153 protein-coding genes, 1 tRNA gene and 3 pseudogenes are annotated in these 178,709 nt (G+C 66.6%); 47 read left to right on the forward strand and 110 right to left on the reverse strand.

All coding sequences use genetic code 11. The features are described from left to right. The 10 genes and pseudogenes from C1H66_RS23170 to C1H66_RS05270 all read right to left on the reverse strand — a co-directional run. Positions 1-535: pseudogene (locus tag C1H66_RS23170) on the reverse strand (cell envelope integrity protein TolA); the annotation flags it as partial. Between the two features lie 9 nt (positions 536-544). Continuing rightward, positions 545-985, reverse strand: a complete 441-nt coding sequence (gene tolR / locus C1H66_RS05225) for a protein TolR (protein WP_102626847.1) — start codon at positions 983-985, stop codon at positions 545-547. A gap of 12 nt (positions 986-997) precedes the next feature. Continuing rightward, entirely contained in the window at positions 998-1,675 is a 678-nt protein-coding gene (gene tolQ / locus C1H66_RS05230; protein ID WP_370741196.1) for a protein TolQ, read from the reverse strand. 23 nt (positions 1,676-1,698) lie between these two features. After that, positions 1,699-2,133, reverse strand: a complete 435-nt coding sequence (gene ybgC / locus C1H66_RS05235) for a tol-pal system-associated acyl-CoA thioesterase (protein WP_170064086.1) — start codon at positions 2,131-2,133, stop codon at positions 1,699-1,701. Next, positions 2,130-3,167, reverse strand: coding sequence for a Holliday junction branch migration DNA helicase RuvB (gene ruvB, locus C1H66_RS05240; protein WP_102626849.1), 1,038 nt, complete (start codon positions 3,165-3,167; stop codon positions 2,130-2,132). The genes ybgC and ruvB overlap by 4 nt, the downstream gene beginning before the upstream one ends. 48 nt (positions 3,168-3,215) lie before the next feature. Next, a complete protein-coding gene (gene ruvA / locus C1H66_RS05245) occupies positions 3,216-3,827 on the reverse strand; it encodes a Holliday junction branch migration protein RuvA (RefSeq protein ID WP_102626850.1) in 612 nt (203 codons plus the stop codon). 109 nt (positions 3,828-3,936) lie between these two features. Then, a complete protein-coding gene (gene ruvC, locus C1H66_RS05250) occupies positions 3,937-4,476 on the reverse strand; it encodes a crossover junction endodeoxyribonuclease RuvC (RefSeq protein ID WP_102626851.1) in 540 nt (179 codons plus the stop codon). A 94-nt stretch (positions 4,477-4,570) separates the two neighbouring features. Further along, positions 4,571-4,688 (reverse strand): annotated as a pseudogene (locus tag C1H66_RS23175) (YebC/PmpR family DNA-binding transcriptional regulator); the annotation flags it as partial. Between the two features lie 78 nt (positions 4,689-4,766). Continuing rightward, positions 4,767-6,548, reverse strand: a complete 1,782-nt coding sequence (gene aspS, locus C1H66_RS05265) for an aspartate--tRNA ligase (protein WP_102626852.1) — start codon at positions 6,546-6,548, stop codon at positions 4,767-4,769. Positions 6,549-6,604: 56 nt separating this feature from the next. Further along, entirely contained in the window at positions 6,605-6,883 is a 279-nt protein-coding gene (locus C1H66_RS05270; RefSeq protein WP_102626853.1) for an FmdB family zinc ribbon protein, read from the reverse strand. A gap of 182 nt (positions 6,884-7,065) precedes the next feature. Between C1H66_RS05270 and C1H66_RS05275 the strand changes: the two genes are divergently transcribed. From C1H66_RS05275 to C1H66_RS05285, 3 genes are read left to right on the forward strand one after another with little or no spacing between them, the layout of a single operon-like run. After that, positions 7,066-8,001, forward strand: coding sequence for a D-2-hydroxyacid dehydrogenase (locus tag C1H66_RS05275; RefSeq protein ID WP_102626854.1), 936 nt, complete (start codon positions 7,066-7,068; stop codon positions 7,999-8,001). 14 nt (positions 8,002-8,015) lie between these two features. After that, on the forward strand, positions 8,016-8,936 hold the full coding sequence (locus tag C1H66_RS05280) for a ribokinase (protein ID WP_102626855.1): 921 nt from the start codon (positions 8,016-8,018) through the stop codon (positions 8,934-8,936). Between the two features lie 33 nt (positions 8,937-8,969). Beyond that, the gene (locus C1H66_RS05285; protein ID WP_102626856.1) at positions 8,970-9,914 is read left to right on the forward strand and encodes a nucleoside hydrolase; all 945 of its coding nucleotides are present in this window, start codon (positions 8,970-8,972) and stop codon (positions 9,912-9,914) included. Between the two features lie 7 nt (positions 9,915-9,921). On the opposite strand, the gene C1H66_RS05290 is transcribed toward C1H66_RS05285, so the two are convergent. Next, entirely contained in the window at positions 9,922-10,194 is a 273-nt protein-coding gene (locus C1H66_RS05290; protein WP_102626992.1) for an acylphosphatase, read from the reverse strand. 220 nt (positions 10,195-10,414) lie between these two features. Between C1H66_RS05290 and C1H66_RS05295 the strand changes: the two genes are divergently transcribed. After that, complete coding sequence (locus C1H66_RS05295) at positions 10,415-11,458, forward strand: Glu/Leu/Phe/Val family dehydrogenase (protein WP_102626857.1); 1,044 nt, start codon at positions 10,415-10,417, stop codon at positions 11,456-11,458. A gap of 72 nt (positions 11,459-11,530) precedes the next feature. Here the strand turns inward: C1H66_RS05295 and C1H66_RS05300 are convergent, their stop codons facing one another. Next, the gene (locus tag C1H66_RS05300) at positions 11,531-12,451 is read right to left on the reverse strand and encodes a YihY/virulence factor BrkB family protein (RefSeq protein WP_240618217.1); all 921 of its coding nucleotides are present in this window, start codon (positions 12,449-12,451) and stop codon (positions 11,531-11,533) included. Between the two features lie 136 nt (positions 12,452-12,587). On the opposite strand from C1H66_RS05300, the gene C1H66_RS05305 reads away from it, so the two are divergent. Further along, entirely contained in the window at positions 12,588-13,685 is a 1,098-nt protein-coding gene (locus tag C1H66_RS05305) for a bifunctional nicotinamide-nucleotide adenylyltransferase/Nudix hydroxylase (RefSeq protein ID WP_102626859.1), read from the forward strand. Here the strand turns inward: C1H66_RS05305 and C1H66_RS05310 are convergent. From C1H66_RS05310 to C1H66_RS05335, 6 genes are all read right to left on the reverse strand, one after another. After that, the gene (locus C1H66_RS05310) at positions 13,682-14,599 is read right to left on the reverse strand and encodes a LysR substrate-binding domain-containing protein (RefSeq protein ID WP_102626860.1); all 918 of its coding nucleotides are present in this window, start codon (positions 14,597-14,599) and stop codon (positions 13,682-13,684) included. The two genes, C1H66_RS05305 and C1H66_RS05310, sit on opposite strands and share 4 nt — an antisense overlap. 64 nt (positions 14,600-14,663) lie before the next feature. Continuing rightward, positions 14,664-16,082 carry a cardiolipin synthase gene (gene cls, locus C1H66_RS05315; protein WP_102626861.1) on the reverse strand — a complete coding sequence of 473 codons (1,419 nt, stop codon included), beginning with the start codon at positions 16,080-16,082 and terminating at the stop codon, positions 14,664-14,666. A gap of 147 nt (positions 16,083-16,229) precedes the next feature. Then, on the reverse strand, positions 16,230-17,735 hold the full coding sequence (locus tag C1H66_RS05320) for a fumarate hydratase (protein WP_102626862.1): 1,506 nt from the start codon (positions 17,733-17,735) through the stop codon (positions 16,230-16,232). A 195-nt stretch (positions 17,736-17,930) separates the two neighbouring features. Further along, positions 17,931-19,964 carry an excinuclease ABC subunit UvrB gene (gene uvrB / locus C1H66_RS05325; protein WP_102626863.1) on the reverse strand — a complete coding sequence of 678 codons (2,034 nt, stop codon included), beginning with the start codon at positions 19,962-19,964 and terminating at the stop codon, positions 17,931-17,933. Between the two features lie 76 nt (positions 19,965-20,040). Beyond that, on the reverse strand, positions 20,041-20,463 hold the full coding sequence (locus C1H66_RS05330; protein WP_102626864.1) for an OsmC family protein: 423 nt from the start codon (positions 20,461-20,463) through the stop codon (positions 20,041-20,043). A gap of 18 nt (positions 20,464-20,481) precedes the next feature. Beyond that, positions 20,482-20,679: a hypothetical protein gene (locus C1H66_RS05335; protein ID WP_102626865.1), complete on the reverse strand. Its 198-nt coding sequence runs from the start codon at positions 20,677-20,679 to the stop codon at positions 20,482-20,484. A 157-nt stretch (positions 20,680-20,836) separates the two neighbouring features. Between C1H66_RS05335 and ygfZ the strand changes: the two genes are divergently transcribed. Next, positions 20,837-21,886 (forward strand): CAF17-like 4Fe-4S cluster assembly/insertion protein YgfZ, encoded by a 1,050-nt coding sequence (gene ygfZ / locus C1H66_RS05340; protein WP_102626866.1) that lies wholly within the window; start codon positions 20,837-20,839, stop codon positions 21,884-21,886. A 32-nt stretch (positions 21,887-21,918) separates the two neighbouring features. On the opposite strand, the gene C1H66_RS05345 is transcribed toward ygfZ, so the two are convergent. Next, a complete protein-coding gene (locus C1H66_RS05345) occupies positions 21,919-22,686 on the reverse strand; it encodes a TatD family hydrolase (RefSeq protein ID WP_102626867.1) in 768 nt (255 codons plus the stop codon). 179 nt (positions 22,687-22,865) lie between these two features. Then, positions 22,866-24,455: a peptide chain release factor 3 gene (prfC, locus tag C1H66_RS05350; RefSeq protein WP_102626868.1), complete on the reverse strand. Its 1,590-nt coding sequence runs from the start codon at positions 24,453-24,455 to the stop codon at positions 22,866-22,868. Between the two features lie 212 nt (positions 24,456-24,667). Here prfC and C1H66_RS05355 point away from each other — a divergent pair, with 212 nt between their 5' ends. After that, positions 24,668-25,939, forward strand: coding sequence for an ATP-binding protein (locus tag C1H66_RS05355; RefSeq protein ID WP_102626869.1), 1,272 nt, complete (start codon positions 24,668-24,670; stop codon positions 25,937-25,939). A 37-nt stretch (positions 25,940-25,976) separates the two neighbouring features. Beyond that, complete coding sequence (locus C1H66_RS05360; RefSeq protein WP_102626870.1) at positions 25,977-26,516, forward strand: response regulator transcription factor; 540 nt, start codon at positions 25,977-25,979, stop codon at positions 26,514-26,516. Positions 26,517-26,543: 27 nt separating this feature from the next. Here the strand turns inward: C1H66_RS05360 and C1H66_RS05365 are convergent, their stop codons facing one another. Further along, on the reverse strand, positions 26,544-27,317 hold the full coding sequence (locus C1H66_RS05365; protein ID WP_102626871.1) for a 3-hydroxybutyrate dehydrogenase: 774 nt from the start codon (positions 27,315-27,317) through the stop codon (positions 26,544-26,546). A 68-nt stretch (positions 27,318-27,385) separates the two neighbouring features. After that, positions 27,386-27,814 carry a [NiFe]-hydrogenase assembly chaperone HybE gene (hybE, locus tag C1H66_RS05370; protein WP_170064087.1) on the reverse strand — a complete coding sequence of 143 codons (429 nt, stop codon included), beginning with the start codon at positions 27,812-27,814 and terminating at the stop codon, positions 27,386-27,388. 107 nt (positions 27,815-27,921) lie between these two features. Here hybE and C1H66_RS05375 point away from each other — a divergent pair, with 107 nt between their 5' ends. The 3 genes from C1H66_RS05375 to C1H66_RS05385 all read left to right on the forward strand — a co-directional run bounded on the left by C1H66_RS05375 (position 27,922) and on the right by C1H66_RS05385 (position 30,106). Further along, positions 27,922-28,743 (forward strand): inositol monophosphatase family protein, encoded by an 822-nt coding sequence (locus tag C1H66_RS05375; RefSeq protein WP_102626873.1) that lies wholly within the window; start codon positions 27,922-27,924, stop codon positions 28,741-28,743. 154 nt (positions 28,744-28,897) lie between these two features. Beyond that, positions 28,898-29,170: a GrxA family glutaredoxin gene (locus C1H66_RS05380; protein WP_102626874.1), complete on the forward strand. Its 273-nt coding sequence runs from the start codon at positions 28,898-28,900 to the stop codon at positions 29,168-29,170. Between the two features lie 168 nt (positions 29,171-29,338). Beyond that, the gene (locus C1H66_RS05385) at positions 29,339-30,106 is read left to right on the forward strand and encodes a VOC family protein (RefSeq protein ID WP_102626875.1); all 768 of its coding nucleotides are present in this window, start codon (positions 29,339-29,341) and stop codon (positions 30,104-30,106) included. A gap of 200 nt (positions 30,107-30,306) precedes the next feature. Here the strand turns inward: C1H66_RS05385 and C1H66_RS05390 are convergent, their stop codons facing one another. Continuing rightward, complete coding sequence (locus tag C1H66_RS05390) at positions 30,307-30,969, reverse strand: CoA transferase subunit B (protein ID WP_102626876.1); 663 nt, start codon at positions 30,967-30,969, stop codon at positions 30,307-30,309. Positions 30,970-31,038: 69 nt separating this feature from the next. After that, a complete protein-coding gene (locus tag C1H66_RS05395; protein WP_102626877.1) occupies positions 31,039-31,740 on the reverse strand; it encodes a CoA transferase subunit A in 702 nt (233 codons plus the stop codon). 147 nt (positions 31,741-31,887) lie between these two features. On the opposite strand from C1H66_RS05395, the gene C1H66_RS05400 reads away from it, so the two are divergent. The 6 genes from C1H66_RS05400 to C1H66_RS05425 all read left to right on the forward strand — a co-directional run bounded on the left by C1H66_RS05400 (position 31,888) and on the right by C1H66_RS05425 (position 37,088). Next, positions 31,888-32,793 (forward strand): LysR family transcriptional regulator, encoded by a 906-nt coding sequence (locus tag C1H66_RS05400; RefSeq protein WP_102626878.1) that lies wholly within the window; start codon positions 31,888-31,890, stop codon positions 32,791-32,793. 73 nt (positions 32,794-32,866) lie between these two features. Beyond that, entirely contained in the window at positions 32,867-33,733 is an 867-nt protein-coding gene (locus C1H66_RS05405) for an acetyltransferase (RefSeq protein ID WP_102626879.1), read from the forward strand. Further along, positions 33,685-34,629, forward strand: a complete 945-nt coding sequence (locus C1H66_RS05410) for a LysM peptidoglycan-binding domain-containing protein (RefSeq protein ID WP_102626880.1) — start codon at positions 33,685-33,687, stop codon at positions 34,627-34,629. Before C1H66_RS05405 ends, C1H66_RS05410 begins: the two co-directional genes overlap by 49 nt. A 122-nt stretch (positions 34,630-34,751) precedes the next feature. Beyond that, the gene (locus C1H66_RS05415) at positions 34,752-35,912 is read left to right on the forward strand and encodes a glycosyltransferase family 4 protein (protein WP_102626881.1); all 1,161 of its coding nucleotides are present in this window, start codon (positions 34,752-34,754) and stop codon (positions 35,910-35,912) included. After that, a complete protein-coding gene (locus C1H66_RS05420; protein ID WP_102626882.1) occupies positions 35,884-36,426 on the forward strand; it encodes a phosphatase PAP2 family protein in 543 nt (180 codons plus the stop codon). The genes C1H66_RS05415 and C1H66_RS05420 overlap by 29 nt, the downstream gene beginning before the upstream one ends. Positions 36,427-36,473: 47 nt before the next feature. Next, a complete protein-coding gene (locus C1H66_RS05425) occupies positions 36,474-37,088 on the forward strand; it encodes an alpha-ketoglutarate-dependent dioxygenase AlkB family protein (RefSeq protein ID WP_102626883.1) in 615 nt (204 codons plus the stop codon). Here the strand turns inward: C1H66_RS05425 and C1H66_RS05430 are convergent. The 19 genes and pseudogenes from C1H66_RS05430 to C1H66_RS05520 form a co-directional block, all read right to left on the reverse strand. Beyond that, the gene (locus C1H66_RS05430) at positions 37,078-38,388 is read right to left on the reverse strand and encodes an O-antigen ligase family protein (RefSeq protein ID WP_170064088.1); all 1,311 of its coding nucleotides are present in this window, start codon (positions 38,386-38,388) and stop codon (positions 37,078-37,080) included. The two genes, C1H66_RS05425 and C1H66_RS05430, sit on opposite strands and share 11 nt — an antisense overlap. A gap of 139 nt (positions 38,389-38,527) precedes the next feature. Beyond that, positions 38,528-39,511: pseudogene (locus C1H66_RS05435) on the reverse strand (SIS domain-containing protein); the annotation flags it as partial. Positions 39,512-39,707: 196 nt separating this feature from the next. Continuing rightward, on the reverse strand, positions 39,708-41,678 hold the full coding sequence (locus C1H66_RS05440; protein ID WP_102626886.1) for a polysaccharide biosynthesis protein: 1,971 nt from the start codon (positions 41,676-41,678) through the stop codon (positions 39,708-39,710). Positions 41,679-41,728: 50 nt separating this feature from the next. Beyond that, complete coding sequence (locus tag C1H66_RS05445; RefSeq protein ID WP_102626887.1) at positions 41,729-42,925, reverse strand: DegT/DnrJ/EryC1/StrS family aminotransferase; 1,197 nt, start codon at positions 42,923-42,925, stop codon at positions 41,729-41,731. Continuing rightward, positions 42,925-43,632: an acetyltransferase gene (locus C1H66_RS05450; protein ID WP_102626888.1), complete on the reverse strand. Its 708-nt coding sequence runs from the start codon at positions 43,630-43,632 to the stop codon at positions 42,925-42,927. Before C1H66_RS05450 ends, C1H66_RS05445 begins: the two co-directional genes overlap by 1 nt. Further along, positions 43,625-44,221, reverse strand: a complete 597-nt coding sequence (locus tag C1H66_RS05455; RefSeq protein ID WP_102626889.1) for a sugar transferase — start codon at positions 44,219-44,221, stop codon at positions 43,625-43,627. The genes C1H66_RS05450 and C1H66_RS05455 overlap by 8 nt, the downstream gene beginning before the upstream one ends. Beyond that, entirely contained in the window at positions 44,218-45,474 is a 1,257-nt protein-coding gene (locus C1H66_RS05460; RefSeq protein ID WP_102626890.1) for a glycosyltransferase family 4 protein, read from the reverse strand. The genes C1H66_RS05455 and C1H66_RS05460 overlap by 4 nt, the downstream gene beginning before the upstream one ends. 12 nt (positions 45,475-45,486) lie before the next feature. Next, positions 45,487-46,605: a glycosyltransferase family 4 protein gene (locus C1H66_RS05465; RefSeq protein ID WP_102626891.1), complete on the reverse strand. Its 1,119-nt coding sequence runs from the start codon at positions 46,603-46,605 to the stop codon at positions 45,487-45,489. Further along, positions 46,565-47,884, reverse strand: a complete 1,320-nt coding sequence (locus C1H66_RS05470; protein ID WP_102626892.1) for a hypothetical protein — start codon at positions 47,882-47,884, stop codon at positions 46,565-46,567. Before C1H66_RS05470 ends, C1H66_RS05465 begins: the two co-directional genes overlap by 41 nt. Positions 47,885-47,914: 30 nt before the next feature. Further along, the gene (locus C1H66_RS05475; protein WP_205738627.1) at positions 47,915-49,285 is read right to left on the reverse strand and encodes a polysaccharide deacetylase family protein; all 1,371 of its coding nucleotides are present in this window, start codon (positions 49,283-49,285) and stop codon (positions 47,915-47,917) included. A 98-nt stretch (positions 49,286-49,383) separates the two neighbouring features. Further along, the gene (locus C1H66_RS05480; RefSeq protein ID WP_102626893.1) at positions 49,384-50,310 is read right to left on the reverse strand and encodes a GNAT family N-acetyltransferase; all 927 of its coding nucleotides are present in this window, start codon (positions 50,308-50,310) and stop codon (positions 49,384-49,386) included. A gap of 16 nt (positions 50,311-50,326) precedes the next feature. Beyond that, on the reverse strand, positions 50,327-50,911 hold the full coding sequence (locus C1H66_RS05485) for a GNAT family N-acetyltransferase (protein WP_102626894.1): 585 nt from the start codon (positions 50,909-50,911) through the stop codon (positions 50,327-50,329). A 12-nt stretch (positions 50,912-50,923) separates the two neighbouring features. After that, complete coding sequence (locus tag C1H66_RS05490) at positions 50,924-52,390, reverse strand: lipopolysaccharide biosynthesis protein (protein WP_170064089.1); 1,467 nt, start codon at positions 52,388-52,390, stop codon at positions 50,924-50,926. A 31-nt stretch (positions 52,391-52,421) separates the two neighbouring features. Next, positions 52,422-53,507: a DegT/DnrJ/EryC1/StrS family aminotransferase gene (locus tag C1H66_RS05495; protein ID WP_102626896.1), complete on the reverse strand. Its 1,086-nt coding sequence runs from the start codon at positions 53,505-53,507 to the stop codon at positions 52,422-52,424. A 25-nt stretch (positions 53,508-53,532) separates the two neighbouring features. Continuing rightward, positions 53,533-54,123 (reverse strand): acyltransferase, encoded by a 591-nt coding sequence (locus C1H66_RS05500; RefSeq protein ID WP_102626994.1) that lies wholly within the window; start codon positions 54,121-54,123, stop codon positions 53,533-53,535. 14 nt (positions 54,124-54,137) lie between these two features. Continuing rightward, positions 54,138-55,088, reverse strand: coding sequence for a Gfo/Idh/MocA family oxidoreductase (locus tag C1H66_RS05505; RefSeq protein WP_102626897.1), 951 nt, complete (start codon positions 55,086-55,088; stop codon positions 54,138-54,140). A 40-nt stretch (positions 55,089-55,128) separates the two neighbouring features. Then, the gene (gene wbpA / locus C1H66_RS05510; protein WP_102626898.1) at positions 55,129-56,445 is read right to left on the reverse strand and encodes a UDP-N-acetyl-D-glucosamine 6-dehydrogenase; all 1,317 of its coding nucleotides are present in this window, start codon (positions 56,443-56,445) and stop codon (positions 55,129-55,131) included. 87 nt (positions 56,446-56,532) lie between these two features. Then, positions 56,533-58,731: a polysaccharide biosynthesis tyrosine autokinase gene (locus C1H66_RS05515; protein ID WP_102626899.1), complete on the reverse strand. Its 2,199-nt coding sequence runs from the start codon at positions 58,729-58,731 to the stop codon at positions 56,533-56,535. 46 nt (positions 58,732-58,777) lie between these two features. Continuing rightward, on the reverse strand, positions 58,778-59,899 hold the full coding sequence (locus C1H66_RS05520) for a polysaccharide export protein (protein ID WP_479723836.1): 1,122 nt from the start codon (positions 59,897-59,899) through the stop codon (positions 58,778-58,780). A 765-nt stretch (positions 59,900-60,664) separates the two neighbouring features. Between C1H66_RS05520 and C1H66_RS05525 the strand changes: the two genes are divergently transcribed. The 10 genes from C1H66_RS05525 (at position 60,665) to C1H66_RS05570 (ending at position 79,452) form a co-directional block, all read left to right on the forward strand. Beyond that, complete coding sequence (locus tag C1H66_RS05525; RefSeq protein WP_102626900.1) at positions 60,665-61,108, forward strand: hypothetical protein; 444 nt, start codon at positions 60,665-60,667, stop codon at positions 61,106-61,108. Next, positions 61,108-61,845, forward strand: coding sequence for a YjbF family lipoprotein (locus tag C1H66_RS05530; RefSeq protein WP_102626901.1), 738 nt, complete (start codon positions 61,108-61,110; stop codon positions 61,843-61,845). The genes C1H66_RS05525 and C1H66_RS05530 overlap by 1 nt, the downstream gene beginning before the upstream one ends. A gap of 28 nt (positions 61,846-61,873) precedes the next feature. Beyond that, complete coding sequence (locus tag C1H66_RS05535) at positions 61,874-62,656, forward strand: hypothetical protein (protein WP_102626902.1); 783 nt, start codon at positions 61,874-61,876, stop codon at positions 62,654-62,656. Further along, positions 62,653-64,743: a YjbH domain-containing protein gene (locus C1H66_RS05540; RefSeq protein ID WP_102626903.1), complete on the forward strand. Its 2,091-nt coding sequence runs from the start codon at positions 62,653-62,655 to the stop codon at positions 64,741-64,743. The genes C1H66_RS05535 and C1H66_RS05540 overlap by 4 nt, the downstream gene beginning before the upstream one ends. A 252-nt stretch (positions 64,744-64,995) precedes the next feature. Continuing rightward, positions 64,996-67,011 (forward strand): capsular polysaccharide biosynthesis protein, encoded by a 2,016-nt coding sequence (locus C1H66_RS05545; RefSeq protein WP_102626904.1) that lies wholly within the window; start codon positions 64,996-64,998, stop codon positions 67,009-67,011. A 1-nt stretch (position 67,012) separates the two neighbouring features. Further along, positions 67,013-68,338 (forward strand): capsule biosynthesis protein, encoded by a 1,326-nt coding sequence (locus C1H66_RS05550; RefSeq protein WP_102626905.1) that lies wholly within the window; start codon positions 67,013-67,015, stop codon positions 68,336-68,338. Further along, on the forward strand, positions 68,314-69,090 hold the full coding sequence (locus C1H66_RS05555) for an SDR family NAD(P)-dependent oxidoreductase (RefSeq protein ID WP_102626906.1): 777 nt from the start codon (positions 68,314-68,316) through the stop codon (positions 69,088-69,090). The genes C1H66_RS05550 and C1H66_RS05555 overlap by 25 nt, the downstream gene beginning before the upstream one ends. Then, positions 69,087-70,694 carry an LTA synthase family protein gene (locus tag C1H66_RS05560; protein WP_205738628.1) on the forward strand — a complete coding sequence of 536 codons (1,608 nt, stop codon included), beginning with the start codon at positions 69,087-69,089 and terminating at the stop codon, positions 70,692-70,694. The genes C1H66_RS05555 and C1H66_RS05560 overlap by 4 nt, the downstream gene beginning before the upstream one ends. Next, positions 70,691-78,115 carry a type I polyketide synthase gene (locus tag C1H66_RS05565; RefSeq protein ID WP_102626907.1) on the forward strand — a complete coding sequence of 2,475 codons (7,425 nt, stop codon included), beginning with the start codon at positions 70,691-70,693 and terminating at the stop codon, positions 78,113-78,115. Before C1H66_RS05560 ends, C1H66_RS05565 begins: the two co-directional genes overlap by 4 nt. After that, the gene (locus C1H66_RS05570) at positions 78,112-79,452 is read left to right on the forward strand and encodes an aminotransferase class I/II-fold pyridoxal phosphate-dependent enzyme (RefSeq protein WP_181423406.1); all 1,341 of its coding nucleotides are present in this window, start codon (positions 78,112-78,114) and stop codon (positions 79,450-79,452) included. The genes C1H66_RS05565 and C1H66_RS05570 overlap by 4 nt, the downstream gene beginning before the upstream one ends. 134 nt (positions 79,453-79,586) lie before the next feature. Here the strand turns inward: C1H66_RS05570 and C1H66_RS05575 are convergent, their stop codons facing one another. From C1H66_RS05575 to C1H66_RS05710, 28 genes are all read right to left on the reverse strand, one after another. Continuing rightward, positions 79,587-80,624 carry a glycosyltransferase family protein gene (locus C1H66_RS05575; RefSeq protein WP_102626908.1) on the reverse strand — a complete coding sequence of 346 codons (1,038 nt, stop codon included), beginning with the start codon at positions 80,622-80,624 and terminating at the stop codon, positions 79,587-79,589. Positions 80,625-80,718: 94 nt separating this feature from the next. Next, positions 80,719-82,917: a glycosyltransferase family 2 protein gene (locus C1H66_RS05580; RefSeq protein WP_102626909.1), complete on the reverse strand. Its 2,199-nt coding sequence runs from the start codon at positions 82,915-82,917 to the stop codon at positions 80,719-80,721. Beyond that, the gene (locus tag C1H66_RS05585; RefSeq protein WP_170064090.1) at positions 82,914-85,160 is read right to left on the reverse strand and encodes a glycosyltransferase family 2 protein; all 2,247 of its coding nucleotides are present in this window, start codon (positions 85,158-85,160) and stop codon (positions 82,914-82,916) included. The genes C1H66_RS05580 and C1H66_RS05585 overlap by 4 nt, the downstream gene beginning before the upstream one ends. After that, positions 85,157-86,638 carry a glycosyltransferase family 4 protein gene (locus C1H66_RS05590; RefSeq protein ID WP_102626911.1) on the reverse strand — a complete coding sequence of 494 codons (1,482 nt, stop codon included), beginning with the start codon at positions 86,636-86,638 and terminating at the stop codon, positions 85,157-85,159. The genes C1H66_RS05585 and C1H66_RS05590 overlap by 4 nt, the downstream gene beginning before the upstream one ends. After that, positions 86,622-88,640, reverse strand: coding sequence for a glycosyltransferase family A protein (locus C1H66_RS05595; protein ID WP_170064091.1), 2,019 nt, complete (start codon positions 88,638-88,640; stop codon positions 86,622-86,624). The genes C1H66_RS05590 and C1H66_RS05595 overlap by 17 nt, the downstream gene beginning before the upstream one ends. A gap of 20 nt (positions 88,641-88,660) precedes the next feature. Beyond that, positions 88,661-89,728 (reverse strand): hypothetical protein, encoded by a 1,068-nt coding sequence (locus C1H66_RS05600; protein ID WP_110286012.1) that lies wholly within the window; start codon positions 89,726-89,728, stop codon positions 88,661-88,663. Between the two features lie 24 nt (positions 89,729-89,752). Continuing rightward, positions 89,753-90,418, reverse strand: coding sequence for an ATP-grasp fold amidoligase family protein (locus tag C1H66_RS05605; RefSeq protein WP_170064092.1), 666 nt, complete (start codon positions 90,416-90,418; stop codon positions 89,753-89,755). 440 nt (positions 90,419-90,858) lie between these two features. Beyond that, positions 90,859-92,256 carry an ATP-binding protein gene (locus C1H66_RS05610; RefSeq protein ID WP_102626915.1) on the reverse strand — a complete coding sequence of 466 codons (1,398 nt, stop codon included), beginning with the start codon at positions 92,254-92,256 and terminating at the stop codon, positions 90,859-90,861. 137 nt (positions 92,257-92,393) lie between these two features. Then, positions 92,394-93,344 (reverse strand): hypothetical protein, encoded by a 951-nt coding sequence (locus tag C1H66_RS05615; RefSeq protein ID WP_102626916.1) that lies wholly within the window; start codon positions 93,342-93,344, stop codon positions 92,394-92,396. Between the two features lie 39 nt (positions 93,345-93,383). Next, complete coding sequence (locus C1H66_RS05620) at positions 93,384-95,087, reverse strand: acylphosphatase (RefSeq protein WP_102626917.1); 1,704 nt, start codon at positions 95,085-95,087, stop codon at positions 93,384-93,386. 92 nt (positions 95,088-95,179) lie between these two features. Further along, entirely contained in the window at positions 95,180-98,536 is a 3,357-nt protein-coding gene (locus C1H66_RS05625) for a CapA family protein (RefSeq protein ID WP_170064093.1), read from the reverse strand. Positions 98,537-98,552: 16 nt separating this feature from the next. Next, positions 98,553-99,725, reverse strand: coding sequence for an ATP-grasp domain-containing protein (locus tag C1H66_RS05630; protein WP_102626919.1), 1,173 nt, complete (start codon positions 99,723-99,725; stop codon positions 98,553-98,555). Positions 99,726-99,738: 13 nt separating this feature from the next. After that, complete coding sequence (locus tag C1H66_RS05635; RefSeq protein WP_181423407.1) at positions 99,739-101,586, reverse strand: acylphosphatase; 1,848 nt, start codon at positions 101,584-101,586, stop codon at positions 99,739-99,741. Positions 101,587-101,714: 128 nt separating this feature from the next. After that, a complete protein-coding gene (locus tag C1H66_RS05640; RefSeq protein ID WP_146010685.1) occupies positions 101,715-103,103 on the reverse strand; it encodes a mandelate racemase/muconate lactonizing enzyme family protein in 1,389 nt (462 codons plus the stop codon). A 54-nt stretch (positions 103,104-103,157) separates the two neighbouring features. Continuing rightward, complete coding sequence (locus C1H66_RS05645) at positions 103,158-104,384, reverse strand: sugar-transfer associated ATP-grasp domain-containing protein (RefSeq protein ID WP_102626922.1); 1,227 nt, start codon at positions 104,382-104,384, stop codon at positions 103,158-103,160. A gap of 10 nt (positions 104,385-104,394) precedes the next feature. Continuing rightward, positions 104,395-105,576 (reverse strand): hypothetical protein, encoded by a 1,182-nt coding sequence (locus C1H66_RS05650; protein ID WP_102626923.1) that lies wholly within the window; start codon positions 105,574-105,576, stop codon positions 104,395-104,397. Further along, a complete protein-coding gene (locus tag C1H66_RS05655) occupies positions 105,576-106,595 on the reverse strand; it encodes an ATP-grasp domain-containing protein (protein ID WP_146010686.1) in 1,020 nt (339 codons plus the stop codon). Before C1H66_RS05655 ends, C1H66_RS05650 begins: the two co-directional genes overlap by 1 nt. A gap of 53 nt (positions 106,596-106,648) precedes the next feature. Further along, positions 106,649-107,206, reverse strand: coding sequence for a dTDP-4-dehydrorhamnose 3,5-epimerase (gene rfbC / locus C1H66_RS05660; protein ID WP_102626925.1), 558 nt, complete (start codon positions 107,204-107,206; stop codon positions 106,649-106,651). A gap of 49 nt (positions 107,207-107,255) precedes the next feature. Beyond that, positions 107,256-108,134 (reverse strand): glucose-1-phosphate thymidylyltransferase RfbA, encoded by an 879-nt coding sequence (gene rfbA, locus C1H66_RS05665; RefSeq protein WP_102626926.1) that lies wholly within the window; start codon positions 108,132-108,134, stop codon positions 107,256-107,258. Further along, the gene (gene rfbD, locus C1H66_RS05670) at positions 108,134-109,045 is read right to left on the reverse strand and encodes a dTDP-4-dehydrorhamnose reductase (RefSeq protein WP_102626927.1); all 912 of its coding nucleotides are present in this window, start codon (positions 109,043-109,045) and stop codon (positions 108,134-108,136) included. The genes rfbA and rfbD overlap by 1 nt, the downstream gene beginning before the upstream one ends. A gap of 50 nt (positions 109,046-109,095) precedes the next feature. Further along, positions 109,096-110,172 carry a dTDP-glucose 4,6-dehydratase gene (gene rfbB / locus C1H66_RS05675; RefSeq protein ID WP_102626928.1) on the reverse strand — a complete coding sequence of 359 codons (1,077 nt, stop codon included), beginning with the start codon at positions 110,170-110,172 and terminating at the stop codon, positions 109,096-109,098. A 3-nt stretch (positions 110,173-110,175) separates the two neighbouring features. Continuing rightward, positions 110,176-111,258: a KpsE/RkpR family capsule polysaccharide export protein gene (locus C1H66_RS05680; protein ID WP_102626929.1), complete on the reverse strand. Its 1,083-nt coding sequence runs from the start codon at positions 111,256-111,258 to the stop codon at positions 110,176-110,178. Between the two features lie 23 nt (positions 111,259-111,281). Then, complete coding sequence (locus C1H66_RS05685; RefSeq protein WP_102626930.1) at positions 111,282-112,163, reverse strand: ABC transporter ATP-binding protein; 882 nt, start codon at positions 112,161-112,163, stop codon at positions 111,282-111,284. A 4-nt stretch (positions 112,164-112,167) separates the two neighbouring features. After that, on the reverse strand, positions 112,168-112,974 hold the full coding sequence (locus tag C1H66_RS05690; RefSeq protein ID WP_102626931.1) for an ABC transporter permease: 807 nt from the start codon (positions 112,972-112,974) through the stop codon (positions 112,168-112,170). 128 nt (positions 112,975-113,102) lie between these two features. After that, positions 113,103-114,812, reverse strand: a complete 1,710-nt coding sequence (locus tag C1H66_RS05695) for a polysaccharide biosynthesis/export family protein (RefSeq protein ID WP_102626932.1) — start codon at positions 114,810-114,812, stop codon at positions 113,103-113,105. Continuing rightward, on the reverse strand, positions 114,809-115,150 hold the full coding sequence (locus tag C1H66_RS05700) for a DVU3141 family protein (RefSeq protein WP_170064095.1): 342 nt from the start codon (positions 115,148-115,150) through the stop codon (positions 114,809-114,811). Before C1H66_RS05700 ends, C1H66_RS05695 begins: the two co-directional genes overlap by 4 nt. Before the next feature lie 709 nt (positions 115,151-115,859). Beyond that, positions 115,860-116,969 (reverse strand): glycine cleavage system aminomethyltransferase GcvT, encoded by a 1,110-nt coding sequence (gcvT, locus tag C1H66_RS05705; RefSeq protein WP_102626934.1) that lies wholly within the window; start codon positions 116,967-116,969, stop codon positions 115,860-115,862. A gap of 50 nt (positions 116,970-117,019) precedes the next feature. Then, a complete protein-coding gene (locus tag C1H66_RS05710) occupies positions 117,020-118,423 on the reverse strand; it encodes an alanine/glycine:cation symporter family protein (protein WP_102626935.1) in 1,404 nt (467 codons plus the stop codon). Positions 118,424-118,969: 546 nt separating this feature from the next. Here C1H66_RS05710 and gcvH point away from each other — a divergent pair. Together gcvH and gcvP are read left to right on the forward strand one after the other, a co-directional pair. Beyond that, a complete protein-coding gene (gene gcvH, locus C1H66_RS05715) occupies positions 118,970-119,362 on the forward strand; it encodes a glycine cleavage system protein GcvH (protein WP_102626936.1) in 393 nt (130 codons plus the stop codon). A gap of 96 nt (positions 119,363-119,458) precedes the next feature. Further along, positions 119,459-122,353: an aminomethyl-transferring glycine dehydrogenase gene (gene gcvP, locus C1H66_RS05720; protein ID WP_102626937.1), complete on the forward strand. Its 2,895-nt coding sequence runs from the start codon at positions 119,459-119,461 to the stop codon at positions 122,351-122,353. Positions 122,354-122,423: 70 nt separating this feature from the next. Here gcvP and C1H66_RS05725 read toward each other — a convergent pair whose 3' ends face one another. Continuing rightward, on the reverse strand, positions 122,424-123,338 hold the full coding sequence (locus tag C1H66_RS05725; protein ID WP_102626938.1) for a LysR family transcriptional regulator: 915 nt from the start codon (positions 123,336-123,338) through the stop codon (positions 122,424-122,426). Positions 123,339-123,503: 165 nt separating this feature from the next. Here C1H66_RS05725 and ppnN point away from each other — a divergent pair, with 165 nt between their 5' ends. Continuing rightward, positions 123,504-124,865: a nucleotide 5'-monophosphate nucleosidase PpnN gene (gene ppnN, locus C1H66_RS05730; RefSeq protein ID WP_102626939.1), complete on the forward strand. Its 1,362-nt coding sequence runs from the start codon at positions 123,504-123,506 to the stop codon at positions 124,863-124,865. Positions 124,866-124,875: 10 nt separating this feature from the next. Here ppnN and C1H66_RS05735 read toward each other — a convergent pair whose 3' ends face one another. Both C1H66_RS05735 and C1H66_RS05740 read right to left on the reverse strand, forming a co-directional pair. Beyond that, positions 124,876-125,244 carry a hypothetical protein gene (locus C1H66_RS05735; RefSeq protein ID WP_102626940.1) on the reverse strand — a complete coding sequence of 123 codons (369 nt, stop codon included), beginning with the start codon at positions 125,242-125,244 and terminating at the stop codon, positions 124,876-124,878. A gap of 1 nt (position 125,245) precedes the next feature. Further along, positions 125,246-125,710: a flavodoxin domain-containing protein gene (locus C1H66_RS05740; RefSeq protein WP_102626941.1), complete on the reverse strand. Its 465-nt coding sequence runs from the start codon at positions 125,708-125,710 to the stop codon at positions 125,246-125,248. A 229-nt stretch (positions 125,711-125,939) separates the two neighbouring features. Here C1H66_RS05740 and C1H66_RS05745 point away from each other — a divergent pair, with 229 nt between their 5' ends. Beyond that, positions 125,940-126,146, forward strand: a complete 207-nt coding sequence (locus C1H66_RS05745) for a DUF2788 domain-containing protein (protein ID WP_102626942.1) — start codon at positions 125,940-125,942, stop codon at positions 126,144-126,146. A 68-nt stretch (positions 126,147-126,214) separates the two neighbouring features. Here the strand turns inward: C1H66_RS05745 and ihfA are convergent, their stop codons facing one another. From ihfA to C1H66_RS05810, 13 genes are all read right to left on the reverse strand, one after another. Then, positions 126,215-126,670: an integration host factor subunit alpha gene (gene ihfA, locus C1H66_RS05750; protein ID WP_306417647.1), complete on the reverse strand. Its 456-nt coding sequence runs from the start codon at positions 126,668-126,670 to the stop codon at positions 126,215-126,217. Beyond that, positions 126,591-128,972 carry a phenylalanine--tRNA ligase subunit beta gene (gene pheT / locus C1H66_RS05755; protein ID WP_102626944.1) on the reverse strand — a complete coding sequence of 794 codons (2,382 nt, stop codon included), beginning with the start codon at positions 128,970-128,972 and terminating at the stop codon, positions 126,591-126,593. The genes ihfA and pheT overlap by 80 nt, the downstream gene beginning before the upstream one ends. A 45-nt stretch (positions 128,973-129,017) precedes the next feature. Next, complete coding sequence (pheS, locus tag C1H66_RS05760) at positions 129,018-130,037, reverse strand: phenylalanine--tRNA ligase subunit alpha (protein WP_102626945.1); 1,020 nt, start codon at positions 130,035-130,037, stop codon at positions 129,018-129,020. A 131-nt stretch (positions 130,038-130,168) separates the two neighbouring features. Continuing rightward, positions 130,169-130,522, reverse strand: a complete 354-nt coding sequence (gene rplT / locus C1H66_RS05765; RefSeq protein ID WP_102626946.1) for a 50S ribosomal protein L20 — start codon at positions 130,520-130,522, stop codon at positions 130,169-130,171. A 35-nt stretch (positions 130,523-130,557) separates the two neighbouring features. Beyond that, entirely contained in the window at positions 130,558-130,752 is a 195-nt protein-coding gene (rpmI, locus tag C1H66_RS05770; protein ID WP_023006837.1) for a 50S ribosomal protein L35, read from the reverse strand. An 87-nt stretch (positions 130,753-130,839) separates the two neighbouring features. Continuing rightward, on the reverse strand, positions 130,840-131,379 hold the full coding sequence (gene infC / locus C1H66_RS05775) for a translation initiation factor IF-3 (protein ID WP_102586570.1): 540 nt from the start codon (positions 131,377-131,379) through the stop codon (positions 130,840-130,842). A 33-nt stretch (positions 131,380-131,412) separates the two neighbouring features. Beyond that, positions 131,413-133,314, reverse strand: coding sequence for a threonine--tRNA ligase (gene thrS, locus C1H66_RS05780; RefSeq protein ID WP_102626947.1), 1,902 nt, complete (start codon positions 133,312-133,314; stop codon positions 131,413-131,415). A 283-nt stretch (positions 133,315-133,597) separates the two neighbouring features. Further along, positions 133,598-134,269 (reverse strand): OmpA family protein, encoded by a 672-nt coding sequence (locus C1H66_RS05785; RefSeq protein ID WP_102626948.1) that lies wholly within the window; start codon positions 134,267-134,269, stop codon positions 133,598-133,600. Positions 134,270-134,541: 272 nt separating this feature from the next. Further along, positions 134,542-135,009: a DUF2489 domain-containing protein gene (locus tag C1H66_RS05790; protein WP_102626949.1), complete on the reverse strand. Its 468-nt coding sequence runs from the start codon at positions 135,007-135,009 to the stop codon at positions 134,542-134,544. Positions 135,010-135,163: 154 nt separating this feature from the next. Beyond that, positions 135,164-136,087, reverse strand: a complete 924-nt coding sequence (gene cyoE / locus C1H66_RS05795; RefSeq protein WP_102626950.1) for a heme o synthase — start codon at positions 136,085-136,087, stop codon at positions 135,164-135,166. Continuing rightward, positions 136,080-137,138 carry a COX15/CtaA family protein gene (locus C1H66_RS05800; protein ID WP_102626951.1) on the reverse strand — a complete coding sequence of 353 codons (1,059 nt, stop codon included), beginning with the start codon at positions 137,136-137,138 and terminating at the stop codon, positions 136,080-136,082. The genes cyoE and C1H66_RS05800 overlap by 8 nt, the downstream gene beginning before the upstream one ends. Positions 137,139-137,176: 38 nt before the next feature. Continuing rightward, positions 137,177-137,725 carry a hypothetical protein gene (locus C1H66_RS05805; protein WP_102626952.1) on the reverse strand — a complete coding sequence of 183 codons (549 nt, stop codon included), beginning with the start codon at positions 137,723-137,725 and terminating at the stop codon, positions 137,177-137,179. After that, on the reverse strand, positions 137,722-138,468 hold the full coding sequence (locus C1H66_RS05810; RefSeq protein ID WP_240618219.1) for an SURF1 family protein: 747 nt from the start codon (positions 138,466-138,468) through the stop codon (positions 137,722-137,724). The genes C1H66_RS05805 and C1H66_RS05810 overlap by 4 nt, the downstream gene beginning before the upstream one ends. A 10-nt stretch (positions 138,469-138,478) precedes the next feature. Between C1H66_RS05810 and C1H66_RS05815 the strand changes: the two genes are divergently transcribed. Continuing rightward, the gene (locus C1H66_RS05815; RefSeq protein ID WP_102626954.1) at positions 138,479-138,673 is read left to right on the forward strand and encodes a DUF2909 family protein; all 195 of its coding nucleotides are present in this window, start codon (positions 138,479-138,481) and stop codon (positions 138,671-138,673) included. A 75-nt stretch (positions 138,674-138,748) separates the two neighbouring features. On the opposite strand, the gene C1H66_RS05820 is transcribed toward C1H66_RS05815, so the two are convergent. The 5 genes from C1H66_RS05820 to C1H66_RS05840 all read right to left on the reverse strand — a co-directional run bounded on the left by C1H66_RS05820 (position 138,749) and on the right by C1H66_RS05840 (position 143,408). Continuing rightward, on the reverse strand, positions 138,749-139,609 hold the full coding sequence (locus tag C1H66_RS05820; RefSeq protein ID WP_102626955.1) for a cytochrome c oxidase subunit 3: 861 nt from the start codon (positions 139,607-139,609) through the stop codon (positions 138,749-138,751). Next, the gene (locus tag C1H66_RS05825; RefSeq protein WP_102626956.1) at positions 139,606-140,205 is read right to left on the reverse strand and encodes a cytochrome c oxidase assembly protein; all 600 of its coding nucleotides are present in this window, start codon (positions 140,203-140,205) and stop codon (positions 139,606-139,608) included. Before C1H66_RS05825 ends, C1H66_RS05820 begins: the two co-directional genes overlap by 4 nt. A 12-nt stretch (positions 140,206-140,217) precedes the next feature. After that, positions 140,218-141,849, reverse strand: coding sequence for a cytochrome c oxidase subunit I (gene ctaD / locus C1H66_RS05830; RefSeq protein WP_102626957.1), 1,632 nt, complete (start codon positions 141,847-141,849; stop codon positions 140,218-140,220). Between the two features lie 54 nt (positions 141,850-141,903). After that, positions 141,904-143,022 carry a cytochrome c oxidase subunit II gene (coxB, locus tag C1H66_RS05835; protein ID WP_102626997.1) on the reverse strand — a complete coding sequence of 373 codons (1,119 nt, stop codon included), beginning with the start codon at positions 143,020-143,022 and terminating at the stop codon, positions 141,904-141,906. A 212-nt stretch (positions 143,023-143,234) separates the two neighbouring features. Next, complete coding sequence (locus tag C1H66_RS05840) at positions 143,235-143,408, reverse strand: DUF2970 domain-containing protein (RefSeq protein WP_102626958.1); 174 nt, start codon at positions 143,406-143,408, stop codon at positions 143,235-143,237. Positions 143,409-143,605: 197 nt separating this feature from the next. Here C1H66_RS05840 and C1H66_RS05845 point away from each other — a divergent pair, with 197 nt between their 5' ends. Beyond that, positions 143,606-143,965 carry a hypothetical protein gene (locus C1H66_RS05845; protein WP_146010687.1) on the forward strand — a complete coding sequence of 120 codons (360 nt, stop codon included), beginning with the start codon at positions 143,606-143,608 and terminating at the stop codon, positions 143,963-143,965. A 78-nt stretch (positions 143,966-144,043) separates the two neighbouring features. On the opposite strand, the gene C1H66_RS05850 is transcribed toward C1H66_RS05845, so the two are convergent. Genes C1H66_RS05850 through C1H66_RS05870 form a run of 5 tightly spaced genes read right to left on the reverse strand, consistent with a single transcriptional unit; the run spans position 144,044 to position 148,999 of the window. Continuing rightward, positions 144,044-144,361, reverse strand: a complete 318-nt coding sequence (locus C1H66_RS05850) for a cytochrome C oxidase subunit IV family protein (RefSeq protein WP_102626960.1) — start codon at positions 144,359-144,361, stop codon at positions 144,044-144,046. Positions 144,362-144,376: 15 nt separating this feature from the next. After that, positions 144,377-145,084, reverse strand: a complete 708-nt coding sequence (locus C1H66_RS05855; protein ID WP_240618220.1) for a cytochrome c oxidase subunit 3 — start codon at positions 145,082-145,084, stop codon at positions 144,377-144,379. 28 nt (positions 145,085-145,112) lie between these two features. Further along, complete coding sequence (locus C1H66_RS05860) at positions 145,113-145,799, reverse strand: cytochrome c oxidase subunit 3 (RefSeq protein ID WP_102626962.1); 687 nt, start codon at positions 145,797-145,799, stop codon at positions 145,113-145,115. Further along, positions 145,796-147,595, reverse strand: coding sequence for a cytochrome c oxidase subunit I (locus C1H66_RS05865; protein WP_102626963.1), 1,800 nt, complete (start codon positions 147,593-147,595; stop codon positions 145,796-145,798). The genes C1H66_RS05860 and C1H66_RS05865 overlap by 4 nt, the downstream gene beginning before the upstream one ends. 3 nt (positions 147,596-147,598) lie before the next feature. Further along, complete coding sequence (locus C1H66_RS05870) at positions 147,599-148,999, reverse strand: c-type cytochrome (RefSeq protein ID WP_102626964.1); 1,401 nt, start codon at positions 148,997-148,999, stop codon at positions 147,599-147,601. Positions 149,000-149,271: 272 nt separating this feature from the next. On the opposite strand from C1H66_RS05870, the gene C1H66_RS05875 reads away from it, so the two are divergent. Next, positions 149,272-149,348, forward strand: a tRNA-Pro gene (locus C1H66_RS05875). A 297-nt stretch (positions 149,349-149,645) separates the two neighbouring features. Further along, on the forward strand, positions 149,646-150,182 hold the full coding sequence (locus C1H66_RS05880) for a DUF1269 domain-containing protein (RefSeq protein WP_102626965.1): 537 nt from the start codon (positions 149,646-149,648) through the stop codon (positions 150,180-150,182). Between the two features lie 81 nt (positions 150,183-150,263). Here C1H66_RS05880 and C1H66_RS05885 read toward each other — a convergent pair whose 3' ends face one another. Continuing rightward, positions 150,264-151,691, reverse strand: coding sequence for a sigma-54 interaction domain-containing protein (locus C1H66_RS05885; protein WP_102626966.1), 1,428 nt, complete (start codon positions 151,689-151,691; stop codon positions 150,264-150,266). A gap of 214 nt (positions 151,692-151,905) precedes the next feature. Between C1H66_RS05885 and speB the strand changes: the two genes are divergently transcribed. The 4 genes from speB to C1H66_RS05905 all read left to right on the forward strand — a co-directional run bounded on the left by speB (position 151,906) and on the right by C1H66_RS05905 (position 157,458). Next, entirely contained in the window at positions 151,906-152,856 is a 951-nt protein-coding gene (gene speB / locus C1H66_RS05890; protein WP_102626967.1) for an agmatinase, read from the forward strand. 68 nt (positions 152,857-152,924) lie between these two features. Further along, complete coding sequence (locus C1H66_RS05895; RefSeq protein ID WP_102626968.1) at positions 152,925-154,307, forward strand: YjiH family protein; 1,383 nt, start codon at positions 152,925-152,927, stop codon at positions 154,305-154,307. A gap of 77 nt (positions 154,308-154,384) precedes the next feature. After that, positions 154,385-155,992 carry a 5-guanidino-2-oxopentanoate decarboxylase gene (locus tag C1H66_RS05900; protein ID WP_102626969.1) on the forward strand — a complete coding sequence of 536 codons (1,608 nt, stop codon included), beginning with the start codon at positions 154,385-154,387 and terminating at the stop codon, positions 155,990-155,992. Between the two features lie 20 nt (positions 155,993-156,012). Continuing rightward, positions 156,013-157,458 carry an aldehyde dehydrogenase family protein gene (locus C1H66_RS05905; RefSeq protein WP_102626970.1) on the forward strand — a complete coding sequence of 482 codons (1,446 nt, stop codon included), beginning with the start codon at positions 156,013-156,015 and terminating at the stop codon, positions 157,456-157,458. A gap of 96 nt (positions 157,459-157,554) precedes the next feature. On the opposite strand, the gene C1H66_RS05910 is transcribed toward C1H66_RS05905, so the two are convergent. Then, the gene (locus C1H66_RS05910) at positions 157,555-158,025 is read right to left on the reverse strand and encodes a periplasmic heavy metal sensor (RefSeq protein WP_102626971.1); all 471 of its coding nucleotides are present in this window, start codon (positions 158,023-158,025) and stop codon (positions 157,555-157,557) included. A 190-nt stretch (positions 158,026-158,215) separates the two neighbouring features. Between C1H66_RS05910 and C1H66_RS22820 the strand changes: the two genes are divergently transcribed. Together C1H66_RS22820 and C1H66_RS05915 are read left to right on the forward strand one after the other, a co-directional pair. Continuing rightward, on the forward strand, positions 158,216-158,356 hold the full coding sequence (locus C1H66_RS22820; RefSeq protein ID WP_170064097.1) for a hypothetical protein: 141 nt from the start codon (positions 158,216-158,218) through the stop codon (positions 158,354-158,356). 76 nt (positions 158,357-158,432) lie between these two features. After that, complete coding sequence (locus C1H66_RS05915; protein WP_240618221.1) at positions 158,433-158,630, forward strand: hypothetical protein; 198 nt, start codon at positions 158,433-158,435, stop codon at positions 158,628-158,630. Positions 158,631-158,641: 11 nt separating this feature from the next. On the opposite strand, the gene C1H66_RS05920 is transcribed toward C1H66_RS05915, so the two are convergent. Both C1H66_RS05920 and C1H66_RS05925 read right to left on the reverse strand, forming a co-directional pair. Beyond that, positions 158,642-159,244, reverse strand: a complete 603-nt coding sequence (locus C1H66_RS05920) for a DUF938 domain-containing protein (RefSeq protein ID WP_102626973.1) — start codon at positions 159,242-159,244, stop codon at positions 158,642-158,644. A 64-nt stretch (positions 159,245-159,308) separates the two neighbouring features. Further along, positions 159,309-159,929, reverse strand: coding sequence for a glutathione S-transferase family protein (locus tag C1H66_RS05925; protein WP_102626974.1), 621 nt, complete (start codon positions 159,927-159,929; stop codon positions 159,309-159,311). 335 nt (positions 159,930-160,264) lie between these two features. Between C1H66_RS05925 and C1H66_RS05930 the strand changes: the two genes are divergently transcribed. Then, positions 160,265-161,581, forward strand: coding sequence for an ABC transporter substrate-binding protein (locus C1H66_RS05930; RefSeq protein WP_170064098.1), 1,317 nt, complete (start codon positions 160,265-160,267; stop codon positions 161,579-161,581). Positions 161,582-161,676: 95 nt separating this feature from the next. On the opposite strand, the gene C1H66_RS05935 is transcribed toward C1H66_RS05930, so the two are convergent. The 7 genes from C1H66_RS05935 to C1H66_RS05965 all read right to left on the reverse strand — a co-directional run bounded on the left by C1H66_RS05935 (position 161,677) and on the right by C1H66_RS05965 (position 168,609). Further along, complete coding sequence (locus C1H66_RS05935) at positions 161,677-162,879, reverse strand: branched-chain amino acid ABC transporter permease (protein ID WP_240618222.1); 1,203 nt, start codon at positions 162,877-162,879, stop codon at positions 161,677-161,679. 6 nt (positions 162,880-162,885) lie between these two features. After that, complete coding sequence (locus tag C1H66_RS05940) at positions 162,886-163,959, reverse strand: branched-chain amino acid ABC transporter permease (RefSeq protein ID WP_102626976.1); 1,074 nt, start codon at positions 163,957-163,959, stop codon at positions 162,886-162,888. 3 nt (positions 163,960-163,962) lie between these two features. Beyond that, a complete protein-coding gene (locus C1H66_RS05945; protein ID WP_102626977.1) occupies positions 163,963-164,670 on the reverse strand; it encodes an ABC transporter ATP-binding protein in 708 nt (235 codons plus the stop codon). Then, complete coding sequence (locus C1H66_RS05950; protein ID WP_102626978.1) at positions 164,651-165,475, reverse strand: ABC transporter ATP-binding protein; 825 nt, start codon at positions 165,473-165,475, stop codon at positions 164,651-164,653. The genes C1H66_RS05945 and C1H66_RS05950 overlap by 20 nt, the downstream gene beginning before the upstream one ends. Before the next feature lie 149 nt (positions 165,476-165,624). Continuing rightward, entirely contained in the window at positions 165,625-167,004 is a 1,380-nt protein-coding gene (locus C1H66_RS05955) for an FAD-binding oxidoreductase (protein WP_102626979.1), read from the reverse strand. 15 nt (positions 167,005-167,019) lie between these two features. After that, positions 167,020-167,922 carry an alpha/beta fold hydrolase gene (locus C1H66_RS05960; RefSeq protein ID WP_102626980.1) on the reverse strand — a complete coding sequence of 301 codons (903 nt, stop codon included), beginning with the start codon at positions 167,920-167,922 and terminating at the stop codon, positions 167,020-167,022. 207 nt (positions 167,923-168,129) lie between these two features. Further along, positions 168,130-168,609, reverse strand: a complete 480-nt coding sequence (locus C1H66_RS05965; protein ID WP_102626981.1) for a hypothetical protein — start codon at positions 168,607-168,609, stop codon at positions 168,130-168,132. Positions 168,610-168,882: 273 nt separating this feature from the next. Between C1H66_RS05965 and C1H66_RS05970 the strand changes: the two genes are divergently transcribed. After that, positions 168,883-169,140 (forward strand): DUF4242 domain-containing protein, encoded by a 258-nt coding sequence (locus C1H66_RS05970; RefSeq protein ID WP_102626982.1) that lies wholly within the window; start codon positions 168,883-168,885, stop codon positions 169,138-169,140. A gap of 13 nt (positions 169,141-169,153) precedes the next feature. On the opposite strand, the gene C1H66_RS05975 is transcribed toward C1H66_RS05970, so the two are convergent. Further along, a complete protein-coding gene (locus tag C1H66_RS05975; protein WP_181423408.1) occupies positions 169,154-172,102 on the reverse strand; it encodes a helix-turn-helix transcriptional regulator in 2,949 nt (982 codons plus the stop codon). A 244-nt stretch (positions 172,103-172,346) separates the two neighbouring features. Here C1H66_RS05975 and hutC point away from each other — a divergent pair, with 244 nt between their 5' ends. Beyond that, positions 172,347-173,063: a histidine utilization repressor gene (gene hutC / locus C1H66_RS05980; protein WP_102626984.1), complete on the forward strand. Its 717-nt coding sequence runs from the start codon at positions 172,347-172,349 to the stop codon at positions 173,061-173,063. A gap of 76 nt (positions 173,064-173,139) precedes the next feature. Here hutC and C1H66_RS05985 read toward each other — a convergent pair whose 3' ends face one another. After that, positions 173,140-174,471 carry a YjiH family protein gene (locus tag C1H66_RS05985; protein WP_102626985.1) on the reverse strand — a complete coding sequence of 444 codons (1,332 nt, stop codon included), beginning with the start codon at positions 174,469-174,471 and terminating at the stop codon, positions 173,140-173,142. Between the two features lie 328 nt (positions 174,472-174,799). On the opposite strand from C1H66_RS05985, the gene hutI reads away from it, so the two are divergent. The 3 genes from hutI to hutU all read left to right on the forward strand — a co-directional run. Further along, the gene (gene hutI / locus C1H66_RS05990) at positions 174,800-176,032 is read left to right on the forward strand and encodes an imidazolonepropionase (protein ID WP_102626986.1); all 1,233 of its coding nucleotides are present in this window, start codon (positions 174,800-174,802) and stop codon (positions 176,030-176,032) included. Then, on the forward strand, positions 176,013-176,990 hold the full coding sequence (hutG, locus tag C1H66_RS05995; RefSeq protein ID WP_240618223.1) for a formimidoylglutamase: 978 nt from the start codon (positions 176,013-176,015) through the stop codon (positions 176,988-176,990). The genes hutI and hutG overlap by 20 nt, the downstream gene beginning before the upstream one ends. A 36-nt stretch (positions 176,991-177,026) precedes the next feature. Continuing rightward, positions 177,027-178,709, forward strand: a 1,683-nt coding sequence (gene hutU / locus C1H66_RS06000; protein ID WP_102626988.1) for a urocanate hydratase, incomplete at its 3' end; no start/stop codon positions are given.

The raw sequence follows: 178,709 nt of genomic DNA on the forward strand, positions 1-178,709 counted from the left end.
CCTCGGCCTGGCGCTGGCGTTCGGCTTCTGCCTCGGCCTGGCGCTGGCGTTCGGCCTCCTCCTCGGCCTGGCGCTGGCGCTCGGCCTCTTGCTGCTGGCGGCGCTCCTCCTCCTGCTGTTCACGCAGGCGAGCCTGTTGCTCGGCTTCCTCGTCGCGCCGCGCGGCCTCGGCCTCGGCGGTCTGGCGCGCCTCCTCGCGGGCCCGGGCCTCGGCCTCGCGCTGCTCCTGCTGCTCGGCTTGGCGGGCAGCCTCCTCGGCGGCGGCGGCCTCCTCGGCCTGGCGTGCCGCTTCCTCGGCCTGGCGCTGCTCCTCCGCCTCGCGTGCCTGGGCGCGGGCGCGCGCCTCCTCGGCACGCTGGGCCTGGTCGGTGGTGGTCTCGGTGCTGACGAGCGTGGCCTGGACGATGGATGACGAGGTCGGTTCCGGGTCCCGGGCGGGCAGGCTGATCACGCTGAACACCACCACGGCGACGTGCAGGGCGACGGCGAGAATCGTCGGCAGGCCATAGCCCACGCGCTGGTCGTGTCTGGCCATGTCGATTCCTCAACCCTCCCCGGGCGGCGGTTCCGAGATCAGCCCGACATTGCCGACGCCGGCGATCTGCAGGGTGCCCATCAGGTTGACCACCTGGCCATAGGGTACGTTGCGGTCGCCACGTACCATCACCGGGGTTCCCGGGCGCCGCTCGAGGATGATGATCACCCGGTCGGCGATATCGTTCAGGCTGACCGGGGTCTGGTCATCGCCCAGCGAGATGAAGTACTGCCCCTCGCGGTCCACCGAGACGATGATCGGCTCGTTGTCCTCGACGTCCTCGATGGGCTCCGAGCTGACCTGGGGCAGCTCGACCTGCACCCCCTGGGTGAGCATTGGCGCGGTGATCATGAAGATCACCAGCAGCACCAGCATGACGTCGATGAAGGGCACGACGTTGATCTCGCCCATGGGCTTGCGACCGCCGCCGCGATTGAAAGGTCCGTGCATGGTACGACTCCCTCAGGCGGTGGCGGGTTCGGTCCGGCCCTGCAGGTTGCGATGCAGGATGGAGTGGAACTCCTCGGCGAAATCCTCGTACTTGCCGAGCAGCCGCCCGGATTCGGCGGAGAGCCGGTTGTAGAAGATCACCGCCGGGATGGCCGCGAACAGGCCCATGGCGGTGGCGATCAGTGCCTCGGCGATCCACGGTGCCACCGTGGCGAGCGTGGCCTGCTGGGCCATGGAGAGCGACTGGAAGGAGCCCATGATGCCCCAGACGGTGCCGAACAGCCCGATATAGGGGCTGGCCGAGGCCACCGTGGCCAGGAACACCAGGTGGAGGTTGAGGCGCTCCTCCTCGCGGGACCAGGCGACGCGCATGCTGCGCTGGACGCCGTCGAGAATCGCCTGGGGGCTGCGGGTCTTGGGCAGCAGGCGGTTGAACTCGCGAAAGCCGGCACGGAAGACGTGCTCGGCGCCCTGGGTCTCCTGCTCCGCCGGGGTCTCGCGGTAGAGCTCGTTGAGGTCGACGCCGGACCAGAAGCGCTCCTCGAAGACCTGGTGGGACTGGCGGGCCTGGCGCATCACGAAGGTGCGCTGGAAGATCACCACCCAGGAAAGGATCGATCCCACCGTGAGCAGCAGCATCACCAGCTGCACCACGGTACTGGCGTTCATGATCAGGTGGGGAATGGACATGGAGTCGTTCACGGGAATCCTCGTCAGACTGGCGGTTGAACGTCTTGCGATTGGGCAGAAGGTTGTCGAGCGAGGGCCGCGGCGAGGGCCGGCGGCCATGGCGTGGGCTTGAGACGATCGGCATCGATACAGGCGATGTCGACTCTCGCCTCGCACAAGGGTTCCCCGCGACGCGTCACCACCTGGCCGAACTGTAGCCGGCAGCGACCGTGCGACAGGACCTCGGCCCCGACCTCGAGGCCGTCGTCCAGGCGGGCGGGCTTGGCATACCGGCACTCCAGGCGGTGGACCACCAACTGGATGCCGGCCTCGAACAGCTCGCGCTGGGTGAACCCCTGCGCCCGGAGCCATTCGCTGCGCGCCCGCTCCATGTATTTGAGATAGTTGACGTAATAGACGATGCCGCCGGCGTCGGTATCCTCGATGTAGACCCGCACCGGCAGCCGGAAATCGCTCACGGCCGCACCTCCCCCTGGGCATCCACGGCCTGCCCGGCCGGCACCAGGCCGAAGTGCTGCCAGGCCTGACGGGTCACGACACGCCCGCGGGCGGTGCGCATCATCAGCCCCTGCTGGATCAGGTAGGGCTCGATGACGTCCTCGATGGTGTCGCGCTCCTCGCCGATCGCCGCGGCGAGCGAGTCCACCCCCACCGGGCCGCCGTCGAACTTCTCGATCATCGCCAGCAGCAGCCGCCGGTCCATGTGGTCGAGACCGTGGTGATCCACATGGAGCATGTTCAGCGCCTGGTCGGCGATGGCCGCATCGACCCGGCCGGTGCCGCGCACCTCGGCGTAGTCGCGCACTCGGCGCAGCAGGCGATTGGCGATGCGCGGCGTGCCCCGCGAGCGACGCGCGACCTCCAGGGCGCCACCGCGGTCGGCCTCGACCCCGAGCAGCCGTGCCGAACGCGCGACGATCTCGGTCAGCTCGTCGATATCGTAGAACTCGAGCCGCTGGACGATACCGAAGCGGTCACGCAGCGGGGAGGTCAGCAGTCCCGCCCGAGTGGTCGCCCCGACCAGGGTGAAGCGCGGCAGGTCGAGCTTGATCGAGCGCGCCGCGGGCCCCTCCCCGATCACGATGTCGAGCTGGAAATCCTCCATGGCGGGATAGAGGATCTCCTCCACCACCGGCGACAGGCGGTGGATCTCGTCGATGAACAGCACGTCCCCGGGCTGCAGGTTGGTGAGCATGGCGGCGAGGTCTCCCGCCCGCTCCAGTACCGGCCCGGAGGTCGACTTGAGCCCCACCTCCATCTCCGCGGCGATGATGTTGGCGAGGGTGGTCTTGCCGAGCCCGGGCGGGCCGAACACCAGGGTATGGTCGAGGCTCTCGTCACGGCCACGGGCCGCGCTGATGAAGATCTCGAGCTGCTCGCGTACCCGTGGTTGGCCGATGTAGTCGGCCAGCCGCTTCGGGCGAATGGCGTGATCGATGCGCCCCTCCCCCTCGCGCGGGTCGGCGGCGATCAGGCGGTCATTCTCCAGCATGGACGGCCCCCGGGGTCGACAGGGAGAAAGGCATCGGCACCATCAGGATCACCCGGCCAGGCGACGGCTCAGGGCCGCCTTGATCATGGCCTCGGTGGAGGCCTCGTCCTCGAGCCCGACGAGCATTCTCGCCGCCTCGGCGGGCTTGTAACCCAGGCTGACCAGCGCCGCCTCGGCATCCACCAGCGGATCCTGACGAACGTCCGCCGCAGTGCTGCCGCCGCTCGCCACCCCGAGCCCCGCCTCGGCCGGCTCCCAATGGGGAAAGCGATCGCGCATCTCGATGATCAGGCGCTCGGCGGTCTTCTTGCCGACCCCGGGCAGCCGGGTCAACGCCTTGGCGTCGTCGTCCATCACGCAGCGCATGAAGGCCATCTCGTCCATGCCGGAGAGGATCGCCAGGGCCAGCCTGGGCCCGATGCCGTTGACCCTGATCAGGGCACGAAACAGCGAGCGCTCCTGCTCCCGAGCGAAACCGTAGAGCAGATGGGCGTCGTCGCGCACGCTGAGATGGGTGTACAGGGAGACGGGCTCGCCGGGGCCGGGCAGCGCCACCAGGGTGTTCATGGAGGCTTCCAGCTCATAGCCGACGCCGGCTACGTCGACCACCAGCCAGGGCGGCTGCTTCTCCAGCAGTGTGCCACGCAGGCGTCCGATCATGGGGCTGTCATATCCGTCGGCAATGGGTCCATCGAGACATGGCGATCACTATACTGGTCATCCTGCCAGCTGACCAGCCCGTCCTCAAACAGCGTTCGAGAATTTCCCGTCACGGTTGAAAGTCGCGCCACCCCTTGCCGCGGCGGGGCGCGCGATGGCCACCGAAGCTGCCCCGGGTCAGCAGCCCCAGGCGGGCGTGGGCGTGGGTCAGGGCGATGGCCAGGGCATCGGCGGCATCGGCCTGGGGGGTGCCGTCGAGCCCCAGGATCGCCGTCACCATGTGCTGCACCTGGGCCTTGTCGGCGCGGCCGTTGCCGGTCACCGCCTGCTTGATCTGGCGCGGCCCGTACTCGCTGACCGGCAGGCCATGGTTGGCGGCGCAGACGATGGCGGTGCCCCGCGCCTGGCCGAGCTTGAGTGCCGAATCGGCGTTCTTCGACATGAACACCTGCTCGATGGCGAACTCCCCCGGGCGGTGCACGGCGATCAGTTCCGCGATGCCCGCATAGACCTGGGCCAGCCGCTGGGCCAGGTCATCGCCTCGGGTACGGATGCAGCCGCTGGCCACATAGGCGGGCGTCGCGGTGGCGACGTCGAGCACCCCGTAGCCGGTGAGTCGCGAGCCGGGGTCGATGCCGAGGATCAGCACCGAAGTGGCTCAATCGAGCGGGTCGAGGACATCGTCAGCGAACTCTGCATTGGTGTAGACGTTCTGGACATCGTCCAGGTCCTCCAGCATGCCGATCGGCCGGCTCTCCGCCGCCCTGACGGGCCGCCACGGCCAGTTCGCGGATCAACTTGGTGAAGATCCTGGGCCGCCTGGCGGTGCTTGATGGCGGCCCATTTGCGGTGACCCACCATGCGAGTCCTCCCCTTGCCTCGTACGTGAAACCGGCGCCCTGAAGGCGCCGGTACCATGATACACGGTGCGGGAACCGCCTAGTCGCCGGCGCCTTCCGCCTTGGCCTTCTGGCGCAGGCGGATGTTGAGCTCGCGCAGCTGCTCGCCGCTCACCTCGCCCGGGGCATCGGTCATCAGGCAGGCCGCGCTCTGGGTCTTCGGGAAGGCGATCACCTCGCGGATGGTACGGGCACCGGTCATCAGCATCACCAGGCGGTCCAGGCCGAAGGCCAGGCCGCCGTGGGGCGGCGCCCCGTACTGCAGGGCGTCGAGCAGGAAGCCGAACTTCTCGCGGGCCTCGTGCTCGTCGATCCCCAGCACCTCGAGTACCGCACGCTGCATGACCGGCTCGTGGATACGGATCGAGCCGCCGCCCAGTTCGGTGCCGTTGAGCACCATGTCGTAGGCCCGGGACAGCGCCGCGATCGGGTTGGCCTTGAGCGCCTCGACGTCACAGGAGGGGGCGGTGAAGGGATGGTGCAGGGCCTGCATCCGCGCACTGCCGTCGTCCTCGAACATCGGGAAGTCGACCACCCACAGCGGCGCCCAGCGGCGGGTGTAGAGGTCGAGATCCTCACCCAGCCGGACCCGCAGCGCGCCGATCGCCTCGTTGACGATGCGGGCCTTGTCGGCGCCGAAGAAGATGATATCGCCGTCCTCGGCGCCGAGGCGATCGAGCAGTTCCTCGACCACCTCCTCCATGAACTTGACGATGGGCGACTGCAGGCCCTCGAGGCCGCGGGCACGCTCGTTGACCTTGATCCAGGCCAGCCCCTTGGCGCCGTAGATGCCGACGAACCTGGTGTACTCGTCGATCTCCTTGCGCGACAGTTTGGCACCGCCCGGCACCTTGAGGGCGGCGACGCGACCGTCGTCGGCGTTGGCCGGGCCGGAGAAGACCTTGAAGTCGACCCGCTGCATCAGGTCGTCGACGTCGGTGAGCTCCAGCGGGATGCGCAGGTCGGGCTTGTCGGAACCGAAGCGATTCATGGCCTCGGCATAGGGCATGCGCGGGAATTCCGGCAAGTCGACGGCCAGCACGTCACGGAACAGCTGGCGGACCATCGACTCGGTGATGGCCATGATGTCGTCCTCGTCGACGAACGAGGCCTCGATGTCGATCTGGGTGAACTCCGGCTGGCGGTCGGCGCGCAGGTCCTCGTCACGGAAGCAGCGGGCGATCTGGTAGTAGCGGTCGAGCCCGGACACCATCAGCAGTTGCTTGAACAGCTGGGGCGACTGTGGCAGGGCGAAGAAGCTGCCGGCATGGGTGCGGCTCGGCACCAGGTAGTCACGCGCCCCTTCCGGGGTGGCGCGGGTCAGGATCGGGGTCTCGATATCGAGGAAGCCCTGCCCCTCGAGGAAGGCCCGCACGCTGTGGGTGATCCGCGACCGCAGGCGCAGCTTCTCGATCATCTCGGGGCGACGCAGATCGATGTAGCGGTGCTTGAGACGCACCTCCTCGCCCACCTTGCCATGCTCGTCGAGCTGGAAGGGAGGCGTGGCGGCGGTGTTGAGGACGTCCACCTCCTTGGCCAGCACCTCGACCATGCCGGTGGGCATGTTGGGGTTCTGGGTACCTTCCGGGCGCAGCCGTACGCGACCCTGGATGCGCAGCACGTATTCGCTGCGGGCGCGGTCGGCAGTGGCGAAGGCCTCGGCGGTATCGGGGTCGACCACGACCTGGGCGATGCCATCGCGATCGCGCATGTCGAGGAAGATCACGCCCCCGTGGTCACGGCGGCGGTGCACCCAGCCGCACAGGGTGACCGTCTGGTCCACCAGGGTCTCGTTCAGCTGGCCGCAATAATGGCTGCGCATGTCATATCCTGTTCTGTTGCGTTATGTAAAACGGAAAACGAGGCACTGGGCGGCCCTCAGGCCGCCGCGCCGTCCTTCTTCGCCGGTGTCTGCTTCGCCGATGTCTTGCCGTCACTGGCAGCGGCCGCGTCGCCGGCCAGGTTCTTCTTGCCGCCGGACTTGAAATCGGTCTCGTACCAGCCACCGCCGGCCAGCCGGAAGCCCGCCGCCGAGACCAGTCGAGCGAGTTGGTCGGCCTCGCAGGCGGGGCAGTCGGTCAGGGGGGCGGCACCGACCTTCTGAAGCTTCTCCAGGCGGTGGCCGCAGGCCTTGCACTCGTATTCGTAGATGGGCATGGTTTTATCTCTCCGGGGACGACATTACCCAGGTCAGGACGATGTCGGGCATCGGGCCCGACGAGAGCGAATATGTGGCCGGCCCGCGCAACATCCAAGCCCGCCCGAAAGCCCGACATTATAGCGTGCTCACCACCCGTGCGGGCAAGGCATCCGCGCCCCGCTCACTGGAAGGAAACCGCATGAAAGCCGTGATCCTCGATGCCGCCAGTCTTGGCCCCGATATCGACCTCGCCCCGATCCGCGATCGTGTCGAGGTGCTGGAGGCGTACCCCCAGAGCACCACCGCCCAGAGCGTCGAGCGATTGGCCGGCGCCCAGGTGGCCATCGTCAACAAGGTGGTGCTCGATGCACCGACCCTGGAGGCGCTGCCCGAGCTGAAGCTGATCTGCGTGCTGGCCACCGGCACCAACAACCTCGACATGGCCGCCGCCGAGCGCCTCGGCATCGCGGTACGCAACGTGACCGCCTACGGCACCGCCAGTGTCGCGCAACACACCCTGATGCTGATGCTGGCCCTGGCCAATCGCCTGCCGCTCTACCAGCGCGACGTGGCCACCGGCCGCTGGGGCGAAAGCGCCTTCTTCTGCCTGATGGACCACGGCACCCTGCAGCTCGAGGGCAAGCACCTGGTGGTGGTCGGCCAGGGCGTGCTGGGCTCGAAGGTGGCGCAGCTCGCCGCGGCCTTCGGCATGGGCGTGAGCTTCGCCGCCCGTCCCGGCAACGAGGCCGGCGACCGGCGACGCGGCCTGACCGAGCTGGCCCCCGAGGCCGACGTCATCACCCTGCACTGCCCGCTCACCGAGGCCACGCGCCATCTGGTCGACGCCGCGCTGCTGGCCACCATGAAACCCGGCGCCCTGCTGGTGAACTGTGCCCGCGGCGGCATCATCGACGAGGTCGCGGCCCTGGAGGCCCTGCGTCAGGGCCGCCTGGGCGGACTCGGTGTCGACGTGCTGCCGGTGGAGCCGCCCCGCGACGGCCATCCGCTGCTCGATGCCCTCGCCGAGCCGCTCAACCTGATCGTCACGCCGCACAACGCCTGGATCACCCCCGAGGCCCGTCAGCGGGTGGTGACCCTGACCGCCGAGAACCTGCGTACCTGGCAGACGAGCTGATCGAGGAAACGGCCATGCCCCACAGTGCTATCCACAACTTTGGATCGATCAACCTCGACCACTTCTATCGGGTGCCCCACCTGGTCAAGCCCGGCGAGACCCTGGCCAGCCACGACTACCGGGTCGGCCTCGGCGGCAAGGGAGCCAACCAGTCGCTGGCCACGGCCCGCGCCGGCGGCAGGATATGCCACTGGGGGCGCCTGGGACGCCAGGACTCCTGGGCCCGCGACACCCTGGCCCGGGCCGGCGTCGATGTCTCTTGTGTCGAGCTGGTGGACGAACCCAGCGGTCATGCCATTATCCAGGTCGATGACCGGGGCGAGAACGCCATCATCCTGTTTCCCGGCGCCAACCACGGCTTCCATCCGGTGGAGCTCTCGACGCTGATCGAGACCACCCGGCCCGGTGACTGGCTACTGCTCCAGAACGAGTGCAACGCCCTGGCCGAGGTCATGGTCCGGGCCGCCGACCACGGCCTTAACGTCGTCTTCAACCCGGCACCGATGACCGACGAGGTGCTGTCGCTCCCCCTGGGGGCATGCCGCCTGCTGTTCGTCAATCGTGTCGAGGCGGCCGGGCTGGCCGAGGTCGAGGAGGCCAGCACCGCCGAGGCGCTGCTCGACGCCCTGGCGGCGAAGCTGCCGGGCTGCGAGACGGTGCTGACCCTGGGCGGTGAAGGGGCCTGGTACCAGTACGGTGACGAGCGCCTGCACCAGCCGGCCCTGCCGGTCACGCCGGTAGACACCACCGCCGCCGGCGACACCTTCATCGGCTATTATCTGGCGGCCCTGCAGGAGGCGCGCCCGGTCGGCGACTGCCTGAGGCGTGCCGCCACCGCCGCGGCGCTGGGGGTACAGCGCCCGGGCGCCGCCGAGAGCATCCCCGAACGCGACGAGGTCGAGCGCGCCCTGCGCAACGGCCCCGCCGGTTCCTGATCCGCCCCTTTCACCGCCCGAGGAGACACCTCCGTGCCACACCCGATCATCTTCGATACCGACCCGGGCGTCGACGACGCCCAGGCCATCGCCATCGCCCTGCGCCATCCCGACATCGAGCTGCTGGGCATGACCACCACCTACGGCAACGTGGACGTGGAGACCGCCACCCATAACGCCCTGCTGCTCGCCGAGCTGGCCGGCCGCGGCGATGTACCTGTTGCCCAGGGGGCCGCCGCCCCGATGGTCAAGCCGCGCCACCCGGCGCCGGCCCATATCCACGGCGCCAACGGCCTGGGCAACATCGAGCTGCCGGCGGTGAGGGGCCGGCCCGATCCGCGCAGTGCCGCCCAGTTCATCGTCGACACGGTGAACGCCAGGCCCGGGGAGGTCACGCTGGTGGCGGTAGGCCCGGTCGGCAATCTCGCGGCGGCACTGCAGCTCGACCCGGCCATCGTCGACCGGGTCCGGCAGGTGGTGATCATGGGCGGGTCGATCCGCGAGGGCGGCAATGTCACCCCAGTGGCAGAAGCCAACATGTTCAACGACCCCGACGCCGCCGCCCGGGTGCTCACCGCCGGCTGGCCGCTGACCCTGGTGGGTCTCGACGTCACCCACCGCTGCGTGCTCACCCCGGCGCACATGGCGCGCATCGAGGCCGGCCAGGGCGCGCTCGGCCGTGTGCTGGCGGGCAGCTACGCCTTCTACCGCGACTTCTACTACGAGTTTCTCGGCATCGATGGCTGCTGCCCCCACGACAGCTGCGCCCTGGCGTGGCTGCTGCGTCCGGAGCTGTTCATCACCTCCCGCGGCCACCTCACCGTGGCGACGTCCGGCGATGCCGAAGGCCAGACGATCTTCGCCCCCGAGGGCCGCGCCTTCATCGAGGCACGCTGGTCGCGCACGCCGCTGGTGGATGTCTGCCTGGGCGTGGACGGCCAGGCCGTCAGCGACTGGATCGCCGACACCCTGGCCTGAGCCGGAGCTAGAGGGTGCTGAAGGTGTCCGGGTCATGGGCCTCGATCACCTCGAGCTCCACATGGGTGACCCGGGCATTGGGCGGCCCCTTCCACAGCCACTCGCTGAGCGTCTTGATCGCCTCGCGGTCGCCGCACATCAGCACCTCCACGCGTCCGTCGGGCAGGTTCCTGGCATGGCCCGTCACGCCATGCCGCAGGGCCTGCTCCTGGGCCGCGCGGCGATACCAGACCCCCTGTACCTTGCCCACCACCAGGGCCTTGACGCAGCACTTGTCCATGGCCATCACCTCCCCGTGTCGTGTCACCATCGCCTCTCTTTCTACCAGCCTCGTACCGGGCCGGGCCAGTGCCTTCCGCGGGCTTCCCGCCAACGCGGCGATGCATTAGGCTGAAAACGAGATCCGGGCGGTCTGCGGCCACAAGCCGCTCGCCCCGGGTCATCGCCCTACCCGGGCGGCCACAACCACAATGATCATCCTCACAAGGGAGTTCCCTCTCATGCCGATCTTCGAGCATCCCGACTTCGATCACCACCGACAGATCGTCTTCGGCAGTGACGAGGCCAGCGGCCTGCGCGCCATCATCGCCATCCACGACACCCACCGCGGCCCCGCCCTGGGCGGCCTGCGCATCTATCCCTACGCCAGCGAGGCCGAGGCCCTGACCGACGTGCTGCGCCTCTCCCGCGGGATGACCTACAAGTCGGCCCTCGCGGACCTGCCGCTGGGGGGCGGCAAGGCGGTGATCATCGCCGATCCGCGCACCGACAAGACCCCCGAGCTGCTGCGTGCCATGGGGCGCCTCGTCGACTCCCTGGGTGGGGCCTACATCACCGCCGAGGATTCCGGCTCCAGCGAGGCGGACATGCGGATCATCGCCGAGACCACCCGCCATGTCAGCGGCCTGGGGCGTGACGGCGGCGAGTCGGGCGACCCCTCCCCCTTCACCGCCTGGGGCGTGTTCTGCGCCCTGAAGAGCGCCGTGTGCCACGGCCTCGGCCGACGCGACCTCGAGGGCCTGCGGGTCGCCATCCAGGGCGTCGGGCACGTGGGTGCACTCCTCGCCCGCCACCTGCACGCCGCCGGTGCCCGCCTGGTATTCACCGACGTCAACCGCGAGGCCTCGATCCATCTCGCCGAGGAACTCGGTGCCGAAACCACGGCACCGGACGCGATCTTCGACGCCGAGGTCGATGTCTTCGCACCCTGCGCCCTGGGGGCGGCACTGACGCCGGAGGTGGTCGAGCGACTGCGGGCGAAGGTGGTATGCGGTGCGGCCAACAATCAGCTGGCCAGCCCCGAGATCGCCGAGCGGCTGATGGCACGCGGCATCCTCTATACCCCCGACTATGTGGCCAACGCCGGTGGGGTGATCGAGATCGCCTGGCAGCGCCGCAACGACTACCGACGCGAGGCGGCGATGACCCATATCGAGGGCATCGGCAACACCCTGGACGAGATCTTCGCCCGGGCCACCCGCGAGCAGCGCAGTCCCGCCCGGGTCGCCGACGACCTGGCCCGGGAACGCTTCGGCCGCGGCTGAAGCATCCCCATCGGCGTGACCAAGGCCGGCGCTCGCCGGCCTTCCCATCTGCGCCGCCCGCCCACCGGGCGTTCAGTCGTCGAGCAGCTCGCGCTTGACCAGCACCGCGGAATTGCGCGGCATCAGCGGGCGCCCGCGTGCCTGCAGGTGGCAGCGGGTGAAGGCGGCACCGAACAGCAGGATCAGCGAGCTGTAGTAGACCCACAGCAGGATCATCACCACCGAACCGGCGGCGCCGTAGGTGGAGGCCGTGGCGGTATGCGCCAGGTAGACGGCGATGGCCCAGCGGCCGATGGCGAACAGCACCGCGGTGACCACGGCGCCGATCAAGACGTCGTGCCAATGCAGCACCACGTCGGGCAGCACCTTGAAGATGGTGGCGAAGAGCGCGGCGATCACCGCCAGCGAGATCAGGAACTCCGCCCCGGTGGTCAACAGCTCCACGAAGGGCAGCAGGTCGTCGGCGTGCTGGAGAATGGCGCGCAGCATCACGCCGAACACCAGCGACACCAGCAGGATGAAGCCGATCGACAGCACCACGGCCAGCGACAGCACCCGGTTCTTGAGGAAGACCAGCAGGCTGTTGCTGCTCGGCCGGGCGGTGACGCCCCAGAGGGTATTGAGCGAGAACTGCATCTGGGCGAACACCGTGGTGGCCCCGACCAGCAGGGCGCCGATGCCGAGTAGGGTCGGCACCGGGCCCGACTCCTCGATACGCGACTGGGCCACCGCCTGTTCGATGGCCTGTGCCGCCTCCGCGCCCATGGTCCCCTGCAGGCGGGCGACGATCTGGCCCTGGGCGGCCTCCTCGCCGAGCACCACGCCGATCACCGTCACCGCGATGATCATCGTGGGGGCCAGCGAGAAGAGCGTGTAGAAGGCCAGCGAGCCGGCATAACTGAAGGCATTGCGCTCCAGCCACAGCCGGATGGCGTCCTGCACCACGTTCCACCAGAAGAGTCCGGCGTCCTTGATGTCGGCTATCTTGATCACATCGGCCTCCTTGCATCCTGCCCAGTCCTTCAGCATACGCGAATGAACGCGGGCCCGCCGCAAGGGGCCTGTCATTGCACCGCCCGGTCGGCCTGACCATAATGGGCGGCGCACTCCCAGCCTGCCAGGAACGCCCATGACCGCCCGACCGGACACCGAATTGCCCACCTGCGACTTCGACTGTCTGGTGTTCATCGGGCGCTTCCAACCCCCCCACCTGGGCCATCTGGCGGTGATCCACGAGGCGCTCAAGCGAGCCCGTCAGGTCATCGTGCTGGTCGGTTCCGCCTGGCAGGCGCGCTCGCTGCGCAACCCCTGGCGTTTCGACGAACGCCAGCGCATGCTGCGCAGCGCCTTCGACGACGAGGAGAATGCCCGGCTGGAGATCGTTCCACTGCTGGATGCGCTCTACAACAACGATGTCTGGGTGCGCGACGTGCAGCGCAAGGTGCGCGACATCGCCAGTCACGACCATGCCCGCCTGCCCCGCATCGGCCTGATCGGCGCCAGTCGCGGCCAGTCCAGCTATTACCTTTCGCTGTTTCCGCAGTGGGAATCGGTGAGCGTGCCGCTGGTCGAGGGCATCTCGGCGAGCCAGATCCGCGAGCGCCTGTTCCGCTCGGCCTCCTCCGCCGAGGACTACCTGAGTACCGGCGCCGCCCATGACCTGCCTCCCGGCGTGCACGAGGAGGTCCGCGGCTTCTGCAGCGGCGATGGCTATCGCCAGCTGATCGAGGAGCAGCGACTGCTCGACCAGTACCGCTCCGCCTGGGCCCAGGCGCCCTACCCGCCGATCTTCGTCACCGTCAACGCCGTGGTGGTCCAGTCCGGCCATGTGCTGCTGGTGCGGCGCACCGCCGCTCCCGGCAAGGGGCTCTTCGCCCTGCCGGGGGGGTTCATCAACCCCCACGAGCGGCTGCTGGAGGCCTGCCTGCGCGAATTGCGCGAGCGGGTGCGCCTGAAGGTGCCCGAGCCGGTGCTCAAGGGCTCCCTGCGCGGCCAGCGACTGTTCGATGAACCCCACCGCAGCTGGCGGGGCCGCACCCTTGCCGAGGCCTTCTACTTCGCCCTGCGCCCCGAGCAGCAGTTGCCCCAGCTCAAGCCGGTCCAGGGCGGCGACCATGCCCGCTGGGTCGCCCTGGCCGACCTCGAGCCGGAAAGCCTGTTCGAGGACCACTTCTTCATCATCCAGGATTTTCTCGGCCTGCCGGCGGATCTGGGAGGGGCTAGCTAGGCCTGCAGGAAGTCGCGGGGCAACTTCATCATCTGCCGCCACAGCTTCTCGACGCCGGGCTTGTGCACCAGCGAGCAGCGATAGAGGCGTATCTCCAGCGGCACGTCCCACTTTTCGCCACCGGCGCGCACCAACCTGCCGCGGGTCAGCTCCTCGCGGATGCAGAAGTCGGGAATCCAGGCCAGTCCCACTCCCTGCATCACCATGCCCTTGAGCCCCTCGGCCATGGCCGTCTCGTAGACGGTGCGCAGGCGCATGCGCAGGGGGTCGTTCTTCAGCAGCATGCGCACGCTGCGACCGAGGAAGGCACCCTGGGTGTAGGAGAGGTAGGGGATCGGGTCACGCCCCTCCAGTGGCCAGCGCGGCTTACCCAGCTCGCTGGGCAGGCAGACCGGTATCATCTTGACCTGGCCGATGGAGAAGGAGGGAAAGACCTCGGCGTCGAGCTGCATGCTGGCATAGGGATCGTAGTAGGCCAGCATCAGGTCGCAATTGCCCTCGCGCAGAACATGGATCGCCTCCCCCACGTTCATGGCCACCAGCCGGGTGGGCAACTCGCCCAGGCCCTTCTGGAGCCGCGAGATCCACTGCGGATAGAAGCTCAGCGCCAGGGAGTGGGCAGCGACGATGTCCAGGGCCTCGTTGGCGATGGAGAGGCCGCGCAGGTGGCCCAGGCTCTCGTTGAGTTGCTCGACCAGGTTGCGGGCGGTGACCAGAAACAGCTGCCCCTCGGAGGTGAGATCCACCGGCGTGGTGGAACGGTCCACCAGGGTGACGCCCACGGCCTGCTCCAGGGCTCGGATGCGACGACTGAAAGCCGGCTGGGTGACGTGGCGCTGACGCGCCGAGGCCGAGAAACTGCGCGTGTTGGCCAGGGCGACGAAGTCTTCAAGCCACTTGGTCTCGAGGTTCACCGGGGCTCCCGATCGCTGGTGAATTGCCGGCCGCATCCCACAGGCCTTCGAAGGCGGTAATGTATCACTGGATCGGCGACAGGAGGTAGGCGGCCCGCGACACGATCTTGCGCCACAGGGGGCGCGACGTCAGCTCGTCGCGGCTGACGCGCCGGCAGTTGGCGAAATCCTGCTCCAGCATCAGGCGCACCTCGGCGGCGAAGCGGCGGTCGGGGACGACCGCGGTGATCTCGAAATTCAGCCGGAAGGAGCGGTTGTCGAGGTTGACGGTGCCCACGCTGGCGGCGGCATCGTCGATCAGCATCACCTTCTGGTGCAGGAAGCCCGGCTGGTAGCGATATACCTTGACCCCCGCCTGCAGCATGTCGGGCAGGAAGGAGAACGCCGAGAGGAACACCAGCAGGTGGTCGGGACGCTCGGGCATCATGATGCGCACGTCGACCCCGCGCATGGCCGCCAGCCGCAGGGCGTCCTGGACGCCCTGGTCGGGAACGAAGTAGGGGCTGGTCACCCAGAAGCGTTCGTGGGCGCTGTGGATGGCGTGCTGCACCAGCAGGCTGGCGGTCTCCTGCCGGTCCGCCGGCCCCGAGGGCACGATCACCACGTCCTGGCACTCCTCACAGGTCACCCGAGGCGTCCAGTGCAGGTTGATCACCGCCCCGGTGGCCCAGTGCCAGTCCTCCCAGAACGCCTCCTGCAGGCCCAGCACGCTGGGGCCGACGAGCTTGAGGTGGGTGTCGCGCCAGGGCCCGTGGCGACGATGCTGGCCGAGGTATTCGACGCCCACGTTGAAGCCTCCCAGCCAGCCTTCCCGACCATCGACCACCAGCACCTTGCGATGGTTGCGGAAGTTGAGCTGGAAGCGGTGGCGGAAGCCGCGGGAGGAACGGAAGGCACTCACCCCGATGCCGTAGGCCGCGAGGTCTCTCAGGTACCCCTCGTTGAGCTGGTGGCTGCCGATCTCGTCGTAGAGAAAGTAGACACGCACCCCTCGCTCGGCGGCCTGCTGCAGCCGGTGCTTGAGCTCGAGGCCCAGGGCATCGTCTCGCACGATGAAGAACTGGATGAGGATGTACTCCTCGGCCCGCCCGATGCCATCGAAGAGGCTATCGAAGGTCGCTTCGCCGTCGATCAACAGCTCGGTGCGGTTGCCGGTCGTCAACGGCATCATGGCCAACTGCTCGACGGCCCGGATATCGGCATCCCGCGACTCGGCGACGAAGGGCTCGACCCGCTCGCGATAGCGTGCCAGCACCCGACGCAGCACGGTATCCCGCTCACCGCGCGCCGAGACATAGCCATAGAAGCGTGGCCGCCCGAAGATCCAGTAGGCCGGTACCGCCAGGTAGGGTAGCGTGACCAGGGAGATGATCCAGGCGATGGCGCCCTGGGAGGTCCGGCTCGACATCAGGGCCAGCACCGCCGAGACGATGCCCAGCAGGTGCAACAGGAAAATCGCCCAACCGATCAACCACGAGGTCATGCGCGCTCCGTCTGTCACCGGCCGCCGGTTCCCTCGGCGGCCATCGGTCTCGGGAAAACTCGCCCCACAAAAACAGTGGGCTACAGCATACCCCCGAAACGCGCGCCCCCGCCAGATGGCGGGGGCGCGGGAAGACATCGACAGGCGTCAGGCGCGTTCGGCGATGATCTCCTTCCACTTGGCGGGGCCGGTCTGGTGCACCGAGGTGCCCTGGCTGTCCACCGCCACGGTGACCGGCATGTCCTCGACCTCGAACTCATAGATGGCTTCCATGCCCAGGTCCTCGAAGCCCACCACGCGGGCCTGCTTGATCGCCTGGGCGACCAGGTAGGCGGAGCCGCCCACGGCCATCAGGTAGACGGCCTGGTTGTCGCGGATCGCCTCGATGGCGGCCGGGCCGCGCTCGGCCTTGCCGACCATGCCGAGCAGACCGGTCTCCTCGAGCATGGTACGCGTGAACTTGTCCATGCGCGTGGCGGTAGTGGGACCGGCCGGGCCGACCACCTCGTCGCGCACCGGATCCACCGGGCCGACGTAGTAGATGAAGCGCCCCCGCATGTCGACGGGCAGGCTCTCGCCCTTCGCCAGCATGTCCACCATTCGCTTGTGGGCGGCGTCACGGCCGGTGAGCAGCTTGCCGTTGAGCAGCAGGGTGTCGCCGGGTTGCCAGGTCTGGACCTCTTCCGGGGTGACGGTATCGAGGTTCACGCGCTTGACGTCGTCCCCCGCCTCGCGGGTGATCTCTGGCCAGTCCTCGAGCTTCGGCGCCGGCAGGGCCGCGGGACCGCTGCCGTCCAGGGTGAAGTGGGCGTGACGGGTGGCGGCGCAGTTGGGGATGATCGCCACCGGCTTGTTGGCGGCATGGGTCGGGTAGTCCTTGACCTTGATGTCGAGTACCGTGGTCAACCCGCCCAGGCCCTGGGCGCCGATGCCGCTGCGGTTGACCCTGTCGAACAGCTCCAGGCGCAGCTCCTCGGCCCGGTTGGAGGCCCCGCGGGCCTGCAGCTCCTGGATATCGATGGGGTCGAGCAGCGATTCCTTGGCGAGCTCCATGGCCTTCTCGGCGGTGCCGCCGATGCCGATGCCGAGCATGCCGGGCGGACACCAGCCGGCACCCATCTTCGGCAGTTGCTCCATCACCCAGTCGACCACGCTGTCGGAGGGGTTGAGCATGGCGAACTTGGACTTGGCCTCGCTGCCGCCTCCCTTGGCCGCCACGTGCACCTCGACGGTGTCGCCCGGTACCAGCTTGTGATGAATCACCGCCGGGGTGTTGTCGCGAGTGTTCGCCCGCTTGCCGTCCGGGTCGGCGAGCACCGAGGCACGCAGCACGTTGTCGGGGAGCTGGTAGGCGCGACGCACGCCTTCGTTGATCATGTCGTCGAGGCTCATCTCGGCCTCGAAGCGCACGTTCATGCCGACGTGGACGAAGACGGTGACGATGCCGGTGTCCTGGCAGATCGGGCGGTGTCCGGTGGCACACATGCGCGAGTTGATCAGGATCTGGGCGATGGCGTCCTTGGCCGCCGGGTTCTCCTCCCGCTCATGGGCCGCCGCCATGGCGTCGATGAAGTCCTTGGGATGGTAGTAGGAGATGTACTGCAGGGCATCGGCGACGCTCTGGATCAGATCGTCCTGGCGGATCACGGTCATGGGCAAGGGACTCCTTGGCGTTGTCGGCATGCCCGCTCTGCACAGCCGGTCACTGTCACGCTGGCGGGCTCGAACGGGGGCGGATTATACCCCACCGGTGCCCCGGCCGCAGTGACCTACCACCAAAGGGTCGATCCTCCGGGGGATTCAGCATGGGAGATAACGGTATAAGTCGAGAGGGGACTCGACTCGCCATCAGGCCGAGCCGAGCAGCAGTTGCCGTTCCTTGAGTCCATGCAGCCGGTCACGCAGCCGCGCGGCCTCCTCGAACTCGAGGTTCTGGGCGGCCTCGAACATGGCATCCTCGACCCTGGAGACCTCCTTGAGCAGCTCGCCGGGCGACAGGTCGGCGGGATCGTAGATCGCGGCCGCTTCGGCCACCTGGCGCTCGGCCTTGCGGCCCTTGCCCTTGCCCTTCCTGCCGGGCGCCTGGGCGGCCTCGAGGATATCGGCCACCGACCGGGTCACGGTCTGCGGCGTGATGCCATGGGCCTCGTTGTGGGCGAGCTGCTTGTTGCGCCGACGCTCGGTCTCGTCCATGGCGCGACGCATGGAATCGGTGGTTCGATCACCGTAGAGGATCGCCTTGCCATGGGCGTTGCGGGCGGCCCGGCCGATGGTCTGGATCAGCGAGCGCTCGTTGCGCAGGAAGCCCTCCTTGTCGGCGTCGAGGATCGCCACCAGCGACACCTCGGGAATGTCGAGGCCCTCGCGCAGCAGGTTGATGCCGACCAGCACGTCGAACTTGCCGAGGCGCAGGTCGCGAATGATCTCCACCCGCTCGACGGTGTCGATGTCGGAGTGCAGGTAGCGCACCCGCACGTCGTGCTCGTCGAGGTATTCGGTGAGGTCCTCGGCCATGCGCTTGGTCAGGGTCGTCACCAGCACCCGCTCCCCCACCGCAGCGCGCAGGCGGATCTCCGACAGCAGGTCGTCGACCTGGGTGGACGCCGGGCGCACCTCGATCTCCGGATCGACCAGCCCGGTGGGACGCACCACCTGCTCGACCACCTGGCCGGCGTGCTCGGCCTCATAGGGCCCGGGGGTGGCCGAGACGAAGATGGTCTGGGGACAGATCGACTCCCACTCCTGGAAGGTCATGGGCCGGTTGTCCAGCGCCGAGGGCAGGCGGAAGCCGTACTCGACCAGGGTCTCCTTGCGCGAGCGGTCGCCCTTGTACATGCCGCCCACCTGGGGGACGCTGACATGGGACTCGTCGATGAACAGCAGTGCGTCGCTGGGCAGATAATCGAAGAAGGTGGGAGGCGGCTCGCCCGGGTTGCGGCCGGAGAGGTAGCGCGAGTAGTTCTCGATGCCGTTGCAGTAGCCCAGCTCGTGCATCATCTCGATGTCGTAGAGGGTGCGCTGCTCGAGGCGCTGGGCCTCCACCAGCTTGTCGTGCTGCCGAAGCCACCCCAGTCGCTCGGCCAGCTCGCCCTTGATCATGTCCGCGGCCGCCAGGATCGTCTCCCGGGGCGTCACGTAGTGGCTCTTGGGGTAGATCGTCATGCGTGGCACCTTGCCGTGCACCTCGCCGGTCAGCGGGTCGAACAGGCTGATGGTGTCGATCTCGTCGTCGAACAGCTCGACACGCACCGCCTCCTCGTCGGAATCGGCGGGATAGATGTCGATGACATCGCCGCGCACGCGGTAGGTGCCGCGCCTGAAGTCCATGTCGTTGCGGGTGTACTGCAGCTCCGCCAGGCGGCGCAGGAAGCGCCGCTGGTCGATCAGCTCGCCACGAGTGAAGTGCAGACGCATCTTCAGGTACTGGTCCGGGTCGCCGAGACCATAGATCGCCGATACCGAGACCACGATCAGCGCATCGCGGCGCTCGAGCAGCGCCTTGGTGGCCGAGAGGCGCATCTGCTCGATATGGTCGTTGATCGAGGCGTCCTTCTCGATGAAGGTGTCCGACGAGGGCACATAGGCCTCGGGCTGGTAGTAGTCGTAGTAGGAAACGAAGTACTCCACGGCGTTGTCGGGGAAGAACGCCTTGAACTCGCCGTAGAGCTGGGCCGCCAGGGTCTTGTTGGGCGCCATCACGATGGTCGGACGCTGCAACCGCTGCACCACGTTGGCCATGGTGAAGGTCTTTCCCGACCCGGTGACGCCGAGCAGCGTCTGGTGGGCCAGGCCGGCCTCCAGCCCCTTCACCAGGCCGTCGATGGCCGAGGGCTGGTCGCCGGCGGGCTGAAACCTGGACTGAAGGCGAAACGACTTGCTCATGGTGGCTCCGGGAACGCTTCGGGCACCGCGGCGATGCCCTGGAAGAAGCTGGGGGGTGGCACGATGCCGGGCAGGCTCAGGCCTCGGCGACACTGGTCGTGCGGGTAGCGACCTCCACGGTGGCACTGGTCATCAACCGGTGTATCGGGCAACGGTTGCTGATCTCCTCCAGCCGGGCAAGCTGCTCGGGGGCGTCGATGCCGTGGAAGGTCATCACCACTTCGAGTCGATAGGTGCCCTGGCGTTCCTCGCGGTCGTCGCGGTTGACCCTGACGCTCACCCCTTCGAGCGGCCATGCCTTGCGCCGGGCATACATCTGGGCGGTGATCGCCTTGCAGGCCCCCAGCGACAGGTCGAAGTAGTCATGGGGATCCGGCGCCCCGCCCTCGCCACCGAAGGCTTCCGGCACATCCACGTAGAGGTCCTCGAAGCCATCGAGTTCGACCCGCTGGCGGTAGATGCTGTTGCGTTCGCTGATCACCTCGATGCTCTTCTTCATCTCCCGCCCCTGTGTGGTTCACTTGACTTCGATGGGCAGCCCGAGGGCCTGCACCGCCTGGATCAGTGCCTCGCGCCGGGCCCGCCCCTCGACGTCGGCGCCGTGGCGACCGACCTCGACACTGTCGACGCCGTCGAGCATCATCAGCGCCGTGGTGATACGGTTGATCTGGTCGGCGTCATCGACGCCCTTGAAAGTCAGCGACTGGTGCGCCATGGCGTGCTCCGTTGACATGCATGAGCTGTCGTGAATACATAAGATCAAGGTTCGAGTCTAGCATGGCCTTGATGTTCCGGCAGCGGTTGCAATGCCGCCCCGACACCCGCATTACTCTGGTAGACATGGACCGAGCAACGACGACAGGAGTGCCGGAATGAACGAATGGATCGCCGCCCTGGGGGGGCGGCAGGTGGCCGAGGACCGGGTCGAGTTCGACCAGGCAGCGCCCGGCGCGCCGGTCCCGGCGCGTCTGGCGCTGGAGGACACCGTGATGATCCCCCTGGTCCATCTCGGGGTACTCGATGTGGCGGGTCCCGATGCCGAGAAATTTCTGCAGGGGCAGACCAGCGCCCAGGTGACCCTGGCCGACGGCGAGTTTGCCCCCCTCACCTGCTTCTGCACCCCCAAGGGGCGCATGCTGGCCAATGCCCAGTTGTGGCGGGTGGCGCCGGAACACTACCGGCTGGCGATGCACCGTAGCCTGGTGGGCCCACTGGTCGATCTCCTGAAGAAGTTCGCCGCCTTCTACCGGGTGGAGCTCTCGGTGCGTGACGACCTGGCGCTGCTCGGGCTGATTGGTCGCGAGGCGGCCGCGCTGGCCGAGGTGCGCTTCGATATCATCCCGCCGAAGACCTGGCATCAGGCCGGCGACGCTGACATCCAGGTACTGGCCCACCCCGGGCCGCGGCCTCGCCTGCTGACCTGCCTGCCTGCCGAGCAGGCCACTGAGGCCTGGCAACGCCTGGCCGAGCATGCCACGCCGGTGGGCAATGCGGTGTGGCGGCTGCACGATATCCAGGCCGGCCTGGCCTGGCTCGACGCGAGCCAGGGCGACACCTACCTGCCCCAGATGATCAACTGGGAGGCGCTCGGCGGCATCAGCTTCAAGAAGGGCTGCTACACGGGGCAGGAGGTGGTGGCCCGCGCCCACTTCCGGGGCCAGGTGAAGAAGCGCCTGGTGCGCGCCCAGCTCGATGGCAGCCTGCTGCCCGAACTCGGCAGCACCATCCGGGATGCCGAGGACAAGTCGTGCGGCGAGGTACTGGCCGCCGAGCTGGACGCCTACGGCGAGGCCGAGGTGTTGGCGGTGATGAGCACGAAGGAGCCGCTCCTGCCGCTGCGTGTCGCCGGCCAGAAGCTCAAGTTGCTGAAGCTGCCCTATCCCATCGAACGGCTGGACCCGGAGGCCCTGGCGGCGAAGTAAGGTCCCCCGGTGGACTGGGCGCCCCCTTGACCTCAGCCTCCACCCAGACCGAATAGCCGCCTGGCCGTGGCCGTGCTGTCCGCCGCCACCCTCTCTTCATTCTGCCCGCGCAGCCGCGCCACCGACCGGCACACCTCGGCGACCCGGGCGGGCTCGTTGCGCTCGCCGCGGTGGCCGGCGAGTGGCATGTCGGGGCTGTCGCTCTCCAGCACATAGCCGTCGTCGGGCAGCGATTCCACCGCACGCCGCAGCCGCCTGGCCCGGTCGAAGGTGACCGCACCGCCCAGCCCGACCCTGAAGCCAAGATCGAGAAACTTGCGCGCCTGTTGCGGCGAGCCGGCGAAGGCGTGGATCAGCCCGCCCGCGGGCAGGTCGAGCTGGCGCAGCCGCTTGGCGACCTGGTCGTTGGCGCGCACGCAGTGGATCACCACCGGCAGGCGGCGTGACCTGGCCAGGCGCAGTTGGGCATCGAAGAGCCGCCACTGGGCGTCCAGGGTCTCCTCGAAGCGGGCATCGATGCCGCACTCTCCCACGGCCACCGCCCCGGGGTAATCGTCCAACGCCTGCCCCAGTGCCTCGACATCCCCCGCGGCGTGCTCATCCATGAAATAGGGATGCAATCCCAGGCAGATATCGACGTCGTCGCGCCGCCCCAGCGCCAGCACCTCCCCCCAGCGGGCCCGGGTGGTGGCCGGCACCACGAAACGGGCAACGCCCGCCGCCCTGGCCCGCTCGATGACCGCCTCGCGGTCGGCGGCGAAATCGGGGAAGTCCAGATGGCAGTGGGCGTCGATCAGCATTCCACCCCTCCTCGTCACTGGGAGACACTCCGAGGTTACCGGTCGGCGCTTGGCGCGTGCAAAAGCGAACCTCATTTGTCATGGATGACAAATGGAGCGCCCAGGGAGGGGTTCACAGCGCGTGAGCGTTGCACGCGGCAAGATCAGCCGACCTTGCCACCAACATCAGTTCATGCCGATCAATGCTCCCGCGTCGGCTGGAAACGGATCTCCGGCCAGCGCTCCTGGGTCATCTGCAGGTTGACCCGGGTCGGGGCGATATAGGTCAGGTAGCCGCCACCGTCCATCGCCAGATTGGCGCCCGCCTTGCGCTTGAACTCGTCGAGCTTCCTGGCGTCGTCGCAGTAGATCCAGCGCGCGGTGTTGACGTTCACCCCCTCGTAGACGGCTTCGACCTTGTACTCCTCCTTGAGGCGGTGGGCGACCACGTCGAACTGCAGGGTGCCCACCGCGCCGAGGATCAGGTCGTTGTTGTCCAGCGGCATGAACACCTGGGTGGCGCCCTCCTCGGAGAGCTGCTGCAGGCCCTTCTGCAGCGCCTTCATCTTCAGCGGATCCTTGAGACGCACGCGCTTGAACAGCTCCGGCGCGAAGTGCGGGATACCGGTGAAGCGCATGTCCTCGCCCTGGGTGAAGGTATCGCCGATCTGGATGGTGCCGTGGTTGTGCAGGCCGATGATGTCGCCGGGCCAGGCCTCCTCCACCTGGGTGCGATCCGAGGCCATGAAGGTCAACGCATCGGCGATTTTCACGTCCTTGCCGATCCGCACATGGCGCATCTTCATGTTCTTCTCGTACTTGCCCGAGCAGACCCGCAGGAAGGCGATACGGTCACGGTGGTTCGGATCCATGTTGGCCTGGATCTTGAAGACGAAACCGGTGAAGCGACCGTCGTCGGCCTCCACGGTACGGGTATCGGTCTCGCGGGGCTGAGGCGACGGCGCATACTCGACGAAGCCGTCCAGCATCTCGCGCACCCCGAAGTTGCCCATGGCGGTGCCGAAGTAGACCGGGGTCAGTTCGCCACGCAGGTAGGCCGCGTGATCGAAGGCGTGGGAGGCCCCGCGCACCAGTTCCACCTCCATGCGCAGCTCCTCGGCCAGGTCCTCGCCGAGCACCGCCTCGACCTCGGGATTGTCCAGCCCCTCGATCCGCCGGTCCTCGGGAATGCGGCTGCCCTGCCCCTGGGTGTAGAGATGGATGACATCGTTGTAGAGGTGGTAGACGCCCTTGAAGCCGCGCCCCATGCCGATCGGCCAGGTCATCGGCGCGCACTGGATGTCGAGCACCGTCTCGACCTCGTCCATCACCTCGATGGGGTCGCGGATGTCGCGGTCCATCTTGTTGACGAAGGTGAGGATCGGCGTGGTGCGCAGCCGACACACCTCCATCAGCTTGATGGTGCGCGCCTCGACGCCCTTGGCGCCGTCGATCACCATCAGCGCCGAATCCACGGCGGTCAGGGTGCGGTAGGTATCCTCGGAGAAGTCCTCGTGGCCCGGAGTATCGAGCAGGTTGACGATGCGCCCCCCGTAGGGGAACTGCATCACCGAGGTGGTCACCGAGATGCCCCGCTCCTGTTCCATCTTCATCCAGTCGGAGGTCGCATGACGATCGGCGCGCTTGCTCTTCACCGAACCGGCCAGCTGGATGGCGTTGCCGAACAGCAGCATCTTCTCGGTGATGGTGGTCTTGCCCGCGTCGGGGTGCGAGATGATCGCAAAGGTGCGTCGCAGCCCGACTTCACGGGCCAGGGTGGCGTCTGACATCGATTTCGATTTCGTCTGCATGGCACCGGTGCCCCGGTGCGTGAATGAAGGCATATGACAGGGATGGCGGGCATTCTACGGCTTTGACGACGCGAAATGTAGGGTCGGCCGTCTTCAATCGACGCGACACGGCGGCATGCGCCGCCGGCGGCCATGTCGGCGGCCCGCTCGAGATCGGTTATCATCGCCGGGCAATGAACCGTGGAGATCCCATGCCCACCGCCCTGCCCCTGCCGTTGTCCACCCCCAGCCGCAACCTGGTTCGCCTGACCTTCGTGCGCGGGATCACCTGGACCGGTTTCCTCGCCGCCATCATCATCGGCATCGAGTTGCTCGGCTTCGAGCTGGAAGTCCCGGCGGTGATCGCGGTGATCGTCGGCATGGCGATGATCAACGTGGTGACCTGGTGGCGCCTGGGCCGCCCACGGGCGGTCACCCACCACGAATACCTGGTCCATCTGCTGGCCGACGTGGTCGGCCTGACGCTGCTGTTCTACTTCACCGGTGGCTCCACCAACCCCTTCATCACCTATTACCTGGTGCCGGTGACCATTGCCGCCGCCACCCTGCCCTGGCGACACGCCTGGGTGATCGCCGTGACCGCCATGGGCGCCTACAGCTTCCTGATGGTCTTCTACCAGCCGGTGCCCCAGCTCAGCCAAGGCCATGCCACCGGCCCGTTCAACCTCCACGTGCTGGGCATGTGGCTCAACTTCGGCCTCTCGGCGGGCCTGGTGACCTTCTTCATCTACAAGATGGCCCATGCGCTGCGCAACCGGGATCAGGCGCTGTCGCGCACCCGCGAGGCCGCACTGCGCAACGAGCAGGTACTGGCCGTGGCCACCCAGGCCGCCGGCACCGCCCACGAGCTCGGCACGCCGCTCTCCACCATGGCGGTGCTGCTCGCCGAGATGCGCGAGGAGGCCCGTGGCGACCCGGCGCTGGAGAAGGACCTGGCTCTGCTGCGCCAGCAGGTCGACACGTGCAAGTCACGACTGCAGCACCTGGTGGCCAGCGCCGATCGGCAGCGCCTGGCCGAACCCCGGATCCTCGACGCCGAGCGGTGGCTCACCGAGGTGGTGCAGCGCTGGTTGGTGCTGCGCCCCGATGTCGGTCATCGACTCGAGATCGCCGGGCGCCGCGGCCGCCCCTGGCTCGCCGTCGATCCCACCCTGGATCAAGCGCTGACCAACCTGCTCAACAACGCCGCCGATGCCAATCCCGACGACATCACCATTCGCCTGGACTGGAGCGCCGACGACGTGATCATCGACATCCGCGACCACGGCCCGGGGGTGGCCATGTCGATCGCCGACCAGCTCGGCGAGACCTTCGTCTCGACCAAGAGCAAGGGCATGGGCATCGGCCTGTTCCTGACCCACGCCACCATCAACCGCTTCGGCGGCGGCGTCAGCCTGTACAATCATCCCGAGGGCGGGACCCTCACCGAGGTGATCCTGCCGCGAAGAGCCCCGGCGGAATGATCCCCTGCCCCTGCGACGACTCCCCTGCGAGGCCCCCATGCAAGACACCGCACAACGCCTGCTGATCATCGATGACGACGAGATGTTCTGCCATGTGCTGGACCGTGCCATGACCCGCCGCGGCTACGAGGTCCTGGTGGCCCACGATGCCGAACAGGCGCTGTCACTGGCCGGGCGACACTCGCCCCAATTGGCCACCCTGGACCTGAAGCTGGAGCACGACTCTGGACTCAAGCTGCTTCCCGAGCTGCTCGAGGTGGTACCGGAGTGCCGCGTGGTGGTGCTGACCGGCTACTCGAGCATCGCCACCGCCGTGGAGGCGATCAAGCTCGGGGCGGTGAACTACCTGTGCAAGCCGGCGGACGCCGACGAGGTGCTCGCCGCGCTGTTCAAGCAGGAGGGCGATCCGGATATCGAGGTCGCGGAACATCCCCCCTCGATCAATCGCATCACCTGGGAACACATCCAGAAGGTGCTCCAGGAGCACGACGGCAACATCTCCGCCACCGCCCGCGCCCTGGGCATGCACCGCCGCACCCTGCAACGCAAGCTGCAGAAGCGGCCGGTGAGGCGCTGAAAGCTCGATACTCCCGGCGAAGCCGGGTTATTGCGCCGTCCAGCCCAGGTCGATGTTGTAGCTCGAGCCGGTGACGGCCCCGGCGACATCGGAGGCGAGATAGGCCACCAGCTCGGCCACCTCGGACGGCTCGATCAGGCGCTTCACGGCGGCGTTCTTGAGCATGATCTTCTCGACCACCTCCTGCTCGTCCATGCCGTGCAGTTTCGCCTGATCGGCGATCTGGTTGTCCACCAGCGGGGTCTTCACATAGGCCGGGCAGATGGCGTTGGCGGTGATGCCCTGGGAGCCCCCCTCCAGCGCCGCGGTCTTGGTCAGGCCGATCATGCCGTGCTTGGCGCTGATATAGGCCGACTTGCCGGGCGAGGCGACCTGGGCATGCACCGAGGCGATATTGATGATGCGCCCCCAGCCATTCTCGCGCATGGAGGGCCACGCGGCCTGACAGAGCAGGAAGGGCGCGGTCAGCATCAGGTCGAGGATCTGGCGCCACTTCGCCTCGGGGAACTCCTCGATGGGCGACACATGCTGGATGCCGGCGTTGTTGACCAGGATATCGACGCGCCCGAAACGCTTGATCGCCTCGGCCACCGCCGCCTTGCAGGCCTCGCCGTCGGTCAGGTCGGCCTGGAAGAACGCCGCCCCGGCCGCCTCGGCGATCTCCTTGCCGGCCGGATTGAAATCCACCGCCAGCACCTGGTGTCCCTGTTCGCAGAAATGGCGGACCACGGCCTCGCCGATACCGCTGCTGGTCCCTGTCACCAGGGCGACGCGGGGAGTGGAAGATGCGGTCGATGACATGCGTGGCTCCTTTGCGGTGTCCGGATCGTGTCGGGAAGACGGATCGGCCATCAGCATAAGGCTCACGATCACCCGGCGCCAGTTCGGTCGTCGGGCGCCGCCGGTGCCATGACCCGCTCCATCAACTGCTGGGCCAGGCGGCTCGCCGCCTCCCGCGAGCCGAGGTCGGAGAGGTCGTCAAGGAGCTCGCAGCGCCATAGCCAGAGCGTCTCGTCGAGTTGCTCGGCGCGGAAAGCGTAATCGCCCGAGGGCAGGGAGACGCGACGGGTGCTCTGCGCTGGCGGGGGCGACGCCTCGGGCAACAGCACCAGCGACAGTGACAGCGGCGTGACCAGCGCCCCGAGCAAATGGTCGCCGTGGCGCTGGAAGCAGAGGGCGTCGGCCGTGAGCCTGGGATTGAAGCGCGGGTCACGCTTGGCCGCCTTGAGATGGCGGCCCGTCCAGGCATCGGCCAGCTCGCGCAGCCGGGCATACTGTTCGGGGCTCAGGGCCTGCATCGTCTCCTCCTTGGTGCAAGGGTCAGTATACCGGCCGGGGTGGCGTTCGGCAGCGACGCCTCGAGCTGCTAGCATGAACGGGCCCACCAGCCACGAGAGAGGTGCCCATGCAGCCCGCCGAGCGCCTGAAGATCGCCGTCGACATCGCCCGGGAAGCGGGGCGGTTGATCGCCGAAGCCCGTGACCGCCAGGCCTTCGGCCACCGCTACAAGCAGGGCCACGAACTGGTCACCGACGTCGACGTCGCAGTCGACACCCGCATCGGCGAGCGTCTCCAGCAGCACTTTCCCGACGAGGCGCGGTTGAGCGAGGAGCTGGCACCGGACCGCAGCAACCTGGCGCACCCCCAACCGCTATGGATCGTCGACCCCATCGACGGCACCGTCAACTTCGCCCACGGGCTTCGCCACGTGGCCGTCTCCATCGGCTGGGCCCACGAGGGACGCATCCGGTTGGGGGTGGTCCATGCCCCCTTCCTCGACGAAACCTTCACCGCCATCGCCGGCCAGGGCGCCTGGTGCAACGACGCCCCGATCCAGGCCAGCCGGGCCGGCAACCTGAAGCACTGCCTGGTGGGCACCGGTTTCCCCTACCGCCGCGACAGCCGCCCGCCGCTGATGCGACGCCTCGCCGCCGTGCTCGACCACTGCCAGGACGTGCGGCGCAACGGCTCGGCGGCCCTCGACCTATGCGACGTGGCCTGCGGCCGGCTCGATGCCTACTACGAGAGCGTCTCGCCCTGGGATTTTGCCGCCGGCTGGCTGATCGCCCGCGAGGCCGGCGCCCGCACCGGTCATCTCTACCCCTGCCCCGAGGGCATCCCCGAGGACCTCTACGGCGAGAACCTGCTGGTCACGAGCCCCGGCATCCATCGCGAACTCGGCGACCTGCTGCGTCGCGCCGACAGTGGTGAAGTGGACCCTCCCTGAACCTGGCGTCACCCCCGGCGATAGCCCCCTGCAATGGGCGCCCTAGCCACCCCCTATTGGCCAGCGCACCCACGATCGGTCACAATGGCCCCCGATTCTTCCCATTCCCTTTCACACTTCCCCCGTGCTCACGACGAGTACCAGGAGATCGCTCATGTTCGTCGTCATCTTCGGTCGCCCCGGCTGCCCCTTCTGCGTACGTGCCGTACAGCTCGCCGAGAAACTCGAGGCCGCCAGCGCCATCGATGGCTTTCGCTACGTCGACATCCATCACGAGGGCATCACCAAGGCCGACATGGAGAAGACCATCGGCAAGCCGGTCCACACCGTGCCGCAGATCTTCGTCGACCAGACCCATGTCGGCGGCTTCACCGAGTTCGACCAGTACGTGCGCGACCAGAGCCTGCTGGCAACCGCCAACGCCTGAGCGGTTCCGTGACGGCACCGACGCTGGCGTGCAGGCTTACCCGCACCTCCCGGGACGGCCCGGGAGCGTCTTCCCCTCGTTGAATGGCCCACGAGACCCTCTGCCTATACTTTCGCCTTACACGGCCGGCTCGGGGCCGAAGGGCGTCACGACAGAGGGACATGCAAGATGCAGCGGGAAGAGTTCGTTCAGCAACTGTGGCTGGACTATGTCCATCAGCACCCGGATATCGGCGGGCTGCGACTCTGGCCGGTGGAGGCACCGGCAGAGTACCTCTCGATCCTCACCCTGAACCACGGGCCCTACGGCATGGATGCCCTGCTGCCGACCCTGGCCCACTTCGGTTATCGCCTCCAGCACCGCCACGCCATGGCCGACCGCGGCCTGCTGGTGTCGCTGCTCTCTCCCCCCGGCGACGAGGCCTGGCTGGTGCTCGCCGAGTTGCAACTCGGCACCCTCTCGCGAGCCCCCCGCAGGCGACTCGAGTCGCTGGTCGCCCAGACGCCGCCGGAGGATCGCCGCGGCCAGAACCTGCTCTGCCGCGGCCGCCCCTGGCCGATGCCCGACTGGCCGACCTACCAGGCCCTGTGCCAGGCCCATCCCCTGGCCGGCTGGCTCTCGGTGATGGGCCCGCGCATGCACCACGCCGGCTTCGACTGCCAGCGACTGGGCCATGACCTCGCCGACCTCGACACCCGCATGGGCGAGGTGGGACTGGCCGGCAATCCCGACCGCCACCACGGTATCTTCCCCGTCTCGCCACTGCTCGGCTATCGCTTCTACCCCACCTGCTCGCAGCGGCTGGCGTTCGCCGAGGGCGACGAGCACCGCATCGAGCTCGGTGGCCTGGCACTGGTACAGAAGCAGGTCAGCGCCAACCAGGAGCGTGCCGTCGAGCTGTTGCTGCCTCACCACACCCGTTGCGAGATGTCATGAGGCGGCAACCGCATTCATCCACAGAATCTGTGGATAACGCTGTGCAGTAGCCCTGGGAAAGGCCCGACAGGCACCACCCCGGCGGCCCCACCCACGAAACGGTCAGATTTTCGACAGCGGCCGTCCGCGCCCCCCCGGAACGAGCACGGCCCGGACGTCAGACGTCCGGGCCGTGGGCGTGCGTGTCCCCCGCTGCGGGGTCAGGCGTCGAAGGTCATCTCCGGCACGTGATCGGGGACGATCAGCTTGCCGGCGGTCTTCTCGACGATCTCCTCGACGGACACGCCCGGGGCACGCTCCTTGAGGATGAAGGCCCCATCCTTGATCTCCAGGTAGGCCAGGTCGGTCAGCACCCGGTTGATGCAACCCGCCCCGGTCAGTGGCAGGGAGCACTTCTCGAGGAGCTTGGATTCACCGTGCTTGGAGGCGTGGGTCATGGTGCAGATGATGTTCTCGGCACCGGCCACCAGGTCCATGGCCCCCCCCATGCCCTTGATCAACTTGCCGGGGATCATCCAGGAGGCGATGTTGCCCTGCTGGTCGACCTCGAAGGCGCCCAACACGGTCAGGTCCACATGACCGCCGCGGATCATGGCGAAGGACTCGGCCGATGAGAAGATCGCCGCGCCCGGGCGGGCGGTGACGGTCTCCTTGCCGGCATTGATCATGTCCGGGTCGACTTCCGCTTCGGTGGGATAACGCCCCATGCCGAGCAGGCCGTTCTCGGACTGGAGCATGACATCGATGCCATCGGGAATATAGTTGGCCACCAGGGTCGGGATACCGATCCCCAGGTTGACGTAGAAGCCGTCTTCGAGTTCGCGCGCCACGCGCTGTGCCATCTGTTCGCGAGTGAGTGCCATCTTGTTGCCTCTTGTATTCGGTGGAGAAGCACCGGCCCCGGGGCCGGCCATCGGGGTCGCAGGCCGAGCTCAGCCTTCGCGCACGGTGCGCTTCTCGATACGCTTCTCGAAGGTGCCCTGGATGATCCGATCGACATAGATGCCCGGGGTGTGGATCTGGTCTGGCCGGAGTTCGCCGGGCTCGACGATCTCCTCGACCTCGACCACGGTGATCTTCCCGGCAGTCGCGGCCATGGGGTTGAAGTTCTGGGCGGTATCGCGATAGACCACGTTGCCGTAGCGATCGGCCTTCCAGCCCTTGACGATGGCGAAGTCACCGACCACCGACTCCTCGAGGATGTAGTGACGGCCGTTGAACTCACGGACCTCCTTGCCCTCGCCGATCGGCGTGCCGTAACCGGTGGCCGTGTAGAAGGCCGGGATGCCAGCCCCCCCGGCGCGCATCTTCTCGGCCAGGGTGCCCTGGGGGGTGAGGACCACTTCGATCTCGTCGTTGAGCATCTGCTGCTCGAACAGCGCGTTCTCGCCCACGTAGGAGGCGAAGATCCGACTGATCTGCCGCCCCTCGAGCAGCAGCCCGAGGCCGAAGCCGTCCACCCCGCAGTTGTTGGAGTAGATCGTCAGGTCCTTGACGGCACGACGCTTGATCTCGCTGATCAGGTTCTCGGGGATGCCGCAGAGCCCGAAGCCCCCGGCGATCACGGTCATGCCGCTCTCGATGCCGTCCATTGCCTCTTCGTAGGAATACACACGCTTGTCGAATCCGGCCATAGTGACGCCTCGTGTTGTTGTGGGATGAATGTCGCTGGATGCCGCGATCTCCTGGCACCAGTGTTGTGCGCGATGATATATTTGTTAAGTTTGTTTTTCTTATCGATTGATGATTAAAGACAATAAATTAAACCTTGGTAGCATGCCATGACCGTCAAGCAGCTTCGAGCCTTTCTCGCCGTCGCCCAGACCCTGAGCTTTACCCAGGCCTGCGAACGACTCCACCTGTCCCAGCCGGCACTCAGCCTGGCGATCAAGGGGCTGGAGGTGAGCCTGGGCGGGCGCCTGTTGATCCGCAGCACGCGCAGCGTGCGCCTGACCCCGGAGGGCGAATCACTGGTGCCCCTGGCCAAGCGTCTGCTCGCCGAGTGGGACAATACCGAGGAGTTGCTGCGCCAACGCTTCACCCTGCAGCTCGGGCGCCTGGCGGTGGCGACCATGCCCTCCTTCGCCAGCAACCTGCTGCCGCCGGCGCTGATGGCCTTTCGGCAACGCTATCCACGGGTCAACATCACCGTCCACGACGTGATCAACGAGCAGGTCATCGACATGGTGCGCAATCGCCAGGTGGAGCTGGGCGTCGCCTTCGAGCCCGAGGCCACCGGCAGTCTCACCTTCACGCCCCTGTTCGTCGACCGCTTCGTCGCCGTGGTCCCCGCGGACTCCCTGCTGGCCGACCACGAGAGACTCGACTGGGCGACCCTGCTGACCCATGACTTCATCACCCTGCAGCGGCCCTCCATGGTCCGCCGCCTGCTCGAGCAGCAGCTCGAGACCCGCGGCATCGTCCTGCCCACCGCCTTCGAAAGCCATCAACTGGCCACCGTGGGGCGCATGGTCGCCAGCGGCCTCGGGGTCAGCGCGATACCCTCGCTGTGCATCCGGCAGATGCAGGAACTCGGTGCCCGCTGCCTGCCACTGGTCGACCCGGTGATCGAGCGCGCCGTGGGGGTCGTCACCTATGGAACCCATGAACTCTCGGTGGCCGCGCTGGCGCTGCAGGAGGTCCTCGCCGAGACCACCCGCCCCCCGCTGCCAGCCCCGAGACGTTGAGTCGTGCGACTGGTGGACCCGCAACCGATCCATTAGCATTGCCGCTTTCGCCATCGTGACGAGGAGTCCTGGCATGTCGTCCCTCAAGGGGCTCGTCAGCGTGCTGCTGCTGATCCTCACCACCCTGTTCTGGGGTATCCCGCTCATCGCCTTGACCCTGGTCAAGCTGGTCACCCCCGGGCGCCGCCTGCGCCGGCTCGTGCTGCGTGGCCTCAACGAGGTGGCATTGAACTGGGTGGGTTCCAATCTGTGGTGGATGCGCCGCTGGCTCAGGCCCCGGCTCGACATTCACCTCCCCGAGGGCCTCTCCCGCGAGCAGTGGTGGCTGGTGCTCTCCAACCATCGTAGCTGGACCGACATCTTCCTGCTGTTCTTTGCCCTGCATCGCCGCATTCCCATGCCCCACTTCTTCGTCAAGCGCCAGCTGATCTGGATTCCCATCGTCGGCCTGGCCTTCTGGGCCATGGAGTTCCCCATGCTGCGGCGTCTGACCCGTGAGCAGCGCGAGCGTCATCCGCAGCTGGCGCGCCGCGACCGGGAGGCCACCGAGCGCATGTGTCGCCATGCCCGTGAGCGCCCCATCGCCATCTACAACTTCGTCGAGGGCACCCGTTTCACCCCCGCCAAGCATGCCGCCCAGGCCTCCCCCTACCGCCACCTGCTGCGGCCCCGGGCCGGCGGCATCGCCCAGGTGCTGGGCCTGCTCGGCGACCGCCTCGGTGGTATCCTCGACGTGACCCTGCGCTACGACAACCCGCGGCCCACCTTCTGGGGCTACCTCTGCGGCCAGGAGGGGCCGGTGAGCCTGACTGCCAGGCGCCTGGCGGTTCCCCACTGGATGGTGGAGGGCGACTATCACGACGACCCGGACTACAAGGAACGCTTCCACTCATGGCTGAACGCCCTGTGGCAGGACAAGGACGCCTCGCTCTCGCACTGATCCTGATCGCGCTGCTGCTCGCCGGCTGCGCCGGGCGCGGGGGGGAGGCGCAGCGCAGTGACGCCCCCGGCATCGCCGGTCAGTGGGTCACGGTGCAGCGCGGCGACACCCTGGGCGCGATCGCCCGTCGGGGCGGCGTGCCGCTCGAGCGCCTGCAACGCTTCAACCCGGGGGTCGACTCCCGTCGTCTGGCCGTGGGACAGCGACTGCTGATGCCGACCCAGCAGGAGCGCGCGCCCTCCGGCGGCCCCTATCGCTACCAGATTCGCCCCGGCGACACCTACGCGGGCATCGCGCGGCGCTTCAACACCCGGGCGTCGCGCCTCCAGGCCGCCAACCCCGGGGTCGAGCCCACCGCCCTGCGCATCGGCCAGATCATCCAGGTACCTCTCGCCGACGGCTCCTCGAGTGCTCGGCGCAGTGCCGGCAGCAGCGCTGGCGCCAGCCGCAATCCCGCCTCGGGCGGCACGAGCGCCCCCCCTGCCCGGGCCAGCCTGCCGGATCCCGGTGACCTGCCCGCCTCGGCCCGCAACTGGCCCTGGCCGCTGGACGACTACCGGATCGTGCGTCGCTTCGGCGCCGACGGCCGCGGTACCCTGCAGCCCATGCTGCTGGCCACCGCCCGCGGCGCCAGGGCCAGATCGGTGGCCGACGGCGAGGTGCGCTTCGCCGATACCATGCGCCAGCTCGGCCAGGTGGTCATCGTGCATCACGCCGACAACCTGCAAAGCGTCTATGCCCTGTGCGAGAGGCCGCTCGTGAGCAGCGGCGATCGCATCAGTCGTGGCGACGAGGTCTGCGAAGTGGGCTACAGCAACGCCACCGAACGCTTCGACCTGCTCTTCGACCTGCGCCATGGCGGCAAACCCATCGATCCTCGCCGCGTCCTGCGCTGACCCACCGGGCCCCGTCCGGCGTCATCGTCCGTTCATGGCACCGACGCCGGGCTGTCACGCCCCGGTGCGATCCTCGGTTCCTGACAGGGCCCCGCCGGGCCCGCGACAGGACGAGGAGTGTCATGCGCATCTGTCTGGTCAGCGAGACCTGGTCCCCCGACATCAACGGCGTCGCCCACACCCTGGGCCAACTCGCCGGCGAGCTGCATCGCCGCGGCCACGTCCTGCAGCTGATTCGTCCCCGCCCGATCGCCGCCGGCGCCCCCCGGGCCGACGCCATGGAAGCCGAACTCCAGGTGACCGGCATCCCCATGCCCGGCTACCGCGAGGTACGCTTCGGCCTGCCCGCCTCGCAGGCCATCATGCACCTGTGGCGCCAGCAGCGGCCCGACGTCATCTACCTGGCCACCCAGGGGCCGCTCGGCTGGTCGGCCCAGCGGGTGGCCCGCCGGCTGTCGATCCCCGTGGTCGGCGGCTGGCACACCAACTTCGATCACTACTGCCGTGACTACGGCCTGCCCTGGCTGGCACCGCTGGTCACCCGGCGTCTGCGAGCCTTCCACAACCGCTGCGTCACCACCCTGGTACCGACCCGGCAGCAGGCCGGCGACCTCGCCGCCAGGGGCTTCGAGAACCTGCGAGTCATGGGACGGGGAATCGATGGGGAGCGTTTCTCGCCGGCCCATCGCGACCCCGAGCTGCGCAGGCGCTGGGGCAGTGACGACCACCGCCCGGTGGCGCTGCACGTCGGACGCCTGGCGCCGGAGAAGAACCTGCCGCTGTTGCGCGAGACCTTCCTCGCCATGCTCGATGCCCGACCCGACCTGACCCTGGTCATCGTCGGCGACGGCCCGGGACGCCCGGCCCTGCAGCGAGCATTGCCCGACGCCCACTTCACCGGCTTCATCGACCAGCAGGCCCTGGTTCGCCACTATGCCAGCGCCGATCTCTTCGTCTTCCCCTCGGTCTCCGAGACCTGGGGCAACGTGGTGCCGGAGGCCATGGCCAGCGGCCTGTCGGTCGTGGCCTTTCGCCAGGCCGCCGGCGCCGAACTGATCGACGATGACAGCAACGGCGTGAGCCTCCCGGTGGGCGACGAAGCGGGGTTTCGCGAGGCCGCCGCCCGCCTCTGCCGGCAGCCCGCCCGTTATGCACGGCTGGGACGCGCCGCCCGCAGCCGTGCCCTGCAGAACGACTGGTCATCGGTCACCGATGACTTCCTCGCCGCCCTGATCCATGCACGGGAGACCCGCCATGAAGCCACGAGCCCCTGCCGTGTTTGAGCGCCTCGACCTGCTCGAATGGCACCTCTGTCGTCGCCTGGCCCGCCTCAACCTGCACCGCCCCTGGCTGGCCGCCCTGCGCCTGGCCAGTCGCCTCGGCGACTGGCCGGCGTGGGTGGCGCTGATCCTGATCCAGCCGCTGCTGCATGGGCAACGAGGCGGGTGGCTGATGGCCCAGTACACCGCCACCGCCCTGGTCGCCATCGTCGTCTACCGGCTGATCAAGACCCGGCTCTGCCGGGAGCGCCCCTTCATCACCTTCAAGCACGCCATCGCCTGCACCGAGCCGGCCCGGGATCGCTACAGCTTTCCCAGCGGCCACACCATGCACGCGGTGATGTTCTGCACCTTCACGGCCACCCACGCCCCCTGGCTGCTGCCCGCGATCGTGCCGTTGACGCTGCTGATCGCCCTCTCCCGTGTCGGGCTCGGCCTGCACTACCTCAGCGACGTCGTCGCCGGCGCGGCGATCGGCTACGGCTTCGCCCTGGCGAGCCTGTCACTCGCCAGCTGAGCACCGCATGGCTGGAGCGTGCAACGCGGCCATGGCATGCTGGCGGCATGATCGACTACCGACCGGTCGGCGGCGCCATGCTGCTCGCCGAGCCCCTCGTGGTGCGCTTCGACGCCCTGCTCGGCGAACCCGCCGCCGGCCGGGCGCTGGAGCGGCTCGACCGCGAGCTCGACTGGCAACGCCCCCGCTTGCGCCTCTACGGCCGCGAACACCCGATCCCCCGTCGCCAGGTGTGGATGGGCGACACCGAGGCCCGTTACCGCTACTCGGGGAGCGACTTCAGCCCCGAGACCTGGCACCCCGAGGCCTCCCGCCTTCGCGATGCGGTGATCGCACGACTGGCCGCCGCCGGGATCCGCGCCGACTTCAACAGCGTGCTCCTCAACCGCTACGCCGGCGGCGAAGAGCGCATGGGCTGGCATGGTGACGACGAGCCGGAGCTGGGTCCCGATCCGTTGGTCGCCGCGGTGAGTCTGGGCGCCGAGCGCCCCCTGCGTTTTCGCTGGAAGAAGAGGGACGGCGAGGCATTCAACGCCTGGCTACCCCACGACAGCCTGCTGTTGATGGGCCCCGGGGTGCAGCGACGGCTGCAGCATGCGCTGCTGCCGCGTCGCATCCCCGGCCTGCGGATCAGCCTCACCTTTCGCCGCATCATCCCGTGAGCCCCGCCCGCTCCGCCAGCGGTGCCTGCCGATAGCTCCCCCACAGGATCACCAGCATCAGGCCGTAGACCAGCCCGCCCGCGGGGTAGGCCAGGAAGCTGTAGGTGAGCCCGAAACCGAGAAACGCCACCGGCAGCAGGACGCCCGCCATCGCCAGGGCACGGCGTTCCCGCGTTCCGTCGCGGAGTCCTCCGACGAACAGCCACAAGGGCACCAGGTAGAGGGCAAGCAGGGTGGCCAGGCCCGGCAACCCGCGCTTGGCCCAGGCGTCGAGCAGGTCGTTGTGGGCGTGCCAATAGCGCCCCAGTGACGGCACCTGAAGCCCGCTCAGGCTCCGCTCGCGCATCTCCTGCCGATACCCGCGGGCCCCCCAGCCGGCCAGGGGACGGTCGGCGACCAACCGCGCGGCTCCCTTCCACATCTCCAGCCTGGCGCTCACCGAGGTCATCTCCTGGTCACCCTCCAGGTACTGCTCCATGCTCTCCACGGCGTTGTCGATGCGCCGCTCGACGCCGGTCTGCGGCGCCACATAGAGGCCAACCAGCAACAGCCCCAGCAAGCCGACGCCGGTCAGTTGCCAGCGCAGCGCCAGCCGGGGGCCATAGCCGCGATAGAGCACCCAGAGCGCCAGCGGCAGCCCGATCCAGCCGCCTCGGGAGCCGGAGAATGCCGAGACCATCAGCCCCGAAAACCCACCCGCAGCGAGCAGCAGCGTCCAGCCCAGACGCCGGTCCCGGCCGAGGGCCCAGCCCAGGCCGGCCAGGCAGATCAGGCCGACGAGCAGGCCCAGGTTGCCGAACAGGATGGCATGCAGCGGCTCGTGGCCGTCGGCCCGGGCAGTGCCTTCGACGAGCCGTTGCCATGCCGCCCACCCGCCGGTGGCCAGGCTGCCCGCGGCGAACCCACCCCACAGCCAGGCCGACGACACCCGGAGCCGCGACAGCGCCACCAGGGTCAGCACGGCCAGCCATACCGGCCAGGCGTCCTTGAGCCCGCGGAGTCCCTCGCCGTGCCAGGGCCCGGCGATCACCCAGCTCAGCCCATAGCACAGCAGCACCGCCATGACCCAGCGATCCTGGCGTCGGGGAAAGGGCAACGGCGGTCGCTCGTTCGCGAGCAGCGCGGCCAGCCCCAGCAGCAGCGGCACGATGGCCAGCGTCCACCAGGGCAGTACGAGAAACCCGACCCCGAAAAACGCCAGTGCCATGCCCGCGAGGCGGGCATGGCACTGGTCTTGCCGAGCAGGCGTCGGCCGGGCGAAGGGCCCGGGCAGCACGCGATGATGTCCGTCGTCGATCATGGCCGCTGTTTCATCCGCTGAATCACTTGCCGTTCCGGGCCACCCATGCCCGGCCGCCATCCTGGCAACGCCCGAGTGCCCGTCGGACTTTCTCTGACCGCATGGTCCCCCAAAGGTGCCCCGTCCCGGCGGCCGAGGCCTACTCCACGATCACCGACTTCGCCAGGTTGCGGGGCTGATCGACGTCGGTACCGCGTGCCACCGCCACACGGTAGGCGAGCAACTGCAGCGGCACGGTATAGACGATGGGCGCCAGGTACTGGCAACACGCCGGCACACTGATCACCTCCATGCCCTCCTCATGGCGGATCCCGGCATCGGGGTCGGCGAACACCAGCAATTGGCCGCCACGGGCCCGCACCTCCTGCAGGTTCGAGCGCAGCTTCTCCAGTTGGGGTGACATCGACGCCACCGCCACCACCGGCATCTGGCTGCCGCGGCCGAGGGAGAGAGCGTGCCGCCGGCCGGCGAAGTCATCGGCGAGCCGGGCGATTTCCTCATCCAGCATCAGGGTGTCGCCGAGCAGGGTCGGCAGATAGCGCAAGCGGCGGACCAGCCGGGCGGTGAGCGCGGGATCGCCACCGCGCACCTGCCGCAGCGCCAGGGTGACCAGCATCAGCGTGGTGAGCTGGGTGGTGAAGGCCTTGGTCGAGGCGACGCCGAGCTCCGATCCGGCGTGGGTCATCAACGCCAGGTCGGACTCGCGCACCAGCGAGCTGCCGGGCACGTTGCAGATCGCCAGGCTCCCCGCATAGGCCTGCGTGCCCGGCCGGCGGCCGGCATGGCGCAGCGCGGCCAGGGTATCGGCGGTCTCGCCGGACTGCGACAGCGTCAGGAACAGGGTGCCCGGCTGGGCCACCACTTTCCGGTAGCGGTATTCCGATGCGACCTCCACCTGACAGGGCACCCCGGCCAGTTCTTCGAGCCAGTAACGAGCCACCAGGCCGGCATGGTAGCTGGTGCCGCAGGCGACGATGTGGACCTGACGCGTGGCCGCGAGCAACCGCTCGGCGTCGGGCCCCAGGGCCTCGACGCGCACGGCGTCGTCGCCCAGGCGCCCCTCGAGGGCATTGGCCACTGCCTCCGGCTGCTCATGGATCTCCTTGAGCCTGTAGTGGGCGAACCCGGCGGAGTCATGGCCCCGATACTCGAGACGCTTCAGGCCTTCCATCAGTACGGGCAGGACATTGTCCGACCCGACGGCAGCAACGATGCCACACATGTTGGCTCCTCCCTGAACAGCGCCCCGGGACGATCCGGGGCGGTGATGCGGTGATCGGCATGACGTGCCGGCGCCCTCCGGTGGCGCCGTTCCCTTCTCAGGCCTGGCCCTGGCGCTCGAGTGCCGGACGCAGGCGGGTAACCGGCGCCGGTGGCCGGGCCCCCGCAGACGCAGCACTCCTTTCCAGCCACACCAGGTCGACGATCTCGCCCTGGGGCCGGAAAGCGGTGGGCGCCTCCAGCAGCAGCTCGCGGATGTCGTCGTGGCGGAAATCGCGACAGGCCTGGAAGAGCCGCTCGAGGAAGCCCTCGAGCCGTGGCCACTCCCAGCACACCTCGCGGGCGGTCATGATGCGGGGATGCGAGGTAGGAGCGACGTCATCGCCCACCAGCAGCTCCTCGAAGAGCTTCTCGCCGGGGCGAAGACCGCTGCAGGCGATGGCGATGTCGCCATCGGGATGGCGCTCGTCACGCACCTTGAGGCCGGAGAGCCGGACCATCTGGCGGGCCAGCTCGGCGATCTTCACCGGCTCGCCCATGTCGAGCACGAAGACATCCCCGCCACGCGCCATGGCCCCGGCCTGGATCACCAACTGGGCGGCTTCGGGAATGGTCATGAAATAGCGGGTGATCTCGGGATGGGTCAGGGTAATCGGTCCGCCGGCCTGGATCTGGCGGCGGAACAGCGGCACCACGGAACCGCTGGAGCCGAGCACATTGCCGAAACGCACCATGCAGAACCGGGTCTGGTGCTGGTGACCGGCCAGGGCCTGGCAGACCAGTTCGGCGAGACGCTTGCTCGCGCCCATCACGTTGGTGGGGCGTACCGCCTTGTCGGTGGAGACCAGCACGAAGGTCTCGACCCCGGCGGCGATGGCGGCCCGTGCCGTCTCGAGGGTCCCGAAGACGTTGTTGCGGACGCCCTCCACCACGTTGTGCTCGACCATCGGCACATGCTTGTAGGCCGCGGCGTGGTAGACCGTCTGGACGGCAAAGGCCTTCATCACCGTCTCCAGGCGCGAACGATGCTGCACCGAACCGAGCAGTGCCTTGATGCCGACCTCGAGGCCCTCGTGCTCGGCGAACTGGCGCAGTTCCTGCTCGATGCGGTAGAGACTGAACTCCGACAGGTCCAGCAACAGCAGGCGCACCGGACCGTGACGCAGGATCTGGCGACACAGCTCCGCACCGATGGAGCCACCGGCACCGCTGACCATGACCACCTTGCCGCGGATGTTGGCATCCATCAGCGCCGGGTTCGGCGGCACCGGGTCGCGACCCAGCAGATCCTCCACCGCCACGTCGCGGACCTCACTGATTCGTGCACGGCCACTCACCATGTCGGCCACGCCGGGGATGGTCTGCACCGGGAAGCCCTGGGGCTCGAGATCGGCGAGGATCTCGCGGCGACGCTCCCGACTGACGCTGGGGATGGCCAGCAACACGCGATCGGCGCCGTAGGTATCCGCCAGGTAGCCCAGTTGACGCGGCGGATAGACCTTGAGCCCCTCGATGAAGGTGTTCTGGACGCTGCGGGCATCGTCGACGAAGGCGATCGGCAGGTACTCCTGCCCATGACGCAGCGACACCGCCAGCTGGCGCCCGGCCGCCCCGGCGCCGTAGATCACCACCCGCTGCTTGTGGCGGATCTGGTTGCGCAGGTAGATCGCCCGTAGCCCGAAGCGCACCCCGCCGATGGTCAACAGCGCCAGCATGGAATAGATGAAGGGGACCGAGCGTGGAATCCCCAGTGCGAACAGGTAGCTGGCCAGGGGCAACGACAACGCCGAGACGCTCACGCCGATGAACACCGCGCGGATCGCCTTGTGGCTCATGTAGCGAATCACCGCCCGGTAGAAGCCCAGCCGGATGAAGATCGCCAGGCTGAGCGGGATCATCACCAGCAGCGCCGCCCAGGTACGCACCTCGCCCAGGGGGGCCCAGTCCTCGAGCCGCAGCAGCATCGCCAGCAGGAAGCTGAAGGTGATCAGCGCGCAGTCCGCCAACAGCTGGATGGTGCGCTTGCGCCTGCGGGGCAGGCGAAACAGCGGTTGCAGAAGATCTCTCATGGTGGTCTCTCCGTGACGGGACGGGGCCCGATGCCCTGCCCTGCGCTGCCTCACTCCCTGCCGCAGGCCCGTTCCATCACCTCGCCGAGCACCGCACAGGTCCTGTCGATCTCGACTTCGGTAAGCGTGGGGTGGCAGAGGAACATCAGGCTGGTCTCGCCGAGTTCGCGCGCGATGGGCAGGGGACGCGGTGGCCGCCAACCGGTGTCGTCGAAGGCCTGCTCGCGGTACACCTCGGAGCAGGACCCGGAGAAGCACGGCACGCCGCCGGCGACGATCTCGGCGATGATGCGGTCCCGACTCCAGCCCGGGGCGAGCCGCGCCGGCTCGACGAAGACGTAACACTTGTAGGCGGCGTGCTCGATATCGCCGGGCAGTGCCGGCACACGCAACCCGGGGCTCGCGTCCGCCGCCCGCCAGATGCGTCGGGCATTGGCCTGGCGGGCGGCCTTCCACTCGGGCATGCGCGCGAGCTGGATCCGGCCGATGGCGGCCTGCATCTCGGTCATGCGCCAGTTGGTGCCGAAGCTCTCGTGCAGCCAGCGAAACCCCGGCGGGTGCTCGCGCCGGTGGACCGCCTCCCAGCTCTTGCCGTGGTCCTTGTAGGCCCACATGCGCTGCCATAGCGCGCGGTCGCTGGTGGTCACCATGCCACCCTCACCCCCGGTGGACATGATCTTGTCCTGGCAGAACGACCAGCAGCCCACCTGGCCGATGCTGCCCACGCTGCGCCCCCGGTAACGGGCGCCATGGGCCTGGGCGCAGTCCTCGATGACGTAGAGACCGTGGCGGTCGGCCAGGGCCATCAACGGCTCCATCTCGCAGGGCCAGCCGGCCAGATGGACGGCGACGATGGCCCGCGTCCTGGGGGTGATCCTGTCGGTCACGCTCCTGGCGGTAATGTTCTGGGAATCGCGGTCGACGTCGGCGAACACCGGCACCGCACCTGCGGTGACGATGCTCGACGCCGAGGCGAGGAAGGTGCGCGAGGTGACGATCACCTCGTCGCGCCCGGCGCCCTCGCCCTCGCCGATACCCAGGCCCTTGAGGGCCAGGTCCAGTGCCGTGGTGCCATTGCACACCGCCACGGCGTATTCACTGTCGGCGAAATGGGCGAACTCGCGCTCGAAGGCGCGCCCCTCCTCGCCGGTCCAGTAGTTCACCCGGTTGGAGAGCAGCACCCGGGTGGCGGCATCGGCCTCGTCCCGGGTGAAGGACGGCCAGGGGGAAAAGGGTCCATTCAGCATCATGATCTTCCTTGTGGTGAAGCCAGGCCGAGCCGCCGTCTGCCGACGGCCGGGTCGTCCCTGGCGGTGGCATTCTCCTGGGCGAGCGGGCGGGCCGGCACCCCCGCCACGGTGAGGCCATCGGCGATGTCGGCGACCACGGCGGCGCCTGCCCCCACCATCACGCCCTCACCGATGGTCACGCCCTGCCTCACCGCGGCGCCCACGCCGATCCAGCTGCCGCGACCGACCGCGACATCGCCCGCCACGTTGGCGCCCGGGCCCACGTGCACGCCGGGCCCGAAGCGGCAGTCGTGACCGACGGTGGCACTGGTGTTGACGATGGTGCCCATGCCGAGCTCGGCGAAGGCGTTGATCACCGCGCCGGCGACCACCACCGTGCCGGCCCCGAGGCGTGCCAGTGGGCTGACCGTGGCCCGGGGGTGCACCAGGGTGACGAGCCGTGCATCGGCCCTGGCCAGCGTCTCGAGCTTGGCCTGACGCACGGCGTTGTGGCCGATGGCCACCATCACGCCGTCGAACTGCGACAGTTGGTTCAGCAGTACCGCCATGCCGCCTCGTACCGGCCAGTGCTCGAGGCACGACTTGTCGGGCCAGGCATCGTCGAAGAAGGTCACTTCCCGCCAGCCGGTCTGCATGGCGATATCCGCCACCACCTTGCCATGACCGCTGGCACCGAAGATCGCCAGGTGTCCCCGATTACTCATCCCGGCCTCCTCGGAAGCGTGGCATCGCCACATCGCCGTCATGGGCGATGCCCTCGCGTACCACGACCTTCTTCACCGTGAGCAGCAGGATCCGCAGGTCGAGTCCCAGCGAGCGGTGGTCCACGTACCACACGTCCAGGTCGAACTTCTCGTCCCAGGTCAAGGCATTGCGGCCGTTGACCTGGGCCCAGCCGGTGACCCCGGGGCGCACCTCGTGGCGGCGGAACTGGTGCGCGTCGTAGAGCGGCAGGTACTCCATCAGCAGCGGCCGCGGGCCCACCAGGCTCATGTCGCCGCGCACTACGTTCCACAGCTCCGGCAGCTCGTCGAGGCTGCTGGCACGCAGCCATTGTCCGAACCGGGTCATGCGCTCCGCGTTGGGCAGCGGTTCGCCCCGCTCGTCGAAGGCCTCGCGCATGGTGCGGAACTTGATCATCCGGAACGGCCGGCCGTGCAGCCCCGGCCGCGTCTGGCGGAACAGCACCGGCGAACCGAGCTTGAGCCGGACCAGCAGCGCCACCACCACCAGCAGCGGCGAGAGCAGGATCAGGGCGACGAGGGCCACCAGGATATCGAGCAGTCGTTTCATCGCACTTCTTCCATGACGTCGTTCATCACGCCGGCCAATCGGCCCGCCAGGATCCGATAGTCGTAGGCCGCTTCCATGTGCTCCCGCCCCGCACGCCCCAGCGCCGCGCGCTCCTCGGGCGACAGCGCGGCCAGGGCCAGGATCGCCTCGGCCAGCGCCGCCGGGTCCTCCGGCGGCACCGAGATGCCGGCCCCGGCGTCGGCGACAGGATCGTTCACCGCACCGGAGGCGATGATCACCGGACGCGCCGCGGCCATGTAGTCGAACAGCTTGTTCATGCTGATGCCGAAGCGATAGAGCCTCGGCAGGTCGCGCACCGTGATCACGAAGGCATCGGCCTGCTGGGCCAGTATCGGGATCTCGCGCTTGGGGACCGGCGGTTCGAAGCGCACCCAGCGTCCATCGAGGCCGAGCCCAGTGGCCTGGCGCTGCAGCGCCTCCTTGGCCGGCCCCTCGCCGATCAGGCGCAACTGCACGGGCAGCCCTCGACCGTCTCGCTCGCAGGCCTCGCGCACCCGCCCCATGGCCTCGATGAGCACCTCGAGGCCATTGGCCTCGCCGTGCCCGCCGAAGTACATCAGCGTCAGCGGCATCTCCTGGGTGGGCACCGACGGTGGTGACGGGGCCGGGTAGTCGGCCAGGTCGACCCCGTTGGAGAGCCATACCACCCGTTCGGCCGGTACGCCCCGGGGGACGATGTAGTCCCGCGCCCGGGGCAGCAGCGTCAGCACGCGTCGGGCGCGCCGGTAGAGGAAGGTCTCGAGCGTGCGCATGGCCCGGGTCATCGGGCTGCCCTCGCGCAGCCGCCCCATGTCGACCAGGGTCTGCGGCCAGAGGTCGCGGACCTCGAAGACGAAGGGCACTCCATGGCGCCTGGCCAGCCACCAGCCGGCCAGGGCGGCGAAGGGGTGGACACTCGAGCCGATGATCAGGTCGGGGCGCTCGAGACCGGCAAGCCGCGCGGGACGAATCGCCTGCAGGGCGTACTCGAGCATGCTCTTCATGCGCCCGCCGCCGTTGCCGCGGTAGCTCGAGGTGCGCAGCCACAGGAAGGGCACGCCATCGCAGCTCTCCAGCCGCGTCTGCTCGCCGTCGCCCAGCCGCTGGTGGCCGCTGGGATGATCGACGCTGGCGGCGATCAGGGTGGCCTGCCAGCCGTAGGCCGGCAGGTGGCGTGCCAATTGGAAATGGCGCGCGCCGCCGGCCACTTCCGGGTGCTTGGCATAGTGGTTGAGTATCCAGACGTGTCTCATGGGGGCCTCGGGTCAGCCGGAAAGGGCGCGGTAGGTATCGAGCAGCTTGTCTTCCTCCTGCTGCCAGTTGTAGCGCTCGGCCACGGCCCGCTGCCCGTTGGCGCCCATCTCGCGGGCCCGTACCGGGTTGGCCACCAGGAAGTCGATGGCCTCGGCGATCGCCGGCGGATCGAGCGGGTCGACGCAGAGCCCGCAATCGTTGCCGACGACGATCTCCCGCCACAGCGGGAAGTCCGAGGCGATCACCGCCACCCCGGCGCTCATGTACTCGAACATCTTCACCGGCAGCGCATCGAGATAGTTGATCACCGGATGCAGGGTGACGAGACCGGCGAGCGAGCCGCCCATCACTCGACGCACGCCGTCACGATCGAGGTAACCGTGGGCCTCGACCCGCGCCCAACCGGCATAGGTCATCACCTCCTGTTCCACGGCAAGCTGGTTGAAACTGCCGGCGAGCTGCAGGCGGCACTCCTGATCCACCGACTCCATGGCGCGCACGATCTCGCGAATGCCACGAATCGGCGCGATGCCACCCACATAGCAGACCGAGGGCGGCTCCTCCGGCGAGGCCGCCAGGGTCGGATCGGGCGCTCCGCTGAGTTCGCCCTGCATGGGGAAGTTGTTGACGTCCACCACCCGCGGGTGGAACTCGGCGAAGCGGTCGCGGATGTAGGGTGTCGCGGCGACGACGGCGTCGAAGTCGCCACAGGCCCGGCGCTGGTAGACCTCGACCCCTCGGGACAACATCCGGCTGACGGTACCGTTCAGGTAGTGCTTGGCCAGCATCTGACGCGGCAGGTCCTCGTGGGCGTCATAGACCACGGTACGCCCCTGGCGCTTGAGTCGGCGGCCGATCGGCATCAGCTCGGGATCGTGCAGGTGGTAGACGTCGGCCGCCAGCGAGCGGGCACGCACCAGCACCCGGCGGGTGGTCTTGAAGATGCGGTTCCAGCGCCCCGGGAGCTTGCCGACATCGACGATGCGCACGCCGTCGCGCTGCTCGTCGCCGCGGCCGTCGGCGACCACCAGGGTCACCTCGTGGCCGGCCGCCGCCAGCGAGCGACACTCCTTGAGGAAGATCCGCGTGTCATAGCGGGGATGGGCGGAGGTCAGATGTGCCACTTTCATGATCGTCTCGTCCTTGTGAATCGTCGGCAGCCTCTTGCTGCACGTTCTCGTCTCGGCGACTGGCGTCATCCTGGGTGGCCAGTCGCGTGCAGACCATGGCGTTGGCGAAGGCGCCCCAACCCAGCGCCGGCAATGGCCAGAACACGGGCTTGGCCAGCACCACCAGCAGCAGGCAGACGAAGTTGATGGAGAAGGCGAATACCCACCAGGCGGAGGTATCGCGCCGATAGACCATGCGATACGCCGACCCCAGGAAGGCCACCACGGTCATGCCGACATAGAGCACGAAGCCGGGCAGGCCGTAGTTGACCCAAGCCGAGAGCATGCTGTGGGCATAGCCTCCGGTGCCGCCGGCGGCGGTGACATGGCCACCAAAATTGCCCAGCCAGGGGCTGGCGATGATCTGCCCCAGGGCGCGCTGCCCGAGGTCCTGGCGCGCCAACCAGGAGCTGGTGCCGGAGAGGTCCAGCACCTGTAGCTGGCGAGTGCCCGACATCGCCTCGAACTGATTGACCACCACCAGCACGGCCAGGGCGACCACCGCCAGCAGGGTCAGCAGGTACTTGGCGCTCGTCCCCGCCCAGACCATCAGCAACACCATGGCCAGGGCGAGGAAGGCGTAGAGCTCCGAGCGAGCGCCGAGGACGAACATCACGAAGGCCCCCATGGCGATCAGGCCGGCCCTCCCCGAGGCGCCCCGACTCACGGCGATCAGGTAGACGAGCATCACCAGCGCACTGCGGGCATAGCCCTGGTAGGTGGAGACGTTGTCGCCGCCGCCAGCCTCGATCATCTGCCGGGCGAAGAACAGCAGTTGGCCGGTCGTGACCACGAAGAACAGCAGGTAGCCGGTCGTCGCCAGGAAGGCGATCCGGAACGCCTTGGCCAGGACCGGGGAATCCAGCGGTACCCGGTAACCCATCACGAACAGCACCAGCCACAGCACCATCGTCTCCAGTGACTGGATCATCGCCGCACGCAGCTGGCCGCCTCCCTGGAGGCCGTAGCTGGCAACCGACCAGCACAGCACATAGGCGAAGAAGGCCATGACCAGCAACGCGAATCCCCGGGTAGCGGAGAACAGGACGTGGCGTTGCGACGGCAGCACCACCGCGTAGATGCCGAACATCAGCACCGACACCACCCCGAACAGGCCGCCGAGGAAGGCGGGGATCAACCCCAGGGCCACCAGGGTGTGGTAGATCATGAACCCCGGGAACAACACGAAGAAGCCGACGCCGGAGGCGCGTGCGGCCAGGGAGTCACCGGACAGGATCATGGGATGAACTCCACGCCGGACAAGCCCCCCTCATGCCGCCAGCACGCGTTCGTAGAGCGCGCGCTGGGCTCGGGTGGTCAGCTCGGAGTTGTGCCACAGCAGGGTGAAGGTGCCGCCCATGGCACGACAGCGGGCCTTGAGGGCGGCGAAGCGCTCGAAGGCCTCTTCGCCGGCTCCCAGCCCCAGGTAGAGCGGTGACATCACCGAACACTCCATGGCGATCAACGGCCGGATTCGCAACGGCGGAGCCTCGCGTTTGACCGGGTCGAAGGCCGGATAGTCGAAACAGGTGCCACAGCGGAAGCCCGGCGACTCGGCGTAGCCCATGGTGCTGTCGTAGTCCATCTTCGCCTGGGCCCAGCCCTGCAGGGTCAGCGGGGTCTGCCAGCGCAGGTAGTGCATGCGTCCGCCCCACTCGGCCTGCTCGATCCCCTCCTCGGCGCACACCCGGCGCAGTCGGGCGGCCTCGTTGGCCAGCTCCTTGGGATTGCGGAAGGTATGGTAGCTGGGGTGCAGCCCGATCTCGTGACCGCGGGCGTGAATCCCCCGGAGCAGTTCCCGGATCGCCGGATGCTCCGGCTCGTAGTCGGCGTCCTTGCGCGGGTCGGTGCGACCGCAGATGAAGTAGAAGGCGCTGGTCAGCCCGTAGCGCTCCGAGAGGTCCATCAGCCAATCGAAGGTATTGAGCGGATCCAGGGGGTGCAGGCGTCGCCGCGTGGTCAATCGCACCCAGGGGCCGAGCAGCAGTGCCTGGGGGCGTTGATGCAGCAGGGTGTCCCCCAGCATCACCCGGGCCAGCTTGATGTCGCGCGCGAAGCCGTAGCGGCTGGGACGATCGACATCGTGGGTGGGCCGCATCCGGAAGACGTGCCGCCGCAGCGTTACATCCGGCCACTGGCAGCGGATCACCTGGCCGAGCACCGCCAGCCACTCGTCGACCACCGGGCGATCCAGGTAGCCGTGTCGGCCGGCATGCGAGGCGCTGGCCGGGAAGCGGCAGTGGCGGTCCAGGGTCTCGGCCTCCACCTCCTCCTGGCGGCTCAGCATCCAGTAGGCCAGCCCGAGGATATCGTAGTGGATGGCCAGGCCGCCGGGGGCCGGCTCGACCAGCGGCCGGGGCAGGCTGTCCGCTCCCGGCGCCGGCAGGGGCAGGTCGAGGGGCGCGGTGAAACCTTCGGCGGCGGCGTCCCAGTGTGCGTGAGGCAGGTCCCCTCCGGGCAGGAAGAAGCCCGACTGGAGGCGGTCGAACAGCAGTTGGCCCGGCGCCCCGTCCAGCGTCATCACCAACCGCTCGGGGCCATCGCGTTCCAGACGCAGGGGCAGACCGAAGCGTTCGTCGAGTACTTGCTCCAGCCAGGCGAGCAACGGATCGGCACCGGCCATCGCCGTGCCGGTGGCCATGTCCGCCGTCGTGGTGGCAGGGACGAGTGGCGAACGAGGGATCGGGTCAGCGCCCGTCCGAGGCGCCGGCTGTGGGCCGTGCAGTGCAATCATGTCGTTCACTTGGATTCCCTCTTCAACAGGGTACGTGCCGTCACATAGGCTTCCCGGGCCAGCTGACGCATGCCGCGCTGGCTGATCGCGAAGTGGCAGACCAGCCGCCCACCCCAGGCTTCCTTCATCTCCGCCACCGGCGGAATGTTGGCACCGATGAAGTCGAACACCGTGCAGCCCTGCGCCTCGAAGAACGCCAGGGCTTCCTCGGCCACCAGGTTGTTGACGCCATCCTTCATGGCTTCGGTCTTCATGCCCGCCGACCAGGCCAGGGCATGCCCGCCGGGGACATAGAGACAGACCCGGGTACCCATGGGCTCGCCCCGCGCATTGCGGGCCAGAAAGCAGACGAAGTGATCCGGCCCCATCAGCTCGGCGAGGCGTTCGAGCTCGGTGGCCTCCAGGCGGTAATCGAACCCCTTGCGGGCCTCGGGCCCCGACAGACACCCCGCCACCGCGACATAGTCGTCGCTCACCTCGCAGCGGTAATCGAGTCGGCGACACTTGCGTGCCTTCTTGCGGGCGCTGGGGTCGATACGCTCCTCGCGCCCGGCGATCTCCAGGTGGTAGGTGAAGCGCGGTCGTGCCGACATCTGCGCCCACTCGAAGGGGCGTACGTCGTCGGCCACCGGGGAGAGGCTGAGACTGCCCCCCAGCCCCGTCTCGCGCAGCCGCTCGGCCAGGCGAGTCAGCGCCATCCGCTTGCGCCGATTGATCGAGGCCGGGCGCTCGCTGCTGCACGCGAAATGGATCGGCAGATAGGGATTGCGTGGCGGCGTGACCAGCCGCCCGCGCCGGTTGCGGTAGAGCACGGCATCGAGCCGCCAGGCATCACCCTTGTCGGGGGTCAGCGTCACGTGCTCGGCCTCGAGCCCCCACTGCTGCTCGTTGAACTCGATCCACCCGGGGTGGAACAGGGGGTCACCATTCATGCGCCTTCCTTATCACTCAAGATCCATCCTGGAACCAGCGAATCAGATACTGTCGATCGGCCCTCATTGCCGCGTCGTGATACCTCTCTACGGGGACGAACCCCAGTTTCTCGGCGGACGCCAGGGAGGCCTTATTGTCGAGCGATATGCGGGCCGAGATGCCCTTGAACCCCTGCGTTTCGAAGTGGTGAATGGCCACCCTTTTCAGCTCGGATGCCACGCCCCTTCCCGTCATGTCTGGACTGACCCCGATGAATCCTTCATGGATCGTCTCATCGGCAATGTCTCTTCTGTTCACGTAGTACATGTTCATGCCCACCACTCGTGCCTGCCCCTGGTGCCGGGCAACGGCGACCAGCGTCATCTTTCCGCCGAGCCATCGGCATACGGCCCTCATCACCCAGTTGGGCCGTCTTCCATCGTGCAGCGAGGCATAGAGCTCCATCACCTGACCATACTCACCTGCCTCCATGCCTCTGTAGACGATGCCCTCTCTGACTCCACAGCCGATCCTGGAAACCTTGCGACCCGCCACCAGGTTTCCCAGCACGACCATGACCCCGCCACAAGCGGCCTGCAGCCTCCTGAAATGCCACATCATGGTGCCCTCTCTTCATGCCGACCGACGATCAAGTGTCGCCCCCTTGTCCTGCCGGACCCGCCACCATGTCCACCCGACCGCCAACGGCGTCACGACTGCCACGAACCAGATCAGGCTCATGACGCCCTGGTGGTACAGGACGATCATCGGCAGGATGATGGCAGTGAACATCAGCAGATTGATGAGCTCGAAGCCCATGCTCCTGACGAATGAAACCCCCGCCTTGTTGAAGAACCATGCCTGCTGAAGGAGATAGACGAGGGCGCTGACCAGGGAGAAGACGAGAACGGCCATGTCCGCACCGGCACCGGCCATGAACAGGACGAACAGCAGGCCGAAACGGGCAATGAGCATCAGCAGCTGGGCCAGCATGGCATCGCGCTGCAGCTCCAGTACGCTGGCCAACATGGACAAGGGGGACCACTGGAACTGGATGTAGATCCACGGCAGCATCCACTGGGCATAGACGCCGGCCTTGCGCCACTGCTCGCCGAAGATCATCGCGAAGAGCTCCGGCCCGATGACCATGAGGCATACCAGGGGAGGAATCCCGAGGATGGCGAGCTTCCTGTGCAGGGACTCGACCAGTGGCGAGAGCCGGTGCTGTCTCCTGGCCTCGGGAGCATGGGCCAGGAAGACGCTGCCGATGGCATGCCCCACCAGGCTGATCGGCATGGTCAGGATGCGCAGCGTCAGCCCATAGAGCCCCGCGACCGTGGCTCCGTAGAGGGCCACGAAGACGATGGGGGCCAGTTGCAGGCTGCCGGTGTTGAACAAGCCGGTCCAGGTCGAGTAGATCGGAAAGTTGCTGTATCGGCGGGCCTGCCGCGCCACGCCCTGCAGGGAGCAGTGCCTGAACTCCGGTCGCCTGACGGCAGACAGCGCCAGGCCGGAGGCCCCGATCCCCTGCCCGGTGGCCTGACCTCCCAGCAAGGCAACGGGCCCGAGCGGCGAGGCCCCGATCTGGATCCCCAGCATGCCCAGCGCCTGCCAGATCCGTGTCCGGGCGACATGGGCGAAGTGCCGCGTACGAACCGCCCATTTGTTGAAGACCTGGTAGGTCCCGACGAACAGCACCCCCACGGGAACCAGCCACAGGTACTCGGCAAGCTCCGGCGTGCCGAGCGTCGCCGCGATCGCCTGCGACCAGAGCAGGACCCCGATCAGGGCGAGGCCCGCGGTCAGCAGCACGCAGAGCAGGCCCAGCAGCACCAGATTGGCGGCGTCCTGGTCCTCTTCGGGAAGCGGAATGGCCAACTCGTAGCGCCCGGCCGCCACGACCGTGAACAGCGCCAGAAAGGCGGTGAAGACGGCCAGCAGACCGAAATCGTCCGGGGTATAGAGACGCGTCAGCAGGGGCGCCGCGAGCACCGCCAGGAGCTGTGCTCCTGCCGTGCCCCCCACCAGCACGCTCACCCCGCGGGCGAAGGCATGGGTGGGAAGCAACCGGCGGGCCGGGGCGCCAAGACGGTTCAGCACGCGACGCCTCCCCCGGGTATCCCGACGACCATCAGAGCAGGGCCTCCTGGAGTGCCGTGACGATCCGGTGCTGATCGTCGGCGCCCAGGTAGGGGTGCATCGGCAGGCTGATCACCCGTCGGGCCGCCGCATTGCCCACCGGCAGCTCGGCACAGGGGTCGGCCACCGCCGGCTGCTGGTTGAGCGGGATCGGATAGTGCACCGCGGTCGGTATGCCCGCCTCGTCCAGCCGTGCCAGCACCAGCTCACGGTCCTCCACTTCCACGGTGTACTGGGCGAAGACACTGGTGTTGTGGCGCTCCACATGGGGCGCCTCGAGCCCCGCGGCGCCGAGCAGTCGTCCGTAGCAGTCGGCGACCTTCTCGCGCAGCAGCAGTTCCTCGTCGAGGATCTCCAGCTTGGGCAGCAGGATGGCCGCCTGCAGGGTGTCGAGCCGGCTGTTGACGCCGACGCGCACATGGTGATAGCGGCGGTCCTGGCCGTGACGGGCGATCTGCCGGAGCACCACCGCCAGGTCGTCGTCATCGGTGAAGAGCGCCCCGCCGTCGCCGTAGCAGCCCAACGGCTTGCTGGGGAAGAAGGAGGTGGTGGCAATCGAGGAGAGGCTCCCCGAGCGACGGCCCCGGTAGGTGGCACCGAAGCTCTGGGCCGCATCCTCGATCACCGGGATGCCGTGCCGCTCGGCGATGGCGTTGATGGCATCCATGTCGGCGCACTGACCGTAGAGCGAGACCGGGATGATCGCCCGGGTACGCGGGGTGATCGCCGCCTCGAGTTTCGCCGGGTCGAGCAGATAGGTACGCGGATCGATGTCCACGTAGACCGGCCGAGCGCCCAGCAGGGCCACGGTCTCGGCGGTGGCGATGTAGGTGAAGCCAGGCGTGATCACCTCGTCGCCGGGGCCGATGTCGAGCGCCATCTGGGCGATCTGCAGGGCATCGGTACCATTGGCACAGCTGATGCAGTGGCGTACGCCGACGTAATCGGCCAGGCGCGCCTCGAGTTCCTCCACTTCCGGTCCGAGGATGTACTTGCCATGCTCCAGCACCTTGCGGATGCCCTCGTTGATGCGGAAGCGGATCCGCAGCTGCTGGGCCTTGAGGTCGATGAAATCCATGTGTGCGCTTCCCCTTGGGTTGGGCTCAGGCCGGGTGGCAGGTGACGCTGCGGCCGTCGAGGCGATAACGGTCGCCGGTGTGCGGGCAGATCGCCTCCCCCTCGCCGTCCAGCGGCAGGTCCAGGCGCTCGCCGTGGCGGCTCATCCAGCCGACCTGGCGTCCCGGCACCCCCACCACCAGGGCGAAGTCCGGCACGTCGCGGCTGACCACGGCCCCGGCGCCGATGAAGGCGAAGCGGCCGATGGTCACCCCGCAGACGATGGTGCAGTTGGCCCCCAGGGTGGCGCCTTCACGCACCCGGGTGTCGCGGAACTCGTCCTTGCGCTCGACCAGCGCGCGCGGGTTGTGGACGTTGGTGAACACCATGCTCGGGCCGCAGAACACCCCCGCTTCCAGGGTCACGTTGTCGTAGACCGAGACGTTGTTCTGCACCTTGCAGTCATCACCGATCACCACCCGATTGCCGACGAAGACGTTCTGGCCGAGCGACACGCCGCGGCCGATGCGCGCCCCGCCGCAGACATGGACGAAGTGCCAGACCCTGGAGCCGGCGCCGATCTCGGCGCCCGCGTCGACGATGGCGCTGGGATGAATCTGTACCCGTGATCTCTGCATGTCCATGTCCGACCTCACAACGCGAAGCGATTGAGGCAGGGGTGCGCCTCACCCGTGACCGGCCGCTCGGGGGTGGCGCCGCGGATGGCGTCGACGGTCTCGATGCAGTGGCGGGCCTGTGCGATGCCGTAGCCGCGACCGGCGAGGATCTCCCGATAGCTCACCGTGTGCAGATCGGTGAACCCACCAGAGAACTCGATCTCGCGCCCCTCACAGAGGATCGAGCGGTAGGTGGTCTGCTGGCCCTCGACGCTCGAGGGCAGGTCGTTGGCATCGATGGAGAGGAACCAGCGTACCCGCGCCTTCTCGTACTCCAGGTAACCGGCGGCGCGGTGCTCATCGGCGTAGTGGAGCACGTTGCGCTCCAGGTCGCCGAACACGAAGTGCAGCATGTCGAAGAAGTGCACCCCGATATTGGTGGCCACGCCGAAGGACTTGCGCGGGTCGCCCTTCCAGCTCTCGTGGTACCACTTGCCGCGGGACGTGATATAGGTCAGCTCGACATCGTGCTTGTCGTGGCGTGCCTCGGCGGCGACCCGCTCCCGCAGCTCGAGGATCGAGGGATGGTGGCGCAACTGGAGGATGTTGTAGACCCGCTTGCCGGTCTCCTGCTCGACGCGCTCGAGTTCATCGAGCAGTGCCGGCGTGGGCACCAGCGGCTTCTCGCAGATCACGTCGCAGCCCAGGCGCAGCCCGGCGGTGATATGGGCGTGATGCAGGTGGTTCGGGGAACACACCGCCACGTAGTCCAGGGCGGTATAGGGATCGCGGCGACGCTGCCAGGCGTGCTCCTGGAAGCGTTCGAACTCGGTGAAGAACTCGCTGTCCGGCGAGACGGAGTCGATGATCCCCACCGAGTCGTTGATGTCATAGGCCACCGCCAGATGGTTGCCGGTCTCCTTGATGGCCTTCATGTGGCGCGGCGCGATGTAGCCGGCAGCGCCGATCAGTGCGAAGTATTTCATGGCGTGTTCCTTGTGCTCATGGGTCATGTCGGGGCTGGCCTCAGGCCTTGATCACCTTGTCGATGTCATCGCCGCGATAGATGCCGCGGGTGTCGACGATCAGCCGGGCATGGGCACGGATCATGTCGTAGTCGAAGCGATCGTGGTCGGTGGCCAGCACCACCGCGTCGTAATCGGCCAGGGTGGTGGGGGTGAGCGGCACGCTCTCGAGGTCGAAGTGATGCTCACGCATGGTCGGGAACACCGGCACGTGGGGGTCGCTGTAGGCCACCTCGGCACCGCGAGCGCGCACCAGTTCCATGATCTGCACCGAAGGCGATTCACGCATGTCATCGACGTTCTTCTTGTAGGCGATGCCCAGCACCAGCACCCGGCTGCCCTTGAGCGCGAGGCCCTGCTGGTTGAGGCCCTCCATCAGCTTGCCGACCACGTACTCCGGCATGCCCTGGTTGATCTCGCCCGAGAGCTCGATGAAGCGGGTGTGCAGGCCGTATTCGCGGGCCTTCCAGGTGAGGTAGAAGGGGTCGATGGGAATGCAGTGCCCCCCCAGCCCCGGGCCGGGATAGTAGGGGGTGAAGCCGAAGGGCTTGGTGGCGGCGGCGTCCACCACCTCGAAGATGTCGATGCCCATGCGGTCGGCGACCACCTTCATCTCGTTGACCAGGCCGATGTTCACCGCCCGGTGGATGTTCTCCAGCAGCTTGGTCATCTCGGCGGCCTTGGTCGAGCTCAGCGGCACCACCCGGTCGATGGCCGGGCGGTACAGCGCCACGCCCACCTCGCGGCAGGCCGGGGTGTGGCCACCCACCACCTTGGGAATGGTGCGGGTCTCGAAGTCGGGGTTGCCCGGGTCCTCGCGCTCCGGCGAATAGACCAGAAACAGCTCACGTCCGACCACCAGCCCCCCCTCCTCGACCCGAGGCAGCAGCTCCTCCTCGGTGGTACCGGGATAGGTGGTACTCTCCAGCGAGATCACCTGCCCCTCACGCAGGTGGCCCTTGAGGGCATCCACGGTATCGATCACGAAGCTCATGTCGGGCTCGCGATACTTGTTGAGCGGGGTCGGCACGCAGAGGATCACGGCGTCGGCCTCGGCGACACGGGCGAAGTCGGTGGTGGCCTCGAAACCGGCGTCACGAGCCCTGGAGACTCGCTCGCCGGGGATATGCTCGATGTAGCTGCTCCCGGCGTTGAGCCGCTCGACCTTGGCCGGGTCGATGTCGATGCCCAGCACCCGATAGCCGATGTCGCTGTAGCGCAGCATCAATGGCAGGCCCACATAGCCGAGCCCGACGATCCCGATCACGGCATCCTTGCGCTCCAGCCGGTCAATCACTCGATCTTTGATAGTGGTCATGACGCTTCCATGGTGTGGTGAGAGGGGTTGATGAATGCCCCCGGCGGCGCGGGGGCAACCCGGGAATCGGCCACCGTGCCTGCAGGCCTAGCCGTTGGTGGTCTTGTAGGCGTAGTGGTAGTAGCCATAGCCGTAACTGGTAGCCGCCTTGCGCTCGATGGCGTTGAGGATGCCGCCCTTCACCTCGACCCCACTGCCCTCGAGGCGGCGGATCGCCACGTCGATCTCCCGCGGCGGATTGAGGCCGAAGCGCGCGACCAGCAGGGTGGTACCGCTCTGGTGGCCGATCACGGCGGCGTCGGTCACCGCCAGGATCGGCGGGGTGTCGATGATCACCAGGTCGTAGGCCTCGCCGAGGGTGTCGAGCAGGCGGCCGAAGCGATCGCTCATCAGCAGCTCCGCCGGATTGGGCGGTGCCTTGCCACGGGCCACATAGCTCAGGCCGTTGATCGGCGATGGCCGGATGACCTCAGCGGGCTCGCATTTGCCGGCCAGCACCTCGGAGAGCCCGCCCTCGCTCGCGGCGTTGAAGGCACTGTGCACGTGCCCCTTGCGCATGTCGGCATCCAGCACCAGCACGCGCTGCCCACCCTGAGCGATCACCGCGCCGAGGTTGACGCTGATGAAGCTCTTGCCAATGTTCGGGCTGGGGCCGGTGATCATCAGCCGATTGTTCGGTGCCTCGAGCATGGCGAAGTGCAGGCTGGTACGCAGGCCCCGCAGGGCCTCGACCGAGGTGTCGTCGGGGGAGTTCTGGGCCAGCACGCCGCAGGCCACCTCGCGGCCACGCTTCTGGTTCCGCCGCTTGAAGCGGCGCACCAGCCTCTGCTGGTCCTCGGAGAGCGGCACGGTGGCATAGACCGGCAGCCCCAGCTCCTCGAGCTGCTCGGCGCTCTCCACCCCCCGATTGAAGATGCTGCGTACCAGCACGAAGGCCACCGACAGGAAGCCACCGATCAGGGTGAAGAGCGCCACCGTGACCGCCTTGCGTGGCTCCACCGGCCCCGGCTGGGCCACGGCGTCGTCGAGGATGCGCACATTGCCCACGGTACTGGCCTTGGTGATGCTCATCTCCTGGATCTTGTTGAGCAGCTGTACGTAGACCTGCTGGGTCACCTCCACGTCCCGGGACATGCGCAGGACCTGCTGCTGGGTCTCGGGCAACGCATGGATCTGCTCGTTGAGCCGTTCGCGGCTCCGCTCCAGGTTCTCGCGCTTCTCCATCAGTGCCGCATAGGTCGGATGCGCACCGTTGTAGCGTCGGCGGATCTCCGCCAACTCCATCTCCAGCTCGCTGAGCTGGGCCTCCAGTTCGACCAACTGGTTGAGCACCGACTGGGTCTCCAGCGACAGATCGACGCTGTCATGCTCCATGCGGTAGGCATTGAGGGCGTCCTCGGCGGTGGCGAGTTCGCTGCGCACCTGGGGCACCTGCTCCTCGAGAAACTCGAGGCTCTGCTCCGCCTCGGCGCTCTGGCGCTCGACGTTCTGGGTCAGGTAGATCCGAGCGATCACGCTGAGGGTACGCCGGGCGCGCTCCGGATCCTCGTCGGTCAGGGTCATGTTGAAGACCCCGCTGTCGCGGCCGCGCTGACCGACGCTGAAACGCGAGCGCAGATCGTTGATCGCCGCCAGGCGGGTGCGCCTGACGAGGGTGAACTCTGCGCCCTCGCCGGCTTCCAGCTCGGCCACACGCAGCGTCACCTGGCCATCGAGGAAGGACTCGTTCTCGCCGACGCGCCCGATGCCGAGCAGTTCGTCATCGTGGTAGAGGCGATAGCGATCCGGCTCGGCAGCCACCAGGCGGAAGGCGCGGCCGAGCCACTCCGGGTCGACCTGGAAATCACCGACATTGAGGTACTCGCCGGCCCAGACGCTGCGCCTGGCAAAGCCGGGGCGCTCCATCCCCCGGCGCACCAGGAAGTTGCCGACCATGGCCAGACGGGTCGGGATCACCACGATATCGAGCCGCTCCTGGTCCACCGCCTTGCCCAGCACCATGCGCGAGCGCAGGATCTCCAGCTCGGCTTCGGTCTTGGGTTCCTCGCCGAGGATGGAACGCACCTCGGCCAGCGGATTGCTGAGCCCGGTCTTGCCCTCCACCTGGACCAGCGCATCGGCACGGAAGATCGGCGTGATCAATTGCACGTGGATGATGGCCGCCAACGCGCACAGGGCGGTGACGGCAACGATCAGCCACTTGCTGTCCAGCAGCACACCGAACAATCGCCCCAGATCGATATCGTCGTGGGCAGGGCGTGAGCCCATCTTGATGTCTTTCGCCATGGAAGAGTCCTGAACGGATGGATCGATGACGCCGCCTCGGCTCCGGTCACTCCCGGAACCCATCGAGCTCGCTGCCCATCCGGGTGGTCTGATAGAGGCTGCTGACCGTGGGCAGCAGCTGGCGAATCACGCGGTTCCAACGGCCCAGTGGCGTGGTGGTGACGTAGATCACGTCGGTGGGCTGCAGCTCGAACTCGGTGCCGAGCATCAGGGCCGTGGCGTTGCGCGCATCGAGCTGATAGACGGTGGCCAGCTTGTCGCTCTCCGGCGAGGCCCGACGGATGACGAAGATCCCGGAAGCGCTGGCGCTGCCCTCGTTGATGCCGCCGGCTTCCGACAGGGCATCGGTCAGGGTCAGGCGGCTGCCCCCCATCGGCAGGCTCCGGGCATCGCGCACCTCGCCCATCACGTAGACCTTCTGATTGGCGTTGTCACGGACATGCAACAGGTCACCGTGCCGCAGCAGCCGGTTCTGGGACAGTCGGCCGTTGTTGAGCATGTCGTGCAGCGAGAGCCGGATCTCCTCTCCCTCCCGGGTCAGGATCACCTCGTGCCAGTTGGCCTCCTCGGTCGGCCCGCCCGCCAGATTGATCGCGTCCAGTACGGTCAGCGGCACATTGCGAATCGGCATCGGCCCCGGCTCGGCCACCGCGCCGGTGACGTTGACCTTCTGGGAGTTGAATTCGGCGACCCGCACCTCGACCTGGGGCATGGCCACATAGGGCTCGAGCCCCCGGGTGATGATGTCCCGCACCTCGGCGACGGTCAGGCCAAGGGCATCGATGCGGCCGATGTAGGGATAGAAGATGGAGCCGTCGCTGTGCACGATGTTGCCCGACTCCGCGGCACTGCGCTCGCTGCCCGCGGGGATCGTCAGCTCCGGGTGATCGTAGACGATGATGCTCAGCACATCGCCCTTGCCGATCCGGTAGTCGTAGGCACCGATGGCGCCGCGCAGCGACTCGCTGACTCGGCCGACCTCGTCCGGGTCGATGCCGTCACGCTGCAGGGCGCGCACCAGCCCGAAGGTGATGGGTTCGACATCCACCAGGTCATCGATAGGCGCCGCTTCCGTGCGGTAGTCGACATGCCCGCCGGGCGCGAAGGCGCAACCCTGCAGGACGATCAGGCCGGAGGCCAGTACTGCTCCGGCCATCATCCGGCGCATCCGATTGGGCGTCATTACGCTTCTCACTCAAGCCGTTATCATTACCTTCCCTGATGCCGATGCGACCTCAGCGGTAACAACATCCTCTTCTCGTCCCGATGACACTATCATTTCAAAAAAAATACACCAATTAACAATATTAAATTTTTCGAAACTGTCGCTTTCAAACACACTTAAAGTAGCCACATGGCGACAATCCAAATCGATCTTGTCGCAAAAAGTGCACACCCCTTGCGAGCGGCAACCCGAGACGGCTTCGGTACCCTTGGAGCGACTCGGGAGGCCGGAGGCACGGCACCTGGCCTGGCCTCGGGCACGCTACCGCCACAGAGTTATCAGACCATCCCTGAAGCCTGGGTCGCCAGCGGGCAGCAGCGTACCGACACTCTGGCGCAAGAAGCCGAATGGCGATGAATGACCGATCAGGTAGAGAGTCCGACGAGGGCTTCCGGATCCTTGGATGCCATCAATGGAACGAAGAAAGCATAATCTCTTTTGACTACATGTCATCCCTAATGTTTTCAATTTTTCAATTTATTACCCTTGTTTACAAAATGAATAACTAGGCAATTATTGGTTTCTTTCTCCTTCTCAATGAGTCGTGTATTACATCCTTCTTCCGAGACGAATTGAGCGCTTGGCCATGAGCACGGCGCCTTCAGCGGGGCGAATCGCGACAGCGTGCCCATGCATGTGCCGTTCCGGACCGGCTCCGACGAGCTGCAGCCCGGAGCCTTTGCGGCCCAACCACAGGAGAACGACCCCATGATCCACCCCTTGACTCCCTCGAGAAGAGCCGTCGCCGTGGCGGGAATCGCACTGATGATGCTGTCGCCGCTCGCCCTCGCCCAGCAGGCCTCGAGCACCGGCCAGGCCAATGCAGCGGGCAGTGCCGACCTCGGCAGTGGCGCATCGGTCGATGCCGGCGCTTCTGCCAACGCCAACCTGGGCGTCGGCAACCCCCAGACTCCCGGGGCGCCCGGCAACTCGGGCAATACCCCGGCCCCCGGCGCAGTCGCGGGAGGCGGCGTGACCGCCGGCGGTGGCGCCTCGGGCGACGCCCCCGGCAACTCCGGTGACGCCATTGCCGGCGCCATCGACAAGGGGGCCGTGGGCATCGGCGTCGTGACGGGCGCCACCGGTGGGACGGGGACGGGGACGGGCACGGGGACGGGGACGGGGACGGGGACGGGGACCGGCACCCGCTGATGGACCACGACACACGGCGCTACCGACGGCGCCTGCAACGCCAGGGCCGCCGCAAGGCGGCCCTGGCGTGTCATTGCCTGCCACTCGCCCTGGGTCTCGGGCTGACCGGCTGTGTTCAGGGCGGGGGACTGTCGCCCATGGGCGAGTCCCTGGTCGCCCCCTGGCGCACCGGTGACGCGGCCGAACGCGCCGAGGCCCTGCCCTATGCATCGCTGGTCGCGACCAGTGAAGGCAACGAAGCCCTGATGGTCATGGCCCACCGCAGCGGCGACAACGGACGCGACACCTACTGGCAGGCCGGTGACCGCGCCACCCTCCACCTGCGGGATGGCCTGCCCATGACCAGCGCCGGCTTCGATGCCGCCCTGCTCGGCCAGTGGCGCGACGCCACCGGCGACGCCGGGCGCTATCGCCTGCATGCTCACTGGCGGGATGGTGACGGCACGGAACACCTGGCCACGGCCAACGCCAGCCTGGAGTGTGATGCCCCCCGCCCACTGGCACTGCCGTTGACGACCCTCGCCCTCGAGCGCTGCACCGAGCGCCTGAGCTGGCAGAACGGCGGCCGCACCGTCAACCGGCTCTGGCGCGACCCGGTCAGCCGGCGCATCTGGGCCGGTGACGTCACCGCCTGGCCCGGCGGGCAGCGGCTTCGCTGGCAGGTGGCGCGCCCCTGGTGGACCGATGCAGAGGACGCCGCCACCTCACATGCCGGCTCCGGAGAGACACCGGAGTGACCCTTGGCCGCCGCCACGAGACGCCACCATGCTGGAGAAAGAAACCTTCCGCCATCGCTCGCCGGCCGGCCTAGCCCGCCGCCTGGCGCTGGCGGCCCTGCTGCTCGGCCTGCCACCGAGTGCCTCGAGCGATTCACCCCGCCTTTCGGAGTACTGGCTGTCCCGCGGTACCCAGCCCGATCATCCGGCCTTCGCCTACTATCTCCGCCGGGAGCATCTCGCGCCTCAGCGACGCCAGGCCCTGAGGCTCCAGGAGGAGCTCGCCACCCTGGCCACCCTCGAGAGGCTCGATGGTCGGCCAGCGGTGGTGCGGGCCCTGGCCGACTGGCGGACGACGATCGACGAGCTGTTCCGGGAGGGCAGCCGCACCCCGGCACGGGCCGACCTGGCCGCCCTGCTCGCCGCGCCACGCCACGATCCACGGGTATCGGCGCTCAGCACTGCCGGCCAGTGCGAGCCGCCCGACTGGGTAGAGCTGTGGACCTTCGGCGGCGTCGCCCGCCGCCCCTGGACGCCCGACATGACCCTGCGGCAGGCGCTGCGGGAGCGGCCCGAGGCGCACTGGCGGGCCGCCGACGAGGCCTGGGTCGTCGGCCCCCAGAGTCCGCCTCGGCGGCTGGGCATCGCGGCCTGGAACGGCGAGGAGAGCCCCCTGGTGCCAGGCAGCCGGATCGTCCTGCTGCTCCCCGGCGATAGTCGGGAAGCCGACTGGGTGAACCGCACCCTGCCGGGCTTTCTCGCCTCGCGGCTGCCTGGCGTGAGCTGTGACATCTTCGACTTCACCGATACGGATTTCGGCCAGACCCCATGAATGGACTCCAACGGCGCCGCCTGCTGCGTTCACCGCTGGCCCTGGCGGTCGGCCTGGCGGCGACCACCGCCCAGGCCGATCTGGGCCAGGGCGACTTCGGCGGCATCGGCCTGATGCAGACGCCCACGGCACGCATGGCCCCCCTGGGCGACTTCGCCTTCTCCTTCTCGCGCACCGCCCCCTATCGACGCTACAACCTCTTCTTCCAGCCGGCCGAGTGGCTGGAGGCCGGCTTCCGCTACGTGGAGGTCGAGAACCGCCAGTACCTGGCGGCGACGGAGGATCGCAACAACCTGGACAAGGGCATCGACGTGAAACTGCGCCTGCGCGAGGAGAACCGCCGCTGGCCCCAGCTCGCCGTGGGGGTACGCGACATGGGGGGCACCGGCCTGTTCGGCGCCGAGTACCTGGTGGCGAGCAAGCGCTGGCACGACGTCGATGTCAGCCTGGGGATCGGCTGGGGCTATCTGGGCAACCAGGACGATGTCGCCAACCCCCTGGCACGGCTTGACGATCGCTTCGATCGCCGCTCGGGCTTCAGCCCGGGTGACGACGGCGGCACCCTCAACCTGGGCAGCCTGTTCAGCGGACCGGCGGCCGTGTTCGGGGGCATCGAGTACCGGACGCCCTGGCCCCCCCTGGTCCTGCAGCTCGAGCTCGAGGGCAACGACTATCAGCGGGAACCCCAGCGCAACGACCAGCGCCAGGATTCGAGGATCAACCTCGGTGCGCGCTATCGACTGACCGATGGCATCGAGCTCAGGGCCGGCTGGCAACGCGGCAATACCGCCATGCTCGGCATCTCGCTCTCCACCAACCTGGCGACCCTCTCCCAGGCCAAGCGCGATCCGCCGCCGGCCGCGCTGGGCCCGGCCCCCGCCGAGCACACCCGGGACTGGCAGGCGCTGAGTCGCGCACTCGCCGACAACGCCGGCATCGACGTCCATCGGCTGCGCCAGGACGGTAACGCGGTGATCGTCGAGGGCGAACCGGCGCGCTATCCGTCGCTGGCCCAGAGCGAGCAGCGTGCCGGACGGATACTGCACAACCAGCTGGCCAGCGAGGTGGAGACCTTCCGCTTTCGCTGGCAGGAGCGGGGGCTGGCGTTGCGCGAGAGCGTGCATGAGCGCAACGCCCTGGTGGCGGCGGTCGCCTCGGCCGAAGACGCCGTGGACCACCGCCACGGCATCTATGCCCACGGCGCCCTCCGGCCGGCCCAGGGCCGGATTCTCCACGAGAACGACCCGCGCCGCTTCGGCTACAGCCTGGGCCCGGTGCTCGAACAGAACTTCGGCGGCCCCGATGGCTACCTCTATCGCCTCTCCGCCAACCTGGACAGCGAGTACCGCCTGGGCGCCGGCAACTGGTTCTCCGCCACCCTGGCCTACACCCTGGCCGACAACCTCGACAACTACCGCTACCTTGCCGACTCGCAACTGCCACGGGTGCGGACCCATATCGGCGACTACCTGGCCGAGACCGACCTCGGCATCAGCAACCTGCAGTACAGCCACACCGCCCGCCTCGGCAGCGACTGGTACGCCATCGGCTATGGCGGCCTGCTCGAGACCATGTTCGCGGGGGTCGGTGGCGAGGTGCTCTACCGCCCCTTCAACGGCGATGTGGCGGTGGGGCTGGACGTCAACTGGGTCAAGCAGCGCGACTTCGACCAGCGCCTGGCGCTGCGCGACTACAGCACCTGGACCGGCCACCTCACCGGCTACTGGCGGACCGGGTTCGAGGATGTCCTGGCCAAGGTCAGCGTGGGCCGCTACCTGGCCGGCGACCTCGGCGTCACCGTCGACCTGTCGCGGGAGTTCGACTCCGGGGTGCGGCTGGGGGGCTGGACCACCATCACCGATGCCGGCAGCGATTTCGGCGAAGGCAGCTTCGACAAGGGGCTCTACCTGTCACTGCCGCTGGATGCCTTCTTCGTGCACTCGACCCGCCAGCGTGCCCGGCTGGCGTGGCAGCCGCTCACCCGTGACGGCGGCGCCCGCCTGGCCAGGCGCTTCGAGCTCCACGAGCTGACCGGGGAGCGCCAGATGGGCCGCTACTGGCGGGATTACGACGACGCCATGCGCTAGGCACATCCGACGGGAACGATCGGGTAGGGGATGACGGGGCGCCGGCGATCGGCGTTCCCACGCCGAGTGCGAGTTTCGCCACCTTCCCGGCCTCGAACCGGGAGTTTTTCGTGTCGCCATTCGCACACAAGCGTATATGGCTGCTGACACGATACGAATTGAAGCGCGTGACCACATCACGTACGTTTCACTCCCTTTCTGCATGATGGCCATGATGGAACATGGTCGGAGCCTTCGACCAGGGAATCGCCGATGGCAGGATACATCGCAGGTTATACCTCACGCGGCATCGACCGCCTGACCACGCTTCCGGCCTTCCTGCCGGAATTCTCCCGGATCGTCGCGATCGGACCGGGGCGACCCGGCACCCTCGACGCCGTCCTCGGCTGGGGCAGCAAGCCCACCGCTCGGCGAGCTCGGCGGCTCGCCAGGCGCCGCGGCCTGCCTTACGTCGCCCTGGAGGACGGCTTCCTGCGCTCCCTGGGGCTCGGCGTCACCGGCTTTCAACCCCACAGCCTGGTGGTGGACAGCCGCGGCATCTATTACGATGCCTCGCGCCCCTCCGACCTCGAATGCCTGATCCGCGATGCCGACTTCAGCACCGCGGAGCTCGCCCGTGCGCGCCACTGCATGGCGCTGCTCGCCAGGCATCGCCTGTCGAAGTACAACCACGCTCCCGACCGCCCCCTGCCCGTCGGCGAGCGCCCCCGGGTGCTGGTCGTCGACCAGACCCATGGCGATGCCTCCATCCATCACGGCGGTGCCGATGCCGCCACCTTCGCGACGATGCTCGACGCCGCCCTGCACGAGCACCCCGATGCCGAGATCCTGGTCAAGGTGCATCCGGACGTGATCGCCGGCAAGAAGCGCGGCCACCTGCTGACCCATGCCGACCACCCGCGTTGCCGCCTGATCGCCGAGGATCTCAACCCCTGGGCGCTGTTCGACGCCGTCGACACGGTTCACGTCGTCACCAGCCAGCTCGGCTTCGAGGCCCTGCTGGCCGGCAAGCGCGTGGTCTGTCACGGGCTCCCCTTCTTCGCCGGCTGGGGGCTGACCGAGGACCGCCAGGCCTGTCCCCGGCGCGGCGTGACGCGCTCGCTCGAGCAGCTCTTCGCCGCCGCCTACCTGCGCTACTGTCGCTATGCCAATCCCTATACCGGCCAGGCCAGCACCCTGGAGGCCACCATCGACCTGATCGCCGACCAGCGCGGACAGCGCGAGCGCCTGGCCGGCCACTGGGTCGCCTGCGGCTTCTCGGGCTGGAAGCGGGGCTTCGTCGGCGACTTCCTCGGCGACGACGCCCGCTGCCGGCACCGGCGCGGCCCCGCGGCCCCCGGCCAGGCAGGCCCAGGCGAGCGCCTGCTGGCCTGGTCGCCGGGGGTCGACGACGCCCTGCATGCTGCCTGCGAACGGGCCGGCGTCGCGCTGTGGCGCATGGAGGACGGCTTCATCCGCTCGGTGGGCCTGGGCGTCGACCTGACCCGCCCGCTGTCGCTGGTACTCGACCGGCGCGGCATCTATTACGACCCCGAACGCCCCAGCGACCTGGAGCACCTGCTCGAACACGGCGACTTCGATGACGACCTGCTCGAGCGGGCCGCCGCCCTGCGCCAGCGTCTGGTGCGTCTGCGACTCTCCAAGTACAACCTGGCCGGCGCCCTCAGCCTGCCGGCGGCCGATGGCCGGCGGCGCCTGCTGGTGCCCGGCCAGGTGGAGACCGACGCCTCGATCGCGCGCGGCGCCGGCGAGGTGCGTACCAACGCGGCCCTGCTGGCCGCCGTGCGCCGGGCCAACCCCGACGCCTGCATCCTCTACAAGCCCCACCCGGACGTGACCAGCGGGGCCCGCAAGGGCGCCCTGTCACCCGCCGAGCGGGCCCTCTACGACCATGAGGTCGGCGAGGTCGACATCGCCACGCTGCTGGACGAGGTCGACGAGGTCCACACCATCAGCTCCCTGGCCGGCTTCGAGGCCCTGCTGCGCGGGCGCCAGGTCACCACCTACGGCCTCCCGTTCTATGCCGGCTGGGGGCTCACCCGGGACCAGCGCCACTGTCCACGACGCCGGCGTCGCCTGTCCCTGGACGCCCTGGTGGCCGGGACCCTGATCCGCTACCCGGTCTACGTGGACCCGCGCACGCGGCAGCTCTGCAACGCCGAAACCGCCGTCGACCTGCTGGAGAGGGAGCGTGCTCGATGCCGGCCCCTCGGCTGGAAGACACGCCTCTACCGCCGCTACCGCAACGCCTTCATCGGGAGACACTGACGTGACGCTGCCACGCCGCTCCTTCCTGTTCCTCCAGGGCGTCTGCTCGCCCTTCCACCGACGCCTCGCCGCTCGGCTCGCCGCCGATGGCCATCGCGTCGTCAAGGTGCACTACAACGCCGGCGATCAGGCCTACTGGCGGCGCGGCATCGGCCCCGTCCACGCCTTTCGCGGCCGCCTCACGGCGCTGCCGGCCTTCCTGGCCGACCTCTGCCAGCGCCACGCCATCACCGACCAGGTGGTGTTCGGCGACCGACGCCCCGTCCATCGCACCGCCATCGAACAGGCCTCGGCGGTCGGCATTCGTTCCCATGTCTTCGAGGAGGGGTACTTCCGCCCCTTCTGGATCACCCTGGAGCGGGAGGGCGTCAACGGCCACTCGCTGCTGCCCCGCGACCCCCAGTGGTTCCTCGAGGTCGGGCGGCGCCTGCCGCCACTGCCCAAACCGGTGCGCTTCCGCTCGCCCTTCCGGGTACGAGCCACCCATGACGTGCTCTATCACCTGGCGGGACTGGCCAATCCGCTGCTCCACCCCCACTACCGCAATCACGCCCCGGTCATCGCCCCGGTGGAATATGCCGGCTACCTCAAGCGCTTCACCCAGCTGCGCTTCTGGAAGCCTCGGGACGCCCGCCGCATCCAGGAGCTGGTCGAGGGTAGTCGCCCCTATTTCGTCCTGCCCCTGCAGCTCAACGGCGACGCCCAGATCCGCGACCACTCGCCCTACGCCAACATGCACGAGGTGATGGACCATGTCATGGGCTCCTTCGCCGCTCACGCCCCGGGCGATGCCCTGCTGTGCATCAAGAACCACCCCCTCGACACCGGACTGGACGACCATGCCCGCAGCGTCGCCAGGCTGGAACGCCACTACGGCCTGGAGGGCCGCATCGTCTATCTGGAGTCGGGTGACCTGAACGTGCTGCTCAAGCGGACGGCCGGCACCGTCACCATCAACAGCACCGTAGGCATCGTCTCCCTGGAACACCAGCGCCCGACGCTGGCCCTCAGCGACCCCATCTACCACCTCACCGGCCTGACCTTCCAGGGCCACCTGGACGAGTTCTGGCAGCACCCGCCGCCCCCCGGTGCCGAACTCTTCGACTGCTTCCGGCATACCCTCATGCATACCGTGCAGCTCAACGGCGGCTTCTACTGCCGACCGGGCATCGACCTGGCCGTCACCAATGCCGTGCGCGCCCTCGAGGCGGAGCGCTCGCCGCTGGAAATCCTGCTGTCGGATGCCTCATCGAGCGATGGTCCCCGCCAACGGCCGAGGCCCAGGAGAGTAAGGAGCGTCACGTGGCCAGATCGCGTACCGTCCTGATCACCGGCGCCACCGGCGCCATCGGCAGCGCCCTGGCGCGGGAATACGCCGCCCCCGGGACCCGCCTGGTCCTGCACGGGCGTCGCCGGGAGGTGCTGGCGCCCCTGGCCGATGCCTGCCGCGCGCGGGGCGCCCGGATCGAGCTCTGCGACATCGACCTCACCGACGACCGCCAGCTGGGCGACTGGCTGGACGAGCTCGCCGAGCGGCAGCTGCCCGATGTCGTCATCGCCAACGCCGGCCAGAACACCCATGTGGGCGCTGCCGGGGAGCTCGAGCCCTGGCCCGAGACCAGCGACCTGCTGGCCATCAACCTGCGCACCCCCCTGGCCATGGCGCATCGCCTGGCCCCGCCCATGGTGCGACGCGGCAGCGGTCAACTGGTGTTCATCAGCTCGCTGGCCGCCTGGCACGGGCTGCCCCTCACCCCCGCCTACAGCGCCAGCAAGGCGGGGCTCAAGGCCTACGGCGAGGGGCTGCGCGGCCACCTGGCGCCCCATGGTGTGGGGGTCAGCGTGGTCATGCCCGGCTACGTGCGCTCCGCCATGTGCGACGCCATGCCCGGCCCCAAGCCCTGGCTCTGGTCACCCGAGCGCGCCGCCCGGGCCATCCGCCGCGGCGTGACGCGCAACCGGGCCCGCATCGCCTTCCCGCTCCTGCTGCATCATGGCTGCTGGTGGCTCGCCGTGCTGCCCGCCGCGGTCTCTCAGCGCCTGCTGCGACTGCTCGGCTTCGGGAGAGGCCAGCCATGATCGCGGTACTCTGGCTGCCCCTGCTCGCCGGCCTCGGGCTCAGCTTCGCCATCGAGGCCTTGCTGCGCCCCGCCGTGCGCCCGCCCTGGCGGCGGGCCCCCGTCACCCTGGCCCTCCACCTGGCCAGTTGGCTCACGCTGTTTGCCCTGTTCCTGCTGGTCCTGCAACGCCCCTGGTTCGCCGCCGGCCTCATCGCCGCGCTGCAGCTGGTGGTGGTGCAGTCCAGCAACGTCAAGTCACGCACCCTGAACGAGCCCTTCATCTGCCACGACTTCGAGTACTTCCTCGATGCCCTGCGCCACCCCCGGCTCTATGTGCCCTTCTTCGGCATCGGCCTGGCCATCGCCGCCGGCAGTGCCGGGGCCGCAGCCATCGCCGCCTTCCTGTGGCTGGAAGCCTCGCTGGTCACCCGCCTGGGCACCGGCACCTTCCTGCTGGCCGTGGCCACGCCATTGCTGCTCGCCCTGCCACTGCTGTGGCTCGGCCTGCGCCGCCTGCCCGCCGCCACCCTGGCGCCTCAGCGCGACCTCGAGCGGCTCGGCCTGTGCGGTGCCCTCTGGGCCTATGGCCGCCTGGCGCTGAAGCCGCTGGACACCGAGCGGCTGGACTCGCCCTTCGCCATTCCGCCGCCGTCTCCCGCCGGAGGGCGCCTGCCCGACCTGGTGGTCGTGCAGAACGAATCCTTCTTCGACCCCCGCGCCTGGTGCCCCCTGGTACGCCCGGACCTGCTGCCCCACTTCGATGCCCTGTGCGCCGAGGCCCTGCATCATGGCCCCCTGCGCGTCCCCGCCTGGGGCGCCAACACCGTGCGTACCGAGAGCGCCTTTCTCACCGGCCTCGGCGCCTCGCAGCTCGGCATCCATCGCTTCAACCCCTATCGCCAGCTGGCACGCCGCTCGGTCCCCAACCTGGTCGCCAACCTGCGCCGGCTCGGCTACCGCACCGTCTGTGTCCACCCCTACCCGGCCGGCTTCTACCTGCGCGACCGGGTCATGCCGCGACTGGGGTTCGAGCGTTTCCTGGACATCAAGGACTTCGCTCCCAGCGATCGCGATGGCCAATATATCGGCGACCTGGCCGTCGCCGAGACCGTGGGCAGGCTGCTCGAAGGCGAGGACGACCGGCCGCTGTTCGTCTTTGTGATCACCATGGAGAACCACGGCCCGCTGCATCTCGAACGCCCCGTGCCCGACGAGGCCTACACGCTGTTGACGCCGCAGGCGGCGCGCTCGGCCGAGCATGACGACCTGGCCATCTACCTGCGCCACCTGGTCAATGCCGACCGCATGATCGAACGACTGCGCCGGACCCTGGCCGCCCAGTCGCGCCCCAGCCTGCTGTGCTGGTATGGCGACCATGTGCCCATCATGCCGCAGGCCTACCGTCGCCACGGGATGCCCCCCGGCCACACCCGATACGCCATCTGGTCCCCCCAGGCCATCGGCTCGACACCGCCCCGCGAGCGGGCGGTCGCCGATCTGGGAGCGGTGCTGCAGGACACGCTGCTGGCCGGTCGCCACCTGTCGGGCGACGGGCCCGGGACCGCCAGGAACGAACAGCGCAAGCCCCAGGGAAGACCCAGCAACATCAGGAGCAAGACATGACTAGACGCGTTGCCATCATCGGCGCCGCCCACCGTTTTCCCGGCACGACGCCTGAAACGTTCTGGCAGGATCTTCAGGCCGGAAAGGATATGGTCACCCGCGTCGCCGATGACCGCTGGAGCCAGGAGGCGTACCGCCACCCCGACAAGCGCCACCCCGGCACCAGCATCAGCTTCGCCGCCGGCAGCCTGGGGGACATCAGCGGCTTCGATGCGGCCTTCTTCGGCATCTCGCCGCGCGAGGCCGCCACCATGGATCCCCAGCAGCGCCTGCTGCTGGAGCTGGCCTGGGAAGCCATGGAGAATGCCGGGGTGCCGCCCTCGCGGCTACGTGGCAGCCAGTGTGGCGTCTTCGTCGGCATCGCCAGTATCGACTACGCCTACCGGGTCGCCGACGACCTGAGCACCCTGGATGCCGCCTCGGCCACCGGCAACACCTCGAGCATCGCCGCGAACCGACTCTCCTACGTGTTCGACCTGCACGGGCCGAGCATGTCGCTGGACACCGCCTGCTCCTCCTCCCTGGTGGCCTTCCACCAGGCCTGCCAGGCGATCCGCAACGGCGAGACCGACATGGCCCTGGCGGGTGGCATCAGCCTGCACCTGCACCCCTATGGCTTCGTCGTCTTCACCAAGGCGAGCATGCTCTCGCCCACCGGACGCTGTCAGGTCTTCGACGAGGCCGGCGACGGCTATGTCCGCTCCGAGGGGGCCGGGCTCTTCCTGCTCAAGGACTACGACCAGGCGGTGGCCGACGGCGACCGCATCCTCGCCGTGGTGGCGGGCTCGGCGGTCAACACCGATGGCCACAAGTCGGGGCTCACCGTGCCCAACTCCAGCGCCCAGGTCGCGCTGATGCGCAAGGCCTACCGCCAGGCCGGCATCTCCCCCGACGAGATCGACTACCTGGAGGCCCATGGCACCGGCACGCCGGTCGGCGACCCCATCGAGACCCATGCCATCGGCGAGGCCCTGGCCAAGCAGCGCCGCGAGCCGCTGCCCATCGGCTCGGTGAAGAGCAACCTCGGCCATCTGGAGAGCGCCTCCGGGGTGGCCGGGCTGGCCAAGGCGCTCTACAGCCTGCGCCACCGCGAGGTGCCGGCCACCATCGGCGTGCGCAGGCTCAACCCGCGCATCAAGCTCGACGAGTGGAACCTGCGCGTGGCCACCCAGACCCTGCCCCTCAAGCCCGAGGGGCGCCTGGTGATCGGGGTCAACTCCTTCGGCTTCGGCGGCGCCAACGCCCATGTCATTCTCGAGAGCCCTCCCGAGGCGCCCGAGTGTCCGGCTCCCGACGCCCCGGGCCCGCTACCGCTGCGCCTGTCGGCCCGCGGCGAGCCGGCCCTCAAGGCCATGGCCGCCCGGCTCGCCGACTGGCTGACCGCGGGCGACGCCGACCTCTACGACATCGCCCATGCGCTCCACCGGCACCGCGACCACCATCGCGACGGCGCCCTGCTGTTTGCCGAGAGCAAGGAACAGGCGGCCCGGGTCCTCGCCGCCTTCGCCGATCCCGAGGCCGAGGAGCTCCCCGCCGGGCTGGCTCGCGGCCAGCGCCTGGAGGCGGCCCAGGGCCCGGCCTTCGTCTACGCCGGCAACGGCTGCCAGTGGGAGGCCATGGGCCGCGACCTGCTGACCAGCGCGCCGGCCTTCGCCGCCGCCGTGGACGAGGTCGATGCCCTCTTCCAGCGCCACGGCGACTTCTCGCTGCGCGCCGAGCTCGAGGGGCGCAACGGTGACGGGCGCCTGGCGCGTACCGAGATCGCCCAGCCGGCACTGTTCGCCGTCCAGGTCGGCCTCACCGCCCTGCTGCGCGAGCACGGCATCGACCCCCAGGCCGTGGTCGGCCACAGCGTCGGCGAAGTGGCCGCGGCCTGGGCCTGTGGCGCGCTGAGCCTGGCCGATGCCGTCAAGGTCATCTACTACCGCAGCCACTATCAGGGCCTGACCCGCGGCCAGGGCGAGATGACCGCCGTGGCCCTCGGCGCCGACGAGATCGCCGAATGGCTCGCCCGGCCCGAGCATGGGGGCATCCACCTGGCCGGCATCAACAGCTGCCGCGGCGTCACCCTGGCCGGCGACCCCGAGGCACTGGGCCGCCTCGAGCGAGCGCTCAGCGAACGGGGCACCTTCGCCGCGCGGCTGCCCCTGGACTACGCCTTCCATAGCCCGGCCATGGAGCCCATCGAAGCCGGCGTGATCGAGGCCCTGGCCGGCCTCCACCCCGGGGCCGAGCAGCGGCGCTACGTCTCCACCGTGACCGGCTCGGCGCTTGCCGGCGGCGAGCTGGGGGCCGAGTACTGGTGGCACAACATCCGCAAGCCGGTGCTGTTCGCCTCCGCCATCCAGGCGCTGATCGACGAGGGTATCAACACCTTCATCGAGATCGGCGCCCACCCGATCCTGCGTCGCTATCTCGCCGACGCCCTGGGCGAGCGAGAACGCGACGGGCTGGTGATCCCCACCCTGGAGCGTGCCAAGCCCGCCGAGGGCTGCATCACCCGGGCAATCGGCCAGGCCCTGCTCTCCGGCATCGCCGTGGACGAGCGACGCTGGTTCCCGGTGGAGGGACGCTTCGTCGAGCTGCCACGCTACCCCTGGCAGCGCGAGCGCCACTGGGTCAAGGGCACCAGCGACGGCCAGGGCCTGCTCGACCGCTACTACGAACATCCGCTGCTCGGCTACCGACTGGTGCAGCAGCCCCATGCCTGGGAGAGCCAGCTCGACACCGGCCGCCTCCCCTGGCTGGCCGATCATGTGGTCGGCGAAGGCGCGGTCTTCCCCGGCGCCGGCTTCGTCGAGCTGGCGCTGGCCGCCGCCCGTCATGGCAGGGAGCTCCCGCTGATCGATATCGAGGAGCTGGAGATTCGCGCTCCGCTGCTGCTCGACGGCGCCAACGGCCGCCGCGTGCGCGTGCATGCCGAGCCGGCCGACGGCCGCCTGACGATCCGGTCCCGCGAGCCGGTCTCCGGCGGGGACTGGCAGCTCAACGCCGTGGCCCGGCTCATGGCCCAGAGCCGCGGCTTCCTGCTGCGCCGCCCGGCCCCCGCCCGCCCCGCGCGGGCGCCCGATGTCACCCTGGCCGACCACCTGGGCATGGCCGAGCGGCTCGGGCTCCACTACGGCCCCGCCTTCCAGGCCATCGTCCATGCCTGGGTCGAGGACGAGAGCGTCATCGGCGAGATCGCGCTGCCCGCGGCGATCCGTGACGACCTCGATGCCCTGCATCTGCACCCCGGCATCCTCGACAGCGCCTTCCAGCTCTTCATCCCGCTGCTGGCACGCCAGGGGCCCCACGACGACGGCCTGGCCTTCGTGCCGGTACGCGTCGGCCGGCTGCAGTTCCGGCCCGGCGGCGGGGTGCCCGCACTGGCCCATGCCCGCATGCGCAAGCGCTCGCCCCACTCCTTCACCGCCGACTTCGAGCTCTACGACGAACAGGGCCAGGCCGTGGCGGTGCTCAGCGAGACCCGTTTCAAGGCGGTGCGGCTCAAGCGCCAGCACCACCAGCGCTTCAGCTACCTGGACGTACGCCTCACCCCGGCACCGCGGCGACCCGCGGCACTCGATCTCGGCCCGCTGCACGCCGCCCTGCCAGGGCTGCTGGACGACTTCGGCCGACTCACCGGGCGGCGCTTCGCCGGCGAGGTCGACCCGCTGCTCGACAGCCTGGCCGAAGCCTTCGCGACCCGGACCCTGCATCGACTGGCCGGTGGGCAGCGACTCAGCCACGCCCGCTACCGGGAACTGACCCGTAGCCGGTTCGATGTCCAGCCGCTGCTCGACCGGCTGCTGCACCTGCTCGACAACGCCGGACGCCTCACCGCCGACGAACGGGGCTGGACCCTGCATGACGACGAGGACGGGGTAGAGGCCACCACCATCTGGCAGCTGCTGATGAGCGACTACCCCGACTACTTCGCGCCGATCCAGCGCCTCGGACGCTTCGGCCTGCACCTGCCGGCGCTGCTCGCCGGCGATGCCAATGCCGAGACCCTGGGGCTCGACGTCGACGGCCTGGCACTGCTCAACCGGCAACTGCTCGGCAACGCCGGCTGGCAGGCCCTGGCCGGCGGGCTGCGCGACGCCCTCGGTCAGGTGCTCGACGAGCTGCCCGCCGGCCAACGCCTGGGCCTGATCGAGGCCGGTCCCAGTGCGCCGGCACTCGGCGAGCGGCTCTGTGACCTGATCGACCCCGACCGCTGCGACTACCGCATCCTGGCGGTGGACGATGCCTCCTGGCACCAGGCCGAGCAGCTCCGGGAGCGTCACCCGCTGATCGACATCGAACGCCTCGATGCCCTGGACGAGCAGGCCACACCGGCCCAACTCGCCCTGGTCAGCCTCGAACTCGGCCATCGCCAGCGCAGCCGCCGCCTGCTCGATACCCTGTCCGCCCGCCTGGCCCCGGGTGCTCAGCTCCTGCTGCTGGGCCTGCATCCCAGCGCCTGGCTCGATACCCTGCTGGCCACGCCCGGCCTGCACGACGGCGGTACCACCCTGCACGCCACCGAGCTGGCCGACGTCATGGCCCAGCTCGAGGCCCTGGGCGCCACCGACCTCCAGCCCATCCCGCTCGAGGAGGAAGGTCGCGGTGCCTATCTGCTGCATGCCCGTCTGCCCGGCCAGTCCGCGACGCCGCTCGAGACCCCACCGCTCGCCTACCAACTGATCGCCGACGGCACCAGCCATGGCCTGGCCGAGCGCCTCGCCGCCGCCCTCGAGGCACGCGGCCTGCCCGCCAGGGTGAGCGAGGCCTTCGATGCCGCGAGCCCACCGGCCACCGCCCTGGTCGACCTGCGCCAGGGTGGCGAGCGCTGTGCGCACGCCGCCCGGTGGACACAGGAACTGGAGCGGCTCGGCGACCAGACCCGCCTGTGGCTGGTCACCCGCGGCGTGGCGGGGATCTGGGGGAATGCGCACGAAGTGCCCGCCGATGCCGCCCTGTGGGGCTTCGGCCGCTCGCTGGCCAACGAGTCCTCCGCCCAGGCGGTTCGCCTGCTCGACCTGCCCATCGGCGACGCCGTCCTGGACGATGCCGTGCTGGACGCCCTGGTCGACGAGCTCACCGCCCCGGACGCCGAGACCGAGATCGTCCTCGACGCCCAGGGCCAGCGCCATGCCACCCGGCTGCGCACCCTGCCGGCGCCCGGGGCCCACGCCCCCCACGCCACGCCACGGCGTGCCATGACCTTGGGGTTCGCGTTACCCGGCCAGCTGCGCCACCTGACCTGGACCCCGAGCCCGCTGCCCGAACCGGCGGCCGGCGAGGTGGAAGTTCAGGTGCGAGCCACCGGTCTCAACTTCCGCGACGTCATGTACACCCTCGGCCTGCTCTCCGACGAGGCCATCGAGAACGGCTTCGCCGGTCCCAGCCTGGGGCTGGAGTTCTCCGGCATCGTCACGGCCGTGGGCCCCGGTGCCGAGGGCCTGGCGGTGGGCGATGCCGTGGTGGGCTTCGGCCCCGCCAGCTTCAGCGACCGGCTGATCGCCCACCGGGACGCCATCGCCCCGATTCCCCAGGGCGTGAGCTTCGCCGCGGCCGCCACCATTCCCACCACCTTCTTCACCGTCTATTACGCCCTGAAGCACCTGGCGCGGCTCGCCCCGGGCGAGAGGGTGCTGATCCACGGCGCCGCCGGCGGGGTCGGCATCGCCGCCATCCAGGTCGCCCGGTGGCTGGGCGCCGAGATCCACGCCACCGTGGGTTCCGACGAGAAGCGCGATTTCCTGAGGCTGATGGGGATCGAGCGCCTCTACGACTCGCGCTCGCTCACCTTCGCCGAGGAGATCCTCGAGGAGACCGGCGGGCGCGGTGTCGACGTGGTACTCAACTCGCTCGCCGGCGAGGCGATCAACCAGAACCTGCGCGCGCTGCGCCCCTTCGGCCGCTTCCTCGAGCTCGGCAAGCGCGACTTCTACGAGAACACCCACATCGGCCTGCGGCCCTTCCGCAACAATCTCAGCTACTTCGGCATCGACTCCGACCAACTGATGAAGGAGCAGCCCGGGCTGACCCGCGAGCTGTTCGGCGAGATGATGGCGCTGTTCCACGACGGCACCCTGCGCCCGTTGCCCTACACCGCCTTCAGCACCCAGCAGGTGGTCGCGGCCTTCCGCTACATGCAGCAGGCGCGCCAGATCGGCAAGGTGGTGGTCACCCACGAACAGCCGATCGCCCCGGCCCGCCAGCCTGCCCCGCTGTCGAGCGACACCCTGAGCCTGCCCGCCCGGGCCAGCTACCTGGTCACCGGCGGCCTGGGTGGCTTCGGCCTGAAGACCGCCCAGTGGCTGGCCAGCCGTGGTGCTCGCCACCTGATCCTGGTGAGCCGCCGTGGCGCGGCCTCGGAAGAGGCCCAGGCCGGCGTGGCCGCCCTCCGCGCCCAGGGCGTCGAGGTCGAGGCCGTCGCCTGTGATATCACCGACGGGGCGGCACTCGAGCGTCTGCTCGACGAGTGCCGCGAGCGACTGCCGCCGCTGCGCGGCGTGGTGCACGCCGCCACCGTCATCGACGACGGCCTGATCCGCAACCTGGACGCCGAACGCATCCACCGCGTGCTGGCGCCGAAGGTCGAGGGTGCCCGCCACCTGGACGCCCTGACCCGCGACGACGCCCTGGACTTCTTCGTGCTCTACTCCTCGGCCACCACCCTGTTCGGCAACCCCGGCCAGGCCAGTTACGTGGCCGCCAACCACTGGCTCGAGGCCCTCGCCGCCAGCCGCCGTGCCCGGGGCCTGCCGGCCACCTGCCTGCGCTGGGGCGCCATCGATGATGTGGGCTTCCTGGCCCGCAACACCCGCACCCGCGATGCCCTGCAGGAGCGCCTGGGCGGCTCGGCGCTGCACTCCGACGACGCCCTGCGCGTGCTGGAGCAGTTGCTGATGCATCACGACGACCAATCGGGCGGCCCCAGCCTCGGCGTGCTGGAACTCGACTGGGGCGCCCTGTCCCGCTTCCTGCCCACCGCGGCAGCCCCCCGTTTCCAGGAGCTCGCCCGCCAGGCCGAGGACGACGACCGGGCCGAGGAGGGCAACGACGATCTCGCCGCCCTGCTCGCCGAGCTGCCCGCGGAGGAGCTGCATGGTGCCGTGACCGACCTGCTGCGCGCCGAACTGGCCGGCATCCTGCTGATCGAGGAGGACAAGATCGACGTGCACCGTTCGGTCTACGACATGGGCTTCGATTCCCTGATGGGCGTGGAACTGATGACCGCCATCGAGTCACGCCTGGGCGTCCAGGTGCCGGTGATGGTGCTCAGCGAAGCCTCGACCCTCGACAAGCTGGCCGGGGTGCTGATCGGCAAGCTCCAGCGACAGGATGGCGCCGACGCCGACGACGGCGAGCTGACCTCCCTGGCCGCCCGCCACGGTGTCGAAGCGGCGGCGGCCACGACCGAACCCAGCGAGGAGGCCCACCAGTGAGCATCTCCCACGACGACCTCAAGCAGCGCCTGCTGGCCCAGACCCGCAAGCGTCAGCGGCCCGCGCCGCCCGCCGCACAGGCAGCGCAGGGGGAGCGGGACAGCGCCCCTCCCGCCCGGGTAGCCGAGCGTTTCACCCGCTTCGACGCCCATCCCGGCTACCAGCAGATCGCCATGATGCGCGAAGGGGCCCGCAGGCTCGGCCTGTCGGACCCCTTCTTCAAGGTGCATGAAGGCAACGCCGGTGCCACCTCGGTCATCGGCGGCCGCGAGTGCCTCAACTTCGCCAGCTACAACTACCTGGGCTTCTCCGGTGATGCCCGGGTCAACCGCGCCGCCTGCGACGCCGTGGCCCACTACGGCACCTCGGTCTCCGCCAGCCGCGTGGTCGCGGGCGAACGCCCCATCCACCGCCAGCTGGAGCGAGCCCTGGCCGACGCCTACCGGGCGGAGGATGCCCTGGCCTTCGTCAGCGGACACGCCACCAACGTCTCCACCCTCGGCTACCTGCTGGGGCCCAAGGACCTCGTCCTGCACGACGAATACATCCACAACAGCGCCCTGGTGGGCGCCCAGCTCTCCGGCGCCCGGCGCATCGCCTTTCCCCATAACGACAGCGAGGCCCTGGATGCCCTGCTGACTCGCCACCGCCACCGGTTCGAGCGCGTACTGATCGTCATCGAAGGGCTCTACAGCATGGATGGCGACGTCCCGGAGCTGCCCCGTTTTATCGAGATCAAGCGCCGCCATCAGGCCTGGCTGATGGTCGACGAGGCCCACTCCTTCGGCGTGCTCGGCGAGCATGGCCTGGGGCTGCGCGAGCATTTCCAGGTGGATAGCGAGGCGGTGGACATCTGGATGGGCACCCTCAGCAAGAGCCTGGCCGCCTGCGGTGGCTACATCGCCGGCTGTCAGGCGCTGGTGGAGACCCTGCGCTACCTGGCCCCCGGCTTCCTCTACAGCGTCGGCCTGCCCGCCCAGGTGGCGGCCCCCGCCCTCGAGGCACTCACGCTGATGCAGCGGGAACCCGACCGGGTGGCGCGGCTGCACGAGATCTCGCGCTATTTCCTCGAGCGCGCCCGCGCCCTGGGCCTCGACACCGGCCACAGCATCGGCACGGCCGTGGTGCCCATCATCGTCGGCAACTCAGCGCTCGCCGCCCGTCTCTCCCATGCCCTGCTCGAGGATGGCATCAACGTGCAGCCAATCCTTCATCCGGCCGTGCCCGAGAAGAGCGCCCGGCTGCGCTTCTTCCTCGGCTGCGACCACACACGGCAGCAGGTCGACACCACGCTCCATACGCTCATGGGTGCGTTGCAAGAATCATCGACGCCTTGAGCAAGAATCATCGACGCCTTGAGCAAGAATCATCGACGCCTTGAGCAAGAATCATCGACGCCTTGATATGGCCGCCGATGCGCCGTTCACAGCACGCACGCTTCGGGCTCCCGACGGGGGCCCGAAGCGCAGGCTCAACGTGCCCGCCAGAAGTCCACGGCGCATCGGACGTCCCCGACCCACCGGGCGGTGTCGGCCGCCGCCCTGGCCATCCGCGCGGCCTCCCGGGGATGATCGAGCAGCCAGGCCAGGCAACGGTACCAGTCCTCCGGCGAGTCATCGGCCAACAGGCCGTTGACGCCGTCCTCGACGATTCCGGTATAGGGAAGTCGGCGCGAATAGATGCCCACTCCGCCCATGGCGGCGATGTCCAGGAACTTGATGAACGACTTCCCGCGGTTGAAAGGCGTATCCAGCAGCGGCGCCAGGCCGATGTGAAGCCGGCGCCGCCGCTGATAGTCGCGGAAGCGCGACCATGGCAATGGCGCTGGGGTGTCACAGCGCCGCAAGGCGCCGAGCTCGGCCGGTGCGTGCGCTCCCAGCATCACCTCGAAGGCGACGTCGCGGCGTTCACGGTGCAGCCGCACCAGCGCCGGGGCAATATGGCGTAGATCGGCCAGGTGCGCCCGCGTCCCGTGGAAGCCCACCCACCAGGGCGACTCGGCACCGGGCGCCCGGGAGAAATGCCGGAGGGCAGACAAGGGCGCCAACAGCGGCGGCGTGAGCACCGACACCTGCGGATGACGCCCGGCAAAGCGGCCCGCCAGGGCCTCGCTGCAGGCCACCACCTCATCGGCGACCGCCAGCAGGCGCGGCTGCAGGCTGGCGATGCGGGCCATCCGCGCCCGATAGGCCGCCGGCAGGCTGGTATCCGACGCCGCGGCCGAGAGATCGTCGTCGATCAGGTAGTGGACACTCGCCAGCCGCGTGCGGTGGCGTTCCAGCCAGTGCAGCCAATCGGGGGCCAGGGCGCGACACAGGATCACCCTGGCCCCCGCCAGTCGCCGCCGTTCCCGAGCGCTTCCCGGCCACAGCGGCAGGCGCCGCCGTCGGGCCACCGACCGCTCGACACAGGCTCCCTCGGCCTGCAGCGCCGGCGCCGCCGACGCGAGGAAGTAGATGTCCTCGGTGGGTCGGGCCCCGTCGCTCAGTACCACCCAGCGCGCATGCATCGGCTTGCCGTGCTCCTTTCCTTCATTGCAATTCCTGCCAGGCTTCGGCCGCCGGCCGGTTCGCTCGGCGCCGCCGAGCGAACCAGCCGGGCGCCTACCGCAGCGAGAAGTCTTCGTGGATGAGCGTCAGGTTCGGGTTGTAGGCGGGATCCGTATCCAGCAACTTGCCCCAGGTACGGCGCATGTAGTCGGCCTCCCGCAGCGCCCTGGCCCGCTTCTTCGGCGTATCGTCCGCCCCGCGGGACACCGATTCGTGGTGGTAGAGCTCGGCATGGGGGGTCCAGAGGTTACGGTACCCGGCTTCGCGGACCTTCAGACAGAGATCCACGTCGTTGTAGGCCACGGCCAGATCGGACTCGTTGAGCCCGCCCACCGCGTCGAAGACCTCCTTGCGCAGCAGCAGGCAGGCGGCCGTCACCGCCGAGAGGTTCTGCACCAGCTTCAGGCGCCCCCCATAGCCTTCCTCATGCCGCTGGAAGAAGCGATGCGCATGCCCGGCCACGCCGCCCAGGCCGAGGATCACCCCGGCATGTTGGATGGTGCCATTGGGGTAGTAGAGCTTGGCGCCCACGCAGCCGATCTCCGGCCGGCACGCCTGGCTGACCAGCTCCTCCAGCCAGGCCCCGTCGATGGGCTCCACGTCGTTGTTGATCAAGCCGATGACGCTGCCCCGGGCTTGGGCCGCGCCGAAGTTGTTGATCGCCGAATAGTTGAAGGGATGGTCCCAGCGCAGCACCCGTACCCGCGGGTCGCGGCGCGTCACCGACTCCATGTAGGCGAGGGTCTCGGGGCAACGGCTCTGGTTGTCGAGGATCAGCAACTCGAAGTGCCGATACGCCGTGCGCGCGAGGATCGCATCGACGCAGGGGCGGAGGATCTCCACCCCGTCGCGGGTCGGCACCAACAGGCTCACCAGGGGCGCCGGGGCGGGCAACGGCCAGCGCACCCGCACGCTCCCCGGCAACAGTCCCGGGCCCACTTCGGCCGTCAACCCCCGTTCCTGCAGGTGGTGCCCCACCAGCGTCGGCCAGTGTTCGGCAGGCACCCCGGGCAGGGCGTCCACCGCGTGGTAGAGGATCCTGCCGACATGGGTGCAGCAGACGGCCGCCTGCTCGCCCCGCCTGGCCAGGAACCCCAGGGCGAGCTCATGCACCCAGGCCTCGGGCGCACACCCCCCGGGAGGCTCGCGTCCCGCCGCCAACGCCTGCCAGGCATCGCCCCGGAAGAAGACCGCCCGTCCCAGGTAGGCGTGGGAGAGCAGCAGATCGGGATTCCAGGCCGGCTTGAAGCGGGGCGCCTGGCGCCTCCCCTCGGCATCGACACGGTCCTCGTCGCCATACACCAGTTGGGCCCGCGGATTCGCCTCGAGCGCCGCGGCCAGGGAATGGAGCGCCTGGTCGGCCAGGCGATCCCCCGGCGACATGCACAGCACCCACTCATCCGGCGCCGGCCTCGCCTGCGTTGCCACGCTCAGCCCGGGCTCCCGGGCCAGCTCGTCGACCAGCGCGGCCTGCCGGGCGGGATCCGCGACCACGGCCACCGCTCGCCAGGACGTCACCGCCTGGCCGCGCAGGCTCGCCAGGGTCGCCTGCCAGGCCGCCGGTGGGCTCGTCGCCTCCATCGGCAGCACCACCAGCACCGAGGGGGGCGACAGGGTTGCCAGACCGTCGCGAACCGCCCGGGCATCGGGGCGGCGCTCCAGGGTCTCGACCCAGTGCCGGTAGTTGCGACGCGAACAGAGGCTGACGAAGGTGGTCTCGTACTCGCGCAGCGCCACCTGCCGCCAGCTCAACGCTTGCCGGCGCGCCGCCTCCCGCAGCCGTTGCACGACCTCGCGCGGGGTCCGGTCACGATAGGCGGCATGGGCATTGATCAGCCGCCGTACGAGCCGGTCGCGGGCGAAGGCGGGGGTCACCCACACCAGCCGGAAGCGCTGCAGCCGGAAACGCCCCTCGGCATTCATCGGCCGAAAGCGGATCCGCCTGACCCCGAGCGGCACGTACACCAGCCGCTTGGTGACCTTGCCCACCCGCAGCGGCATATCGATGCGGACGCTGCGCTTGCCGGCCTCGAGGAGCAACCCCGCTGCCACCGTGGTCACCGAGCGCTCGGCCGTCAGTTCGATCATGTACCAGCCGGGCAGCGGCAACCCGCGGGTGGTCTGGAATTCGGCCTCCTCCGAGCGGACCTCCCAGGCCTCCTCCTCGGCCAGCCAGTGCACCCCATGGCCGGGGCTGAGCGGCAGTTTGAGGTCGATGCCCAGCGACACCGTGATGGCGGACTCGTGCGTCATGGTTCGAACCACCCTGCCGGCAAGGCGCTGTCCCAGGTCACGAGCCCCAGGCGCGCCAGTTCCGGCGGCGCCACCGTGGCCCGTCGATTCGGCGGTACCGGCGCCTCGCTCCCGCGTAGCTCCTCCGCCTTGCGGGAAATGGCATCGGCCAGGCAGAACGTCAGGCTCGGGGCCCGGGTCATGAAGCGGGCGTTGGTCTGGGCGAGCAGGACATCGGGCGCCAGCGACCGGGCCAGCGAGGCGTCGATGCTGCCGGCCGAATGCACGAAGGTCAGGCGCCCGAACAGCCGCACCAGATACTGGAACATCGAGAGGCTCGACGAGGCGCCGAACAGCAGGCAGTGTTGCTGCCCATATAGCGCCTCGGGATTCTGCCAGACGATCATTCGTCCCATGTTGGGCAAGCCATTGTCATAGCACTTGTAGGGTTCATGGGAGAAGGAGACCTGGCGCTCCGCCGGTGCCATTCTTGGCGATGGCAACTTGCCGCCCAGGTCGCCCTTGACGTGGAAGGGGGCATACTCGTCGGCGGCGAACAGCCGCTCGGCCGGCCGGCGATCGTGCCCCAGGGTCTCCAGCAGCGCCAGGGTCGCGGCCAGCGCACCACGATGCGTCCAGTGCGTATCCGTCACGTAATAGGCCGCATCGCCCAGGGCACGCAGCGGCGCCAGTGGGTGGACCAGCAGGGCGGCCGGCAAGGTCGCCGCCACCTGGTCCACCGGCCCCTCCCCGACCGCCGGCAACGGGTGGTACTGGCCCATCACCTGCTCCTTGCTGGGTGCCGCCAGCAGGGCGCAGGCCGCCCCGAGCGACCCCGCGAGGCCCCGTAGCCCCTCCCCGTAGGCCGCCCAGCGCTGCCGCCCCAACGCATTCAAGCGCAGGTGGCCACAGTGCTGATGCACGCTGGCATTGGTATCGCGATCCAGGAACAGCCACCCGTCACGGCCGACCAGCACGCCGCCCTCCCCGACCGTCACCGCCTCGGCATCGATGCTCAGGCGCTCGAGCTCCAGCACCCGGTCATCGAGTAGCAGGTGAAGCACCAGGTCGCCGGCCGGACGCGGCACCTCGACACGGAAGTGCGCGGCGCAGCGGCCATCCTGCCGGCGGTCCAGGGCCAGGGGATAGACCAGGTCGCTCTCCTCCTCCCAGCTCACCCGCAGCGACGCCCGCCCGGCGTCGACCCCCTCGGCCAGGCACATCCGGCCCTGGAGCAACAGGCCGCGCGGCGTCCGCACCGTGCGCCTGGCGGTCGGCGTCTCCAGGGTCCATTCGGCGACGGGCTCGGGCAGTGCCGAGGCGACACCCGCGCGTTCCCCCGCGAGGAGCCACCGTGCGAGCCGGCGCAGCGCCCCGCGCCGATGCCCAGGGAGCTCACGCTGGGCCTCCTGGCGCTCCACCGGCAGCGCCAGCAACTGGCGATGCACCTCGGGCGCCAGCCGCTCGGCCAGGCGACAGGTCTTGTCGTTGCGGTCGAAGCGCTCGAAGTAGTCGCGTCCCTTGTGGTAGCCCGGCGTCGCCGCACTCCCGCGCACCGACTTGCCGAGCAGGAACTCCTCCACCGACTTGATGAGGTAGTGGTTGACCCGAGCACCGCCCCACACCACCTTGCGACTGAGGCCCGGGCGCTCCTCCAGCGGCTCGAGCCGCTGTCCCCTGGCGTTCACGTAGTGGCCATGGTCCAGCGTGACATGATGTGGATTGAGAAATGCCGTCACACGCTCGGGCCGTACGATGCTCTTGTAGTGGCGATTGGTGCGGAAGCTGCGCGGCGCCCGCTGCACGAAGCGCTCGATGACCAGCCCCTCCTCACGGAAGCGCGCTCCCGACGAGCCGAAGCAGGCCCAGTTGAGGGCCAGTGCCCCTACCGACGCGTCGGCGAAGAGCCGCGCCAGCCACGGCAACAGGGAGGGTGGCCCTGTATCGCCTTCCAGCGGCAGCAGGTATTCATCGGCATCGATGAAGGCCAGCAGGTCCAGCGCGTCGGGACAGCGGGCCAGCAACGCCCGATAGGCGCCCAGCTGCGGCTTCTCGTCGCCCACCGTTGGCACCTCGAGCAGGGTCACCAGCCCCAGGGTCTCGAGCAGTGCGAGATACTCGCGCGTCCCGTCGTTGCTCCCGTTGTCGGCAATCAGGAAGTGCGATACCCCCACCGCCAGGTGGAAGGCGATCCACTCCCGCAGGTCGGGCAGTTCGTTCTTGACGATGGCCGCCACGCCCAGCTTCGGTAATCCGTTGTTCACGTCGATAATCGCTTCGTTCTCGTCACTGGAAACAGCGTCTCGATGGCCTGGCCGAGCGCATCGAGGTATGCCGCCTGTCCGTAGTGTGTCAGGGCCCGTTCGCGGCCGGCCGCGCCCATGGCGGCCAACCGGTCGGGATGGCCGGCCAGCTCGGCGATGCTCGCCGCGGCCGCCTCGGGGTCGCCGAAGGGGACCAGAACCCCCGTGCGCCCCTCGCCCACCAGCTCCGGCAGCGCCCCCCAGGCATAGGCCACCACCGGCCGCGCCGCCGCCATGGCCTCGAGCACGGTGCGCCCGAAGGATTCCTGGAAACGCGACAGGTTCACCACTACGTCCAGCTCGGCGAGCGCCTCGCGCGGATCCTCGACATAGCCTCGATGAACCAGCCGGCGGGACCGATCCGCGGCCAGCAGCGTCTCCAGCTCCGGGGTGGAAGCCCCGTACAACCGGCACTCGACCTCGAGGCCCCGCGTCGACAGCGCCGCGGCCATGGCCGCGAAGTCCGCAAGCCCCTTCTTGGCCACCAGGCTGCCGAGCATGCCGACGCGCAGGGGGCGGCCATCCGTCGGCCCGGGCGGTGCCAGCGCGGTCCACGCCTCCATATCCAGGGTATTGGCGACCACCTTCACCGCCGTCCCCTGGCCCTCGAACGCCCTGGCCGTGCAGCGGGAGTTGGCCACGATCAGGTCGGACATCGCCATCACCCGCGCCACCACCGACGCCGGTTCGGCCCCCAGGGTCCGGCAGAGCGCCGGATCGTGGGCAGGCAGCTCGCGCACATGGGTGATCACCGGAAGGCCCAGGGCCCGGGCGGCCAGTGCCGGCGTCTCCAGGGTCAGGGTATTGAGATAGACCCCCTCGGCCCGGCACTCGGCGAGCAGCCGCCGGAAGGCCTCGACGCTGTCGGGACAGGCCGGCCGATGCGCCTGCCACCAGGCGTAGGGCAGCACCTTGACGGCACGGCAATGGGCCAGCAGTTCGGCCAGGTAGTGCGGTTGGCTGGCATTGGGCACGGCCACCACCACCTCGGCCCCCAGCGCCTCCAGGCCTCGCACCACGTCCAGCAGGCTGCGCTCGGCACCGAACAGCCGCGGGCCCAGGTCATGGGCACACACGACCAGCCGCGGGCTTCCCTCGCCACCGTTTCTGCCCCGACCGGCGACCAGGGGCAGCGGGTCGAGGCCACGCCGGCGTCCCCATGCCCAGTAGTGAAGCAGCGCCTCGCCGCCCTGCCAGCGTCCGCGCCCATGACGCCAGCCATAGCCGCTGAGGCTGAGATGCGGCGAGGGCTCACGGCCCTCCCCCAGGCCGAAGTCGACGAAGTGCCGCAGCGGATCCATCCCCGACTCGGCCACATCGGGGTAGCGCGCCAGGTACCAGGCGCGGTCCAGCAGACGCCGTGCGGCCAGCAGCAGCCAGGGGTAGCGCCAGCCATGCCGACGCCACCCTTGTCGCCACGGCTCAATCACCCCCAACACAGGGCCTCTCGACTTCCCTGCCCCCCTGGGCCAGGTAGGCCCTCAAGGGCTCGGCCAGCCGTTCCGGCAAGGGCTCCCGGTTCAGCCAGCGTATCCCCTCCTCGACCCGCAGCCACGGCACGCTGTCGGGCCAGCTCTCCGGCGTCCCCGGCGCCTGCACCAGCAACTCTCCGGCGGCCAGGGTGATCCCGGCATGGGCAACGGCCAACTCCTCCTCGTGGCAGAGCTCCCAGACTTCATCGGCCACCCGCCGTGAGGCGAAGTCATCCGGTCGTGACCAGGGGCAGAGCACCACGGCCAGCCCCGCTTGACGCAGCCGCAACACGCACTCGAGCACCGCTCTCAGCTCGGGATTACGCGCCGAGAGGTCGGCCAGCACCGCGAAGTCGAACGCTCTGGGGGCCAGAGGCAGGCTCCCCAGCGGCGCCGGAAAGGCCCGGCGATGGTGTTGGGCATCCAGAACCGGCACCACCTGGCGTCCATGCCACCAACGCGCCGCCTGATGGTAGAGGTGGCGCAAGCCATTGTTGACCGTGCGCACGTGCGTGGCCGAATGCTGGGTCAGGGAGTCGGGCTGGACCAGCGAGAATGCCAGCGGCACCTGGGGACAGACCCTCAACAACGCCTGCTCGCCGTAGCGACGCGTCAACCGCTCGACGAACTCGTTGTCGGCCGCGACACGCACCGGATCCCACAGGCCAAGCTCATCCAGCACCTCGCGGGGCACCATCAGCGACGAGGGATTGACCTCCAACCAGTCACCGCACAGGTGCCAGGGGCCGACGAACCGCAGTTGCGGGTCGGCCCGGACCCAGAACGAGAGCGCCCCCCTGGCGTCGTGGTGCGTCAGCAGCGCGATGACCTGTTGCTCGATCTTCTGAGGATGCGACCAGTCGTCGCTGTCGTGCACCGTGACATAGGCGCCACGCGCGGCACGCATGCCGGTATTGCGCGCCGCATAGGCGCCGAGGTTGCGTTCGTGTCGCAGCAGCTTCAGTCGCGGCTCGCACTCGGCGCGCCGTTCGACCAGCTCGGCCGTGCCATCGCTGCTGGCGTCATCGACCACCAGGATCTCGAGGTGGGGCCAGCTCTGCGCCAGCAGGCTATCCAGCGCCACCTCCAGGGTCTCCTCGGCCTCGAAGGCGGGCACCACTACCGAGACCAGCGGCATCTGACGGCGTGGCGTGGCGGTGACCCGTCGCGTTTCCAGTCCGGACAGGCCGACACTCGCTCCTCGCCGGAGGCGCAAGGGTGCCAGCTTGTGACGCTCATACAGTCGATTCAGCGCGGTCAGCCGCTGTTCGGCAGGCCGTGCGGCGAGACTCGCCTCGACCAGGGCACGGACCGAGGGATCGTCGCCTAACTGGCCGGCCGCCAGCTCGGCCAATGCCTCGGCATCCTGCCGCAGCCTCAGCCGGCACTTCACCCGAGCCTGGGCCAAGTAGGGGGCAAAGGGGCTGGCCGCCAGGGGCCGTTCATGTGCCAGGTGCGCCAGTGCCTCACGATAACGGCCATGGCCGTAGTGCCAGCCTGCGAGATACCAGTGCGCCGCCCCATCGCCCCCCCGGGCCAGGGCCTGCAGCCGCGGCAAGGCGGCCTGGGCGTGCCCATGCCAGAGCTGCTGGTGATACCAGATCGCCGAGGCTCGCAGGAAGGGCAGATCGCTCAGTGCCCCATGGGGCGACGGGCGACGCCCTTCGTGGACGCCATGGCGCAGGAAGTGCACCAACGGGTTGGCATTGGCCTGACGCACGTCGGCATAGCGCTGCAGATACCACTGGGGAACGAAGCGGGGATCCGGCGCATAGCCCTGCCGCCAGCCATGGCGCAGGAAGTGCAGCGCCGGCCGCCAGGCCAACGGACGTCGCCAGGCCGGCAGTTGTGCCCGATAGTAGTCAGGCTGGAACATGCCATGACGACGAATCAGCGCAAGCTGGCCACGCTCTGCCCGGCTGGGCCACAGGGGCAGGAAGTGGCCCAACCGCCCTAGCCAGCGCAGCACCCCACCCCTCGTCACGAGAGTCATCGGAGGCGAGGCCCTTCACGCCAGGCCTGGCGCGCCGTCATCATGGCGCGAGTATGCCGCCAGATGGCCCGGGCCACGTTGCGCGGCTGTCCGACCGCAGGGAAGTGATGGCCACCGATACCGGGGTTGGTATTGATCTCCAGCACACAGGCCGCCGGGCGTTCATCGGGCACCTCGCTGTCGAGCATGATGTCCACGCCCGCCAGCTCCAGACCGGGAATGGCCGCCACCGCCGCCACGGTGAGCGCCTTGACGGATTCGGGCAGCGCGTCGGTGACATCCAGCGTCTCCCCACCCGCAGAGAAATTGGCTTCCTGGCGGAGATAGACCTTCCGGCCTTCCGGCAGCACGCTTTCGACGCCGAGCTGCTGCCGCTCGAGGTTGGTACGGATATGCTTGCGCACCTTGATCAAGCGTGTGGAGAGATGGGGATTCCTGGCGCGCAGGGCATTCTTGGCCTCGATGAGCTCGGCGATGGTGGAATGCCCATCGCCCACCACATGGGCCGCATCCTTGCCCAGGGCACCCACCACTTCTCCACCGACCACCAGCACGCGGTACTCGACCCCCGACATCTGGCGTTCGACCAGCACACCGCCACCCGCCTTGTTGGCTCGGCGGAACGCCCGCTTGAGCTCGGTGGGTGTCTGTACGCCCACCGAGATGCCGTACCCCTTGGTACCGGTCTTCGGCTTGATGACCAGCGGCGCATTCAAGCGCTGCTGCATGGCCGAGACCTTGGCCAGGCTCTTGGCCACGCCACCCGGGGCGACGGGAATACCCGAGCGCTGCAGCAGGACACGCGTCAGATCCTTGCGGCCCGCAAAGGTTGCCGCCACCGTGGTATCCAGCGAGCGGCTATCGTGGAACAGAATATCGACGTCTTCCACACGCGCAACGAACATATAGCGCGATAGCCACTCGATGCTGGCGCCATCGCGCTCGGCTTCCCTGGCGATCAGCAAGGGGCCGAGCGCCCGGGTCCTCATCGCCTCGAAAATCGTATCGTGAGACTCCACTGTCTTGCTGATCAGGGTCTCTCGAACATTCGTCCATAGATTCATTGGCCACTTACCTGCGGCAAGGGATTAGAGATGTTGCGCCATCTCGAACATGGCGCCCAGATAGAGATCGGCCTGCTCGCCGAAGGCATGGTAGGTTCCCGGCTCCGGCGTCAGCTCCCCCAGCACCAGCCCCTGACGAGCCTCGTAGAGGTCGATGCGACAGAACGGCGTCGGCAAGGCCGCCGACACCCGCTCGGCCAGCGCCAGCATGGCGTCCGGGGCACGAGGGGGAAGCAGCGCGGGATCGAGAGCCTCTGCGTACTTGCCCGTCTGCACCGGCTGCCAGTCACGGTCGTACCAACGGTAGTGGGTGCCCTGGGTAGCCCTGGACACCTGCAGGATCAGGCCGACGCGGCCCCGAAAGGCGTAGAACTTGAAGTCGTCCACCGGGCGCAGCAGCCCGGAAGGCGGAAGCAGCAGCTCTTCGAGCTGCCAGTGGTTGGGAAACTGGTGCTCACGCATGTCGCGGTAGAGATCATCGAGAATCTCGACCAGGCTGAGCTCGCACCGCTGCTGCAGGCAAGTGAAGGTCACCTCGCCCACGCGACGCAGCGACATCACGCCACGCGAGCTGTGTGCCTGCCTGGGCTTGATCACACACTCCTCGATGCCCTCGAGGGCCTCGCGCAGATTCTGTAGCGGGAAATCATCCCGCAGGATACGCGCCGTAGCGACGCCCAACTCACTCATTCGCCGCCCGACCCATCCACGATCATTGGCGAGCCGATTGAAGGGCCGGACACCCGGTAACGACGCCTCTCGCTGATAGCGACGCACCAGGGCATCCATGCCAACGCGGAAGGATGGCGGCTGCGGCGCTGTCCCCTTGCGTGCGGGATGTGCGGCACGTATCCAGGAGAGACCATCCGGCTCGGCCAGGAAACAGGTGAAGCTCGGAAAGGCCGCCAAGGCAACGGGCACGTCATGACTGGCTGCGGCCCTGGCGGTCGCAGCTCGGGGCAGAAGTTGTTTCACACGGGACTCATCGAAAAACGAACATAAGCACCAGCATCACTGCCGCCAGGCCAATCACCACAGGCATGGGCAGCTTTCTGATGATGGGCCTTATGAGCTGGCGAAAAAGTAGTCTCAACAAGCGATCAAGAGCCATTCACAAACCTCTTGGTATCTCATTGACATTCAAAGCAGTTCTTCACTACATGGCGCCACTTCGTTTCCTTTTCCTTGGCAAACCCCAGCTGGGACACTGCTTTACTTTGAAAATTCCTGACTCTCTTCCTTGCTCCAGCCGCTACCACTTCAACCCTCCCCTCGGCACCCTTCCTCACGAACCCGAAGACCCCATGGCGATCAGCCAATCTGGCAAGCCGGTCGGAGGCGGCATCGGGTGAAACATCCGAGAATGAGAAAATAAATTTTCTTCGAGACATGTTGCTTAACCGGGGAAAGGGACTCAAGGATACTTCATCTATCGCCCCCCCCTTCAGCGCATTCCGTACTCTCTGGTGACTGAAGGCGATGCGAGAGGAGAATTTTACACTCGACCCTACAGACTCCGGAAAATAGTGATCGACAATGATCTTGGGAATGTTCCTCCCCTCACCCTCGACCGGATACATATTGATCCCTATCTGAGCCCTGGTATTGAGCTCGAGAATGCAATACTCCTCACTCACCTCATCGAACAAGACATCGACCCCGCAGTGCTGCAGGCCCGGAATTGACTTTACAGCGAGAACCGCAGCATCCTTCACCTTGCGGGGTATCTGGTCAGTACAATCGATGGTGTCTCCACCGGCCGAAGCATTAGCCTTCCCCCTGAGGAACAGCACCTCTCCCTCTGGCAGTACACTGTCGAGGTCGTAACCGGCTCTTTGTATGTAGTCAAGCACCTCCCTGTCTTTCTTTATGAGACCTTTGGACAAGAAGGGATTGAGTCTCCGGAAGGCGTTCTTCTTCTTGATGAGGCGATCAATGGTATGTATTCCATCCCCCCTCACATTGGCCGGAACTCTCTTGATGACAGCGACGGCTTCGTCGCCGACGACAAATGCCCTGTAATCACTTCCTGCAAAATGGCTCTCGACTATTACGGATGACTCCTTCATCTCATCCCGCAAGTACTCATAGTACCTCCTGAGTTCATCATCCGTTGAAATATTGGTAAAGACCCCATTTCCCAGACTGCCAACCAAGGGCTTGACAACGACTGGATAGCCGATGTGTCTGGCATATGACAAGGCATCTTCCTGGCCAGCCTCGGCGCCAAACACTTCTCCCCGAGGTACTTTCACCCCATTGTCAGCCAGAATCTCTTTTACCTTGTGCTTATTCCTGGAGAGCTTTCGTATACGATTCCCGTCCTGAACCAGGAGAGACTTGTTGAAAGCCAGCGTCTTCTCCTCGCTGGATATGAAATACTTGTTATATCTTGGCTCACGAACCTTGACGTCAAGACCCCGCCGCCATGCCTCCAGGGCTATGCAATAGCCGCAAAGGGAGTCACCATAAGCGTCTTTCACCGCGGAAGGTGAAAAGGCGTCTGGCCAACTAACGAAAGTATCCATAACCACTCCACCTCAATGAAAAATCAGTTCGGAATCCCATGACAAACCTTGGACCTCGAGCCCAGGCCAAGCAGCCCCCCAGTGATTTCGATGCTCCGGCCAAGCCACACCCGGCTCGTCACCACGGCACTCCAACGCTAGAACAGCATATCCATGATTTCTTTACCAATATTCTTCGGCCGCCCCTCCCAGGGATAGATATGCATTCTGACAGCGGGCCTTCTATTCACTTCACAGATAAACCAATTGTCATCACTGGCCGGCTGATGCATATCTCTGATAAACACATCAAAGCCTGCAATGAAGGTGCCCGGCAGCCTTGAAAAAACCCTTTCCAGAGAATCGATATAGGAGGAATGCATGTCTTCCATGACCTCGACACTATCACCACCGGTGGAAATATTGGATGTCGAGCGAAGGTATACAGTCCTGCCTTTACCGGGAACAGAATCCAGGCTCAGGCCTTGCTTGTCCAGAACGCGGTCTACCTCATCATTGAGCTTGATGCGAGGGTATCGTCTTTCCTTTTTCAGCCTGTTCTTGGCTTCCACCAAGGAGATCAGTGAACTCTCTCCATCGCCGACGACATTGGCAGGCACTCGCTTGGTTACCGCAAGTGCCCGACCACCGGCACAATAAAACCTGTATTCTGTAGAAAACTTGCACTGATCCTCGACGAAGGCCGAGCCATACTTTTCGGCCACTCTGTCGAAATATCGAATAAAGTCCTGATCGCTCTCGATATTGACGTATACACTCCTGCCCTTGTTCTCATCATCCGGCTTGACCACCACGGGCCAACCGAGAGACCTGGCATATTCCAGGGCCTTCTCTCTCTCTCGAGCATTAAACAGATAACCATCGAGGACATTGGCACCAAGAGTTTTCAGAAGAAGCTTGGAGGCGCCCTTCTTGTTGAACACCTTGGTCAGGGGGGATTGCTTCCCAATCAGACTATTGTTCACTTTTACCTTGCGCCGACCATCACTGATCAGGATGGACTTGCTCGACCTGGTTACGGAAAGGCCTTTTTCGATCGCCGCCTGCTCAAAGTGCATGCTGCTGATATTCGAAGATATAAGTTCCATTTCACATCCCTGTCTTGTCGTCAAAGATCATCCCGGAAGTCAGAAAGACTCACGGGTAGATCTAACCCTGAACCCGGACTTTGGAGTTATTTTTGTTGGCTTGATCAACACTTGATCGACATAGGATCTCCTCGGCCCTTCTCGACACTCTTCAATCAGTTCTGCGATCTGGCTTGCATTGCCTGACAGGATGGCTTCCACTGCACCATCGGATCGATTCCTTACCCAGCCATCGACGGATTTTTTCATTGCCGCGGATTTCAGCCACTTTCGATAACCAACCCCTTGCACCTTCCCTCTGACGATCAGCCTGGAAGATCTCAGGTTCGGTTCACTGTCATCGACGTGATTCACGACACGAACAGTCGTATCGATCGGAGATGTAAACCCACCCTCCTCGAGAATCTCAATGTCTTCCAACTTCTTGACAAGCTGCTCCTTGAATCTAGCTGCATTCGTTTCTTCGGCAAGCAGCCTCATGTGAAACATCCCTCCGCCAAAGGAATGTACTTCGCCGAAACATCCGGTCTGCTTCATTATCTTTTCGGAATGCCTTGTAACGACGGCAGGAGAATGAGGAGATGACAGCTTCAGGCGTTTCTTGACCATCCCCTCCCGGAGCACGGGAAGCGACACCCCGGAGAGCCCCCCCGTACCCAGGCCATTCTTGACATAGGAGAAATCAAAGAAGGCATCTTCAATGATTTTTTCCGTTCTTTCGGGGAAGTAGCTCTCCACGATCGCCTCGGCAACTTTATTTCCCTGCCCGTCGCCCTTCATGGGAAAGGAGTGAGATCCGATATGCGCCTGGGAATTAAGCTCGATGACGTAATTGTACTCGACGCCATCTCGCACGACATTGATGATGTCGACGCCGGCATTGGGAATATTGAGTGCTCGAGCCGCAGCGACGGCAGCCTCCTTCGATTGTTCAGAGACGATGTGAGTCGCATCGATGCTGTCCCCGCCTCTTGACAGGTTCGCAGCAGAGGAGAGATAGATCTTTTCATCCTTAGCAGGCACGGTCGACAGATCGTGCCCGTGCAGCTGGAGGAAGGAGAGAGTTGATTTATCCAGCTTGATCTTGCGACTGGACAGGTGTGGATTCCTGGCCCTGATCTTATTCTTGCTCATGATCAAGGTGCGAATGGTGCTTGTACCATCGCCTACCACATTGGCAGCTTCCCTGCCCGTCACTGCGACTACTCGACCCCCAGCGACATAATAGCGGTACTCGACGCCTTCGACATGTTCCTCGAGCACAACCCTTCTTGTCTGTATGTTACCAAGAGCGTCGACCAGCTCCTCTTGACTCTTGATGCCGGTGGTAACCCCCTTGCCCAGGCTTCCCGAGACCGGTTTGACAACGACTTCACGGCATCCGAAGCTTGCGAACAGCTCGTCGTCCTCCAGCGCCTTTCCCGTTTCGACCATGATCCCCTTGGGTGTGCCTACCCCGGCATTGAGCAGCAACTCCTTCGTTTTCCATTTGTTTATGCTGCTCTTGTGTGCCTCCTTGGAGGTCAGGCTACCCCTGCTCCTGAGAAAGAAATAGACGTCCTTGTCATCAGAAAGGCTGAAGATTGTCCCCCTGGGATCAGAGGCGGTGGTCACCTTCGTCGTCAGTTGAGGATCGTTGTAAAATGTGATCCTGAGCCCTCTCTGAAAGCCTGCCAGCGCAATCAGATAGGCACACAGCGAAACGCCTCTTGCTTCAAACGCCTTTCTTGAAAAATAGTTCATAACACACCTAAAGGGCTCTCATGGAGAAGTATTGCACAGTCGAGATCAGCCGAAGGTTCATCATCTGCCCCAATGGCTTCATCCTTGGTTCTTCATCTGGTTGCTCCGCCAAACTTTCTCGCCACGCTTTCGGCGATGAACCTGGCCACATTCCTTGGCTCCCCATAAGTAGGGTAGTGATGGCCACCGATCCCCGGCCGGGTGTTGGCCTCCACGATGATATAGTTACCAACCTGGGCTTCCTGCTCATGGTTGGAGGCAAGAATATCGATTCCCACTACATCCAGGCCGGGTATGGATAGAGCCACTCTCTCTGCCACACGCTTCATGCTCGGATGAACGTTATCTGTAATATCTACAGAGTTTGCTCCAGTTGACAGATTAGCCTTGGTATCGATGATGACCACTTCTTCTGGCTTGAGCACCGAGGACAGATCGTAGCTACGCTGACGCAGGCCGGTCAGCCGGCTTCCATCGATCTTGAGCAACCTTCTCATCAAGTTGGGATTCTTTTTCCTCGCCGCATTTTCCAACTCGATGAGTTCAGCTATCGTCTTTTTCCCATCTCCCTTGACTTGAGGAGGTATTCTCATGCTGACGGCGACGCACTTGCCATCGACAACCAGATAGCGCGCCTCTTTCCCATTGGAAAAATAGCCTTCGACGATGATTTTCTTCTTCGTATATTGTGCCGCCGATCCCCATGCCTCCTCAAACTCTTCCAAACCAATATTGACAGAAACTCCTTTCCCCTTGTTACCATCGACCGGCTTGACAACTACACGACCAAGATCCTTGACAAATTCGCGAGCAAGATCCTTCTCGTCAAGCGTGAACGCCGCCCCTTTGGCTACTTGTATTCCCGCACCTTCCAGGAAATCCCTGGCCCGCTCTTTATCCTTGAGAATTCGATATGCTACCAGAGAGGTGAAGCTCGTCTCCGTCTCCATGAACGTACATACTCTGCCTTTCAGACTGGCTTCGAGGATCCCCCCACGTTTCCTTGTACTAAAACCAAGCCGCCCCAACTCCTGGGCGAGCAGTGGGGATGTAGAGAATGGACGCTTGGCTTCGTAAGTATTTTTTTCGCGTAAAGAGAAATCCATGCCACTACCCTCTTCGGTCACTTCGTCGGCGATCGCTTCATACTCTTCGACTGCCACAGATTGACCGGACATGCCATCCTCAGCCACGGAGACCCGAAAATTTGTCGCCTTGTTATCTGTGATTATCCTGGACACAGAGAACTTCCCTTTCTCGCCCCCTTGGAGATCATCAAAGGTCAGCCTGGGTATCAAGCTATAGGGCTTCGCCCCCTTGGAGAGATAACGCCCAGGAGAGTTAAAGATAAAATTCCCGATAGAATAGAAGATTGTTCCGCCACCATATGCTTCTATATTATCGGCCTTGTGTGAACCATGGGCGATGACATGATCCGCACCGGCATCAATGATTGACCGACACCATTCCTGGTGTTTTTCACTCGTATCCTGATAATCGATGCCTTGCCAGTGTGGGCAGACGATCACGGTGCTACTGGGGTCCTCGTCCTTTATCTTGCGTATTTCGAGTGACATCCCCTTGAGGTTGGTGCTGGCAATGCCAGGCGTGTCTTGCTTGGCAAAAAAGCCATATCCCGCATATCGCCTGGTTGAGCGCATGCCGTTAAGGATATAGATGTTCTTCACCCCATCACGCGTCTGAACCTGTATGCGATAGGGCTTGCGGGCTTCCTCCAGATTCCGGCCGGCACCGATGACCGCGATGCCATGACTTTCCAGCTTCTCGATCATGGCCAGCATCTTGTCCGGCCCGAAGTCCATTGAATGGTTGTTGGCCAGAGTGACGGCCGTCACCCCTAGCGCCTTGAGCACCTTGATGGTGACGTCCGGATCATCACAGCCTGGATACTCCTTGCCCTCTATAGGCGCGCCAGGCTCATGGCTCAGTACTGTTTCTAGATTGACGATGACCTCATCACTTCCCTCAAGAACGGGCTTGACGCCATCGAAAAAAGACATGGGATCTTTCTGCAAGCGCTCATAAGCCTCGGCATATTTTCTCTTGGATTTTTCAAGATAATAATACCCCAGGCTCGTGTCGCCGCAAAAGGTAACGGTGAGTGGCTTGACCATCGATGGAGATCTTTCAAAGAACACTAATGACTCCCCTAGTCTATTATGCTCGTAAATTCGCGTTGCCAATGTAGTCAAGCCTGCAGGGTCAAGCACGCTGGAGATCGACTCAGCCCCCCTGTCTGTACCGCTTTTCAACAGCTCCTGATGTTTTTCGGCAAAGCTGGTAGAAGCCTCTTCAACCAGTTGCTTCTCGGCCATACTGCATGCAGGAGCACGAGTTGCCGCTACCGGCTTGGCAAGCGACAGGGCGTAATCGACTATAGGCGTGATGATATCCTTTTTCTCGCCATAGCTAGGATAACAATGGCCACTCAGCCCTGGCGCAACATTAGCCTCCAGAACGACATAGCTGTTCCTCGTTGGCGCTTCAGAAAAATTCCTTGAGATAATATCCACACCAAGAACAGGAATATCTTTTGCTACCCGAGAGACTTTTTCGGCAATCTCTCGATAGCGAGGGTGAACCAAGTCGCTGATTTCCAGGGTATCGGCGCCGGTACTGGCACCGGCCTTGTAATCGATGAGTAGATAGGAGCCCAATTTTGGCACGTCATCCAGGGCGTATCCCTGGGCTTTGATCAGCTCGGTCCGATGCGCATCGAGCTTGATCTGGCGTATGACCAGGCCTGGACTTTTCCGCTTCTCTTTATTCTTCTCCTTGATCAGCTCTTCGACAGTGCTCTCCCCATCGCCAACGACAATTGGCGGAATTCGTCGGCAGGCGCTCACGCATTTTCCACCCACGACGAGGAAACGAGCCTCGACCCCTCCCGTGAACTGCTTTTCTATGAGGATGTTGCTATTATTTCGGTTGTTCTCTATCGCCAACGCCCAAGCATAATCGAATTGAGCCTCGGTATTTACACCGACAGTAACCCCTTTTCCCTTGTGTCCGCATGCCGGCTTGATGACACAGGCCACTTCGCTCTCGGCAATGAACCGCCTACCCCTTTCCTTCTCGTCTACGGACAGCGCGATATCTGGAGCTACGCTGATTCCGGCTTTCTTCAAGGCTTTCTTGAAGACACCCTTGTCTCGCAGCAACCTTATTGCGAGGCGAGAGAACCCCTTCAGGTGAGAAAAGGAGAACGTGAGTTTCGGCTGAAAGCCGATTACCTCGATGTTAGACTTCTTCTCCCATACGACGAAATGACCACGCCGCTGAAACTCCTCAGCAATCATGAAGGAATTAAGGTTCTTTATCTTTTCATCTTGTATTCTAAGATGTATGGGACTCGAGAATCTGTTCAGTTCCCCACTCAGGAACTCCTTTATCCCATCATCATCAAAGATTTCATTGTGCACTGTCATCCTGGCGCCCCCGATCCTATCCATCCATCTGGATATCCACGCTGGTCGGCACCTCCTCGATGCCCAGACCATTGGCGTAGACCCACGTCAAGGCGCAGCCAGCCCAGGCTGGGCCAACGGCCTGGAACCGCACGCGTCCGGTCACTTCATCCAACTCTTCGAGGGTCAGATCGAGACCCATGGCTCGTCCGGTCCGCATCAGTTCGCTCTCCAGCCGCTGTCCATGGCTGATGCCGGCGAGCACCGCTGCGAAACGCATCGGGGCATCCAGCGAACGCCCCGGCGAGCCTCCGGCGACCCGCTCCAGTAGCTGTTGAGTCAGCGCGGGGTGATCGTAATAGAGCTTGTAGCACTTGAGGTGCTCAGAGAGAGCGATGACGGCATGATTGCCTTCCTGAGCCTCGATGGACGGATCATCGACGATCAGGTCGATACGCAGGTACGCCATGCCCTGCATGACCCCGGCCACCTTCTCCCCCAGGACGCGATAGCTCTCATGCAGCGTCTCGACTATCTGCCAGAGCTCGTCCTGCGGATGCTTGTGGAAAGCCGCCACCACCTGGCCTTCGGCCATCATCAGGCGCAACTGACGCCCTTCCAGCTGCTTTTCCAGCATGTAACGGACACTGAGCGGCAGGTAGTGGCGCCCGTGCTCGTCCACGTGGTCTTCCGAGAGTCGCGTCATTGCGTAGGGGGAAGCCGCGAGATCACTGGCCTTGTTCTTCTTCAGCTCTCGCGACTTGCGGAAGAGGAACTCCAGCTCGTCTTCGCTCTTGATATCCGTGATGAACTCTTCGTACAGGGTATTACGTATCACCGGCTTCAGGACCACCGGATAACCGAGCTTCTTGGCATAACGCAGGTGGTCGCGCTGTGAGCGCCCCGAAAAGGAAGCGGCGCTGACCACCTTGATGCCATGACGCTCGAGACGCGCTCGCCAGGCGCGAATGTCCTGGCAAAAATTCACCGCCGGCAGCAGGTTGCGGCCACTGACGCCACACACGAAGCCGGTGGGTTGCGGGATCTCGCCATCCCTGGCGGGGTGATCATAGTAATATGCCAGCTGCCGGGGTAGCAGCAGGGTGCGGGCACTGGCAGGCAGGCGCTGAGCATGAATCAGCAACCCTTCCTTGGTGATGCTGGGCAGGCTATCCAGCAAGGCACCGAAGCTATCGATTCTGACATCCATGGGGGACTCGCCTTTAGCGTATGAGGGTGAAGCCATCGTGCAGCGATTCGTTGACGTGCATGACCCTGACCGAGGTCGGCAGCGCCTCTGAAGGACCGCGGATGCAGGCGGTGGTCAGTGAGGAAATGGCGACCAGGGAACCCTGCAACACCGCCTCCACCGTACGCCGATCGCGATTCTTCACATACCCGTTCAGTCCCCCTTTCCGGGCGTGGCGGGCCACCCATTTGCGGAACCCCACCCCCGTTACCTTGCCACGGACCCGTACCTTCACCGTGATCCGGTCATCATCCAGCGGTGCCAGCGGCATGTCATGGTTATGCAGGATCTCCTCGATGGCCTGGCGCGGGACGTTCACGGCGTCACCGAACATCGGGTAACAGGCCGTACCGATGGCGGCATGTGCGTTCAGCTCGCAGATACCGATGTCGGTCTCTCCCACTGGCTTGCGATGGTCCTCGATCAGGAAATCGATGCCGCAGTAATCCAGCCCCGGCACGGCCTTCACCGCGTCCTCCGCCAGCTTGATGATGCTGGGGTGCATCTCGTGATGCACATTGACGCTATCCCCCCCCTGGGAGAGATTGCAGGAACCGGAGAGATTGACGCGTTCTCCCAGCGGCGGCACGGAGTGCAGCGTATACCCGAGCTTGTCGAGCTGATACTGGGTCGACTCCGTATAGACGATGGGCCGGGACTTGAGGTGGGGGATCTTCTGCCGATAGCGATTCTTGATCAGGATCAGCTCGGCCACGGTATGCTTGCCATCACCGGTCACCGAGGCGGGTGCCCGCAGCGTGGCGGCGCGCACCTTGCCGCCGATCACCATGATCCGGTAATCCTCGCCGAAGATGTGCTTCTCGACGATGAAGTCATCGTGACCCAGCTTGCTGGTTTCCAGCACATGAAAGGCGCTGCGCAGCTCCTCATCGCTGCGAATATTCGGCACCACCCCGATGCCGCGAACCCCAGTGGCCGGCTTCACCACCACCGGATAGCCGATCAGGTTGGCGTAGCGGGTGGCATTGTCATAGCCCCCCGAGGGAAACATCCGACCGCGGGGTACGGGGAATCCCAGCGGCGCCAGAAACTCACGGGTCGCCTCCTTGTGGGTGCACAGGGCAATGGCATCCACCGACACCAGGGGGGACCGGCTGAGCTTGAAGTAGAAGCGCTGCCCAGCCTTGTCGGCAGTGAAGACGCCCTTGCCGGTGCGCAACACATTGAAGCCCTGGCGGAGACACTCGCGCTCCATCAAGTGGCTCTTGGCATCCATGGTGCCAAGCGGCAGCATCAGGGGAGTGTCATCGAAGGCGTTGGGGTGCAGCGGCGGAGAAGGCGCCTGGAGCACGCCCTGCAACCGTGGCTGATAGGTGTAGGTCGGTGGCTCGCCCTCGGGGAGGTAGAGCACCTGTTCGGCACGGGTGAACAGCGCCTCGACCAGCGCCTCGTCTTCCGAGGCCGCCGGGGGTGCGCCACGAGCCTCGCCCTTCATCCGTCGTGCGAAATCGATGAAGAGTTGCTTGAGCGCCTTGTGGATGCTGGAGACCGCTCGTTGTATCTTGGCCCACTGGCGCAGGTCGAGCGGCCTGGCGTCGTCGATCAGCTCTGCCGTGGGCTCCACCCAGGCCTTCACCTGAGGCCCCAGCCGTCCATTGGCCAGGGCCTCGGCATCGAGCTGGCTTCCCATCAGCCGTGTCGCCACCGTCTCGAGGTACTCCCAGTAACGACTGGTCATGGGCTTGCCTGGACGCTGACCGACCAACCCTTCCACGGCGCCGGTGATCTCACGGTCCTGGGTGCCGATGGTCACTTTCAGGTAGTAATTCACCTCACCCCTGGTCGACTGTTCATCCGCCATCGAGGTCAGCCTTTCGGCGTGAGGTCTCGAGTACGCGACCAGCTCAATACGCTTGACGCTATAGTTCTCTTGCGGCATGTCGCACCATCTTCAAAAAGCCGGGCGGATCACTCCGCCCGGCATGTTCCTCAGTTGGCGCCTTCCAGCGCCTTGGCCAACTTCTCGTCGCTGTACTTGAACCGCTTGCCCTGCTCGGCCTCGCGTCCGAGGAAGCGGTCATCGAAGGCACTCCTGAGCAGTGCCTTGCGGGCGTCACGATCGGGAATGCGGCCTTCGGCGCCATAGGCGCGATGGAACATCATCCGCCGCCTGAGAGCGGAACGGCATACGTTGGTCGCCCAGCCGGCGCCCTCGGGCGCGACCAGCTGATTGTCTTCCCGTTCTGCACGGGGATGTACCAGGCGCACCTTGCGTTCCTTCTGGAACGTGGCCGGGAAGTACCGGCATGTATCCAGGCTTCTCGCCAGCGCCAGCATGACCAGGGTGTTGAAGTTGGTGGTGTTGGGCAGGTTGCCCAGGAAGATGCCGCCCTTGAAGCCCAGCGCCTTGGCTTCACGCTCGGTCTCCAGCACCTCATGGAAGCCACCGGCCTTCTGGGGCGTTACCTTGAGATCGACGTAGGGCATGTAGGGGGCCAGGGTGCGAATCGATTCGACACCCCAGATGGGCTTGGCCAGCATGATGCGGATCCGCTTGCCCTTTGCATAGGCGAAGGCTTCGCGATAGAAGGCATCGGAAATCTCGGCGAAGGGATCCTCGACCACGACCTCGACGCCCAGCTTTTCGACCAGCCCGGTCAGGGTGATATCGTCACAGAAGCGCTTCCAGTCATCCAGTTGCCACCGTTGGCCAGCGTTGAGAATAATGCCCTGAACGGCATGCTGCTTGCCGCCCAGGGCGAACAGCAGGGAGTTCACCAGGGCACTGGCCTTGTCGGCTTCGATGCGACGTCCACGGCGCAGCCATCCCTCCACGACCTTCCCTCCCGCAATATCGGAGAGCAGCTTCTCTGTGTTCTTCAGGCGATCATTGAACACATTGCGCACCATGCCATCTTCACTGGCTCCAGCCACCTGCTGGCTCACCGGGACGCCCTGCTGTTTGGCGAGGATATCCAGCAATGCACACTCGGCAGCAAAGCATACCGATGGACTGGGCCGTTGCTGGCTGATGCCCTCCTCGGTGTAGCCGAAGATTTCGCTTACGACCTGTTGCACCACTTCACGCACCTGCTGGCTCGGCTTCTTCTCGCCAGCCGGCACGGGAAGCGATTTCCCGGTAAGCCCTCGTGCCAACTTCTTTGCATAGCGGGTAGCACGGGACAGGGTCTCTGCACTGATGCTGGAAGGCCTTGCTTCACCGAGTCCAACGTACTCTTTCCCATCCACTTCGGCCGTCACCTTGAAGAAGATGGAGTATGCTTCGGACTCCCGTCCGCTGAGGCTATCACCCTGCTCCTTATCGGCCTTGGTGACAGGCTTGTTCTTCAACGTGAAGATATCGATTTGAGTAATCATCTCTAGGACCTCCTTGTGGCTCCAACTATCACTTTGCAAGAATCCCCTCCTGCATCACCCTGCTGCTGTTGCTTCCTGCTTCTCCTTGTATTTCCCAAGAAGTCCTTCTTTTTTATAGAATTCGACCAATTCCTGGCATTCAAGCAATGGCCTGTTCATCTGAAAAAGTCGAACCTGGCTATAACTGTTGCCCTCGAGGACCACGACGCCTTCGTCATCGATGATGAGATCGAAACCGCAGTACTTGACGTAAGGCAACTGATTGAATACACGGCATATTCCGCGCCTTATATCGTCCCACGCCGGCACGCGCTTGCCCTGGATCCTTTCCCCTGTATCGGGATGGCACTCCCAGCCATGGCCCTTGTATTTCCCTTCGGCCGCCACGGCACAGCCGAGTTCACCACTGACAAGGTCGACTTCGGCACTCAGCCCTCCCAACGAGAAATTATCGATGGGATAGGATTCGCTCGTACCGATCCGTTGCACTGCCCGCATGACCCTGGCTTGTCCTGAGGTCGGGCTGCGAACGACCAACACTCTAAGCGTATTGACCGTCAATGGAAACAGTGTTTGAGTAAAGACACCTTGCTGTATGTAATCGTTAAGGATGAAGGGAACTTCCTGCCCGGCCAACACCTCACCGAGCTCATCCACCTTCACGATGATGCGGGAGTGGCTATCATCGTTGGTTTCCATTACCGCATGGTGACGATCGGTACGAATGAAGTAGACACTTCCACCTCCACCTCCGCCCAACGGCTTGGCAACCATCATGCGTCCGTCATCCTGACCGTTGATGACACGATCCCATATCGGACTGTAGGGAATGGCTCGCCCGTTGCGGAAGGTGGCGATGATGTCAGGTACTCGGCAGTAACGACCCAACACCTGGGTAAACAACACCTTGTCATTGAAGACGATACTGTAAGATCCGTTGACCAGTCTCGTCAGCCAGCGCTGAACGTCGCTGAGGTAGAGATCGATATTGTCCGGATCGAGTCCGTATAGCCGTACCTTTTCAGGAAGAAATCCACGCTTGTAGAGGAACTTGGCCTGTTTCTCGCTGAGACGCTCCAGATCCGGATCGGCATGGAAGTCGAGCGTGAAGCGCTTGTGCAGTGCCAGCGCCTCCGGGCCACTCAGGCTGGCCATGAACTGCTGGTGGTGGTCCCTGGGAAGGTCCGGCGACGTTGCCGCCTGGGCCCTGGAGAACGGCCTTGCTGACTGCGGTATCGAGCGTCTGAGCAATACGGGCTTGCTGGGCGTTAATTGCATCATGGTGGCTGTCCTAGATTCCAAATTCGCGAATGAACTCGACGGCCGCCTCGGACTGCATCAAGGGACCATGCACCTGAAAGGGAACGACACTCGGCTGGCTACTCAGCTCGATCAACCGTGGCGTATCACCGCCGATCTCGATGTCGATCTGGGCGAAGGTGAAGATGGGCTTGTGGGTGATCACTGCCAGAATCTCTCTCTCGATGAATCGCCAGGTCTCTTGATAGCGGCCCCGCTCCCAGGGCCTGGGAAGTCGCGGGCCGGTCAGGAGGGTGTCGGCCCGGTAGCGCACCACGCTCTTGACGCGACCAGTGTTGAGCGAGAGGCGATAACTCTTGGCCGAGTGTCGCCCCAGGGGGCACTCGGTGCGCTCCACCACGGCGGCCAGCGGAATCAGCGCGGCGCTCGCCGGGTCGAGCATCATCAATACCTTCAGGCGAGAGGTCGAGACGGCGGCGGCACGGGGCGATCGCATCGGCAGGCGCCGTGCGAACAGCTGATATTGCAGCGCCGGGGTCTCGAGCAGTTGGCGCGCATTGCCATTGGTCAGCGGTAGCAGGCGGGCCTGAAGATCACTCACATAGGCGTCGGCCTGGGCATTCGGCAACCGGTAGAGCGCCTTCTTGTCCGGCAGGAAGCCGCGGTTGTGCAGGTATTCGGCGTCCTCCTGGGCCAGCCAGCGGGATCCGAGCAGAAAATCCCGACTGAACTCCCGCCAGATCTCCACCCCTTCGGCCTTGTCCAGCCGTTGTACGCGTCCCTCGTGACTGAGGTCGGCACTGCGCTTGGTATCGTAGATAATCCGCGAGTGGCGCCCCCCGCGCAGGTAGGGCAAGCGTTCGCGGATTCCCGCCAGGTGCGGTGTGGGCCGCCGCTCTTCATGGCGGCCATAGCGCAGGTAGTGGATGAGGGGATTGATGCCGGCGCCACGAACGTCCTCGTACTCTTCGAGATACCAGGCCGTATGGAAACCGGGGCCCGGGCTCAGGCCCTGCCGGGCCCCCAGGCTCATGAAGTGGCCCAACGGGTCCCGCTGTGCCTGGGGGTCCTGCTGGAGTTCGGGATGGTTGCCGAGGTACCACTCGGCGTTGAAGTAGCCGCTGCGCAGGATCTCCTCACGCAGCAGCGTCGGGCGATGTCCCACGACGCGCAGCAGTCTGCGCTTGGCTGCATCGAGTACCGGGTTCGGCATCAGGCACCCAATCGGCTGATGTGGCTGGCGATGAAGGGGTCGCCCAGCAGGGGGCGATGGATCTGGTGCGTGGCCAGATGGCCCTCGCAGGCAGCAAAGAAACTCGGCCCCTCGTCGGTGAGCACGAAGGAGAGGCTGCAGGCGCGCAGGTAGGAGGATTCGTCGAAGAAGGCCATCAGCATCTTGCGAATCTCTCGCCAGCCGGGCAGGTGCTGCCCGACGAGGCGGCTCCCCGTCTGGGGATGGGTCGGAAAGTCGGTGAGCGTGTGAAGCCGCTCGTCCAGCCCCTTGCAGGAGGTGATCAGGCCGGTCTCGTCGTCGACTGAGGCGCTCAGGGCGCCCTCCTCGACCCGCAGGGCGGCGCTGCCGTCCTCGCGCTGCCGTCCGATCACCAGGGTGGCGGCAGCGAGTTGTGGTCGCCATTCGTGCGGCTCGCGGACCAGCAGCACATTGAGCAGGTTGAGGTGACCGGGGGCCAGCCCTTCGGCAAAGCCCCCCTGGGGAACGTGTTCGGTCAGAACGTAGGCGCAACCCTGTCGGCGTGCCTGCTGCTGAAGGGCCTGCACCAGCTCGTCGCTGCGCCCCTCGCCCAGGGGACCCTGGAAGCGGCCTTGCTGCAGCAGGATACGCTGATAGGAGGCGGCCATCCTTGGCTGCATGGGATGCACGATCAGACCGCCCGACGCCTGATCGCGCTGACGCCACCAGGGCGAGGCTGCCCACTGCACCTCTTCCGCACTCACCACGCAGTAGATCTGCGGGGCGCGGCAGTAGTTGCTTACCACGTGGGAACAGAGCACGCGGTCGGCCATGACCGCCTGGTACTTGGCATTGGCAGCCTGCAGGCGCAGGGCTTGAAAGTCGCTCAGGTAGCCGTCGACGCCGTTATCCGCCATGTCGTACAACGCCCAGCGGCTGCGCAGGAACCCGGCGTGGAAGAGACGCTGCTGGAGCTCCTCGGACAACCCGTAGTTCGGCTCGTCCCAGTAGGCGAGGGAAAAGGCCTTCCAGGCTTGCAAGGTATCGATGTCCTGCGCGTCTCGTACGGCTTGTTGATATTGGCTGAACATCTTCAAGGGATCTCGCTGGCGTGGAAGTCGGAAGCGAGGCGATCCTTGTCCGACAGGATCGGCTGGCTGCCCCAGCACCACGCCTCGCGTTGCCAATCGATGGCAAGCGTCGGGTCATCCCAGCGGATGGAACGCTCGAACCGTGGTGCGTAGTAGTGGGTCGTCTTGTAGAGCACGTCGGCAGTGGTACTCAGCACCACGAAGCCGTGGGCGAAACCTTCCGGCACCCAGAGCTGCCGGTGGTTGGCCGCGGACAGCCGGGCACTCACCCATTGCCCGCGAGTGGCGGAACCGCGGCGGATGTCCACGGCGACATCGAGGATCTCCCCGGCCACGACCCGCACCAGCTTGCCCTGGGGCTGCTCGACCTGATAATGCAGCCCGCGCAGCACCCCGCGTGCAGAGCGGGAGTGGTTGTCCTGAACGAAGGTGGCGCTCACGCCGGCAACGGCTTCGAAGTCGCGCCGGTTGAAGCTTTCCATGAAGAACCCGCGCTCATCGCCATGCACCCTGGGGGTGATCAGCAGAACGTCGGGGATTGCGAGAGGCGTTGCTTCCATTGCACTGAACATCCATGTCGTGGGGGCCGGCGGCCCTCGGCAGGGCCGCCTACGGGGCTGGGGTCGCCAGATGGAGCAGGTATTGGCCGTAGCCGGTCTTGGCAAGGGCCTCGCCCTGGGCGATGAGCCTGTCGTCATCGATCCAGCCATTGCGCCAGGCGATCTCTTCCAGGCAGGCGACCTTCAGCCCCTGGCGGTGCTCGATGGTCTGCACGTACTGGGCGGCTTCCAGCAGGCTGTCGTGGGTGCCGGTGTCCAGCCAGGCGAAGCCGCGGCCCAGGCACTCCACCTGCAGGTCGCCGCGAGCCAGGTAGGCATTGTTGATGCAGGTGATCTCCAGCTCGCCACGGTGGGACGGGCGGACGCGTCTGGCGATCTCGACGACATCGTTGTCGTAGAAGTAGAGTCCGGTCACGGCATGGTTCGACCTGGGCCGGGTCGGCTTCTCGGCGATCGAGATGGCGTTCCCCTGGGGGCCGAATTCCACCACGCCGAACCGCTCGGGATCCTTGACGTAGTAGCCGAAGATGGTGGCACCCCGGTGGCGTCGGTTCGCTTGCTGCAGCTGGGCGGTGAAATGCTGGCCATGGAAGATGTTGTCGCCCAGCACGAGGCACACGGGATCGTTGGCGATGAAACGCTCGCCGATGAGGAAGGCCTGTGCCAGGCCATCGGGCGATGACTGCTCGGCGTACTCCAGCGATATCCCGAACTGGGCGCCATCGCCCAGCAGACGCTGGAAGGCAGGCAGGTCATCGGGGGTCGAGATGATCAGGATCTCCCGGACCCCGGCGAGCATCAGTACCGAGAGCGGGTAGTAGATCATCGGCTTGTCGTAGATCGGCAGCAACTGCTTGGACACCCCATGGGTGATGGGATAGAGCCGACTGCCGGCGCCGCCGGCCAGGACGATGCCTTTACGCGTCATCACGAATGCTCCATGGGTTCTCTCAGGCGGGCGCCCGTGGGGTGAGAGAGATACTCTCCGAGCGTGAGTGCCAACTGGGCCTCCCAGTCGGGCAGGGGTGTCCTCAGGGCGGCTTCGAGCTTGTCGAGGCACAGCCGCGAGTTGAGCGGACGCGAGGCCGGGGTGGGATAGCCGGTCGTGGGAACCGGCATGACCGCATCGGGTGCCAGCGTCATGGCGACGCCCTGGGAGTCGGCGAACCGCAAGATGGCCTGGGCAACGCCGTGCCAGCTCGTCTCGCCGCGAGGCGCGAGGTGATAGAGGCCACTTGCCAGGCGCAGGGAGAGTGCCTGGGCCGTGACCCTGGCGATCAGGCGGGCCGGAGTGGGAACGCCGACCTGGTCGGCGACCACCGCGAGCTGTTCGCGCTCCAGGGCCAGCCGCAGCAGGGTCTTCATGAAGTTGCGGCCGTAGGCGCTGTAGACCCAGCTGGTACGGAAGATCAGGTGCTGGCAGCCGCTCTGCTGGATGGCCAGGTCCCCTTCCAGCTTGGTCTGACCATAGACATTGAGCGGTGCGGGGGTCGCATCTTCCCGCCACGGCGTATCGCCGCGGCCGGAATAGACGTAATCGCTGGAGTAGTGCACCAGGCACAGGTCATGCCGCTTGGCATGCCGGGCCAGTTGGGCGGGCAGTTCGGCGTTCAGGCGCCGGGCGAGCGCCGGTTCGCGCTCGGCCCGGTCTACCGCCGTGTAGGCCGCGGCGTTGACGATCAGATCGGGGCGATGCTGCGCCAGCCAGGCATCGACCGCCCGGGCGTCGAGAAGATCGAGCGAGTGACGGGAAGGAGCCAGGACCCGGCCCAGCAGGCTGAGCTGACGCTGCAGCTCGAAGCCGACCTGGCCGGTGCTTCCGGTGACCAGAATATTCATTGATGCCATCCATGCCATCGAGTTGAAGAGGTCAGGTCGAGTCGAGGAGATCAGGTGACCGTGTCGGCCAGGCCGAGACGCTGCCCCTGGTAGCGGCCCTCCTGCACGCGCCGCCACCAGCTCTGGTTGCGCAGGTACCATTCGACCGTCTTGCGCAGCCCGCTCTCGAGCGTCTCGTGCGGCACCCAGCCCAGCTCGCGGGCGATCTTGCCGGCGTCGATGGCATAGCGCCTGTCGTGGCCCGGCCGATCGTCGACGAAGGTGATCAGATCGCGATACGAGCGATGCGACGGGGCCAGCTCCTGCAACAGGTCGCAGATCGCTTCGACGACGGCGAGATTGGTCTTCTCGTTGTGACCACCGATGTTGTAGGTCTCACCGACCCTGCCGTCGCTCGCCACCCTGATCAGGGCGCGGGCGTGGTCCTCCACATGGAGCCAGTCGCGGACCTGCTGGCCGTCGCCATAGACCGGCAGCGGCTTGCCGGCCAGGGCGTTGAGGATCATCAGCGGGATCAACTTCTCGGGGAAATGGTGGGAACCGTAGTTGTTGGAGCAGTTGGTGATCAGGGTCGGCAGCCCGTAGGTGCGCTGCCAGGCCCGCACCAGGTGGTCGGCGCTGGCCTTGCTGGCGGCATAGGGGGAGCTGGGTGCATAGGGAGTGGACTCGGTGAACAGGCCCTGCCGATCGTCCAGATCGCCGTATACCTCGTCGGTGGACACGTGATGAAAGCGGAACCCGGCCGCCTTGCCGGGCTCGCGCTCCAGCAACTCATTCCAGTAGCCACGGGCCACCTCCAGCAGTACCGAGGTGCCGACCACGTTGGTCCGGATGAACTCGGCCGGCCCATCGATGGAGCGATCCACATGACTCTCGGCGGCCAGGTGCATCACCACATCGGGCCGCTGCTCGGCAAAGAGGCGCTGCATGGTCGGCGTATCGCAGATATCCGCCTCGACGAAGAGATGGCGCGGGCTCGTCGCCACGCCTTCCAGCGAGCCCAGGTTGCCGGCGTAGGTCAGCTTGTCGACGTTGACCACCCGGTGCTCCGTCGTCCCGATCAACTCGCGCACCACGGCCGAGCCGATGAAGCCGGCACCTCCCGTCACCAGAAACGTCTTGGCCATGGGTCAGTCCTTATGATCACGCACGATCAACACGATCATGTTGAGAATGAAGGTCACGAACAGGGCAAGGATGCCGAACACCGTGGCGTTGTAGAGCCGGCGCGGCTCGACCGCGTACTCGGGGAACACCGGGCTCTGCAGGACCGACACCTGCTTGAGGGTACGCGCCGCCTCGATCCGGGTGTTCTCCAGGGCGGACATGGCACTGGAGTAGGTTTCCTGGGCAAACTGGGCCCGCAGTTCCAGCGTCTGATACTCCGACGAGATCCGGTTGAGCGAATCTCCCGTGGCCTGGGCCAAGCGGTCGCGCTCCTGGTCGATCTGCTCGCGCAGGGCGCGGATCTCGCTTTCCACCCTCACCATCTCCGAGGATTGAGCACTCTGGAAGCTGCCCAGGGCACTGCGCCGTGCCTGCAAGCGAGCCAGCTCGCCTTCCAGGGTGCCCACCACCTGGTTCAGGCTCTCCACGGTGTTGGTGGGCGATACCAGACCATGTTCGTTCTGGTAGTCGAGCAGGTCGGCACGTGCCACATCCAGCCGCTCGCTGAGACGCCCCAGTTGCTGCTCGAGGAAGCGCACCTGCTCCTCGGCCAGGCGCTGCCCCATCTCGTTCATGTGCTCCTCGCCGGCTTCGAGCAGCAAGGAGGCCAGTTGATGGGCGAACTCCGGCGTGTAGGCCTGCACCTCGATCTTGAGCACCTGGGCATATTCGTCCATGTCGATCTTCACCCGGCTCTGGTAGTACTGATGCAGGTCCTCGATGGGCACATCGGGGTCACGCAACCGCGAGAAGAAGTCACCGTGGCCGGAGTAGTGCTCACGGAGGTCCAGGGTTTCCTGTGCCCGGCGCAGCATGTCGACCGACAACAGGTGCTCGCGCAACAACAGCAGGTCGCTGGAACCACCTCCGCCCCCGAGGATCGAGGACATCGAGACGTCGGGCGAGGCGAGCTGTGGGCTCTCCAGCACCACCACCGTGCGCGAGACATAGCGATCCGTGGCCCAGAGGGTCCAGTAGGCACTCACCAGCACGATCACCGCGATGCAGATTCCCCAGTAGGGATTACGTTTAAAGAATGCTTTCATTCATCAGGCCTTGTAGGAAAACCTCAATCATCGTCATCGGCCTGCTCCTTGACGGCCGCAAGCTCCGCCTTGCGCTGCCTGAGCAGTTGGCGTTTGTGCGTCATCGATGCCATCAGGGTATCGAGATGCGCCTGGTCGGCACCCGCGGCCTGCGCTTCGGCATGGGCCGCCTTGACGGCCCGCAGTTCCTTGCGCGCCTCCCAGGTCGCCGTTCTCGCCTGCCGCAGAGGCGCCGAATCCGGCATGCCGCTGGTCTCGTGGTAGGCCGCGATCGCGTCGTCTATCTCGTCGAACCACTGGGCCCTGCCCTGATGGAGAAAGATGCCGGCCTGACACATGTCCCGCAGGATGGCTTCGCCATGGGAGACCATGATCAGGCTGGCCTTCCCCACCCGGTCCCGGAAGGCCTGCTTGGCCTTGGCCTTGAAGGCCCTGTCCCCTACCGAGGTGGCCTCGTCGGAGAGGTAGACGTCGAAATCGAAGGCCAGGGAGAGGCCGAAGGCCAGGCGCGAGCGCATCCCGGACGAGTATGTCTGCACCGGGCGGTCGAAGGCCGGGCCGATCTCGGCGAACCCCTCGACGAAATCGATGACTCGCTTGACGCCCTGTACGCCGCCGCCGTGCACACGCGCCACGAACTGGACGTTCTGGCGGCCGGTCATGGACCCCTTGAAGCCCCCGGTGAGCCCGATGGGCCAGGAGACGCGGCAGCGACGAATCACCGCCCCTCGCTCGGGAGAGTCCATGCCGCCGATCAGCCGCAGCAGGGTCGACTTGCCGGCCCCATTGGGGCCCACCAGGCCGACGCTCACGCCCTGGGGAATGGTCAGGTTGATGTCCTTGAGCACCCACTCGTTGTGCAGGTGGTTGTGGTAGCGCTTGTACAGTCCCTTGAGCTCGATCATGGCATCACTTGGCCTTCAACTCTTCGGTGAAGCGCAGGTGCAGAATCAAGCCCAGCGCAATCAGCGACAGCGCGAATAGCCACACATACAGCAGGCTGATGCCCTGAACGGCCTTGTAGTTCTCGAAGAAGCCCAGGCGCAGGAACTCGAGCGCGTGGGCAATCGGGTTGTAGAGCATCAGTTGCTGGATATGGTAGGGCTTCATGCCCATGGGAATGATGACCCCCGACAGCAGCATCAGCGGCAGCGACAGCATCCGCACGACGCGTCCGATCTCGGGGACCAGCGCCGCGGCCGCCGATACGGCCAGGCCCACACCGGCGCCCAACGCCCACAGCGACAGCCAGGCCCACATCGCGAACATGGGCAGATCGGCGAAGAGATCGAACCCGAGCATGAGCCCACCGGCGATGAAGATCAGAAACACGAAGGTGCGCAACAGGCCCTCGAGCGCGATTCGGACCAATACCGTGTCGACCGGCAGGACCTGGCGATAGGCGAACAGGCCCTGGTTGGCCTCTACCGCGCCTACCGGACGGTTCATGCCCTCCCGGAACAGGAAGAAGCCCATCAGTCCGACGATCAGCCAGGGGATGAAGTCGGCGCCGATCACGAAGCGATCGCCGCGAATCATGCTGCGTATCGCGATGAAGATGCCGACGAAGGCGATCGGCTCGAAGATCATCCAGAACCAGGCGAAGCGGTCGGCCATGGTGCGCGAAACGGTTTCACGCATGAACATGGCAAACCAGACGCTACGCGTGACCTGCCAGGGGGTACGGGCACCGTTGGTGGTGTCGATGTCAGGCATGGGAGTCGATACCGGCCACGAAGGTGGCCTGTGATTCAGGGTTGACTGGGGGGTTGCCTCGCGCAGGCGCCTGGGGAACCAGGCGCCTCGGGCCGATGCCGCGCCATGGCGGCACCGGCCCAGGCGTGCTAGATATCGAGCACGACCTTGGTCGCCACGGCGATCTGGAAGAGGATCTGGCTGAGGGTGGAGGCGAGCTGCAGGTTGTTGCTCGGCACCTTGGGCATCACCAGGATCTCGTCGCCGGGCCGCAGGGTGGCGTTGCGAGCGTTGACCACCGCGCCATTCTGGCGTGCGATCAGGATATGGTCATCGTCGGCGCGCTGGGTGAAGCCACCGGCCGCTTCGATGTAGTCACGCACGCTCATCCCCGGGTTGTAGACGGCCGCCTGGGGCACGACGATCTCGCCGCTGACCAGAATGGAGTCGCTGATCTCGGGAATGGTGATGAGATCGCCATCCTGCAGGCGGATGTCACTGATACGATCGTCCTGGGCGACCACCAGCCGGCCGGAGGGTTCGACCTCCCGGGCCCGCGCGACGAAGTCCTGGATGAGCTCGGCCTCCTGCACACGGGTGCGGGCTTCCTCATCGGTGCGAGTCGGCGCGCCGAGGTAGGTGGTCTCCAGGCGGCGCAGGCTATCCTCGAGTGACTGTCGCTGCTGCTCGGCCACGCTCTCGCGGCGCAGCGAGACGCTGTAGCCGGCGGTCATGTCCTTGGGTACCGCGATGGCATCGAGCAGCTCACTCAGGCGCGCATCACGCGGCAGTGCATAGCGCGAGGGGCCATAATGGCTGCCTTCGATCTGGACGACGATGGTCTCGTCGCGCTGGTCGGCGCTGAACGTCACTTCATCGCCGCTGCGTACGGTCTGCCCATTGAAGGCGTTGAGCGGGAAATAGCGGGCAAAGGGGCCGTCATCGCGGGAGCCACGCACCAGCACATGGGAGACACCGGCCTTGAGACGGGCCAGGTTGGCCACTTCCGCGCCGGTCAGCCGCTCCCCGATGAGCTCGTAGCGATACTCGCGATGCACGTCGCCCACCACGGCGATGGAGGGGCCGCGCTCCTCCACCACGATGGTATCGCCATCCCGCAACTGGGGGCGGGCAATCTCGCCGTCGAGCAGGAAGTCATAGAGATCGACCCGAGCCACGACCTGGTTGTCGCGTATCACGCGGATATTGCGGAAGCTGCCCAGCTCATTGTCGATGCCACCGGCCTGATCGAGGAAGTAGAGCAGCGAGTCGCTGGGGGTGCCGGCGTAGCGGCCGGGGTTCTCCACGTAGCCGGTGACGAAGACGCCCACCGGCTGCACGCCCTGCAGGTTGGTATAGACCTGGACGTTGTCGGGATAGACGGCGTGGATCGCCTGACGCACGCTCGAGTCGAGCTGCTGGCTGTTCTGCCCCTGTACCTCCAGCGGGCCGATGCTGGGGATGAAGACATTGCCCTGGGCATCGACCGTGAGCACCCGGTCGATCTCCACGGCCCCCCAGGCGCGAAGCGTGACCTGGTCGCCGGGCTTGACGCGGTAACCGGGATTCAAGCCGTCGGCCATGGTGCCTCGGAAGCCGCCTTCGAAGAGGTTGGCACCGAAGGGGGGAAGCCGGTCGGCGGCTTCGTCGAGTCGATCCTGAGGGACGGGGCCATAGGTACCGCTTCGCCAGTCGGCACGCGGGGTGTCATCCACCTCCTCGGACGCTGACGAGGCCCGCTGCTGCTCCGGCAGGATGCCGCTGGGCGGGTTGACGGTCTGGGCATGGGCCAGTGCTCCCAGCAGCGTACAGAGCAGGCCGACGAGCAGGGGCAAACAACGTTTCACTTGCAGCATCATCGAGCACTCCCTGTACTCAGCATTTCGGTGACCAGGCGCTGGGTCTCCCACCCCTGCGCGCTTTCACAAGCGACCGCCTGCTGGGGACCGGTGCTCGCCGACACTATGCTCAGCCGGCGACACTCACGGCCACTGGCGGCGTGATAGGGCTCGTCGGCCACGACCTCGACGTCGCGGCCCCAGGGGCTCTCGGCCAGGGTGATCACGGCACCACCGGGCGACCGGGAGAGGAAGCCACTGAGGTTCTCGTCCAGGGGCTGACCCCGGCCCCCCTGCACCACGCCGCCCGGCTGCGAACCGGAGAATCCCCCCGGAGCCGCACACCCTCCCAGAAGCATGGCAAGGCCCAGAACAACCACGCCGTTCCGTGCAGGCCGCCTGAGCAGAAGCTGGACAATCCTTGACATGTGGAATCTCTACATTGATGGCGATGCCTGCCATTCTGCCATGGGCAGGCACCATGAGTGTCGACAAGGGAATAATAGGCCAAATATTGCGCTTTCAGACACGCTACCGCCCGGGGATTTGAACGGACGCATTCCCTTGCCCTGACCAGATGACATCCTGTCGTCTGCCGAGCCCACCCTGTCACGAGTGAGCTCAAAATTGACGGCAATTTTATGGGAGAGATACGCCTATCTCCATAAATTGCCATGGAAAGTGCCCTTTCTCTAAGTAGAACAGTCGCCACTTGACTACACCCCTGTCGGCGCGAGATTACATCCCGGAAGGGTTCACTGGAGAGGGTCGCTTATCGCCAACACGCCTGTCGGCGTGTGACTACATCCTGAAGTGAATCGCCGGGCGAGGTCGTCGATTGTCAACACTACTGCCGACAAATGCATACACCCTGGGGCGAGTCACTGCAGACACAATGCGGGATACCAGTGGCCGGATCGGCAGGTGTCGAATCGACTGCCCGCCCCCTCAGGAGTAGCACCAGCCAGCCGCACCATAGAAAACGGCCACCTCCCGGGAGGTGGCCGTCGTTGTCGAGTCCATGGCAGAGGGGACGGTGCGGCGGTAAGATAACGGTATAAACTCTCTCTAGCCGCGATAATAGCCGGGCGCCACGAAGGGCATCTTGCTGACTGTCATCGGCAGGCGCTTGCCGCGCACCTCGGCGTAGACGGTGGTGCCCGGCTCGGCCGAGGAGATCGACACGTAGGCCATGGCGACCGGCCGACCCACGCCGGGGCCGAAGCCCCCCGAGGTCACCACGCCGAGGTGATGGCCGTTGGCGTCATAGAGCTCGGCGCCCTCGCGAACCGGCGCGCGCCCCTCGCCCAGCAGGCCCACGCGCTTGCGGCGGTGGTCCTTCGCCTCGATCTGATGCAGGATCAGGTCGGCCCCGGGGAAACCACCGGGCCGCACGCCGCCGCGACGGCGTGGCTTGCCGATGGCCCAGACCAGCCCCGCCTCCAGCGGCGTGGTGGTGGTGTCGATGTCATGCCCATAGAGGCACAGCCCGGCCTCCAGGCGCAGCGAGTCACGGGCACCGAGGCCGATCGCCTCGACCTCCTGCTCGGCCAGCAGCCGGCGGGCCAGGGCCTCGGTGGCATCGGCGGCCACCGAGATCTCGAAGCCATCCTCGCCGGTATAACCGCTGCGACTGACCCACACCTCGAGGCCCGCGATCTCGAAGCGACCATGCTGCATGAAGACCATGTCACAGGCGTCCGGGCAGAGCCGCTGCATCACCGCCTTGGCCTCGGGGCCCTGCAGCGCCAGCAGGCCACGGTCGACCACCTCGACCTCGTGATCGGGCAGGCCACGCCGCAGGTGAGCGACGTCCTGATCCTTGCAGGCCGCATTGACCACCAGGTAGAGGTGATCGCCGGCGTTGACCACCATCAGGTCGTCGAGGATGCCCCCCTCCTCGCTGGTGAACAGCGCATAGCGTTGCATCCCCTCGGGCAGACCGACGACGTCCGCCGGCACCAGGGTCTCCAGCGCTTCGGCGGGAGACGGGCCACGCAGCAGGACCTGGCCCATGTGGGAGACATCGAACAGGCCACAGGCGCCACGGGTATGCTCGTGCTCCTTCTTGACACCGAGCGGATACTGCACCGGCATCTCGAAGCCGGCGAAGGGCACCAGCTTCGCGCCCAACTCCAGGTGCAGGTCATACAGCGGTGTTCGCTTGAGTTCGCTCATGTCGTTTCCTCATGGGTCATGGTGTCGTGGGGCACAACGCAGGCCGCTCTCTAGCGGTCGTGGTCCAGTTCCTCGCCCGGCAGGATCTCCTTGCCGTCGAAGTAATCGCGGGTCAGCTTGAACACCACCGGCGACAGCAGGGCCAGGGCGATCAGGTTGGGGATCGCCATCATGGCATTGAAGGTGTCCGCCATCAGCCAGATGAAGCCCAGCTGCGCCATGGCACCCAGTGGAATGGCCAGCACGAACAGCACCCGATAGAGCATGATGGAGCGGGTACCGAACAGGAACTGGAAGCACTTCTCGCCATAGAAGGACCAACCGAGGATGGTCGTGAAGGCGAAGACCGCCAGGGCCAGCGAGACGATCTGGTTGCCGAAGCCCGGCAACGCAGCGTCGAAGGAGAGCGCCGTCAGCGAGGCCCCCGCCTCCCCCTCGATCCACACCGTGGAGGTGAGGATGACCAGGGCGGTGATGGTGCAGACGATGATGGTGTCGATGAAGGTCCCGAGCATGGCGATCAGGCCTTGACGTACCGGGTTCTTGGTCCTGGCCGCGGCGTGGGCGATGGGCGCACTGCCGAGCCCTGCCTCGTTGGAGAAGATGCCGCGGGCCACGCCGAAGCGAATCGCCGCCATCACGGCCGCCCCGGCGAAGCCACCGGCCGCCGCCATAGGATTGAAGGCGTAGTAGAAGATCAGGCGGAAGGCTTCGCCGATCTGGCCGGCATTGACGATCAGCACCAGCAGACCGGCAAGCACGTAGAGGATGCCCATGATCGGCACCAGCTTGCCCGCCACCCTGGCGATACGCTTGATGCCACCGAGAATCACCGCACCGGCCAGCACCATGATCACGACACCGGTCAGCCAGTGGGGGATGTTGAAGGTCGAATCGAGAGCATCGGCCACCGAGTTGGACTGCACGGTATTGCCGATGCCGAAGGCCGCCACGGCCCCGAAGAAGGCGAAGGCGCCCCCCAGCCATAGCCACTTCCTGCCCAGCCCGTTCTTGATGTAGAACATCGGCCCCCCGACATGGTAGCCGGTGCTGTCGGTCTCGCGGTAGCGCACGGCCAGCACCGCCTCGGCGAACTTGGTGGCCATGCCCACCAGGGCGGTGATCCACATCCAGAACACCGCCCCGGGGCCACCCAGGGCGATGGCCGTGGCCACCCCGGCGATGTTGCCGGTACCGATGGTGGCCGAAAGCGCCGTCATCAGGGCGTTGAAGGGCGAGATCTCCCCCTCTTCCTCCTTGGCCCTCTTCTCGCCCGGTGCCAGTTTGCGATCACGCCCCTGCCACATCAGACGGAAGCCCATGCCGAGCTTGCGGATCGGCATCAGCTTCAGGCCGATCTGCAGATAGAGGCCCACCCCGAGCAGCAGGATGAGCATCAGGGGGCCCCAGACCACGCTGTTGATGGCACCGAAGATACTGTTCAAGGTTTCCACGAACGTCTCCCTTTTCACTTGTTGTTATGGCCTGCCACGCAGCGCCGCAGGCCAACCCGAGCAGGTGATCATCACGGCGAAAGCACTTGCGAACGGATGATCGATAGAATGAGCCCGCGTACCATAGCGGATCATGCCGTTATCACACCAGTCTCGTGGAACGCTGAGGCAGGCCTTCCCTCATCATGCTCCGGCGACCAGCGCCGGCCGATCGCGGAGAAAATAGTTTCCTATTGGAAACACGCACTCTACCGGCCGCTCCCGCACCACGCAACCGCCTCGGCGCCAGGACCCGCAGCCGACGCCGCGCGGCTCCCCACCAGCGTAGTGAGTCGTGCCGCCATCTGTCGACTGGCCGTGCCGGCGCGCCGCTGCCCCGGGCCCGGGACAAGCCACTGGACGTCGCCGACTCGTCGAGCCACCCTGAGAGGCGGGTATTGCCCTGCAGGCGTCGCCTCCGGCAATGCCGAGGACGGACTCGCCAAACGCCGCCAATGGCGTTAGCATTCGCGAAACCGGTAAACCTTTTTCGTATAGGAAAACGTGATGAGCTCAATCCCAGCCAACCTTCGTTATGCCGAAAGCCATGAATGGGTACTCGACAACGGCGACGGCACCGTGACCATCGGCATCACCGACCATGCCCAGGGAGCACTGGGCGACGTGGTCTTCGTCGAGCTCCCCGAGGTGGGGCGTGCCCTCGAACACAATGAGGAGTTCGGCGTGATCGAGTCGGTCAAGGCCGCCTCCGACCTCTATGCCCCCGTGGCCGGCGAGATCGTCGAGGTCAACGAAGCCCTCGAGGATGCCCCCGAGACGGTCAACGAGTCGCCCTACGAGGATGGCTGGATCATGAAGGTCCGCATCACCGATGCCGCCGCCCTCGACGCCCTGCTCGATGCCGACGGCTACCAGGCCGTGACCGACGCCGACGACTGATCTCTTCGCCGATCTCGCCCCCCGGCCACCGCGGCCGGGGACACTGCTTCGCCGACCGCCGCCGCTACGGCAGGTCCAGACTACACAGGGTGCTCCATGGCTCTCGACAACCGCCGACTGGCCGAACTGGCCGCACACGACGACTTCCTCCAGCGTCACAATGGTCCGAGCGACGATGATGTCGCCGCCATGCTGGCCACCCTGGACCTGGAGTGCCTGGAGTCGCTCGTCGAGCGGACCGTGCCGGCCGACATCCGCCTCGGCCGCGCCCTGGCGCTGGACCCCCCACGCAGCGAGGCGGAAGCACTCGACTACCTGAAGCGCCTGGCCCGCCAGAACAAGGTGTTCAAGAGCTACATCGGCCAGGGCTACCACGACACCCACCTGCCGCCGGTGATCCAGCGCAACGTGCTGGAGAATCCTGGGTGGTACACCGCCTACACCCCCTACCAGCCGGAGATCGCCCAGGGCCGCCTGGAGGGACTGCTCAACTTCCAGCAGATGGTCATGGACCTCACCGGGATGGCGCTGGCCAATGCCTCGCTGCTCGACGAGGCGACCGCCGCGGCCGAGGCCATGGCGCTGTGCAAGCGTGCCAACAGGAAAGCGAAGAGCGATGCCTTCTTCGTTGCCGCCGACGTCCTGCCCCAGACCCTCGACGTGGTACGCACCCGTGCCGCCTATTTCGGCTTCGAGCTGATCGTGGCCCCCGCCGAGGAGCTGGCCGATGCCGACGTCTTCGGCGCCCTGCTGCAGTACCCCGGGGACGGCGGCCGGGTACACGATCTCGCCCCGCTGCTCGCCGGCGCCGCGGCGCGTGGCATCATGACCTGCGTGGCCGCCGACATCATGAGCCTGGTGCTGCTCGCCGAGCCCGGCGCCCTGGGTGCCGATATCGTGGTCGGCTCCTCCCAGCGCTTCGGCGTGCCGATGGGGTACGGCGGCCCCCATGCCGCCTTCTTCGCCACCACCGACAAGCTCAAGCGCTCGATTCCCGGCCGCATCATCGGGGTATCGAAGGATGCCCGCGGCAACACCGCCCTGCGCATGGCGATGCAGACCCGCGAGCAGCACATCCGCCGCGAGAAGGCCACCTCCAACATCTGCACCGCCCAGGCACTGCTGGCCAACATCGCCGGCTTCTATGCCGTCTACCATGGGGCCGAGGGGCTGCGCACCATCGCCGGCCGCATCCATCGCCTGACCACCATCCTCGCCCAGGGGCTGCGGGCCAGGGGCGTCGAACTCGCCCACGACAGCTGGTTCGACACCCTGCGCCTGACCGGCGTGGACGCCGGCAAGATTCATGGCCGAGCGATGACCCACGAGATCAACCTGCGCTATTTCGGCAATGGCGACGTCGGCGTGAGCCTCGACGAGACCACCACCACCCACGACCTGGACACCCTGTTCGACGTGCTGCTGGGCGAGGAACACGACCTCTCGGTGGCCGCCCTGGACGAGCGCATCGTCGCCGAGGGAACGAGCGGCATTCCCGCGGCCTGCCGGCGCGAGTCGGAGTTCCTGACCCACCCGACCTTCCGGCGCTACCGCAGCGAGACCGAGATGCTGCGCTACCTCAAGCGCCTGGAGAACAAGGACCTGTCGCTGACCCATGCGATGATCCCGCTGGGCTCGTGCACCATGAAGCTCAACGCCACCAGCGAGATGATCCCCATCACCTGGCCGGAGTTCGCCAGCGTCCATCCCTTCGCCCCCAAGGAGCAGGTGGCCGGCTACCGGCAGATGATCGACGAGCTCGCGGCCTTCCTGGTGGAGATCACCGGTTACGACCACATCTCGATGCAGCCCAACTCCGGCGCCCAGGGCGAGTACGCCGGCCTGGTGGCGATCCGTCGCTACCAGGCGGCCATCGGCGAGGGCCACCGCGACGTCTGCCTGATTCCCAGCTCGGCCCACGGCACCAACCCCGCCTCGGCGGCCATGGCGCAGATGAAGGTCGTGGTGGTGGAGTGCGACGAGCTCGGCAACATCGACACCGACGACCTGCGCGCCAAGGCCGAGCGGCACGGCGATGCCCTGTCGGCGATCATGATCACCTACCCCTCCACCCACGGCGTCTTCGAGACCAATGTGCGCGAGGTCTGCAAGATCGTGCATGCCCATGGCGGGCAGGTCTACATCGACGGGGCCAACATGAATGCCCAGGTGGGCCTGGCACGCCCCGGCGACTTCGGCGGCGATGTCTCGCACCTCAACCTGCACAAGACCTTCTGCATCCCCCACGGCGGCGGCGGCCCCGGAATGGGCCCGATCGGCGTCAAGGCCCATCTGGCGCCCTTCGTCTCCAACCATGTGGTCACCCCCATCGAGGGCGTGCATGCCGACTGTGGCGCGGTCTCGGCAGCCGCCTTCGGCTCGGCGTCGATCCTGCCGATCTCCTGGGCCTACATCAAGATGATGGGCGCCCGAGGCCTGACACGCGCCACCGAACTGGCGATCCTCAATGCCAACTACGTCGCCCGGCGGCTTCAGGCCCACTATCCGGTGCTCTATCGCGGCGTCAACGGCACCGTGGCCCACGAGTGCATCATCGATATCCGCCCGCTCAAGGCGGCATCCGGCATCAGCGAGGAGGACATCGCCAAGCGCCTGATGGACTACGGCTTCCACGCCCCGACCATGTCCTTCCCGGTGCCCGGCACCCTGATGGTCGAGCCCACCGAATCGGAGTCACGCTACGAGATCGACCGCTTCTGCGATGCCATGATCGCCATCCGCGAGGAGGTCAGGAAGGTCGAGAACGGTGTCTGGCCGGTCGACGACAACCCCCTGGTGCGCGCCCCGCATACCATGGCCGACCTGATGGACGACGCCTGGGAGCGCCCCTACTCCCGCGAGCTCGGCGCCTTCCCGTCCGAGGCCGTCAAGGCGGCCAAGGTCTGGCCGGCGGTCAACCGGGTCGACAACGTCCTCGGTGACCGGCAGTTGGTCTGCTCCTGCCCGAGCATCGACACCTATCGGGATTGAAGGCCATGACTGACGAGAGGCCCCACCACCGCGGGGCCTCTTCGCCTGGCAGAGCGTCACGGCGCCCCGCCTAGCCGAAGCCCGGCTGCTCGCTGTAGCCGTAGAGCGCCTGGCGCCGCTGCTCGCGGAAGTCCTCCAGCAGGCGCGCATAGCGGCGCGGCATCTCGACCCCGGCGCGACTCACCAGGTGCAACGTCTCGTGGACCGGCACCGGCAGGTCGAGCTCCTTGACCTGGCGCTGCCAGGGCGAGGTCTCGAGCACCAGCCGCGAGACCACCGTGAACCCCAGGCCACGGGCCACGGCGTCCAGCACCATGCCCACCTCATTGGTGAACCCCTGGCGCCGGAAGTGGCTCATCGAACGGAACTCCGCCGGAAAGTTGCTGCGCAGCAGCGCCCCGGCATGGTTCATGCCTTCCGAATGGCTGATGAAGCCGATGCCCATCAGGTCGGCAAGGCCGCTCCCCGCAAAGTCGGCCGGCACCACCAGGCAGAGCGGCTCGCGGTGCCACGGCTCGATGTCCAGGTCGGGCTGCCTGACCTCTTCGGTGATGATGCCGAGATCGTAACGACCGCCCAGGACGTCCTGGGCGATCTCTTGGTTGAAGGCGAAGCTGTAGCTCACGGTCAGCCCGGGGTGCATCTGCTGCTGGCCGAGGATGAACGGATAGAGCATCAGCCCCACGCTGCCGGGCGAGGCCAGTCGGCAATCGCCGGAGAAGAGCGAGTCGGCATCGAGGGAGTGGCGGAACTGCTCGTGCTCGGCGAACAGCTTCAACGCATAGTCGTAGGCGCGACGCCCCGCCTCGGTGAGGGTGAAGCGGCGCCCGTGGCGATCGAGCAAGGGCTTGTCCAGGTACTGCTCGAGCTTGCGCACGTGCTGGCTGACCCCGGGCTGGGTCATCTCCAGCTGGCGGGCCGTGCGAGTGAAACTGCCGGTCTCGACCAGGGTGATGAAGGTACGGAAGTACAGGGCATTGAACATGGGGGGGGACACGTCACTCGCGGGAGCCGGCTAGCACGCATTCTACCAGCTCGCCTGCCCCGTCGCACCGCTGCGCGACGGCGACCGGCCATGGTAGCATCTTCACTGACACCCGGCCCGTGATGCCGGCCAAGCACGACTCCGTTCACGACAAGGACGCCCAGGATGCCCGATACCATTTCCAGTACCATCTCGCCGGAAGGCAGCCTGGAGATACTCTCCCAGCACGAGGTCAGTCGCCTCCACGACACCTCCCGCAGCGGGCTGCACGACCTGCTGCGCCGCTGCGCCCTCGCCGTGCTCAACTGCGGCAACCCCACCGACGACAGCGTGGCGCTGATGGAGGCCTACCAGGACTTCGACATCGAGGTGATCCCGCAGGACCGCGGCGTGCGCCTCAAGCTCACCAACGCCCCGGCCGAGGCCTTCGTCGACGGCAAGATGATCCGCGGCATCCGGGAGCACCTCTCGTCGATCCTGCGCGACATCGTCTACGTCTACAACGAGATCCAGACCCATCGACGCTTCGACCTCACCACCGGCGAGGGCACCACCAACGCGGTCTTCCATATCCTGCGCAAGGCCGGCACCCTGAAGCCGGGGCGCGACCCCAGCCTGGTGGTGTGCTGGGGCGGCCATTCGATCTCCCGGGAGGAGTACGAGTACAGCAAGGACGTGGGCTACCACCTGGGCCTGCGGGAGCTGGACATCTGCACCGGCTGCGGCCCCGGTGCCATGAAGGGACCCATGAAGGGCGCCAACGTGGCCCACGCCAAGCAGCGCCGCCACCAGGGCCGCTACCTGGGTGTCTCGGAGCCCGGCATCATCGCCGCCGAGGCCCCCAATCCCATCGTCAACGAACTGGTGGTGATGCCCGATATCGAGAAGCGCCTGGAAGCCTTCGTGCGCCTGGGCCACGGCATCATCGTCTTCCCCGGCGGCGTGGGCACCGCCGAGGAGATCCTCTATCTGCTCGGCATCCTGCTGCACCCGCAGAACGGTGACATGGAGCTGCCGGTGATCTTCACCGGCCCCGCCGACTCCGCCGACTACTTCCGGCGCATCGACGAGTTCCTGGTCTACACCCTGGGCGAGGAGGTGCGTCGGCTCTATCGCATCATCATCGACAACCCCACCGAGGTGGCGCGCACCATGCGCAAGGGAGTCGACACCGTCACCGACTATCGCAGGACCCGCCAGGATGCCTTCTACTACAACTGGCGACTGAACATCGACCGTCACTTCCAGGAGCCCTTCGCCCCCACCCACGAGGCGATGGCGGGGCTGGCCCTGCATCGCCAGCAGCCGGTGCACGAGCTGGCCGCCAACCTGCGCCGCGCCTTCTCGGGCATCGTCGCCGGCAACGTCAAGGAGCACGGAATTCGCGCCATCCAGGCCCATGGCCCCTTCGAGCTACATGCCGAACCGGAACTGATGACGCGTCTCGACGAGCTGCTCACCTCCTTCGTCGCCCAGGGTCGCATGAAGCTCGCCGGCGACTACGAGCCCTGCTACCGGCTGGCGTGACCCACGCCCCTCACGCCCTCTCGGCCCGCCACCAGAGCCAGAGGGCGTGGAGCAACAGGCCGAGGGTGGCGCCATGGGCGAGCAGCAGTTGCCAGCCGATCCAGTCGGTGAACAGGGCGTGCCAGGCGCCCATGCCGGCGAGCCCGGCCAGCAGGCTGAGGCCCAGCCGGCCCAGCAGGCCCGGCAAGCGCCGGCGCGCATCGCCGGCCAGCATCCGCCAGTGGATGAAGGCCACCGCCGCCACCGCCACCACGGCGATCAGGATCAACGACAGCCGTGTCTCGTGACCGCCCACCAGGAAACGGGGCACGGTGGCCAGCATCAGCAGCACCAGGCCCAGCATCAGGCTGAGCCGCTCGGGGGTGGGGTTGGCCCCCATCTCAGGCCACCTTCAGCTGCTGGGTCTCGATCCACTCCTCGGCCCAGGGGAGCGCCTCGTCGTCGGCCATGAAGGTCTCCATGGCATCGACCTCGAGGCGCTCACCCAGGCGAAGCGCCCCCTGCCCCGCGAGCAGTTCATCGAGGCTGCGCCCCGCGCCACAGAAGGTATCACCGTAGGAGCTGTCGCCCAGGGCGATCAGCCCGTAGCGCAATCCGCTCAGCGACGGCGATTGCTCGTCGATGGCGCGCACGAAGGGCACGAAATTGCCGGGGTAGTCCCCGCTGCCGGTGGTGGAGACGCAGAACAGCGCCAGGTCGGTGGTCGACCCGGTCAGGTCCTCGAGGGTCGGCTGATCGAAGATGGCCACCTCGTAGCCGGCCTGTTCGAACAACGGCTTGACCTGCTCCGCGACGTCCAGGGCGCCGCCGTACATGGTACCGACGAAGATCTTCAGCATGGGCATGTCTTGGATTTACCTGAGAATTCCGGTCGGATTTTAACATGCTGCCGGGTCGCGGCGCATCCCGACCGCGGTGACGGGCAGGGCCATCGCAGATAGCAGCGTTGCTCGGGGCTGATCCGCCGACAGGCCTGCGGCGACGGGTGGGACACCCGGCCGCAGCCGGCGCCCTGCACCGCGGGCCATGGCCGAGTATAATGCTCGGGTTCTCTTCCCCCTGCACGGAGGCGATATGCAGCAGACCTTCGAGGCCTGGGTCACGCCGATCATGATCGGCGGCCTGATCCTCTTCATGTGCTTCATCATCTGGGATCTGGCGAAGAAGTCCCAGGCCGGACGCTTCGGCACCCTCATGCTGTTCGTCGTTCTCGGCGCCGGCATGCTGGGCTATGTGTTCAAGGTGGTCATCACCTGGATGATGGAGAATGGCGGCGTCTGATCCACCATGCTCCAGCACGACACGACAACGCCACCCATCGGGTGGCGTTGTCGTGTCGGGGGCGGCGCTCAGGGCGTGTCGCCGTGGTAGCTCTCGACCTGACTCTTGAGCTTCTGTCCCGGGCGAAAGGTCACCACGCGACGCGCCGAGATGGGAATCTCCTCGCCGGTCTTCGGGTTACGCCCCGGCCGCTCGCGCTTGTCGCGCAGGTCGAAGTTGCCGAAACCCGACAGCTTGACCTGCTCGTTCTCGCGCAGGCAGGCACGGATCTCCTCGAAGAAGGCCTCCACCATGGACTTGGCCTCGCGCTTGGAGAGGCCGAGTTCGGCGTGCAGATGTTCAGCCAGTTCCGCCTTGGTCAATGCACCCATGTTCACTCCCTCATGGTGGATCCGCCCCGCCGGCCGGCCGGTGGCTGCATCGGCCTCACGGCTATCCTCACAGCTATCCACGCAGCTCAGCGCCCAGGTGCTGGCGTGCGTCGGCGACGATGGCGTCAACCAACTGATTGATTTCATCGTCATTCAGCGTGCGCGAAGGATGCTGCCAGGTCAAGCCCAGGGCGATGCTCTTGCGCCCTTCCGGCACTCCCTGCCCCTGGTAGACATCGAACAGCCGCGACTCCGTGAGCCACTCCCCGGCCTGGCCATGGATGCTGTCGAGCAGCGCCTGTACCGGCAGCGACTCATCGACCAGGAAGGCCAGGTCGCGGCGCACCTCGGGATGGCGGGACAGCGGCGAGAAGGACGGGACCCGGCCCTGGGTCAGGGCATCCAGGCGCACCTCGAACAGCAGGGCATCGACCTTCAGGCCCAGTTGCGCCCGCACCGCCGGATGCAGGGTGCCGATCCAGCCGGCCTCCTCGCCCCGATACAGGAGGCGGGCGCATTGCCCCGGATGCAGCGCCGAATGCTCGCCGGGCTCGAAGCGCCAGGCCTCGGGCTCGCCGCCCATCGCCAGCAGGCTCTCGAGATCACCCTTGAGATCGAAGAAGTCGACCCTGTCCCTGCCACCGGCCCAGCCCTCGGGCTCGCGGGTGCCGCACACCAGCCCCCCCAGCATCGGCGTCTGCTGCAACGCGTCGAGCTCGCCACGGAAGACCAGGCCGGTCTCGAACAGCCGCACCCGGGTCTGCTGGCGGTTGAGGTTGTGCATGAGCGCCCGTACCAGGCCGGGGAAGAGACTCGCCCGCATCACCGACAGGTCGCTGGAGATGGGGTTGGCGAGCACCGGCGACACCACCCGGGGCAGCAGCGCCTGCTGCAGTTCCGGTGAGACGAAGCTATAGGTCACCGCCTCCTGATAGCCACGGGCCACCATCTGCCGCCGCAGCCGGCCCAGCGGGGTGCGTGCCTCGTGGTCGGGGCGCAGCGACAGGCGCGCCGCCGGGCGGCGCACCGGCAGGCGATTGTAGCCATGGATGCGCGCCACCTCCTCGACCAGGTCTTCCTCGATGGCGATATCGAAGCGCCAGCTCGGCGCCCGGGCCACCCAGCCCTCGGCGCTCGTTTCCACCGCCATGCCCAGCCGCTCGAGAATCTCGCCGACCTCGGCGGACGGCAGCGCCTTGCCGAGTGCCTGCTCGAGACGCGACGCCCGCAGCCGCACCCGGCGCTCGCCGGGCAGCTGCTCGGCGCTGACCGCCTCGATCAGCGGTCCCGGTTCGCCGCCGGTGATCTCGAGCAGCAAGCGCGTGGCACGCTCGGCGGCCTCGCGGGCCAGCTGCGGGTCGACGCCCCGTTCGAAGCGATGCGAGGCATCGGTATGCAGGCCATAGTGGCGCGCCTGACCGGCCACCGCCAACGGCGAGAAGAAGGCCGCCTCGAGGAAGATGTCGCGGGTCGCGGGACTCACCCCGGAGTGCTCGCCGCCCATGACGCCGGCGATCGCCAGCGGGCCGCGCTCGTCGGCGATCACCAGGGTGGCGTCGGTCAGGGTGATCTCCTGGCCGTCGAGCAGCACCAGGCGCTCGCCCTCCCGGGCCAGGCGCACGATCACCGCCCCATGCAGGTTGGCACGGTCGAAGGCGTGCAGCGGCTGCCCCAGCTCGAGCATCACGTAGTTGGTGACATCGACCACCGGGTCGATGGCACGGATGCCGCTGCGCCGCAGCCGCTCGACCATCCACAGCGGCGTCTCGGCACCCACATCGACGCCCTTGATCAGGCGACCGATGTAGCGCGGGCAGCGCTCCTCGTCCTCGACGCGCACCGGGAAGGTCTCGCCATGGGTCGGTGCCACCGCGACGATCTCGGGGCCCTCGACCGCCAGGCGGTTGAGCACCCCGACCTCGCGGGCCATGCCCTTGACGCTCAGGCAGTCGCCGCGGTTCGGGGTCAGGTCGACCTCGATGGTGTGGTCGTCGAGCCCCATGAAGGCGCGAAAGCTCTCGCCCGTCGGCGCATCGCCCGGCAGCTCGAGAATACCGTGGGAGGTCTCCTCCTCGAGCCCCAGCTCCGAGGCGGAGCAGATCATGCCGCGTGAATCGACGCCGCGCAGCTTGGCCTTCCTGATCCTGAAGTCGCCGGGCAGCACGGCACCGACCCGGGCGAAGGCCACCTTCTGGCCCACGGCGACGTTGGGCGCGCCACACACCACCTGGACCGGCTCGCCGCTGCCGTCGTCGACCCGGCAGACATTGAGCTTGTCGGCATCCGGGTGCTGCTCCCTCGAGACCACCTCGGCCACCATCACGCCCTCGAAGGCCGCGGCCACCGGCTCCACGGCGTCCACTTCCAGGCCGGCCATGGTGATCTGGTCGGCCAGGGCCTGGGTCGCAAGCTGCGGCGAGACCCAGTCACGCAGCCACTGTTCGGAAAATTTCATGGTCAATCCTGTGTTCTGCCAAGGTCCGTGTGTAATGCCGTGCGATCAGGCGAACTGGCGCAGGAAGCGCAGGTCGTTGTCGAAGAACAGGCGCAGGTCGTTGACCCCGTAGCGCAGCATCGCCAGCCGCTCGGCCCCCATCCCGAAGGCGAAGCCCTTGTAACGCTCGGCGTCGATACCGGAGTGGCGGAACACCTCCGGATGCACCATGCCGCAGCCCATGACCTCGAGCCAGCCGCTGTGGGAGCAGACCCGGCACCCCTCGCCGCCACACATCACGCACTGGATGTCGACCTCGGCGGACGGCTCGGTGAAGGGGAAATAGGACGGCCGGAAACGCACCGAGAGGTCATCGCGCTCGAAGAAGGCGTGCAGGAAGTCCTCGATGGTGCCCTTGAGGTCGGCGAAGCTGACGTCCTCATCGACCAGCAACCCCTCCACCTGATTGAACATCGGCGTGTGGGTCAGGTCGGAGTCGCTGCGGTAGACCCGCCCCGGGCAGACGATGCGAATCGGCGGCGCCTGCTCCTTCATGGTCCGCACCTGCACCGGCGAGGTGTGGGTACGCAACAGGCGGGTCGCATCGAAGTAGAAGGTATCCGCCATGCCGCGGGCCGGATGGTGGGCCGGGATGTTGAGTGCCTCGAAGTTGTGATAGTCGTCCTCGATCTCCGGCCCCACCGCCACATCGTAGCCGATGCGGGTGAAGAGCCCCTCGATGCGCTCCAGGGTCAGGGTGACCGGATGCAGGCCACCGCTGGGCTGACCGCGCCCCGGCAGGGTCACATCGATGCGCTCGGCGGCGAGACGCGCCTCGAGCGCGGTCTTCTCCAGGGCATGTCGGCGCCCCTCGAGCTCCTCGGCGAGGGCCTGCTTGGCCTGGTTGATGCGTTCGCCCGCCGCCGGGCGCTCTTCCGCCGGCAGCTTGCCGAGCCCCTTGAGCAGCGCCGTGATCTCGCCCTTCTTGCCGAGATAGCGCACCCGCAGCTCTTCCAGCGCCGGAATGCTGTCGGCCGCCTGGATGGCGTGGCGAGCCTCGGTGACCAGAGTGGGAAGGTGGTCCATCCGTTGAGCTCCGAAGTCTGTGGTCCTGCAATGATGTCGCTTGCAAAAAAACAGGGGAAGAGCGGCTGCTCTTCCCCTGCAACGCCGGCGACCGGCCGGCGGGTGCCGGAGGCGGTCGCGGTCGATGTCACTTACTGGGCAGCCTTGGCCTTCTCGACGATGGCGGCAAAGGCAGCCTTCTCGTTGACGGCCAGGTCGGCCAGCACCTTGCGATCGATCTCGATACCGGCCTTCTTGAGGCCACCGACGAAGCGGCTGTAGGAGAGACCGTGCACACGGGCACCGGCATTGATGCGCTGGATCCACAGGGCGCGGAACTGACGCTTGCGCTGGCGGCGGTCACGATAGGCATACTGGCCGGCCTTGATGACGGCCTGCTTGGCCACGCGGAAAACCCGCGACCGGGCACCGTAGTAACCCTTGGCCTGCTTGAGAATCTTCTTGTGACGGCGACGGGCAACGACGCCACGCTTGACACGAGTCATAGCAATCTCCTGACGTTAAGGGGGTCTACCAAGGGTTACAGATTCGGCAACATGCGCTGGATCAGCGCCTTGTCGGCGTCGTGAATCTGCTTCATGCCACGCAGATGGCGCTTACGCTTGGTGGACTTCTTGGTCAGGATGTGGCTACGGAACGACTGCTTGTGCTTGAAGCCGTTGGCCGTCTTCTTGAAGCGCTTGGCAGCGCCGCTGTTGCTCTTGATTTTCGGCATGAGACTAACTCCGCTCGAGGTTTTTTCAGAAAACCCGTGGCCGACGGGAAGCGCGGACGCCTCCCGACCGTTCGACTGGCCGTCGGATCACTTCTTCTTGGGGGCAATGATCATGATCATCTGGCGCCCTTCCATCTTGGGGAAGGCCTCCACGGTCCCGATCTCCTCGAGATCCGCGGCGATCCGCTCCATCAACTTGCGGCCGATATCCTGGTGCGCCATTTCACGGCCGCGAAACCGCAGCGTGACCTTGCCCTTGTCGCCACCTTCGAGGAAACGCGTCAGGTTCTTCAGCTTGACCTGATAGTCGCCCTCGTCGGTGCCAGGCCGGAACTTGACTTCCTTGACCTGGATCTGCTTCGTCTTCTTCTTCTGAGCGGACTTCTGCTTCTTCTGCTCGAAGACGAATTTGCCGTAGTCCATGATCTTGCAGACGATCGGATCGGCGTTGGAAATCTGCACGAGGTCCATACCGGCGGCTTCGGCACGCTCCAGCGCGTCGCTGGTGGGCACGACACCCAGCTGTTCGCCGTCGCTGTCGATCAGGCGAACCTGATCCTCGGTAATGCGCTCGTTCATCGGGGGGCGCTTGTCCTGAACGCGCCCTCTTGGGTTGCTTCGCTTGATCGCTACGTCTCCTTAAGACAATTGACGATGTCGTCAGCCGAGTTCGGCACTCAGACGCTCGATGAGGTCGCCGACCTGCATGGTCCCGAGATTCTCGCCGGTACGCGTACGCACGGCGACCGAGTCAGCCTCGACTTCCTTATCCCCCACTACCAGGAGATAGGGAACTTTCTGCAACGTATGCTCGCGGATTTTAAAGCCGATCTTCTCGTTCCTCAAGTCCGCCTTGACGCGCAGGCCGATTTTCTGCAGGCGTTGCTCGAGCCGGGACGCGTAATCACGCTGCGCATCGGTGATGGTCAACACCACCGCCTGCTGCGGCGCCAGCCACAGCGGCATGGCCCCGGCATGGTGCTCGATGAGGATGCCGATGAAGCGCTCGAAGGAGCCCAGGATCGCCCGATGCAGCATCACCGGCGTCTTGCGCGCCCCGTCCTCGTCGACGAATTGGGCGCCGAGCCGGCCCGGCAGGTTGAAGTCCAGCTGCAGGGTACCACACTGCCAGACCCGATTGAGGCAATCCCGCAGGGCGAACTCGATCTTGGGCCCATAGAAGGCCCCCTCGCCCGGCTGCAGCTCCCACTCGAGCCCGGTGGCGTTCAGGGCCGCCTCGAGCCCCGCCTCGGCGCGGTCCCACATCGCCGGATCCCCCATCAGCTCGCCGTCGGGCCGCGTGGAGAGCTTGAGCTCCACGTCCTCGAAGCCGAGCTCCTTGTAGACCTTGAGCGTCAGGGCGATGAAGGCCTCGGCCTCGGCCTGGATCTGCCCCTCGGTGCAGAAGATATGGGCGTCGTCCTGGGTGAAGCCGCGTACCCGCATCAGGCCGTGCAGGGCCCCCGATGGCTCGTTGCGGTGACAGCTGCCGAACTCGGCCAGGCGCAGCGGCAGGTCACGGTAGCTCTTCAGCCCCTGGTTGAACACCTGCACGTGACAGGGGCAGTTCATCGGCTTGACCGCGTACTCGCGCTTCTCCGACTCGGTGGTGAACATCATGTCGCTGTAGTGGCCCCAGTGGCCGGATTTCTTCCACAACGACAGATCGACGATCTGGGGGGTCCTGATCTCCTGATAGCCGTTCTCGACCTGCACCCGGCGCATGTACTGCTCCAGGGCCTGGTAGAGGGTCCAGCCGTTGGGGTGCCAGAAGACCATCCCCGGCGCCTCCTCCTGGAGGTGGAAGAGGTCCATCTTCCTGGCCAGCTTGCGGTGATCGCGCTTCTCGGCCTCCTCGAGTCGCTGGAGGTAGGCCTTGAGCTGCTTCCTGTCGCCCCAGGCCGTGCCGTAGATGCGGGTCAGCATCGGCTTGCTGGCGTCACCGCGCCAGTAGGCACCGGCCAACTTGGTCAGCTTGAAGGCCTTGAGGTGCCGGGTATTGGGCACATGGGGGCCCCGGCACATGTCGATGTACTCGTCGTGATGGTAGAGACGAATGGTCTCACCCTCGGGAATCCCGCGCACGATCTCCTGCTTGTAGGGCTCGTCGCGGTGCAGGAAGGTGAGCATGGCGCGGTCGCGATCGACGTACTCGCGCACCACGTCGTACTCGCTGTCGATAAGCGCCTTCATGCGCGTCTCGATGGCCTCGAGATCCTCGGGGGTCACCGAACGACCGAAATCGATGTCGTAGTAGAAACCGTCGTCGATCACCGGCCCGATGGCCATCCTGGCCTCGGGATAGAGTTGCTTGACCGCATGGCCGATCAGGTGGGCGCAGGAGTGGCGGATGACCTCGAGGCCTTCCGCATCGCGGGCGGTGAGGATCGCCACCGTGGCGTCACGGTCGATGATATCGGCGGCATCCACGGGTACGCCGTCGATCTTGCCGGCCACGCAGGCCTTGGCCAGGCCGGGGCCGATGCTCTCGGCCAGTTGCATCACGGAAAGGGGTTCGTCGAAGGTTCTCTGGCTGCCGTCGGGCAGGGTCACGATGGGCATGAAGGGTCCTTGTGCGCAGTGGTGGCCCATACGAGAGACCACATGTCGCGATGAACGAAGTATTGAACGATGAGCGGGCCACGCCCTCCCCGACCATCACGCCTCGCCACGACGAAGCAACGAGAGTGAGACGGTGCCGGAGACCGGCGCAGCGAGCGCCTACATTACCAGAAGCGCAGCCGCCTGCGCCACGGGTCGCTAGACACGACCGGGGCGCCCTGAGGCGCCCCGGAACCGGACGGAGGCCCGTCCGGCATTGTCGGCATCATGCCGAACGGTCAGCTCACTGACGATCGATCTCGACGCGACGGTTCAGCGCCCGTCCCTCGTCGGTGTCGTTGGTGGCCACCGGACGCTCCTCGCCGTAACCCGTGGCGGTCATGCGATCGCCGGCGATACCCTGAGACATCAGGTAGTTACGCACGGACTCGGCACGGCGCTGGGACAGGCCCTGGTTGTACTCGGCGGAACCGACGGAGTCGGTGTGACCCTCGATGCGCACGCGCAGATTGGGGTTCTCACGCAGGCGGTGAGCGACCTCGTCCAGGGTCATCTCGGCCTGGGGGCGCAGCTCGGCACGATCGAACTCGAAGTTGACCTCGCTGGAGAGCACCACCGGCTCGAACTCCGGCTCGGGAGCAGGTGCCGGCTCGGGCATCGGCTCGGGAGCGGGCTCGGCGACCGGCTCCGGCGTGCGGTCGGCGCACAGCAGGGCACCGATGGCGGCACCCGCCGTGCCACCGATGGCGGCACCATCTTCCTCATCGGAGCTACCGCTGGTGGCATAGCCGATGCTGCCGCCGATCAGGGCGCCGGCGATACCGCAGACCACGGGCTGCTGGTACCAGACGCGGTCGGACGACCCGGCAGAGGATTGAGAGGCCGAACTGGCACAGCCTGAGAGGCCGATGACCAGCGCGGAACCGAGCAACAAGCCAGTCGTAGACTTTTTCATTTTTCAAACTCCTTCTTCTTGATTCAGTTCCTGGGGAAACAGCACAAGTCCCCGTTCCCAAGTGATCCAGACGGTCGGAAGACGCGGGGCCATATCCCCTTGCCCACCCGTTCTACCCGTCAAGCCGGAACTCGACAAGCGATTGACGCCTTCCTGGCGCTGCAAGCTTGCCGGAGCCCGGCGTATCTTTCAATCGTCATCTTATGACATTAACGGCACAGCACGCCACGGATAATCAAACAGTGTGCGATCAACGCGGCTTGCGCAAAGGCTCAGTGCAGGCTCCGCGGCCAGTCGCGACGAAAGGCCAGCGCCGCCCTGGCGGCCTCCAGGACCGCCCCACGCAGCTCGTCCTCGACGGCCAGCCGCTCGCGATCTTCCCGGAAGCGCTCCCTAGGCGTAAGTGCCTCACGGGCGGAATGCGTATGCAGGTGGCGGGTACGAGCGTAGACCTCGCCGAAGGCCTGGAACGCGGGACGCTCCATGAGCCGGGAGTCGAGGATCTCGAGCAGCACCTTGCAGCGCCAGGCGCCCTCGGTCACGTCCACCTGTTCCTGCAGCAGCGCCGATGCCACCAATTCGAGGTTCTCCAGGCAATTGTCGTGGGCACGTCGCTGCTCCTCGATACGCAAGGCTTCGCGACGGCGGACCTCCTGGCGGAGAGTGAAGGCATAGGCGGCCAGGCCGGCGATGATCGCCAGGCCCGCACCGAGCAGGATCAGCGCAGTGGTGGTCGTCATCAGGGTTCCACGAGGGTCATTGGGTTGGGCACGCATTCTACATGGCCCGGCGCCGCACCCCAATCCCCGCCTCCGCCGGAGGCGGTCTGCCCGGCATCGCCGGCTTCGTGCTCACCCTGATGCTCTACTTCCTGATCGTCGCCTTGGGATGATATCAGGACCAGAGGGCCCAGCCCGCAGCATAGTGATCCAGCAGCAGCACCCCGAAGACGCCCAGGATATAACGGATCGAGAACCAGAACGCCGCCAGCGGCGCCTTCGGGTCCTGTCCTCGCCACACCTTCCAGTTCCAGTACATGAAACGGGCGTTGAGCGCCATCACCCCGGCCAGGTAGACGGCGCCGCTCATGCCGATGGCGAAAGGCAGCAGCGTGACGGCCACGGTGAGCCAGCCATAGAGCCAGACCTGCAGCCGCGTGAAGGCTTCGCCATGGGTCACCGGGAGCATGGGAACGCCGGCCTTGGCGTACTCGTCCCGCTTGTGGATCGCCAGGGCCCAGAAGTGGGGGGGCGTCCAGGCGAAGACGATCAGCAGCAGCAGCAACGGCTCCGGGCCGAGCTGGCCGGTCACCGCCGTCCAGCCGAGCAACGGAGGCGCCGCCCCCGCCACTCCGCCGATGACGATGTTCTGGGGCGTGGCCCGCTTGAGGAAGGCGGTATAGACCAGCGCATACCCGAGCAGGGAGCCGAGTGTCAGCCAGGCGGTCAGGACGTTGACCTGCCAGATCAGCAGGCCGATCCCCGCCACCGACAGCAGCGTGGCCCAGCCCAGCGCCACCGAGGTCGGCATGCGCCTCGACGCCAGGGGACGCCGCGAGGTGCGCAGCATCATGGCATCCAGGCGACGATCCACCACGTGGTTGAAGGCCGCGGCGCCGCCGGCCGCCAGGCCGATGCCGACCAGGCCATACACCACCACCGACAGCGACGGCAGTACCGGGCTGGCCAGGGCCATCCCCACCAGGGCACAGGCGAGCATCACCATCACGACCCTCGGCTTGCACAGGGTCACCAGATCCCGCCAGCCCCACTGGGCCTCCGTCAGCGATTCGGCACGCTCGATCACCGCATTAGGCATGTGCCCACTCCTTCTCCGCGGGTTGTTGTCTCTCGTCCTGACCGACCGGTTCCCGCCAGGCCCAGACGGCCAGGGCCATCAGCACCACCAGCGCCACCGCCCCGGCGGTATGCAGCAAGGCCAGCCATAGCGGCAACCACAACAGCACATTGGCGATCCCCAGCCCCAGCTGTACAGCGTACCCGCCGACCAGGGCGCCCAGCCAGGGCCTCAGGCGACGTTCGTGCCAGTGACGCCACGCCAGCAGCAGCAGACCCAGTCCCAGGGCCACGCCCCCCAGGCGATGGCCTAAGTGGATGGCGGTCCGGGCGTCGGCATGCAACTGGCCGTGCAGGTAGTTGGGCCCCACGGTCTGGGTCAGATGAAACCCCTCGCTCCAGTCGGTGTCCGGCCACCACTGGCCGTTGCAGGTCGGGAAACCCTGGCAGGCGATGCCGGCATAGTTGCTCGAGACCCAGCCCCCCAGCGCCAGTTGGAGCAGCAATAGCACCATGGCCAGCCCCCAGAGCGGCGTCAGGGGGCGCCGCGGCGCCGGTACGCCTCCCAGCGTCAGGTCGCCTGACGCGAAGCGACGCAGCCGCAGGTGCAGCCAGAGAAACAGCAGCATCACCGAGAGCCCGCCCAGCAGGTGGAGGGTCACCACCTGGGGCCACAGCTTGAGCGTCACGGTGAAGGCGCCGAAGGCCCCTTGCAGCAGAATCACCACCAGCAGCGCGAGGCTGAGGCCCCAGGGATAGCCGGCGCGACGGCGCAGCCGGAACCCCAGCAGCACCAGGGCGATCACCAGCAGCCCCAGGGTAGAGGCCACGTAGCGATGAATCATCTCGACCCAGGCCTTGAAGCTCTCGAGCGGCATGTCGGGGCTGTGGACCAGCGCCCGCTCGGCATCCGGCACCACCAGCCGCCCGTAACAGCCCGGCCAATCCGGACACCCCAGGCCGGCGTCCACCAGACGCGTCCAGACACCCACCAGGATGACCCCGATGGTGAACACCACCCCGACCAGGCTCAGGGTAACCAGCAGGCGCAACCCGCTCTCCGGCTTCGTCATCGCCACCTCGCCTCTCGTTTCCGCCCACTGCGGACCACTCACTGCTGCGCCACCTGACGCGCACTCTTCACCGAAGACTCCGGGTTCATGCGCAACAGCTTGTTGATATCGTCCAGCACATCCCGGGGCTCGACGCCGGCCGAGTAGCCCAGCACGGCCTCGCCACGGGGGTCGAGCACCCACAGCTGATCGGGCCGCCGCCAGCCGGGGGGTGTCGACCAGCGCGCTACCACTTCGCCGGGCAGCGCCTGCGAATCGCCACCGATCCTCAGGCGGCTGACCCGATGCGCCTCACTCCCCAGCGCCCGATGCAGTCGCCACCACTGGTCGGCCAGCGCCTCGCAGCTCCCGGCGCAGTCGAAGGCCAATACCCAGTCGCCGCCCTCGAGTGGCGCATGGGGCTCGGCCAGCGGCCACTCCGCCAGGGCCGGAATGTCCGGCACCAGCTCACCGTGGGCGGTGCGCTGCTCAGGAATGCCGATACGCCAGGCCACCATGACCCAGGCCACCAGCAACGGCAGCACGAAGACGGCCAGCAACGCCAGCAGCTTGAATCGTGGATGACGAACGGCACGGGGTGCGCTCATTGTCGCGTCTCCTTGGACGGCAGTGAATCGAGGTGCAGGGAAGCGGCAGGCTCATCGCGGTCACGACTCAGGCGACGCCCGCCGACCAGCATCACCGCGAGGGCCGCCAGGGCCAGCCCCCACCACTGAACGGCATAGCCGAGATGACGACTGGGGGGCATCACGCTGGGGGTCCACCAGGAGTCGAGATGGCCCGGGCCGGACGCGAGGTGCAGCCAGCCGTCATGGGCGAAGTCGAGCGACCAGGCGGCGAGATCGATCTGCTGCAACCGCTGCCCCTCGCGATTGGGGCCGAACAGCGGGCCGCCGTCCCCCGCCGGCTGCCAGTCGCCCTCCAGCGTCACCGGCCCGGCAGGCGTCGTGACCGACGGCGTGTCGCGGGTCGTGCCGGTGACGAGGAAGCCGCGCTGGACCAGCCACAGGCGGCCGTCGTCGCCACGCAACGGGGTCAGCACGGCAACGCCGAGCCGGCCATCGAGGGTGCGGTTGTCGAGAAACAGCGTCTGCTCGGCCAGGTACTCGCCGGAAAGCGTCACCCGCGTACCTTCCGGCGGCCGGTCCCGGGGCGCCATCAGATGGGGGGCCGTCTCGAGCCGGCTCAGATAATCGCGCTTCTCGGCGGCACGCTCCCACTGCCAGGCCCCCAGCATCAGCCCGAGTACTACCAGCGGCGACCAGAAGGCCCACCAGAGACGTTGCCGCCGTCGCCCTGCACAGGCATGCTGGATGTCTTCGCGAGCCAAGGAGTGCCTCATGTTGCTGAAAATCCTGATTGCCCTGGTGTTCCTGTCCATGGTGACCAGCCTGGCTGCCGGTGCCGGCTTTCTCCTGCGTGACGACAGCCAGTCGCGTCGGCTGCTGGTCTCGCTGAAGGTCCGGGTGGCACTCGCGGCCACCCTGCTCGGCCTGCTCTTCTACGGTTTCTACGTCGACGGCCTTGCCGGCTGACCCCATGAGGCCGGTGTGGAAAACTCCGGCCTGGAAAACTCCGATCTGGAAAACCCCGATCTGGAAAACCCCGATCTAGAAAACATAGACGAACAGGAACAGGCCGATCCATACCACGTCGACGAAGTGCCAGTACCAGCATGAGGCCTCGAACCCGAAGTGGTTGTCACCGGAAAAGTGACCTCGCTGGATACGCACGAACATCACCGCCAGGATGGTGGCCCCGATGATCACGTGCAGCCCGTGGAAGCCGGTGAGCAGGAAGAAGGTCGCCCCATAGATGCCGGCCTGCAGGGTGATGCCATAGTGGGTGTAGGCCTCGTAATACTCCACCCCCTGGATACCGATGAAGGTGATGGCCAGCAACAGGGTGGCGAACAGCCAGTTGCGCGTGGTATCGCGGTATCCCTCCTTCAATCCCTCATGGGCCACGGTCAAGGTGATGCTCGAGGCCACCAGGATCAGGGTATTGACCAATGGCAGTTGCCAGGGGCTGAAGGTCGCCGCGGGCCCCGCGATCGACGAATCCGGCGGATTCATCAAGGGCCAGCTGGCGGTGAAGTCGGGCCACAACAGCGCCGCGACCCCCTTGGCGCCCTCGCCATCCAGCCAGGGGATGGCGAAGGTGCGGACGTAGAACAGCGCCCCGAAGAACGCGGCGAAGAACATCACCTCGGAGAAGATGAACCAGCCCATCCCCCAACGGAAGGAGCGATCCATCTGGGCATCGTAGAGCCCCCGGCGGGACTCCCTGACCACGTCACGGAACCACAGGGCCATGACCGCCAGCACCGCCGCCAGCCCCGTCGCCATCACCGGGGTCCCGCGCCCGTGCACCAGCACCATGCCGGTACCGATCATCATCACGCCGAGCGCCAGGGACCCCAGTATCGGCCACTTGCTGGTTGCGGGAACATAATAGCTGCCACCACTCATGCCTCATCTCCTTTGCCGGCAGTCACCTGTGCCCGCAGGGGAGCTCGAGCATCGGTGACCGGATACAGGGTATAGACCAGGGTTACGGTATTGACGTCGGGAGGCAGGTCGCGCGCCAGCTGGAAGACCAGCGGCAGCTCGAGACGCTCGCCGGCCTCCAGATACTGCTCGTCGAAGCAGAAGCAGCTGACCTTGCGCAGGTGCCGTGATGCCCGTGAGGGGGAGACGCTGGGCACCGCCCGCCCCCAATTGGCTTCTGCACTCTGGTTGCGGAAGGTGAAGTTGACCTCGCTGGTCTGGCCGGGATGGACACGCACCTGGCGGGTCTCCACCTCCATTCGCCATGGCAACCCGGAACTGCCACGGGTGATGAACTGGACGGTGACGTAGCGGGAGTCGTCCACCCCCTCGTGGACGACGGCCTGGGCGGTGTTGTCCACCTTGCCGTTGATGCCGGTGACACGACAGAAGACGTCATACAGTGGCACCAGCGCGAAGGCGAAGGCGAACATGCCGATCAGCGCCGCCACCGACCGCACCACCGTCCGCCTGACGCCGGGATTTCGGGAACGGGCGTCGTGATCCTCGTGGCTCATGGCATCCTCACCTCAGTGTACATGGGGACTGAAGGTGGGTGGCGTCTCGAAGGTGTGCAACGGGGCCGGGCTCGGCACGCTCCACTCCAGGTCCTCGGCTCCCTCCCAGGCCTTGGCCGGCGCCTTCTCGCCGCCGCGAACGCAGAGGATCACCACCGCCACGAACACCAGTTGCGACGCGCCGAACATGAAGGCCCCCAGGCTCGACACCAGGTTGAAGTCGGCAAACTGCAGGGCGTAATCGGGGATGCGACGCGGCATGCCGGCCAACCCCGAGAAGTGCATGGGGAAGAAGGTCAGGTTGACCCCGATCACCGACAGCCAGAAGTGCCACTGGGACAGGCGTACGTTGGGATAGTGGCCGGTCCACTTGGGTAGCCAGTAGTAGACACCGGCCATGATGGCGAACACCGCCCCCGGCACCAGCACGTAGTGGAAGTGCGCCACCACGAAGTAGGTATCGTGATACTGGAAGTCGGCCGGCGCGATCGCCAGCATCAGCCCCGAGAAACCGCCGATAGTGAACAGCACCACGAAGGCCAGGGCGAACAGCATCGGCGGCTCGAAGGTGATCGAGCCACGGAACAGCGTGGTGATCCAGTTGAACACCTTCACCCCGGTGGGTACGGCGATCAACATGGTGGTGTACATGAAGAACAGCTCGGCCACCAGCGGCAAGCCGACCACGAACATGTGGTGAGCCCAGACCAGGAAAGACAGCAGGGCGATGGAAGCCGTGGCATAGACCATGGAGGCATAACCGAACAGCGGCTTGCGGGCGAAGGTGGGAATGATCGCCGAGACGATGCCGAACGCCGGCAGGATCATGATGTACACCTCGGGATGCCCGAAGAACCAGAACAGATGCTGGAAGAGCACCGGGTCGCCGCCACCGGCCGCGTTGAAGAAGCTGGTGCCGAAGTTGATGTCCATCAGCATCATGGTGATGACACCGGCCAGCACCGGCATCACGGCGATCAACAGGAAGGCGGTGATCAGCCAGGTCCACACGAACAGCGGCATGTCCATCATCCGCATGCCCGGGGCACGCATGTTGAGGATGGTGGCCACGATGTTGATCGCCCCGAGAATCGAGCTGATACCGGCGATATGCAACGAGAGGATGAAGAAGGTGGTGGACGGCGGCGCGAAGGTGGTGGACAGCGGCGCGTAGAAGGTCCAGCCGAAGTTGGGCCCGCCGCCCGGCATCAACAGGGTGGAGAGCAGCAGCAGGAAGGCCACCGGCAACAACCAGAAGCTGAAGTTGTTGAGCCGTGGCAGGGCCATGTCCGGGGCACCGATCTGCAGCGGGATCATCCAGTTGGCCAGCCCGGTGAAGGCCGGCATCACCGCCGCGAAGACCATGATCAGGCCATGCATGGTGGTCATCTGGTTGAAGAACTCGGGGTTCACCAGTTGCAGGCCGGGCTGAAACAGCTCGGCGCGCACCACCAGGGCAAAGATGCCGCCGATGAAGAACATGATCAGCGAGAAGATCAGGTAGAGGCTGCCGATCTCCTTGTGGTTGGTGGTCAGCAGCCAGCGCAGCATGCCCCTGGGCGGTGCGTGATGGGCGGCGGCACCGCCGGCAGTAGCAGCGGAGCTGTGTTCAAGGGGTGGCTGCGGGGGTAACTTGGGCGCCATCGGCACTCTCCTGAATGCGTTGTTCTTGTCCGGGACACGGAATCGCTCAGCCCGCTACTGCGCCAGCTGCTCGGCGATCTCCGAAGGCTGCACGGCATCGCCGGTGTCGTTGCCCCAGGCGTTGCGAGTGAAGGTCGCCACGGCAGCGATCTCGACCGGGTTCAGGGTGCTGCGGAAAGCCGGCATGGCTGTGCCCGAGACGCCGTTGACGATGGTCTGGACATGCCACTCGACGTCTTCGATCAAGCGCTCGTTGCCGGCCAGGCTCGGGAAGGCCGGGGGGGCACCCTGGCCCTCGGCCTGATGGCAGGAGGCGCAGATGCTGCCGTAGACGGCCTCGCCACGCTCCATCAGCTCGTCGAGCTCCCAGTCGCGATCGACGCCCAGCGCCTCCTCGGCGGCGGCCTCCTTGCGCTCGGCCAGCCACTCGTCGAACTCCTCGCCCTCCATGGCATGCACCACGATCGGCATGAAGCCATGGTCCATGCCACACAGCTCGGCGCACTGGCCGCGATAGATACCCGGCTCGTCGATATTCACCCAGTTCTCGTTGATGAAGCCGGGGATGGTGTCCTGCTTGACCGCCAGGTCCGGCACCCACCAGGAGTGAATGACGTCGTCCGCCGTCATCAGGAAGCGCACCTTGCGGTTGGTCGGCAGCACCAGGGGCTCGTCGACTTCCAGCAGATAGTGCTCACCACGCGCTTCCTCGCCGCGAATCTGCGCCCGCGGCGTGCTCATGTTGGAGGTGAAGGCGACGTCTTCCCCGAGGTACTCGTAACGCCAGCGCCACTGCTGCCCGGTGATCATCACGTCGAGTTCGGCGTCGGAGGCGTCGTACATCTTCACCAGGGTGGCGGTAGCAGGTACCGCCATGCCCACCAGGATCAGCAGCGGGATCGCCGTCCACAGCACCTCGACGGTGGTGTTCTCGTGGAAATTGTCGGCCTTGGCCCCCCGCGAGCGACGGAAACGAAACAGGGAATAGAACATCACCCCGAAGACCACCACGCCGATGGCTACGCAGATCCAGAAGATCGTCATGTGCAGGGAATAGATCTCGCGACTCAGGTCCGTCACCCCGACCGGCATGTTCCAGCCGTTGGCCAGTGCAAGCGGGCTGAGCCCGGCCAGGGTCCAGCACCCCGCCACCCACACGAGCAACGTGCGCATCGGCGCCTCCTTGTCGTCGTTGTTGTCGTCAACCGCCACGGCTCCAGAGACATCGCCAGGATCGTCGGAGCCATCCTTCTGTTGTTGCCCTTTCTCTTAATTAGATTTATCGAGATACAGGACGACAAGAGAAGAGTTACAGGATTCGTCAGCCAACATCAATACCATAAATCGTCGCCCCCGATTTCAACGCTGCCGCCTCGGGCACGGACTCAGCGAGCGGCCAGCGTGGCCACCAGGGCCACCAGCCCTATGAGGACCAGCGTCATGACGACCCCGACGGCGATGAACACGACGGGGCGCCCCGTCTCGAAATCCGCCCGACGCTGACGCTCCTTCTGCACCCCAAAGAAGGCGGCCAGCACCGACTTGATCACGCTCCACATAACCGTTCACTCCTTATCCCGGCCGCCTTTCTCATCCTTTGGTCGCAGGCAGGCTGCGACGCCTTGACCGGCATCAGTCGGGCACGCAACAACCTGGCAGGAAGCAGGCAGCGCTCCGACCGACACCTATACTTTACCTACGGATATTCCACCACACGACCGCCATCCGTCACTCAAGCAGGCAACAGGAGCCCGTCATGAGCCAACGCAGACCTACCTCGTCCACCCCGGCAATGCCTACGACCGAACCGATGCTCGCATGGTGGCAACAGCAGTGGCTACAGAGTGCCAGCCCCTTGGCCCGCATGCAGCTGGCCTGGATGGAAAGCCTCGCCGAGGCCATGCAGTTCGAGGCCCAGTACCTCAAGGCCATGGCAGAGAGCGGCCAGCGCATGGCCGAGTGTTTCAAGGGCGAGGATGCCCCCAGCACGCCTGCCGAGATGCACGAGCGCTACCAGAAGCTGGTCAAGGATGTCACCGATGCCCATATGCAGCGGATGGAGAAGGCGACACAGCTCTCCCACGAGTTCCGCGAACGGATCTGGGAAGAGCTCTGACCCGCCCCGCCTCCGCGTCCGCGCGGAGGCGATGGGTATGGAGAAGCCCGACGAGTCTCGCCGCCGGAGCCGGCGACATCAGTTGGCGAAGAAGGTCAGACGCGATACCAGCGTGTAGTTCGATTCCATCGCCATCAATCCCGCCAGGAACAGCAATACCCCCGGCGGCACGAGGATGGTATAGATGATCGCCAGGCGTTCCCAGGCCATGTGCATGAAGAAGGCAACGATCAGGCCGGCCTTGAGAAGCATGAACAACGTGATGAGGAACCACTTGAGGAACCCTTCCATACCCGACACGTCCACCAGGTAGGAGAAGACGCTGAGCACGAACAGCCACAACCAGACCCAGAGATAGATACGCAGGGGATGCTGTTGAGGAGTTGCCTTTGCCATGTCGACCTCCTGCGTCTACCACAGGTAGAAGAATGCGAAGATGAATACCCAGACCAGATCCACGAAGTGCCAGTAGAGCCCCAGGGTCTCGACCATTTCATAGCGGCCCTTGCGGCCGGTCAGAAAGCCGGGGCGCTGGTCGTCCAGAGACCCGCGCAGCACCTTGGCCGTCATGATGATGAGGAAGATGACGCCGAAGGTCACATGGGTGCCGTGAAAGCCGGTGATCAGGAAGAAGACCGCACCGAACTGGGCGGCCCCCCAGGGATTGCCCCAGGGACGCACCCCCTCTCCGATCAGCACGGTCCACTCGAACGCCTGCATGCCGACGAAGGTGGCTCCGAGCAGCGCAGTCAGCAGCAGCAGGACAGCGGTCTTGCGGCGGTCCTTCTCGTACCCGTACTTGACCGCCAGCGCCATGGTGCCGCTACTGCTGATCAGGATGAAGGTCATGATGGCGATCAGCAGCAGCGGGATCGACTGCCCGCCCACGGTCAGGGCGAACACCTCGCTGGCATCCGGCCAGGGCTCGACGGTAGACATCCGCAAGACCATGTAACCGACGAGGAAGCAGGCGAAGATGAACACATCGCTGAGGATGAAGATCCACATCATCGCCTTGCCCCATGGCACATCGAAGACCCGCCGATCCGCCGACCAGTCCGTGACCAGGCCCTTCATGCCATGGGGTGATCCCGGGTCGCCGGGGCTTGGATTGACCATCGTCATGCCCTCCTGTCAGCTTGCCGACTCACGTCGACAGCACCAGCGCGAAGAGAATGGCCCAGACCAGCAGCAGGAAATGCCAGTACAGGGCGCAGAGTTCGACGCTCGCCCGCACCTCCACGGCTGACGCCCCCCGCTGGACCTTGCGCAGGGTGCGCCCCCAGGCCACCAGTCCTCCCAGGAGATGCAGGGCATGCAGGGCGGTCATGAGAAAGAAGAAGGCATTGGCCGGATTCCCTGCCAGGTAGTAACCGGCATCATGCAGTTGCCACCAGACCACGCCCTGCCCGAGAATGAAGGCGATGGTGAGGCCCCCGCCCAGCATCAGACACCGCCGCAGCACCTGGTCATTCCCCTTCTTGGCCGCCGCCCAGGCCCGCTGCAAGGCGACACTGCCCAGCACCAGGCTGGCGGTGTTGAGCCACAGCAGACCGGGAGTCGGCAACGGCCGCCAGTCAGGCCCCATCTCCATGCGCATCAGGTAAGCGCTGATGGTCAAGGCAAACACCGCGGTGACCACCGCCAGAAAGACCACCAGCCCCACCCGCGCCGCCGTGAAATAGAGAGGCAGGTGACTGGCACGGTTGGTGATCCCCTCTGCCGGGGTGGCTTCCGACTGTGCCTCCCAGGGACGCACATTGATCGAGTGACTGAACAGCCAGCCGCCGAAGACCAGCATCAAGACGGCCAGGAACACCAGCGAAATCGTCATGGCCGCACCTCGCCGTCGGCTTCGGCATCGTCGCTGGCGGCCTCCACCTCCTCCGGCGGCATGTTCTGTGGCAGGTAATCCTGCTTGGCACCGGGCACGCCATAGTCGTAGGCCCAGCGATACACCACCGGCAGCCGCTCACCGAAGTTCCCGTGGCGAGGCGGCGTGTGGGCGGTCTGCCACTCCAGGGTGGTGGCCTGCCAAGGGTTCGGGCCCGACTCGCGCCCGCGATAGTAGCTCCAGACGAGATTGAAGAAGAAGATCAGCTGGGTCAGCGCCACGATGATGGCCGCCACGCTGATGAAGGCATTGAGGGCCTGGACCGAATCGGCGATATAACCGGTCTCGCCATAGGCATAATAGCGGCGTGGCACACCGGCAAACCCCAGGAAATGCATGGGATAGAAGATGGCGTAAGCGCCCAGGAAGGTCACCCAGAAGTGGATCTTGCCGAGGGTATCGTCGAGCATCCGCCCGGTGATCTTGGGGTACCAGTGATAGATGGCACCGAACACCACCAGTACCGGAGCCACGGCCATGACCATGTGAAAATGGCCGACCACGAAGTAGGTATCGGCCAGCGGAACGTCCACCGTGACATTGCCCAGGAACAGGCCGCTCAGGCCACCATTGACGAAGGTGAAGATGAAGCCGATGGCAAACAGCATCGGCACCGTCAGATGGATATTCCCCTTCCACAGGGTCAGCACCCAATTGTAGACCTTGATCGCGGTGGGTACCGCAATGATCAGGGTGGTGGTGGCGAACAGGAAGCCGAAATAGGGATTCATGCCACTGACGAACATGTGATGAGCCCAGACCACGAAGCTCAGCACCCCGATGATGATGATCGCCCAGACCATCATGCGATAGCCGAAGATGTTCTTGCGCGCATGGGTGGCCAGGATGTCGGATACGATGCCGAAGGCAGGCAGCGCCACGATATAGACCTCGGGGTGGCCGAAGAACCAGAACAGGTGCTGGAAGAGTAGCGGGCTACCACCCTCGTGTGCCGACTGCTCTCCCAGTGTCAGCATTTCCGGCATGAAGAAGCTGGTGCCCAGCAGCATGTCGCACATCATCATCAACACCGCCACCAGCAGCGCCGGGAAGGCGAGCAGCGCCATCACCGTGGCCATGAAGATGCCCCATATGGTCAACGGCAGGCGCATCAGCGTCATGCCCTGGGCGCGGGCCTGCAGCACCGTGACGATGTAGTTCAGTCCCCCCATGGTGAAGCCGGCGATGAACACGATCAGCGACACGAACATCAGCAGGACGCCGCCGTCGGCTCCCGGCGTGCCCGGGCTGATCGCCTGGGGTGGGTAGAGCGTCCAACCCGCCCCGGTGGCCCCTCCCGGCACGAAGAAGCCCGCCACCAGGATCAGCACCGACACCAGGTAGAACCAGAAACTCAACATGTTGAGATAGGGAAAGGCCATGTCCCGAGTGCCGCACATCAGTGGAATCAGGTAGTTGCCGAAGCCACCCAGGAACAGCGCGGTAAGCAGGTAGACCACCATGATCATGCCGTGCATGCTCACGTATTGCAGGTAGCTGCTCGGGTCGATCAGCGAGAAGACGCCGGGAAAGCCGAGTTGCAGCCGCATCAGGATCGACAGCACCAGGGCCACCAGCCCGATGGCCATCGCGGTCAGGCCATACTGGATGGCGATCACCTTGGCATCCTGGCTCCAGATGTATTTACCGATGAAGGTCCTGGGGTGGACGAGTTCCATCTCCTCGAGGTCGCCTGCCGCGGCGTAGGAAGCGCTTTCCTGCCCATGTTCCGCCATCGCTTACTCCTCCTCGCCGCTGGGGTTAACCGCTGCCAGCACCTGCCCCGCCCGGGGTAGCGTCATGATGTAGGCCACCACATCGTCGACGGCCTGCTCGTTGACCAGCATCTGGGCCATGTCGACCATCTGATTGCCGTAGGGGTCTTCGGAATGCCGACCGCGGACACCCTCCCGGAAGTTCTGCAACTGCCTCGCCAGGTACCAGTCGGGCATGCCGGCCAGGCGCGGGGCATTGGTAGCCCGGATCCCCTGGCCTTCGTTGCCGTGACAGGAGCCGCAGGTCCGGTAGAGCCTCGCGCCCCGTTCGGCATTGCCGGTGAGACTGGCCTCGACCGGCTCGTCCGGAAGCGCCTCGATATAGGCGGCGATGTCGGTGACCGCCTGCCGATCGGGAAGCGAGGCGGCGAAGGGGCGCATCTGCTGCCCGAAGGTATCGTCATCATGGGTGCCGCGTGCCCCGTTGCGGAACAGCTCGAGCTGACGCTCCAGATACCAGCCCTCGAGACCGGCGAGCTTGGGCGCATTCAGGTCGGGGTTGCCCTGACCTTCGCGGCCGTGGCAGGCGGCACAGGTGGCATAGTGCCCCTCTCCCGCCTGCGGGTCGGGCGGCTCGCGAGCGGCGAGTTCGGCATGGGTGGGCTGGCCGGCGAGCCACTCCTCGAACGCCTCCTCCTCCACCACCTCGACACGACCGCGCATGGCAAAGTGGGCGATGCCGCACAGCTGGGCACAGACGATCTCGTACTCGCCGACTTCGGTGGGCGTGAACCAGAAGTAGGAGGTCTGGCCCGGCAGCATGTCCATCTTGGCGCGGAAGTTGGCGACCTTGAAGTTGTGCAACACGTCCTTGGAGCGCAGCACCATCCTGACGGGGCGATCGACCGGCAGCACCAGGCGGGGGCTCTCCACCAGGACGTCGTCCTGCCCGGCCGGGTCATCGATCATGCCGAAGGGATTGTCATCGCTGATGTGGCGGTTGTGCACCGCACCGAAGCGGCCGTCCTCTCCGGGGAAGCGAAAGCTCCAGTGCCACTGCTGCCCCACCACTTCGACCTCGTGGGCCTCCTCGGGCGGCGAGACGAAGGAGCCCCACACCAGCAGGCCGGGAGCCAGCAGGCCGGCGATGCCGATCGTCGTCAGGCCGGTGAGCCAGGCTTCGAGCTTCTTGTTCTCAGGTTCGTAGTGCGACCGCCGCTGCTTGTGGTAGCGATAGCGGATGATGACGTAGGCAAGGAACAGGTTGACGGCGACAAACACCGCGCCTGTGACCCACAGGGTGATATGGATGGTGTCATCGATGGCACCCCAATTGGAGGCCAGCGGGGTCAGACTCCAGGGACTAAAAAAGAAGAACAGTATCGACCCCAGCGCTAATACGATGACAGCAATCGCTATCGCCATTGGCCGCCCCTCCCCTTGCACCCCACTGCGCGTTTCGCAAGTGAGTACATTATGGAGTCACTATAGTGACTGCCCCGGAAGCCCGCCAACATCGGCACCAGACGAAGCAACAGGGCCGAGCGACGTCGCATGACGCCTGCCTCTCGCGGGCGCCGGAGCCAAGCGATTGAAACTGAAGCGCAAAGAGGGCTTTTCATTTGTCGCGCAACGCGCTAGTATACGCCTCGTTCTCGGGGGCCACTGGCAACAGCCACCAGTCACCGAAAACGTGTCGGAGCGTGGCGCAGCTTGGTAGCGCGCTGCAATGGGGTTGCAGAGGTCGCAGGTTCGAATCCTGTCGCTCCGACCATGGACATCAAGAGAAACCGCCACTTACGGGTCATGCCGGGTGGCGGTTTTTCGTTGCTGGCGTCGCCGGGAGTTCCCCGGCTTGCCGATCGCCACTTTATCGACAACCTTAGTAGTGGAGTCCCACCTGCGGTCAGGGCGGCAGCGACTCATCCGATGAGCCGTGGCAGACCTCAGCGCACCATGACGTGGATCGCTGCCACTGCAGTGGAGACAGGGAGACGGCTGACTGGAAAGGAGCAGGAGGACGTTCGGGCATCCGCCCCGGTTCCTCAGTGTTGCTGGACAGGAGAATAATATGAGTCGCTTGTATTTCTTGACCCCCGACCTGGATACCACCGTCAACATCGCCCATGAACTGAACGACCTCAAGCTGAAGAAGGATGAGGTTCATGTCACGGGCAGAGACTGGAAGCACCTGGAAGAACAGGGGGTGCATAACGCCACCCTGCGCGAAACCTCGGATGTGATCAATGCCGCAGTGCGTGGCCTCAAGTATGGCATCCCGTTAGGCCTCGTACTGGGTATCGTCGCCTACGTCATCCTGGACAATGCCATCGGCGGCATCAGCTTTGTCCTGCTCATCCTCGGCATGATGGTGTTCGGCGGCCTGTTCGGCATCTGGAGCAGCACCATGATCGGGGTGTCGGTGCACGACGTGAAGGTCGACAAGTACGAGGAGGACATCGAGAACGGGGCCTTCCTGATGATGGTGGACGTCCCTGCCGATCGCGAGGACGAGATCTATTCGGCGATCCACCGACATCATCCGGAAGTGATCATCGACAAGGTCACCCGAGATGAACTGAAGCACCACTGGGGAACGGGACGTTAACACCGCCGCCCACGGCGTCAGCCGATCACAAGCGTGTCGACCGAGGGCCGCATCGCGCGTGGCACGAGGCCACGGGGCTCGTCATGCCCGGTGAATCCGCAACCCGTGCCGTCTGAGCTTGCGCACCACGCTGGGCTGGCTGATGCCGAGACGCTCGGCGATGGCGTAGGTACTGGCCAGCTCCCCGCATAACGTCGCCAGCACCTCGCGCTCGGCGCGGGACAGGTAGTCCGGCAGCGACTCGCCCGGGGCGACACCCGGCGGCTTTACGACTTCGTCGCCATCGACGCCGCCTCCCGGCCTCATGACCGGAGTCGACACGGCACGCCATGGCGGCGCCTCGATCATGTCGCCGGGCGCCGAGAGCCAGGCGCGCTCCAGCCAGTTCTCCAGCTCACGCACATTGCCCGGCCAGTCGCTGCCCATCAGTTCCGACCAGGCGCCGGCGTGCAGCAGCTTCTGCCGGCCGTAGCGCCGGTTGAGGCTCGCCAGGCAGTTTTCCACCAGGGCGGGGATATCCTCGCGCCGCTCGCGCAGCGGCGGCAGCGTCACCGGAATCACATTCAGCCGATAGTAGAGATCGAGCCGGAAGCGCCCCGCCTCCACGCTGCGCGCCAGGTCCTGGTTGGTGGCGACCACCAGCCGGAAGTCCACCCGCCGCGGCCGGGTATCGCCGAGCCGGGTGACGGTTCCATCCTGAATCACCTTGAGCAGCTTGGTCTGCATCAACAGCGGCAGTTCGCCGATCTCGTCGAGAAACAGCGTGCCCCCCTCGGCCTGCTCGAGCAGCCCCGCCTTGCCCTGGCGTGCCGCGCCGCTGAAGGCGCCGGGCTGGTAGCCGAACATCTCCGACTCGAAGAGGTTCTCGGGAATCGCACCGCAGTTGACCTCGACGAAGGGCCCCTCGCCACGTCGGCTCCAGCGATGCAACTGGCGGGCAAAGGCGGTCTTGCCGACACCGGACTCCCCCAGCATCAGCACCGTGGCGTCCGACGGCGCCACCCGCTTGAGCAACAGCGCCACCTCGCGCATCACCCCGCTACGCACCTGGAGCGCCTCGAGGGCATCATCCAGCCCCCCGTCATCGGCGACCGCTCCGGCATGACTGCGCCTGAGATGCTCGCTGAAGCGTTTCTGCAGCAGGGCGTACTCGTCCTGCAGCAGTTGCAGGTCGGTGAGATCCCGTGAACGGCTGACGATACGCTCGATGCGACCGTCGACGAACACCGGGTGTGCCTCGGCGATCACCCGGCGCCCGGTGCCGGTCACCTGCATCAGCTGCACCGGCCGCCCGGTACGCAGCACCTCCAGGCTGATCGATGGCTTGAGCACGCCTCGGGCCTCGAGCTCCTGCACCGTGGCCCGGGTCAGTGCCTCCCGGGACATGCCGTAGACCGCGGCGGCCCCCGGGCTCACGTCGAGCACCCGACCCTCGCCATCGACGATGAAGAAATGGTCGTTGGCCGTCTCGATGATGGTCTGGAGCACACGGCTGTCGATATGGCCCATCCGGTTCCCCCTCCTGGCCCGCCTGGCAATTCACTTATGCATCAACAATACATTATTGCATCACACTACGCGGCCCAATGATGCAAGAACGCATCGCCAAAATGAAAAACCTCATGAAATCAGCAGGCTAAAATCTGGCACACCCTATGCAAGGACGTCTGGACTCGTCTTCGAGCACCCATACCCCGACAGGGCGATATCTGAGGAGACCCCGATGCACCACTACAACCAACCCCTCGGCGGCAACGAGATGCCCCGCTTCGGCGGCCCGGCCACCATGATGCGCCTGCCCTCCCGACCGAGCGCCGAGGGCCTGGATGCCGCCTTCATTGGCGTGCCCCTGGACATCGGCACCTCCAACCGCCCCGGCACCCGGTTGGGGCCCCGCCAGATCCGCGACGAGTCGCGCATGCTGCGGCCCTACAACATGGCGACCCGGGCCGCCCCCTTCGACAGCCTCCAGGTGGCCGACATCGGCGACGTGCCGATCAACACCTTCCACCTGCCGAAGAGCATCGAGATCATCACCGCCTTCTACGACCAGGTGCTCGGCCATGGCTGCACCCCGCTCACGCTCGGCGGCGAGCACACCATCACCCTGCCGATCCTGCGTGCCATCGCCGCAAGGCACGGCCCCGTGGGGCTGATCCATATCGATGCCCACGCCGACGTGAATGACCAGATGTTCGGCGAACCCATTGCCCATGGGACGCCCTTCCGCCGCGCCCAGGAAGAGGGCCTGCTGGCCGAGAACAAGGTGGTGCAGATCGGCCTGCGCGGCACCGGCTATTCCGCCGAGGACTTCGACTGGTGTCGCCAACAGGGCTTTCGCGTGGTGACCGCCGAGCAGTGCTGGTACAGGTCGCTGGCCCCGCTGATGGCCGAAGTGCGCGAGCAGATGGGCGACGCCCCGGTCTACATCTCCTTCGACATCGACGGCCTCGATCCCTCGGTGGCCCCCGGTACCGGCACCGTGGAGATGGGCGGCCTGACCTCGGCCCAGGGCCTGGAGATCGTCCGTGGCGCCACCGGCCTGAACATCGTCGGCGGTGACCTGGTCGAGGTCTCGCCTCCCTACGACCCCAGCGGCAACACCGCGCTGATGGGCGCCACCCTGCTCTACGAGATGCTCTGCGTCCTGCCCGGCGTCCAGCACCGCGACTGAGTTCGCCGACCCTCGTCCTCGCTCGCATCGAACCATTGCCAACGACAACAATCCGTGGGGTATCCCCTATGTCCGCTCTCGAATCCACCGGCAACGACGCCGCTCGTGAGCGCGGCTTCCAACGCCGCGATCTCTTCAAGTTCCTGATCCCTTCGCTGATCGGGGTCAGCCTGTTCCTGGTCCCGTTCCAGGTGGGCGACACCATCAACATCGGCATGGGCCTGATGGCCGACGGCCTCAAGGCCCTGCTCGATGGCGCCCTGCCGGCCATCGCGGTATTCGTGCTCTGTCTTTCGGTCGTGGCGACGCTCTATATCAAGCTGGCCCGCCCGGCCTGGGCCGAGCACGGCGTGATGCGCGACATGTTCCACGTCGGCCCGGTGTGGTTCGGCATGCGCCTGCTCGGTGCCGCCTTCGCGCTGATGACCTTCTTCCAGTTCGGCCCCGAGTTCGTTACCGCCTCCTTCACCGGCGGGGTGATGCTCAATGACCTGGCGCCGGTGCTGCTGACCTTCTTCTTCTTCGCCGCCCTGCTGCTGCCCTTCCTGGTCGAATTCGGCTTCATGGAATTCATCGGCAGCCTGGTGCGCAAGCCATTTCGGGTCATCTTCAACCTGCCGGGTCGCAGCGCCATCGACGCCACCGCCTCCTGGATGGGCTCGGGCACCGTCGGCGTGCTGATCACCACCCAGCAGTACGAGACGGGCTTCTACAACCGCCGCGAGGCCGCGGTGATCGCCACCAACTTCTCCATCGTATCGATCGCCTTCAGCCTGCTGATCACCAGCTTCGTCGACCTCAACCACCTGTTCGTCCAGTTCTACTTCACCGTGGTGGTGGCCGGCCTGATCGCCGCCGTCATCGTGCCGCGGCTGCCGCCGCTGTCGCGCAAGCCCGACAGCTACTACGAACCGGTGGGTTGCCAGCTCGCCGAGAAGCGCACCGAGGAGGTGGGGCTGCTGCGCTACAGCCTGCTGCAGGCGGTACGCCGTGCCGAGAAGGCCCCGGGCCCCCGGGAACTGGTGCGCAACGCCCTGTTCAATGTCGCCGACATCTTCCTCGCCCTGCTGCCGCTGGTATTCGCCATCGGCACCGTGGCGCTGATACTGGCCGAGTTCACGCCGCTGTTCACCTGGCTCTCCTACCCCATGGTGCCGGTGCTCGAGCTGCTGCGCATTCCCGAAGCCGAGGCGGCCGCCCCGGCCACCCTGGTGGGCTTCGCCGACATGTTCCTGCCGGCGGTACTGGCGACCAACATCGAGAGCGAGCTGACGCGCTTCGTGATCGCCTGCCTGTCGCTGACCCAGTTGATCTACATGTCGGAGATCGGCGCCCTGCTGCTCAAGTCGAAGATTCCGATCAAGCTGTGGGAACTGGTGGTGATCTTCCTGCTGCGCACCGCCATCACCCTGCCGATCATCGCCTTCATGGCCCATGCGTTCTTCTTTTAACCAGCCACGCGCAACGGGCCTCGAGTCGCGCGCAACCCACAGCGTCGCCCGTAGCCCGTAGCCCAGAGAGGTTCACCATGACCTGTGCCGAACTGCTGATCCGCCTGCTGCGCGACACCCACGGCGTCGACACCGTCTTCGGCATCCCCGGGGTGCATACCGTCGCGCTCTATCGCGGCCTCACCGACGGCGCGCTGCGCCACGTCACCCCGCGCCACGAGCAGGGCGCCGGCTTCATGGCCGACGGTTATGCCCGCGCCACCGGCAGGCCCGGGGTCTGCCTGATCATCACCGGCCCCGGGATGACCAACATCGCCACCGCCATGGGCCAGGCGCTGGCCGACTCGGTACCCATGCTGGTGATCTCCAGCGTCAACCGCCGCGACACCCTGGGGCGCGGTCAGGGCCGACTGCATGAGCTGGCAAGCCAGCAGCAACTGATGGCCGGGGTCTCGCGCTTCAGCCACACCCTGCTCGATCCGGCCGCCCTGCCCGAGGTGCTGGCCCGCGCCTTCGCCGTCTTCCAGGGCCAGCGTCCGGGACCGGTACACATCGAGATCCCCATCGACCTCTTCGACGCCCCGGCCTCTCCCCCCGCCACTTGGCAGGCGCCGAGGCTGTACCGGCCGGTGCCGGACCCCGAGGGCCTGACGGCGGCCGCCCAGTGGCTGCGCGAGGCCCAGCGCCCCCTGGTGCTGCTCGGCGGCGGCTGCGTGGCCGCCCCCGATGCGGCCCGGGAGCTGGTCACCCGGCTCGATGCGCCCACCGCCACCACCATCAACGCCAAGGGCCTGCTGGGCCGAGACCATCCCCTGGACCTGGGGGCCAACGCCAGCCTGCCCGCGGTGCGCGAGCTGGCCCGCGAGGCCGATGTGATCCTCGCCGTGGGCACCGAGCTCGGCGAGACCGACTACGACGTGGTGTTCGACGACGGCTTCGACCTCACCGGGCGACTGATCCGCATCGATGTGGACGCCCAGCAGCTGGTTCGCAACCAGACGGTCAGCCTCGGCCTGGTGGGCGATGCCGGTCGCAGCCTCGAGCAACTGCTCGCGCACTTCCCCGCCCCCCTCGCTCGCGGCGGGCGCGAGCGCACCGCCCGGGTGCAGGCCGCCCTCGGCCTGTCCCATGACCCGGCCCTTGCCCCCTTCGTGCCGCTCTACGCCGCGCTCGAGGAAGCCCTGCCCGAGGCGATCCTGGTCGGCGACTCCACCGCCCCGGTCTATGCCGGCAATCACCTGGTCGCGCAACCGGCGCCGCGGCGCTACTTCAATGCCTCCACCGGCTACGGCACCCTCGGCTACGGGCTGCCGGCCGCGCTCGGTGCCCAGCTCGGCCAGCCGGCGCTGCCGGTGATCGCCCTGGTCGGCGACGGCGGGATGATGTTCACCCTTTCGGAGCTCGCCACCGCCGTGGAGGAGCGCCTGCCGGTGGTGATCCTGCTGTGGCACAACCAGGGCTATGAGGAGATCCGTCGCTACATGGACGCCCACGGCGTCGAGCGGCTCGGCGTCGATATCCAGGCCCCGGACTTCCAGACCCTGGCCGCCGGCTTCGGCTGCCTGGCGACCCGGGTCGGCGGCCCCGCCGAACTGGCCCGCGCCCTGGCCGCCCGCCCCACCGACGGCCCCCTGCTGATCGAGGTGGATGCCCACGCCTGGCAGCGCTCGCTCACCTCAGCCTGACCGACACCGAAGGAGTCACCATGCAACGCCTCGACCAGCAGTTTATCGATAACCATTGGGTGGCCTCCCGGGGCGAACGTCGGCTGCCGGTGACCAACCCCTACACCGAGGCGGTGATCGCCGAGGTCACCGCTGGCCACCCCGCCGATGTGGACGCCGCCGTGGCCGCGGCGCGCCGTGCGCTGCCCACCTGGCGAGCGCGCTCCGGCGCCGAGCGGGCTCACTACCTCGATGGCTTCGCCGACGCCCTGACCCGCCGCCGCGAGGCATTGATGCGCCTCTCGTCCACCAACAACGGCAAGGTACTCGCCGAGGCCGCCATCGACCTGGACGACGCCATCGCCTGCTACCGCTACTACGCCGATCAGGCCCGCGCCCTGGACGCCCGCCAGGGCCGGCCGGTGACCCTGGGGATGGAGGGCGTCGAGGCCCGCTGCTACCACGACCCGGTGGGCGTGGTGGGGCTGATCACCCCCTGGAACTTCCCGCTGGTGACCAGCGCCTGGAAGCTCGCCCCGGCGCTCGCCGCCGGCTGTACCGCGGTACTCAAGCCCTCGGAGGTGACACCGCTGCCCGAGCGGGCCCTGGCCGAGATCGCCCTCGAGATCGGCCTGCCCGCCGGGGTACTCAACCTGCTGCATGGCGACGGCGAGGGCATCGGCGCCCCCCTCGCTGCCCATCCATCCGTCGACAAGGTCTCCTTCACCGGCAGCAACCGGGTCGGCGAAGCGGTGATGCACGCCGCCGCCGAGCGCACCGCCGGGGTGTCGCTGGAGCTCGGCGGCAAGTCGCCGATCCTGGTGATGGACGATGCCGACCCGGAACGGGCCGCCGACTGGGTGATGGCGGGCCTCTACTTCAATGCCGGACAGATCTGCTCGGCGACCTCACGGCTGCTGGTCCACGAGGCCGTGGCCGAACCGCTCTACGCCGCCCTGGCCGAGCGTATCGATGCCCTGGTGCTGGGCGACCCCCTGGCCGAGGGCACCACCATGGGCCCCATGACCAGTGCCCGTCAGCGCGAGGCGGTACAGGGTTATCTCGCCATCGCCGAACAGGAGGGGCTCGCCGCGGTGCGCGACGCCCGCCATCGAGAGCTGCCCGGCCAGGGCTTCTTTCTCGCCCCCACCCTCTATCGCGACGTGCCGGTGGAGAGCCGCCTGTGGCGCGAGGAGATCTTCGGCCCGGTGCTGTGCGGGCGCAGCGTGGACAGCGAAGCGCAGGCCATCCGCCTCGCCAACGACAGCGACTTCGGCCTGGCCGCCACCGTGGTCAGCGGCACTGCCGAGCGAGCCCGACGCATCGGGCGACAGCTCCAGGCCGGCAGCGTCTGGATCAACAGCGAGCAGCTGGTGCTGCCCGAGACCGGTTGGGGCGGTGTCAAGCGCAGCGGCATCGGCCGCGAGCTCGGCCCCTGGGGCCTTGCCGCCTATCTGGAGGTCAAGCACCAGATCGGCGCGGCCTGAGCCACCCCTGCGACAAAAAGCGGCGGCCCACCCGGGCCGCCGCTTCCTCGCGCCGGTCTGTCACCGACCTGCCGCTGCCCGTCACTCGGGCCGAGATTACTGCGGCTGTTGCTGCTGTTGCATCTGCTCCTGCATCTGGCGCATCTGCTCCTGCTGGGCTTCCATCTGCCGCTGCAGCTCGTCGCGCTGCTCCTGGGTCAGGGTGGCCTCGACCCGTGCCTGCATCAGCACGCTCTCGGCCGTCATGTCGCCGGTGAGCTGGCCGAGACGCTCGGCGTCCTGGCGAATGGCGGTCTCGTCGAACTCGGGGCCGACGCTCTCCTGCAGCTGCATCTGGACCTGCTGGGCCTCCCCCTCCAGCGACTGGATGCGGCTCTGGGAGTCGTTGAGCAGGGTGACCAGCTCCTGTTGCTGGTTGTCGTCGAGATCGACCAGTTCATCGAGCTGGCTCACCTGGTCCTCGGCACTGGGGGCCTGCCCCTGCCCCGGGGCCATCTGCTGGGCGAGGGCCGGGGCGGCCAGGGCGAGTGTCAGGGTAGAGACGGCGAGCGACTTGAGTACGGTCATGAAAACTCCATTACTATCAAAGGTATGGCTATCCAGGGCACGGGGACCCTAACCCGTTCTTCCCGGCGATGACACCCCGTGGTGACGGAAGGTGACGTTACCGGCGGCAGCATGCAGCGCGGCGCCGGCGCCGAGGGGGGCTAGAATCATCAGCCCTCCCCGAGACATCACCAGAACCCATCCGTTCACCATGAAATGCCCGGGAACTCGACCGAACGCCGCCAGTGGTACCATCGGGGTGGTCAACCTGCCATCGGTGCCGATGATCATCTACGCGGTGTTCATGCTGCCGGTGGTCCATGTGCCCATCCTGCTGGGCATCTCCGGATGACGCCGACCTGGCCCTTGACGACCACACGGCCGGCCCGCAGGCTGGCCCTATTTCCGACTTCATGAAGGGATTCACCGTGACTCGAGTCAACCGTCTCCTGCTGCCTACCGCCGGCCTGACCCTCGCCCTGCTCGCCGGCTGCACCACCTACACCTTTCCCGACGGCAGCCGCGAGACGCTGTGGGGCACCCCTCCCGAGGACGAAACGAAGCCCCGCGAGGAGCGTCAGGCGGCACCGATCGAGTACCGAGTGCCAGGCGAGATCCCCGAGTGACGGGCGCGGCATCAAGCGCCCTGGCGGAAGACCACGCTGAGGTTGTTGGCGGGCATCTCCACCACGCGGGCGAGGGCTAGCCCCTGGCGCTCGGCCTCGGCCGTCACCGCGCCGAGCTCCCGGATACCCCAGCGCGGATCCCGCGCCCGCAGGTCGGCATCGAAGGCCGCGTTGCTGGGCGCCGTAGGATGCCCTTCGCGCCGGAAGGGCCCGTAGAGATAGAGCACGCCACCTTGCGGCAACCGCTTCCCGGCACAGGCCATCAGTGCCTCGGTGACCGCCCACGGCGAGATGTGCAGGAGATTGATCGCCACCATGGCATCATAGGGGCCGGCCGGGCAGATGATGGACACATCCAGCGCCATGGGCTCATGCAGATTGGCCAGGCCGGCATGGGTCCGCCACGCCTCGATCGACCGGCGCGCATGGGGGTTCGGGTCGCTGGGCTGCCACTCCCAGCCCGGCATGGCCGATGCAAAGTGCACGGCATGCTCGCCGCTACCGCTGGCCACCTCCAGCACCCGGGCCCGTGCGGGCAGAATGGAGGTCAACACCTCGAGAATCGGTTCGCGGTTGCGCGCCGTGGCGGGGCTCTTCAGGCGGGCGTCGGTCATGGGGGAACATCCGGGCAATGGGGTCAGGTGAAGTGTAACGTTCCTGACCCCGCCGGTCCGCGTGCTATCGCTGTTCCGCCATGGCCTTCTCGATGAATGCCTCGCTACGCCGGTGCGCCGGCCGCTCCTTCAGGCCCGCCCAATAGGCCTCGAACTCGGGACGCCTGTCGAGGGTGCCGAACTGCATGCCCCAGCCGATGTGCGAACCGACATACACATCCGCCGCGGTGAAACTGTCGCCCGCGATATACCGCCGGTCCTTGACCGCCATCGCCAGCGTATCGATCACCGTTGCGACGGCACCGCACCCCAACTGCATCTGCTGCTCGGCGGTGGGTCGTACCCCACAACTCTGCAGCGAGATCGCCGTCTCCACCGGGCCGGCGGCGAAGAACAGCCAGCGATAGTAGTCACCACGAGCCGTCGTCTCCGGTGCCAGGCCGGCCTCGGGAAAGGCATCGGCGAGATAGGCACAGATGGCCGCCGCCTCGGTGACCACCACATCGCCGTGCCGGATCGCCGGCACCTTGCCCATGGGGTTGATGGCCAGGTACTCGGGCGACTTCATCGGCGCACCGTACTCGAGGACCTCCAGGCGATAGGGGGCGCCGAGCTCCTCGAGCATCCAGTGCACGATACCGCCCCGCGACATGGGGTTGGTGTAGAAGACGATTTCCTGTTGCATTACTCACTCCTTCGATTCGCTTGGGGTGGCAACAGGATAGACCGTGGCAGCGTCAGATTCCGGCACCCGTGGTTGCAGCCACGCTCCGTGCCACCCTCTGGCCATCAACTGCTGACATTCGATGCACCCCTCATGAACGTCTGCCACTGCCCGGGTGGTCGCCAGAGATCCGGGACCGGAAAGTGGCGGGAGCCACTCCGGCGGACTAGCCTGATTGTCGTCGATCCTGTCGCGATCGACTGCGTACCCGAAGGGATTGTGGGCATGGCAGATGACGGGATCGGCCGACTCCAGCAACCTTTCCGTCAAGGGAGGTAGCAGTCATGACGGCACACATGCGTACGATTTCATCGGCCACCGCTATCGGGGTGGCCGGGCTGACGGCGTTGGCGCTGGCTGTGACACCCAATGCCGCCGTCGCTCAACCTCCGTCGATCACACTGGGCCAGATCGCCCCCTTCACGGGGGCGGGCGCCGAGTTCGGCGAGTACTACCGTGATGGTGTGGCGCTCGGCGTCCAGCACATCAACGCCGCGACCGAGGAGGTGCTCGGCGGCGCCATCATCGGCGACCACATCGCCGAGGACAGCGCGACCCTGCCGAGCCCCGCCATCGAGGCGGCCCGCAGCCTGGTCGAGGTGCGCGGCGTACCGGCCATCATCGGTGGCTGGTCCAGCGGCGTGACGGTCGCGGTGGCGACCTCCGTGACCATTCCTGCTGAGGTGCTACAGATCTCCAATGGCTCGACATCACCGCTGATCTCGGTGCTCCCGGAGGATCGCGACGCCGACCTGCTGTTCCGGACCACGGCGTCCGACGCCCTGCAGGGCGTTGTCGCAGCACAGCTCGCCGCCGGCGAGATCATCGACGACTACCAGTTCGAGAGTGCCGCGACCATCTTCATCAACAATCCCTACGGCCAGGGCCTGTCGAACGCCTTCGCCCATTCTTTCCAGCTTCGCGGTGGCGTGGTCCACGCCCAGGTCCCGCACCCGGAAGAGGTCCAGCCGACCTACACCTCGCAGATCGCCTCGGCGCTGCAGGACGAACCGGACATGCTGTTCGCGGCGAGCTACCCGGCCCATACCGCGACCTTCCTGGCCGAGGCCCGGGACCTCTTCGACCAGGTGGCCTGGCAGTTCGTCGACGGTAACCGTTCCGATGACGTCGTCGAGGCACTCGGTGCCGATACCGTCGAGGGCGTGATCGGCACCGCACCGGGGCAGGACCCGAGCATTCCGGGCTTCCAGCAATTCTCCGAGCAGTTCATGGAGGAGTTCGGGCACGATCGCATCCCGCCATTCACCGAGTCGGCCTACGACGCGGCGATCGTCATCGGCCTGGCGGCGGTCAAGGCGTACGCGGACGGCCACGAGTCTGCCGACGACATCACCGGACCGGTGCTCCGCGACCGCCTGCGTGACGTGGCCAATCCGCCGGGGCAGACCATCCTGGCCGGGGACTACGACAGCCTCGTCGCCGGCATCGAGGCGATCATGGCCGGCGAGGACGTCCAGTACAGCGGCGCGGCCGGACCGGCGAACTTCGACGACAACGGTGACGTGCTGACCCCCATCGCCATCTGGCAGTTCCAGGACGGCGTCAGCGAGACCCTCGAGATCCGCTCCCCGGACGACATCCCGGAGGAGTAGTCGTCGCCCCCCGCGGAGCCCTCATCGAGGGCTCCGCTTCCTTCTGCGGTTAGTGCACCTCGCATGCACTACCCTCGCATGCACTACACCCCGTGTCAGTGCCCGTTGCCGCGCAGGTGGTTGGACACCCGCATCTCCTCCGGCAGCAGCCCCTGGGGGCGGAACAGCACCACGGCGGCCAGCAGCAGCGACACCAGCAGCCAGCGGATGTACTGGGCACGACCGGGCAGGTCCTCGTGAATGAGCGCCAGCAGCGGTTCCAGGGCGTTGGCCAGGAAGGCCGTGCCGGCCCAGACGCCCCACACCAGGATCGCCCCGAGGATGGCGCCGCGGTGGTTGCCGCTGCCCCCTAGCATGAGCATGATCCACACTAGGAAGGTACCGAACAGCGCATGGAAGTGGCTGTAGTCGATGGCCACGGTGTAGTGCGCGTAGAGCGCCCCGGCGATCCCCATGACCACGGCACCGACCACGAAGGCCTGGACCCGGGCGAAGGTGACGTTCTTGCCGTTCATGGCCGCCGAGGACTCCTCGTCGCGCACCGCCCGCAGCATGCGCCCCCACGGCGAGCGACAGGTGCGCTCGAGCACCACGTAGATCAGCGCCAGGAAGGCCGCCACGATCATCAGGTAGAAGGCGGTGTAGTCCCGTGTGCCCAGGGGCTCGATGAGCCACGCCAGCGACTCGGGGAGCCACTCGCAGTGACGGGACTCGAACAGGCAGCGGCCCGGCTGCGGGATGCCGCGCAGCGGCTGGGGCCCATTGGCGAGCCAGCGCTCGTTCTGGAAGATGAGGCGGATGATCTCCGCCACCCCGATGGTGGCGATGGCGAGAAAGTCCAGGCGCAGGCGCAGCACGGGGACGGCGACGACGAAGGCCACCAGCCCCGAGACCACGCCGGCCGCGAGCACCCCGACGAGAAACGGCATCTGCAGCCCGAACAGCACCTGGGTGTACTGGGCCGCCAGGCCGGTGGGCGCCTCGATGGTGAACAGCGCCGAGGTGAAGGCACCCACCGCGAAGAAGCCCGCCACGCCGAAGTTCAGGTGCCCCGTGTAGCCCCACTGGGTATTCAGGCCCAGGCTGAGAATCGCGTAGAGGCTTGCCATGGTCATGAAGCCGATGAAGTAGGACAGGTAGCCCGACGGCACGCTGGCCGCGATGCCCAGGCCGGCGGCAAGCCCCAGCACGATGCCGCCCGGCACCCGCCACCGCACCCCGGGCGGCAGCAGGATCGGCAGGATGCACGCCAGGGCGATTCCCAGCATCAGGCCCTTGAGGAAGATCAACTGGGACATGGCGGATCACCCCTCCGTGCGGCCGAGCAGCCCCTGGGGGCGGATGAGCAGCGTCAGCACCATGAGCACGAACGCCACCGCGGGGCCGTAGGTCGGATCGAGAAATGACGTCGACACCTGGTGGGCAATGCCGATGATCAGCGCCGCACTCAGCGCGCCGTAGGGATTGCCGATGCCCCCCATGATGGTGGCCGCGAACATCGGCAGCAGCAGCCAGAACCCCATCTCCGGCCGGAGCTGCGAGCTCAGGCCGTACATGATGCCGCCGGCGGCGGCGAGCCCGCCACCGAGCATCCAGGTCCAGGCGATGACGCGCTCGGTGTTGATGCCGCGGATCTGGGCGAGATGGGGATTGTCGGCGGTGGCGCGCATCGCCTTGCCCATGCGGGTCCATTCGAGCAGGACATAGACGGCGGCGACCAGCACGAAAGCGAGCACGAGAATGAACAGCTGGTCCGCGCGGACGCGCATGCCGAACGGCAGATAGAGGGCCGGGTTGGCCCGCCCCGGATAGTAGAAGTGGAAATCGGGCCCCCAGATGAGATAGATCATGCTGCGCACGAAGAACGCCATCGCCAGCGAGGCCATGGCGAAGAGCACCAGGTGGGCACCGGTGTTGCGCAGCCGCCGATACACCAGGCGGTCGATGGCGACCGCGACCAGGCCCACCACCGGCATGGCCACGACCAGTGCCACCAGGAACTCGTAGCCGAAGGAGAACGGGCGCAGCGCCTCGCCCTGGGGTAGCAGCGGGACCACCGTGTACGCCACGTAGGCGCCCAGGGTGACCAGGGCCCCGTGGGAGAAGTTGGGGAACTTGAGGACGCCGTAGACCAGCGACAGGCCGATGCTGCCCAGGGCGATGATCCCGCCGAGCATCAGCCCCCAGGCCGTCAGCGCCAGCAGGCGCTGCGCGCTGGCCCCCGCGATCAGGCCGGCGACGTACATGGCGATCAGAATCACCACGAAGGTGCCGACCAGGAAGCCGCGCGTGCGAATGAAGGCACGTAGACGTTCGCCGAGGCGGCGCTCGTCGGCGGGCAGCTCCTGCCCCGGCTTGCGGGTCTCGGATACGGCCATCGGTCATCCCCCCAGGTAGAGGCGAGCCACGTCGGGGTCGGCGAGCAGTTCCTGGCCCGTGCCGTCGTAGCGGTTCTCGCCGTTGGCCAGCACATAGCCCCGGTTCGCCATCTGGAGCGATTTCCTGGCATTCTGCTCGACCATCAGCACGGCCAGGCCGGCGGCATTGATACGGCGAATGTTGTCGAAGATCTCGTCCACCAGCTTGGGCGAGAGGCCGGCCGAGGGCTCGTCCAGCAGCAGCAGGTCCGGCTCCAGCATCAGTGCGCTGCCCATGGCCACCATCTGGCGTTCCCCGCCGGACATCTTGCCCGCGCGTTGCCGCCGGCGTTCACGCAGCCGGGGGAAGAGCTCATAGACCCGCTCCCGGCGCTGCGGGATCTCGCGTTCGTCGAGCAGGTAGGCGCCCATGTCGAGGTTCTCCTCCACCGTCAGGGTGACGAAGACATTGGCGACCTGCGGCACATAGCACAGGCCGAGGGTGACGATCTCGTGGGGCTTGCGGCCGTGGATCGGCTTGTCCCGGTAGGTGATGGTGCCCGACTTCGGGTGCAGCAGCCCGAAGATGGTCTTCATCAGGGTCGACTTGCCCGCCCCGTTCGGCCCGATCAGCGAGACGATCTCGCCGACCTCCACCTCCAGGTCGACCTCGTGGAGGATCTCCATGTCACCGTAGCCGGCGGTGACCCCTTCAGCCTTCAGCAGCGGCATACTGGCCTCCGAGATAGGCTTCCAGGACCCGGGCATCGCGGCGCACCGCCTCGGGCGGGCCTTCCATCAGGTAGCGGCCCTCGCTCATCACGATCACCGGATCGCACAGGCTCATCACCAGGTCCATGTCATGCTCGATGATCAGGAAGGTGATGCCACGCTCGCGGTTGAGCCGCTCGATGTTCTCCTTGAGGCGCCCCATGAGGGTCGGATTGACCCCCGCGCCGGGTTCGTCGAGCAGGACCAGCTTGGGATCCGCCATCAGGGTGCGCGCCAGTTCGAGCAGCTTCTTCTGGCCGCCGGAGAGGTTGCGGGCATATTCGTGGGCCAGGTGCGAGAGATCGAGAAACGCCAGGACCTCCTCGGCGTGTTGCCGGTGCGCCGCTTCCTGCTCACGCACCAGCCCGGGCCGCAGCAGGTTGGCGAAGAAGCGCTCGCCCGCCTGGCCCCGGGGTACCAGCATCAGGTTCTCGAGCACCGACATGCTGGCGTGTTCCCGCGGGATCTGGAAGGTGCGGCACAGCCCGCGCGCGAAGATCCGGTGCGGCGGCAGGCCGGTGATATCCTCGCCATCGAGGTAGACGCGCCCGGCACGGGGTTCATGGTAGCCGGCCACCACATTGAACAGCGTCGTCTTGCCCGCCCCGTTCGGGCCGATCAGGCCGGTGATGGTCCCCTGCCCCACCTTCAGCGTCGCCGCATCCAGGGCGCGCAGCCCACCGAAATCCATGACGAGGTTGCTGACCTCCAGCAGGGGTGTCGCCTCACCGACGTCATCGGTCATTTCCGAGGGGGTGGTAGCCATCCGCAGCGGCTCCGGCAAGGGTCGGAAGGAATCTACACGGGCCTGGAGACATGAATTGACGTTAGCAAAGCGCTGCGGGGGTGTCGAACGAGGTCCGGCATGAAGGAGCGCCGGCTAGCCCACTCGACAAGCGCTCCGGCCGGTGCGTGTTAGCCCACCGGTAATATGTTGTTATTGATCCTGAACAGATTGTCGGGATCGTACTCGGCCTTGATGCGTGCCAACCGCTCGTAGTTGTCGCGATAAGTCGCCCGAACCCGCTCCTGGCCTTCGTCGTTCATGATGAAGTTCACATAGCCGCCGCCGGCGGAGAACGGGTGCAACGCTTCCCAGTACTCCCTGGTCCAGCGGGTGATCCTGTCTCGATTGGCAGGGTCGGGATCGACGCCGACGATGACCTCGGACCACTTCGCTTCACGGTGGCTGAAGGCGGTGTCATGACGCCCGACCCGGTGTACCGCACCGTCGACCGGATACAGGTGCATGGTCGACAGAGGGGTCGGAACCTCCGCATATTCGACATGACGCTCGATGGCCGCATCGCTGAGCTCGGTGACGAAATCGCCACGCCAGTACCACTGCAATCCGGGTTGATAGAGGCCATCGAAGGCGCCCTGCAGCATCGGATAGGGCATCGGCTGAACGCCGTGCAGGGCCGGTTCGGCGGGCTCGTGGACGGCCGCCAGGAGTCGTTCGGCCTCCTCCTCGGGCCCGGTATGGCACCAGACGACGCCGCACATCCGTCTATTGTGCAGGTGCTCGGGAAACGGTGGCGCCGGCGGCACACTCAGGAAGGCGAAGAAGCCGTTCAGCGATTCGGGGGCATTGGTGATGAACTCGCGGTACCAGCGCAGTACGGCGGCCGAGTGTTCCAGTTCCCAGAGCGTCGGGCCGGCGTTCACGATGTTCACCGGATGCAGCTGGAACAGGAACGAGGTCGCCACGCCGAAGTTGCCGCCGCCGCCGCGGATGGCCCAGAACAGCGCCGGATGCTGGGTCTCGCTCACGGTGACGAAACGCCCGTCGGCCAGCACCAGGTCGGCCTCCAGCAGATTGTCGATGGTCAACCCGTACTGACGGCTCAGATGGCCGTGGCCACCGCCCAGGGTGAGCCCCCCCACCCCGGTGGTGGAGATGATGCCGCTGACCGTGGCCAGGCCGAAGGCGTGGGTGGCGTGATCCACATCGCCCCAGGTGCAGCCCCCCTCGACCCGGGCGGTGCGCATGGCGGGATCGATGCGAATGCCACGCAGGGCCGAGAGATCGATCACCAGGCCGTCGTCGCAGCCGCCCAGCCCGGCACCGTTGTGGCCGCCGCCGCGCACCGCCAGGGGCAGCCCCTGCTCGCGGGCGAAATGGACCGCGCGAATCACGTCGGCCACGTTCTCGCAACGGGCGATCAGCCGCGGCCGCTTGTCGATCATGCCGTTGTAGAGCCGGCGGGCCCGCTCGTAGCCGGGATCATCGGCCTGGAGCAATGCGCCGCGCAAGGCAGCCTGGAAGGTATCCCGTGCGGTATCGGCGCTCATGGCAGTGCCCTCCTCTCAATGCTCGGCCAGAAAGTCGAGGATGGCGGCGGTAAAGTCCTCGACGGCATTGAATGTCCCATCGTGATTGACGCCGGGAATCACCCCCAGCTCGGCCTGGGGTTGACACTGCGCCATGGTGTCGGCGACCGACGCATAGTAGACGTCGCTATGCTCCCCCCTCAGGATCAGGGTGGGCTGCTCGAGGGTCGCCAGATCCTCGCAGCTGATGGCGGGCGGTGTCATGGCGACCTGGAGTGGCACTGTGCGGGCGTTATCCAGCCAGATGACGCGCATATATTCGGGTTCCTGCTCGAAACCACCCGGCGACCGCTGAAACACGGCCTCGATAAACAGCTTGGTGGCCTGCTCCGCATCGCCGGCCTCCAGGGCCTCCATGGCAGGACCGTACTTGTTGTTATCTTCAGCGATTGCAGCTTGTATTTCCTCCGGCATCTCGGCGACCAGCGAGGGGACATGCGGTTCATAGTGCACCATGCCACGCACCAGCTCCGGGTGCTCCAGCGCCATCAGCGGAACGATCTGACCACTGTACGACCAACTGACCAGATAGACCGGCCCGGCATCCAGCGCCCGGATAAAGGCGGCCAGATCGGCGGCATGGGTCTCGCTGGAGAACTGCTCGCCGTCGTCCGGCCAGGGCTCGGTGCCGAAATAGCGCTTGGTATAGCTGATAAAGCGGTGCTCGCGGGCGATGGCCTCGCGGTACGGCTCCCAGACCCGGTGATCGGCGATCGTGGCGGGCACGAACACGACGGGGTTGCCTTCGCCCTGGTCGACATAGGGCAGCGTGACGCCATTGACCTCGACGGTGCGGGTCTGCTCGGAGGACACAGCGGCCGATGACACGGCAAGCGCCAGGGCAGCCGTCACAAACGGAAAAGTCAACCATCGGCACATGACACTCTCCCCTTCGATCCAATCGATCGATCATTTATTACAGGAGCAGTCTAGAGTGCGATGTCGGGAGACCACATCGACAAGGTTGACTATTCTCGAGCCGGCAGCCAATCGGAAGAATAGTCAGAATTGACTATCGCAACGCGAATCCAGCGACATACACGGCCTTCTGAAGGCCGCGTATATCGCTGGAGACTCTTGACCCGATCATTCACCGATGACTGCGCTTCCTGGCCCACCGGCGGTAAGCTGAGGGACAGGCTCATCGATCGCTAGCTCCTGGCCGCGGGGACAGAGGACCAGGCGCTGTAGCGGGGTCGGATAGGCATCCTCGTTCCCACTGCACCGCTGTGCATAGGCCGGCGCCTCCGGCTCGCCCACCATGACCACTGAGCCGGCGTCATTACGGACGCTGAATTGCACCGGCAGACCGCGCTCGATCAGTGACAATGTATAGCGCTGGCCAGGCTCGAGGTAGGCGATATGACGCATCAGCACCTCCTCTTCACCCACCCAGGTGGTGACGACTTCATAGCCAGCACCTCTCTCGGCGTAATACATCACCGCGCGTTGCTCATCACCTCCCAGTCGATAGGCATGGATGGGTTTCAATATCTGCTCGGCGGCCACCCCGAAGGCAAGTAGCAAAGCGATAACCATGGCACAGATGACAGTAATAGTTTTCATGGCATTACTCTCCTAAGTCTTGATCTCACATCCGCACTGGACGTGTAAATCAAGCCTAGGGGGCGGCCATCTTCGGCACATCGACAGAACTGATCATTTTCATGGCGCGTATCCGATCGCTCGAATGGTCAGGCTTGACCATCGAGTCGAGCCATGACGAACGCTCACCCGTCACACGGATATCCGAGCGGGTGTTGCAAGACCCCTACTCCAAGATTGGCCTATAGTGAAAAAGCCATTCACACTTTATCTCCCCCTATGGAGGAATAATCCATGCCCCTGTTTCTTATCGAGCGAAACTTCGCCGAACAGCTCGAATTCACCACCGACTCGGTAAGGGAAGTCACCGAAATCAATCAGGAGATCGGAGTCCACTGGTTGTTCTCCTTTCTGAGCTCCGACAAGAAGAAAACCTACTGCCTCTACGAAGCCCCGGATCCCGAGGCCATCCGCGAGGCAGCGAGGCGAGCCGGGGTACCGGCCGACGTGATCATCGAGGTCGATCAGATCAACCCCTCGGCCTTCCTCTGAAAGAATTACCCGCCTACTTTTCTACCAGGCCATGCCGGATGGCATAGGCCGCCGCCTCGGTGCGATTGGCGGTGTTGGTCTTGGCCAGGATGTTTCGTACATGATTGGCGACGGTATTGGGGCTGACAAATAGCCGTTCGGCCACCTGACGGTTGCTGCGCCCTGCGGCGAGCAACTTCAGCACCTGTACCTCGCGCCGGCTCAAGCCATCCGGAAAGACCGGTCGGGTCGAGAGTGTTTCCCGTAGCACATCACAGCGCCGTGCCAACACCTCCATGCCGAGCCCGCGTGCAGCCAGCAACGCCGCTTGCTCCAGTGCCCGCGCCGGCTCGGTTTGCTTGCGTTGCGCCAGCAAACGGGCGTACTGGTATCGATCGTGGGCCAGCCAGGGCCATCCCCCGGTGCGTTCATCCATGGCCAGTGCGGCCTGGAAGTGGCGTTCGGCGGTGTCCCACTGCTTCAGGGTAACCGCCAGCATACCGAGAAACCGGTCTGCCGAACCGTAGCAGACGGTATGGGCGCCGGAGACGATGTTGCGGCCGCCATAGGGCAGCAGATAGCGGTACAGGGTGGTGGCATACCCGGCCTCGTCGAGACGGGCACAGACTTCTGCCAGGTAGGTGATACTGGTCGACCACATGGCATCGCGGGCAACGGCCTTGAGCTCATCGGTCATGAGGTACTTGAGCTCGATTCGCGCCTCCTCCATCAGTTCCAGGTCGGCGTACAGCACGGCCAGCCCCGGTCGCCATGCCGCCGTCTCGGGAGAATTCCGCACGAAATGGCTCAGCACCGGCTGGAGCTCGCCCAGCCGGCCCTGCTCCCGGCGCAAGGTAAACATCTGCATGCCGAACACGCCCTCGGCATGGTCCGGGGAAAAGCGTCGGCCCACGATCAGGTTTTCCCGCGCTTGCTGCTCGGCCTCGGCGAAGCGCCCCCGATGAGTGGTCAACATGGCCTGGGCACACAGGCCGACGGCCTGCAGAAAGGGCTGTCGCCAGGCATTGGCCACCCGCTGGTGCAGTTCGAGCACGGCCCGGGCGCTGTCGATATCGCCGTATTCCATCAGATCCCCGATGTACCAGCCGGTCATGTAACCGACCGCCCATTCCGGGTGCCCCGCCCGGGACACCAGCTCGAGAGCCTCGCGTGCTGCGGCCAGGCGCTCATCCAGGTGTTCCGGCCACGAGCGTGCCGGAACGATGGCGCTGAGTGCCTCGAACAGGGTGAGTGGATCACCTAGCCGGCGCGCCAGCCGGGTCGCCTGTTGGAACGCCGCATGGGCGGCCTGGGGCCGGTCGCAGTAGATATTGGCCCGACACAGCGCCGCCAGCAGCTCGGCCCGCAGACGCTCCGTCGATGGGTCCAGGGCCGCCAATGCTTCCTCCAGCAGGGCTACTGCCTGTTCGCCGTGACGACCGATCCGACAGCCAACGCGCTCGAAGCCGATTGCGGCTCGGGCCAGCATGGCAACGGCCCACTCGGCGGCCGGGCCCGCATGGCGTGCCAGCTCCGCGGCCTGGCCGAAGATGATCAGGGATTCATCGGCACGCCCGCCGGCCCGGTTCCGCGCTTCCGCCAGTGCCAGCAGCAAGCAGCAGCCGCGCTCGCTGTCTTGTGGCAGGTACAGCTCCTGCAGTTGCAGGGCCAGATGGTAGAAATGCACCGCCTCCTCGTAGGCCAGCAGCGTATCGGCCCGGGCGCCGGCCCGTTGGGCATAGTCGATCGCCGTTTCGGCCGTGCCGGCAGGGGCGGCCTCGGCAAAATGGTGGGCGAGCTCCGGCAGACGGGTCGGTAGATCGTGACGGTGCAGCGTTTCCAGCCGCTCACCGGCCTGTCGATGCAGGCGCATTCGTCGGGTGGTCGACAGCTCCTCGTACAGGGTTTCCCGAACCAGGGCGTGACTGAACTGGAAGCGGCCCGGTTGCGGCAGCGCCTCGACGATGTGCGCCTCCAGCGCCTCGTCCAGGATATCCATCAACTCGGCATCCGGCAGCGCCAAGCCGGCCAACAGCTCGAGTTCGAAGCGCCGGCCGATCACCGCCGCCATGCCCAGCAAGCGGTTGCAATCGCGCGACAGCCGGTTCAAGCGCTGTCCGATGATCTCGCGGATGCCGGCCGGGATGCGTGGCACCACCCCGTCCGCGGGCAGGCCTTCCTGCAACAGGTGGCGGGACAGCTCACGCATGAACAGCGGATTGCCTTCGCTGTGCTGGTATATCGCTGTCGCGACGGCGGTCAGCGGGAGGGTCCCGGCCAGCGAGCCGAGGAACCGTTCGGTTTCATCGCGTGACATGCCGCTCAGCGGCAGGCGCCGGCAGTGGGGCAGACGGGACAGTGCACCGAGGGTATCGGACAACGGATGCTGACGGCTCAGCTCGATGTCACGAAAGCTGCCGAGCAACAGCAGAGGGCTGGCCGCGATCTCCCGGGCCAGGAATTCCAGCAGCTTGAGCGAGGCGGTATCGGCCCAGTGCAGGTCGTCCAGAATCAGCACCAGGGGCTGGTGCCTTGCGGCCTGTTGCCAGAACCGCGTGAGGGTATCGAGCAGCCGAAAGCGGGCCTGGGCAGGATCCTCGATGGGCGGCGGTTCTATCAGGTCAGGCAGGCGCTGCCGGAGTTCCGGTAGCAGTTCGGCGATCACACCGGCATCGCTGCCCGGAATTTCACCCGACAGGGCCGAGTCGGCCTCCTCCAGCCAGCCGCGCAGTAGCTGCAGCCAGGGCCAGTACAGCGGGGCGCCCGGCTCCTCGTAGCAGCGGCCCCAGCACACCCGCATCCCCTGCTGCTCGGCCCGAGTGGCAAATTCCTGGGCGGTGTGCGTCTTGCCTATGCCCGGGTCACCGCTGAGCAGCATGAGCTGCCCCTGCCCGGCGCAGCTCTGCTGCATCGCGGCCTCGAGGGCGGCCAGCTCGGCCTGGCGGCCGATGAAGCTGGTCTGGGGCACCACGAGGCATGCCAAGGCCGCGCCGCATTCGTCACAGAACGCCGCCTCTTCACGATTGACCCAACCACAGTGGTGACACCGCATGATGTCGCTCGCAGAGCTGAACGATCATTTGTCTTGTCAGCCTAGCTTAACCACACCCCGCGGGGTCGCCCCAAGTTCGACCAGGCATCGCACGGGATGCCGGGGCGCCCCGCTGCGGGTAAACTGGATGCGTCGTCCCCCCCTCCACTCCCGGCGAAAGGATTCAGCGCAACTCATGGGCAGCTCTCCCCCCCTCTACCTGCAGATTCAGCAGCACCTGCTGGAGAAGATCCAGGGCGGCGACTGGCCGGCCCATCACCAGATTCCACCTGAGGAGCAGCTGGCGCGGGACTTCGGCGTCAGCCGCATGACCGCCAACAAGGCGATCCGCGATCTGGTGCAGCAGGGCTACCTGACCCGCCAGCCGGGGCTCGGCACCTTCGTCACCGACCGCAAGGCCGAGTCGTCGTTGGTGGAGGTCCACAACATCGCCGAGGAGGTGCGCAGCCGCGGGCACGACTACGACAACGACGTGCTGCGCCGTGAAGCCATCGCGGCCGACGACGAGGTGGCGCTGCGCCTCGGGGTGCGCCTGGGCACCCAGGTCTTTCATACGCTGATCGTGCATCGCGAGAACGGCGTACCGATCCAGCTCGAGGATCGCTACGTCAACCCGCGCTGGGTGCCGGCGTATCTCGACACCGACTTCTCCCGGCACACCCCCAACGAGGTGCTGGTGGCGGCCTGCCCGATCACCGATATCGAGCACGTGGTCGAGGCCGTGCTGGTCGACGCCGCCACCGCCCGCCACCTGGACACCGACGTCACCCGTCCCTGCCTGAGCATGATCCGCCGCACCTGGTCCGGCGAGAGCCTGATCAGTTATGCGCGGCTGATCCATCCCGGCGAGCGCTACAAGCTGCGCTCCTCGGTGCATCGCCAGTCATCCTGATCGCTCCCCATGCGACAGCGAGGCCGGGAATTCCCCGGCCTCGCTGCCTCTTTCCCGCTCCGGTTTCCGGCGGGCGTCAGCCACCACCCAGCGCCTGGGCCAGGTACCCCGCCGGCACCGCGAGCAGCAGGCTCAGCGCCACGCGGATGAACCAGATCACCACGATACGTCCCACCGAGAGCGGAATGCTGGTGGAGAGGATGCAGGGAATCGACGCCGAGAAGAACAGCACCGCGGAGACCGACACCACCCCGGCGGCGAAGCGTGCCACGAAGTCGGCTTCCGCCATCAACAGCGCCGGCAGGAACATCTCGGCGAGCCCCGAGGCGGACGCCTGGGCGAGGGCCGCCGCGTCGTCCAGCCCCCAGATCGCCACGAAGGGATAGAAGAGCCAACCGAGCCATTCGAACAGCGGCGTGTACTTGGCGATCACCAGCCCCGCGAGCCCCACCGACATGATCGACGGCAGGATACTGATCGCCATCACCAGCCCTTCGCGCACGTTGAGCGCCACGCTCGCGGGCAGGCTGGGCGCCTTGGCGGCCACGCCCAGCCCGGTGCGCCAGGCGGTGGAGAAGCGCTTGCCCGGCACCGCCTCGGGCTCACCATCACGCTTGGTGTCGTCCATGCCGGAGAGCGGCGGCAGGCGCACGGTGATCGCCGTGACGATGAAGGTGATCACCAGCGTCAACCAGAAGTAGAGGTTCCACACGTCCATCAGATCTAGCGTACGCGCCACGATGATCATGAAGGTGGCCGAGACCGTGGAGAAGCCGGTGGCGATGATCGCAGCCTCCCGCGCCGAGTACTGCCCCGCCTGGTAGACCCGGTTGGTGATCAGCAGGCCGATGGAGTAGCTGCCGACGAACGACGCCACGGCGTCGATGGCGCTGCGCCCCGGGGTACGCCAGATCGGCCGCATCACCGGTTGCACCAGCACGCCGATCAGCTCCAGCAGGCCGTAGCTGATCAGCAGTGCCAGGAAGACCGCACCGATCGGCACGATCAGTCCCACCGGAATCACCAGCTTGTCGAACAGGAAGGGCAGCATGTCCGGCTCATGGAGGAACCCCGGCCCCCAGCCGGTCAGCGCCATCAGCGCCGCGACCACCCCGGCGATCTTGAGCACCGTGAAGATGCGCTCGGTGAGGTTGCGCCGCCAGTAGCCCTTGAGCAGTGGATAGGCGGCGCCCGCCACGATCAGCGCCAGGGCATAGAAGCCGCTGGCATCGCCCAGCAGCGCGCGCGCCCCGGTGACCATGTGGTCGAGCAGGATGGTGGTGCGGTCGTTGAGGGTGACCGGCACGAAGAAGATCACGATGCCCAGTGCGCTGGGCACGAACAGCTTCAACACCGTGGTGAGTGATGGGCGACGGGTGATGTCCGTCGCCTGCTCCTGGCTTGCCATGGGGGGAGTTCCTCCCTCTCGTTGTGATGTGGAGTGATGCTTCGCCTGACCGCCTGACCATGTATATACAATGACCCGTGCAACGATGCCAATCCCGACACCCTCCCCTGCCCTATACTTTAGTCGCAATCCATCGCTCACCGCTTCTGACCAATCGCCGAGAATACCCGGTTTAAACGATACATATCATATGGTTGTCTGGGTATAACGAGTTATCCGCGGGCCCGGCGCCAAGGGCGTCATCCGCCTGCCCCGGCCGCGGGGTTGACGCCGCCTCTCTGATCCACTAAATGTATATACAAATATAACGCTACCGCAGGAGGCCCCGATGGCAGGCAACCCGAAGACACCCGGACTCTGGCGCGACGTCGTCCTCTTCGATGGGCACGACACCCGGGCCGAGCCCATGGCCGTCGTCGTCGAGGATGACCACATCTCCCGGGTGATGCCGATGACCGAGCTCGACCGCGACGTCGCCGCCGGCTGCCGGGAGATGGGGCGCGGCGGGGTGATGACTCCCGGGCTGGTGGACTGCCACACCCACCTGGTGTTCGGCGGCTCCCGGGCCGACGAGTTCGAGCAGCGACTGGAGGGCGTCAGCTACGAGGAGATCGCCCGTCGCGGCGGCGGCATCCTCAGCACGGTACGCGCCACCCGCGCGGCCAGCGAGGACGAGCTGTTCACGCAGGCCAGGCCGCGCCTGCAGGCGCTGATGGCCGAGGGCGTCACCAGCGTGGAGATCAAGTCCGGCTACGGGCTCACCGTCGCCGACGAGCTGAAGATGCTGCGGGTGGCCCGCCGCCTGGGTGAGTCCCTGCCGGTACGGGTGGTCACCACCCTGCTCGGCGCCCACGCCCTGCCCCCGGAATACCGGGACGACAGCGACGCCTATATCGAGCTGGTCTGCCGGGAGATGATCCCGGCCGCCGCCGAGCAGGGCCTGGCCGATGCGGTGGACGTCTTCTGCGAGAAGATCGCCTTCTCGGTGGCCCAGTGCGAGCGGGTCTTCGAAGCGGCCGAGGCCCACGGCCTGCCCGTCAAGGCCCACGCCGAGCAGCTCTCGAACCTGGGTGGCAGCACCATGGCGGCGCGGCACGGGGCGCTCTCGGCCGACCATATCGAGTACCTGGACGAAGCCGGCGTGGCGGCCCTGCGCGAGGCGGGTAGCGTCGCGGTGCTGCTGCCCGGCGCCTTCCATACCCTGCGCGAGACCCGCCTGCCGCCCATCGAGGCGCTGCGCGAGGCCTCCGTGCCCATGGCCATCGCCACCGATGCCAATCCCGGCAGCTCGCCGCTCTTCCACCCGACGCTGATGCTCAACTTCGCCTGCACCCTGTTCCGCCTCACCCCGCGCGAGGCCCTGGCCGGCATGACCGCCCACGGCGCCCGTGCCCTGGGCCTTCACGGGCAGGGCCTGGGCCGGATCGAGGCAGGCGCCCCGGCGGACCTCTGCTGGTGGGACGCCGAATCCCCCGCCGCCCTGGCCTATGCCGTGCAGCCCGGGCGCCTGCGTCAACGCATCTTCAATGGGGAGGTGACCCATGACTCTGCACATGCTTGACCCCATCGACATGTCGCCCTGGGCCGGTCGCGAGGATCCCGAGCCCGACAGCCCGCGCTGGCATCAGGTCGTCGAGCCCCTGACGGTGGGCAGCCCCGTCGGGGTGGCGCTGCTCGGCTTCGCCTGCGACGCCGGCGTGGCCCGCAACCAGGGCCGCATCGGCGCCGCCGGCGGTCCCCGGGCCATCCGCAAGGCGCTGGCCAACCTGGCCTGGCACCGCCGGGCGCCGGCCCATGACGCCGGCGACGTGGTCTGTCACGGCCACGGCGGCGACGACGGCATGGAGACCGCCCAGCGGCGCCTCGCCGAGTGCCTGGCCACCCTGCTGGCGGCCGGCCACCTGCCCATCGTGCTGGGCGGCGGCCATGAGGTGGCCTTCGGCAGTTGGTCGGGGCTGGCGCGTCATCTCGAGGCCCGGAGCAGCGGCAATGGCGTACCGACCATCGGCATCGTCAACCTCGACGCCCACTTCGATCTGCGCGACCCGTCTCGGCTGTGCTCCTCCGGCACCCCCTTCGCCCAGATCGCCGGCGAGTGCGAGGCCCGCGGCTGGCCCTTCCGCTACGCCTGCCTGGGCGTGAGCCGCGCCGCCAACACCCGGGCGCTGTTCAAGCGCGCCGCCGACCTCGAGGTGCTGGTCCGCGAGGATCACGAGATCACCTCGACGAGCCTCGGCGCCATCGGCGACGAGTTGGACGCCTTCATCGCCGGGTGCGACCACCTCTACCTGACCATCGACCTGGACGTACTGCCCGCCGGCGAGGCCCCCGGCGTCAGTGCCCCGGCCGCCCACGGCGTAGCGCTTCCCCTGCTCGAGCGGCTGGTCGAGCGGGTGCGCGACAGCGGCAAGCTGCGCCTGGCCGACGTCGCCGAACTCAACCCCAGCCTCGATATCGATGGCCGCACCGCCAAGGCGGCGGCGCGGCTGATCCACCAGCTGACCCTGGACGCCAGCTGAGCCCGACACCTCCACCACACCAGACAGGAGACCCAAATGACCGTCCGTCAGCCCCTCGACCCGCGCCATGATCCGTCCCGCCGGATCGCCGCCCCCACCGGTAGCGAGCGCAGCTGCAAGAGCTGGCTCACCGAGGCCCCCCTGCGCATGCTGATGAACAACCTCCACCCCGACGTGGCCGAGCGCCCCGAGGACCTGGTGGTCTACGGCGGCATCGGCCGCGCCGCCCGCGACTGGCAGTGCTTCGACACCATCGTCGAGACCCTCAAGCGCCTGGAGGACACCCAGACCCTGCTGGTCCAGTCCGGCAAGCCGGTGGGGGTGTTCGAGACCCACAAGGACGCCCCGCGGGTGCTGATCGCCAACTCCAACCTGGTGCCGGCCTGGGCCAACTGGGAGCACTTCAACGAGCTCGACCGCAAGGGCCTGATGATGTATGGCCAGATGACCGCCGGCTCGTGGATCTACATCGGCTCCCAGGGCATCGTCCAGGGCACCTACGAGACCTTCGTCGAGGCCGGGCGCCAGCACTACGCCGGCGACCTCAGCGGCCGCTGGATCCTCACCGCCGGCCTGGGCGGCATGGGCGGTGCCCAGCCCCTGGCGGCGAGCCTGGCCGGCGCCTGTTCGCTGAACATCGAGTGCCAGCAGTCGCGCCTCGACTTCCGCCTGCGCACCCGCTACCTGGACGAGCAGGCCACCGACCTGGATGACGCACTCAAACGCCTCGAGCGCTACACCGCAGAGGGCCAGGCGGTCTCCATCGGGCTGTGCGCCAACGCCGCCGATATCCTCCCCGAGCTGGTCAGGCGCGGCGTGCGCCCCGACATGGTCACCGACCAGACCAGCGCCCACGACCCGCTGCACGGCTACCTGCCGTCGGGCTGGACCTGGGATGAGTACGTGGCGCGCGGCAAGAGCGAGCCCGAGGCGGTGGTCAAGGCCGCCAAGCAGTCCATGGCGGTGCACGTCCAGGCCATGCTCGACTTCCAGGCGCTGGGCGTGCCGACCTTCGACTACGGCAACAACATCCGCCAGATGGCCCAGGAGGAAGGGGTCGAGAACGCCTTCGCCTTCCCCGGCTTCGTGCCGGCCTATATCCGCCCGCTGTTCTGCCAGGGCATCGGTCCCTTCCGCTGGGCGGCGCTCTCCGGCGACCCGGAGGACATCTACAGGACCGACCAGAAGGTCAAGGAGCTGATCCCCGACGACCCGCACCTGCACAACTGGCTGGACATGGCCCGCGAGCGAATCAGCTTCCAGGGGCTGCCGGCGCGGATCTGCTGGGTGGGCCTCAAGGATCGCGCCCGCCTCGGCCAGGCCTTCAACGAGATGGTCGCCAGTGGCGAGCTCAAGGCGCCCATCGTCATCGGCCGCGACCACCTGGACTCCGGCTCGGTGGCGAGCCCCAATCGCGAGACCGAGGCGATGCGGGACGGCAGCGACGCCGTCTCCGACTGGCCGCTGCTCAACGCCCTGCTCAACACCGCCGGCGGCGCGACCTGGGTCTCGCTGCACCACGGCGGCGGGGTGGGCATGGGCTACTCCCAGCACGCCGGGGTGGTGATCGTCGCCGACGGCACGGATGACGCCCACGCCCGCCTGGGCCGGGTGCTGCGCAACGACCCGGCCACCGGGGTGATGCGCCACGCCGACGCCGGCTACGCGATCGCCAAGACCTGCGCCCGCGAGAACGATCTCGACCTGCCGATGCTCGAT

It is taken from the genome of Halomonas heilongjiangensis, assembly GCF_002879645.1.
GTDB classification, from domain to species: Bacteria; Pseudomonadota; Gammaproteobacteria; order Pseudomonadales; family Halomonadaceae; genus Halomonas; species Halomonas heilongjiangensis.

What these genes read in the sequence shown, in the direction of transcription:
- tolR (WP_102626847.1), bottom strand. Translation starts at nt 985, where the DNA reads ATGCACGGACCTTTCAATCGCGGCGGCGGTCGCAAGCCCATGGGCGAG.
- tolQ (WP_370741196.1), bottom strand. Translation starts at nt 1,675, where the DNA reads ATGTCCATTCCCCACCTGATCATGAACGCCAGTACCGTGGTGCAGCTG.
- ruvB (WP_102626849.1), bottom strand. Translation starts at nt 3,167, where the DNA reads ATGCTGGAGAATGACCGCCTGATCGCCGCCGACCCGCGCGAGGGGGAG.
- ruvA (WP_102626850.1), bottom strand. Translation starts at nt 3,827, where the DNA reads ATGATCGGACGCCTGCGTGGCACACTGCTGGAGAAGCAGCCGCCCTGG.
- aspS (WP_102626852.1), bottom strand. Translation starts at nt 6,548, where the DNA reads ATGCGCAGCCATTATTGCGGCCAGCTGAACGAGACCCTGGTGGACCAG.
- C1H66_RS05270 (WP_102626853.1), bottom strand. Translation starts at nt 6,883, where the DNA reads ATGCCCATCTACGAATACGAGTGCAAGGCCTGCGGCCACCGCCTGGAG.
- C1H66_RS05275 (WP_102626854.1), top strand. Translation starts at nt 7,066, where the DNA reads ATGAAAGCCGTGATCCTCGATGCCGCCAGTCTTGGCCCCGATATCGAC.
- C1H66_RS05280 (WP_102626855.1), top strand. Translation starts at nt 8,016, where the DNA reads ATGCCCCACAGTGCTATCCACAACTTTGGATCGATCAACCTCGACCAC.
- C1H66_RS05290 (WP_102626992.1), bottom strand. Translation starts at nt 10,194, where the DNA reads ATGGACAAGTGCTGCGTCAAGGCCCTGGTGGTGGGCAAGGTACAGGGG.
- C1H66_RS05295 (WP_102626857.1), top strand. Translation starts at nt 10,415, where the DNA reads ATGCCGATCTTCGAGCATCCCGACTTCGATCACCACCGACAGATCGTC.
- C1H66_RS05305 (WP_102626859.1), top strand. Translation starts at nt 12,588, where the DNA reads ATGACCGCCCGACCGGACACCGAATTGCCCACCTGCGACTTCGACTGT.
- cls (WP_102626861.1), bottom strand. Translation starts at nt 16,082, where the DNA reads ATGACCTCGTGGTTGATCGGTTGGGCGATTTTCCTGTTGCACCTGCTG.
- C1H66_RS05320 (WP_102626862.1), bottom strand. Translation starts at nt 17,735, where the DNA reads ATGACCGTGATCCGCCAGGACGATCTGATCCAGAGCGTCGCCGATGCC.
- uvrB (WP_102626863.1), bottom strand. Translation starts at nt 19,964, where the DNA reads ATGAGCAAGTCGTTTCGCCTTCAGTCCAGGTTTCAGCCCGCCGGCGAC.
- C1H66_RS05330 (WP_102626864.1), bottom strand. Translation starts at nt 20,463, where the DNA reads ATGAAGAAGAGCATCGAGGTGATCAGCGAACGCAACAGCATCTACCGC.
- C1H66_RS05335 (WP_102626865.1), bottom strand. Translation starts at nt 20,679, where the DNA reads ATGGCGCACCAGTCGCTGACTTTCAAGGGCGTCGATGACGCCGACCAG.
- ygfZ (WP_102626866.1), top strand. Translation starts at nt 20,837, where the DNA reads ATGAACGAATGGATCGCCGCCCTGGGGGGGCGGCAGGTGGCCGAGGAC.
- C1H66_RS05345 (WP_102626867.1), bottom strand. Translation starts at nt 22,686, where the DNA reads ATGCTGATCGACGCCCACTGCCATCTGGACTTCCCCGATTTCGCCGCC.
- prfC (WP_102626868.1), bottom strand. Translation starts at nt 24,455, where the DNA reads ATGTCAGACGCCACCCTGGCCCGTGAAGTCGGGCTGCGACGCACCTTT.
- C1H66_RS05355 (WP_102626869.1), top strand. Translation starts at nt 24,668, where the DNA reads ATGCCCACCGCCCTGCCCCTGCCGTTGTCCACCCCCAGCCGCAACCTG.
- C1H66_RS05360 (WP_102626870.1), top strand. Translation starts at nt 25,977, where the DNA reads ATGCAAGACACCGCACAACGCCTGCTGATCATCGATGACGACGAGATG.
- C1H66_RS05365 (WP_102626871.1), bottom strand. Translation starts at nt 27,317, where the DNA reads ATGTCATCGACCGCATCTTCCACTCCCCGCGTCGCCCTGGTGACAGGG.
- hybE (WP_170064087.1), bottom strand. Translation starts at nt 27,814, where the DNA reads ATGCAGGCCCTGAGCCCCGAACAGTATGCCCGGCTGCGCGAGCTGGCC.
- C1H66_RS05375 (WP_102626873.1), top strand. Translation starts at nt 27,922, where the DNA reads ATGCAGCCCGCCGAGCGCCTGAAGATCGCCGTCGACATCGCCCGGGAA.
- C1H66_RS05380 (WP_102626874.1), top strand. Translation starts at nt 28,898, where the DNA reads ATGTTCGTCGTCATCTTCGGTCGCCCCGGCTGCCCCTTCTGCGTACGT.
- C1H66_RS05385 (WP_102626875.1), top strand. Translation starts at nt 29,339, where the DNA reads ATGCAGCGGGAAGAGTTCGTTCAGCAACTGTGGCTGGACTATGTCCAT.
- C1H66_RS05390 (WP_102626876.1), bottom strand. Translation starts at nt 30,969, where the DNA reads ATGGCACTCACTCGCGAACAGATGGCACAGCGCGTGGCGCGCGAACTC.
- C1H66_RS05395 (WP_102626877.1), bottom strand. Translation starts at nt 31,740, where the DNA reads ATGGCCGGATTCGACAAGCGTGTGTATTCCTACGAAGAGGCAATGGAC.
- C1H66_RS05400 (WP_102626878.1), top strand. Translation starts at nt 31,888, where the DNA reads ATGACCGTCAAGCAGCTTCGAGCCTTTCTCGCCGTCGCCCAGACCCTG.
- C1H66_RS05405 (WP_102626879.1), top strand. Translation starts at nt 32,867, where the DNA reads ATGTCGTCCCTCAAGGGGCTCGTCAGCGTGCTGCTGCTGATCCTCACC.
- C1H66_RS05410 (WP_102626880.1), top strand. Translation starts at nt 33,685, where the DNA reads ATGGCTGAACGCCCTGTGGCAGGACAAGGACGCCTCGCTCTCGCACTG.
- C1H66_RS05415 (WP_102626881.1), top strand. Translation starts at nt 34,752, where the DNA reads ATGCGCATCTGTCTGGTCAGCGAGACCTGGTCCCCCGACATCAACGGC.
- C1H66_RS05420 (WP_102626882.1), top strand. Translation starts at nt 35,884, where the DNA reads ATGAAGCCACGAGCCCCTGCCGTGTTTGAGCGCCTCGACCTGCTCGAA.
- C1H66_RS05425 (WP_102626883.1), top strand. Translation starts at nt 36,474, where the DNA reads ATGATCGACTACCGACCGGTCGGCGGCGCCATGCTGCTCGCCGAGCCC.
- C1H66_RS05430 (WP_170064088.1), bottom strand. Translation starts at nt 38,388, where the DNA reads ATGATCGACGACGGACATCATCGCGTGCTGCCCGGGCCCTTCGCCCGG.
- C1H66_RS05440 (WP_102626886.1), bottom strand. Translation starts at nt 41,678, where the DNA reads ATGAGAGATCTTCTGCAACCGCTGTTTCGCCTGCCCCGCAGGCGCAAG.
- C1H66_RS05445 (WP_102626887.1), bottom strand. Translation starts at nt 42,925, where the DNA reads ATGCTGAATGGACCCTTTTCCCCCTGGCCGTCCTTCACCCGGGACGAG.
- C1H66_RS05450 (WP_102626888.1), bottom strand. Translation starts at nt 43,632, where the DNA reads ATGAGTAATCGGGGACACCTGGCGATCTTCGGTGCCAGCGGTCATGGC.
- C1H66_RS05455 (WP_102626889.1), bottom strand. Translation starts at nt 44,221, where the DNA reads ATGAAACGACTGCTCGATATCCTGGTGGCCCTCGTCGCCCTGATCCTG.
- C1H66_RS05460 (WP_102626890.1), bottom strand. Translation starts at nt 45,474, where the DNA reads ATGAGACACGTCTGGATACTCAACCACTATGCCAAGCACCCGGAAGTG.
- C1H66_RS05465 (WP_102626891.1), bottom strand. Translation starts at nt 46,605, where the DNA reads ATGAAAGTGGCACATCTGACCTCCGCCCATCCCCGCTATGACACGCGG.
- C1H66_RS05470 (WP_102626892.1), bottom strand. Translation starts at nt 47,884, where the DNA reads ATGATCCTGTCCGGTGACTCCCTGGCCGCACGCGCCTCCGGCGTCGGC.
- C1H66_RS05475 (WP_205738627.1), bottom strand. Translation starts at nt 49,285, where the DNA reads ATGGCCACCGGCACGGCGATGGCCGGTGCCGATCCGTTGCTCGCCTGG.
- C1H66_RS05480 (WP_102626893.1), bottom strand. Translation starts at nt 50,310, where the DNA reads ATGAATGGTGACCCCCTGTTCCACCCCGGGTGGATCGAGTTCAACGAG.
- C1H66_RS05485 (WP_102626894.1), bottom strand. Translation starts at nt 50,911, where the DNA reads ATGATGTGGCATTTCAGGAGGCTGCAGGCCGCTTGTGGCGGGGTCATG.
- C1H66_RS05495 (WP_102626896.1), bottom strand. Translation starts at nt 53,507, where the DNA reads ATGGATTTCATCGACCTCAAGGCCCAGCAGCTGCGGATCCGCTTCCGC.
- C1H66_RS05500 (WP_102626994.1), bottom strand. Translation starts at nt 54,123, where the DNA reads ATGCAGAGATCACGGGTACAGATTCATCCCAGCGCCATCGTCGACGCG.
- C1H66_RS05505 (WP_102626897.1), bottom strand. Translation starts at nt 55,088, where the DNA reads ATGAAATACTTCGCACTGATCGGCGCTGCCGGCTACATCGCGCCGCGC.
- wbpA (WP_102626898.1), bottom strand. Translation starts at nt 56,445, where the DNA reads ATGACCACTATCAAAGATCGAGTGATTGACCGGCTGGAGCGCAAGGAT.
- C1H66_RS05515 (WP_102626899.1), bottom strand. Translation starts at nt 58,731, where the DNA reads ATGGCGAAAGACATCAAGATGGGCTCACGCCCTGCCCACGACGATATC.
- C1H66_RS05520 (WP_479723836.1), bottom strand. Translation starts at nt 59,899, where the DNA reads ATGCGCCGGATGATGGCCGGAGCAGTACTGGCCTCCGGCCTGATCGTC.
- C1H66_RS05525 (WP_102626900.1), top strand. Translation starts at nt 60,665, where the DNA reads ATGATCCACCCCTTGACTCCCTCGAGAAGAGCCGTCGCCGTGGCGGGA.
- C1H66_RS05530 (WP_102626901.1), top strand. Translation starts at nt 61,108, where the DNA reads ATGGACCACGACACACGGCGCTACCGACGGCGCCTGCAACGCCAGGGC.
- C1H66_RS05535 (WP_102626902.1), top strand. Translation starts at nt 61,874, where the DNA reads ATGCTGGAGAAAGAAACCTTCCGCCATCGCTCGCCGGCCGGCCTAGCC.
- C1H66_RS05540 (WP_102626903.1), top strand. Translation starts at nt 62,653, where the DNA reads ATGAATGGACTCCAACGGCGCCGCCTGCTGCGTTCACCGCTGGCCCTG.
- C1H66_RS05545 (WP_102626904.1), top strand. Translation starts at nt 64,996, where the DNA reads ATGGCAGGATACATCGCAGGTTATACCTCACGCGGCATCGACCGCCTG.
- C1H66_RS05560 (WP_205738628.1), top strand. Translation starts at nt 69,087, where the DNA reads ATGATCGCGGTACTCTGGCTGCCCCTGCTCGCCGGCCTCGGGCTCAGC.
- C1H66_RS05565 (WP_102626907.1), top strand. Translation starts at nt 70,691, where the DNA reads ATGACTAGACGCGTTGCCATCATCGGCGCCGCCCACCGTTTTCCCGGC.
- C1H66_RS05575 (WP_102626908.1), bottom strand. Translation starts at nt 80,624, where the DNA reads ATGCATGCGCGCTGGGTGGTACTGAGCGACGGGGCCCGACCCACCGAG.
- C1H66_RS05580 (WP_102626909.1), bottom strand. Translation starts at nt 82,917, where the DNA reads ATGACGCACGAGTCCGCCATCACGGTGTCGCTGGGCATCGACCTCAAA.
- C1H66_RS05600 (WP_110286012.1), bottom strand. Translation starts at nt 89,728, where the DNA reads ATGAATCTATGGACGAATGTTCGAGAGACCCTGATCAGCAAGACAGTG.
- C1H66_RS05605 (WP_170064092.1), bottom strand. Translation starts at nt 90,418, where the DNA reads ATGAGTGAGTTGGGCGTCGCTACGGCGCGTATCCTGCGGGATGATTTC.
- C1H66_RS05610 (WP_102626915.1), bottom strand. Translation starts at nt 92,256, where the DNA reads ATGGATACTTTCGTTAGTTGGCCAGACGCCTTTTCACCTTCCGCGGTG.
- C1H66_RS05615 (WP_102626916.1), bottom strand. Translation starts at nt 93,344, where the DNA reads ATGGAACTTATATCTTCGAATATCAGCAGCATGCACTTTGAGCAGGCG.
- C1H66_RS05620 (WP_102626917.1), bottom strand. Translation starts at nt 95,087, where the DNA reads ATGAACTATTTTTCAAGAAAGGCGTTTGAAGCAAGAGGCGTTTCGCTG.
- C1H66_RS05625 (WP_170064093.1), bottom strand. Translation starts at nt 98,536, where the DNA reads ATGACAGTGCACAATGAAATCTTTGATGATGATGGGATAAAGGAGTTC.
- C1H66_RS05630 (WP_102626919.1), bottom strand. Translation starts at nt 99,725, where the DNA reads ATGGATGTCAGAATCGATAGCTTCGGTGCCTTGCTGGATAGCCTGCCC.
- C1H66_RS05635 (WP_181423407.1), bottom strand. Translation starts at nt 101,586, where the DNA reads ATGGCGGATGAACAGTCGACCAGGGGTGAGGTGAATTACTACCTGAAA.
- C1H66_RS05640 (WP_146010685.1), bottom strand. Translation starts at nt 103,103, where the DNA reads ATGATTACTCAAATCGATATCTTCACGTTGAAGAACAAGCCTGTCACC.
- C1H66_RS05645 (WP_102626922.1), bottom strand. Translation starts at nt 104,384, where the DNA reads ATGATGCAATTAACGCCCAGCAAGCCCGTATTGCTCAGACGCTCGATA.
- C1H66_RS05650 (WP_102626923.1), bottom strand. Translation starts at nt 105,576, where the DNA reads ATGCCGAACCCGGTACTCGATGCAGCCAAGCGCAGACTGCTGCGCGTC.
- rfbC (WP_102626925.1), bottom strand. Translation starts at nt 107,206, where the DNA reads ATGGAAGCAACGCCTCTCGCAATCCCCGACGTTCTGCTGATCACCCCC.
- rfbA (WP_102626926.1), bottom strand. Translation starts at nt 108,134, where the DNA reads ATGACGCGTAAAGGCATCGTCCTGGCCGGCGGCGCCGGCAGTCGGCTC.
- rfbD (WP_102626927.1), bottom strand. Translation starts at nt 109,045, where the DNA reads ATGAATATTCTGGTCACCGGAAGCACCGGCCAGGTCGGCTTCGAGCTG.
- rfbB (WP_102626928.1), bottom strand. Translation starts at nt 110,172, where the DNA reads ATGGCCAAGACGTTTCTGGTGACGGGAGGTGCCGGCTTCATCGGCTCG.
- C1H66_RS05680 (WP_102626929.1), bottom strand. Translation starts at nt 111,258, where the DNA reads ATGAAAGCATTCTTTAAACGTAATCCCTACTGGGGAATCTGCATCGCG.
- C1H66_RS05685 (WP_102626930.1), bottom strand. Translation starts at nt 112,163, where the DNA reads ATGATCGAGCTCAAGGGACTGTACAAGCGCTACCACAACCACCTGCAC.
- C1H66_RS05690 (WP_102626931.1), bottom strand. Translation starts at nt 112,974, where the DNA reads ATGCCTGACATCGACACCACCAACGGTGCCCGTACCCCCTGGCAGGTC.
- C1H66_RS05695 (WP_102626932.1), bottom strand. Translation starts at nt 114,812, where the DNA reads ATGATGCTGCAAGTGAAACGTTGTTTGCCCCTGCTCGTCGGCCTGCTC.
- C1H66_RS05700 (WP_170064095.1), bottom strand. Translation starts at nt 115,150, where the DNA reads ATGCTTCTGGGAGGGTGTGCGGCTCCGGGGGGATTCTCCGGTTCGCAG.
- gcvT (WP_102626934.1), bottom strand. Translation starts at nt 116,969, where the DNA reads ATGAGCGAACTCAAGCGAACACCGCTGTATGACCTGCACCTGGAGTTG.
- gcvH (WP_102626936.1), top strand. Translation starts at nt 118,970, where the DNA reads ATGAGCTCAATCCCAGCCAACCTTCGTTATGCCGAAAGCCATGAATGG.
- gcvP (WP_102626937.1), top strand. Translation starts at nt 119,459, where the DNA reads ATGGCTCTCGACAACCGCCGACTGGCCGAACTGGCCGCACACGACGAC.
- C1H66_RS05725 (WP_102626938.1), bottom strand. Translation starts at nt 123,338, where the DNA reads ATGTTCAATGCCCTGTACTTCCGTACCTTCATCACCCTGGTCGAGACC.
- ppnN (WP_102626939.1), top strand. Translation starts at nt 123,504, where the DNA reads ATGCCCGATACCATTTCCAGTACCATCTCGCCGGAAGGCAGCCTGGAG.
- C1H66_RS05735 (WP_102626940.1), bottom strand. Translation starts at nt 125,244, where the DNA reads ATGGGGGCCAACCCCACCCCCGAGCGGCTCAGCCTGATGCTGGGCCTG.
- C1H66_RS05740 (WP_102626941.1), bottom strand. Translation starts at nt 125,710, where the DNA reads ATGCCCATGCTGAAGATCTTCGTCGGTACCATGTACGGCGGCGCCCTG.
- C1H66_RS05745 (WP_102626942.1), top strand. Translation starts at nt 125,940, where the DNA reads ATGCAGCAGACCTTCGAGGCCTGGGTCACGCCGATCATGATCGGCGGC.
- ihfA (WP_306417647.1), bottom strand. Translation starts at nt 126,670, where the DNA reads ATGACGATGAAATCAATCAGTTGGTTGACGCCATCGTCGCCGACGCAC.
- pheT (WP_102626944.1), bottom strand. Translation starts at nt 128,972, where the DNA reads ATGAAATTTTCCGAACAGTGGCTGCGTGACTGGGTCTCGCCGCAGCTT.
- pheS (WP_102626945.1), bottom strand. Translation starts at nt 130,037, where the DNA reads ATGGACCACCTTCCCACTCTGGTCACCGAGGCTCGCCACGCCATCCAG.
- rplT (WP_102626946.1), bottom strand. Translation starts at nt 130,522, where the DNA reads ATGACTCGTGTCAAGCGTGGCGTCGTTGCCCGTCGCCGTCACAAGAAG.
- rpmI (WP_023006837.1), bottom strand. Translation starts at nt 130,752, where the DNA reads ATGCCGAAAATCAAGAGCAACAGCGGCGCTGCCAAGCGCTTCAAGAAG.
- thrS (WP_102626947.1), bottom strand. Translation starts at nt 133,314, where the DNA reads ATGCCCATCGTGACCCTGCCCGACGGCAGCCAGAGAACCTTCGACGAA.
- C1H66_RS05785 (WP_102626948.1), bottom strand. Translation starts at nt 134,269, where the DNA reads ATGAAAAAGTCTACGACTGGCTTGTTGCTCGGTTCCGCGCTGGTCATC.
- C1H66_RS05790 (WP_102626949.1), bottom strand. Translation starts at nt 135,009, where the DNA reads ATGACGACCACCACTGCGCTGATCCTGCTCGGTGCGGGCCTGGCGATC.
- cyoE (WP_102626950.1), bottom strand. Translation starts at nt 136,087, where the DNA reads ATGCCTAATGCGGTGATCGAGCGTGCCGAATCGCTGACGGAGGCCCAG.
- C1H66_RS05800 (WP_102626951.1), bottom strand. Translation starts at nt 137,138, where the DNA reads ATGACGAAGCCGGAGAGCGGGTTGCGCCTGCTGGTTACCCTGAGCCTG.
- C1H66_RS05805 (WP_102626952.1), bottom strand. Translation starts at nt 137,725, where the DNA reads ATGAGCGCACCCCGTGCCGTTCGTCATCCACGATTCAAGCTGCTGGCG.
- C1H66_RS05815 (WP_102626954.1), top strand. Translation starts at nt 138,479, where the DNA reads ATGTTGCTGAAAATCCTGATTGCCCTGGTGTTCCTGTCCATGGTGACC.
- C1H66_RS05820 (WP_102626955.1), bottom strand. Translation starts at nt 139,609, where the DNA reads ATGAGTGGTGGCAGCTATTATGTTCCCGCAACCAGCAAGTGGCCGATA.
- C1H66_RS05825 (WP_102626956.1), bottom strand. Translation starts at nt 140,205, where the DNA reads ATGAGCCACGAGGATCACGACGCCCGTTCCCGAAATCCCGGCGTCAGG.
- ctaD (WP_102626957.1), bottom strand. Translation starts at nt 141,849, where the DNA reads ATGGCGCCCAAGTTACCCCCGCAGCCACCCCTTGAACACAGCTCCGCT.
- coxB (WP_102626997.1), bottom strand. Translation starts at nt 143,022, where the DNA reads ATGCGCACGTTGCTCGTGTGGGTGGCGGGGTGCTGGACCCTGGCCGGG.
- C1H66_RS05840 (WP_102626958.1), bottom strand. Translation starts at nt 143,408, where the DNA reads ATGTGGAGCGTGATCAAGTCGGTGCTGGCCGCCTTCTTTGGGGTGCAG.
- C1H66_RS05845 (WP_146010687.1), top strand. Translation starts at nt 143,606, where the DNA reads ATGAGCCAACGCAGACCTACCTCGTCCACCCCGGCAATGCCTACGACC.
- C1H66_RS05850 (WP_102626960.1), bottom strand. Translation starts at nt 144,361, where the DNA reads ATGGCAAAGGCAACTCCTCAACAGCATCCCCTGCGTATCTATCTCTGG.
- C1H66_RS05855 (WP_240618220.1), bottom strand. Translation starts at nt 145,084, where the DNA reads ATGGTCAATCCAAGCCCCGGCGACCCGGGATCACCCCATGGCATGAAG.
- C1H66_RS05860 (WP_102626962.1), bottom strand. Translation starts at nt 145,799, where the DNA reads ATGACGATTTCGCTGGTGTTCCTGGCCGTCTTGATGCTGGTCTTCGGC.
- C1H66_RS05865 (WP_102626963.1), bottom strand. Translation starts at nt 147,595, where the DNA reads ATGGCGGAACATGGGCAGGAAAGCGCTTCCTACGCCGCGGCAGGCGAC.
- C1H66_RS05870 (WP_102626964.1), bottom strand. Translation starts at nt 148,999, where the DNA reads ATGGCGATAGCGATTGCTGTCATCGTATTAGCGCTGGGGTCGATACTG.
- C1H66_RS05880 (WP_102626965.1), top strand. Translation starts at nt 149,646, where the DNA reads ATGAGTCGCTTGTATTTCTTGACCCCCGACCTGGATACCACCGTCAAC.
- C1H66_RS05885 (WP_102626966.1), bottom strand. Translation starts at nt 151,691, where the DNA reads ATGGGCCATATCGACAGCCGTGTGCTCCAGACCATCATCGAGACGGCC.
- speB (WP_102626967.1), top strand. Translation starts at nt 151,906, where the DNA reads ATGCACCACTACAACCAACCCCTCGGCGGCAACGAGATGCCCCGCTTC.
- C1H66_RS05895 (WP_102626968.1), top strand. Translation starts at nt 152,925, where the DNA reads ATGTCCGCTCTCGAATCCACCGGCAACGACGCCGCTCGTGAGCGCGGC.
- C1H66_RS05900 (WP_102626969.1), top strand. Translation starts at nt 154,385, where the DNA reads ATGACCTGTGCCGAACTGCTGATCCGCCTGCTGCGCGACACCCACGGC.
- C1H66_RS05905 (WP_102626970.1), top strand. Translation starts at nt 156,013, where the DNA reads ATGCAACGCCTCGACCAGCAGTTTATCGATAACCATTGGGTGGCCTCC.
- C1H66_RS05910 (WP_102626971.1), bottom strand. Translation starts at nt 158,025, where the DNA reads ATGACCGTACTCAAGTCGCTCGCCGTCTCTACCCTGACACTCGCCCTG.
- C1H66_RS22820 (WP_170064097.1), top strand. Translation starts at nt 158,216, where the DNA reads ATGAAATGCCCGGGAACTCGACCGAACGCCGCCAGTGGTACCATCGGG.
- C1H66_RS05920 (WP_102626973.1), bottom strand. Translation starts at nt 159,244, where the DNA reads ATGACCGACGCCCGCCTGAAGAGCCCCGCCACGGCGCGCAACCGCGAA.
- C1H66_RS05925 (WP_102626974.1), bottom strand. Translation starts at nt 159,929, where the DNA reads ATGCAACAGGAAATCGTCTTCTACACCAACCCCATGTCGCGGGGCGGT.
- C1H66_RS05930 (WP_170064098.1), top strand. Translation starts at nt 160,265, where the DNA reads ATGCGTACGATTTCATCGGCCACCGCTATCGGGGTGGCCGGGCTGACG.
- C1H66_RS05935 (WP_240618222.1), bottom strand. Translation starts at nt 162,879, where the DNA reads ATGTCCCAGTTGATCTTCCTCAAGGGCCTGATGCTGGGAATCGCCCTG.
- C1H66_RS05940 (WP_102626976.1), bottom strand. Translation starts at nt 163,959, where the DNA reads ATGGCCGTATCCGAGACCCGCAAGCCGGGGCAGGAGCTGCCCGCCGAC.
- C1H66_RS05945 (WP_102626977.1), bottom strand. Translation starts at nt 164,670, where the DNA reads ATGCCGCTGCTGAAGGCTGAAGGGGTCACCGCCGGCTACGGTGACATG.
- C1H66_RS05950 (WP_102626978.1), bottom strand. Translation starts at nt 165,475, where the DNA reads ATGGCTACCACCCCCTCGGAAATGACCGATGACGTCGGTGAGGCGACA.
- C1H66_RS05955 (WP_102626979.1), bottom strand. Translation starts at nt 167,004, where the DNA reads ATGAGCGCCGATACCGCACGGGATACCTTCCAGGCTGCCTTGCGCGGC.
- C1H66_RS05960 (WP_102626980.1), bottom strand. Translation starts at nt 167,922, where the DNA reads ATGTGCCGATGGTTGACTTTTCCGTTTGTGACGGCTGCCCTGGCGCTT.
- C1H66_RS05965 (WP_102626981.1), bottom strand. Translation starts at nt 168,609, where the DNA reads ATGAAAACTATTACTGTCATCTGTGCCATGGTTATCGCTTTGCTACTT.
- C1H66_RS05970 (WP_102626982.1), top strand. Translation starts at nt 168,883, where the DNA reads ATGCCCCTGTTTCTTATCGAGCGAAACTTCGCCGAACAGCTCGAATTC.
- hutC (WP_102626984.1), top strand. Translation starts at nt 172,347, where the DNA reads ATGGGCAGCTCTCCCCCCCTCTACCTGCAGATTCAGCAGCACCTGCTG.
- C1H66_RS05985 (WP_102626985.1), bottom strand. Translation starts at nt 174,471, where the DNA reads ATGGCAAGCCAGGAGCAGGCGACGGACATCACCCGTCGCCCATCACTC.
- hutI (WP_102626986.1), top strand. Translation starts at nt 174,800, where the DNA reads ATGGCAGGCAACCCGAAGACACCCGGACTCTGGCGCGACGTCGTCCTC.
- hutG (WP_240618223.1), top strand. Translation starts at nt 176,013, where the DNA reads ATGACTCTGCACATGCTTGACCCCATCGACATGTCGCCCTGGGCCGGT.